239 protein-coding genes, 1 tRNA gene, 1 other RNA gene, 1 pseudogene and 1 riboswitch (2 of these 243 running past the window's edge) are annotated in these 226,588 nt (G+C 54.7%); of the genes and pseudogenes, 164 read left to right on the top strand and 78 right to left on the bottom strand.

The window, feature by feature from the left end; translation table 11 throughout:
• The 20 genes from miaB to EL386_RS02995 all read left to right on the top strand — a co-directional run.
• On the top strand, positions 1–631 hold the end of the coding sequence (gene miaB, locus EL386_RS02900) for a tRNA (N6-isopentenyl adenosine(37)-C2)-methylthiotransferase MiaB (protein WP_126453166.1). It extends 704 nt beyond the left edge of the window; 631 of the gene's 1,335 nt are visible here — the last part of the coding sequence; its start codon lies beyond the left edge, outside the window; the stop codon is at positions 629–631.
• Positions 632–704: 73 nt separating this feature from the next.
• A complete protein-coding gene (locus EL386_RS02905; RefSeq protein WP_126453169.1) occupies positions 705–1,700 on the top strand; it encodes a PhoH family protein in 996 nt (331 codons plus the stop codon).
• Positions 1,642–2,178, top strand: coding sequence for an rRNA maturation RNase YbeY (ybeY, locus tag EL386_RS02910; RefSeq protein ID WP_126453172.1), 537 nt, complete (start codon positions 1,642–1,644; stop codon positions 2,176–2,178). Before EL386_RS02905 ends, ybeY begins: the two co-directional genes overlap by 59 nt.
• Positions 2,179–2,261: 83 nt before the next feature.
• Entirely contained in the window at positions 2,262–3,125 is an 864-nt protein-coding gene (locus EL386_RS02915) for an HlyC/CorC family transporter (RefSeq protein ID WP_126453175.1), read from the top strand.
• A 17-nt stretch (positions 3,126–3,142) separates the two neighbouring features.
• On the top strand, positions 3,143–4,663 hold the full coding sequence (lnt, locus tag EL386_RS02920) for an apolipoprotein N-acyltransferase (protein ID WP_172597593.1): 1,521 nt from the start codon (positions 3,143–3,145) through the stop codon (positions 4,661–4,663).
• Between the two features lie 88 nt (positions 4,664–4,751).
• The gene (locus EL386_RS15675; protein WP_197722138.1) at positions 4,752–5,483 is read left to right on the top strand and encodes an LSm family protein; all 732 of its coding nucleotides are present in this window, start codon (positions 4,752–4,754) and stop codon (positions 5,481–5,483) included.
• A 78-nt stretch (positions 5,484–5,561) separates the two neighbouring features.
• Entirely contained in the window at positions 5,562–5,861 is a 300-nt protein-coding gene (locus tag EL386_RS02930; protein ID WP_126453180.1) for a hypothetical protein, read from the top strand.
• Between the two features lie 47 nt (positions 5,862–5,908).
• A complete protein-coding gene (locus EL386_RS02935; RefSeq protein WP_126453183.1) occupies positions 5,909–6,196 on the top strand; it encodes a YciI family protein in 288 nt (95 codons plus the stop codon).
• Positions 6,197–6,224: 28 nt separating this feature from the next.
• Positions 6,225–6,839 carry a DNA-3-methyladenine glycosylase I gene (locus EL386_RS02940; protein ID WP_126453185.1) on the top strand — a complete coding sequence of 205 codons (615 nt, stop codon included), beginning with the start codon at positions 6,225–6,227 and terminating at the stop codon, positions 6,837–6,839.
• 32 nt (positions 6,840–6,871) lie between these two features.
• Positions 6,872–7,426: a YcxB family protein gene (locus EL386_RS02945; RefSeq protein ID WP_126453188.1), complete on the top strand. Its 555-nt coding sequence runs from the start codon at positions 6,872–6,874 to the stop codon at positions 7,424–7,426.
• A 175-nt stretch (positions 7,427–7,601) separates the two neighbouring features.
• The gene (locus EL386_RS02950; RefSeq protein ID WP_126453191.1) at positions 7,602–8,069 is read left to right on the top strand and encodes a YehS family protein; all 468 of its coding nucleotides are present in this window, start codon (positions 7,602–7,604) and stop codon (positions 8,067–8,069) included.
• Positions 8,070–8,444: 375 nt separating this feature from the next.
• The gene (locus EL386_RS02955) at positions 8,445–8,912 is read left to right on the top strand and encodes a (2Fe-2S)-binding protein (protein ID WP_126453194.1); all 468 of its coding nucleotides are present in this window, start codon (positions 8,445–8,447) and stop codon (positions 8,910–8,912) included.
• 22 nt (positions 8,913–8,934) lie between these two features.
• Entirely contained in the window at positions 8,935–11,121 is a 2,187-nt protein-coding gene (locus tag EL386_RS02960) for a xanthine dehydrogenase family protein molybdopterin-binding subunit (RefSeq protein WP_126453197.1), read from the top strand.
• Between the two features lie 418 nt (positions 11,122–11,539).
• Positions 11,540–12,682 carry a lactonase family protein gene (locus tag EL386_RS02965; protein ID WP_172597594.1) on the top strand — a complete coding sequence of 381 codons (1,143 nt, stop codon included), beginning with the start codon at positions 11,540–11,542 and terminating at the stop codon, positions 12,680–12,682.
• 225 nt (positions 12,683–12,907) lie between these two features.
• On the top strand, positions 12,908–13,588 hold the full coding sequence (locus EL386_RS02970) for a glutathione S-transferase family protein (protein ID WP_126453203.1): 681 nt from the start codon (positions 12,908–12,910) through the stop codon (positions 13,586–13,588).
• A 23-nt stretch (positions 13,589–13,611) separates the two neighbouring features.
• A complete protein-coding gene (locus tag EL386_RS02975; protein WP_126453206.1) occupies positions 13,612–14,265 on the top strand; it encodes a peroxiredoxin-like family protein in 654 nt (217 codons plus the stop codon).
• A 202-nt stretch (positions 14,266–14,467) separates the two neighbouring features.
• The gene (locus EL386_RS02980; RefSeq protein ID WP_126453209.1) at positions 14,468–15,568 is read left to right on the top strand and encodes an NAD(P)-dependent alcohol dehydrogenase; all 1,101 of its coding nucleotides are present in this window, start codon (positions 14,468–14,470) and stop codon (positions 15,566–15,568) included.
• A gap of 33 nt (positions 15,569–15,601) precedes the next feature.
• Positions 15,602–16,057 (top strand): SRPBCC family protein, encoded by a 456-nt coding sequence (locus EL386_RS02985; protein ID WP_172597595.1) that lies wholly within the window; start codon positions 15,602–15,604, stop codon positions 16,055–16,057.
• Between the two features lie 66 nt (positions 16,058–16,123).
• On the top strand, positions 16,124–17,272 hold the full coding sequence (locus tag EL386_RS02990) for an amidohydrolase family protein (RefSeq protein WP_126453216.1): 1,149 nt from the start codon (positions 16,124–16,126) through the stop codon (positions 17,270–17,272).
• A 386-nt stretch (positions 17,273–17,658) separates the two neighbouring features.
• Positions 17,659–18,585, top strand: a complete 927-nt coding sequence (locus tag EL386_RS02995; protein WP_197722139.1) for an NAD(P)-dependent oxidoreductase — start codon at positions 17,659–17,661, stop codon at positions 18,583–18,585.
• A 37-nt stretch (positions 18,586–18,622) separates the two neighbouring features.
• Here the strand turns inward: EL386_RS02995 and EL386_RS03000 are convergent, their stop codons facing one another.
• On the bottom strand, positions 18,623–19,534 hold the full coding sequence (locus tag EL386_RS03000; RefSeq protein ID WP_126453219.1) for a LysR family transcriptional regulator: 912 nt from the start codon (positions 19,532–19,534) through the stop codon (positions 18,623–18,625).
• Positions 19,535–19,639: 105 nt separating this feature from the next.
• Here EL386_RS03000 and EL386_RS03005 point away from each other — a divergent pair, with 105 nt between their 5' ends.
• From EL386_RS03005 to EL386_RS03020, 4 genes are all read left to right on the top strand, one after another.
• Complete coding sequence (locus tag EL386_RS03005; protein WP_172597596.1) at positions 19,640–20,293, top strand: FMN-dependent NADH-azoreductase; 654 nt, start codon at positions 19,640–19,642, stop codon at positions 20,291–20,293.
• Positions 20,294–20,573: 280 nt separating this feature from the next.
• Entirely contained in the window at positions 20,574–22,130 is a 1,557-nt protein-coding gene (locus EL386_RS03010; protein WP_126453224.1) for a hypothetical protein, read from the top strand.
• 683 nt (positions 22,131–22,813) lie between these two features.
• Complete coding sequence (locus tag EL386_RS03015; RefSeq protein ID WP_126453227.1) at positions 22,814–23,596, top strand: hypothetical protein; 783 nt, start codon at positions 22,814–22,816, stop codon at positions 23,594–23,596.
• A gap of 58 nt (positions 23,597–23,654) precedes the next feature.
• The gene (locus EL386_RS03020; protein WP_126453229.1) at positions 23,655–24,098 is read left to right on the top strand and encodes a DMT family transporter; all 444 of its coding nucleotides are present in this window, start codon (positions 23,655–23,657) and stop codon (positions 24,096–24,098) included.
• Between the two features lie 7 nt (positions 24,099–24,105).
• Here EL386_RS03020 and EL386_RS15860 read toward each other — a convergent pair whose 3' ends face one another.
• A complete protein-coding gene (locus EL386_RS15860) occupies positions 24,106–24,849 on the bottom strand; it encodes a helix-turn-helix domain-containing protein (protein WP_172597597.1) in 744 nt (247 codons plus the stop codon).
• A 916-nt stretch (positions 24,850–25,765) separates the two neighbouring features.
• Between EL386_RS15860 and EL386_RS15920 the strand changes: the two are divergent.
• The 8 genes and pseudogenes from EL386_RS15920 to EL386_RS03060 all read left to right on the top strand — a co-directional run.
• A pseudogene (locus EL386_RS15920) lies at positions 25,766–25,954 on the top strand (XdhC family protein); the annotation flags it as partial.
• Positions 25,955–26,263: 309 nt separating this feature from the next.
• Positions 26,264–26,749, top strand: a complete 486-nt coding sequence (locus EL386_RS15750) for an XdhC family protein (RefSeq protein ID WP_232020235.1) — start codon at positions 26,264–26,266, stop codon at positions 26,747–26,749.
• Positions 26,750–27,092: 343 nt separating this feature from the next.
• Positions 27,093–27,470: a DUF2237 family protein gene (locus tag EL386_RS03035; protein WP_126457203.1), complete on the top strand. Its 378-nt coding sequence runs from the start codon at positions 27,093–27,095 to the stop codon at positions 27,468–27,470.
• 44 nt (positions 27,471–27,514) lie between these two features.
• On the top strand, positions 27,515–27,787 hold the full coding sequence (locus EL386_RS03040; RefSeq protein WP_126453237.1) for a hypothetical protein: 273 nt from the start codon (positions 27,515–27,517) through the stop codon (positions 27,785–27,787).
• Positions 27,788–27,853: 66 nt separating this feature from the next.
• Positions 27,854–28,084 carry a DUF3622 domain-containing protein gene (locus EL386_RS03045; RefSeq protein WP_126453240.1) on the top strand — a complete coding sequence of 77 codons (231 nt, stop codon included), beginning with the start codon at positions 27,854–27,856 and terminating at the stop codon, positions 28,082–28,084.
• Positions 28,085–28,181: 97 nt separating this feature from the next.
• The gene (locus tag EL386_RS03050; protein ID WP_126453243.1) at positions 28,182–29,135 is read left to right on the top strand and encodes an AEC family transporter; all 954 of its coding nucleotides are present in this window, start codon (positions 28,182–28,184) and stop codon (positions 29,133–29,135) included.
• Positions 29,136–29,202: 67 nt separating this feature from the next.
• Positions 29,203–29,541, top strand: coding sequence for an MGMT family protein (locus tag EL386_RS03055; RefSeq protein ID WP_197722140.1), 339 nt, complete (start codon positions 29,203–29,205; stop codon positions 29,539–29,541).
• A 100-nt stretch (positions 29,542–29,641) separates the two neighbouring features.
• On the top strand, positions 29,642–31,507 hold the full coding sequence (locus EL386_RS03060) for a cation:proton antiporter (RefSeq protein WP_126453249.1): 1,866 nt from the start codon (positions 29,642–29,644) through the stop codon (positions 31,505–31,507).
• Positions 31,508–31,583: 76 nt separating this feature from the next.
• Here the strand turns inward: EL386_RS03060 and EL386_RS03065 are convergent, their stop codons facing one another.
• Positions 31,584–32,108 (bottom strand): zinc ribbon-containing protein, encoded by a 525-nt coding sequence (locus EL386_RS03065; RefSeq protein WP_126453252.1) that lies wholly within the window; start codon positions 32,106–32,108, stop codon positions 31,584–31,586.
• 185 nt (positions 32,109–32,293) lie between these two features.
• On the opposite strand from EL386_RS03065, the gene leuS reads away from it, so the two are divergent.
• The 15 genes from leuS to EL386_RS03140 all read left to right on the top strand — a co-directional run bounded on the left by leuS (position 32,294) and on the right by EL386_RS03140 (position 48,859).
• Complete coding sequence (gene leuS / locus EL386_RS03070) at positions 32,294–34,819, top strand: leucine--tRNA ligase (protein ID WP_126453255.1); 2,526 nt, start codon at positions 32,294–32,296, stop codon at positions 34,817–34,819.
• 25 nt (positions 34,820–34,844) lie between these two features.
• Complete coding sequence (locus EL386_RS03075) at positions 34,845–35,348, top strand: LPS-assembly lipoprotein LptE (RefSeq protein WP_126453258.1); 504 nt, start codon at positions 34,845–34,847, stop codon at positions 35,346–35,348.
• 10 nt (positions 35,349–35,358) lie between these two features.
• A complete protein-coding gene (gene holA, locus EL386_RS03080; RefSeq protein WP_126453261.1) occupies positions 35,359–36,426 on the top strand; it encodes a DNA polymerase III subunit delta in 1,068 nt (355 codons plus the stop codon).
• A 59-nt stretch (positions 36,427–36,485) separates the two neighbouring features.
• Positions 36,486–37,742 carry a glutamate-5-semialdehyde dehydrogenase gene (locus EL386_RS03085; RefSeq protein ID WP_126457204.1) on the top strand — a complete coding sequence of 419 codons (1,257 nt, stop codon included), beginning with the start codon at positions 36,486–36,488 and terminating at the stop codon, positions 37,740–37,742.
• Between the two features lie 39 nt (positions 37,743–37,781).
• Positions 37,782–38,417: a nicotinate-nucleotide adenylyltransferase gene (gene nadD / locus EL386_RS03090; RefSeq protein WP_126453264.1), complete on the top strand. Its 636-nt coding sequence runs from the start codon at positions 37,782–37,784 to the stop codon at positions 38,415–38,417.
• Positions 38,414–38,782, top strand: a complete 369-nt coding sequence (gene rsfS / locus EL386_RS03095) for a ribosome silencing factor (RefSeq protein WP_172597598.1) — start codon at positions 38,414–38,416, stop codon at positions 38,780–38,782. Before nadD ends, rsfS begins: the two co-directional genes overlap by 4 nt.
• Complete coding sequence (gene rlmH / locus EL386_RS03100) at positions 38,782–39,252, top strand: 23S rRNA (pseudouridine(1915)-N(3))-methyltransferase RlmH (protein WP_126453266.1); 471 nt, start codon at positions 38,782–38,784, stop codon at positions 39,250–39,252. The genes rsfS and rlmH overlap by 1 nt, the downstream gene beginning before the upstream one ends.
• A gap of 74 nt (positions 39,253–39,326) precedes the next feature.
• Entirely contained in the window at positions 39,327–39,908 is a 582-nt protein-coding gene (locus tag EL386_RS03105; RefSeq protein WP_126453269.1) for a Maf family protein, read from the top strand.
• 74 nt (positions 39,909–39,982) lie between these two features.
• The gene (rng, locus tag EL386_RS03110) at positions 39,983–41,449 is read left to right on the top strand and encodes a ribonuclease G (protein ID WP_126457206.1); all 1,467 of its coding nucleotides are present in this window, start codon (positions 39,983–39,985) and stop codon (positions 41,447–41,449) included.
• Positions 41,450–41,467: 18 nt separating this feature from the next.
• Positions 41,468–45,307, top strand: coding sequence for a YhdP family protein (locus EL386_RS03115; RefSeq protein ID WP_172597599.1), 3,840 nt, complete (start codon positions 41,468–41,470; stop codon positions 45,305–45,307).
• A 52-nt stretch (positions 45,308–45,359) separates the two neighbouring features.
• On the top strand, positions 45,360–45,740 hold the full coding sequence (locus EL386_RS03120) for a hypothetical protein (protein ID WP_126453275.1): 381 nt from the start codon (positions 45,360–45,362) through the stop codon (positions 45,738–45,740).
• Entirely contained in the window at positions 45,737–46,573 is an 837-nt protein-coding gene (locus EL386_RS03125) for a carbon-nitrogen hydrolase family protein (RefSeq protein WP_126453278.1), read from the top strand. The genes EL386_RS03120 and EL386_RS03125 overlap by 4 nt, the downstream gene beginning before the upstream one ends.
• Positions 46,570–48,012, top strand: coding sequence for a metalloprotease TldD (tldD, locus tag EL386_RS03130; protein WP_126453281.1), 1,443 nt, complete (start codon positions 46,570–46,572; stop codon positions 48,010–48,012). The genes EL386_RS03125 and tldD overlap by 4 nt, the downstream gene beginning before the upstream one ends.
• Positions 48,013–48,020: 8 nt before the next feature.
• Positions 48,021–48,266: a hypothetical protein gene (locus tag EL386_RS03135; RefSeq protein WP_126453284.1), complete on the top strand. Its 246-nt coding sequence runs from the start codon at positions 48,021–48,023 to the stop codon at positions 48,264–48,266.
• A 5-nt stretch (positions 48,267–48,271) separates the two neighbouring features.
• On the top strand, positions 48,272–48,859 hold the full coding sequence (locus EL386_RS03140) for a hypothetical protein (RefSeq protein WP_126453286.1): 588 nt from the start codon (positions 48,272–48,274) through the stop codon (positions 48,857–48,859).
• On the opposite strand, the gene yjgA is transcribed toward EL386_RS03140, so the two are convergent.
• The gene (gene yjgA / locus EL386_RS03145) at positions 48,856–49,371 is read right to left on the bottom strand and encodes a ribosome biogenesis factor YjgA (protein WP_126453289.1); all 516 of its coding nucleotides are present in this window, start codon (positions 49,369–49,371) and stop codon (positions 48,856–48,858) included. The two genes, EL386_RS03140 and yjgA, sit on opposite strands and share 4 nt — an antisense overlap.
• A gap of 83 nt (positions 49,372–49,454) precedes the next feature.
• Here yjgA and pmbA point away from each other — a divergent pair, with 83 nt between their 5' ends.
• Together pmbA and EL386_RS03155 are read left to right on the top strand one after the other, a co-directional pair.
• Positions 49,455–50,816, top strand: a complete 1,362-nt coding sequence (gene pmbA, locus EL386_RS03150; RefSeq protein WP_126453292.1) for a metalloprotease PmbA — start codon at positions 49,455–49,457, stop codon at positions 50,814–50,816.
• A gap of 13 nt (positions 50,817–50,829) precedes the next feature.
• Complete coding sequence (locus EL386_RS03155) at positions 50,830–51,249, top strand: GFA family protein (RefSeq protein ID WP_126453295.1); 420 nt, start codon at positions 50,830–50,832, stop codon at positions 51,247–51,249.
• Positions 51,250–51,268: 19 nt separating this feature from the next.
• On the opposite strand, the gene EL386_RS03160 is transcribed toward EL386_RS03155, so the two are convergent.
• Entirely contained in the window at positions 51,269–52,036 is a 768-nt protein-coding gene (locus EL386_RS03160; RefSeq protein WP_126453298.1) for a TSUP family transporter, read from the bottom strand.
• A gap of 82 nt (positions 52,037–52,118) precedes the next feature.
• Here EL386_RS03160 and EL386_RS03165 point away from each other — a divergent pair, with 82 nt between their 5' ends.
• Positions 52,119–53,324 carry an MFS transporter gene (locus EL386_RS03165; RefSeq protein ID WP_126453301.1) on the top strand — a complete coding sequence of 402 codons (1,206 nt, stop codon included), beginning with the start codon at positions 52,119–52,121 and terminating at the stop codon, positions 53,322–53,324.
• 141 nt (positions 53,325–53,465) lie between these two features.
• On the opposite strand, the gene EL386_RS03170 is transcribed toward EL386_RS03165, so the two are convergent.
• From EL386_RS03170 to EL386_RS03210, 9 genes are all read right to left on the bottom strand, one after another.
• Positions 53,466–53,648: a PA3496 family putative envelope integrity protein gene (locus EL386_RS03170; RefSeq protein ID WP_126453304.1), complete on the bottom strand. Its 183-nt coding sequence runs from the start codon at positions 53,646–53,648 to the stop codon at positions 53,466–53,468.
• A gap of 117 nt (positions 53,649–53,765) precedes the next feature.
• On the bottom strand, positions 53,766–53,990 hold the full coding sequence (locus tag EL386_RS03175) for a hypothetical protein (RefSeq protein ID WP_126453307.1): 225 nt from the start codon (positions 53,988–53,990) through the stop codon (positions 53,766–53,768).
• 196 nt (positions 53,991–54,186) lie between these two features.
• Positions 54,187–54,822 (bottom strand): hypothetical protein, encoded by a 636-nt coding sequence (locus tag EL386_RS03180; protein ID WP_126453310.1) that lies wholly within the window; start codon positions 54,820–54,822, stop codon positions 54,187–54,189.
• 117 nt (positions 54,823–54,939) lie between these two features.
• On the bottom strand, positions 54,940–56,262 hold the full coding sequence (locus EL386_RS03185; RefSeq protein ID WP_172597600.1) for an alkaline phosphatase PhoX: 1,323 nt from the start codon (positions 56,260–56,262) through the stop codon (positions 54,940–54,942).
• A gap of 222 nt (positions 56,263–56,484) precedes the next feature.
• Positions 56,485–57,120, bottom strand: a complete 636-nt coding sequence (locus EL386_RS03190; protein ID WP_126453316.1) for a class I SAM-dependent methyltransferase — start codon at positions 57,118–57,120, stop codon at positions 56,485–56,487.
• Between the two features lie 51 nt (positions 57,121–57,171).
• Positions 57,172–57,642 (bottom strand): MerR family transcriptional regulator, encoded by a 471-nt coding sequence (locus tag EL386_RS03195; RefSeq protein ID WP_126453318.1) that lies wholly within the window; start codon positions 57,640–57,642, stop codon positions 57,172–57,174.
• A gap of 3 nt (positions 57,643–57,645) precedes the next feature.
• A complete protein-coding gene (locus EL386_RS03200; RefSeq protein ID WP_126453321.1) occupies positions 57,646–57,879 on the bottom strand; it encodes a sulfurtransferase TusA family protein in 234 nt (77 codons plus the stop codon).
• An 8-nt stretch (positions 57,880–57,887) separates the two neighbouring features.
• Positions 57,888–58,115: a hypothetical protein gene (locus tag EL386_RS03205; RefSeq protein WP_126453324.1), complete on the bottom strand. Its 228-nt coding sequence runs from the start codon at positions 58,113–58,115 to the stop codon at positions 57,888–57,890.
• 111 nt (positions 58,116–58,226) lie between these two features.
• Complete coding sequence (locus EL386_RS03210; protein ID WP_126453327.1) at positions 58,227–58,670, bottom strand: bifunctional diaminohydroxyphosphoribosylaminopyrimidine deaminase/5-amino-6-(5-phosphoribosylamino)uracil reductase RibD; 444 nt, start codon at positions 58,668–58,670, stop codon at positions 58,227–58,229.
• Positions 58,671–58,875: 205 nt separating this feature from the next.
• Between EL386_RS03210 and EL386_RS03215 the strand changes: the two genes are divergently transcribed.
• Positions 58,876–59,268 (top strand): DUF4405 domain-containing protein, encoded by a 393-nt coding sequence (locus EL386_RS03215; RefSeq protein WP_172597601.1) that lies wholly within the window; start codon positions 58,876–58,878, stop codon positions 59,266–59,268.
• A 63-nt stretch (positions 59,269–59,331) separates the two neighbouring features.
• On the opposite strand, the gene EL386_RS03220 is transcribed toward EL386_RS03215, so the two are convergent.
• From EL386_RS03220 to nhaR, 3 genes are read right to left on the bottom strand one after another with little or no spacing between them, the layout of a single operon-like run.
• Positions 59,332–60,552, bottom strand: coding sequence for a cation:proton antiporter (locus EL386_RS03220; RefSeq protein ID WP_126453333.1), 1,221 nt, complete (start codon positions 60,550–60,552; stop codon positions 59,332–59,334).
• A gap of 18 nt (positions 60,553–60,570) precedes the next feature.
• The gene (gene nhaA / locus EL386_RS03225; RefSeq protein WP_126453336.1) at positions 60,571–61,944 is read right to left on the bottom strand and encodes a Na+/H+ antiporter NhaA; all 1,374 of its coding nucleotides are present in this window, start codon (positions 61,942–61,944) and stop codon (positions 60,571–60,573) included.
• A complete protein-coding gene (gene nhaR / locus EL386_RS03230; protein ID WP_126453338.1) occupies positions 61,941–62,879 on the bottom strand; it encodes a transcriptional activator NhaR in 939 nt (312 codons plus the stop codon). The genes nhaA and nhaR overlap by 4 nt, the downstream gene beginning before the upstream one ends.
• Before the next feature lie 198 nt (positions 62,880–63,077).
• On the opposite strand from nhaR, the gene EL386_RS03235 reads away from it, so the two are divergent.
• Together EL386_RS03235 and EL386_RS03240 are read left to right on the top strand one after the other, a co-directional pair.
• Entirely contained in the window at positions 63,078–63,749 is a 672-nt protein-coding gene (locus EL386_RS03235; protein WP_126453341.1) for a Bax inhibitor-1/YccA family protein, read from the top strand.
• Positions 63,750–63,910: 161 nt separating this feature from the next.
• Positions 63,911–64,543, top strand: a complete 633-nt coding sequence (locus EL386_RS03240) for a carbonic anhydrase (protein ID WP_126453344.1) — start codon at positions 63,911–63,913, stop codon at positions 64,541–64,543.
• 9 nt (positions 64,544–64,552) lie between these two features.
• On the opposite strand, the gene EL386_RS03245 is transcribed toward EL386_RS03240, so the two are convergent.
• Both EL386_RS03245 and EL386_RS03250 read right to left on the bottom strand, forming a co-directional pair.
• Complete coding sequence (locus EL386_RS03245) at positions 64,553–65,038, bottom strand: P-loop NTPase family protein (RefSeq protein ID WP_197722141.1); 486 nt, start codon at positions 65,036–65,038, stop codon at positions 64,553–64,555.
• A 119-nt stretch (positions 65,039–65,157) separates the two neighbouring features.
• The gene (locus EL386_RS03250) at positions 65,158–65,580 is read right to left on the bottom strand and encodes an MAPEG family protein (protein WP_126453350.1); all 423 of its coding nucleotides are present in this window, start codon (positions 65,578–65,580) and stop codon (positions 65,158–65,160) included.
• 92 nt (positions 65,581–65,672) lie between these two features.
• Between EL386_RS03250 and EL386_RS03255 the strand changes: the two genes are divergently transcribed.
• Together EL386_RS03255 and EL386_RS03260 are read left to right on the top strand one after the other, a co-directional pair.
• Positions 65,673–66,251 (top strand): TetR/AcrR family transcriptional regulator, encoded by a 579-nt coding sequence (locus EL386_RS03255; RefSeq protein WP_172597602.1) that lies wholly within the window; start codon positions 65,673–65,675, stop codon positions 66,249–66,251.
• Between the two features lie 376 nt (positions 66,252–66,627).
• On the top strand, positions 66,628–68,910 hold the full coding sequence (locus EL386_RS03260; RefSeq protein ID WP_126453355.1) for a YgiQ family radical SAM protein: 2,283 nt from the start codon (positions 66,628–66,630) through the stop codon (positions 68,908–68,910).
• 123 nt (positions 68,911–69,033) lie between these two features.
• Here the strand turns inward: EL386_RS03260 and EL386_RS03265 are convergent, their stop codons facing one another.
• The 19 genes from EL386_RS03265 to EL386_RS03355 all read right to left on the bottom strand — a co-directional run bounded on the left by EL386_RS03265 (position 69,034) and on the right by EL386_RS03355 (position 83,921).
• Positions 69,034–69,684, bottom strand: coding sequence for a glutathione S-transferase (locus EL386_RS03265; protein ID WP_126453358.1), 651 nt, complete (start codon positions 69,682–69,684; stop codon positions 69,034–69,036).
• 44 nt (positions 69,685–69,728) lie between these two features.
• Positions 69,729–69,908 carry a DUF3012 domain-containing protein gene (locus tag EL386_RS03270; RefSeq protein ID WP_126453361.1) on the bottom strand — a complete coding sequence of 60 codons (180 nt, stop codon included), beginning with the start codon at positions 69,906–69,908 and terminating at the stop codon, positions 69,729–69,731.
• Positions 69,909–69,930: 22 nt separating this feature from the next.
• Positions 69,931–71,328 carry a magnesium transporter gene (mgtE, locus tag EL386_RS03275; protein WP_126453363.1) on the bottom strand — a complete coding sequence of 466 codons (1,398 nt, stop codon included), beginning with the start codon at positions 71,326–71,328 and terminating at the stop codon, positions 69,931–69,933.
• A 114-nt stretch (positions 71,329–71,442) separates the two neighbouring features.
• Complete coding sequence (gene ptsP, locus EL386_RS03280; protein WP_126453366.1) at positions 71,443–73,188, bottom strand: phosphoenolpyruvate--protein phosphotransferase; 1,746 nt, start codon at positions 73,186–73,188, stop codon at positions 71,443–71,445.
• A gap of 11 nt (positions 73,189–73,199) precedes the next feature.
• Positions 73,200–73,469, bottom strand: a complete 270-nt coding sequence (locus tag EL386_RS03285) for an HPr family phosphocarrier protein (protein WP_126453369.1) — start codon at positions 73,467–73,469, stop codon at positions 73,200–73,202.
• Positions 73,469–73,858 carry a PTS sugar transporter subunit IIA gene (locus EL386_RS03290; RefSeq protein ID WP_126453372.1) on the bottom strand — a complete coding sequence of 130 codons (390 nt, stop codon included), beginning with the start codon at positions 73,856–73,858 and terminating at the stop codon, positions 73,469–73,471. The genes EL386_RS03285 and EL386_RS03290 overlap by 1 nt, the downstream gene beginning before the upstream one ends.
• Positions 73,855–74,709 (bottom strand): RNase adapter RapZ, encoded by an 855-nt coding sequence (gene rapZ, locus EL386_RS03295; protein ID WP_126453375.1) that lies wholly within the window; start codon positions 74,707–74,709, stop codon positions 73,855–73,857. The genes EL386_RS03290 and rapZ overlap by 4 nt, the downstream gene beginning before the upstream one ends.
• A complete protein-coding gene (hprK, locus tag EL386_RS03300) occupies positions 74,706–75,668 on the bottom strand; it encodes an HPr(Ser) kinase/phosphatase (RefSeq protein ID WP_126453378.1) in 963 nt (320 codons plus the stop codon). The genes rapZ and hprK overlap by 4 nt, the downstream gene beginning before the upstream one ends.
• 1 nt (position 75,669) lies before the next feature.
• Positions 75,670–76,134: a PTS IIA-like nitrogen regulatory protein PtsN gene (gene ptsN / locus EL386_RS03305; RefSeq protein ID WP_126453381.1), complete on the bottom strand. Its 465-nt coding sequence runs from the start codon at positions 76,132–76,134 to the stop codon at positions 75,670–75,672.
• Positions 76,135–76,169: 35 nt separating this feature from the next.
• Complete coding sequence (gene hpf, locus EL386_RS03310) at positions 76,170–76,508, bottom strand: ribosome hibernation-promoting factor, HPF/YfiA family (protein WP_126453384.1); 339 nt, start codon at positions 76,506–76,508, stop codon at positions 76,170–76,172.
• Positions 76,509–76,542: 34 nt separating this feature from the next.
• The gene (locus EL386_RS03315) at positions 76,543–78,021 is read right to left on the bottom strand and encodes an RNA polymerase factor sigma-54 (RefSeq protein WP_126453387.1); all 1,479 of its coding nucleotides are present in this window, start codon (positions 78,019–78,021) and stop codon (positions 76,543–76,545) included.
• An 89-nt stretch (positions 78,022–78,110) separates the two neighbouring features.
• The gene (lptB, locus tag EL386_RS03320) at positions 78,111–78,836 is read right to left on the bottom strand and encodes an LPS export ABC transporter ATP-binding protein (protein ID WP_126453391.1); all 726 of its coding nucleotides are present in this window, start codon (positions 78,834–78,836) and stop codon (positions 78,111–78,113) included.
• Positions 78,833–79,351, bottom strand: a complete 519-nt coding sequence (lptA, locus tag EL386_RS03325) for a lipopolysaccharide transport periplasmic protein LptA (RefSeq protein WP_172597603.1) — start codon at positions 79,349–79,351, stop codon at positions 78,833–78,835. Before lptA ends, lptB begins: the two co-directional genes overlap by 4 nt.
• Positions 79,341–79,910, bottom strand: coding sequence for an LPS export ABC transporter periplasmic protein LptC (lptC, locus tag EL386_RS03330; protein ID WP_126453397.1), 570 nt, complete (start codon positions 79,908–79,910; stop codon positions 79,341–79,343). Before lptC ends, lptA begins: the two co-directional genes overlap by 11 nt.
• The gene (gene kdsC, locus EL386_RS03335) at positions 79,907–80,431 is read right to left on the bottom strand and encodes a 3-deoxy-manno-octulosonate-8-phosphatase KdsC (RefSeq protein ID WP_126453400.1); all 525 of its coding nucleotides are present in this window, start codon (positions 80,429–80,431) and stop codon (positions 79,907–79,909) included. Before kdsC ends, lptC begins: the two co-directional genes overlap by 4 nt.
• A gap of 14 nt (positions 80,432–80,445) precedes the next feature.
• Positions 80,446–81,417 carry a KpsF/GutQ family sugar-phosphate isomerase gene (locus EL386_RS03340; protein WP_126453403.1) on the bottom strand — a complete coding sequence of 324 codons (972 nt, stop codon included), beginning with the start codon at positions 81,415–81,417 and terminating at the stop codon, positions 80,446–80,448.
• A 93-nt stretch (positions 81,418–81,510) separates the two neighbouring features.
• Positions 81,511–82,479: a calcium/sodium antiporter gene (locus EL386_RS03345; protein WP_126453406.1), complete on the bottom strand. Its 969-nt coding sequence runs from the start codon at positions 82,477–82,479 to the stop codon at positions 81,511–81,513.
• Between the two features lie 290 nt (positions 82,480–82,769).
• Positions 82,770–83,489 (bottom strand): MlaA family lipoprotein, encoded by a 720-nt coding sequence (locus tag EL386_RS03350; protein WP_126453409.1) that lies wholly within the window; start codon positions 83,487–83,489, stop codon positions 82,770–82,772.
• A gap of 246 nt (positions 83,490–83,735) precedes the next feature.
• The gene (locus EL386_RS03355) at positions 83,736–83,921 is read right to left on the bottom strand and encodes a hypothetical protein (protein WP_126453412.1); all 186 of its coding nucleotides are present in this window, start codon (positions 83,919–83,921) and stop codon (positions 83,736–83,738) included.
• 84 nt (positions 83,922–84,005) lie between these two features.
• Here EL386_RS03355 and EL386_RS03360 point away from each other — a divergent pair, with 84 nt between their 5' ends.
• The 20 genes from EL386_RS03360 to EL386_RS03455 all read left to right on the top strand — a co-directional run bounded on the left by EL386_RS03360 (position 84,006) and on the right by EL386_RS03455 (position 99,709).
• Entirely contained in the window at positions 84,006–84,611 is a 606-nt protein-coding gene (locus EL386_RS03360; RefSeq protein ID WP_172597604.1) for a DUF72 domain-containing protein, read from the top strand.
• A gap of 133 nt (positions 84,612–84,744) precedes the next feature.
• Positions 84,745–85,575 (top strand): ABC transporter ATP-binding protein, encoded by an 831-nt coding sequence (locus tag EL386_RS03365; protein WP_126453418.1) that lies wholly within the window; start codon positions 84,745–84,747, stop codon positions 85,573–85,575.
• Entirely contained in the window at positions 85,575–86,357 is a 783-nt protein-coding gene (gene mlaE, locus EL386_RS03370) for a lipid asymmetry maintenance ABC transporter permease subunit MlaE (RefSeq protein WP_126453421.1), read from the top strand. Before EL386_RS03365 ends, mlaE begins: the two co-directional genes overlap by 1 nt.
• A gap of 32 nt (positions 86,358–86,389) precedes the next feature.
• Positions 86,390–86,866, top strand: a complete 477-nt coding sequence (mlaD, locus tag EL386_RS03375; RefSeq protein WP_126453425.1) for an outer membrane lipid asymmetry maintenance protein MlaD — start codon at positions 86,390–86,392, stop codon at positions 86,864–86,866.
• A gap of 1 nt (position 86,867) precedes the next feature.
• The gene (locus tag EL386_RS03380; protein ID WP_197722142.1) at positions 86,868–87,185 is read left to right on the top strand and encodes an STAS domain-containing protein; all 318 of its coding nucleotides are present in this window, start codon (positions 86,868–86,870) and stop codon (positions 87,183–87,185) included.
• 84 nt (positions 87,186–87,269) lie between these two features.
• Positions 87,270–87,524, top strand: a complete 255-nt coding sequence (locus tag EL386_RS03385) for a BolA family protein (protein ID WP_126453428.1) — start codon at positions 87,270–87,272, stop codon at positions 87,522–87,524.
• A 96-nt stretch (positions 87,525–87,620) separates the two neighbouring features.
• Positions 87,621–88,880 carry a UDP-N-acetylglucosamine 1-carboxyvinyltransferase gene (gene murA / locus EL386_RS03390; protein ID WP_126453431.1) on the top strand — a complete coding sequence of 420 codons (1,260 nt, stop codon included), beginning with the start codon at positions 87,621–87,623 and terminating at the stop codon, positions 88,878–88,880.
• A gap of 14 nt (positions 88,881–88,894) precedes the next feature.
• Positions 88,895–89,542, top strand: a complete 648-nt coding sequence (gene hisG, locus EL386_RS03395; protein WP_126453434.1) for an ATP phosphoribosyltransferase — start codon at positions 88,895–88,897, stop codon at positions 89,540–89,542.
• A gap of 3 nt (positions 89,543–89,545) precedes the next feature.
• Positions 89,546–90,847, top strand: a complete 1,302-nt coding sequence (hisD, locus tag EL386_RS03400) for a histidinol dehydrogenase (protein WP_126453437.1) — start codon at positions 89,546–89,548, stop codon at positions 90,845–90,847.
• A gap of 172 nt (positions 90,848–91,019) precedes the next feature.
• Positions 91,020–92,105: a histidinol-phosphate transaminase gene (hisC, locus tag EL386_RS03405; RefSeq protein ID WP_126453440.1), complete on the top strand. Its 1,086-nt coding sequence runs from the start codon at positions 91,020–91,022 to the stop codon at positions 92,103–92,105.
• 522 nt (positions 92,106–92,627) lie between these two features.
• Positions 92,628–93,056 (top strand): hypothetical protein, encoded by a 429-nt coding sequence (locus tag EL386_RS03410; protein ID WP_126453443.1) that lies wholly within the window; start codon positions 92,628–92,630, stop codon positions 93,054–93,056.
• A gap of 92 nt (positions 93,057–93,148) precedes the next feature.
• Positions 93,149–94,042, top strand: coding sequence for a hypothetical protein (locus EL386_RS03415; RefSeq protein WP_197722143.1), 894 nt, complete (start codon positions 93,149–93,151; stop codon positions 94,040–94,042).
• 102 nt (positions 94,043–94,144) lie between these two features.
• Positions 94,145–94,531 carry a hypothetical protein gene (locus EL386_RS03420; protein ID WP_126453446.1) on the top strand — a complete coding sequence of 129 codons (387 nt, stop codon included), beginning with the start codon at positions 94,145–94,147 and terminating at the stop codon, positions 94,529–94,531.
• 294 nt (positions 94,532–94,825) lie between these two features.
• The gene (locus EL386_RS03425) at positions 94,826–95,245 is read left to right on the top strand and encodes a VOC family protein (protein WP_126453449.1); all 420 of its coding nucleotides are present in this window, start codon (positions 94,826–94,828) and stop codon (positions 95,243–95,245) included.
• A gap of 91 nt (positions 95,246–95,336) precedes the next feature.
• A complete protein-coding gene (locus EL386_RS03430) occupies positions 95,337–95,981 on the top strand; it encodes a hypothetical protein (RefSeq protein WP_126453452.1) in 645 nt (214 codons plus the stop codon).
• A gap of 102 nt (positions 95,982–96,083) precedes the next feature.
• Entirely contained in the window at positions 96,084–96,806 is a 723-nt protein-coding gene (locus EL386_RS03435; RefSeq protein WP_172597605.1) for a hypothetical protein, read from the top strand.
• A gap of 100 nt (positions 96,807–96,906) precedes the next feature.
• Positions 96,907–97,338 carry a GNAT family N-acetyltransferase gene (locus tag EL386_RS03440; RefSeq protein ID WP_232020236.1) on the top strand — a complete coding sequence of 144 codons (432 nt, stop codon included), beginning with the start codon at positions 96,907–96,909 and terminating at the stop codon, positions 97,336–97,338.
• A gap of 61 nt (positions 97,339–97,399) precedes the next feature.
• Entirely contained in the window at positions 97,400–98,026 is a 627-nt protein-coding gene (locus tag EL386_RS03445; RefSeq protein WP_126453457.1) for a class I SAM-dependent methyltransferase, read from the top strand.
• Positions 98,027–98,096: 70 nt separating this feature from the next.
• Complete coding sequence (locus EL386_RS03450; protein WP_126453459.1) at positions 98,097–98,993, top strand: M23 family metallopeptidase; 897 nt, start codon at positions 98,097–98,099, stop codon at positions 98,991–98,993.
• Positions 98,994–99,253: 260 nt separating this feature from the next.
• Entirely contained in the window at positions 99,254–99,709 is a 456-nt protein-coding gene (locus EL386_RS03455) for a retropepsin-like aspartic protease family protein (RefSeq protein ID WP_126453462.1), read from the top strand.
• 50 nt (positions 99,710–99,759) lie between these two features.
• Here the strand turns inward: EL386_RS03455 and EL386_RS03460 are convergent, their stop codons facing one another.
• Positions 99,760–100,059 (bottom strand): hypothetical protein, encoded by a 300-nt coding sequence (locus tag EL386_RS03460; RefSeq protein ID WP_126453465.1) that lies wholly within the window; start codon positions 100,057–100,059, stop codon positions 99,760–99,762.
• Between the two features lie 295 nt (positions 100,060–100,354).
• Positions 100,355–101,512, bottom strand: a complete 1,158-nt coding sequence (locus tag EL386_RS03465; RefSeq protein ID WP_126457210.1) for a Do family serine endopeptidase — start codon at positions 101,510–101,512, stop codon at positions 100,355–100,357.
• 105 nt (positions 101,513–101,617) lie between these two features.
• On the opposite strand from EL386_RS03465, the gene EL386_RS03470 reads away from it, so the two are divergent.
• The 6 genes from EL386_RS03470 (at position 101,618) to EL386_RS03495 (ending at position 106,313) form a co-directional block, all read left to right on the top strand.
• Entirely contained in the window at positions 101,618–102,367 is a 750-nt protein-coding gene (locus EL386_RS03470; protein WP_126453468.1) for a Nif3-like dinuclear metal center hexameric protein, read from the top strand.
• 215 nt (positions 102,368–102,582) lie between these two features.
• Positions 102,583–103,176, top strand: a complete 594-nt coding sequence (gene petA / locus EL386_RS03475; protein ID WP_126453470.1) for a ubiquinol-cytochrome c reductase iron-sulfur subunit — start codon at positions 102,583–102,585, stop codon at positions 103,174–103,176.
• Positions 103,176–104,408 (top strand): cytochrome b, encoded by a 1,233-nt coding sequence (locus tag EL386_RS03480; protein ID WP_126453472.1) that lies wholly within the window; start codon positions 103,176–103,178, stop codon positions 104,406–104,408. The genes petA and EL386_RS03480 overlap by 1 nt, the downstream gene beginning before the upstream one ends.
• Positions 104,405–105,151, top strand: a complete 747-nt coding sequence (locus EL386_RS03485; RefSeq protein WP_126453474.1) for a cytochrome c1 — start codon at positions 104,405–104,407, stop codon at positions 105,149–105,151. The genes EL386_RS03480 and EL386_RS03485 overlap by 4 nt, the downstream gene beginning before the upstream one ends.
• Before the next feature lie 93 nt (positions 105,152–105,244).
• Complete coding sequence (locus tag EL386_RS03490; RefSeq protein WP_126453476.1) at positions 105,245–105,874, top strand: glutathione S-transferase N-terminal domain-containing protein; 630 nt, start codon at positions 105,245–105,247, stop codon at positions 105,872–105,874.
• Positions 105,875–105,926: 52 nt separating this feature from the next.
• Positions 105,927–106,313 carry a ClpXP protease specificity-enhancing factor gene (locus EL386_RS03495; protein ID WP_126453478.1) on the top strand — a complete coding sequence of 129 codons (387 nt, stop codon included), beginning with the start codon at positions 105,927–105,929 and terminating at the stop codon, positions 106,311–106,313.
• A 15-nt stretch (positions 106,314–106,328) separates the two neighbouring features.
• Here EL386_RS03495 and EL386_RS03500 read toward each other — a convergent pair whose 3' ends face one another.
• Entirely contained in the window at positions 106,329–106,640 is a 312-nt protein-coding gene (locus tag EL386_RS03500; protein WP_172597606.1) for a DUF3301 domain-containing protein, read from the bottom strand.
• A gap of 67 nt (positions 106,641–106,707) precedes the next feature.
• On the opposite strand from EL386_RS03500, the gene EL386_RS03505 reads away from it, so the two are divergent.
• Entirely contained in the window at positions 106,708–107,205 is a 498-nt protein-coding gene (locus EL386_RS03505) for an O-acetyl-ADP-ribose deacetylase (protein ID WP_126453482.1), read from the top strand.
• A 3-nt stretch (positions 107,206–107,208) separates the two neighbouring features.
• On the opposite strand, the gene bioA is transcribed toward EL386_RS03505, so the two are convergent.
• The 6 genes from bioA to EL386_RS03535 are packed head-to-tail and all read right to left on the bottom strand — an operon-like array spanning position 107,209 to position 113,464.
• Positions 107,209–108,483: an adenosylmethionine--8-amino-7-oxononanoate transaminase gene (gene bioA, locus EL386_RS03510; protein WP_126453484.1), complete on the bottom strand. Its 1,275-nt coding sequence runs from the start codon at positions 108,481–108,483 to the stop codon at positions 107,209–107,211.
• Positions 108,480–109,871 (bottom strand): FAD-binding oxidoreductase, encoded by a 1,392-nt coding sequence (locus tag EL386_RS03515; RefSeq protein WP_126453487.1) that lies wholly within the window; start codon positions 109,869–109,871, stop codon positions 108,480–108,482. The genes bioA and EL386_RS03515 overlap by 4 nt, the downstream gene beginning before the upstream one ends.
• A 12-nt stretch (positions 109,872–109,883) precedes the next feature.
• The gene (locus EL386_RS03520; protein WP_232020237.1) at positions 109,884–110,468 is read right to left on the bottom strand and encodes a BON domain-containing protein; all 585 of its coding nucleotides are present in this window, start codon (positions 110,466–110,468) and stop codon (positions 109,884–109,886) included.
• Between the two features lie 4 nt (positions 110,469–110,472).
• On the bottom strand, positions 110,473–111,066 hold the full coding sequence (locus tag EL386_RS03525) for a phosphoheptose isomerase (protein ID WP_126453489.1): 594 nt from the start codon (positions 111,064–111,066) through the stop codon (positions 110,473–110,475).
• Positions 111,067–111,116: 50 nt separating this feature from the next.
• Positions 111,117–111,482: a YraN family protein gene (locus tag EL386_RS03530; RefSeq protein ID WP_126453491.1), complete on the bottom strand. Its 366-nt coding sequence runs from the start codon at positions 111,480–111,482 to the stop codon at positions 111,117–111,119.
• Between the two features lie 26 nt (positions 111,483–111,508).
• Positions 111,509–113,464: a penicillin-binding protein activator gene (locus EL386_RS03535; RefSeq protein WP_126453492.1), complete on the bottom strand. Its 1,956-nt coding sequence runs from the start codon at positions 113,462–113,464 to the stop codon at positions 111,509–111,511.
• Between the two features lie 36 nt (positions 113,465–113,500).
• On the opposite strand from EL386_RS03535, the gene rsmI reads away from it, so the two are divergent.
• The 19 genes from rsmI to lpxC all read left to right on the top strand — a co-directional run bounded on the left by rsmI (position 113,501) and on the right by lpxC (position 134,027).
• Positions 113,501–114,367 carry a 16S rRNA (cytidine(1402)-2'-O)-methyltransferase gene (gene rsmI, locus EL386_RS03540; RefSeq protein WP_126453494.1) on the top strand — a complete coding sequence of 289 codons (867 nt, stop codon included), beginning with the start codon at positions 113,501–113,503 and terminating at the stop codon, positions 114,365–114,367.
• A gap of 81 nt (positions 114,368–114,448) precedes the next feature.
• Positions 114,449–114,796: RNase P RNA component class A (gene rnpB / locus EL386_RS03545), an RNA gene on the top strand.
• 256 nt (positions 114,797–115,052) lie between these two features.
• Positions 115,053–115,505, top strand: coding sequence for a division/cell wall cluster transcriptional repressor MraZ (mraZ, locus tag EL386_RS03550; RefSeq protein WP_126453496.1), 453 nt, complete (start codon positions 115,053–115,055; stop codon positions 115,503–115,505).
• A 51-nt stretch (positions 115,506–115,556) separates the two neighbouring features.
• Positions 115,557–116,501, top strand: a complete 945-nt coding sequence (gene rsmH, locus EL386_RS03555) for a 16S rRNA (cytosine(1402)-N(4))-methyltransferase RsmH (RefSeq protein WP_126453498.1) — start codon at positions 115,557–115,559, stop codon at positions 116,499–116,501.
• Positions 116,501–116,767 (top strand): cell division protein FtsL, encoded by a 267-nt coding sequence (gene ftsL, locus EL386_RS03560; RefSeq protein WP_126453500.1) that lies wholly within the window; start codon positions 116,501–116,503, stop codon positions 116,765–116,767. The genes rsmH and ftsL overlap by 1 nt, the downstream gene beginning before the upstream one ends.
• Positions 116,767–118,509 carry a peptidoglycan D,D-transpeptidase FtsI family protein gene (locus tag EL386_RS03565; RefSeq protein WP_126453502.1) on the top strand — a complete coding sequence of 581 codons (1,743 nt, stop codon included), beginning with the start codon at positions 116,767–116,769 and terminating at the stop codon, positions 118,507–118,509. The genes ftsL and EL386_RS03565 overlap by 1 nt, the downstream gene beginning before the upstream one ends.
• Entirely contained in the window at positions 118,506–120,080 is a 1,575-nt protein-coding gene (locus tag EL386_RS03570) for a UDP-N-acetylmuramoyl-L-alanyl-D-glutamate--2,6-diaminopimelate ligase (protein ID WP_126453504.1), read from the top strand. The genes EL386_RS03565 and EL386_RS03570 overlap by 4 nt, the downstream gene beginning before the upstream one ends.
• A complete protein-coding gene (locus EL386_RS03575; RefSeq protein ID WP_232020238.1) occupies positions 120,077–121,435 on the top strand; it encodes a UDP-N-acetylmuramoyl-tripeptide--D-alanyl-D-alanine ligase in 1,359 nt (452 codons plus the stop codon). Before EL386_RS03570 ends, EL386_RS03575 begins: the two co-directional genes overlap by 4 nt.
• Positions 121,436–121,437: 2 nt before the next feature.
• Positions 121,438–122,520, top strand: a complete 1,083-nt coding sequence (mraY, locus tag EL386_RS03580) for a phospho-N-acetylmuramoyl-pentapeptide-transferase (RefSeq protein ID WP_126453506.1) — start codon at positions 121,438–121,440, stop codon at positions 122,518–122,520.
• Positions 122,521–122,538: 18 nt separating this feature from the next.
• A complete protein-coding gene (gene murD, locus EL386_RS03585) occupies positions 122,539–123,873 on the top strand; it encodes a UDP-N-acetylmuramoyl-L-alanine--D-glutamate ligase (protein ID WP_126453508.1) in 1,335 nt (444 codons plus the stop codon).
• The gene (ftsW, locus tag EL386_RS03590; protein ID WP_126453510.1) at positions 123,870–125,081 is read left to right on the top strand and encodes a putative lipid II flippase FtsW; all 1,212 of its coding nucleotides are present in this window, start codon (positions 123,870–123,872) and stop codon (positions 125,079–125,081) included. The genes murD and ftsW overlap by 4 nt, the downstream gene beginning before the upstream one ends.
• On the top strand, positions 125,078–126,181 hold the full coding sequence (murG, locus tag EL386_RS03595) for an undecaprenyldiphospho-muramoylpentapeptide beta-N-acetylglucosaminyltransferase (RefSeq protein WP_126453512.1): 1,104 nt from the start codon (positions 125,078–125,080) through the stop codon (positions 126,179–126,181). The genes ftsW and murG overlap by 4 nt, the downstream gene beginning before the upstream one ends.
• On the top strand, positions 126,181–127,626 hold the full coding sequence (murC, locus tag EL386_RS03600) for a UDP-N-acetylmuramate--L-alanine ligase (protein WP_126453514.1): 1,446 nt from the start codon (positions 126,181–126,183) through the stop codon (positions 127,624–127,626). Before murG ends, murC begins: the two co-directional genes overlap by 1 nt.
• 163 nt (positions 127,627–127,789) lie before the next feature.
• Complete coding sequence (gene murB, locus EL386_RS03605) at positions 127,790–128,686, top strand: UDP-N-acetylmuramate dehydrogenase (RefSeq protein ID WP_420856729.1); 897 nt, start codon at positions 127,790–127,792, stop codon at positions 128,684–128,686.
• 5 nt (positions 128,687–128,691) lie between these two features.
• Positions 128,692–129,636, top strand: a complete 945-nt coding sequence (locus EL386_RS03610; RefSeq protein ID WP_126453518.1) for a D-alanine--D-alanine ligase — start codon at positions 128,692–128,694, stop codon at positions 129,634–129,636.
• Positions 129,633–130,439 (top strand): cell division protein FtsQ/DivIB, encoded by an 807-nt coding sequence (locus tag EL386_RS03615; RefSeq protein ID WP_126453520.1) that lies wholly within the window; start codon positions 129,633–129,635, stop codon positions 130,437–130,439. Before EL386_RS03610 ends, EL386_RS03615 begins: the two co-directional genes overlap by 4 nt.
• Positions 130,423–131,658: a cell division protein FtsA gene (gene ftsA, locus EL386_RS03620; protein ID WP_126453522.1), complete on the top strand. Its 1,236-nt coding sequence runs from the start codon at positions 130,423–130,425 to the stop codon at positions 131,656–131,658. The genes EL386_RS03615 and ftsA overlap by 17 nt, the downstream gene beginning before the upstream one ends.
• A gap of 73 nt (positions 131,659–131,731) precedes the next feature.
• Entirely contained in the window at positions 131,732–132,895 is a 1,164-nt protein-coding gene (gene ftsZ, locus EL386_RS03625) for a cell division protein FtsZ (protein ID WP_126453524.1), read from the top strand.
• Positions 132,896–133,115: 220 nt separating this feature from the next.
• Positions 133,116–134,027: a UDP-3-O-acyl-N-acetylglucosamine deacetylase gene (gene lpxC / locus EL386_RS03630; protein ID WP_126453526.1), complete on the top strand. Its 912-nt coding sequence runs from the start codon at positions 133,116–133,118 to the stop codon at positions 134,025–134,027.
• Positions 134,028–134,095: 68 nt separating this feature from the next.
• Here lpxC and EL386_RS03635 read toward each other — a convergent pair whose 3' ends face one another.
• Positions 134,096–134,551: a DciA family protein gene (locus tag EL386_RS03635; RefSeq protein ID WP_126453528.1), complete on the bottom strand. Its 456-nt coding sequence runs from the start codon at positions 134,549–134,551 to the stop codon at positions 134,096–134,098.
• Between the two features lie 53 nt (positions 134,552–134,604).
• On the opposite strand from EL386_RS03635, the gene EL386_RS03640 reads away from it, so the two are divergent.
• The 4 genes from EL386_RS03640 (at position 134,605) to EL386_RS03655 (ending at position 140,595) form a co-directional block, all read left to right on the top strand.
• Positions 134,605–135,522: a M23 family metallopeptidase gene (locus EL386_RS03640; protein WP_126453530.1), complete on the top strand. Its 918-nt coding sequence runs from the start codon at positions 134,605–134,607 to the stop codon at positions 135,520–135,522.
• Between the two features lie 142 nt (positions 135,523–135,664).
• Entirely contained in the window at positions 135,665–138,373 is a 2,709-nt protein-coding gene (gene secA / locus EL386_RS03645; RefSeq protein WP_126453532.1) for a preprotein translocase subunit SecA, read from the top strand.
• Between the two features lie 63 nt (positions 138,374–138,436).
• Positions 138,437–139,657: a bifunctional glutamate N-acetyltransferase/amino-acid acetyltransferase ArgJ gene (argJ, locus tag EL386_RS03650; protein WP_126453534.1), complete on the top strand. Its 1,221-nt coding sequence runs from the start codon at positions 138,437–138,439 to the stop codon at positions 139,655–139,657.
• Positions 139,657–140,595, top strand: a complete 939-nt coding sequence (locus EL386_RS03655) for a Nudix family hydrolase (protein WP_126453536.1) — start codon at positions 139,657–139,659, stop codon at positions 140,593–140,595. The genes argJ and EL386_RS03655 overlap by 1 nt, the downstream gene beginning before the upstream one ends.
• Here the strand turns inward: EL386_RS03655 and yacG are convergent.
• The 8 genes from yacG to EL386_RS15970 form a co-directional block, all read right to left on the bottom strand.
• Positions 140,592–140,777, bottom strand: coding sequence for a DNA gyrase inhibitor YacG (yacG, locus tag EL386_RS03660; protein ID WP_126453538.1), 186 nt, complete (start codon positions 140,775–140,777; stop codon positions 140,592–140,594). The genes EL386_RS03655 and yacG overlap by 4 nt on opposite strands.
• A gap of 6 nt (positions 140,778–140,783) precedes the next feature.
• Positions 140,784–141,554 (bottom strand): cell division protein ZapD, encoded by a 771-nt coding sequence (gene zapD, locus EL386_RS03665; protein WP_126453540.1) that lies wholly within the window; start codon positions 141,552–141,554, stop codon positions 140,784–140,786.
• Positions 141,555–141,661: 107 nt separating this feature from the next.
• Positions 141,662–142,255: a dephospho-CoA kinase gene (coaE, locus tag EL386_RS03670; RefSeq protein ID WP_126453542.1), complete on the bottom strand. Its 594-nt coding sequence runs from the start codon at positions 142,253–142,255 to the stop codon at positions 141,662–141,664.
• A 288-nt stretch (positions 142,256–142,543) separates the two neighbouring features.
• Positions 142,544–143,419: a prepilin peptidase gene (locus EL386_RS03675; protein WP_126453544.1), complete on the bottom strand. Its 876-nt coding sequence runs from the start codon at positions 143,417–143,419 to the stop codon at positions 142,544–142,546.
• A gap of 6 nt (positions 143,420–143,425) precedes the next feature.
• Positions 143,426–144,655 (bottom strand): type II secretion system F family protein, encoded by a 1,230-nt coding sequence (locus tag EL386_RS03680; RefSeq protein ID WP_126453546.1) that lies wholly within the window; start codon positions 144,653–144,655, stop codon positions 143,426–143,428.
• Positions 144,656–144,658: 3 nt separating this feature from the next.
• The gene (gene pilB / locus EL386_RS03685) at positions 144,659–146,374 is read right to left on the bottom strand and encodes a type IV-A pilus assembly ATPase PilB (RefSeq protein ID WP_172597607.1); all 1,716 of its coding nucleotides are present in this window, start codon (positions 146,372–146,374) and stop codon (positions 144,659–144,661) included.
• Between the two features lie 301 nt (positions 146,375–146,675).
• Positions 146,676–147,161: a pilin gene (locus EL386_RS03690; protein WP_126453548.1), complete on the bottom strand. Its 486-nt coding sequence runs from the start codon at positions 147,159–147,161 to the stop codon at positions 146,676–146,678.
• A gap of 367 nt (positions 147,162–147,528) precedes the next feature.
• Positions 147,529–147,705 (bottom strand): hypothetical protein, encoded by a 177-nt coding sequence (locus EL386_RS15970; RefSeq protein WP_232020239.1) that lies wholly within the window; start codon positions 147,703–147,705, stop codon positions 147,529–147,531.
• A 98-nt stretch (positions 147,706–147,803) separates the two neighbouring features.
• On the opposite strand from EL386_RS15970, the gene EL386_RS03700 reads away from it, so the two are divergent.
• On the top strand, positions 147,804–148,571 hold the full coding sequence (locus EL386_RS03700; protein WP_126453550.1) for a hypothetical protein: 768 nt from the start codon (positions 147,804–147,806) through the stop codon (positions 148,569–148,571).
• Positions 148,572–148,661: 90 nt separating this feature from the next.
• Here the strand turns inward: EL386_RS03700 and EL386_RS03705 are convergent, their stop codons facing one another.
• The 3 genes from EL386_RS03705 to EL386_RS03715 are packed head-to-tail and all read right to left on the bottom strand — an operon-like array spanning position 148,662 to position 151,946.
• A complete protein-coding gene (locus EL386_RS03705) occupies positions 148,662–150,047 on the bottom strand; it encodes a sigma-54-dependent transcriptional regulator (protein WP_126453552.1) in 1,386 nt (461 codons plus the stop codon).
• Positions 150,048–150,055: 8 nt separating this feature from the next.
• Complete coding sequence (locus EL386_RS03710) at positions 150,056–151,681, bottom strand: sensor histidine kinase (protein ID WP_126453554.1); 1,626 nt, start codon at positions 151,679–151,681, stop codon at positions 150,056–150,058.
• A 31-nt stretch (positions 151,682–151,712) separates the two neighbouring features.
• Positions 151,713–151,946 (bottom strand): PP0621 family protein, encoded by a 234-nt coding sequence (locus EL386_RS03715; RefSeq protein ID WP_126453556.1) that lies wholly within the window; start codon positions 151,944–151,946, stop codon positions 151,713–151,715.
• A 103-nt stretch (positions 151,947–152,049) separates the two neighbouring features.
• On the opposite strand from EL386_RS03715, the gene sucC reads away from it, so the two are divergent.
• From sucC to EL386_RS03735, 4 genes are all read left to right on the top strand, one after another.
• Entirely contained in the window at positions 152,050–153,222 is a 1,173-nt protein-coding gene (gene sucC / locus EL386_RS03720) for an ADP-forming succinate--CoA ligase subunit beta (protein ID WP_126453558.1), read from the top strand.
• On the top strand, positions 153,219–154,094 hold the full coding sequence (gene sucD, locus EL386_RS03725) for a succinate--CoA ligase subunit alpha (protein ID WP_126453560.1): 876 nt from the start codon (positions 153,219–153,221) through the stop codon (positions 154,092–154,094). Before sucC ends, sucD begins: the two co-directional genes overlap by 4 nt.
• A 12-nt stretch (positions 154,095–154,106) precedes the next feature.
• A complete protein-coding gene (locus EL386_RS03730) occupies positions 154,107–155,759 on the top strand; it encodes an NAD+ synthase (RefSeq protein ID WP_126453561.1) in 1,653 nt (550 codons plus the stop codon).
• Positions 155,760–155,823: 64 nt separating this feature from the next.
• On the top strand, positions 155,824–156,162 hold the full coding sequence (locus EL386_RS03735; RefSeq protein ID WP_126453563.1) for a P-II family nitrogen regulator: 339 nt from the start codon (positions 155,824–155,826) through the stop codon (positions 156,160–156,162).
• A gap of 274 nt (positions 156,163–156,436) precedes the next feature.
• Here EL386_RS03735 and EL386_RS03740 read toward each other — a convergent pair whose 3' ends face one another.
• Positions 156,437–157,222: an outer membrane protein assembly factor BamD gene (locus tag EL386_RS03740; RefSeq protein ID WP_126453565.1), complete on the bottom strand. Its 786-nt coding sequence runs from the start codon at positions 157,220–157,222 to the stop codon at positions 156,437–156,439.
• Positions 157,223–157,295: 73 nt separating this feature from the next.
• Here EL386_RS03740 and rluD point away from each other — a divergent pair, with 73 nt between their 5' ends.
• The 13 genes from rluD to EL386_RS03805 all read left to right on the top strand — a co-directional run bounded on the left by rluD (position 157,296) and on the right by EL386_RS03805 (position 168,676).
• Positions 157,296–158,264: a 23S rRNA pseudouridine(1911/1915/1917) synthase RluD gene (gene rluD, locus EL386_RS03745; RefSeq protein WP_126453567.1), complete on the top strand. Its 969-nt coding sequence runs from the start codon at positions 157,296–157,298 to the stop codon at positions 158,262–158,264.
• The gene (gene pgeF, locus EL386_RS03750) at positions 158,251–159,006 is read left to right on the top strand and encodes a peptidoglycan editing factor PgeF (protein ID WP_232020240.1); all 756 of its coding nucleotides are present in this window, start codon (positions 158,251–158,253) and stop codon (positions 159,004–159,006) included. Before rluD ends, pgeF begins: the two co-directional genes overlap by 14 nt.
• A gap of 84 nt (positions 159,007–159,090) precedes the next feature.
• Entirely contained in the window at positions 159,091–159,891 is an 801-nt protein-coding gene (locus EL386_RS03755; protein WP_126453569.1) for a ZIP family metal transporter, read from the top strand.
• Between the two features lie 85 nt (positions 159,892–159,976).
• Positions 159,977–160,324 carry a DUF4870 family protein gene (locus EL386_RS03760; protein ID WP_126453571.1) on the top strand — a complete coding sequence of 116 codons (348 nt, stop codon included), beginning with the start codon at positions 159,977–159,979 and terminating at the stop codon, positions 160,322–160,324.
• Between the two features lie 43 nt (positions 160,325–160,367).
• A complete protein-coding gene (locus EL386_RS03765) occupies positions 160,368–161,216 on the top strand; it encodes a class I SAM-dependent methyltransferase (protein ID WP_126453573.1) in 849 nt (282 codons plus the stop codon).
• A 3-nt stretch (positions 161,217–161,219) separates the two neighbouring features.
• A complete protein-coding gene (locus tag EL386_RS03770; RefSeq protein WP_126453575.1) occupies positions 161,220–161,813 on the top strand; it encodes an SAM-dependent methyltransferase in 594 nt (197 codons plus the stop codon).
• 71 nt (positions 161,814–161,884) lie between these two features.
• Positions 161,885–162,406, top strand: coding sequence for a glycine cleavage system transcriptional repressor (locus tag EL386_RS03775; protein ID WP_126453577.1), 522 nt, complete (start codon positions 161,885–161,887; stop codon positions 162,404–162,406).
• A 12-nt stretch (positions 162,407–162,418) separates the two neighbouring features.
• Entirely contained in the window at positions 162,419–162,922 is a 504-nt protein-coding gene (gene def, locus EL386_RS03780) for a peptide deformylase (protein WP_126453579.1), read from the top strand.
• A 20-nt stretch (positions 162,923–162,942) separates the two neighbouring features.
• The gene (locus EL386_RS03785) at positions 162,943–163,647 is read left to right on the top strand and encodes a lysophospholipid acyltransferase family protein (protein ID WP_232020241.1); all 705 of its coding nucleotides are present in this window, start codon (positions 162,943–162,945) and stop codon (positions 163,645–163,647) included.
• Between the two features lie 76 nt (positions 163,648–163,723).
• Positions 163,724–166,327 carry an ATP-dependent chaperone ClpB gene (gene clpB, locus EL386_RS03790; RefSeq protein ID WP_126453581.1) on the top strand — a complete coding sequence of 868 codons (2,604 nt, stop codon included), beginning with the start codon at positions 163,724–163,726 and terminating at the stop codon, positions 166,325–166,327.
• Between the two features lie 157 nt (positions 166,328–166,484).
• Positions 166,485–167,141 carry a thioredoxin family protein gene (locus EL386_RS03795; protein WP_126453583.1) on the top strand — a complete coding sequence of 219 codons (657 nt, stop codon included), beginning with the start codon at positions 166,485–166,487 and terminating at the stop codon, positions 167,139–167,141.
• The gene (locus EL386_RS03800; protein WP_126453585.1) at positions 167,129–167,866 is read left to right on the top strand and encodes a protein kinase domain-containing protein; all 738 of its coding nucleotides are present in this window, start codon (positions 167,129–167,131) and stop codon (positions 167,864–167,866) included. Before EL386_RS03795 ends, EL386_RS03800 begins: the two co-directional genes overlap by 13 nt.
• 15 nt (positions 167,867–167,881) lie before the next feature.
• Positions 167,882–168,676 (top strand): PP2C family protein-serine/threonine phosphatase, encoded by a 795-nt coding sequence (locus EL386_RS03805; RefSeq protein WP_126453588.1) that lies wholly within the window; start codon positions 167,882–167,884, stop codon positions 168,674–168,676.
• A gap of 2 nt (positions 168,677–168,678) precedes the next feature.
• On the opposite strand, the gene EL386_RS03810 is transcribed toward EL386_RS03805, so the two are convergent.
• The 3 genes from EL386_RS03810 to EL386_RS03820 are packed head-to-tail and all read right to left on the bottom strand — an operon-like array spanning position 168,679 to position 171,090.
• A complete protein-coding gene (locus EL386_RS03810; protein WP_126453590.1) occupies positions 168,679–169,209 on the bottom strand; it encodes a DUF302 domain-containing protein in 531 nt (176 codons plus the stop codon).
• Positions 169,210–169,220: 11 nt separating this feature from the next.
• Positions 169,221–169,763 (bottom strand): HEAT repeat domain-containing protein, encoded by a 543-nt coding sequence (locus tag EL386_RS03815; RefSeq protein ID WP_126453592.1) that lies wholly within the window; start codon positions 169,761–169,763, stop codon positions 169,221–169,223.
• A complete protein-coding gene (locus EL386_RS03820) occupies positions 169,741–171,090 on the bottom strand; it encodes a YhjD/YihY/BrkB family envelope integrity protein (RefSeq protein WP_126453594.1) in 1,350 nt (449 codons plus the stop codon). Before EL386_RS03820 ends, EL386_RS03815 begins: the two co-directional genes overlap by 23 nt.
• 139 nt (positions 171,091–171,229) lie before the next feature.
• Here EL386_RS03820 and EL386_RS03825 point away from each other — a divergent pair, with 139 nt between their 5' ends.
• Positions 171,230–171,631: a type IV pilus assembly protein FimV gene (locus tag EL386_RS03825; RefSeq protein ID WP_126453596.1), complete on the top strand. Its 402-nt coding sequence runs from the start codon at positions 171,230–171,232 to the stop codon at positions 171,629–171,631.
• Between the two features lie 8 nt (positions 171,632–171,639).
• On the opposite strand, the gene EL386_RS03830 is transcribed toward EL386_RS03825, so the two are convergent.
• The 4 genes from EL386_RS03830 to EL386_RS03845 form a co-directional block, all read right to left on the bottom strand.
• Positions 171,640–172,503, bottom strand: coding sequence for an HDOD domain-containing protein (locus tag EL386_RS03830; protein WP_172597608.1), 864 nt, complete (start codon positions 172,501–172,503; stop codon positions 171,640–171,642).
• 66 nt (positions 172,504–172,569) lie between these two features.
• The gene (locus tag EL386_RS03835) at positions 172,570–173,421 is read right to left on the bottom strand and encodes an SDR family oxidoreductase (RefSeq protein ID WP_126453600.1); all 852 of its coding nucleotides are present in this window, start codon (positions 173,419–173,421) and stop codon (positions 172,570–172,572) included.
• 28 nt (positions 173,422–173,449) lie between these two features.
• Complete coding sequence (locus tag EL386_RS03840; RefSeq protein WP_172597609.1) at positions 173,450–174,118, bottom strand: DUF1614 domain-containing protein; 669 nt, start codon at positions 174,116–174,118, stop codon at positions 173,450–173,452.
• Positions 174,115–175,935, bottom strand: a complete 1,821-nt coding sequence (locus EL386_RS03845; RefSeq protein WP_126457217.1) for an ABCB family ABC transporter ATP-binding protein/permease — start codon at positions 175,933–175,935, stop codon at positions 174,115–174,117. Before EL386_RS03845 ends, EL386_RS03840 begins: the two co-directional genes overlap by 4 nt.
• A gap of 248 nt (positions 175,936–176,183) precedes the next feature.
• Between EL386_RS03845 and EL386_RS03850 the strand changes: the two genes are divergently transcribed.
• The 3 genes from EL386_RS03850 to aspS are packed head-to-tail and all read left to right on the top strand — an operon-like array spanning position 176,184 to position 178,921.
• Complete coding sequence (locus EL386_RS03850) at positions 176,184–176,435, top strand: FmdB family zinc ribbon protein (protein ID WP_126453602.1); 252 nt, start codon at positions 176,184–176,186, stop codon at positions 176,433–176,435.
• A 9-nt stretch (positions 176,436–176,444) separates the two neighbouring features.
• On the top strand, positions 176,445–177,089 hold the full coding sequence (locus EL386_RS03855; protein WP_126453604.1) for a DUF502 domain-containing protein: 645 nt from the start codon (positions 176,445–176,447) through the stop codon (positions 177,087–177,089).
• A gap of 53 nt (positions 177,090–177,142) precedes the next feature.
• Positions 177,143–178,921 (top strand): aspartate--tRNA ligase, encoded by a 1,779-nt coding sequence (gene aspS / locus EL386_RS03860; protein ID WP_126453606.1) that lies wholly within the window; start codon positions 177,143–177,145, stop codon positions 178,919–178,921.
• A gap of 109 nt (positions 178,922–179,030) precedes the next feature.
• Here the strand turns inward: aspS and EL386_RS03865 are convergent, their stop codons facing one another.
• Positions 179,031–179,441, bottom strand: a complete 411-nt coding sequence (locus EL386_RS03865; protein ID WP_126453608.1) for a hypothetical protein — start codon at positions 179,439–179,441, stop codon at positions 179,031–179,033.
• Between the two features lie 193 nt (positions 179,442–179,634).
• On the opposite strand from EL386_RS03865, the gene EL386_RS03870 reads away from it, so the two are divergent.
• Positions 179,635–179,892, top strand: coding sequence for an RNA recognition motif domain-containing protein (locus tag EL386_RS03870; protein ID WP_126453610.1), 258 nt, complete (start codon positions 179,635–179,637; stop codon positions 179,890–179,892).
• Positions 179,893–180,497: 605 nt separating this feature from the next.
• Positions 180,498–181,400 (top strand): hypothetical protein, encoded by a 903-nt coding sequence (locus EL386_RS03875; protein WP_126453612.1) that lies wholly within the window; start codon positions 180,498–180,500, stop codon positions 181,398–181,400.
• Positions 181,401–181,474: 74 nt separating this feature from the next.
• Here EL386_RS03875 and EL386_RS03880 read toward each other — a convergent pair whose 3' ends face one another.
• The 3 genes from EL386_RS03880 to EL386_RS03890 form a co-directional block, all read right to left on the bottom strand.
• Positions 181,475–182,491 (bottom strand): M48 family metallopeptidase, encoded by a 1,017-nt coding sequence (locus EL386_RS03880; RefSeq protein WP_126453614.1) that lies wholly within the window; start codon positions 182,489–182,491, stop codon positions 181,475–181,477.
• Positions 182,488–183,594, bottom strand: a complete 1,107-nt coding sequence (locus EL386_RS03885; RefSeq protein ID WP_126453616.1) for a YjgN family protein — start codon at positions 183,592–183,594, stop codon at positions 182,488–182,490. The genes EL386_RS03880 and EL386_RS03885 overlap by 4 nt, the downstream gene beginning before the upstream one ends.
• A 178-nt stretch (positions 183,595–183,772) precedes the next feature.
• Positions 183,773–184,591 (bottom strand): M90 family metallopeptidase, encoded by an 819-nt coding sequence (locus EL386_RS03890; protein WP_126453618.1) that lies wholly within the window; start codon positions 184,589–184,591, stop codon positions 183,773–183,775.
• Between the two features lie 253 nt (positions 184,592–184,844).
• Between EL386_RS03890 and EL386_RS03895 the strand changes: the two genes are divergently transcribed.
• The 19 genes from EL386_RS03895 to EL386_RS03985 all read left to right on the top strand — a co-directional run bounded on the left by EL386_RS03895 (position 184,845) and on the right by EL386_RS03985 (position 206,237).
• Positions 184,845–185,321 carry a CDP-archaeol synthase gene (locus EL386_RS03895; RefSeq protein ID WP_126453620.1) on the top strand — a complete coding sequence of 159 codons (477 nt, stop codon included), beginning with the start codon at positions 184,845–184,847 and terminating at the stop codon, positions 185,319–185,321.
• 22 nt (positions 185,322–185,343) lie between these two features.
• Positions 185,344–185,919, top strand: coding sequence for a CDP-alcohol phosphatidyltransferase family protein (locus tag EL386_RS03900; protein WP_126453622.1), 576 nt, complete (start codon positions 185,344–185,346; stop codon positions 185,917–185,919).
• 142 nt (positions 185,920–186,061) lie between these two features.
• A complete protein-coding gene (locus EL386_RS03905) occupies positions 186,062–186,982 on the top strand; it encodes an amidohydrolase family protein (protein ID WP_126453624.1) in 921 nt (306 codons plus the stop codon).
• 113 nt (positions 186,983–187,095) lie between these two features.
• Entirely contained in the window at positions 187,096–188,196 is a 1,101-nt protein-coding gene (locus EL386_RS03910) for an efflux RND transporter periplasmic adaptor subunit (protein WP_126453626.1), read from the top strand.
• Positions 188,193–191,264, top strand: a complete 3,072-nt coding sequence (locus tag EL386_RS03915; protein ID WP_126453628.1) for an efflux RND transporter permease subunit — start codon at positions 188,193–188,195, stop codon at positions 191,262–191,264. Before EL386_RS03910 ends, EL386_RS03915 begins: the two co-directional genes overlap by 4 nt.
• A 297-nt stretch (positions 191,265–191,561) precedes the next feature.
• On the top strand, positions 191,562–191,762 hold the full coding sequence (locus tag EL386_RS03920) for a cold-shock protein (RefSeq protein ID WP_126453630.1): 201 nt from the start codon (positions 191,562–191,564) through the stop codon (positions 191,760–191,762).
• A 108-nt stretch (positions 191,763–191,870) separates the two neighbouring features.
• A complete protein-coding gene (locus EL386_RS03925) occupies positions 191,871–192,131 on the top strand; it encodes an RNA recognition motif domain-containing protein (protein WP_126453632.1) in 261 nt (86 codons plus the stop codon).
• A gap of 182 nt (positions 192,132–192,313) precedes the next feature.
• The gene (locus EL386_RS03930; protein WP_126453634.1) at positions 192,314–192,811 is read left to right on the top strand and encodes a GNAT family N-acetyltransferase; all 498 of its coding nucleotides are present in this window, start codon (positions 192,314–192,316) and stop codon (positions 192,809–192,811) included.
• A 215-nt stretch (positions 192,812–193,026) separates the two neighbouring features.
• Positions 193,027–194,385 (top strand): efflux RND transporter periplasmic adaptor subunit, encoded by a 1,359-nt coding sequence (locus EL386_RS03935; protein WP_126453636.1) that lies wholly within the window; start codon positions 193,027–193,029, stop codon positions 194,383–194,385.
• A 2-nt stretch (positions 194,386–194,387) separates the two neighbouring features.
• On the top strand, positions 194,388–197,483 hold the full coding sequence (locus tag EL386_RS03940; protein WP_126453638.1) for an efflux RND transporter permease subunit: 3,096 nt from the start codon (positions 194,388–194,390) through the stop codon (positions 197,481–197,483).
• A 176-nt stretch (positions 197,484–197,659) separates the two neighbouring features.
• A riboswitch (cobalamin riboswitch) is annotated at positions 197,660–197,884 on the top strand.
• A 124-nt stretch (positions 197,885–198,008) separates the two neighbouring features.
• Positions 198,009–199,829: a TonB-dependent vitamin B12 receptor gene (gene btuB / locus EL386_RS03945; RefSeq protein WP_126453640.1), complete on the top strand. Its 1,821-nt coding sequence runs from the start codon at positions 198,009–198,011 to the stop codon at positions 199,827–199,829.
• Between the two features lie 20 nt (positions 199,830–199,849).
• The gene (locus tag EL386_RS03950) at positions 199,850–200,443 is read left to right on the top strand and encodes a hypothetical protein (protein ID WP_126453642.1); all 594 of its coding nucleotides are present in this window, start codon (positions 199,850–199,852) and stop codon (positions 200,441–200,443) included.
• 4 nt (positions 200,444–200,447) lie between these two features.
• Positions 200,448–201,053 carry a cob(I)yrinic acid a,c-diamide adenosyltransferase gene (cobO, locus tag EL386_RS03955; RefSeq protein WP_126453643.1) on the top strand — a complete coding sequence of 202 codons (606 nt, stop codon included), beginning with the start codon at positions 200,448–200,450 and terminating at the stop codon, positions 201,051–201,053.
• 52 nt (positions 201,054–201,105) lie between these two features.
• Positions 201,106–201,759 carry a 5,6-dimethylbenzimidazole synthase gene (gene bluB, locus EL386_RS03960; RefSeq protein WP_126453646.1) on the top strand — a complete coding sequence of 218 codons (654 nt, stop codon included), beginning with the start codon at positions 201,106–201,108 and terminating at the stop codon, positions 201,757–201,759.
• A gap of 94 nt (positions 201,760–201,853) precedes the next feature.
• Entirely contained in the window at positions 201,854–203,323 is a 1,470-nt protein-coding gene (locus EL386_RS03965; protein ID WP_126453648.1) for a cobyric acid synthase, read from the top strand.
• The gene (cobU, locus tag EL386_RS03970) at positions 203,320–203,841 is read left to right on the top strand and encodes a bifunctional adenosylcobinamide kinase/adenosylcobinamide-phosphate guanylyltransferase (RefSeq protein WP_126453650.1); all 522 of its coding nucleotides are present in this window, start codon (positions 203,320–203,322) and stop codon (positions 203,839–203,841) included. Before EL386_RS03965 ends, cobU begins: the two co-directional genes overlap by 4 nt.
• Positions 203,838–204,896 (top strand): nicotinate-nucleotide--dimethylbenzimidazole phosphoribosyltransferase, encoded by a 1,059-nt coding sequence (gene cobT / locus EL386_RS03975; RefSeq protein WP_126453652.1) that lies wholly within the window; start codon positions 203,838–203,840, stop codon positions 204,894–204,896. The genes cobU and cobT overlap by 4 nt, the downstream gene beginning before the upstream one ends.
• Positions 204,897–204,900: 4 nt before the next feature.
• Positions 204,901–205,503, top strand: a complete 603-nt coding sequence (gene cobC, locus EL386_RS03980) for an alpha-ribazole phosphatase (protein WP_197722144.1) — start codon at positions 204,901–204,903, stop codon at positions 205,501–205,503.
• Positions 205,500–206,237 carry an adenosylcobinamide-GDP ribazoletransferase gene (locus EL386_RS03985; RefSeq protein ID WP_232020242.1) on the top strand — a complete coding sequence of 246 codons (738 nt, stop codon included), beginning with the start codon at positions 205,500–205,502 and terminating at the stop codon, positions 206,235–206,237. The genes cobC and EL386_RS03985 overlap by 4 nt, the downstream gene beginning before the upstream one ends.
• 77 nt (positions 206,238–206,314) lie before the next feature.
• Here EL386_RS03985 and EL386_RS03990 read toward each other — a convergent pair whose 3' ends face one another.
• The 4 genes from EL386_RS03990 to EL386_RS04005 form a co-directional block, all read right to left on the bottom strand.
• Positions 206,315–207,040 (bottom strand): phosphatase PAP2 family protein, encoded by a 726-nt coding sequence (locus EL386_RS03990; RefSeq protein ID WP_126453654.1) that lies wholly within the window; start codon positions 207,038–207,040, stop codon positions 206,315–206,317.
• 268 nt (positions 207,041–207,308) lie between these two features.
• Positions 207,309–208,556: an MFS transporter gene (locus EL386_RS03995; RefSeq protein WP_126453656.1), complete on the bottom strand. Its 1,248-nt coding sequence runs from the start codon at positions 208,554–208,556 to the stop codon at positions 207,309–207,311.
• Between the two features lie 74 nt (positions 208,557–208,630).
• Positions 208,631–209,410, bottom strand: coding sequence for a class I SAM-dependent DNA methyltransferase (locus EL386_RS04000; protein ID WP_126453658.1), 780 nt, complete (start codon positions 209,408–209,410; stop codon positions 208,631–208,633).
• Between the two features lie 350 nt (positions 209,411–209,760).
• On the bottom strand, positions 209,761–210,126 hold the full coding sequence (locus EL386_RS04005; RefSeq protein ID WP_126453660.1) for a hypothetical protein: 366 nt from the start codon (positions 210,124–210,126) through the stop codon (positions 209,761–209,763).
• A gap of 757 nt (positions 210,127–210,883) precedes the next feature.
• Between EL386_RS04005 and nudB the strand changes: the two genes are divergently transcribed.
• The 16 genes from nudB (at position 210,884) to EL386_RS04085 (ending at position 222,534) form a co-directional block, all read left to right on the top strand.
• Positions 210,884–211,315, top strand: coding sequence for a dihydroneopterin triphosphate diphosphatase (gene nudB, locus EL386_RS04010; RefSeq protein ID WP_126453662.1), 432 nt, complete (start codon positions 210,884–210,886; stop codon positions 211,313–211,315).
• Positions 211,316–211,470: 155 nt separating this feature from the next.
• Positions 211,471–212,214: a YebC/PmpR family DNA-binding transcriptional regulator gene (locus EL386_RS04015; protein ID WP_126453664.1), complete on the top strand. Its 744-nt coding sequence runs from the start codon at positions 211,471–211,473 to the stop codon at positions 212,212–212,214.
• A gap of 45 nt (positions 212,215–212,259) precedes the next feature.
• Positions 212,260–212,778 (top strand): crossover junction endodeoxyribonuclease RuvC, encoded by a 519-nt coding sequence (ruvC, locus tag EL386_RS04020; RefSeq protein WP_126453665.1) that lies wholly within the window; start codon positions 212,260–212,262, stop codon positions 212,776–212,778.
• Positions 212,775–213,383 (top strand): Holliday junction branch migration protein RuvA, encoded by a 609-nt coding sequence (gene ruvA, locus EL386_RS04025; RefSeq protein ID WP_126453667.1) that lies wholly within the window; start codon positions 212,775–212,777, stop codon positions 213,381–213,383. Before ruvC ends, ruvA begins: the two co-directional genes overlap by 4 nt.
• An 11-nt stretch (positions 213,384–213,394) precedes the next feature.
• Positions 213,395–214,444, top strand: a complete 1,050-nt coding sequence (gene ruvB / locus EL386_RS04030; RefSeq protein WP_126453669.1) for a Holliday junction branch migration DNA helicase RuvB — start codon at positions 213,395–213,397, stop codon at positions 214,442–214,444.
• Positions 214,445–214,494: 50 nt separating this feature from the next.
• Complete coding sequence (gene ybgC, locus EL386_RS04035) at positions 214,495–214,899, top strand: tol-pal system-associated acyl-CoA thioesterase (protein WP_126453671.1); 405 nt, start codon at positions 214,495–214,497, stop codon at positions 214,897–214,899.
• Positions 214,896–215,570: a protein TolQ gene (gene tolQ, locus EL386_RS04040; protein WP_126453673.1), complete on the top strand. Its 675-nt coding sequence runs from the start codon at positions 214,896–214,898 to the stop codon at positions 215,568–215,570. Before ybgC ends, tolQ begins: the two co-directional genes overlap by 4 nt.
• Entirely contained in the window at positions 215,570–215,989 is a 420-nt protein-coding gene (tolR, locus tag EL386_RS04045) for a protein TolR (protein WP_126453675.1), read from the top strand. The genes tolQ and tolR overlap by 1 nt, the downstream gene beginning before the upstream one ends.
• A gap of 8 nt (positions 215,990–215,997) precedes the next feature.
• Entirely contained in the window at positions 215,998–216,927 is a 930-nt protein-coding gene (gene tolA / locus EL386_RS04050; protein ID WP_126453677.1) for a cell envelope integrity protein TolA, read from the top strand.
• Complete coding sequence (gene tolB / locus EL386_RS04055; protein WP_126453679.1) at positions 216,924–218,249, top strand: Tol-Pal system beta propeller repeat protein TolB; 1,326 nt, start codon at positions 216,924–216,926, stop codon at positions 218,247–218,249. The genes tolA and tolB overlap by 4 nt, the downstream gene beginning before the upstream one ends.
• A gap of 20 nt (positions 218,250–218,269) precedes the next feature.
• Positions 218,270–218,821: a peptidoglycan-associated lipoprotein Pal gene (gene pal / locus EL386_RS04060; RefSeq protein ID WP_126453681.1), complete on the top strand. Its 552-nt coding sequence runs from the start codon at positions 218,270–218,272 to the stop codon at positions 218,819–218,821.
• 6 nt (positions 218,822–218,827) lie between these two features.
• A complete protein-coding gene (gene ybgF, locus EL386_RS04065) occupies positions 218,828–219,589 on the top strand; it encodes a tol-pal system protein YbgF (protein WP_126453683.1) in 762 nt (253 codons plus the stop codon).
• 34 nt (positions 219,590–219,623) lie between these two features.
• Positions 219,624–220,265, top strand: a complete 642-nt coding sequence (gene queE / locus EL386_RS04070; protein ID WP_126453685.1) for a 7-carboxy-7-deazaguanine synthase QueE — start codon at positions 219,624–219,626, stop codon at positions 220,263–220,265.
• 20 nt (positions 220,266–220,285) lie between these two features.
• Positions 220,286–220,975: a 7-cyano-7-deazaguanine synthase QueC gene (gene queC, locus EL386_RS04075; RefSeq protein ID WP_126453687.1), complete on the top strand. Its 690-nt coding sequence runs from the start codon at positions 220,286–220,288 to the stop codon at positions 220,973–220,975.
• Positions 220,976–221,138: 163 nt separating this feature from the next.
• The gene (locus EL386_RS04080; RefSeq protein WP_126453689.1) at positions 221,139–222,401 is read left to right on the top strand and encodes a YeeE/YedE family protein; all 1,263 of its coding nucleotides are present in this window, start codon (positions 221,139–221,141) and stop codon (positions 222,399–222,401) included.
• Between the two features lie 57 nt (positions 222,402–222,458).
• Positions 222,459–222,534, top strand: a tRNA-Lys gene (locus tag EL386_RS04085).
• A gap of 173 nt (positions 222,535–222,707) precedes the next feature.
• Here EL386_RS04085 and EL386_RS04090 read toward each other — a convergent pair.
• From EL386_RS04090 to EL386_RS04100, 3 genes are all read right to left on the bottom strand, one after another.
• Positions 222,708–223,316 (bottom strand): DNA-3-methyladenine glycosylase family protein, encoded by a 609-nt coding sequence (locus tag EL386_RS04090; RefSeq protein ID WP_126453691.1) that lies wholly within the window; start codon positions 223,314–223,316, stop codon positions 222,708–222,710.
• Positions 223,317–223,444: 128 nt separating this feature from the next.
• The gene (locus EL386_RS04095; protein ID WP_126453693.1) at positions 223,445–224,236 is read right to left on the bottom strand and encodes an outer membrane lipoprotein-sorting protein; all 792 of its coding nucleotides are present in this window, start codon (positions 224,234–224,236) and stop codon (positions 223,445–223,447) included.
• 14 nt (positions 224,237–224,250) lie between these two features.
• On the bottom strand, positions 224,251–226,588 hold the 3' portion of the coding sequence (locus tag EL386_RS04100; protein ID WP_126453695.1) for an efflux RND transporter permease subunit. Its footprint extends 17 nt past the window's final position; only the last 2,338 of its 2,355 coding nucleotides appear in the window; its start codon lies beyond the right edge, outside the window; its stop codon occupies positions 224,251–224,253.

A 226,588-nucleotide genomic window follows, 5' to 3' on the forward strand; every position in this document is an offset into this window, starting at 1 on the left:
CTACACGACCTCGCACCCTCAGGAGGTCAACGATGCCCTCATCGAGGCCTACCGTGATGTGCCGGAACTGGTCTCGCACCTGCACCTGCCGGTGCAGTCTGGGTCGGACAAGGTGCTGGCGGAGATGAAGCGCAATCACACCGGTGAAGACTACCGGACATTGATCGCGCGCCTGCGTGAGGCGCGCCCGGACCTGAGCCTGTCGTCGGATTTCATTATCGGTTTTCCCAACGAGAGCGATGCCGACTTTGAGGCCACCATGCAGTTGATCGAGGACATCGGCTTTGACCATTCCTTCAGCTTCATCTACAGCCCGCGCCCGGGCACGCCGGCGGCGGACATGCCGGACAGCGTTGACCTCATCGTTAAGCAGGCCCGCCTCAGCCGCCTGCAGCGTCGCATCAGCGAGATGGCGGCGGCGATCAGCGAGTCGATGGTCGGCACAACGCAGAAGGTGCTGGTCACCGGCCCCGCGCGCAAGGACCCCGATGAACTCAGCGGTCGCACCGAGAATAACCGCGTCGCCAACTTCAAGGGCGATGCCTCGTTAGTCGGCAAGTTCGTTGAGGTACAGGTCACCGAGGCCTTCCCGAATTCCCTGCGCGGCGATTACCTGCGCACGGTAGCCTGATACCAGGCTGAGCAGCTTGCACGAACGCGGGCCATTCACTATCTTTTTATATAGTTAGCCACACGGAACGACATTGAGCCCACACCCACAATCGAACCAGTTTGTCCTCGACCCTCCTGATAACCAGCGGCTGGCCAATCTCTGCGGCCAGTTTGACGAACACCTGCGGCAGATCGAACGCTCGCTGGGGGTGGAGATCAATAACCGCGGCAACCAGTTCCAGGTCATCGGTGAAGGGGCCTCGGTGCGCGCCGCCGGCGAGGTCCTCAACAGCCTCTACGCAGAATCGGCGACCGAGACCCTCAATCCGGCCAGTGTGCACCTGTTGTTGCAGGGCACCGGGCTGGCCAATGTGGTGCAACCGGCACTTACCGACGAGCCGATCGTGATCCGTACCAAGCGCGGCCAGGTCAAGCCGCGCACGCCGAACCAGCAGCTCTATGTGAAGGCCATCCATCAACACGATATCAACTTCGGCGTGGGCCCGGCCGGTACCGGCAAGACCTACCTCGCCGTGGCCACCGCGGTGGAGGCCCTCGAGCGTGATGAGGTGCGCCGCATCCTGCTGGTACGCCCGGCGGTTGAGGCTGGTGAACGTCTAGGCTTTCTGCCCGGCGACCTCGCTCAGAAGGTCGACCCCTACCTGCGCCCGCTCTACGACGCCCTCTATGAAATGATGGGCTTCGAGAAGGTCGCCCGGCTCACTGAGCGCAATGTCATCGAGGTCGCACCGCTGGCCTATATGCGCGGCCGCACCCTGAACGAGTCCTTTGTCATCCTCGACGAGGCACAGAACACCAGCATCGAGCAGATGAAGATGTTCCTGACCCGCATCGGCTTCGGTTCCAAGGCCGTGATCACCGGGGATGTCACCCAGATCGACCTGCCGGCGCACCAGAAGTCTGGCCTGCGGCATGTCATCGAGGTGCTCAAGGATGTCGACGGCATCAGCTTCAACTTCTTCCAGTCCCGCGATGTCGTCCGTCACCCGCTGGTGGCCCGCATCGTTAATGCCTACGAGGATTACGAGCAGGCTAATCCCGACGCGGGCAATAAGCGTCGTGATTGAGGTCAGCCTCGAGGTCGCCAGTACGGCGAAAAACCTGCCCGAGGCGGCGCAAATCCGCGGCTGGGTCGAGGCGGTCCTGAAGGGCCGCCTGGCAGAGGCCGAACTGGGTATCCGTATCGTCGACGAGGACGAGAGCGCCGAGCTGAACCAGACCTACCGCGACAAACCCGGGCCGACCAATGTCTTGTCCTTCCCCTTCGAAATGCCCGACCTGCCGGCGGGTTTTGCCGCGGATGAGGCCGACCAGGCCCCAACTAACCTGTTGGGCGACCTGGTAATTTGTGCCCCGGTGGTGGCCCGCGAGGCGGTCGAGCAGGGCAAGCCGGCGGCGGCGCACTGGGCGCACATGGTCGTGCACGGTGTGCTGCACCTGCTCGGTTATGACCACCTGGATGCCGCCGAGGCCGCGGAGATGGAAGGCCTGGAACGTCAAATTCTTGCCGGGCTGGGGCTTGCCGACCCCTATGAGGCGATCTAAGCCGATGTAAAGTTTGGTCATTTTGTACAAAAAAGCGCTACAATGCGCGTCCTTTTAGAGACAGGGAGCGATTCGACAATCGCATGAACGAAGACCGATCTAGTAACGAGCCCACGCAGCGCTCCTGGTTTGAACGACTGGGGCAGGCGCTGATGGGTGAACCTCAGGACCGTGAACAACTCGTCGAGTTGTTACGCGACGCCGAACAGCGCAATCTCCTCAACCCCGATGCCCTCTCCATGATTGAAGGTGTCCTGCAGGTGTCTGAAATGCAGGTCCGTGACATCATGATCCCGCGTTCGCAAATGGTTATTATCGAACGCGAGGCGAAGTTGCAGGAATTCCTGCCGGTTGTCATTGAGGCCGCGCACTCCCGATACCCAGTGATTGGTGATAACAAGGATGAAGTCGTCGGCATGATGCTGGCCAAGGATCTGTTGCCCTTCACCGCCGGTGGCGAGGCCGACAACTTCAACCTGCGCGACATCCTGCGTCCGGCCGTGTTCGTGCCAGAGAGCAAACGCCTTGATGTATTGCTGAAAGAGTTCCGTTCCAGCCGTAACCACATGGCCATCGTCGTCGATGAATACGGCGGTGTCGCCGGTCTGGTCACCATCGAAGACGTGCTTGAACAGATCGTCGGCGACATCGAAGACGAGCATGACTTTGATGAAAACGCCGCTATCCTCAAGCTCAATAACGACGAGTTTACGGTCAAGGCCTTGACCGAGGTCGATGAGTTTAACGAGTACTTTGGCACTAACTACAGCGATGACGAGTTCGATACCATTGGCGGCCTGGTTATGAACAGTTTTGGCCATGTGCCGAAGCGTAATGAGATCGTCATTCTTGGAGAGTGGCAGTTCAGGGTCATGCGCGCCGACAAGCGTCGTGTGCACCTGCTCAAAGTGATACGTCTGCCGGATCAAGCAGATAGCGACGACTGAGCCAGCCTATGCACGCAGTGAGCAAGAGGGCTCAGGCACTCGGTAACAAGCTGCAGAACCTGTTAGCGATGTTGGCGGGGGCACTGAGCGTCGCGGCCTTTGCGCCCTTGAGCCTCTCCGTACTGGCCGTGCTTGGCCTGCTCGGCCTTTTCCTTCTCATCCCCTATGAACAACCCCGTCGTGCCGCCTGGCGGGGTTTTTACTTTGGCCTTGGCCTGTTCGGCGTCGGGACCTCCTGGGTCGTGATCAGCATTCACGAGTTCGGCCATTCACCCCTGCCGTTGGCCGTGGTCATGACACTGTTAATGGTCGTCTATCTGGCGCTGTTTCCGGCGTTGTTTGCCTGGGCCATGGCACGCACGCATGTCAACACCCACCCCTGGCGTTTTGTCCTGCTGGCGCCGGCATTATGGGTGGTGGGTGAATGGCTGCGTGGCAGCCTGTTCACCGGCTTCCCATGGCTGAACATCGGCTACAGCCAGATGGATACCTGGCTGGCGGGTTATGCCCCGCTGCTGGGTATTTATGGCCTCGGTGCCCTGGTGGTCACCACGGCGGCCCTGCTGTTTGTGGTCCGGCAACGGCCCGTACGGGCAACGGTCTGCCTGCTGGCCCTTTGGGGCGGGGGCCTGGCCCTGCAGTCGCAGGAATGGGTCGGCCCTAGCGGTGCGCCGATCCGCGTCAGTCTCTTGCAGGGCAATGTCTCGCAACACGAGAAGTGGCAGCCCGAGGTGCGCGCGCGCACACTCAGCCTCTACGAGCAACTGACCGAGCAGCACCTGGACAGCGACCTGATCATCTGGCCGGAGACGGCCGTGCCGGCGTTTTATCACGCCGTGGCCGAGAATTACCTCGCCGATATCCTCAATAGAGCAGGCGAGAGCCAGACCGACCTGCTCATAGGCGTGCCCATCAGGCAGGCCAGTGCCGACCCGGAACGGCCGCGTTACTACAATAGCGTGGTCGCACTCGGCGGCCAGTTTGCGGTCTACCACAAACAACATCTGGTACCGTTTGGTGAGTACGTGCCGCTGGGTGATGTGCTGCGCAGTATCGGTGGTGTCTTCAACCTGCCGATGTCGGATTTTTCGTCCGGTGGCCTGCAGGCCCCGCTGAATGTCGCCGGGCAACAGGCGGCGATCACGATCTGTTACGAGATCATCTTTGCTGAAGAAGTGCGCAAAAATATCGCCGCGGCGACGCTGCTAGTGAACGTCAGTAACGACGCCTGGTTTGGCCGCTCGCTGGCACCGCCGCAGCACTTTGAGATGGCACGCATGCGCGCCCTGGAAACCGGTCGGCCGCTGTTACGGGCCACCAATACGGGTATCACTGCCTTTGTCGATCACCGTGGCCGGGTGCAACAACAGGCACCGACCTTTAGCGTGCAGGTTCTCAGCGGCAGTGTGCAGCCTATGCAGGGCGTCACGCCTTATGTGCGTTATGGCAATGCCCCGGTCATGGCGCTGGCGCTGTTGTCCCTGCTCAGCGTCCTTAGCCTGGCGGCCTGGCGCGAACGCCACCGGGCAATGCAATAATCCGCCATACGCGAGCTTGCACTTTTATGCCTGTGGCATAAGCTGTATAAATAACAACAAGATTATAAATTATTAAAGAGGGCGGGATATGACTCCGGAAGCAATGGGTTTGTCACCAGTAATGATGGTACTGATAGGCGTGCTTGGCATTGTCACGCTGGTGAGCTTTATCTGGACCGTGGTGATCGCCTTCAAGGAACACGTCCTCTGGGGCTTTGGTGTGCTGTTCGTGCCACTGGTCATAGTCGTCTTCGGTATCATGTACTGGGACAAGGCCAAAAAACCCTTCCTGACCTATATCATCGCCTCCATCATCATGGGCGTGGTGTACTTCAGGATCTTCTACGCCATGTTTCAGCAGGCCGGGGTCATGGACCTGAATAGCCAGGTGCAGAGTGGCCAGATCACCGAGCAGGAGGCCAAGCAACGCATCCAGCAGCGCATGGCCGAGATGTTCGGTGTCGATGCCGGGCAGCCGCCCGCCACCGGGCAAGCACCTTCGGCCGAAGGTCAAATCAGCACCCTCACCGAGCAGATGAACGAACGCACCCAGCAGGCCGAACGCGAGGCCGCCGCCGCGGCACAGGCCCCGCAACGCATCAAGGTCTTTAATGCCTTCCGCGTCTCACAGGCGCGCCAGTATATCGGCGAAAAGGTCCGCGTCGTCACCAACAGTGGTATTGAAAAGCAGGGCAAGCTCAGGGAAGTGAAAAACGATCGTCTGGTGCTGGAGCGCAACCTGCGTGGCGGGGATTTTTCCTTTGAGGTGCTGTTTAAAGATATCAATACGCTAGAGGTGGAGAAGTGGGAGATGTTTTAAAAACAGGTCATTCGCACACTCGTCACGACGCGGGCTAACATACTGTTATGTGTAGTAGATATTAAGCATATTAATAAAATGCAATCGGAAGTCTTCGAAATAATTAAGTTTTATTCACTGGATATTATTTTGTTAATAGTTCCAGTAAGTTATATTATTGGTTCCACAATTAAAGGCTTTGAAACTAAAACCATCGTAATGTATGGCGCTGTTATTTCAATAGTGACAGGCCTTATTGTTCAAGTTCGTTACCCTGGCCATGCACATGTCCCGGGCTCTGAAGTATTTTTTGTGGTTTTAGTGTCGCTTGTTTGCTTTGCTGTTATGGCCATATGTATATTACTTAGAAAGTTATATTTAAATGGTAAAAACACATAACAAGCGGGTCAAGTTCGCTCTCTGCGATTACTGGGAGAAAATCCTCGATGTTTATCGTACTACTTAAGTTTTCTGACAACAAAGGCCAGGCCGGCCAATTCATGGAAGGCCACAACGATTGGGTCAAACGCGGGGTTGATGACGGCGTATTTTTGTTGGTCGGCAGCCTTCAGCCTAATTTGGGTGGTGGGATCGTGGCGCATAATACCTCGTTGTCAGACCTTCAAAGCCGGGTGAAGGCTGATCCGTTTGTGGCGGAAAATGTGGTCAGTGCGGAAATTCTTGAAATCACGCCGGCACAGGCCGATGAGCGGCTGAAATTCTTGCTCGACTGAATAAATTCAAACTGGGGACGGCAGACGCATGACCGCAGAGATAATAGTGGCTCCCGACGGCAAATCACGTTGCCGCTGGTGCAGTGCCGCACCGGAGTTTCTAGCCTATCACGACACCGAGTGGGGCTTTCCGGTCAGCGATGATCATCGTTTATTCGAGAAATTGAGTCTGGAGGCTTTCCAGTCCGGACTGAGCTGGCGCACCATCCTCGCCAAGCGCGAAAATTTCCGCGCCGCCTTCCGTGACTTCGATTTTGACAGGATAGCGCGCTTTTCCCAGCGTGACATCACTCGTTTACTCAAGGACGAAGGCATCGTCCGCCACCGTGGCAAGATCGAGGCGGTCATCAACAACGCGCGACAGGCGCGGGAACTCGTTAAACAGGAGGGCTCACTGGCCGCCTATATCTGGCGTTACGAACCTGAGGCGAAACAACTTGCCGCGCCGCAGACGGCCTCGACCTCGGCGGAATCGATTGCCTTGTCGAAGGACCTGAAAAAACGTGGCTGGAAATTCATCGGCCCCACCACGGTGTATGCCTTCATGCAAGCGATGGGGCTGATCAACGATCATGTTGAAGGCTGTGTGATCAGGGCCAAGGTTGGGCGCGCCCGCAAAAACTTTAAACGCCCCGGGCGCTGACATACGGCGCATTCTGAGAAGTGGATAAAACCATGAAACTAGAGTACTCGGTGTCTAGAAATGAGATGGGCGCTATCACACGCAGCATTACACATGCCATATGGAAACGGCCCGAGAATAACAAACGAAAGTATTTTCTCCAGGCGATAAGCATCCTGCTATGGATTCCCGTAGGTATTTTCATTGCCTATTCGTTCAGGGCCAAGGGTGATGAGTTTGCAAGCTGGGCCATATATGCTGTGGCTATGACGGTTGCTGTCGTCTGGGGTTATCGACTCTTGGAAAGATACATATTGAATACCCTGCCTGCAGAACCGGGCTCGTCACTTGGGCCAATGAACCTGAAAGCAGATGCTAGTGGCGTGACCGTGGAGACAAGTAACACCGCTAGCTTTACAAAATGGTCGGGCATAAAGGCGATCGAGGCGTCGGGAGAGTATGTGCTGCTCTTTATTGACAACCATGCGGCGCATTATCTTCCGCAAAGGGCGATTGGTAGTGAAACTGAAGTCAGCAGTTTTATAACCGCACTACAATCACTCAAGAATGATTACGCTACGAATTCCATAGGCTCAGAGAGCACGTAGAATCGCCGATGACATTTACCCAGAACAGCACGCGCGCGGGTCGTATTTTGCACGTTCGGTCCCTGGCGCCAGCCAACGCATGGTGTTTGTTCTGGACGTCTTGTCTCTAAACTATGCGATAATAATTTTTTGAGCCAAAATTTGTTTCAATGACCCTTTTAAGCAGGAAAACTTTGTGACCAATAACGACGTGTTACGCCGTATCCGCTATACCTTCGACTATAGCGATCCGAAGATGGTGGAAATCTTTGCCCTCGCCGACCATGTGGTGACGCGCGAACAGCTCAGCGGCTGGTTGAAAAAAGAGGATGACCCGGCCTTCCAGCCCTGCAGTGATACGGATCTGGCATCCTTCCTCAATGGCCTGATCAATGAACGCCGCGGCAAAAAAGAAGGCGCGCAGCCCGAGCCGGAACGGCGTTTAACCAACAACATTATCTTCAGGAAATTAAAAATCGCCCTGGACTTGCAGGCCGAGGATGTTGTGGAGATCCTGGCGCTGGCCGATGTAGAGATAAGCAAACACGAATTAAGCGCGTTTTTTCGCAAGCCCGGGCATAAGAACTACCGTGGTTGCCAGGACCAGATCCTGCGTAATTTTCTGAAAGGCATTCAGCTCATGTATCGCGATAGCGGTGGTTGAGCCGTATGGAGAGCATATAGAGTCCTCTCTCGTTGATGGGTAAACAAGGTAAGCCCCTTCGGAAATAGTAATCTTTTCCCCGCCGGGTGTTAGTTTGACATCAAATCTGGCCTCACCGTCGCGGCCGTTGTTTACAATCTACGCAAACCCTGCCACTACCGTGTTTCGTTCGGCCATACCCTCCTGTTTTTTGCTCGAAAATAGTCAATTGCATAGTTCTGCGCAAATGCCTACCTGTTTTATCGTCCAGTGTGAAGTAAAAGGGAAACCGGATAGGTTAAACCAAACAACAGCACGACTATCGGCGGGCAGTTGACGTTCAGGCAAGAAAGCAAGGCGCTGTCGCTATGCCGGTGAATTCCTGTGAGTTTATAAATGATTGACTTATCTATCAATGGCCGCCAATACAGCCTCCAGGTCGATGCAGATACCCCCCTATTGTGGGTACTTCGCGATCATCTGGGATTGACCGGCACTAAATTTGGTTGCGGCGTTGCACAGTGTGGCGCCTGCACGGTACACGTTGACGGCAAACCCGTGCGTACCTGTGTGACACCCATTGGGGCATTGGCGGGCAGCCATGTCTTGACCATAGAAGGCCTGGCGTCGGACGGCCTGCACCCCGTGCAGCAGGCCTGGCAGGAGATGGATGTGCCACAGTGTGGTTACTGTCAGTCGGGGCAAATTATGTCAGCAGTTGCCTTACTGCAAGAGACGGTGCTGCCGACCGATGCCGCCATCAATACCGCCATGAAGGGTAATCTTTGCCGTTGTGGTACTTACAAGAATATCCGCGCGGCCATTCATCGCGCCGCGCAGCTACAGGCACAGGCTAAGAAGTGACGAACTGTGAGTATCTGATTCGATGAACAGGCGAACATTCATCAAGGTGTCATTGGCGGCCGCGTCCGTTAGCGGAGGGCTGCTGCTCGGTTTCAATCTTGTTCAGCGTACACGTTTGGCATCTTCATCACCGACTGCATCAACGAAGGCCAGCCAGCAGGACGGCGTAGCGCTTGCGCCGAATGCATTTCTTCGAATTGGCACAGACAACACCGTAACCGTCATACTGCATAAGGCCGAGATGGGACAGGGCGTTTATACATCCCTGCCCATGCTTGTGGCGGAAGAACTTGAGGCGGATTGGGAGTCGATACGGGTTGAGATGGCGCCCGCGCACCCTGATTTTTACCATACCGCATGGGGGCCCTTTCAGGGTACCGGGGCAAGTACCAGTGTCACCTCCACCTGGGAGCAGCTGCGCACCACGGGGGCGGTCGCCCGGGAGATGTTGATCGCGGCGGCCGCTCGCCAATGGGGGATACCGATGGAGCGCTGCCAGGCCCGTCAGGGGCTGGTACGCGACAAGGCGACGGGCAGACAGCTGAGCTATGGTGAGCTGGCCATACTGGCCGCACAGATGCCGGTACCGGAAGTGGTCGCCCTGAAGGAACCAAAGGACTTCAAGATTATTGGTTCATCGGTAAAGCGACTGGATAGCGAAGCCAAAATCACCGGCACGGCTGAATACGGTATTGATGTAACCCTGCCGGGCATGCTGACCGCGGTCATCTTACGGCCACCGGTTTTCGGGGCAAAGGCAAAGTCACTTGAAACCGGGGCGGCCATGGCCGTCAAGGGTGTGCGCCATGTTGTGGTTATCAATGAGGGGGTTGCGGTGGTGGCCGATAATTTCTGGGCGGCGAAAAAAGGCCGAGACGCACTGGATGTCAAATGGGACCCGGAATTCAACCACAACCTGTCGACACAGGTCTTACGGGAAAAATATGCGGCCTTAGCCAGAACCCCGGGACGCCTTGCGCACGAACAAGGGCACACACAAACAACGAATGCCGCGACAAACCGACATTTGATGGCTGAGTACGAGTTGCCGTATTTAGCGCATGCGCCAATGGAGCCGTTGAACTGCGTCGCCCACGTGCAAGCCGACGGTTGTGATATCTGGACCGGCACGCAGATGCAAACCACCGATCAAAAGGCTGCAGCAGAGATAACGGGTCACGATATTAACGATGTCCGTATCCACACGACATTTCTTGGTGGCAGTTTTGGGCGTCGGGCGAATCCGCACGCTGACTATGTTCGTGAGGCGGTGCAGGTTTCCAAGACGATAGGAAATCTGCCGGTAAAGGTCATCTGGACCCGGGAGGATGATATACGTGGTGGCTATTACCGCCCCATGCATTTTAGCCGACTGGAAGCGGAATTGGACAAGGACGGCTATCCGGTTGTTTGGCGCCACCGCCTGATCGGTGAGTCCATCGTCAAGGGGACGCCATTCGAAAAGGCACTGACACATGACGGTATTGACCATCTATCTGTGGAAGGCGCCGCCGATCACCCTTATCACATAGCGAATCAACGCATCGAGTATCATCCCGTGGACAATGGCGTGCCGGTCCTCTGGTGGCGTTCCGTGGGTCACAGCTTTACGGCCTTTGCGGTGGAATCGTTTATCGACGAGATCGCGACGGCGGCCGGGCATGATCCCTATACGCTGCGCATGCACCTGCTCAAGGGACATAGCCGTCATCAACGAGTATTGAAAATGGCTGCAGAGAAGGCCGGCTGGGGAGGCAAACACCCGGCGGGCATGGCACAGGGGCTTGCGCTTCACAAGTCTTTCAAGAGTATCGTCGCCCAGGTGGCCGAGGTAAAGATTGAAGCCGATGGTTCGCCAACAGTCACGCGGGTGGTCTGTGTGGTGGATTGCGGTCTGGCTGTCGACCCACAGAATATACGCGCGCAGATGCAATCAGGAATTGTCTATGGGCTATCGGCGTTGTATGAGGAAATCACATTCAAGGAGGGACGTGTTCAACAGAGTAATTTTCATGATTATCCTGCCTTACGAATGGATAAGATGCCGAAGATCGAGGTGTATATTCTGGAAACCGGTACTGAAATGGGCGGTATCGGCGAAGTCGGGACCCCGCCTGTGGCGCCGGCCGTATGTAATGCCATCTATGCGGCGACGGGAAAGCGCCTGCGTCGTCTACCCATTAACCAGTCATTGCATACAGAAGCATAAGAAATATGTAGTACACATCAGCTCTGCCAACTTCCCGTGTCCATCGGCGGCCACCTCTGCGCACAATTAAAATTAATGTGAGCCGTACAAAGATGCTCATGTCTGCGCCAAATTTCCCTGCGTGTCACGCCCTCATGCATGCCACTGTCCAGTCGTCCAGTATACGGTGTGGGGCCGATAAGATTTAATCAAACAACGTAAAGCCGGGCCATTTCGATGCCAGATTATATGGCATTGACGGCGTGGCGCTGCGTGGTAACGAATGGCAGGGAAAAGAAGTGTACGGGTTAGGTTTAAGCACTATCGACCGATGCTAGTGCCTTTATCCAAAATCGAATCAATATTAGTACAACGTTAAGGGAAGGAGACTCAAATGCGTTACAGACAATTTTTAGCTATGGCACTATTGGCGTTAGGCATGATGACAGGCCTCGTGGCCAATGCGAGTGATGATTATCACTGGTTGAGCAAGTCCGGAGGGGTATTTGCGGCAACTAACTCTCCAGAGGATAACGAAATCCTCTTCTATCGTCGGGCATATGACGGCAGCCTGACATTCGTTGATAGATATTCGACAGGTGGACTAGGCACACCCATACAGACGCAGTTCGCCGGCCTGCCGGATCCACTGGCCTCGCAGGGCTCGGTAATTCTAAGTGACGACAAGCGCTGGCTGCTTGTTACTAACGCCGGCAGCAGTGAGCTGAGCCTCTTCCGAGTGTATCGGGATCGCCTGAAGCTTAGTGCCACGGTGGATTCAGGGGGTAAATTCCCGGTGAGTGTCACCGTGCATGATGACCTGGTTTATGTCATGAATGTGGGTGGCACCGGCAACATTGTGGGTTTTGAACTGGATGACGGGACGCTGCGAAAGATCCCCAATTCTGTGCGCACATTGAACCTGAACGGCCCGGATGTCCCTGATACGCTGACGACGCCGAGCCAGATCGGCTTTACGCCAGAGGGGGACAAAATCATTGTTGCCGCAAAGTCCGATGAGATTCACGTATTCGAGCTGAATGAAGATGGTACGCCCAGCGATGTGCCCGTTACGTCACCGTCAGGCGGCGTACTGCCATTCTCATTCGACTTCGACAGAGAAGGTAGATTATTTGTTGGTGAGGTATTCGGTAATGCGCCATTCGGTGTGCTTAATGCCGGCGCCGTGTCTTCATACAATTTGTTAGAAGACGATAGTTTACAGGTCATCAGCAAATCGGTCGATAACTTCCAGTTTGCGACGTGTTGGGTAGTGGTAGTTGGACCCTATCTCTATACGACCAACACGGAAAACAGCAATTTATCCGGCTACAAAATTGCGAAGGACGGTTCGCTTTCATTGTTGACGGCAGACGGCATTATCGCCAGCCCCGGCCCTGATACATTCCCGGCGGATATTGCGACAGCCAAAACCAAGTCGCGTCGCTATCTCTTCACGACCAATACGCTTAGTGGGACTATCAGTACCTTCCTTATAAACAAGGACGGTAGTTTGACCTTACTCGGTTCAGTTCCGGGTCTCCCGGTGGCTGACGGTGCCCAGGGGATTGCTGCCTATTGAGGCAGGAGAGAAACTTAGGCATAAGCGCGGGGCAGGCATTCTCTTGGATGTCTGTCCCGCTTTTTTTTGTGTTCTTAGATAGTTAGCCATATCGATTCTGCAATACCATCCAGGTTGAGTCATGCATTCCCCGCATGAATGTAGTGCCGAAGACAGTATGTCAGCACATCTTCATAGTCATTAGAATTTTAGTCCGATAACATTGCATAGCGAGTGAATTCCAATATGAGTCTTGAGGTGTACTGGATTAGTGGCAGTCCCTATTGCTGGAGTATTTTATTATTGCTCAAGGCAAAAGGTATCGATTTCGTATCAAAACTGCTCAGCGTTGACAAGCAAGAACACAAATCTGCAGATTTTCTGGAGCTAAATCCGCGCGGTAGTGTCCCGGTCATCCGTGATGGTGATTTGGTTGTGTCTGAGAGCCTTGCCATCCTGATGTACCTGGATGCCCGGTTTTCGCATGAGCCAATGTTCGGGCAAGATGCAGTGGCGATTGCAAAGATATGGCAGTCTATATCGGAATTCAATAGCTACGTAGTTGACCCCATGTACACGATGGCCAGTATGATATTCCGCAATACCGCGTCGGATAAACCTGACGAATTTGAGAATCTGACGACAAAGGTGACACCAGAATTCCAGCGTCTTGATGCGCTGCTGGATGACACATTATTTTTGGCCGGAGAGACTATTACCGCTGCGGATATAGTCGCCTATCCTCGGTTCGCGCATTTTTTATTAGCCATAACCGAACCGGAGGCGCAGCCACTCGCCCGACAGTTTCTCCCATTTAAGGATCACTATCCTTCTATTAGTCGATGGATGGGGCGGATTGAACGCTTACCGGGTTTTCAAGCTACCTTTCCCCCGCACTGGCGAGAACTCTCAGCATCTGCGTGCTGAGTAAGTCAAATCAAGGAGTGAACATGATGACTTTACAAGAGCAACTGGAGCAGGTGACCAATGACACATTACCGCAGCTGCCCGCAGCCATTTTACAGAAAGTCGATGGTGGCTATAGGTCAATGCTTGACATGGAGTTGGAGAGTTTTGCGCTTGGCGTCAATGATATGGCGCCGGATTTCTCATTGCCCAATGCGTACGGTGAGCCCCAACAACTTTCAGAACTCTTGCGTACCGGTAGTGTGGTGTTGACGTTCTACCGCGGGATCTGGTGCCCATATTGCCAGGTCCAGCTACGTGCCTATCAGAAAATATTGCCTGAGATGCGGGAAAATGGTGCTCATCTTATAGCCATCTCTCCCCAGGTTCCGGATACATCTCTGCAGACACAGAATGAATGGCAACTGGGCTTCGAAGTGCTGAGTGACGTAAAGAATGTTGTCGCGGGTCGATACGGTATTTGTTATGACATTCCCCGTGACCATGTCGACTTACTGGAGATCATCGGCTTTTCTCTGGAAAAAAATTATGAAGACGAACGAGCTATATTACCGCTGGCGGCCACCTTTGTAATCGACAGGGGCGGGTATATCCGCTGGTGTTTCGTCGATCGTAATTACCGCAAGCGAGCCGAGCCTGAAGCAATTCTGGCAGCGATTAAAGCACTGCGCACATAATATAGCTGTATGCAATTGGCTGTGACGTATCTCGTTGTGCGTGACGAGTACGATTGCCTGGTGCGGCATGCCATAGCTGACACAAAGTGATTTCAGTGCCGAGTCATGAGAAGACCTACTGTACACCTGGCCAGTATACGTTACCCGTCATATCCTGTTTTATAGATATTCATGAAGGCATTTCAGGAATAGGAGAGAATTGATGGCGATGTTGGCAACAGCGGCGGTTGTCCATGAAGCGAATGGACCGTTTTCATTTGAAGACGTTGAAATTGAAGATCTGCGTAGTGACGAAGTCCTGGTAAGGATCGAAGCCAGCGGTATTTGCCACACGGACCTTGTCGCGCAACGACTGACCCCGTTGCCTGCGGTTTTTGGTCATGAAGGGGCGGGGATTGTGGAAGCAGTAGGTTCCGCCGTCAGCAGGGTAAAAAAGGGTGAACGGGTAATCATCTCGTATCCATTCTGTGGCATGTGCGCCTCATGCATGGAGGGCCATCCGTATCATTGTGACGATCATATGTCATTAGGTTTTGCGGGCACCCGTCATGATGGTAGTCACACCATCAAATCTAGTAGTGGCCCCATGTCAGGTGCTTTCTTTCAGCAGTCGTCGTTTGCCAGTTATTCGATTACGCCTGAACGAAATGTCATTCCCGTCGGTGCAGATCATATGCCGGCAATGCTGGCGGCTATCCCGTGCGGCGTGCAAACGGGTGCAGGGTCTATCTTGAATACGTTGAAGGTGGGCCCAAAAGAAGGCCTGGCTGTATTTGGAGCGGGCAGTGTAGGTTTGAGTGCAATAATGGCGGGTAAACTGGTCGGTGCGTCACCCTTGATTGCGGTTGATGTTGTTGAAGAACGGCTCAACCTGGCCTATGAGCTCGGGGCGACCCACGTCATCAATGCCCGTGACGGCGATGTCGTCGCGCGTATTCTGGAAATCGCCCCTAAGGGGGTCAACTTTTCGTTAGAGACGTCGGCGAATGAACAGGCATTGAACGATGCGATTGGCTGCCTGAGTACGGGAGGGCAATGTGGGATGGTGATCGCGCCACACTTTGGGGAAACCTATCCGTTTTCGCCGACCGAAATATTCAGGCGGGCAGCCAGTTTGAAAGGCATTATACAGGGCTCATCGGTGCCCAATACATTTTTGCCAAAACTCATTGAATTTAACAGGCAAGGCAGATTCCCCTATGACCGACTGATAACCACCTATGATTTTTCTGATATTAACCGTGCGATAGACGAAATGAAAAATGGTAAGACTATCAAGCCGGTGCTTCTAATGGATAAATAGAAGTTGTATTCGAAATATGAAGGAGAACAGCATTTGCAAAATGTATCAGTAAAGATTTACGTAAGCGCTATCATCAACGCCCCTGTGGAACAGGTATGGAATCGTGTAAGGAGTTTCTGTCCAACATGGCACCCGGACGTAGTCGATTGCCATATCGAGAATGACGAGGGGGATACTAGCGTTGGCTGTATCCGGAATTTCCACGTTCAGGATGGCGGTAATGTGCGCGAGCAATTACTGGCATTAACGGATGTGGGCCGAAGTTATTCATACACCATTATTGAATCGCCGATGCCAGTACATGGTTACGTGGCTGAGCTTAAGTTGCAGCCTGTAACAGAAGGGGGTACTACCTATGCGCAGTGGACCGCGGACTTCGAATGTCCGGCTGAAGAACGGGAAAACCTCGAAAATCTCATCCAAGGTATATTCAAGCGTGGCTTAGACACCCTGCAAACAAGGGTGCCAAAAAAAACCGCCAATATGTAGATACCCTGATGAGCACAAGACAACAATCCAGTTTAAAAACAATTCTTTATTGCCGGAGTACATGACATGGACAGTCAGCGCCGTAAAATACTACGTTCAACACTAGCCTTGTCTGCAGGCTCTCTGGTGGGTCAAACCACCCTTGCAGGTGGGCTTGGTTCCTCTGCGCCCCCAACCGGTTTGAGGCGCATCGCCATTGAAGAGGCATTCGCAACACCCGAGTTATTTGAACAGTGGCAAACTGTACTGGCAGACCCGGCATCCCATGAACCCGGTTTTAAGGCACTGTATCGCCCATTTCTTAATAGCCCTGCGACCCGACCAATACGCGATAGGCTATTAGACCTAGGCGAGCTGCGTCTGAATGATATGAAAAATGCAGGTGTTGATTTCCAGGTGCTATCCATCACGGCGCCGGGCCTTCAGGTGTTCTCACCTGCTAAAGCCACATCGTTTGCCCAGAAGACCAACGATCGATTGGCAGAGGTGGTACAGGAGCATCCACAGCGTTTTGCCGGGCTGGCCGCAGTGGCGCCACAAGCGCCGGGCCAGGCCGCACGGGAGTTAGAGCGGGCGATCACCTCGCTTGGCCTTAAAGGGGCGATCATCAATTCACATACGCAGGGCCGCTACCTGGATGATAAATACTATCGTGTGATCTTCGAAACTGCACAGGCACTCGATGTCCCGATTTATTTGCATCCACGCACGCCATCGCCCGACATGATGGCCCCCTATTCGAACTATGGCCTTGAGGGAGCAGGGTGGGGATTTGCAGCCGAGACCAGTTTGCACGCCATGCGCCTAATCCTTAGCGGGCTATTCGATGAATTGCCCAGGTTGAAGATCATCCTGGGACACCTCGGTGAGGGACTGCCATTTTGGTTATCGCGAATCGATAGTCGTTTTGCTAACAAGACCTGGACAGATTTAGATAGCTCGGGAAGTTTGCGACGCCTGAAGAAGGCGCCAAGCGAATATATCAGGGATAACTTTTATATCGCTACCAGCGGTATGCATTGGCACCCTGTGCTGATGTTTGCCCATTCGGTCATTGGTGCCGATCGCCTCTTATTTGCGGCCGATTATCCCTACGAATCGTCCGCAGAAGCGGTAAGACAACTCGATAGTGCACCAATGAGCGATAAGGATAAAAAGAAGATATATCAAACAAACGCTGAATCTCTATTAAAACTCTCAACCAGTATATCCTGACCGGCAGTATCAATAACACAGGGCATTTCAGTTGATGGTTGATGCCGAAATCCCATTCTTCAGCCCCGTAGGATGAGAGAGAGATTAATGCGAGTCACGCACTACTGCCTTGCCCCTGAAGGGGTTTTTGAGTGGTGGTGATGGGCCTAGGCTGTACTTTGACAAGGGATTGTCTAGGACTAGTCCACCTTATTGTGGGGCATGCGGTGTTGTATAGACGATACCGGGTGCCTTTATGGTCGCGATTGTGTGAACGGCCCCTAGTGAGCAGAGGGATTGCATACGATCTTGCGTAAAATGGATGCCGGCGTATTGAAAACTCATGGATTAACCTTGGGTAGATGCCCGGCAATGATTGAGTAGCGTCGTATAGGTAGGAGACCAGGATGATGACAGAAATTGCAGTATTAGGTCTGGGGGCCATGGGTTCACGAATGGCGCGTAAACTCATTGAGGCCGGCTATCGAGTGGTTGGATACAATCGTACCCCGGATAATGCCGGGATTTTAGAGGCAGAGGGCGTGCATTTCGCAAATAGCCCTAGAGAAGCTGCCGCACAGGCTGACATTGTAATCAGTATGGTTAGCGATGATGCCGCCTCACGTGCTATTTGGTTATCACCAGACTCAGGTGCGGTGCACGGATTGCGCCCTGGTAGTATTGTGATTGAATCGAGCACGCTCTCACTTCAGTGGATACACGATCTTGGGACAGTCATTAGACAACATGGCGCGGAATTTCTGGACGCCCCGGTGGCCGGTTCCAGACCTCAGGCTGAGGCAGGTCAATTAATTTATTTCGTGGGTGGGTCGGAACAGGCCCTTGAAAGAACCCGCGAGGTGCTTTCCACAATGGGCGCTACGGTGCATCATGTTGGGCCGAATGGTTCCGGTATAATGATGAAACTCGCGGTCAATGCGATTTTTGGGATCCAGGTGGCGGCTTTCGCTGAAATGCTGGGAATGCTTGAAAAATGCGGTATTGCGATTAAGGATACGGTACAGATATTGAATGAATTGCCTACTACTAGCCCGGCGCTAAAGAATGTTGCGAATCAGATGGCGCAACAAGCCTTCTCGCCCCTTTTTCCAATTGATTTAGTGGAGAAAGATTTTCGTTATGTGCTGGAAGCCGCAATAGGTGCTGGCGCATTGGTGCCGACATCGAATACCGTCCAGGAAGTCTTTATGAATGCCAAGCTACAGGGTTACGGCGAGGACAACATTTCTGGCGTCGTCCAACTCTATACTTCTGAGTCGAACGAACAACGGGGAAGAAATCAAGAGGGCGTCTCGCAGAGTCAGGTTAACTGACAGGAACTAACCGTGAATACGCCATATCCATAATAGCCTACTCCCACGGGAGGCCGGCGCGAAACTTGTCCTTCATGAAATTGACAAATACGCGCACCTTAAGGGGCAAATAACTGCGTGATGGATATAACAACCACGCAGAGGAGTCAAATTCTGTGGCGGTAACATCATAATCAGGAAACAGGTCTACAAGCGATCCATTTTCCAGTTCTTGCCAGACGACCCAGCGTGGTAATAGTACCAGGCCCATGTCAGCCATGGCAGACTGTTTGAGAGAAAATGCATTGGAAATATAGCAACGCCCATGGACAGGTACCTCGTAGACCCGCCCCGTCTTATCACGAAACCGCCAACGGGAACTATATCCTGGAAGCGGGAATAGCAGGCAATTGTGCTGCTCAATATTGGCGAGTGTTTCTGGCCTGCCGTATTTTTTAATATAGGCCGGACTTGCGCAAACGACAAACATGAGCTCGCACAATTGTGTCGCAACAAAGGAAGAATCTGTAAGTGGTCCCAGGCGTAGGGCAACATCTATGCGCTCGGATAGTAAATCCACCATGTGGTCGTCCATTGAAATTTCGAATGTTAAGTCCGGGTACAAGGTTGATAATTCTGGCAACAGAGGGATAAGGGTGATCTGACCGAAGGTAACAGGTGTGGTAATTCGTAGCGTACCGCGCGGGTGTTCGCTAAGATCAGCGGCCATCGAGTGCGCGCGTTCGAGCTCATCCACCAATGGCTCGACATGTTCGTAATAAATAATACCAGCCTCAGTCGGTTCAAGGCGACGGGTGCTACGCTGGAACAACCTGACACCCAACTCTTCCTCGAGGGAGGAAATGGCGCGCGAAATAGAAGATGGCGCGACATCCTTCTCCCTAGCGACTGCGGCAAAACTACAACGACGCATGACTTCAACGAAAGTGCGTAATATCTCGATATCCATTCGTGCATTATATGCACAATTGCAATGTTGTGAAACGCCTTTCTGTTACAGCACTCATTCACTACAGTCATGCTACATGAGATAACTCAATGGAGGAGAAAACTAATGTCACGAATATTACGTATTGATGCCAGTTCACGAAGCCACGGCTCTTTTTCAATGGAGTTTGCGGACTATTTTCAGAAAAAATGGCTGGAGCAGCACCCGGATGATGAAATCGTCGTACGTAATCTCGCTAAAGACGCGATTCCGCACATTGACGAGAATTGCATTACGGGATTCTATACACCCAAGGAACAGCACACCGATGCATTGAAAAGTGCGACTCGCTTATCGGATACGCTTATCGACGAATTGCTGTCCGCTGATGTACTGCTAATCAGTACCCCAATGTATAATTTCTCTGTGCCCTCCGCGCTAAAGGCCTGGATCGACCAGATAGTCAGAATTGGCCACACCTTTAATTTTGATGCGGACAAAGGGCTTTACGGTCTGGTTGAGGGTAAACGTGCCTATGTTGTTACAGCAAGTGGCGCTGTGTTTTCTAATCCTGAAATGGCTGCGTATAATTTCCTGGATCCGTATCTTAAAACCCTGCTAGGATTTCTTGGTATCGGTGATGTGAACTTTATATCAATAGAAGGAACAACCACGGATGAAAAGGCGCTAGAGAAAAGCAAACAACAGGCGATAAAAGAGATAGATGACCTGGTCTGTCAAGTGCCTGATGAGGCTCGCCTGGCACAGGCAAGCAACTAGCAGAAAACATACCGATAATCAGCCTGGCCGCCTCAGCGTGGCCAGGCTTTTTTTTGGCTCCTCACCCATTAATGTCAGAACCATTGCCAATGCCGGCACTCATTCAATGTGTGATTACACTATCTTTATGCTTGCACCACAGGCAGGCACATCGCAAATACGACACTGTCCACATGAACAGCTATCTTACTGACGGTTTTCAGAATAAATTGAGTCTGTAGAAATATGTAATCGATGTGAAAAGGAATTCAATTTTATCTGATGCTAGAGGAGATATGAGATGAACGCTGATACTTTCGTTTTAGATGCTGAGCTAAATAAACTTGCGTTAGAGGCGCTTGATAATGAGGTAACACAATCGTCTCCTGGTGAGCATGCAATTGCGCCATCGATTAGCAACAAGCCCTACGACAATCTTGAATCAGATGTGCTGCGTCACGCACATGAGAACGATGGAATCATCTCGGATTACCTAAATCATGGTGAGACGGTAGTTGGTTATGGATATGGGGGAAGTGAATCCATGACGCTCTTCGTCAAGAAAGAGTCAGGTGCAATCATTGTGCGAAAAGTGCTTAGTGAGTTTCTGTTGACGACAAAATGGCATCGTGATGGCACGGATGTAATGCTGCACCCATGTGTCAAGGCAAAACGCCAAACACGATATCTGATGAATCTGCCGAACGCCGTAAAGTCTCTTTTGCCGGAGGTGTTGGATGTGTTAGAAAGGCAGAAGGTAGTGGCCGAACATGGTAACAAATCCTACTATGAATTGTCATATGACATGTCATATATACCGGGTATTGAGTTAAGCAAATTTATACGGGAATATAAGCCTTCTCCAAAAGTTGTGGCGATTTTATATGCCGAAATCTTCAGGTATTTGAGAGTCACGTTACATGGTCAGCGGCGTCGAATACCAAAAGGACCGACCCTGGAGCAATCCTATTTTTCCAAGATTGAAAGACGGCTGGGGCTATGTAAAGAAACATCGCCCATCACATTCTCAGATGCCTTATTAGAGGCTGATGAAATTATTCTGAACGGAAAAAGGCTGAGAAATGTAAAGACCTTGCTTCGGTGTTTCCGAGGCAATCCGGCATACAATAGAGTATTAGAACCACGATTCCACTCCCTGGTGGTCGGTGACACTAATACAGAGAATATAAAGATAGGCAATATCGAACCCCTGCTGAAAAACCATGAAGATGCAAGTTTTCACAACCCTCCGTTCACAGCAGAAGAACTCGAAGTTAAATTTCTTGATCCGCGGGCGATTGGGTTTCATGAAGAGGGGATTGACACGGGCCTGGATGACCCGATGTATGACAATAAGCCATGGCACAATAGTCTTGGGAACTATGACAAAATTCACGGAGAGCACTTTGATCTAACATTCGAGTTGCACGAGGGCGTACCGAAAATAGATATCAATTTCCATGATGAACACCCCTACGTTCAATCGTATGATGGTATCGACGAATACTTTGCTGATGCTATAACGGCTGCTTGGGATTTGCATAATCCAGAGTCTGATGTGCTCAAGAATGATCCATATTGGTTGTTCCGTTTCGTCTTTGTAATGGGGACGCATTTTATGGCGATGCCGCCATATCATTTTGGTAAAACCAAGGAAGGTGAATTATTGGACAGTGTTGACCATCAGAAAAGGCCATTGGCGGTATATGCAGAAGGCATCAAGTGGCTAAACCTGGCGTTGGATATGCTAGAAGGAAAAATAGACAATGTATGGGGTATTCCTGTGCCAAGGCTTAACGTAGGCGATGCGATGTCTTCGAATGCCTTCCGTGCTGGTAAGGCGACATTTGTCGCATGAGTCACCACCACCCACGAAGACCTCGTGAATCATGTATCGGATAAGCAGTTATGCGTCTATTGCGACCAAACCCGTTTCGTGAGGCAGAATATGCCAACTATGAACTACTTCCTTCGTGGGCGCCTACAACGGCTACGAATGGCTTTGCAAGTCCATGGCATAAATATGTGCACGGCCTTGGTCTTGGGCACGGGATAACTGGCTACGATGCTAATAATGCTGACAAATTGTGCGCTCTGGATAAGATATTACTGTCCACACACCGAACGCAGTATCAGACATTCATTCACAGACTTCTGAATTGGGTCCTGCTGTGTGTCGAGACACACAATGCCGGGAGTCGTCGAAGGGAGGGGGAGTTTGTATTCGACAGGATCCTGGACGCACTGTCGGGACTGGATGATGGACTGGAACATGCACGAGCATGTAGTTTGTTATTGGAATGTGTTTCGACGTTGAGGCAGGTGGAAACATACAAACATAGACTATTGCCCGCTTTGTTCGCCTCTCTGGCCGGTATCGAGGATACGGAATTCGATACTGACAAAATTAGGTATGAAAAACAGCACTTGAGAATGAGTCTACTTCGAGTTGCTGCCAGGTATGAGTGGTCTGTTCTGCTTTCAAGAGTAAGTAGTGACAGTACTGACTATGTAAAAGAAGCTGTGGAATCACTCTCCAGGATGAGCGACTATTTCTATCAAGTACGATCTGCAGCACTTCTTTTTACAACCATGGCCGACATGGGTCTAGGGGAACGAATTATTGGCGGCGGCCGGGATCATTTGTCGTGGATACTGGATGTTGTAGATCAACAGTTGTTAAAACCATCCATATATGAGCCCGATGGCGTGCATGAGAACAGAGACTATCTATTCTTTCCACTATCTTTGCTGATAAATGCAATAGTGCAAACGGGATTGCTGAATTATCTGTCTTACAAACGTGATTGGCTTGAAGAACTAGATATGTTGTATAGATCATTGTCACCACGTTCGAGAGCATCGCAGTCGATGTTTTATGTTTTGGCATTAGAAAATATAGAGGTGTCAAAGCGCTACATACGGCATTCAAGGAAATTCTTACAAGGTTGCGTTCAAGATTATTTAGAGGTATCAGATAGTAGAAGCATGGATGATTATTTGAGGATCAGCTATCTTATACATTTGGCCGGGCATGTGGGGCATTTAGACATTTTGCCGGAGTGCCTATGGGTGCGACTAGAGGACAGGCTGAATAGAAATGAAATGAATTGTCAAGGCACGTCCCCATACGGTTCTTACTATATGGTTCTGGCATACACATTATCGTCCTATCATCTTACAGGACATCTTAATGAACTGGATCTTGATGGCGCATACAAGAACTTGAAGGCGATAGATGCTAACCGTAATTGTGCCGACCTAAACGTTCCAAAACTAGATTATGTAATTATTGATATCGCTTTACAGATGCGAGGCAAGTAGCGGCCACCTGGTTTCAATATACGATTGAGAATCGATCGACGGAAAAGAGGACTCCAAGATGGGAATGGGAATGATAATTAGCTTTGCCATAGTTGCAGGGGGGCTGGTTGCCATACAGGGTGCTGTCAATTCACAGCTTGGCACATTACTATCACATCCACTTCAGGCCGCGTTCATTTCGTTCCTTGTAGGCACACTGGGGCTATGGATTATGGTATTAATCCTGAATGAGAGTCTGCCTCAATTGTCGCAATTAAAAGCGATTCCGATAAAATTATATGTTGGTGGATTGTTGGGGGCAGCATTCATAACGGCTACTATCGTGCTCATTCCGAAGATTGGGGTGGCAAATATGCTAATTGCCGCCCTGATAGGGCAAATACTCGGTTCTCTGGTGCTAGATCACTTTGGCCTGTTCGGTGTCCCACAAAAGCCCATAGAAATCAGCCGTATGGCTGGTGCCGGATGCGTTGTACTGGGATTGTATTTTATCAATAAATAGTGGCAAATCATCCAGAATTGCAGATCTGATATGCGACGGCTCTTGCCACAGCCTGTTGTCTATTCACTACATCCAGCTTCTGGTAAATATTAGAAAGATGAAACTTTACCGTGCGCTCAGAAATAGACAGTATTGTTGCGATTTCCCAGGCAGTTTTTCCCTTGGTGGCCCACTCCAGCACCTGGGTTTCTCGATCTGTTAGGGGGCGCTTCAGGAATCGTTGAGTCTGAACGTCCAGGGTATCAGTGTGTAGCCGATGTAAATCTTTGCAGACATGGTTTAAGAGGATTTCTGTATGCCAAAGTAAGTTAGTTGTTTTTTCGCTGTTAGAAGCATTAACAAGCCTTACATCGAACGCAAAGACAAAAAGCATATATTTATCTTGTGTGCCTCTCAGTGGCATCGGGTAAATAACACCCTGTGAATGTCCAAAGTAACGCATCGCACCAATGCTAGAAAGGGAATTTTGTGCTGGGAGACGGTCCCAGCTATCGTCCCACATTACTGGCCTTTTATTCAACAACACTGAGCCAATAAGTGGATCGGAATTGGTGTCGATATTTTGCACATAAGCATGTAACCAATCTGCATCGAAACTGTGATTAATAATCTTTAAGATATCGACATCTTGGTCACTAGTACTAATATATAGAGCTGCGGCAGAGTGAAATTGGATGATGTTTTTGATAGTCTCAAATAACGAAGAGATGCATCCATCTATGACAGGCTGATAGCCGTTGAAATCGTCCATAATCCTACGCTCCTTGTTGTAAACAACATAATCATTCTTCAGCATTCCGCCAGAAAGCCAGTGGCGCCATCTGGGGGTGACAACACTGGAACTTTTAAAACACCTCAATGTGTTCGATCAGTTCCGCCCTGGCTTCAGTAGTAACGACTGCCTTGGTTCGCCTGCGAAAGTAAAAAAGCTAACATAAAGGCCGGTAAAGGAGAGTGAGTAATCTCACATCGGCAGATAGAATAAGCCGGCGAAAATATCTTCCCTGACATAACGGGTCCTCCTATTTTTGGCACCCCACTATGAGGTATCGCCAGTACTACAGTGGGCCTGAATGAATAACCTACTTTTACTCGATTCTGGAATGGCTAGTTTCAGAACCAGCCATATGCCAGACTGCTATCGCATCATGGCTTGATATAGAAATTAATTCTAGTGACCACTTTTAAAGACTATAAGAAATCTTGGTGACAATAATGTGTCAGAGTTCAACTATTGAAACATATCCCAGCCATAGGCTACATAAGCCAAAATAGGTAGATTCTCTACGGTGGCGGTCGGGTATGAAAATCAGGTCCGGCTAGCCTGTACTACCTGTACTACCTGTACTATAGGACAGCAGTCCAGCAGCAATGTATCCGTGATACTGGTAAAAAAGCAAAATACCCAAGAAAGCCCATACTGACTCTGCACTAAAATAGAGCCGCACTAAAATAATGAGCTGCACTGAATTCGTATAACAAAATATATACTGTCATATAAAAAACTTGATACTACTCCGACCAGCAACTGAAATGGACAGGCCGAAAAAGACCGTTCCGATTACAGGACCAAGCCAGAGACTTCGACCACTTGATAGGTTAGGGTTATTCTCCATGAGGGCGCAAACATGCTGCAACTAAACATCAATAACAATTATATATAACGAATGGATCGCAACACCGATAACGAAGTCCTGCATACCGCCATCGGCTGGCTGGACGACGGCGCCGCCGTGACACTGATAACCGTAGTCCGTACCTGGGGCTCCTCCCCCCGGCGCCCCGGGGCACTGATGGCGATCCAGGCCGAGGGGCGCGTAGTCGGGTCCGTCTCCGGGGGCTGTGTCGAAGACGACCTCGTGCAACGGGTCTTGCGCGGCGACTTTGAAGACCCGCGCCCGCAACAGATCGAATACGGCATCAGCACCGGCACCACCCGTCGTGTCGGCCTGCCGTGTGGGGGCCGCCTGGCGCTGGTAGTCGAGACCCTCCATAACGCCACCCAACTGCGCACCGTCCTGGCGCACATGACCGCCCGCGAGCGCATCGTTCGCCGGGTCTGTCTACAGACCGGCGCCACCCAACTGCAGCCCCCCAGCGACGACGACGACGCCCTACGCCTTGATGGCGACCACCTCTACAAGGCCTTTGGCCCCGCCTGGCGCATGCTGATCATAGGTGCCGGCGAACTGGCCCGACGCGTGGCACAACTCGCGCTCATGCTCGATTACGCCGTCACCCTCTGCGATCCACGGCCGGAGTACGTCAACGGCTGGGAGGTCGAAGGCACCGTCCAGGTCAGCACCGCCCCGGAGACCTTCCTGCCAGCGTTTGCGCCCGACCCCCAGACCGTTGTCCTGGCCCTGGCGCACGCGCCACAGTTAGAAGACGCCGCACTGGCCGCGGCACTGCAGACCAAGGCCTTCTATATTGGCGCCCTCGGCTCACAAAAAAACCAGCAGGCCCGGCTGCAGCGCTTGCAACGCATGGGACTCAGCCCCCAGCAACGCGCACGTCTGCATGGACCGGTGGGCCTCGATATCGGCAGTCGTACACCGGCCGAAATTGCCATTGCCATTACCGCGGCACTGATCGCGGCGCGCAATACGGCCGCGCAAACACTACCACAGACCGCGCGTCAGCATGGCTGACATAACCGGCCTCCTGCTGGCCGCCGGTTTGGTGCCAACAAGCTCCTTGTAGAGATAAACGGTCAGCCGCTCAGTAACTTACCCTGTATCAAGGACTACGCCCCCACCATGAAAGCCTCCTAGCGTGTCTTATGCGTCGATTGACAGCTTTTACCTAAATAGGTATTAATGATGCGGTAGGTAGTATCGGTTGACTCTTTTGAAGCGTAGACACTTTCTATAACGATCATATGCATCGGTGCATGTCTACCCTTTAACACCATACAAGCTGCATTTTGATTGCTGTGTTGTAGGGAGCCTTTAAGGTTAGACCTTATTGATTCTTGTACAAGGTAAATAAATGATGGACATGTTTGAATCAGTCAATGTGCTTGGTGAGCCACTGGTATTATGTGGGGACGACCCGGTGACGGGGTTTTACCGAGACGGTAAATGTAATACGTGTAAAGAAGATGTGGGTTCACATACGGTCTGTATTGAGGCCTCAAAGGAATTTCTCGAATACTCCCGATCTAAAGGCAATGATCTGTCAACGCCCATGCCTGAACATGGGTTCGAGGGCCTGATACCGGGTGATGGCTGGTGCCTGTGTGCGGCGCGCTGGCTGGAGGCCTATGAAAACAATATGGCACCCAGAGTTCACCTGACAAAAACTCATATAAAGGCCTTAGAGGTTGTCCCTATAGCGCTGCTGAAAAAATATGCAGTGGATCTAAATTAGCGCCATTGAAAAGTGGCTATCAGGGCAGAATTACGCGAATGAAAATGCTATTACGAACTCTATTCTCTCCCATCCTGAATCGCTTTGAGACCGGCACAAGTCCCTTCGTCTATAAACCGTCACATCGGAAAATTCTTGTGTTCATGGGTTGCCTGTTTTCGACCCTGGCCGGGCTGGTGTTGTTTTTTGCACAAGGAAAAGACCTCGGGTATTTATTGCCGGTACTGATATTTGGTGGTGGGGGCCTACTCAGTCTGCTGATCGGGTTTATTGGTAGCGATCGGGCCGTTGCAAAAGTATGGGGTTCGCGTAAATGAATGGAAAAATGGCAGTAAGCTTTCTAAAATAGTTCAATTAAGTAAACCTGTAGGAAATTTAGCAAAATGTCGAAAGCCAAAAAATACGATTATCGAGTAGTCCGGGATGATACTTCCTGGACTGTAGAAATCATAAGGCGTATCACCTCGAAGGAAACCGTGGTTTCAAAGAGTCAAGGTGGGTTTGCTACTGAGGCGGAGGCACAAGAGTGGGGGCAAACAGAGCTAAAGTCTTTTTTGCAGAACCTTACTGAACGCAACAGGCGTCGTTCCAGACAGCGCGAGCAAGGGCAGTAAGAACTTACTTCCTGTTCATTTTAATGTTGAAAAGATGCCCTGGCCGACCGCCAAGGCGTCGACTGGGATAAGTTGTTAGAAACAGGAAGTCCTATTAATGTACGCATTGCATAATCTTGTGAATGCCGTTCTCGTCATTGTGTTTATTTATGCGCTGGCCATTTTTCTGCGGCGCAAGGGGACATTAAAAGAAGAACATTCCCTGACGCTTGCCCGCATTGTTACCGACTTGTGTTTGCCAGCCATTATTTTCGTTACCCTGGCAAAGCAGTCAATCCAGTTGGATCAAATGGCCCCGGCACTGGTCATGCTGGGCCTGGAACTGTTTTGCATTGCCCTGGCATGGGGGATTAGCGTCTTACTGAAGTTTAACAAGGCACAGCAAGGTGCCATTGTTTTCTGCTCTGCATTCGGATCCTCAACGTTTCTGGGGTACTCGATTATTATACAAATGTTTCCGCACACGCCTGAAGCGCTCAGCGAGGCCGTGCTTATTTCAGAAATAGGCGTTGGCTACCCAATCTTTATTTTAGGCCCCATCCTTGCTGCCTATTTTGGTTCAGAAACGATAGACGTAAAATCACAATGGAAATCATCTCTGGGGTTTTTCAAGTCCCCCGTGTTTTTCGCATTACTCATTGGGCTTTTTTGGGGAGGTTTTCAACTACCTGGTGAAGAGAATGTCTATCTGGCCCCGCTATTTCAGCTAAGCAATATATTGGCCTCGGCGCTGACGCCGCTTGCCATTTTATCGGTTGGGCTTATGTTCAAATTGCCCGACCCACGCAAGATAATAGCAGCGCTGACAATTGTCATTCTCCTGAAATTAATTATTAAACCCCTGCTTGCCAGTTCTCTCGCTATCCAATTTGGTTTTCCTGAACTCTGGCAAGAGGTCTTGGTTCTTCTTGCCGCAATGCCACCAGCTGTTCTTGGCGTGGTTTTTCTGAGGCGTCATGGTGGAGATGCTTCACTGGCATCAGCTCTGCTGCTGATCGCAAGTCTGGTAAGCATCGTGACCCTTGTGGGGGTCTTCTGGACGATCGGATAGTGGTTTTATTTTGATACGAATCTTATAACAAGAAAATGCAACGAAGATGCTGAGATAAGGGATGGCGATGAGCTACGAGGATATTTACGCAATGGTGCGCAGGGTCCCGCGTGGCCGCGTTGCAACCTATGGCCAGATCGCACGCCTGGTCAACCGACCTCGTGGCGCGCGACAGATCGGTTACGCACTGGCGGCCCTGGCCAGGGCCACCAGCGAGGCTCAGGTCCCATGGCACCGGGTCGTCAACGCACGTGGTGAAGTCAGTCCACGGACAAAGGCAGGTTACGAAGAATTTCAAAGGATTTTACTGGAAGATGAAGGTGTCACATTTGACCTAAATGGTCGAATAAATTTAGCGCGATTCTTATGGCGGCCACGTGACAGAAATACCACGGTACCGGATTAATCGCCGCAATCTATGAAAATCATCTTAAAGCTTAGACATACCATCCCGTTCATATCTATACTGGGGCTGTTTTCAACAACATCTAAAAGTACTCTTAGAGATGAATGAAACGATCGTTCTGAGTCTCGCCGGGATTGGTATTCTGGCCCTGGCCTGTCAATGGCTTGCCTGGTGGGTAAAGCTGCCCGCTATTCTGTTTTTATTACTGGCAGGCATTCTGGTGGGACCGGTAGCCGGCTGGATTCATCCGGATGCGCTGTTTGGCGATTTACTCTTCCCCATGGTGTCGCTATCGGTGGCCGTGGTCCTCTTTGAAGGCAGTCTGACGCTGAAGTTCAGCGAGATAAAAGGCCTCGAACGTATCGTGCAACGCATGGTTAGCACGGGCGTGCTGACAACCTGGGCCGTTACCACACTGGCTGCTTACGCCTTGCTCGATATTTCATTGCAACTTGCCTTGCTGTTTGGCGCGCTAACAGTGGTGACCGGACCAACTGTGATTGTGCCGATGTTACGCAGTGTGCGTCCTACTGCGCATTTATCAAGTATTTTGCGTTGGGAAGGTATTGTGATTGACCCCATCGGTGCCTTGCTCGCCGTGTTGGTGTATGAGTTCATTGTCTCGGGTAGTGGTGGTGTTGCCCTGGGACATATCCTACTGCTGTTTGCCGAACAGATACTGACCGGTTTGGTGTTTGGCGCGATAGCGGGTTATGCATTGGGCGTGGTGTTACGCCGGCACCTGTTACCGGAGTATTTACGCAGTGTTGCCACGCTGATGCTGGTTTTTGGTGTCTTCGCGCTGTCGAATTATATCCGCGAAGAATCCGGTTTGCTCACCGTCACCATCATGGGGATATGGCTGGCAAACATGAAAAATGTGGATATGAGGGATATCCTCAATTTCAAGGAGACATTGAGCATTGTCCTGATCTCAGGCTTGTTCATTATTCTCGCCGCACGGGTTGACTTTAATCTGGTTGCACAACTGGGCTGGGGTGCGCTGGGTGTATTGTTGATCATGCAGTTTGTGGCGCGGCCATTAAAAATACTGCTGTCAACCTGGGGTTCTTCACTGAGCTGGCGTGAGCGTGCCTTGCTTGCCTGGATTGCGCCGCGCGGTATCGTTGCCGCTGCGGTAGCGGCCTTGTTTGCCCTGCAATTACAACAGCGGGGCTTTGCACAAGCCGAGTTACTGGTGCCTATGACCTTTATTGTCATTATCGGCACGGTGGCCCTGCAAAGCTCAACGGCACGTCTGTTGGCAGTATGGTTAGGTGTGGCTGAACCGGATCCGAAAGGATTTTTGATTGCCGGTGCCAGCCCACTGGCGCGCGCAATTGCGTTGGTCCTGCAAGAGCATGACTTTCGGGTGTTACTGGCCGATTCCAGTTGGGACAACATCCGCGCCGCGAAGATGGATAACCTGCCGACCTTCTATGGCAATGTCGTCTCTGAGCACGCGGATCGCCGCCTGGACCTGGTGGGCATCGGTCGGCTGCTCGCCCTGTCTGGTGTACGGGAAGAGAATGCGCTGGCGGCCATGCGCTACCGGGCGGAGTTTGGTGCCGCCAATGTCTTTACTCTGCAAGTAGCCGCGGACAAAGAAGGTGACACCAAGACCGACAGGCCACCAGAGGGGCATATGGCATTTGCCGAAGATGTCAGTTTTACTCAGTTATCGACGATGCTGGCCGAAGGCGCGACGATTCGAAGCACGGGCCTGACGGATGAGTTTGGCTTCGATGAGTACCACAAGAAATATTATCGCCGTGCCATACCGTTATTCGCGATTAATCCGCGCGGCCAGTTGTCAGTCTATAGCGCTGACAGAGATATCAAACCGGGACCCGGCTGGACAATCATCAGTCTGATCGCACAACCCGTGGAAAAGCCGGTAGCTAAAGCAGAAGACCAAACCCGGCAGGGGACAGAAGATGGGGACAAGCCGGAGACGAGCGCCTAACACGTCTTCTCTGGTCGACTGCAAAGCTCCCGGTATTGTGCCGTTTCTGCCGCCTGATTTTTCTCCGGTGAATATTTTAATCCGCCGAGTGACTCACACGCTTGAAACGGGTGCCGTGGCACTTTGGGCAGGGCGGGATGTGACCACTGGTGTGAAAATGCAGCAATTCACCACAGCCTTCGCAGGTCAGCGTGCCGATGCCGGTGATCTCGCCGGTCTTCCATTCACCGACCAGGCCGGCCTGTTCTTCAAGCGCCTGTAGCTCGATGCGCGTCTTGTCGGCCACGGAGTTCATGGCCTCGAACAGGCGATCTTCAACCTGCTCGATATCAAAGCGTAACCAGTCTTTCAGTTCATCGCCGTTGTCGGCCAGCCACTGCGCGGCATCCTGGATATCGCGTTTCAGATAGGTGGCAATCTCCTCGGCCTCTTCGCGACCGAGTTCGCCAAGCTCGGAGGCCTTTTCGGCGGCCTGCTTGAGTTGTTCCTGGAGGGCGGGGCGGGCATGGCGGCCGACCTCTTCCATCGCCACATTCAGGCGTTCAAGCATGCGGTTGTAGGCATCGACGAGTTTCTGGTTGAGGGAATCATGTTCGGGCATTGCGGCACTCTCCATACAGATGTTAGTTCATATTCCCAGAATGCCTTATCCGGCGGGGCCTGGCTAGCCCCGCATCAGCCCTGAATTGCGGCGAGTAATAGTGGGGAATAAGCCCAGATAAGGTTGTGAGGCCTGCGCGCGCTGCGGTATCCTTACGCCCTTTCACCAGCGGTATATAAAGAATAATGGATAAGGCTCAGTATCACCCTGAAAGTATTGAAGAAGCGGCCCGCCAGTACTGGCAGGAGCACGATTGTTTTCGCGCCGTTGAAGACGAGAGTCGCGAGAAGTTCTACTGCCTGTCCATGTTCCCCTATCCAAGTGGCCGTCTGCACATGGGCCACGTACGCAACTACACCATCGGTGATGTGATCAGCCGCTACCAGCGCATGCTGGGCAAGAACGTCATGCAGCCGATGGGCTGGGATGCCTTTGGCCTGCCGGCCGAGAATGCCGCGATCAAGAACAAGGTACCGCCGGCGAAGTGGACCTACGAGAACATCGACTACATGCGTGGCCAGTTTCAGAGCCTCGGCTTCGGTTTCGACTGGAGCCGCGAACTCGCCACTTGCCACCCGAAGTACTACCGCTGGGAGCAGTGGCTGTTCACCAGGCTGTTCAATAAGGGACTGATCTACAAGAAGACCGCGCCGGTGAACTGGTGCCCGAACGACCTGACCGTGCTCGCCAACGAGCAGGTCATCGACGGTTGCTGCTGGCGTTGTGATACGCCGGTCGAGCGTAAGGAGATCCCGCAGTATTTCATGAAGATCACGGCATATGCCGACGAGTTACTCGAAGAACTCGACAAACTCGAGGGTTGGCCGGAACGGGTACGCACCATGCAGCGCAACTGGATCGGCCGCTCCGAGGGTGTAGAGGTGGTCTTCGAGGTCGACGGCGAGCCGCTGAAAGTCTTCACCACCCGTCCGGACACGCTCATGGGCGTGACCTATGTCGCCGTGGCGCCGGAGCACTCGCTGGCCGCCCGTGCCGCCGCGAACAACGCCGCGCTGGCCACCTTTATCGAAGAGTGCAAGGTCATGGAGACCTCCGAGGCCGCCATGGAGACCATGGAGAAGAAGGGCATCGATACCGGCCTCAAGGCCATCCACCCGATCACGGGTGAAGAAGTCCCTGTGTTCGCGGCCAACTTCGTGCTCATGGGCTATGGTGAGGGTGCGGTCATGGCTGTGCCGGCGCACGACCAGCGTGACTTTGAATTTGCCCGCAAATACGGCCTGCCGCTGAAGCGGGTCATCCGTCCTGCCGAGGATAGTGACGCCGAGCTTGCCCATGCGGAAACTTATACTGCCCTGGCCGACAAGGCCTACACCGACAAGGGTGTGTGTGTGAATTCCGGCCAGTTCGATGGCATGGACTTCGCGACCGCGCTGAGCGCGATCGCCGAACACCTCGAAGGGCAGGGCAAGGGCAGCAAGCAGGTTAATTTCCGTCTGCGTGACTGGGGGGTCTCCCGTCAGCGTTACTGGGGCACACCGATCCCGATGATCAACTGCCCGAGCTGTGGCGAGGTCACGGTGCCGGAAGAGCAGCTGCCGGTGGTGTTGCCGACCGATATCGAATTCGACGGCGTCGGTTCCCCGATCAAGAAGATGCCGGAATTTTACCAGACCACCTGCCCGCAATGTGGCGGCAAGGCCGAGCGCGAGACGGACACCTTCGATACCTTTATGGAATCGTCCTGGTACTACGCCCGCTACGCCTGTGCCGATAATGACAAGGCCATGCTCGACGAGCGCGCCAATTACTGGCTGCCGGTTGACCAGTACGTTGGCGGTATCGAGCATGCCATCCTGCACCTTTTATATGCGCGCTTTTATCAGAAGCTGATGCGCGACGTAGAGGGTGTACTCGTGCCGCGTGAGGCAGGGATGCCGGGAGCGGCAGATGTCGGCCGCTTAAAAGTCGACGAGCCGTTCAAGAACCTGCTCACCCAGGGTATGGTGCTGAAGGACGGCACCAAGATGTCGAAGTCGAAGGGCAACACCGTCGACCCGCAGGACCTGATTAAGAAGTACGGGGCCGACACGGTGCGTCTGTTCACCATGTTCGCCGCACCCCCCGAGCAGTCGCTGGAGTGGAATGACGATGCCGTGGAGGGGGCGTTTCGTTTCCTCAAGCGCCTGTGGAAACTGGCGCAGTCTGCGCCGACCCGGTTTGAAGGCTTTGACTGGTCGGTCCTGGAGGGGGATTTGCGGGCCCAGCGTGGCGAGTTACATAGCCAGCTCGAACAGATCAACCGCGATGTCGAACGTTACCAGTTCAACACCGTGGTCGCCGCCTGCATGAAGATCGTCAATGTGCTCAGCGAGGTCGAGAAACAACCGGTCGCGGCCGCTCGCGATGCCGTCTATGCCGAGGGCATCGACATGGTGTTGCGCGTGCTGGCACCGATCGTGCCACACATCAGCCACGCGCTGTGGCAGTCGCGCGGTAATACCGCACCGATCCTCGATGCCCACTGGCCGAGTGTCGATGCGCAGGCCATGGTCAAGGACTCGCTGGAGATCGTCGTTCAGGTCAATGGCAAACTGCGCGGACGGATTACCGTTGCCGCCGATGCCAGCCGTGAGGCCATCGAGGCCGCCGCGCTGGCCGATGAAAATGTGCAACGCAATATGGACGGCAAGACCGTTCGCAAGGTGATTGTCGTGCCCGGCAAGCTGGTGAATATCGTTGTGGCATGATAAATTTTACCGCTATGGGGGACCTATGACTGCATTACGCCTGACAATTTTATTTCTGTTCGCCAGCCTCTTGAGTGGCTGCGGTTTTCACCTGCGTGGCGGTGTCGACCTGCCGGCGGCCTACCAGCGCATGGCCATTGAGGGCGTGTCGCCATATTCCCCGCTGGGCCTGGACCTGAAGCGCACCCTGCAGGGCAACGGTATCGACGTGGTGGAACTCGCCGACGCCCAGGTCATCCTCAAACTGGGGCAGGTCAATTACCAGCGTCGCCTGTTGTCGGTATCGGCTGTGTCCGGCAAGACCGCCGAGTATGAACTGCACTACAGCGTGAATCTGTCGCTACGTGACCGTCAGGGCAAGGTGCTGTTGCCAGAACAGCCCCTGCAACAGCTGCGTGACTACGTATTCGACCAGAACAATGTGCTCGGCACGGATAACGAGGAAGTGCAGCTTCGTAAGGACATGGAGCGTGATCTGGTTGGCCAGATCCTGCGACGCCTGCAGGCAAGCACCCGCACCCGTGGCTGATGGATGAGGCGTGAAGCTTAACGCCTCACAACTCGAGTCCCACCTACAGGGCGGGCTCGCGCCCCTTTATTTCCTCAGTGGTGATGAAATCCTGCTTGTGCAGGAGGCCGCCGATACCATCCGCGCGGCGGCACGTGCGCAGGGCTATAGTGAACGCGAGGTTATGCACGTCGACCGCAGTTTCGACTGGGCGGCCCTTAACGATGCCAGTGATACGCTATCGCTGTTCGCTGAACGGCGCATTGTTGAGTTGCGTATGCCAACCGGCAAACCCGGCGATGCGGGTCGCAAGGCGCTGTTGCACTGGGTCGAGCGTCCCCCCGAAGACACCCTGTTACTCATTATTACCGGCAAGCTTGAGGCCTCGGTACCGAAGACCAAGTGGTTCAAGACGCTGGAGGCTGCCGGTGCCAGCCTGACCATCTGGCCGCTTGAACCGGCGCGTCTGCCGGGTTGGGTCGGGGCGCGGATGCGTGAGCGTGGCCTGCAACCCGATGTCGCCGCCGTGGAGTTATTGTCTCAGCGTGTCGAGGGCAACCTGCTGGCCGCCGCCCAGGAGATCGACAAGCTGCAACTGTTGCACGGCAGCGGCCAGATCACGGTTGAAGACATCGACGAGGCCGTGGTCGATAATGCTCGCTTTGATATCTACCGTCTCGTCGATACCGCCCTCGACGGGGATGCCGCCCAGACCCAGCGTATGTTCAATCGCCTGCAGGATGAGGGCATCGAGCCGGTGCTGCTGCTGTGGGTGCTGGGCCGTGAACTGCGCAGCCTGGCCAGTATGGCCGCCGAATGTGCCGGCAGTGGCGGGCCACCGGGGGACGCCGCGGTGGAACAGGTAATGACCCGTTACCGTGTCTGGCAGAAGCGCAAGCCATTGATTAAAAAGGCCTTGCAGCGCAGCGGGCCACGTCGTTGGCAGGGTCTGGTGTTGGTCGCGGCACGTATCGATCGTGTCATCAAGGGACAACTGGCGGGCAATGTGCGAGATGAATTGTTACAATTGTGCCTTGCCTTGGCGGGTATGGCGGTCGCCACCGGCTTGCAGCGTCGTGTCGCGCAAGCCCGCGGTTAAGCTACCCGCTACTCAAACAAAGTGTGATGACGATGCAAACCACTATGAAACAGCAACAGATGGATGTTGTGGCCTACATGCAGGAGGTCGGCGTGCGTGCCCGTGCCGCCTCGCGGGCGACGGCGCGTGCTACCACGGCGCAGAAGAATGCGGCCCTGAACGCGATTGCCGATGCGATCCTGTCCGGTCGTGCGGCGCTGCTTGACGCCAACAAACGCGATATGGATGCTGGTCGCAAAGGCGGCCTTGATGATGCCTTACTGGATCGCCTCGAACTCAACGATGCGCGTATCGACGGCATGGCCGAGGGGTTGCGCCAGATCGCCAGCCTGCCTGATCCGGTTGGTGAGATCGAGGATATGCACTACCGCCCAAGTGGTATTCAGGTCGGCAAGATGCGCGTGCCGCTCGGCGTCATTGGTATCATTTATGAATCCCGTCCGAATGTGACCGCCGATGCCGCCGGCCTGTGCCTGAAGTCGGGCAATGCCGCGATCCTGCGTGGTGGTTCCGAGGCCCTGCATTCCAACCAGGCGATTGCCACCTGTGTGCGTGAAGGGCTGGACGTGGCTGGCCTGCCACAAACCGCCGTACAGGTAATCGAGATCACCGACCGCGCCGCGGTGGGGGAACTGATCCGTATGCGTGACTATGTCGATGTCATTGTGCCACGCGGTGGCAAGGGTCTGATTGAACGCATCTCTGAAGAGGCGCGCGTGCCGGTCATCAAACACCTGCACGGGGTTTGTCATGTCTATGTGGATGACAAGGCCGACTTCGACAAGGCCGTGGCCGTGGCCTTTAACGCCAAGACCCAGCGTTACGGTACCTGTAATACGATGGAGACCCTGCTGGTCGCCGAGGGCATTGCCGCGACGTTCCTGCCGCCACTGGCAAAGCTATATGCCGAGGCCGGGGTTGAGTTGCGCGGTTGTGACAAGACCTGCGCGATCCTGTCCGATGCCAGGGCCGCAACCGAGGCCGACTGGGATGAGGAATACCTCGCGCCGATCCTGTCGATTCGCGTGGTCGCCGATATGGATGCCGCGATCGAACATATTCACGCACACAGCTCGCAGCATACGGAGTCGATCATGACCGAAGACCTCAGCCGCGCGCGCCGCTTCATCAGCGAGGTAGATTCGAGCTCGGTGATGATCAACGCCTCAACACGTTTTGCCGATGGCTTTGAGTATGGCCTCGGTGCCGAGATTGGTATTAGTACCGACAAGATCCACGCTCGTGGCCCGGTCGGGCTGGAAGGCCTCACCTCACAGAAGTACATCGTTATCGGTGACGGACATATTCGTACGTAGGCAACGGGGCCTCGGGCTGCTTGCCCTTTCTGGCACGCGATGAAACCGATTGGCATTCTTGGCGGTACCTTCGACCCTGTGCATTGCGGGCACCTGCGTATCGCGCTGGATGCCCTGCAGCAGCTGGGCTTGCAGGAGGTCCGCCTGTTGCCTTGCCGACAATCACCCTTACGCGATGCACCCCGGGTTACGGCCGGGCAAAGGTTGGCCATGCTCGAGGCGGCGATTGCCGGTGAACCGGGGCTGGTCGCCGATGGCCGTGAACTGCAGCGTGAAGGGCCGTCCTTTAGCGTCGATACATTACGGACGCTGCGCGCTGACTACCCGGACACCCCCCTGTGCCTGATTGTGGGTATGGATGCCTTTATCGGTTTTGCGCAGTGGAAAGACTGGCGACAGATTTTCGCGTTGGCGCATATTGTGGTCGTGCAGCGGCCGGGCAGTGCATTACAATTCCATGATGCAGGGCTGCAACAAGAGTTTGAACAACGGCGTTGTCAGCAGGCGACGGAACTGGCCGGCGATTATGCCGGCAAGATATTCCTGCTCGAAGCTACATACCTTGATATTTCGGCGACCCAGATTCGTGCCCTGGTCGCTGCCGGCAACAGTGCACGTTATCTCCTGCCAGACGCGGTCTGGCAATACATTCAGCAACACGGGCTTTATCAATGAGTGAAACAGTAAACATAGACGCTGAGGCGTTATGCAAGATCGTCATCGCGGCGTTGGAAGATGTGAAGGCACAGGATATCCGTGTCATTGATGTCCGCGACAAGACCAGCATCACCGACATCATGGTTATCGCCAGTGGTACCTCGAGCCGCCAGGTCCGGTCGCTGGCCAATAATGTCGTCGTCAAGGCCAAGGAAAATGGTGTGACGCCAATTGGCACCGAAGGTGAGACCGATGGCGAGTGGGTGTTGATTGACCTCGGTGACGTGGTCGTCCATGTCATGGTGCCGCAGGTGCGTGATTTTTATAATCTTGAAAAACTCTGGAGTACGGAGATGGGCGCGGAAGCAGACGCCGGCAGCTGATGCGCATTCACCTCATCGCGGTGGGTCAGCGCATGCCGGGCTGGGTCACTACGGCCTACCAGGATTTTGCCAAGCGTCTGCCCAGCGAGTATCGCCTCAACCTTGTTGAACTTGCTGCCGGTAAGCGTGGCAAGAACGCCGACATCACCCGCGCCATCGCCGATGAAGGCAAACGCATGCTCGATGCCCTGCCCAGGGATTGCCGGGTTATAGCCCTTGATGAACAGGGTCATGCCTGGGGTACCCAGGACCTCGCCGCGCAGTTATCGGACTGGAGCCAGGGTGGTCGTGATGTGGCCCTGCTCATCGGTGGTGCCGACGGTCTGGCCCCGGAGGTCAAGCAACGTGCCGATATGAGCTGGTCACTCTCCAACCTGACCCTGCCACATGCGCTGGTGCGGGTGGTGTTGGCCGAGCAGCTCTACCGTGCCTGGTCGTTACTGAATAACCATCCCTATCACCGCGCCTAGTGATGGGACTGTAAATCCTGTCCAATTATGGGTGTGTAGGCTTTTTAACGCATAACACAGGATTAACGACGAATATGGCTATTTACCTCGCCTCCCAATCGCCGCGCCGCCGCGAACTGCTGGGGCAAATCGGTGTCCCTTTCGATGTGATCTCGGTCGATGTGCCGGAACAGCGTCGGCCCGCTGAGGTGGCGGCGCAATTTGTCGAGCGCCTGGCGCTCGCCAAGGCCCGCGCCGGCTGGCAACACAGTGCTCAGGACCGGCCCGTGCTAGGCGCCGATACCATTGTCGTGCTCGATGACGAGGTATTGGGTAAACCTGCCGATCGCGCCGATGCCGAGGCCATGTTGGCGCGGCTTTCCGGTCGTGAGCACCGGGTAATGACTGCCGTGGCGCTGGTCGGGGACCTGGCCGGCGAGGGGCATGAGGCCATGCGCCTGAGTATCAGCCGGGTGCGGTTCCGTGTGATCACGGCTGCCGAGCGCCAGGCCTACTGTGCGACGGGTGAGCCCGACGACAAGGCCGGCGCTTATGCCATCCAGGGGCGGGCGGCGGTATTTGTCGAGCACCTCGAGGGCAGTTATAGCGGGGTGATGGGCCTGCCGGTGTTTGAAACCGCCGATTTGCTTATGGAATTTGCGGTCCCTGTCATCTGAAAGTCCTTTTGACGGTGGTATGATGCACATTGTAATAATAATAAGGAATGCCTGCAGGGACGGGCAATGGCATGATGAGTAGTGAGATATTAATCAATATAACGCCTAACGAGACCCGGGTCGCCTTGGTGGAAAACGGTGTGTTGCAAGAGGTTTATATCGAGCGCGAGCGCAAGCGTGGGCTGGTCGGTAATGTCTACAAGGGCAAGGTCTCACGGGTCCTGCCGGGTATGCAGGCGGCGTTTATCGATATGGGCCTGGAACGCGCGGCCTTCCTGCATGCCTCGGATATTGTTACCGAAAATGGCAACGGCAACGGCAATGAAGAGCGGAATGATACCATTTCCGAACTCGTGCATGAGGGCCAGGATGTGTGCGTACAGGTGATCAAGGACCCACTGGGTACCAAGGGCGCGCGCCTGACCACGCAAATATCGATCCCCTCGCGTTTCCTCGTCTTCATGCCGGGCACCTCGCATATCGGCGTGTCGCAAAAGATCGAGGGTGAGGAGGAACGCGCACGTCTGCGTGAGCACATGGAAAATATCATCACCGAGGAATATGCCGGTGGTTACATCCTGCGTACCGCGGCCGAGGGTATCAGCGAGGCCGAGTTGAATGCCGATGTTAAGTTCCTCAACCGTATGTGGGATTCGATACGTGAGCGCATGCGTTCCGAGCCGACCAAGTCGGTGATCCATGAAGACCTGCCACTGGCCATGCGCATGATGCGCGACCTGGTCAGCCCGGAGATTGAAAAGATCCGCATTGACTCACGTGAGACCTTTGAGCGTGCCGCCAAGTTTGCGCGCAAGTTTATCCCCGAGGTCGCCGAGCGTATTGAATACTACCCCGGGGAACGGCCGATCTTTGACCTCTACTCGGTAGAGGATGAGATTCACAAGGCCCTGGAGAAAAAGGCCCAGTTGAAGTCGGGTGGTTACCTGATCATCGATCAGACTGAGGCCCTGACCACCATTGATGTCAACACCGGTGCCTTTGTCGGCCACCGCAATCTCGAAGAAACCATTTTCAAGACCAACCTCGAGGCGACCCAGGCGATTGCCCGACAACTGCGCCTGCGTAACCTGGGTGGCATCATTATTCTCGATTTTATCGACATGCAGGATGAAGAGCATAAGCGCCAGGTGCTGCGCGCGCTGGAAAAGGGTCTCGAGCGTGATCATGCCAAGTGCCACATCAGCCAGGTCTCGGCCCTTGGCCTGGTAGAGATGACACGCAAGCGTACGCGTGAATCGCTCGAACATGTGCTGTGTGAGGCCTGTCCGACCTGTGGCGGGCGCGGTTCACTGCGCACGGCCGAGACCGTGTGTTATGAGATATTTCGCGAAATCTTGCGTGAGGCCCGCCAGTATGATGCACAAACCTTTCTCGTGCTGGCCGCGCAGGAGGTGGTGGACCGCCTGCTCGATGAAGAGTCAGACAGTATCGCCGAGCTTGAGGAATTCATTGGCAAACCGATCAAATTACAGGTTGAATCGCTCTACACCCAGGAGCAGTACGACGTGGTTCTTATGTAACAGGGCGCAGAACTGAACGTGAAATTTAAACACCCCCTTATCCGTGCAGCCTTTGCGACCCTCTGGTACAGCGTTGCCTCGTTTGTTGTGCTTGCCGCCATCCTCGTCACCCTGGCACGCCTGGTCCTGCCACTGGCAACTGATTACAGGGATGAGGCCGAGCAACTGCTGAGTCGTTATTCCGGGCAGACCATACGTATTTCATCCCTGCATGCCGACTGGAGCGGACTCGGCCCGCATATCTTCCTGGAGGATGTGCGTCTCTATGACACCGAAGGCAAGAAGGTGCGTCTGCAGTTTGCCGAGGCCCGCATCGGTATCGATATCCTGGCCTCCATATTGAGACAGGATTTAGTGCCGTCCAGCCTGACTATCAGTGGCGTCCAACTGTCGTTCACCCGCCACCTTGATGGCAGCGTCAGTGTGCATGGCCTGACAGATGGAGAAGATAAATCTGAAAGCCGTGAAGATTACTCGGGGTTAATCGCGGCCTGGTTATTCCGCCAGCCGGAGATCGGGGTCACTACCAGTTCATTGTACTGGAGTGATGAAAAGAGTGGCGTTAAGGACCTGTTCTTTAAAGATGTCTACCTGCGCCTGCGTAACGATCAAAGCAGACACCAGATCGAGGGCAGCCTGATCCTGCCGGAAGACCTCGGTGATGCCTTCTCCTTTGCCATCGACCTGCAAGGCGACCTGCTCGACCCACTAGGCTGGATTGGTAACCTTTATGTCAAGGGCAAGAACTTTGTTATCCCACAGTGGTGGCCACGTTCCATCCTCAAGGATATTAGCCTTGCCAACGGGGTAGCCAACTTTGAACTCTGGGCAGATTGGAAAGAGGGCCGCCTGCAGCTGGCGGAAGGTAATGTACAGACAGAGAGACTCGACTTTGCCGGGACACGCGGTGAAGGCATCCCGCTGACGGCCTTGCAGAGTGAGTTTTCCTGGCAGCGGCTTGAGCACGGCTGGACGGTACAGCTTGATGGTTTCTCGCCGCGCATGGGTGAGCAGGCATGGCCAGAATCGAGACTGTCGCTGATCACCTATACGGATGAAGACCGTTACGAACTGAGTGCGGGTTATATGCGCGTCGGCGATGTCATCAACCTGTCACGTGTGTTGGGCTTTGTCGACGACAAACAGTATGCCCCGCTACTCGGTTTACAGCCGCAGGCCGAACTGAGAAATTTGGTTGCCAATTATTCACCGCGGAGTGTCGCCGGGCACCGCCTGCATATTGAATCAGACTTTACCGATCTGCAGACCAAACCGTGGCGAGACTTGCCAGCCGCCGTTGACTTCTCCGGGCACCTGGTCACCGACCTGGAGAAGGGCCACCTGCATCTCGATAGCCGCGCGGCGCGTCTCGATTACCCGACCATGTTCCGTGACAGCCTTGCCCTGGATGTCCTGCAGGGTGATGTCTACTGGCGGGATACCGAGGCCGGTTGGCAGATCGATGCGCCGGGCCTGCTCGCAAAGAACCAGGACATCAGCCTGGACGTACGCCTGAGCATGTTATTACCCCTTGAGGGGGCAGCGTATGTCGACCTGGTTGGATACTTCAGGGACGGCAACGGCAAGCAGGCCGGCAAGTATCTGCCCGTGGCCGTGATCCCGGATAATGCCGTGGCCTGGCTGGATAAGGCCATCGTTGGCGGTTACATCCCCGCGGGTGGCCTGGTCCTGCATGGGCCGATGGATAAATTTCCCTTCGAGGGAGGCGAAGGCAAGTTCGAGGTCCGTTTCGATGTCGAAGGCGGTGTACTCGATTACCAGCCAGGCTGGCCGGTCTTTAATGAGGTCAATGCCGAGGTCGTGTTCAGTGGCCGAGGCATGCAGATTAATGGCCACAGCGGCCGTATCCTCGGTTCGACGGTGAAGAGTGTGCGGGTAGAGTTCGCAGACCTGAGTGCCGATATCCCTGATCTCTATATCCATGGCCTCATGGATGTACAAACCCCCGATGTACTGGACTATGTTGTGCGTAGCGGGCTGGGCAAGGAATATGAAAAGACCCTGCAACGTCTGCAGACCAGTGGTACCGGGGAGCTGGAGTTGGCGTTGCGTCTGTCCCTGGGCCATGGCAAGGATCATCTCAGTGGCCGCATGCGCTTTGATGACAATACCGTTGCCCTGCGTGACCAGGACATTTCTTTACAGAAATTGCATGGGCAGGTCAGTGTGGTGGACGGGCAATTTCGGGGCGAGGGTCTGCATGCCCAGTTAATGGGGGCACCACTGGACATCCGTGTACAGCCTGGTAAGAAAAATGACATCGCCCTGAATATCCAGGCGCGTGCCCGCCTGGACCTGAATGCGCGTCTGCGTCAGCATCTTGGCAAGTCGATCCCAGACATCATGCCGGGTACATCAGACTGGTTACTCGAACTGCATATTCCCAATGCCGGGGCGAAGAAGCGGGAAGAGGCCAAGCTTGTACTCAGCTCGGATCTGCAGGGGGTCTCCATCGCCGCGCCTACGCCACTCGGTAAAACTGCAAAACAAAAACGCCCGCTCACCCTCAGTATGGGTGTCGGTGATACCCGGCTCTACCCACTGGCACTGACCTATGACGATGTACTCAATGCCGAGGTCGAACTCGGTCAGGATTTTTCCCTGCAACGTGGGGAACTGGCCATCGGCAGGGCGAGTACGGGTTTGCCCGACAAGCCAGGGTTGTTGGTCAGTGCCCGGCTCGAAAAACTGGCGATTAATGAATGGCGTGATTACGCCAGGGGTCTGGGTTTGCTCGGTGACCGGGCTAAGCAATCGCCGACGACACACTGGCTATCGGCACTGCAACTGGAAGTGGAACAACTGGAGGCCTTCAATATGTTATTCAGGCAGGTCAGGCTTGATGGCATGCACGAGGACGACCGTTGGCAATTCGACATCCATTCTGATCGCCTGGCAGGGCGGGTATCACTCGAGGATGGGGCACCGCTTCAACAATCCCTGAAGCTGGAGCTTGCCTATCTGAAACTGCAACGTACGCAATCTGATAGCGTGACTACACAGTATGACCCGCGAGATATTCCCGGTTTTGAACTGACAGTGGAGAAATTCCTTTTTGATGAAATGGAACTTGGTCGCCTGACGGCCAATGTAAAGCATATACCTGAAGGCTTATACATGGAGCACCTGCAGCTAGAGGGAAAACATGTATCCCTGGGCGCCAGTGGTGAGTGGGCGGTGAGCAATGATGAGCAAAACACCCGTCTGCAGGTAAAACTGAACAGTGATGCCTTCAGTGAATTCCTTGAGGGGCTGGGTTACGAGAGTGGTTTTCAGGCGGGTAAGAGTAAAGGTGACGCACAGCTCCAGTGGCCGGGTGATCCTATGCAGTTTTCAGTCGGCAGGCTCAATGGCAATCTCTCGCTGGATATCCGCGACGGCCAGTTACGGGATTTGAGCCCCGGGGCCGGTCGTGTCTTTGGCCTGCTTAGCCTGCAAACCCTGCCACGTCGCCTGAGCCTGGACTTCAGTGACGTCTTTAAAAAGGGCTTTAGTTTTGATCGGATCAAAGGCAACTTCCAGTTGGAGAAAGGTGATGCCTATACCACAAATCTGTATATGGATGGCCCGGCCGCGCGCATCGATGTCTCGGGGCGCACTGGACTGGTCGTTCAGGACTATGATCAGTTAGTCACGGTCACACCAAAACTGACGTCCAGCCTGCCTCTGGCAGGGGCCCTGGTGGGCGGCCCGGTGGCTGGCGGCGTGTTGTATGCCATCGATAAATTGTTCAAGCCGGCCATCGACAAGATCACACGCTATCAGTACACGATTACGGGCAGCTGGGAGGAACCGGAGATTGTCAAACTGGACAAGGCAGACGTAAAAGCGCAGTAATCCACGTGTCTTGGCGTCGGGCCAGGCAGGCTTTGTGTTATGATTAAAAACGATGAAAATACTATTATCGCTGTTACTTTCGCTGTTTGTTGGTCCCTCACTCGCCGTAGAATCGGCCACGTCGCTATTTGAAAATACAGCGGCCACAGGGCATTACGTATTGAGCGCTGAGCAGTGGGCCCGCCCCCGCAGTGGTCAGGCGGTATTGGCCATGCCGCCGGTACGGGCTGCGGTACAGCAATTGCTCAACACACCGGGTGGCCAACTGCTGATACGCTATCCGGGTGGCGATGAAGGCAGTATCTGGGCAGAAGAATTACAGAATTGGTTGATTTCATTGGGGATAGAACCCACATTAATTGAGATGCGTCCCGGCAGTATACCTGCACAAATTGAATTACAGATAATGACGACAGCGAGTGTGAAGGAATGAGTCAGATTGCCGCTATCCAGATGGCCTCAGGGCCGAACGTGAACTCCAACCTGATCGAGGCGGGACGCCTGATTGCCGATGCGGTCAAGGCCGGGGCGAAATTGATCGTGTTGCCGGAAAACTTTGCCTTTCTGGGGCAGAGTGAAGCCGACAAGTTTGCCCACGCCGAGAATGATGGCGAGGGGCCCATGCAGGATTTCCTTGCCAAGCAGGCGAAAAAGCATGCTGTCTGGATCGTCGGTGGCACAGTGCCCATGCGCGGTACGGACGAAAAGCGTGTGCGTCAGGTGTGCCTGCTGTTCAATGACCAGGGTCAACGGGTTGCCCGTTACGACAAGATCCACTTGTTCGATGTGCGTATCGATGCCACCGGTGAGAACTATAATGAATCCGAGACCATCGAGCCGGGTGATGAGGTGGTGGTGGTCGATACACCGTTTGGCAAACTCGGTATCGCGATTTGTTACGACCTGCGCTTCCCGGAACTGTTTCGCCGCATGCTCGATGAAGGGGTGGAGATCATCGCCCTGCCTTCGGCCTTTACCGCGATCACCGGCAGGGCGCACTGGGAACCCTTGGTGCGTGCCCGCGCCATCGAAAACCTGTGCTATTTAATTGCCGCCGATCAGGGGGGCTACCACGTCAGCGGCCGTGAGACCCATGGTGACAGCATGATCGTCGACCCTTGGGGGCAGGTGCTGGATCGTTTGCCGAGCGGCTCCGGTTACATCATCGCCGAGGTTGAGCGTGGTCACGTCAGCAAGGTACGCAAGAATTTTCCAGCCACCACGCATCGCCGTATTTCATGCAGCCTCTCAGGGGATGCCTCATGAGCCAGCAACTTGAACAGGCCCGTGAGCAGTTACTGGCACCGGCCGGTCTTGGCGAGGCCGAACTGCAAAAGGTTCTCGACCATTTGATGTCACATGATGTCGATAATGCCGACCTGTATTTCCAATTAAGTCGCCACGAGTCCTGGTCACTCGAAGACGGTATCGTCAAGGACGGTCATTTTAATATTGATCAGGGTGTGGGGGTTCGCGCCATCAGTGGCGAGAAGACCGGCTTTGCCTACTCCGATGCGATCATGTTACCGGCCCTGACCCAGGCCGCCGATGCGGCGCGCACAATCGCCCGCCGTGGAGGCAATAATGGGGTCAAGGCCTGGTCGGGTACCCAGGGTCGCGATCTCTATACCCCACGGGACCCCTTGGCGAGTATCCCTGCCGAGGCCAAGATCGCCCTCTTGCAAAGTGTGGATGCCGCGGCACGTGCCGCTGACCCACGCGTGGTGCAGGTCATGGCAAGCATTGCCGCCGTGCACGATACGATCCTGGTGGCGGCCAGTGATGGCACGCTGGCCGGTGATGTGCGTCCGCTGGTGCGCCTGAATGTGAATGTTATTGTCGAGCAAAACGGCAAACGTGAGCAGGGCAGCCACGGTGGTGGCGGTCGCTTTGGTTACGATTATTTCCTTGATAACGCGCTGGCCAAAGACTATGCCGAAGAGGCCGTGCGCCAGGCCTTGGTCAACCTCGAGGCGATTGAGGCACCGGCCGGCACCATGGACGTCGTGCTTGGCCCGGGTTGGCCGGGTGTGTTGTTACACGAGGCCGTGGGTCACGGGCTGGAAGGGGATTTCAACCGCAAGGGCAGCTCGGCCTTCTCCGGACGCGTCGGTGAGCAGGTTGCCGCCAAGGGTGTGACCGTGGTCGATGACGGCAGCATGACGGACCGTCGTGGCTCCCTGAACGTCGATGACGAGGGCACGCTGACGCAGGAGAATATCCTCATCGAAGACGGCATCCTGTGCGGTTACATGCAGGACAAGATGAATGCCCGCCTGATGGGCGTGGCCGCGACCGGCAACGGTCGTCGCGAATCCTACGCGCACCTGCCGATGCCGCGCATGACCAACACCTTTATGCGTGCCGGTGAACACGACCCGGAAGAGATCCTCGCCTCGGTGAATAATGGCCTGTACGCCGTGAATTTTGGTGGTGGTCAGGTCGATATTACCTCGGGCAAGTTTGTCTTCTCGGCCAGTGAGGCCTACCTGATTGAAAACGGCAAGGTCACCGCACCGGTGAAGGGCGCGACCCTGATCGGTAATGGCCCGGACGTCATGAACCGTATCAGGATGATCGGCAACGACCTGGCGCTGGATTCCGGGGTTGGCACCTGTGGCAAGGAAGGCCAGAGTATCCCCGTTGGTGTGGGCCAGCCAACCCTGCGCGTCGATGCCCTGACTGTCGGTGGCACGAATGCCTGAGGCCTGAGATGAGCACGTATCCCGGTCTTAAAGGGGGTCACTTCCTGCAAGGTGTCGAAGAGGGCGGGGCGATCGTGTCCCTCGATGATGGCGCGCGCTTTAAGGTGTATGAAGGTTTTGTCTGTTTTACCCGTGACTGGCAACAGGGCCACATGCTGCGTGTCAAGGAGAACCCGAAGAACGGGGCGTTTCCTTACAAGCTTATTAACATCCACGCGAATAACTCGGCCGAGGCCGAGTGGTTGGTGGACTGAGCGGCATGAAAAAGTGGTTTTTCATCGCCGCGCTGGCCATCGCCGGCTACTGGCAGTATGACCAGAACCGCGAGGTGCAACAGGCCGATGGTGTCGTCGCCAAGGCCGCGCCGCTACAGCGGGCGTTAGTAAACGCCGCAGTCTTCACGCATGAGGGTTATAGTGTTACACCACTGGCAAATTTTGCCCTCGAGGCACGGGTGTTATCACGCAAGCAATACAGTCTTGGCCGCGAGGCCGACCTCTCGCCCGTGGACCTGGCGCTGGGCTGGGGACCAATGTCGGATAACCACGTGCTGGAGAAGATTGATATTAGTCAGGGTAACCGTTTTTATTACTGGCGTGTTGAGCAGTTTCCGATCCCGCAAGACGAGATCATCCGCCACAGCTCGAATATGCACATGATCCCGGCCAATACACACGTGGCCAAACAGCTTGCCGGGGTCCGCAAGGGCAATGTGGTGGCCATCACCGGGCAGCTGGTAAAGGTCAATGCAGCGGATGGCTGGCACTGGCAGAGTTCGCTGTCACGAACCGATACCGGCAGTGGTGCCTGTGAGTTGGTGTGGGTAAAAGAGGTCTCGGTGCTTTAGTGACCGATGATCAACTTGCGCAGAACCTGAAAGATCTCGCGTGAGTGACGTTTAAGACGTTCTTCGCTTTGTTTTTTATTACGGGCATTGCGTACCAGTTGACGTAGTTGCTGACGGTCGGCGTCCGGGTACTCGGCCAATAGCTCGGTGAGTGCGGCGTCACCTTCCTCGATGAGGCGCTCACGCCAGCGTTCCACAGAGTGGAACTCGGCAATCGCCTCGCGCTTGGGTGCAAGGAGTGATTCGAAGGCATCGCGAATGGCCTCACCGTCGGCATGGCGCAGTAGTTTGCCGATAAATTTTAACTGGCGCTTGCGGGCGCCATGTTTGGGTGTTGCCTGACACTCGTGAATGGCATCGAGTAGTTGCTCGTCTAGTGGTATTTTTTTTAGCTGCGAGTCGGGCAGCTCAACAAGCTGCGCCCCCATATCGGAGAGCGCGTGCATATCGCGTTTGATTTGCGACTTGCTGATAATTTGCAGTTCGTCGTCTTCGTTGTCGTGATCAGTCATGATGAATAATTACAGGTCTGGAACAAGAGGCCTAATGATAGAGATTTAATGCCGTCTTTGACAGCATAACGGGAAAACAGTCTATGTCACAGCCAGCAGTACAGAATGGGCAGGGTGGTTTGCCTGCCAAAGTCGAACTGGAACGCGCCATTAGCGCCGCCCTCGATGAGGCCCGGACACGCGGCGCGAGTGCCGCAGAGGCCGCCATTACCGCCGAAAACGGCTATTCCGTGACAGTGCGACTCGGTGAGGTCGAGACCGTCGAGCACAATCGTGATAACAGCATGGGCATTACGGTTTATTTTGGCCAGCGCAAAGGCACGGCCAGCACCACCGATACCTCGAGCGAGGCCATCCGCCGTACGGTCGAGGCCGCCTGCGATATCGCCAGGCACACGGCCGAGGATGAATATGCCGGGCTGGCTGATGCCGGCCTCATGGCCACCGCATTTCCCGACCTCGACATGACCCATCCCTGGGCCGTCGACGCCAAGGCGGCGATCGAACTGGCGCGTGAGGCCGAGGCCGCCGCACTCGACTATGACAAGCGCATCAACAACTCCGAAGGCGGTTCGGTGTCGAGTCACACCGGCATGCGCGTCTACGGCAATACGCACGGCTTTCTGAATGGCTACGGCAGTAGCTATCACAGTGCCAGTGTCGCCGTGATCGCCGAGGATGATGGTGCCATGGAACGCGACTACTGGTACAGCTCGGCACGTAATGCCACTGACCTTGAGGCCATGGCCAGCATCGGTCGCCATGCCGCCGAGCGCACCGTGTCACGCCTCGGTGCCCGGCAGTTAAGCACGCGCAAGGTGCCGGTGTTGTACGCGGCCGAGACCGCCGCCAGTCTGCTCGGTCACTTTACCAGTGCCGCGCGTGGTTCGAGCCTGTATCGCAAGGCCTCCTTCCTGCTGGATCGTCTCGGTGAGCCAGTATTTGCCGATGACATAAATATCTACGAGCAACCGCATCTTTCTGGTGGTCTGGGCAGCGCGCCCTTTGACCACGAGGGGGTGGCAACGGCCCCGCGCCGCGAGCTGATCACAAACGGTGTGTTACAGAGTTATGTGCTCGACAGTTATTCAGCGCGCCGTCTCGGTTTGCAGACCACAGCCAATGCCGGCGGTACACACAACCTGACCATCGAACCGGGCACGCTCGATGCCCAGGGCCTGTTACGGAAGATGGATACTGGTTTGCTGGTGACTGAACTGATGGGTTCATCGGTGAATAATATTACCGGTGACTATTCACGTGGCGCGGCCGGTTTCTGGGTGCAGGGTGGCGAGATTCAATACCCGGTTGCCGAGATCACCATCGCCGGTAACCTGAATACGATGTATAGGCAAATGCTCGAGGTCGGTAACGATGTTGACCTGCGTCGCAGCACACGCACCGGCTCTATCCTGATTGAAGAAATGATGATCGCCGGAGAATAATAAGGAGGCTTCCATGTATAAAGGGGCATGTTTGTGTGGTGCGGTGCGTTTTGAACTGCACGGTGGTATCAGCGATATCGTTTATTGTCATTGCTCCCTGTGCCGCAAGGCCCAGGGCAGTGCCTATGCGACGAATGGCTTTGCCGAGCGGGACGAGTTCAGGTTTATCAGTGGAGAGGATAACCTCACGGCCTATGAATCCCCACCGCACAACATCAAGTATTTCTGCAAGACCTGTGGTTCACCGATCATGGCCAGGAACGCCAAGCTGTACCCGGAGCGGGTGCGTGTGCGATTGGGCACGTTCGAGTCCGAGGTCAGTGAGCGCCCCGTGGCGCATATCTTTGCAACATCGAAGGCGGAGTGGGATGTGATCTGTGATGGTTTACCCGAGTACGAAGGCACTATGCCAAAGCCGGACCAGGCTAGGTAAAATATGCGACTTAAATATCTCAGGGAAACAGCAACTTGCGGCCGAGGAAGCCGATCGCGACAAGGATGATCAGGCCAAGGACCTTCTCCATCTTCTCTGACGAGAAGCGGGTCGAGCCCATATAAGAACCCAACCCGCCGCCAAGCAGCACGGCGATGATCAGGGGCACATATTCACTCAGGTCGATGGCGTTATATTGCAGGCGTGAGGTCAGTCCGGCGGCCGAATTCAGCCAGACAAAAATCGCCCCGCAGGCCGCCGCCTGTTGATGGCTACCGAGGCCAAGGATAATGATCAGTGGCACGAGGTAGATCCCGCCACCGATGCCGACGATGCCTGCCAGCAGCCCGAGCAGTGACCCAGCCAGCAGCGAGACGAGAAACTTCCCGCGTGCGGAAAGATTCAAATGCATACTGGTGTCCCGCCACAGATAAATCCGCGCGGCGACAAACAACAGTGAGACCAGCAGCAACCAGTAAAACACTATCTTTGGCAGATTCAGTGCCCCACCGAGGTAGGCCATCGGCATCGAGGTGAGCAGGAAGGGCAGGATCATGGGCCAACTGGCATGTTTCTTACGAATAAAATTAAAACTGCCAATAGTGGTAACCAGAAGATTCAGGCTCAGTGATACGAGGGGGATCGCCAGGGTACTAAAGCCGAGTATGGCCATCAGGGCGGTATAAGACGAGCCACCGCCGAGGCCAACCGAGGAATAGATAAAGGCGATAATAAAAAACAGCCCGGCGATCAACCAGGGTGAGATCAGTAGTTCAGTAAACGCCATCGGCAAAGTATAACAGCAACACAGGCGCGCATTTCAGCAGCAGAGACAGGCATTGTATTGTATGCTTGCCGCCATGAGTGTAATGACTAGAAATGTTCCCCTGCTGGCAACCTGCCAGGCCCTGATGATGAGTGGCAACTCGTTGCTGATTGCGACCTCGGCACTGGTCGGATTTGCCCTGGCCGAAGACAAGGCCCTGGCAACCCTGCCACTGGCGGCGCAGTTTATCGCCACCATGCTGACGAGTATCCCCGCGGCCCTGCTCATGGAACGTATTGGCCGCAAGCCGGGTTTTATGCTGGCGACCCTGCTTGGCCTGGCAGGCGGGGTGATCGCCACCCTTGCGATCCTCAATGGCGAATTCTGGTGGTTCCTACTCGGTGCGGTATTGTTCGGTAGCTTCAACGGTTTCGGCATCTACTACCGGTTTGCTGCGGCTGACGCGGTCGATGTTGAGCACAAGAGCCGTGCCATCTCCTACGTCATGGCCGGTGGTGTGGTTGCAGCGGTGGTCGGGCCGAACCTCGCCCGCTTCACCCGGGAATCCGTCGAAGGTGCCCTGTTTGCCGGCAGCTATGCCTCGATGATTGTGATCTATATGCTCGCCTTGTTCACGCTCAGCTTTATCAAACTACCGCCGAAACCCGCTGCACATGCCGGGCAGAAGGCCGCGCGGCCATTGAAACAGATCGCCGCGCAACCGAAGTTCATCGTTGCTATTACGGGTGCCACGCTAGGCTATGCGGTGATGTCGCTGGTCATGACAGCAACGCCGCTGGCCATGCATAATCACGCCTATGCCTTCGCTGATACCTCTTTCGTCATTCAGTGGCACGTGCTTGGCATGTTTGCGCCGTCATTTTTCACCGGGCAGATCATCAGGCGCTTCGGAGTGCTTAATGTCATGTTTACAGGTGGTCTGTTAGGCGTGGCCTGTATTGTCATCAATCTGCTGGGCACCAGTCTCTGGCACTTCTGGGGGGCATTGTTACTGCTCGGCATTAGCTGGAACTTCCTGTTCGTCGGCGCCACCACATTGCTGACGGAGACCTACCGCCCCAATGAACGTGCCAAGACCCAGGCGATGAATGACTTTACCGTCTTTACCACGGTTTCCATTGCCATTCTCTCCGCCGGTGCCCTGCAACATAATCTGGGCTGGGAGGTGGTGAATATCGGCGCCTTGCCAATGTTGGCGATAGTCCTGGCGAGTATCGTTTGGCTGAGAAACAAGACGGCTAATGAAGTGAAAATACCGACTGACGCCGTTCAGGACGCAGAGGTCTGAGGGCACCCGGCAAGATCAGTCGTTCGAGGTGATGAAGAGAGCGGCCGGCTGTTGCGTGAGTAAGGCTTTGCCGCCGCAGGTTCCTTATGAATACCGCCCTGTGCATGGACAGGGCGGTGCTTGCAAAACACAGGATGCCGTTTAGTAGTCTGTAAAGTCATCCAGCAGTTTACGCAGACGCTGGGCATCCAGCCGATCTTCCAGCTTGCGGCGTGTGCGGTAATTATTCTTCTGCTTGGCCTTGCTCTTCACAGGGCTTTCAGAGAAGTAATTGTCATCAAAATACTCGTCTTCAGCCTCGTACATATCAACACGATGGTGCATGTGCCTTTCCTCGTAAATACCTTTGTGGTAATTGCGATTGTCATTTATAGGGCGGAAAACACCAACGAATTTTTTCGATGGTCAGTATCGAAGTTTTCACTCTAGGCGCGCAGGCTGTCAGGATTCCATTTCCCGTACATATTCCTGCAAGTCGATATTAAGCCGCCTGGCGTCCTCGCGGATTTTATGGATTTTTTCAGATATCTGCTCGGCGTGGTCAAAATTATCGTCACTGACATCCTGGTGAATACGGTGTACGGCCTCATGGGCCAGACGCAGCAGGTCTTCTACATCGGCCGCCGCCTCGAGGATCCTTGCGCCTTGTTCAGCCAGGTTGGACATTACTCTATTCCTTATTATCTATTCTGAACTATCGCTGCCAGCGAGGAAATTCATGGGGCATTTCGGCAAGATTTACGAATAATTGATTACCAGAGAAATTATAGGCTAATTCACATACAGGTCAAGAAAACCCGGGCGGACACTGTGTGCTGGGTCAAAAAGGTGTAAGCAGAAGCCTGCCGGTGTGTGCAGGGGGCTACGGACGGATGCGCCTTTCGTTACCCTCGGTATCACGGATATAGACCTCGCCCTTGACGCGGAAGGAATTGGCCTCTTTGATCAGCTTCGCGAAGACGATCGTATTCGAGGGTAGCTTGTCCAATAAATATTCACTGTTATTGGCATCCTTGTGCAGCAAGCTGTCACCACGGTCATGCTGGAATTCATACAGCCCGCCACGTTTGTTCACTACATCGTCCCGTGGCAGGTCCTGATGGAAATAGAGCAGGGTCTTACCGTCTGCGGAGAGGGCATAACCATTCTGGCGCGGGGCGTACTTGGAAAACTTGACCAGACCAATCTGCACCTTCTTGCCGTTTTCGTGGTGAAAGGTTTCCAGTAGCCTGGGCCGGAAGATACCGCCCGACAGCATGATTGAAAAATAGGGGGAGAGCCGGGTTTCGCCTTCCTCAACCTTTTCGTGTAGCGGGGCGTAGGCTGATGTTTTCAGTTCCAGCGCCGCGGCCAGCGGGCTCAGAGCCAGGGCCAGAATCATCAGGAGTAGTCGGGTTTTAATCATGGCTTCCTCGGTGTGTGAGCGATAACGATAGCCTGTTGTTATCTTATCGGCCCCGCCAAGTATCTCATAAATAGCCATATTGGGGGGGTCCATAAGACATAGTCGCCGTCACCACAGGGGATAAGCATGGAATGGGGTCATCGTAAATAAAAAAGGGCGGTCAAAAGACCGCCCTGATAATAAAGCTTACTTCCCCCTCACTCTCCCCGGTTATTTTGGCATTTTACTAATGGCCCAGGTGCCGTCACCGTCTTTACTGGTAGAATGCTGGATATTCACGTACAGGGTACGTGAGTCAGTCGGACTGAAGTAAATGCCGGTACCTTCTGCATCTGGGTCTGTCAGTGATGCAAACAGGCGTACTTTTTTTGAGGCACCAAAATCATTGGTGCGGGTACTGGCTACCCAGATATCCGAGGGTTTGTTGTCTTCAATGAGCATGAGGTTACCGTCGGGCATTTCAGCAAGATTATCGATACTGTCAAAACCGGATTGATGCCCCTCATCGCCAGGCTTGCCGATCTCAACCGGGACATTGACACCTGGCTTGATGAAGTTGGCTACCTTGAGAGAATCCAGCGCAATGGAAATAATCCGGCCCTCATACAGTTCCTTATCGGTTTCATCGCGCGGACCTTCGGTGATCGCAACATACAGGGTGTTGCCAATAACCTCGAGATCTTCGGGGCGTTGGTAACTCTGCCCACCAGCGGCTGTCCCGGCAGCACGGGCGTTAAGCGGGTCAATCGGACCTAGCCATTCACCCTGACCAGTGCCATCCGGCCCGGTTACTTTCAGGACATAGAGTGAGCCTGAGGAAAGGTCGCCATACGTATCCGGTACAAACTTATAAATACCGCCGCCACAGGGCACGGCACCGGCGCAGGTATTGCCACGCTCAGGGCGTGTCTCAGAACGGCCACGGTATTCATCGACAATATACACATTACCATCCTTATCCAGTTCGATGCCTTCATGGGCAAGGCGACCCACGGCGGGGCGATCCACTACTGCCGTGGCCTGGGTGAGGTCATTCGTGTTGAGCATCATTTCAAAAAGACGACCACCGGTCTTTTCCTCTGCAAACAATACCGTGCCCCAGGGCGTCCAGCGAATACCGTCCAGCGCATCCCAGGATGGGTCCTGGGCGATAATGCTTGCTTCGCCGGTCTTCAGGTCAACAACTGAGACTGTGCCACCTTCCGGTTGGTTGCCGGGAAAACGAAGTTCATGTGTGCGATACATAAAACGGCCGGCATGGTTACCCGTTTCGTTTACGGTATTCATATCATGCCAGTCATCACGACCAGCATCATAAATATTCAGGGCTGTTTCATCAGCAACGACAGACTGACGAAAACCCTTCGGCAGTTTCCACGGCAGGGCCGGATCCCAGTCGGTATTGTTGGCGGATTGCTCAAGTTGCTTGAAGTTGGAAAATGAATGATTCTTACTATCGGCATGGGTCATGCCGACGGCGATAATACCTGATACGGCGATAGTGACAGAAACTGCAAGAAGTGTCTTGTTCATGAGATATTTCTCCCTTTCCATTCAGGACAGATGCAAAACATATGGTGAGGGAAAAGGTAGTTATTTTTTATGACAATAGCGTGGCATCGGTATGAATATGCCGTGAAAGGCTGCCGGTTTTGTAGAACAAGCCGATGACATGAGGGCCTCGGGGTGCGCAGGCGATTACCATAATACCGTGAGGCACGACGGCTAAGATTATGATCTGTACGCGGCTGATTATTATTCTGCTGGCGGTTTTTGTGCGCGCAATACCACAAAGGAACCTTCGCCATAGCCCGTCTTGACGACAGCCGCAGTATTTTTATGGCTATCACCGGGTAATAAGGCCTGCGCAAAATCAAAATGATGAAATCCGGATTGTTCAAGCCCATGGATGATTTCATCGACAGTATGAAAGGTGGCGTCCTTATAAAAAACACTGCTGGCCTTGTTTTTCTCATAGTGCCTGCCCAAGACACTATCCCGGTCAATTAAGCCGATAATAATAAAGCCGCCCTCCCGGAGGATACGATAGACCTCAGTGAAGGCCGACTGCAGGGAGGCTAAAAAACATACAGTGGTTACCAGCAGGGCGTAATCGTACGTCTTGTCGGTTACAGGCAGAGATTCTGCGGTTCCGGCAATAATGTTAATACCCCGCCCCTGTGCGAGTCTGCGCATGGCCTCAGAGGGTTCAATCCCCGTGCTGATAGTCAGCGGCCCGGCAAAGCGCCCGGTGCCGACCCCTATCTCAATCCCTTCCCCCTTATCAGGTAACAGTGTCCTTATGGCCTCTAATTCAGCGTTATACTCGAGGGCATGCGTATCAAACCATTCATCATATTCGCGCGCATGTGAATCAAAGGGATTGGTCATGGCCTTCTTCTGATGGATAGCATTCCCTGGAACAGTACTCAGGCCGAGGCCTCAGCTATGTTGATCCCAGATAAGGTTAAGTAGCTCAATGTTACCTGTATGCAACTTGACGGGGCAGTCTGGACAGCCATTGGAAGTGGGTTTGTTTTTACAGCCACGACATTTATTTATTACCCATTTTGCCTGCGCAAGTTCGTCTTTAAGGCGTTCAAGTTCGCGCGCCTTCGCGGTGATTTCATTTATTTCAGTTTCAAGTTGCGCGGAAACCTTGTTACTGCTTTCGTCACCGGTCTTGCAGGTTTCCCTGAGTGAGGCGATCAGATGGATGGATTCAAGAGAAAAGCCATTTTTTGCCAGGTGCAGGATCGACCTGAGACGAGAAAGGTGACGCTCAGTATAAAGCCGCGTTCCGCCCGCCGTGCGCGAGGGTCGGAGCAGGCCCTCTTCCTCGTAGTACCTGATGGTGCGTACGGTTATAGCAAGTAAGTCTGCTATTTCACCAATTTTATATTCATTCATCATCAACTACTGTTTTTGTATCCAGAACCGGAACAGGCCTTCTTTTTCCTCTTGCCTTAAGAGTGTGTGCTGAGTCATGGCACAATAGGCAGGAATGTCCCTGAGCATTGAACTCTTATCAGAGATGACCAGGGCCACCTCGCCGACGACGAATGTCTTAAATACCTTGGTCAACTCGATCACGGGGGCCGAACAACACAGCCCCTTGATGTCAACGACATGGTCGTGCGGCATGGTCATCGCCGCCTTCACATCCCCAGCAATTGTGCCGTGTAGCCACCGGCCTTAACCTGATGGAGCAGCTTGTGCGAATCAATCTGCTCGGGGTTGTAGGCGACCAGCAATAAATGCGGGGTTTCCTTATTGAAGCGGGGTGCAACGACACCATTGGATTGTCGCAGCACGTCCTCGAGGGCGGTCCGCTCGCTGGCGGCAAGTGTTTCATTTACATGAATAATCAGATCGGCCAGATGCATGCTTCAATCCTCCATCACGACAAATGTAAGAGGTTTTAAGTATCTGACGTTAACGGTAGATTGTCAAGTCTGCAAAAGAGGCCGTGGCCTATGCGTTGTCGCAGCGATGGGTTATTTAGGCTGTTTGAACAGGTAGGGCCCAAGCTCAGTTCGTACGTCATTCTCAAGAAGGCCGCATTGAACCTTGATACCCGCCCGAGTGAGGATATCTATGCCTGCCCCGCGATTCCTCGGGTGAGGGTCTATGATGCCTACATAGACTTCTTTCAGGCCACGCCTCACAAGCTCTTCTGCACAAGAGGGTGTGCGGCCATGAAATGAACAAGGTTCGAGGGTGACAAACGCAACAACATCATCAAGCGGGCCTTGTATCTGGCTGAGTGCCATGGCCTCTGCGTGAGCCAGGCCGGGTTCGTTGGTGTGACCGGCTGAAATGACTGTTCCGTCCCTGACCAATACACAGCCAACGGGCGGGTTGGGCTTGCACTTACCAAGTGCCTTTCTCCCTTCATGCAGGGCCTCACGCATAAAATGTTCTGCTTGTGGTTTGTCCATGATTATTTCTTAAGGTTAAGGTCAGTGTTGATCAGGGTTCTTCGGCACAGTCAGCGGAATGTCGGGCGTGCCCCTCACTTGCATTGTATGTCAAATGTTCCTTTCTGTATCTGACACGGATATGCTAATGCCTGACTCAACTTCAGGCAACGCAGGACTCGCACGCCTGGACCGCATGGTTAACCCTGGTTGGGAGGAGAAAGGCATGAAAAAATCTACTCTTATTACGCTGGTTGATATTGGGGCATTTATAAGTTTTGTCTTTGTGGTCTCTACCGGTGTGTTAATGCGATATTCGCTGCCCCCTCGAAGTGGCCGTTTCATAGAAATACTTGGCCTATCCCGACATGAATGGGGTGAGGTACATTTTTATATTTCTTTTTTGTTTTTGCTCATATTGTCGATGCATTTAATTTTACATTGGAGATTTATTCTTGGTGTGCTGCATGGACGAGTCAGGGAAATCAGTAGTTATCGATTACTCCTGGGCGTGCTTGCCTTAACGGCCGTGTTGGCGCTGGCAATTGCACCATTTGTAACGCCGAAAGAAGATACCGGGGTAACAACTGGCTACCAATATGGTAAAGAGAATAAATGAGCGGTATCGCGGGGCTTTATTTTATATCACGAATACCCAGAGACTGGAATCAGTTAGCGAGAATCAGTCGGGTATCGTGACCTTCAGGCGATCACCATAACACCCGTAGAACCACTTCATGACAAAGGGGGGTAACAAGGTGGTGAGCGCAATCACGATCACCATGCCGGCATAGATTTCATTACTGAATATACCACTCACCCGGCCCAACTCGGCGAAGATGAGGCCAACCTCACCGCGCGGTATCATGGCCATACCGATCGCCCAGCGTGCCGGCCATGACTCTTTGATAAGAAATGCACCAATGAGTTTGCCGGCGACAGCCGCGAGCAACAGCGACAGCGAGAAACCCCAGATAAAGCTCGAGTCCCAGTCGATCTCATGCAAGTTGAGGGAAAGACCTACAAATACAAAAAATATGGGTGTAAACAAATGTACGATGGGCCGCATCTGGTCCTCGATGCGGTGGGCAAAAAGCTCATCGGTATGCAGGGCGATGCCCATCGGCAGGAAAAAACGTCTCGACAGGGCCAGCCCCGCGGCAAAGCCGCCAAGTAATTCCGGTGCGCCCAGGGCATGGGCTAGCCACGCACAGAATAACACCAGCGAGACGATGGTGGTAGGCAGCAGGCCGGGGATGCCGCTGACAGCATCGAAACGCTTGATGAGCAATGAAACCATTTTCGCCGCTACGGGGGCGAGGACAAAAAATGCACCTACAAACATCAGTACCTTGCCCGCATTGATCAGGTTTATGCCGCCACCAATGGAGAATTCATAGAGTAGCGCCAGCAACACTACGCCGAGTACGTCGTCGAGTACCGCGGCACCAAGGACGATCTGCCCCTCGGAAGAATGTTGGCGTTTGAGATCAGAGAGTACGCGTATGGTGATACCGATGCTGGTGGCCGTGAGCGTGCCACCGATGAACAGTGATACCAGCAGTGACAGGCCGAACACCCAGTAACCCAGTGCAAAACCCAATAGCAGTGGGAATATAAATCCCGCTATCGCCACCACGAAGGGTTTCAGGCCGGTGCGCACCAGACGTTTGACGTCGGTCTCCAAACCCACCTCGAAGAGCAGCAGGATAATACCGATCTCCGCCATCAGTTTGATGGCCTCGACCGGCTGGATCCAGCCAAACAGGCTTGGCCCCAGTACCACCCCTGCAAAGAGCTCGCCGATCACGGAGGGTGCTCGCAGGCGAGTCGCGAGTTCAGCGAACACGCGCGCCGTCAGCAGAATGACAAGCAGGTAAAGAAAGAAGTCATGGGTTGCCACGGTATTTATTCCCGGTTGTTAGTCTTTACTGACCAGCCACAGCCAGATGAAACCGGTTATGCCCGCGAGCAGGGAAGCGGCAAGGACGCCTGTTTTGGCCATTAACAGTAATTCTTCGTTGCCTTCGAAACCTAGCTGGGCGACAAAGATGGACATGGTGAATCCTATCCCCGCGAGCAGAGATACGCCGGCGATTTGAGTGAAGCGGGTGTCTTTGGGTAACGCCGCCAGCCCCAATTTTAGCATTATCCAGCAAACTCCGGTGATACCAATAAACTTACCCAGGACGAGTCCCAATGATACACCGAGCATAACGGGATGACCCAGGGTCTCGCCCAGAGAAGCAAATTCCAGGGGGATACCGGCATTCGCCAGTGCAAAGATCGGGATCACCAGGTAGGCCACCGGCATATGCCAGACATGCTCCAGCCGCTGCAACGGGGCTTCAACGCTATTCACACCATTCTCGAGGGTCTGTACCACAGCGCGTAATTTGTCATTGGTCATGATGCTCTTGCCGGGTTCATGACTGGCATCAAATCGATGCATCAATTCCCGGATATGTTTACTGAAACGTTCCGGGTTGTATTTCGGGATCGCGGGCACGGCTAATGCCCCCAGTATGCCCGCCAGGGTGGCGTGCACGCCGGACAGCAGCAAGGCATACCATAAAAACACCGCGACAATAAAATAAGGCATGGTTTTGCGGATACCGCCCAGGTTGAACATCAGCAACAAGGCAAATAAACCACCGGCTGCCAGCAGCGGCGTCAGGGCAATGGTTTCGGTATAGAACAGGGCAATCACCATCACCGCACCCAGGTCATCGACAATTGCCAGCGCCACCAGAAAGGTGATCAAGGCCTTGGGTACCCGGTTTGCCAGCAACGCCAGGGCGCCAATGGCAAAGGCAATGTCGGTGGCCATAGGGATCCCCCAGCCACGTGCGACGTCGCCTTCGGGGTTGATGGCAAAATAGATCAGTGCCGGTACCACCATGCCACCAATGGCCGCACCGATAGGCAGTGCGGCATTGCGTAGTTTCGCCAGTTCACCTACCAGTATTTCCCGTTTCAACTCCAGACCGACGACGAAGAAAAACAATGCCATCAGGCCATCATTAATCCAGTGATGCAGACTCATTTCCAGCTTCCAGCTTCCGCTATAGAGACCGATAAGGGTATGTACCAGATGTGTGTAAGCCGAAGATAACGGCCCGTTAGCTATCAGTAAGGCGATAACCGCCGTTCCCATCAACAATATGCCGCTGGTGGTCTGACGATGAATAAATTCTTCAAAAGGTGTGAGGATCTTGTCGAAACTCTTTTCCCAGGGGGCATGAAAAACACCCTTCTCCGTCGAGTGCCCTGATATCTTGTCCTGTTTGCTCATACGTTATTCCTGTTTTTTTTTCGTTCACGCAACTCTGGGGTATCCCGAAACAGCCACTCACGCGCGGTCTCGGTGAGCGCGACCACAGCGGGATGAGATATCTTGCGTTCTACGGAAATGGCATAAAACTGTTCGCGCACCGCATCCGTCTGCCCTATGATAACGACACCGTACTGCTTTTCCACCTCCGTAGCGATAGCAGTGGGTGCAATAAACACGCCGACGCCGGTCTGACCGAAGGCCTTCATGAGGGCGCTGTCGTCGAATTCCCCAACGATCCGGGGATGGATGTGCAGCCCGTCCAACCATTGTACAAGGCGGCTGCGCATCACGCTCATTTCACCAGGCAGTAGCAGGGGCGCGCCATTGAGGCTTTGCGGAAACCCTGTTTCGAGCGTGCCTGCCAGATCGGCGGTTGCAAAAAAACTGATCCCGGAGTCGCCAAGCGGGTGGTTGAAGCCACGCACATTAACGCCTGGCGGAATGGGACCGTCGGCGATCACCAGGTCGACCCGATGAACGGCCAGGTCGGCGAGCAGCGCGTCGATGGCGCCCTCCCGACAAACAATACGTACGGGTTCTGGCAACTGCAACGCCGGGGCCAGCAGGCGATAGGCAATGGATTTCGGTACCACGTCCGCTATGCCGACCTTAAAAACCAGTGGCCGTCCACCCGGGAGGTTGCGGACCATTTCTTCCAGTTCTCCACCGAGTGAAAAAATCTCCTCGGCATAGCTCAACACCAGGCGACCGGTCTCGGTTATTTCCAGGTTACGCCCGACACGGCTAAACAGCGCCTCACCCAGGTTTTCTTCCAACAGGCTGAGTTGTCCGCTGATGGTCTGGGGTGTTAGGTGCAGGCGCTCGCTGGCGCGGGCGATACCGCCTTCCTTTGCCACCACCCAGAAATAGTGCAGGTGTTTGTAGTTAATCATGGCCCGGTGAAATCTTCGGTTAATACGAACAATTAGACAATAATAATCGACTTTTTCTTTATTTGAAACAGGCCTAGGCTTGCCATCGGCCCCGTCGCTGTATGCTGGGGGCTCGATACCATGACATGGAAACCAGCCATTATTTCACTGAAAAATGCTCTGGAATCCGCCACTTAACCTGACAGGAAATACGCCGCCATGAACACATCACTGACAAATGCCACCGCCCGTACACAGACGGCCGTCCTGGCCAGCAACAAGGTGATCCGTAACACCTACACGCTGTTGTCCATGACGCTGCTGTTCAGTGCGCTGACAGCCGCTGTCTCGATGACGCTGAATCTGCCCCATCCGGGGATATTGCTCACTCTCGGTGGCTATTTCGGCCTGTTGTTTGCCACCGCAAAATTCCGTAACAGCAGCCTGGGGCTTGCCTTCGTCTTCGCCCTGACCGGTTTCATGGGTTACACGCTTGGACCTATCCTCAATGCCTATCTGGCCCTGCCCAATGGTGGCCAGGTGGTGATGACGGCTATGGGGGCGACCGGCGCCATCTTCCTCGGCCTGTCAGGCTACGCGCTGGTCAGTCGCAAGGACTTCAGTTTCATGGGCGGATTCCTGATGGTGGGTATCCTGGTGGCCTTCCTTGGCGGGCTCGGGGCGATATTTTTCGAAATCCCGGCATTATCCCTAGCGGTGTCAGCCATGTTCGTCTTGCTCATGGGCGGCCTGATCCTCTATGAAACCAGCAACATCATCCATGGCGGTGAAACCAACTACATCATGGCGACTGTGACCCTGTATGTCTCCATCTTCAACCTGTTCACCAGTCTGCTGCACCTGCTCGGTTTTATGAATGGCGAAGACTAAAATTTTCTCAAGGCCGGGGCGACAGCCTCTACCACACATGACACAATAGCCATCCCCTACCAGGGCATTGAAAAGACATATAGACAAAGCGGCCATACCCTTCTGCAGCAGGGTGTGGCCGGGTTCGTTAAGTAAGGTATTTTTTCGGAAGGAATCTAATAGTGAGTGCTATTGATGATCTAATCGCGGGATACCGCCGTTTTCGCGGCGGTTACTACGAAACCAATCGTGATGAGTTTGCCCGCCTGAGGCAATCCCCAAAGATAGCCGTGGTGGCCTGTTGTGATTCACGTGTCGACCCGGCCGTCATCACCGATAGCACAACCGGTGAGTTGTTCGTCATACGCAATGTTGCCAACCTGGTGCCGCCCTGTGAGGGGCAGGGTGAGCGCAGCTGGCACGGCACCAGTGCCGCCCTGCAATTCGCGGTATGCGACCTGGCGGTCGAGCACCTCATTGTCCTCGGTCATGCCCGCTGTGGCGGGATCCGCGCATTGCTGGAAGGGCAGGCACATAAGCATGAGGACGGCTTTATCGCCTCCTGGATGAGTATCGCCGATGAGGCCTGCGAACGGGCCATGGCCCGGGACGACCTGCAGACTTTCGACGAGCGCGCCCATGCCTGTGAACTGGATGCGATAGGCATATCACTGGCCAACCTGAAGACCTTCCCCTGGATACGGGAACGAGTAGAACAAAACAGCCTGCAATTGCATGGCTGGTATTACGACATGATGACAGGGGACCTGTTGCGTCTGGATGAGGGAGAAGGGGGCTTTGTCTCGCTCTACTAAGCTTGCAGACTAGGCTTGTGTATTGCTTACAGGCGCACCAAGTTCAGTCTTTTTGCCATGAAAGGATGTAAATATCTTCTTGTGCGCCGTCAGCGAAAACTCATCATCCCTGGTGTCATACTGTTTTACCCAGGTGATGAGCATGTCTAAATTTGCATCCTGTTCGGCCTTTGATTTGTATTTATGCGGCTCCCACGGCCTGTTTTTGCAATGATTGATACAGGCCTCAATACCGGGATTCAGGAAGATGATCTCCGTGGCATGAGGAGTGGCCAGTTCGATCAAATCGGCATAACAGCCTTCAATAACCCAAGCCGTATGTGCTGACAGAAATTTTTCAAACTCTATAGCACTTTCGGCAATAGCCCGTCTTTCCGGCGGTGCCGTACTGCGCCAGGCAAGAGTATCCAAATCCAGGTGCGCCAGGTTGAACTCTTCGCCTAAGGCCTTTGCCAGGGTTGTCTTGCCCGCCCCGGAGTTACCAAAAATAATCACTCTCTGCATGCAATAGTCTTCCTTTTCAGAGCCGGCCGAACCGCCTCAATGGGATACGTAGTCATGCATCGCATACCACCTATGCAAGCGGTAAACCACTACCGGCCTCGCTGGCAGGCTTAGGCGTGTAATAATTGTATGAACAAGATGCCCCACATCACATACAGCGCCAGCACACTGAGCAGAAAGGCATTTCTACGATGAAAAATATTATTATAGGTCGTATGAATGACGGTATGTAAGATACGCATTATAAAGTATGACCACGCCAGGGCCAGGTAGACATAGTCGCCCCGCTCCATGACCAGGACCAGAATCACCACGACATAAAATAGTACCGGCTGCTCAAACTGGTTGTCGTAATTCTGGCTTACCTTGGTAAGGTATTCCGGTGGTTTTCCGCCCCGGTTGAGGAGGAAATAGGCCGGGCTCAGGTTATCCTCGCGTACCGCCCTTATCCTCAGGGCGAGCATCCTTAGCCCGACATACAAGCTAAGAAACACCATTCCGATCACCGGAAATAACATCCAATGCTGTTGCATGACAACTCCTGTTCGTGTTTAAAAATAGAAGCATCATGGTACGGGCTATTATAATATGTTCCATATCATATTTAATCCATAAGGAACTGGCTATGCCGCGTTCAGTCGCACACAAACAACGCAGCAGGCAAAAAATCCTCGAAAGTGCCGTCAAATTATTTACCCATCAGGGTTTTGATAATACCTCGATCGACCAGGTCATGAACGAGGCCGAGATGACGCGGGGCGCCTTTTATGCGCACTTTTCCAGCAAGAGTGAGCTATATCAGGTGGCCATACTCAGTGCCGCCTTAAATACACGACTGATACAGCAAAAACCGGATGACATGGATGAACAATCATGGCTGACGTCACTCCTGAACGGATATTTGAGCACAGCCCACCTGGACTTCGATATTGCACCTTGCCCTTTGGCCTTTCTGACCACTGATGTGGCAGTACGTGAACCGGCAGTCAGAACGACTTATACAAAAGTGTTTAAAGGTATGAACAAACGAATATTGAATTATGTGAAGAGTTATTCAGCTTGTGACGAGAATAGAATGCTGGCTATCACAGCTATGATGATCGGTGGAGTGGCTGTAGCCAGGGCCCTGAACGATAAAGCAATGACTGAACAATTGCTGGAGAGTTGTAAAGTGGTTGCGCAGGGGTTACTTGATAAAGACTAGTGGGATGAGATAGGGGACCATTATGTCCAGAAACCTGCAACAATAATAGCGACAATCTGTACGATTATATTAAGTGCCTCTAATTGTCTTAAAAAAAGAGTCTTAAAAAAAAGACGAGTTCCTTTTGTCATAATCAGTTTCCTCCCTGATATCTAATTATAGTTACGGTGCATAGCTGTCCTCTCAATAAGGTACTGGATAGCGGCTGAGAGATTAAATACAGCAGTGGATTTCGGTTAACTACCCGCCCCTTATCAGTCTCACTCCGCATAAATCCCTGTCAAGTCGAAGGTTATTGCGGCTGCCTGTTTTGCTGCAAAATACGCTATAATCCGTCCTTGTTCATACGGCTCCACCGCCATTTCAGTCGTTTCCTATGCAAACAGCCACTAACATCTTTTCCCATCGCCAGTACTGGGCCAAGCGCTTCGGTAGTGCGCCGGTATTGCCGATGACACGCACAGAGATGGATGCGCTCGGCTGGGATAGTTGCGATATTATCCTCGTTACCGGCGATGCCTACGTCGACCACCCGAGCTTCGGCATGGCGATGATTGGTCGCCTGCTGGAGGCGCAAGGCTTTCGGGTCGGCATCATTGCCCAGCCGGACTGGCAGGATAAAAATGCCTTCATGGAACTGGGCCAACCGAACCTGTTCTTTGGCATCACGGCCGGTAATATGGATTCGATGGTAAATCGGTACACAGCGGATCGTCGCCTGCGGCATAATGATGCCTATACCCCCGATGGTGCGGCGGGCAAGCGCCCGGACCGCTCGGTGGTGGTCTACAGCCAACGTGTGCGTGAGGCCTATAAGGGCGTGCCGGTGATCATCGGCGGCATTGAGGCCAGCCTGCGCCGTATCGCGCATTACGATCATTGGTCAGGAAAAGTACGCAAGTCGATTCTGCCGGACTCGAAGGCCGACCTGCTCGTCTATGGCAATGCCGAGCGCGCCATTACCGAGATCGCCCACCGCCTCGCCAACGGCGAGGCCATTGCCGAGATCACTGATGTGCGTGGCACGGCCTATATGCGCCAGGCCGCGCCAGCCGACTGGGCGGTGGTCGATTCCACGGATGTCGACCAGCCGGGCCGGATCGAACAACACCCTGATCCCTATGCCTCGGAACCAGACTGCGCACAGGCCTCGCGGGCCGAAGCCACACCGCCGGCCAGTGATACCAGTACGATCGTCCAGCTCGATGTGCGGCGTGTGAAACTCAACCGTGACAAGACCGCGCTACGCCTGCCGTCGTTTGAACAGGTCGCCGGCGACAAGGTCCTTTACGCCCATGCCTCGCGGGTTTTCCACCTGGAGACCAATCCCGGTAATGCCCGTGCCCTTATGCAGCAGCATGGCAAGCGTATGGTGTGGCTGAATCCGCCGCCGATCCCGCTGAGTTCGGCTGAGTTTGATCGCCTGTTTGAATTGCCTTACACGCGCCTGCCACATCCGGCCTATGGCGAGGCGAAGTTGCCGGCCTGGGAGATGATCCGCTTCTCGGTCAATATCATGCGCGGCTGTTTTGGCGGCTGTACCTTCTGTTCGATCACCGAGCACGAGGGCCGGATCATCCAGAGCCGTTCGGAGGACTCGATCATTCACGAGATCGAGACCATCCGCGACACGGTGCCGGGCTTTACCGGCAACATCTCAGACCTCGGCGGACCAACGGCAAACATGTATCGCCTGGCCTGCAAGAGTGAGAAGATTGAATCAGCCTGCCGTCTGCCATCTTGTGTTTATCCGGATATCTGTAGCAACCTGAATACGGACCACAAGCCGTTGATTCATCTTTATCGTCGTGCGCGCAAGCTCAAGGGCATCAAGAAGATCTTTATCGCCTCTGGTCTGCGTTACGACCTGGCCATACGTTCGCCCGAGTATGTGAAAGAACTCGTACAACATCACGTTGGTGGTTACCTGAAGATCGCACCCGAGCATACCGAGCAGGGCCCGCTGAGCAAGATGATGAAGCCGGGTATCGGCAGCTATGACAAGTTCAAGGAAATGTTCGAGAAGTATTCTAAAGAAGTAGGCAAGGAGCAGTACCTGATCCCGTATTTCATCTCTGCCCACCCGGGCACCACCGATGAAGACATGCTAAACCTTGCGCTGTGGCTAAAGCGAAACAAGTTTCGCCCCGACCAGGTACAGGCCTTCCTGCCGACGCCATTGGCGATCGCCTCGGCCATGTACCACACGGGCAAGAACCCGTTAAAGAAAGTCGATAGAAGCTCGGAACGCGTCAGCGTGGTGCGCGGTGACAAACGCCGCCGCCTGCACAAGGCCTTCCTGCGCTACCACGATGCCGAGAACTGGCCGATGCTGCGTGCGGCCTTAAAGCGCATGGGGCGTTCAGACCTGATTGGCAACGGCAAGCAGCATCTCGTGCCAAGCTGGCAGCCGGCTGGCACCGGTGGCCGCCCGGAGGGTGCGCGCAGTTATGCCGAGGAGAAAAAACAGGCCGCGCAGGCGAAACGCGGCAAGAAGACAGCAGGTAAGAAGGCTATCGCTAACAAAACTGGCGGTAAGAAAGTCGCGGGCAGGAAGAAGGTCGCTAAAAAGGCTGCAGCCAAGGGCCGTGCCCGACCCATGGTAAAGGCCAAGGCGAATACACGGCGTAAACCAGCTAGCAAGAAGACTTCGCGTTGACGTTAGTTAAAAGGCCCAACGCAGAGTCGCTGAGGACGCAAAGGGTTTTAATTAAATTATCTCTGCGAACTTTGCGACTCTGCGTTGGGCTTGTGATCTTTTATACTGTCTATCTTATATATTTCAAGGAAACCAGGTCGGGGCATCATCCGGCTGCCAGGCCGGATATTTCTGCATCACACTTAAAAACAATTCCGAATTGAGAAACGCGACCAGCCATTGTTGCAGGTATGGGTAGGGGGCCTGGTCGAACCAGTCTTTATCTGTATAGGCAAACTGGCGGATAAACGGCAGGATGGCGATGTCGGCGATGCCGGGGTGCTCACCGAGCAGGTAGCGATGCCGTCCCAGAACTTGTTCGAGTTGCTGTAAAAATTTCTCCCCTTCGGCACGGTAGTCTAGGCCCTGTTCATCGGGGTATCGTTCGGGGTATTTGTAGCGATCGAGGTTGTATTTGAAACGGCCGTCGTTTTCCTCAATGAGGGCCGTGGCTTGTTGTTGTGAGGCCGCATCGCATGGCAACCAGTGTTGCGGGTCGTTGTACACCAGGGCCCAATTGAGGATATCGAGACTCTCTTCGAGCACCTTGCCATCGGGCAACACCAGCACCGGTACCTCGCCCTTGGGCGAGGCGTCGAGCAGGCTGGTGGGTTTGTCTCGCAGTACGACCTCGCGCAATGCCACCCGCACACCGCTATAACAAATCCCCAGCCGTGCGCGTATGGCATAGGGACAACGGCGGAAACTATAGAGGATGGGCAGGGCGGTGTGCATGAAAAAAGGGCGACAGCCTGTGGCACTGTCGCCCGGGGTAAAAGTTATTTGAATACGCAGTGCTTGGCGTAGTCGGCCACTTCGTTGGCCGTCCAGTCACCGTTCGGTTTTTCTTTCAACTGGGCACACCACTTCTCGCTGCCGACCTCGGGGGCGCAGCCACTGATGGCAATAATAAGGCCCAGGCCTGCTACCACAGCGAATGTTCTGAAAATTGTCTTCATGGATTTCGTTCTCCTGTAATGGTTAAACGAGGAACAGTGCGGCCAGGCCGAGGAAGGCCATGAAGCCAATCACATCGGTAACAGTGGTCAGCACGACGCCGCCGCCGAGTGCCGGGTCGGCGCCAAGTTTTTTCAGTAACAACGGGATCGTCGCTCCGGCCAGTGCAGCAGAGATGAGGTTGATGACAATCGCGGCGCCGATGACGATGCCGAGCTGGACACTACCAAACCAGAGTCCGCAAACGATGGCGATCACTACGGCCCAGAGGATACCATTGAGGGCACCGACGGCGAGTTCCTTATAGATGAGTGGCCCAGCATTGCTGACGCCGATCTGGCCGAGGGCCATACCGCGGATGACAAGTGTCAGGGTCTGGCTACCGGCGATGCCGCCCATGCTGGCAACGATGGGCATGAGCACGGCGAGAGCGACGAGTTTCTCAATGGTGGCATCGAACTGGGAGATAACCAGGGAGGCAATAAAGGCAGTAATGAGGTTAATGCCCAGCCAGATAGCACGGCGGCGGGTACTCGTGAGCACCGGTGCGAACATGTCGTTCTCTTCACTCAGACCGGCCATACTCATGAGCGAGTGTTCGGCCTCCTGGCGGATAACGTCGACGACGTCATCGATGGTGATACGGCCGAGCAGTTCGCCGTCATCATCGACCACGGGTGCCGAGATCAGGTCGCGTTGCTGGAACAGGCTGGCAACCTCGGTGGCGGCCATGTTTGCCGAGACGCCTTTCAGTTCATCCTTGATGAGGTCACTGACCTGCAGACTGGGTTCGCGGGTGAGCAGATCGGTCAGGCGCACCTGGCCGATGTAGCGGTTTTTGCGATCAACCACAAACAGGTTATCTGTCATGGCCGGGATTTCACCGCGACGGCGCAGGTAGCGCAGCACCACGTCGAGATTGACGTCGGGGCGCACCGTGATGGTGTCGGTGTTCATAAGACCCCCGGCGCTGTCCTCCGGGTAAAACAATACGGCCTCAAGTCGGCGGCGGTCCTGGCTATCCATGGATTGCAGGACCAGGTGGGTGACGGTATCCGGCAGGTCCTGGATAAAGTCAGCCAGATCGTCGGCCTCAAGGGTTTCGGTCATGGCCAGCAGTTCAGTGGTCTCCATCTGCTTGATGAGGTGTTCACGAATGTCATCGTTGACCTCAAGCAGGACATCGCCCTGTAATTCCGGTTCGACCAGTTCCCAGATGAACTGGCGCTTATCCTGTGGCAGGGATTCGAGCAGGTGGGCGACCTCGGCCGGGTACAGGCCGTTGAGCATGCGGCGCATCTGTTTGAGGGTGCCGCTTTCGAGAATTTTTGAGAAGGCCTGCAGACGCTGATACGGCTGATGTTCCTCATCGGCAACAGGGTTATGCGTAGGCTCGACGTGTTTTTCTGTATTTTCGGACATGCTACGATTTCTCACCAGTGCATTCTGTGGAATGCAAACCCTAAGTAAAACCATTCTACCGTTCTGCACGCTGGCTTGCACGCGATGATGGTCACATTAGTGGAAAGTCAGCATCTAGTCCTGATCGGCGAGGTTCATACGGGCGATGATCTTCTCAACATCACTTTGCCGCGCACTGGTGAGGGATTTACGTGCGGGTTTTTCCAGCAGCCGGGTATCGCTGTTGTTAATAATGCGTTTAACCTCGAGCAGCACGGAGGGGTGCATGCTGAATTCGCGCAGGCCGAGGCCGAGCAATAGCCGGGTCAGGCGTGGGTCGCTGGCCATTTCACCGCACATGGAGACGGGGATGCCGGCCTTGTCGGCGGCACGGATAGTCATGTGGATTAATTGCAGTACCGCCGGATGAACCGGGTCATAGAGGTAGTTGACCTCATCATCGATGCGGTCGATAGCCAGGGTGTACTGGATCAGATCGTTGGTGCCGATAGACATGAAGTCGAGGTGCTTGGCGAACTGGTTGGCGGAGATGGCCGCGGCCGGAACCTCGATCATGCCACCGACGGGTAGGTCATCGGCGTAGGCCAGTCCTTCGCGGTCCAATTGCAGCTTGGCCTCGTCGATCAACTGTTTGACCTGTTGCAGTTCGGCAAGATTGGAGAGCATCGGGATCATCATGCGTACCGGGCCATGTGCCGAGGCTCGCAGGATGGCGCGTAGCTGGGGTATGAATAGCGCGGTGTCACGCAGGCACAGACGCACGGCGCGCAGGCCGAGGGCCGGATTAGAACCGAGAGGCTTGTTATTGGTGATGCCGTCGACCTGCTTGTCGGCACCCAGGTCAAAGGTACGGATGGTGACCGGTGCACCCTTGAGGGATTTCACCACGTGGCGGTAGGCGCGGTACTGCTCTTCCTCATCAGGGGTATCGACGCGGTTCATGTATAGAAACTCGGTACGGTAGAGGCCAACACCGTCGGCGGCGGCCTTTTTCACGACCGGGATGTCTTCCGGCAGTTCGATATTCGCATGTAGCCTGATGGTCTTGCCATCGAGGGTGATCGCCGGTTTACCCTTGAGGGCCTTGAGTTCAGTGAGGCGACGCTTTTCTTCGCGTTGGCGGCCTTTGTAATGACGCCGGATGCGTTCATCGGCCCCGGCGATCAGGTGACCGGCGCGGCCATCAATGATGATCTCTTCATTGTCATTCAGGTAGCGGCGGGCATTACGCAGGCCGACGATCGCGGGGACACCAAGACCGCGGGCGAGGATCGAGGTGTGTGAGGTCGGTCCACCAAACTCGGTGACAAATCCGGCCACGCCGTAGTGTTGCATCAGAACGGTATCGGCCGGGGTCAGGTCATCGGCAACGAGGATACAGCCCTTCAGACGACTGTCGAGTTCGGTGCTGTGGCTGGACTCGTCGAGCAATAGGGATTGCACACGATTGATGACATGATCAATATCGTCGCGGCGGGTACGCAGGTAGGGGTCGTCCATGGCATCAAACACGGCAACCACGCTATCGCGTTGTTGCTTGAGGGCCCACTCGGCATTGCACTGCTGCTCACGAATGAGCTTGAACGGTTCTTCAGAGACCATTCCATCTTCAAGCATGAGCAGGTGGGCATCGATAAAGGAACTGATATCGGCCGGGGTGCCGGCGGGGATGTGTTTACGAATTGCCTTGAGCTGTGCACGGGCAGCGTTCACTGCGGTCTTCAGACGGGTGATTTCCTCGTCGACGAACTTCGGCGGTACCACATATTCCGGGATCTCGAGCTGACCGCGCTGCAGCAAGTGAACCTTGCCGATTGCGACACCGCGTGAGACACCAACTCCGGAAAGTGCAATGCTCATTAACCTACCTCTTACTCGTCTTCACCAAAACGATCAGTGATGAGTTCACTGATCTTTGCAATAGCCTCGTCCTCATCACTGCCAATAGCACGCACGGTCAGGTCGGTACCTTTTGATGCGGCGAGCATCATGACGCCCATAATGCTCTTGCCGTTCACGGTTTTGCCGTTACGGGTCAGTTCAATCTTGCTATCAAAGCCTGAGGCGAGGGTAACAAACTTTGCCGCCGCGCGCGCATGCAGGCCAAGTTTATTGATAATAGTGACGTTGGCTTCGGTCATTAATCTTGTTCCGTTTTGCAGGTCAGAACGCCATCACGGCCGCCGCTGACGGCCTTGTCGGCCAGTTCATCGAGGCTCAGGCGCGGGTAGTTGAGTACACGCACCAGCATGGGCAGATTGATACCACCAACAACACGTACATTATGATTGGTCCGTAGGCGGCAGGCGATATTGCTGGGCGTTGAACCGTACATGTCGGTTAATACCAGGGTGGCCTCGCTCTTGGCGATCAGGTCTTCGGCCTGGCTGACGATCTCATCGGGGTTGTGCTCACGGCGCACGGCGATGACATTAATTGTCATCGGGCTGACACCGAGCATGTGCACGGCGGTATCGACCATGGCTGAACCGATCTGGTCGTGGGTGATGATTAATAAACTGACGCTCATGTAAGTTCTCGGTGGCGGATCAGGACATTCTCGCGTTGTTGCTGAAACAGCTCTGCCAGTTGTCTGACCATGTATACTGAACGGTGTTGGCCGCCGGTACAACCAATGGCAATAGTCATGTAATTGCGGTTGGCCTGTTCGAATTTTGGCAGCCAGTTGCCGAGAAAGTGCCCGATTTCATCGAGAAGTTTACGGGTTTCACTCTGTTGTTCAAGAAAATCCTCGACGGCCTTGTCCGCACCAGTCAGGGGGCGCAGCGCAGGTTCCCAGTGCGGGTTGGGCAGGCAGCGCACATCAAAAATAAAGTCCGCCTCGGTCGGCACGCCGTATTTGAAACCGAAAGATTCGAACAACACCGACATGCCGTGCGCCGAGTCAGTGATGTGCTCAGTGACGAAGTCACGCAGGTCTTGCGGCGTCATGTGACTGGTATCGACATGTTGCGAGGCCATTGCAAAAATGCTCTCGAGCATTTTACGCTCTTGCCTGATCGCCTCAGCAAGAGAGCAGCTATCGCTGCTCAGTGGGTGGCGACGGCGCGTTTCGCTGTAACGCTTCAGCAAGTGATTATCGTCAGCCTTGAAATAAATGATCCGGCAATCAATGCCATGCAGGCGGATGTTTTCCAGTATGTCATGGATGTCATCACTGGCATTGAGCATGGTGCGGGCATCAATGCCTACTGCAGTGTTCTCAAGGACAGTATCCGTGCTGGTCCGCATTTGTGTGGCGAGATTTGGCAGCATCGACAATGGCAGGTTATCAATGCAGTAAAAATCGAGGTCTTCGAGGGTGCGCAAGGCAGTACTCTTCCCGGAGCCCGACAGGCCACTGATGATGAGGAGTTTCATTCCCTGTCTTGTTCCAGAAATTGTTGTTGTCGTTGTATGAAATCTTCGGCAGCGTGATAACCCTTCAGCGTCAGGATATGGTTGCGTACGGCAATTTCCACAAGTACCGCGAGGTTGCGACCTGGTGCCACCGGCAGGGTGACCTGTTCCACTTCCACGCCAAGGATACTTTTTTTCTGGTGACTGCCGCAGAGACGGTCGATATGCAGCAGCTGGTCTTCGTCCATCTTTTCCAGATGGACGATCACACGTAGGTATTTACTGTCTTTGATGGCACTATCACCAAACATGGCACGGATATTCAGTACGCCCAGGCCGCGCACCTCAAGGAAGTTCTTGATGGGTGGTGGACAACTGCCACTCAGGGTATCGGGGCCAATACGGGAAAACTCGGGGGCGTCATCGGCAATCAGGCGGTGGCCACGACTAATCAGCTCCAGCGCCAGTTCGCTCTTACCAACACTGCTCTCGCCACTCAGCAGGACACCGATGCCGATGACCTCCATGAACACACCATGAATGGTGGCGCGCTCGGCGAGACTGTGTGACAAGTAGTATTGCAGATTATTAACGAGAAACTGACTGTTCTGGGTAGAGCTATAGAGTGGCAGGCCGGTATTCTCGGAACGGGCAATAAAGTCATCGGGGACGTCAATGCCATTGGCAATGATGATGCAAAGCGGGTTGCCCTCGTAGAGGCGGTTGAGTGACTCATGCCTGCCCTGTTGCGACAGGCGCATAAAGTATTCTATTTCACGGTAACCGATGATTTGAATACGGTGTGGGTGAATAAAGTTCAGGTGCCCGACGTAGGAGACATCCCGGTCATCTTCGTCCGTGATTTGCGGCCCATCGAAATGAATATGACGATCTTCGCCATTACTCCCGGCAACATGCACAAGTGCCAGTTTATTGCGATGGGTATCGAACAGGGATTTGACAGAGATGTTTTCAGTCATGTCAGTCTGTGGCGGCCTGCCAGTGTGTTAGAAGTGTGTAGATTTCTTCATTGCTGGTGGCGTGCCGCAATTTTTCACAGTAAGCCGTATCGCTGAACATTTGTGCCAGTTGCGAGAGGATCTTCAGGTGTTCATCGGTAGAGGCCTCTGGCACCAGCAAGCCGAAGACCAGGTCTACCGGCTGGCCATCTATGGCATCAAAGTCGATGCCCTCGCGGAGCTGCATGAATGCACCGATGGTCTTGTCGCCGCTCTGGATACGCCCGTGCGGAATGGCAACGCCATGGCCAAGGCCAGTACTACCCAGGCGTTCACGTGATAGCAGGCTATCAAAGATCTCGCCCTGGGTAAGACTGGCATCGGCATTCAGCATCAGTGCGCCGACTTCCTCCAGTGCACGTTTTTTACTTGCCGGAGTGGCTGCACAGCTAATGCGCTCCGGTGAAAGTATATCGCTGATATTCATATTATAGATTTACTATTAAGGTTTTTAATAAGGGGTTATTCAGGGATTTCCTGAAACTCCTGGTTTTTCAGGCCACCTTCAGAACGATGATGGTCGGTGGTTTTTTCCTTATGCTTGATAATCTGGCGATCAAGCTTATCGACCAGTGAATCGATCGCAGCGTACATGTCTTCATCGACTGATTCAGCAAACAACTTGTGACCGGTAACGTGCACGGTGGCTTCGGCCTTCTGACGGAGTTTTTCCACAGTCAGAATAACGTGCGTGTTCGTGACGTTATCGAAGTGTCGTTCAAGTCGTTCGAACTTGCTGTTCACATAATCACGCATAGAATCGGTGATGTCGATGTGATGTCCAGTGAGGTCGATTTGCATAGTAGTGCTCCTCTGGGTTGAGGCTGGTGCATGATTACATCAGCCGTTTACGTTCGTTGGAAGGCGGGATCGACATGGCCTCGCGGTATTTTGCGACGGTGCGTCGGGCCACGTTTATGCCCTGTTGTTCCAGGAGTGAAGCGATCTTGTTATCACTCAGGGGTTTCTTCGGTTCTTCAGCCGCGATCAGTTTTTTGATCAGGGCGCGGATAGCGGTGGATGAACACTCGCCGCCGCTGGCGGTACTGACATGGCTGGAGAAAAAGTATTTCAGCTCAAAGATGCCACGCGGGGTATGCATATATTTGCGTGTGGTAACACGGGAGATGGTTGATTCATGCATCTCCACGGCCTCAGCGACATCGTGCAGCACCAGTGGCTTCATGGCCTCTTCACCGTGCTCAAGAAAACCGCGCTGGTGTTCAACAATACAGGTGGCGACCTTGAGCAGGGTCTCGTTGCGGCTTTGCAGGCTTTTTAGTAACCAGCGGGCCTCTTGCAGGTTATCCTTGAGAAAGTTGTTATCCTGGCTGTTGTCGGCACGGCGGATCATGCCAGCGTAGAGGTCATTAATACGTAGCTTGGGTGCAACATCCGGATTCAGTTCCACACGCCACACGCCCTTGTGCTTACGGACATAGACATCGGGTACGATATATTCGGTACGTTGGCTGGAAAGGTGGCTGCCGGGACGCGGGTTCAGTGAACGTATCAGGGTGATGACCTGTTGCATGTCCTCTTCGTTAAGCTTCATACGACGCATCAATTGCGGGTAATCATGCGCGGCCAGCAGCTCGAGGTGTTCACTGACCATCTGCATGGCTTGTTCACGCCATGCTGTCTCCGGGGAAAACTGACGTAGCTGCATGAGCATGCACTCGCCAAGGTCACGTGTGGCGACACCTGGCGGGTCAAAGTTCTGTACTTGTCTTAATACGGCCTCGACCTCGTCAAGTTCGAGTTCGGGCAGTTCGTCCTGCAGGCTTTCGAGAAGTTCCTCAGTACTGCTCTCAAGGTAACCGTCTTCGCCGATCGCGTCGATGATCGAGGTGGCAACCGTCATGTCGGTATCGGAAAACGGGCTCATGCGCATCTGCCACATCAGGTGGTCATGCAGGCCCTCCTCGTCATCACTGTTGATGTCGAAATCACGCTGGCTGAACTCGGAGCTGGCCGGGCCGCTGGATTGGTAACTCGGTTCATAAATGTCATCCCAAGCGGTATCGACCGGCAGGTCATCGGGGATATCGGCCTGTTGCATGGCCTTGTCGGTGTCGGCTGCGGCAATGTCATCCTTGGCAGAGGGTTTTTCCTTGTCCTTGCCGTGTTCTTCCTGGCTGCTGTCAGCGCCTTCCTCACCCTCGGCGATCTCAAGCATGGGGTTGCTGTCGAGGGCCTCCTGGATCTCTGAACTCAGCTCCAGCGAAGACAATTGCAACAGCCGGATGGCTTGTTGCAACTGCGGAGTCATGGTCAGGTTCTGGCCCAGACGAAGCTGGATGGACTGCTTCATGTGCGGTTCGGATCTTTCATTAAAGGCAGACGTGTTACCTAACTAATATTCTAGCGCAACATTCGTGCCAGTACAGGATAAAATTGACATCAGAGGGTGAAATGTTGGCCAAGATAGACCTCACGCACCTGCTTGTCGGCGAGCAGGCTTTCCGGGTCACCCTCGGCGATGATCGCCCCGGCATTCATAATGTAGGCACGCTCACAGATACCGAGGGTTTCCCGAACATTATGGTCGGTTATTAATACGCCGATGCCGAGCTCACGTAAGTGATTGATAATTGAATTGATGTCCACGACTGAGAGCGGGTCGACGCCGGCAAACGGCTCGTCGAGGAGGATAAAATCCGGACGCGTGGCCAGGGCGCGGGCGATCTCAACCCGGCGGCGTTCACCACCGGACAGGCTCATGCCGAGGCTGTCGCGGATGTGCGAGATATGCAGTTCACGCAACAATTCCTCGGTCTCGGTTTCGATTTGCTCCGCCGACAGGCCCGGCATCGATTCGAGGATGGCGCGGATGTTGTCCTCGACACTGAGCTTACGGAATACCGAGGCTTCTTGAGGCAGGTAGCCGATGCCGAGTCGGGCACGGCGGTGCATCGGGAAGTGGCTGATGTCGGTATCGTCGAGATAGATATGCCCGGCATCGGCCGAGATCAGCCCTACCATCATATAAAAGCTGGTGGTCTTGCCGGCGCCATTCGGGCCTAGCAGGCCGACGACCTCACCACTGTTGATGTGCATCGAGACATCATTGACGACGTTGCGAGAACGATAGGTCTTGAAGAGTTTTTCTGCACGCAGGGCACTCATTTTTTCGGGTCTTTTTTACTCGGTTGCAGGATCATTTGTACACGGCCTTTTTTGCCGTCCTCACCGCCGCCGCGCGCCTCAACCAAGTCGCGTCGGGTATCATAAACAATGTGCTCACCCTGGAAGACATCACCACCCTGAATGACCTCACCCTCACGGCGTACGATCAGGATCTCCTTGACAGCGTCGTAAAACAGCTCGCGACCCTCGGCGATGACGTCATCAGGTTTGTTGTCCGGACGTTGCTGAAAGTGGGCGCGTTTGCCCGTGGCGTGGACCCTGTCGAGGTCCTTGTTCTTGTCGCGGTAGACGATGACCACGTTACCCTTGATGAGAATACTGCCACGGGTGATGACAACATTGCCACGAAAGGTACTGATGCCCTTTTCATCATCAATATCGACACGGTCTGCCTCAATGTTCATGGGCTGGTCCTTGTCGCTCTTCAGGGCCAGGGCCGGCAGGGGCAGTAACAGGCAGAGCAGGAGTATGGAAGAATAGAACTTATTGTTCATAGTGCACCCGTACATCATCAAGCAGTTGTAATTGTCCTTCACGCACATAGGCACGCATACCAATGGCAGTGGTTTTGCGTTTCTCACTCAGCATAGTGACAGGTTGGTCGGTTTCGGCAAAGTCGGTTTTCGGATGAATGCGCAAACGTTCCGTTAACAGTTTCACCGGGCGGTTGTCCGGACCACTGTGGCGGTCGATGACGACATTACCACTGAGCAGTACCAGCTTGTTATCTGCCGCTACCCAGCCACGGTCGGACCTGACGATCCAGGGTTTACCGGTTTCACGGTACAGGGTCATGGTCGGCATGTTCAGTTCGGTGCTGTCATCATCCGGGTAATGCAGCATCTTGTCGGAGATCAGCAGGGAACTGGGGCGGCCTAGATCATCCATGGTCGTCATTTCAAAGTTGTCCATATAATAGTCCGGGACATGGCGCTGTTTAGCCTGTTTTTGTGCAGGGTCTTCATCTCCTTGCTTGCCTTCTTCCTGGAGCCAGATGCTGGCGCTGGCCAGTGACAACAATACAACGATGAGGGCGAGCAGGCGCAGGTTCATTGCAAATAACTGTTCAGTGTTTGCTGTAAAACGCCATGCGCCTCCATGAGCATTTCACAAACATCACGACCCGCGCCGCGACCACCGGGGCTCGGGGTTTGCCAGTGCGCGTGTTTGAGGACCATCGGGTGGGCATCCTGCACGGCGATCGCCAGGCCGACCTTGCTCATTACCGGCAGGTCGACGACATCATCCCCGACATAGGCGACCTGTTGCGGACTGAGTTGCAGCTTCTCCAGTATTTCGGAAAAGGCGATGCGTTTGTCGTGCTGGCCCTGGTAAACGTGCTCGATGCCGAGGCTTTGCATACGGTAGTCGACGACCTTCGAAGTACGACCCGTGATGATACCGACCGTAACACCGGCTTCCTGCAGCATCTTCATGCCGTGGCCATCACGCGAGTTAAAGGCCTTGTATTCGAGGCCGTCATCACCGAGAAACAGGCTGCCGTCGGTGAGTACCCCATCGACATCAAAGATAACCAGTTTAATGGCCTTGGCGCGTTCGAGTATGTCTTTCATGTGGGTTTCCGTTATCAGACCACGCCGGCGCGTAACATGTCATGCATATTGAGGGCACCGACCAGGGTATTGTCCTTGTTGACGACCAGCAGGCCGTTGATCTTTTTCTCCTGCATGGTCAGCAGGGCCTCCTCGGCGAGGATGTCTTCCTGCACGCTGGTAAAGTTAGCGGTCATACAATCAATGATTTGGGTGTTATGCACATCGACACCGCTATCGAGTACACGGCGCAGGTCACCATCGGTAAAGATGCCGCACAGGCGGTGATCGGCATCGACGATCGCGGTCATGCCCAGGCCCTTTTGTGTCATCTCTACAAGGGCGTCGCGCAGGCTCACCGTGTTTTCCACAACCGGAATTGCCGCGCCGCTGTGCATGACATCACTGATGTGCAATAACAGGCGTCGACCGAGACGACCGGCCGGGTGCGAGCGGGCAAAGTCCTGTTCGGTAAAACCGCGCGCCTCGAGCAGGGCGATGGCCAGGGCATCACCCATGACCAGGGTAACGGTGGTGCTCGAGGTCGGGGCGAGATTCAACGGACAGGCCTCAACCTCGACACTGATGTCGAGATAACTGCTGGCGGCCTGGCCCAGCGAGGAATGGCGTTTACCACAGAGGGCGATTAAGGGCACACCAAGACGTTTCAGCAACGGTAGCAGGGTGACGATCTCATCGGTCTCACCGGAGTTGGAGGCGGCGATGATGACGTCACTCGCGGTGATCATGCCAAAGTCACCGTGTGCGGCCTCGCCCGGGTGGACAAAAAAGGCCGGGGTACCGGTGCTGGCCAGAGTCGAGGCGATCTTGTTACCGATATGGCCCGATTTACCCATACCAATGACGATAATGCGGCCCTTGCAGTCAAGCATGTAACGGCAGGCGCGAACGAAATCTTCGTCGAGACGGTCACGGAGGGTTTCTATGGCGCGGGTCTCGGCTTCAATAACGGCCAGACCCATTTTACGCAGGGCATCATCATTCATAGGCGGAAAGTATCATCCGGGTGGGCCAGTTCGACGTCGTCATTATGCCGGGGAGTATAACGCAAGCCGGCAGCCACTGTCAGCGCTCCGCACTCAGACACTACTAAGGCCCAGGTAGAGCATATAGGCGAAGAAACTCGCCAGCAGGACGCTTCCCTTGAGACGGGTAATGCGACCATGATGACCACTTAAACCAAAAGACATGGCAAACAGGGCAATCGTCAGGGCGAACATGACCACGAAGTCACGGCTCAGGGCCGCCTCGGGGATCTCGAAGGCCGTGATAAGCCCCGGTATGCCCATGACACCGAGCAGGTTGAACATGTTCGAGCCAACCACGTTGCCAACCGCAATATCATCTTCTTTTTTCAGTATGCACATGATCGAAGCGGCCAGTTCCGGCAGGCTGGTGCCGATAGCGATCACCGTCAGGCCAATGATCAGGTCACTAATGCCCAGCCATTGGGCGATCTCAACCGCACCATAGACCACCAGGCGTGAACCGAGCAGTAGCAGGACCAGACCGACCGCTAACCACAGGCCAGCCTTCCACATGGGCATGTGCAAAGGGATCTCATCGGCATACTCCTCCTGCATCGGGTCGCTGGCGCGGCTGCGCAGGGCAATACGGGTGACCCAGTAGAGCATGACGAACATACCGGTGATGAGGATCACACCATCCCATCTGGACATGTACCCATCGATCAGCAACAGCAGGGCAAGCAGCATAAAGACGAACAACAGGGGGAACTCACGGCGCAAGGTATTCGAATGCACGCTGATCGGTGCGACCAGGGCGGTGGCGCCGATGACCAGGCCGATGTTGGTAATATTCGAACCGAGCGCATTACCGATCGAAATAACCGGGTTGCCATACCAGGCCGCGAGGCCGGAAACGAGCATCTCCGGTGCCGAGGTACCAAAGCCGACCACGGTCAGACCAATGATCAGGGGCGGTACGCCAAGGTTGCGAGCCGTGGCCGAGGCACCGATCACGAAACGGTCCGCCCCCCAGATGAGGATGGCAAATCCGGCGATAACAGCGAGAATATTTAATAGCATACTTGTCGGGCTACCCAAGGCACTCAGAAGGGCGCTATTGTCGGGGATTCTGTGGCGAAGGCCAAGCTGGAATTAATGGCGATTAAAATGCTGAAAATTGCGGCTAACTTCTATAAAAAACGCGAAAATCGCTGAAAAGGCTTTTATGTTACAGTGTTCCTGTGGGCGGCCATGAGGATTTTATTAGAATGTAAGCACTCACTTACAAATAAAAGCTGTGATGAAGCCGGTAAAGAAAAGGCCCCATCTCAGGAGAAGACGGGGCCTGACTTTATATCTCGGCGTGCGACCTAGTAATCGAAGGACGGTTTGGGTGGATTACCGTCGTAAACGAGGCTTTCACGTCGCTGCAGGTAGGCATCACGGGTGAACAGGTATTCGTCCAGGGCGGCCTCTTTCAGCACCTTGCTGGCGCTGAGCAGTCCGGCACGGGTATCAACACCCTCGAGCAGGGTCAGGCCGGTACGGGTACCGTCCGGGTTGATGTCATTCAGGGGGTCAATATAGGCGTCGCCGATTAGGCCCACCGTATCGCGGATGTCGCTGGGGCCGAGTATAGGCAGCACCAGATACGGCCCGGTGCCAATCCCCCAGTAGCCAAAGGACTGGCCAAGGTCCTCGTTATGCTTGGGGAATTCCATTGCGCTGGCGACGTCGACAAAGCCGAACAGGCCAATGGTGCTGTTAAAGAATACGCGGGCCGTATCGGAAAGGGCCCGTTCAATCTTTAATTGCAGCAGGTCATTGAAGATGACGACTACATCATCGAGGTTGCTGAAGAAATTACTGACACCCTTGTTGACCGGGTCCGGCAGAACAGCATTATAGCCCTTGGCGACGGGCTTGAGTACGGCCTTATCAAGGGTGTCGTTGAAGGTGTACATGGCCCGGTTGAAGGATTCAAACGGGTCTTCCGGGTCAGTTGGGCCTTCAACTGTCGCACAGGCTTGCAGGAACAGGCTGAGCAGGGTCACAGACAGCAGCTGACGTAAACGCGTGAAAGTATTCATTGTTATTAATTGGCTTCCATATGCAGTTGTTGCATTGAGACAACATGAGCGAGTGCAAGTCATATCACGCTGTCTCAGAGACGAAATGATCATGTCACTTCTTTATCTGTAAATCAAGCGCTTAGCTCTTTTGGATAAGGGCTCTTTAACAATGCGCATTGACAGCAGATAGTGTAGTATTTTGCTGACACGAGGCGCTACCCCTTACTTACAGGTTATCGGTCGCAGGCGTGATAGGTTGAGGTATTAAAGCGTCTTTGTGCGTGTGACCCCACAGCGGCGGCAGCGAAACTCGGTGACCAATTGCCCCTGTTTGACGTCGAAACGCCGCGCAGTGACGATTTGCCACTGGTGAAAACCGTTTTTGCACAGGGTCTTGCCCTTGTTTTTTTCTTGTGCGGTCGGTTTTTTGAAACGAACGACGTCACCCATAGCGGTTTCCTGTGTGAGGCAATTGCGACAGACTGGTAAATAATGGATAGTCGCGGCCGGACTGTCAAAGTATCGGGGCAAGATATGGCTGGGACTGAAAACGAATTCGCGGAAATGGTCGTGGGTAGCCGGGGCTGGGAGCACCCCCAGTGGCTGGATAGCTATTACCCGGATGACCTGCCAGAGGATTGGCGGCTGGGTTATTACGCCAACGAATTTGGCTGCGTGCTCTTGCCCCCGGAAGTCTGGGGGGCGGCCAATGAGGCGACTGTCGAGCAATGGCTGGATGATGTCGAGGAGGGGTTTCTGTTTTTCCTCGAGTTGCCCGCCAGGCCCATGGCCACCGCAGGGGGCCTGGCGGCCTTTGCAGGGCGCTGTGCCGGGGCCATCCTCAGCGAGGGTGAGCCCGCCGACTGGCAGGCCGTGTTAGACGACATCCCGCTATTGCAGAGCGAGGACACTGGCGGCCTGAGGTGTTATCACCGGGCAGGGCAGACCGAGACGGTACTGGCCTGGTTGAACGCCGATGCCGGCGAAAAGATTGCGTTGCCGGTATTGCGTGAACAGATAGAGGCCTCCCTACAGGGCGTGGCGAAGACCTCGCGGCTGGCCTTTATCATCGGCAATGGGCCCCCGGCGGTAGAAAACCTGCAAAACGCGATGGTAGTCGCTGAATTACTTGGCGCATAAGGGTAGGGTTAGTTGACAGCATGGCGCCAGTTGTTGAAACTGCGCGACACGAAACGTCCGCTCCGTTGCAGGATTGGCCGTATTGGCAGCATAAAAATTCAAACTAATAATTAAGCGAAGTTAAACAGGGATTATGAGCAACGCAGCAGACGACGTCCTCGTCCAGATACGCAACCTGCATTTCTCGCGCGGCAAGAAAAAGATATTCGATGGTATCGATATCGATATTCGCCGTGGCAAGGTGACCGCGATCATGGGCCCGAGTGGTACAGGCAAGACCACCCTGTTACGCCTTATCGGCGGCCAGCTGCGCCCCCAGCGTGGCAGCATCATCGTTGATGGCCAGAGTGTCCCGCAACTGCGCCGCCGCCAGCTGTTTGAACTGCGCAAACGCATGGGCATGCTGTTCCAAAGCGGTGCCTTGTTAACGGACCTCAGTGTATTCGATAACGTTGCCTTCCCCTTGCGTGAGCATACCCAGCTGCCGGAGGCCATGATCCGCGACCTGATCCTCATGAAACTCGAGGCGGTTGGCCTGCGCAATGCCCGTCAACTCATGCCGAGTGAACTCTCCGGCGGCATGGCACGACGCGTGGCCCTGGCGCGCGCCATTGCACTCGACCCGATGATGATCATGTATGACGAACCCTTTACGGGCCAGGACCCAATTTCGATGGGGGCGATCGTGCAACTGATCCGCCTGCTCAATGATGCGCTGGGCCTGACCAGTATTATCGTCTCGCACGACGTCAAGGAAACCACCACCATCGCCGACGATATCTATGTCCTTTCTGAAGGCCGCGTAGTGGGGCATGGCACCCCCGAAGAACTCAATACCACGGATTCCGACTGGGTGCGCCAGTTCATGCATGGCCTGCCTGACGGCCCTGTGCCATTCCATTATCCCGGCCCGCGCTATGTCGATGACCTGCTCGCCGGCAGCGAACAGGGGGGGGAGGGCTGATGCTCGAATCCATACAGCGCCTTGGCCGTTGGGGCATCAACTTCTTTGAACGCACCGGTCGGTCGAGTATTTTCCTGGTTAATACACTGTTCAGTATCCCGAACGTGTTGATACGCTTCGGCCTGGTCGTGCAGCAGGTCTATTCGGTGGGTGTGTTGTCGCTGCTCATTATTTTCGTCTCGGGCCTGTTTGTCGGCATGGTGCTTGGCCTGCAGGGCTATAACACCCTGGTCGACTTCGGCGCGGAAGAATCCCTCGGTGTCGTGGTCTCGCTGTCGCTGGTGCGAGAACTTGGCCCGGTGATCTCGGCATTGTTGTTTGCTGGCCGCGCCGGCTCGGCGCTGACGGCCGAAATTGGCCTGATGAAGAGTACCGAGCAACTCTCGGGTATGGAGATGATGGCGGTAGACCCGATGGAGCGTGTGATTGCACCGCGTTTTCTCGCCGGTTTTATTTCCTTGCCCTTGCTGGCGACCATCTTCAGTGCTGTCGGTGTGATGGGAGGATACTTTGTCGGCGTGGGCCTGTTGGGCGTCGATGATGGTGCCTTCTGGTCTCAAATGCAGGACAAGGTCGACTTGCAGGAAGATATTATGAATGGCGTCATCAAGAGCATTGTGTTTGGTTTTGTCGTGACCTGGATCGCGTTGTTTGAAGGCTACGACGCCGTGCCGACCTCGGAGGGCGTCAGCCGTGCCACGACGCGTACCGTGGTACACAGCTCCCTGGCGATCCTGGGCCTGGACTTTGTCCTCACGGCACTCATGTTTGGAAATATATAAGGGAAAAACGAGCCTGTTAGGCGAGGTGTGGTATGCACAATTCAAGAACATTGGAAATTATAGTGGGCCTGTTCGTGGCCCTGGGACTGGCGGCCTTGTTCATGTTGGCAATGAAGGTCAGCAACCTGACGACCTTTGCCGGTAATGACGGTTATAGCGTCACCGCAAGATTCGAAAATATCGGTGGCCTGAAGGTACGTTCGCCGGTGACCGTGGCCGGTGTCCGTGTCGGCCGGGTCTCGGAAATCGGCTTTGACAATAATACCTTTGAGGCCGTTGTCACCATGAACATCGGCCAGGAATACAATGCCCTGCCGACCGATACCTCGGCGAGCATCTTTACCGCCGGCCTGCTCGGTGAGCAATATGTCAGCCTCGAGCCGGGCGGTGATGACAAGTCACTGCAATCGGGCAGCGAGATCCGCCTGACCCAGTCGGCCATTGTGCTGGAGCAGATCATCGGTCAGTTCCTCTACAGCCAGGCCGAGAGCGGCGGTGAGAAGAAGTAGCGTGAAGAAGCAGGACGACATCATTAACTTGTCGCGCCGCGAAGATGGCTGTTTTATTCTCAAGGGCGCGCTCAATTTTCAGACCGTTCCGATGGTCTGGCAGCAGGGTCTAAACCTGTTCAACGAGGCCCCCAGCCTGGTGCTGGACCTGCAACAGGTCAGCCGCAGCGACAGTGCCGGGCTGGCCCTGCTCATCGAGTGGATGCGCTTTGCCCGCCAACAGAACAAGCCCATCAGCTATATCAATATGCCGAACCAGATGCTGGCCATTGCCCGTGCCAGCAGCCTCGATAGCATCCTGCCCCTGGCCCGGGGTTGATTTAATCGACCTGTATTTTTAGCCTTTGCAGGCGTTTTTATATAGAATAGGCCGCCTTTAGGACCCCTTTTTGGCAGGTGAGTGATGCAACCCGAAGCAATTAAGACATTGATCGAGCAAGGATTAACTGGCGTCGAGGCGCGGGTAACCGGCGATGGTAGCCATTTTGACGCCGTCGTCATCGGTGATGTGTTCGCGGGCATGAGCCCGCTGAACAAGCAACGTACCGTATATGGCACCCTGGGGGATCGCATCACCTCGGGCGAAATTCATGCCCTGAGCATCAAGGCCTACACCCCCGCCGAGTGGAAAAAGGCCAGCCAGTTCCAGGTCTCCTGAGCGGCCGCTCCCGGTTAAGCCCGGGGTATTGAACAGGCCACCGCTCGAGGTGGCTTTATTTTTGAGACGTTATGTAGGCATGAGAAGCACAAGAAAATGGATAAGTTGATTATTACCGGTGGTACCCGACTCGATGGCAGTGTGCGCATTGCCGGGGCGAAGAACGCCGCCTTGCCGATTATTGCAGCGGCCCTGCTCGCCGACCAGCCGGTGCTGATTCGCAACGTGCCGCACCTGCACGATGTCACCACCACGCTTGAACTGCTCGGCCGTATGGGTGTGGACTTTGTTGTCGATGAAAAACTCAACATCGAGATCAACGCCCCGGCGATCAAGAATTTCTATGTACCGTATGAACTGGTGAAGACCATGCGTTCATCGATCCTGGTACTGGGGCCATTGCTGGCGCGCTTCGGCGAGGCCGAGGTCTCGTTGCCGGGTGGTTGTGCCATCGGCTCACGCCCGGTAGATCTGCACATCAAGGGCCTTGAGGCCATGGGTGCGGAGATCAAGGTGGAGAATGGCTATATCAAGGCACGGGCAAGTCGCCTCAAGGGCGCACGCCTGGTGATGGATATCGTCACCGTTACCGGCACCGAGAACCTGATGATGGCCGCGACCCTGGCCGATGGCACCACCGTGATCGAAAACGCCGCGCGCGAACCGGAGGTCGTCGACCTGGCGCAGTGTCTGATCAGCATGGGCGCAAAGATCAGTGGTGCCGGCAGTGACACCATCACGATTGAAGGTGTCGAGAAATTACACGGCACCACCTACGACGTCTTGCCGGACCGTATTGAAACCGGTACCTACCTGGTCGCCGCGGCGATCACCGGTGGCCGTATCATGGTCAAGGATACCCGGCCGAATACCCTCGATGCGGTGCTTGCCAAGTTACGCGAGGCCGGTGCCAAGATCGAGACCGGTGAAGACTGGATCAGCCTCGACATGGAAGGTAAACGGCCCAAGGCGGTATCGATCCATACCGCACCGTACCCGGCCTTTCCGACCGATATGCAGGCGCAGTTCACGGCCCTGAATATTGTCGCCGAAGGTAGCGGTACGATCACCGAGACCGTATTTGAAAACCGTTTTATGCACGTCTCCGAGATGCAACGCATGGGTGCCGATATCCGCCTGGAAGGGAATACCGCCTTCAGTACCGGCAAGGAAAAGATCACCGGTGCGCCGGTTATGGCTACTGACCTGCGCGCCTCAGCGAGCCTGGTGCTGGCGGGGCTCATTGCCGAAGGTGACACGATCGTCGATCGCATTTACCACATCGATCGTGGTTATGATTGTATTGAAGAGAAACTGGCCGGACTCGGCGCGACCATTCGTCGCATACCGGCCTAAGCAGGATTGTAACGATGAGTAACGACACGATTAGTATTGCCGTATCCAAGGGCCGCATCTACAAGGAGGCGCTGCCATTGCTGGCGCATGCCGGTATTGTGCCCATCGATGACCCGGATACCTCGCGCAAGCTGATCCTCGATACCAATCAGCCGGATGTAAAGCTGGTGATCATCCGCGCCTCGGACGTGCCGACCTTTGTCGAGTATGGCGCCGCCGATATGGGTATTACCGGCAAGGATGTCTTGCTCGAGTATGGTGGTAGTGAACTCTACGAGCCGCTGGACCTGCAGATCGCCGGTTGCAAGATGATGGTCGCCGGCCCGACCGAGCCGGCCGCGAAGCGCCCGGGGCGCAAACGTATCGCCAGCAAGTACGTTAACATCGCGAAAAAGTTTTATGCCGCTAAGGGTGAGCAAGTCGAGATCATCAAACTGTATGGCTCGATGGAACTTGCACCGCTGGTCGGCCTGGCCGACCTGATTGTTGACCTCGTCGATACCGGCAACACGCTCAAGGCCAATGGCCTCGAACCGCAGGAACACATCATGGATATCAGTTCACGACTGATCGTCAACAAGGCCTCGATGAAAATGAAACACGCCCGCATCAAGGCCTTTATCGAGACCATGGCCGAGGCCGTGGCAACACGGGGGGCCTGAACCATGCCTGCGATCACCCGTCTGGATAGCGCGCAAACCGATTTCCGCGCACGCCTCGATGCCTTGCTGGCCTGGGAATCGGTCTCCGATACCGCCGTCTTCAACACCGTCAACGAGGTGCTGAACGCCGTGCGCACGCGCGGTGATGCCGCCGTGCTCGAATACACAAAGAAATTTGACCGCCTCGACGTGGCCTCGATGGCTGAGCTGGAGATGTCGGCCGCACGCCTGCAACAGGCCCTCGACGGCATCCCGGCCGAGCAACGTGCCGCACTCGAAACCGCCGCACAACGTGTGCGTGAGTATCACGATAAACAACGCATGGAGTCCTGGTCGTATACCGAGGCAGACGGCACCCTGCTCGGTCAGCAGGTCACCGCCTTGGACCGCGCCGGTCTCTATGTGCCGGGAGGAAAGGCCGCCTATCCTTCGTCGGTGTTGATGAATGCCATCCCGGCCAAGGTCGCCGGTGTTAAAGAGTTGATCATGGTCGTGCCGACACCGGATGGCGTCGTTAACGAACTGGTGCTGGCCGCTGCCGCCATCGCCGGCGTCGACCGCGTCTTTACCATCGGTGGTGCACAGGCCGTGGCCGCGCTCGCCTATGGCACCGAGACTATCCCGCAGGTCGACAAGATCGTTGGCCCCGGCAACATCTACGTCGCCACCGCCAAGCGCATGGTCTTCGGCACCGTTGGTATCGACATGATCGCCGGGCCTTCCGAGATACTTGTCATCTGTGATGGCGAGACCGACCCGGACTGGATTGCCATGGACCTGTTCTCGCAGGCCGAGCACGACGAAGACGCACAATCCATTCTGTTATGCCCGGATGCCGATTACCTCGACAAGGTTGCCGCGAGCATGGACAGGCTCATGGCCGAGATGCCGCGCGCCGTGATGATCAGCACGGCGCTGAAAGACCGTGGTGCCCTGATCCGGGTCAAGGACCTCGACGAGGCCGTTGAGATCGCCAACCTCATAGCCCCCGAGCACCTCGAGTTATCGATCGCTGAACCCGAGGCGATGAGTAAAAGAATCCGCAATGCCGGTGCCATCTTCATGGGCCGTTACACCGCCGAGGCCCTGGGTGATTACTGTGCCGGGCCGAACCACGTGTTGCCGACCTCGCGTACCGCGCGTTTCAGTTCGCCACTGGGGGTGTATGATTTCCAGAAGCGATCGAGCCTGATCATGTGTTCGCCGGAAGGCAGCGCCGTGCTGGGTAAGGTCGCCTCGACCCTGGCGCGTGGCGAAGGTCTGGTCGCACACGCCCGCTCGGCCGAGTATCGTATCAAGGATTAGGTTAGGAGTTGGAATCGCAAAGGCCGCAAAGACGCAGAGGACGCAAAGGAAGGCTTAAAAAAATAACTGCGTGTGAATTGTCTGTGAAATGAATTTATATTTTTTAATCTTTGCGAACTCTGCGTCTTTGCGGCCTTTGCGTTAATTACTAGAGACCAGATAAGAACACTAAATGGCTGATAACCCCTACATTAAAAAACTCATTCGTGACGAAGTACGCGCCCTCTCGGCGTATCACGTGCCGGACGCAAGCGGTTACATTAAACTCGATGCCATGGAAAATCCCTACCAGCTTCCCGCCGAACTCGTCGATGAATGGCTTGACGTGCTGCGTGAGGTCGAGCTGAATCGCTACCCGGACCCGGGGGCACGGCCTCTCAAGGCCCAACTGCGCAAGGCCATGCAGATCCCGGCCGATATGGAGCTGCTGCTCGGTAACGGTTCGGACGAGATCATCCAGATGATCTGCATGGCGCTGGCCAAACCCGGTGCCACGGTGCTGGCCCCCGAGCCAGGTTTTGTCATGTACCGCATGATCGCGTTGTTCTGCAACATGGACTACATCGGTGTGCCATTACATACGGATTTCAGTCTTGATATGGACGCCATGCGTGCCGCGATAGAAGAGCATCGTCCGGCCGTGACCTTCCTCGCCTGGCCGAACAACCCGACCGGTAATTTATTCTCCGAGACCGATGTGATGGAGATCATCGAACACGCCCCCGGTCTGGTCGTGCTCGACGAAGCCTACACAAGTTTTGCCGGGCAGAGTTTTATGGCGCGGCTGGGCGACTACGACAACCTCGTTGTTATGCGCACGGTCTCCAAGTCGGGCCTCGCCGGCCTGCGCCTGGGTTACCTCGCCGGTCCGGCGGCGTGGCTGAATGAATTCGACAAGGTACGCCTGCCCTACAATATCAATATTCTTACCCAGGCCAGTGCCGAGTTTGTTCTAAGTCATACCGATGTGCTCGATGCCCAGGCCGCCAAGCTGCGCGCCGCACGTGGTGAGTTGTTTACGGCTATGCAGGCCATCGACGGTATCGAGCCTTACCCGAGCGCCGCCAACTTCATCCTCTTCCGCACCCCGGCGGGGCAGGCCACGGCCATCTTCGAATCACTGAAGGCACAAAACGTGCTGGTCAAGAACATGCAGCCGGTCGGCGGCATGCTGGCAGACTGCTTGCGCGTCACCGTCAGCACTCCGCAGGAAAACACCGCCTTCCTCACCGCCCTCAGGGACAGCCTGGCCGGTTAGTTTGACCGCTATGGCCCGGCCAGGGATGGAAGGCCAATAGCCAGCCCCCTGCCCGTTGTGCTATACATAACCACATAATAATACCCGGCTAGTCAGAAATACGGGCAGTCACGACCCTGACCACCTTGCTTTTTGGCTCAAGATTTTTAGTACTAAAAGGCCCGATAAAAAACATTAAGTCATTGATTATAGTAAAGTCTGTTTTTATCAGGGCCTAAAAGGCCTATTTGAAAGGGGCGTTTTAGGCCCTCTAATTATAGTTGGATAGACGTAAGAAAAATCGTATAGAAATATAAGTGAAACACCGATACAAGGGACGTTGAAAAAATGATAAAAAGTGAAGTGTACGACGCTGCAACACAAACTTGTTTGGTGTTGACACTGGCGAACACTTCACAAGAAGGATTCAACTAAGCCTATGTCGTGCTTCATTCCATTCCTATCGCTTAATAGCTACGCAATCCAACTACTCGCTAGACGCGACGCACTATCGTGCGCACGTCAGCTTAATTGTTATAAGCCATGACATACACAGTAAGTAAAATTGAAGCAGCAGCAGATCAACTTGATTGGGCTATAAAGCTTTTTCTTGATCATAAAGCATATGTGCCGGCAATAACTCTTGCAGGTGCAGCTGAAGAAATTGTAGGTGAAGCGGTTTCAAATGATGCAGCATTTCATAAGCTAAAAGAAATTCTTTCTGAAAAAACGGGCATAGAAGGAAAAGTCATTTCTCAAGAATATCTTAATAAGACAAAAAACTGGCTAAAACATTGGAAATGTTTAAAAGATGATGAAACCATAGAAATAGAACTTGAAAAAGAAGCCATTCAGTACCTAGTAAGAGCAATGACAAATTTTGTTACTCATGATAATGCAGTTACTAGTGAAACACCGAGGTTTTATGAATGGCTAGTTGAGAACAAAAAGGAATTAATAAATGGCTTATAACAAGGCACTCCAGTTGACCACCAAAAGCGGCGCTTTGCTTGCTTTTGGGTCAACTGAGCTTAATCGTTAGCCATAATAATTAAGGAGAGAACGTGGCAATTGAATCACCACTATTTCAAAGCGCAATGGAGTTGCTTGGGCACTCTTTTTCGCACTTCAATGGTTCGAAAGAGCTAGATAGGAAGCTGGTAATACTACATCTCGCTAATTCGATAGAACTCATTCTTAAGGACTTGGTATTAGATGCGGGGGAGTCTATTTACAAAGGGCCAAAAGAAACGATAACCATTCATGGCTGCATTAAGTCATTGGAAGATAAAGATATAAAAATACCTTTCTTGAATAAAATAGAATTATTAATTGATGAAAGAAATGCCCTGCAACATAGGTTTGGCTCACCGAATGAATTAACTGCAATATTCTATATGAATATATCGCAAGAATTTTTTAGGGAAATCCTCAAAGAGCACTATGACCTAGAATATGAAGAAGTTATTACTCAATTTGCTGAAGAAAAAGAATTATTAGCATTTCGCATGAGAGAACCCAGCGATGATGCAGAGTTAGAGAATCTTAAAAAGCTATCAAAAGTACACCCTTTAGGAGCATTGCTTTCAGCAATGACCTACTTAGAAAAGAACATACTCGACTTTTCAGAGAAAGCCGGGCTAGGTGAGGATTTCAGAAGAAGGCCATACTGGCATATGATTTCTCATCGTTTTCTAGAGAGATTCGATGTTATAACCCCAGATGAACTTAGGGAAAAAATGGATGATACTAGGCGCTTGCGCAATATGGCAGCCCACGGAAGAAAAGAGCCAACTAGAGATGAAGTTGCAAGGGCAATAAGCTCCATTGAAGAATTTGAGAAATTTCTTAGCACTATAGATATGAGTGCAGTAGAGAAAAAAGTAAAAGCTTACTTAGAAGAACGTGAAGAAGAACGCAACCAGAGAACACTCGAACTAGAGAAAGAAATTGGCTAACAATAGGGTCAAGTTGACTGCCAAAAGCGGCGCTCCTTTCGTCGCTATGCTTTTGTCAGCAACTTACCCAAAACGTTAGGTGTCAGAATAAAAGGAGCACCAATGGACGAAGAAATAATTATTGGTTTTTCTGTGTCGCTAATAGGTGGCGGTATAGGTGCATGGTTGTTTCTGAAATTACTGCGCAAATGGATGCGCTTAACAAAAGAAGCTGAAGAAAATAGTGGTTCACGCGCAGTTCCATCATGGATTACTGGTGTAATTGAACGTTTTTTCTTTACCTTATTAGTGCACTTTCAGTTGCCTGGTGTGCCAGCTGCTATGCTGATTTGGCTCACTCTAAAAATGGTAACAAATTGGAATAGCCCTTTAAGAAAAGAAGCTGATAAAAATCACACACGGCTAGCTTTCTCGGCACTATTAGCTGGACTTATTTCATTAGGGTTTGCGGTTTATGGTGGTCTAATCTCACGTGGAGATATTCTCTAATGACACCTAATTATAGTTGGATAGGCGTAAGAAAAATCGTATAGAAATATAAGTGAAACACCGATACAAGGGACGTTGAAAAAATGATAAAAAGTGAAGTGTACGACGCTGCAACACAAACTTGTTTGGTGTTGACACTGGCGAACACTTCACAAGAAGGATTCAACTAAGCCTATGTCGTGCTTCATTCCATTCCTATCGCTTAATAGCTACGCAATCCAACTACTCGCTAGACGCGACGCACTATCGTGCGCACGTCAGCTTAATTGTTAGCCGGAAAAAGAGGATTTATAGATGATCGAACCAATAAGCTCATTTCCAGTATTCACCGTTAAGGATCTCAATGCTGCGAAATCATTCTATACAGAGAACCTTGGCTTTGATGTTGTTTTTTCGGGTGATTGGTACACTCACCTGGTTTCGAAGTCGGGTGTTCAGATTGGTTTTCTATTGCCAGATCAACCCACTCAACCACCAATATTTCAAAAACCATATATTGGTGAAGGCGTCATTTTCAGCTTGGAAGTAGAAGACGCAGATTCCGCTTTCGAAGTAGCCAAATCGAAATCCCTTGATATCGTTCTTGAGTTACGGTCCGAAGACTGGGGTCAGCGGCACTTCTGCATCCAGGATCCAAACGGGATTTATTTGGACATTGTTCAGTCTTTTGAGCCAACCGAAGAATATCAAAATGATTATAGCTCGGAACAATAACCTAAGCTCAAAGCACAGGTCGGCTAACAAGGCGGTTAAGAACGACGCGCATAAAGCGCCGCGCGTCTTACCTTAACGTTAGAAGGCAAAAATGCCAAAGCAGAAATCATCAAAAATATTCCTCAAGAACGGCGATAGCCAAAAGGTTTTCATGTGGACTATCGTAGGATCTGATGGGTCTGTGATGATGGGATTTCCTTGGGAGACGAATGAAGATCTAGCTTTAGTGATGGATGAAGAGCTAGGGGATTTAAAACGTGAAGATGTAGTATCACAAGGCTATACAGGAAGGTCTAAGATAAGTTTTCATAAATCAGGTCATTTCAAACTTAATAGCAGAATGGGAAAAACCGAAGAGGCGATAGACAGAATCACCATTAAAGGCCCGAGTTTTGATGAGATTACAACACCAGCCAGATTAGCAGAGCTTTTGTTACCCGAGTCGATACCAGACAGCAACTATGAACCGACCGAACGAGATATAGTTATTGATGTAACTAATGCAGAGAGTTTACCCACACGATGTACTATTTCCTGTATCAGGAATGAAGAGTTTATGGAAATTAACTTTGACAAAAGTAGAGTTGTCGATACTTCTATTTGGGAAGCTTCTCATGCATTAGAAAATGACACCCACACTTGGATGTGGACATTTAGGAAGTCAAAAGATGACACAAGATATGCAGATAAAATATATGTGACACTTCTAGGTAGCCCCAAATGGGGGATTGAATAGTATGCCTTCTAACAAATGGGTCAAGTTCGCTCCCGTTGGTCGCTGGGACCGCCAAAAAGCGGCGGCCCCTTACCCAAAACGTTAGGCATGAAAATAATCATTATGAAGAAGGATAGGCCGAAAAAATTTAATAGAGATGTAAGCAAACACCCAGCACTAAGGCGTAAGTGGAGGTTGTGGTTAAAGCATTTGAAATCGAACCTCACAGAGTTATTGGGAGATAGGGAGATATTCTGGGGATTACAAGATATCGCTAAAGAAAACCCAGACATATTAACACCAGGGGCGTTATTTGATTGGATGTGTAGTAACTATACAACTTCTGTAGCAGTGGGTGCGCGTAGGTTTACAGATCAAAGCAAGAACTCACACTCACTATGGGTGATGTTGTACCAAATACTGGAAAACCCAGGTGTTATAAATAGAAGAGCACATATATCTCTTTATACTAAAGTGACGCGCGAGATGGATATGGGGAATCTAACATTTAACTCTGTAGTTGGTAAAGGAAAAGACTATTTAAGTCAACAACAGGTACGCTCAGACTTAAGAAAATTAGAAGTTGCTAATGAAAGAATAAAAAGATTTGTTAATAAGAGAATTGCACATTTCACTAATAAAGGTTCGATAAGAAAATTACCAACATTTCATGAATTAGATAACGCCTTAACCACAATTGATGAATTACTATGCAAATATAACTTGCTGCTAAATGCTGAAGGAACAACTTCTATGGAAGCAACAAGACAATATGACTGGACTGAAGTGCTTAATAAGGCTTGGATTAAGACGCAAGATGGGTTGCGCCATAACAAACATGCCTAACAAGCGCAGTCAAATCGGTCACACTTCCGCGTCGCGCCTTTTTTGCTTAAATAGCACAAAAGGCACTACACTCCAGTGTGCCACATATTGCGGACGTTAGTTGCAAAAGGAAGAGATGGGCATCGAGTATAAAATCAACGCTCCTATATCAACGGATCAATTCATAGAATTGCTTCGTGACTCTACACTTGGTGAGCGCAGGCCGATTGAGGACCGAAATTGCATGGAAGGAATGGTAAAGAATAGCAATCTGATGGTTACAGCCTGGAATGATGGCTCATTAGTTGGTATTGCACGTTCTATGACAGACTTTCATTATGCCTGTTACCTTTCCGACCTTGCGGTTCATAAGAAATATCAAAAGAACGGTATTGGAAAGAAACTGCAAGCCTTAACACAAGAGCAATTGGGGCCTAAATGCAAATTAATTCTGGTTGCTGCGCCCGCTGTAAACTCGTACTACGAGCATATAGGGTTTACAAACAATCAAAGGTGTTGGGTGCTTGATCGTGAGCAAAGTATCAGCAGTTAACAAGGCGCCCCAGCCGACGTCAGAAAACGGCGCGACTGAGCTTGGCCGCTAGATTTCAATTATGCCCAGTCAGGAAATTAACGAATACTATGATGCGACGGAATCTCGAGAGATTCGTTCTGATTTGACTTTTGCGGTTAATATTGTGGGCGATCCTAAGATCGCTATAGATTGTGGTTGCGGAGCTGGCGCTGACATAGAGTACTTATTGGCATCGGGTTTTAAAGTGTACGGCTTTGATATAGAGGAAGAATCTATATCAAGATGTAAGAAACGCTTTAAGAATAACAGTGATGTCATTCTCTCAAAAGCCGGGTTTAGTTCGTATAACTATCCGCGGGCATCACTGGTAGTCGCCGACGCAAGTCTCTTCTTTTGCCCAAAGACGGAGTTTGACACTGTTTGGCGCAATATATCTGAGTGCCTTTACCCCAATGGGATTTTCTGTGGTTCCTTTTTAGGAGCTGAAGATACTATGGCTGGGCCAATATATGATAAGAGTGCTTATTGGCCTGAAATATCAGTTTTTGATGAGAAAGAAGTGAGAGCTATTTTTAAAGGCTATGAAATTTGTCATTTTACTGAGCATAAAACATCTGGAAAGACCCCACAGGGAATTCCGCATGACTGGCATATCTATTCGGTCGTTGCAAAGAAATCTGACAATTCAAGCAAGAAGGGTGCGTAAAAGTGTCCACAAAAATGGTTCTAGTTCACCCTCTTTTTCAAATCGTTAGGCCAGGCAACGCAAAGCATATATGACGATCTATACTCTCGGCACACTGATAATCTTGCTCCCCTTATTGATTATCGCGTGGTTTTCATTCGGCAAGCTAAAAAGCAAAACTGAATGGTTGCTGAGACTCTTATTTGTGGGGAGCATGGTTCTGGTTTTTTACAAAATCGGCACTTGGTCAATGACCAGCTATTACATGAGGTTCGTGATCGTCGTGCTTTTCCTGGGTTCGGCATTCTACTCATTTTACAATATCCGTACCGGGTTCTGGCATATACCGAAGAAGCAATGGTTTCGTATGGGGGGAACAGCTTTATTCACTCTGCTCGGTATCTTGCTAAGCGCGTTAACGTACTCCGGGACCTCTTATTCAGGCAGTGACATGATTAACCTGAAATTCCCATTCGGTCAGGGCAGATATTATGTACTACAAGGTGGAAGTAATGTCATGACAAATCCATTTCACAGCATGGCCTTGAATGGAAAGTATGCTATAGACCTTGTTGAAATAAACAATCTAGGCAACCGGGCCGCGACAATTTTACCGCAAGAACTCGCGCAGTATCATATCTTTGGCGAGGTGGTTTACAGCCCATGTAACGGCAGGGTTGTAACAACGGTTAATGGTTTTCCGGATAACATACCCACAAACGTGGATCGAGAGCATCCTGCAGGTAACCACGTGGTTATAGAATGCGACAGTATTAAAGTCATGCTCGCACATTTGAAGGCAGGCAGCCTAAAAGTCAGTCAGGGGGATAATGTTAAAGCGGGTTGGCCCGTTGCCGAGGTGGGTAATTCTGGTTACACGGATGAACCGCACCTTCACATACAAGCTAACAGCCATGATGGCAATCCTGTTGCAATCTTGTTCGGTGAAAGATTTCTTTCAATTAATGATGTATATGTCGTTAACTAACTCCTGGCCTTACAAGGAAAATTAGTGGCATTAGCAAGGACTCGCATCCTTGCTTTCGTCGCCTTCGTAGAGAATACACGAGCATTCCCCAAGGATTGTTTAATTTGAAGGTAATACCCGTATGATATTTATGCTTATCGCGCGTTCAGAAATGCGGAGAATAGGCTAGACTGTGAAGGATGGTTTACTGGGGTTGCTGAGTAGCGGCTTTAATTCTTTTGTGGGCGAGTAGTGCAGTTGAGAATATCGGAGTCTGTTGTATGCGTTTTTTAAGCCTGTTTTTATTTGCGGTTCTGCCGCCGCTATTACATGCGGAATCTACCCAGAGTATTCCCATCTATAAATACGAGGCATCAACCTATTATATCGATGTGAGTATTGCCGACTCGGAGAGCGAGGCCTACCTTATCGATACCGGGGCAAGTTACGTCACTATCAGCGAAACGACGCTGGCAGACCTGCTTGACAAGGACCAGGCCGAATTTGTCAGGGTCATGAGTGCGGTACTTGCGGACGGTCGTGGCATGGATGTTCCGGTTTATCGGGTCAGCAGTTTGCAAATTGGTAAACATTGTCACTTCAGTGATGTTGAGGTCGCCGTGATCCCGGGCGAGGCGCGCTGTGTGCTCGGTTTGAGCGCCCTGCGCCAGGCGGCACCCTTCATTTTTTCGATAGACCCACCAGAACTCACCGTGAGTAACTGCACCGCAGCCTGAGAATAAAACAGGTCGCACCCGGCAGGGTGCGGCCTGCTGCTGTGCCCCGCTTAACGTGCGCCTGTCATAACGATATGGGCATCATCATCTGCATAGAGGAGATCGTCCACACCGGGGATCACCTCAAAGATAGCCAGTTCAGCCTGCTTCGCACCACGCGCGTCTTCACGGATGACATATTTCTGTCCGCCGACATTAAACGTATCAATGACCTTGCCCTGTTCGGCGGGGGCATCCCAGACGGTAAATTTTTGTCCGGCGACTTCAAATGTCTCCGCGGCGTTGACGTGCCCCGCGAGACCAAGAGCCAGTGTCCCTGCCAATGCAATTGAAATAATGTGTTTGTCCATGGTCGTAACCTCACTTTGTGTGCATTTAATATTACTTTGCTATGAATTTTGCAATCCATAGGTAAAAGATAAGACTCGATAGGAGTGAAAAAATTTCATAAAAAATAAATTTTTTATTGAGACTTTTTTAGCGACAGGTAGCCATGTAGTAGCACTAAAAAAGTGGTGTTAGGCGAGTCTGAAAAGAGTTTATTTTTTGTGGCATAACAAAGCCGTGCCAGTAGTGTTACAAAAAACAGGTGCAGGCGAACTTATGTGGCATGAGACATTTGCTTAATGCGGTATTCGTCTGGATTCAGGTATTCGACTGTGGTCTCTCTGCTACCGTGGCGGTCAACTCGAGCGGCTTTCCCGCACGTAATACGTGTAACTGCAAGGACTGACCCGGTTTGTAACCGGCGATGGTATTGAGCAGGGTAAAGGAACTGTCTACATGCACATCATTGATGTGGGTGAGGATGTCGCCGGGGCGCAGGCCGGCGACCTCGGCCGGGCCCAGGCGCAACACACCGGCAATGAGGACACCGGCTCCGGCCTCGAGTTTGAAGGACTCGGCCAGTTCCGGGGTCAGGTCCTGGGCTTCAACCCCGAGCCAGCCACGGACGACGCGGCCATTCTCAATGATCTGCTGCATCACATCCTTGGCCAGTGCAGCCGGGATGGCAAAGCCGATGCCCTGTGAGCCACCACTCTTGCTGAAGATGGCGGTATTGATGCCAACCAGTTGGCCGAGGGCATTGATCAAGGCGCCGCCGGAGTTGCCGGGGTTGATCGCCGCATCGGTCTGGATAAAGTTTTCAAAGGTATTGATGCCGAGCTGACTGCGGCCGGTGGCGCTGACAATACCCAGCGTCACCGTCTGGCCGACCCCGAAGGGGTTACCGATGGCGAGTACGACATCACCCACACGCAGGGCATTGGACTGACCGAGGGTGACTGTCGGCAGCTTGACGTAGTTGATCTTGAGCACGGCCAGGTCGGTTTCCGGGTCGGTGCCGATGACCTTGGCCTGTGGGGTCTCGCCGTTGGCGAGCGCCACGCGGATCTCATCAGCGCCCTGGATGACGTGGTTATTGGTGAGGATATAACCGCCGGCACTCATGATCACGCCCGAACCGAGGCTGGTTTCGAGGCGCTGGCGCGGGGCAGGCAGTTGATCACCAAAGAAGCGCTGGAAGAACGGGTCATTGAGCAGGGGATTGCGCTGCTCAGTGACGAGCTTGGCGGTATAGATGTTCACCACCGCCGCGGCACTGCGTTCCACGGCATCGGCATAGGAGACCGGGCCGCTATTGCGGGTGTCGGCGGCGATGATGGGGGCGGCGGCCTGCTCGGTGATCTCGACCACGGGCGCGGGGCGTTGTAACAATTCCGGTTTGAAGAACAGGACAAAGATGAGCGCCGCCAGTATGGCGGTCAGCAACTGAAAAAAGAACAACAGACTTTTGCCCATATTCATACGACCCTTTCTCGACAATTGCGCTACTCTATCACTGCTGACCTGGCCGCGTCAGCAGGCCGGTTGCACAAAATGACCCGACAACACAAAGAAAAGCCCATGACCGACAGAAACGACATCACCTCATATATTGACGAACTGCTCAGGGTCGACCAGTTCAGTGACTACTGCCCGAACGGTCTGCAGGTCGAGGGCCGGAATGCCATCGCCCATATTGTTTCCGGGGTTACGGCCTGCCAGGCCTTGATCGAGGCGGCCATTGAGCAGCAGGCCGACGCCCTGCTGGTGCACCACGGCTATTTCTGGAAGGGCGAGGCCCCCGGCATCACCGGCCTGAAACGCGAGCGCATCGTGCGCCTGCTGGAAAACGACATCAACCTGCTGGCCTACCACCTGCCACTGGATGCACACCCGCAGCTGGGCAATAACGCCCAGCTGGGGAAAAGGCTCGGTTTGCAGGTCGAGGGCACGGCCGGGGATACCGACCTGATCTGGTACGGCTCACTGTCCGCGCCCTGTACGGCCGCCGAACTGGCCAGCCGCATTGACGCCGCACTCGGTCGTACCCCTCTCTATATAGAAGGGGGTGAAGGGCCGATTCACCATGTGGCCTGGTGCACCGGTGCGGCGCAGGGTTATATTGAAGAGGCCGCCGCACTGGGCGTGCAGGCCTTTATCTCCGGCGAGATCTCCGAGCAAACCGTACACGTGGCACGGGAGCTGGGGCTGGTCTATTTCTCGGCCGGGCACCATGCCACCGAACGCTACGGCGTGCAGGCCCTCGGTGAGCACCTTGCTGAACGCTTTTCTATTCGCCATAGCTTCATTGATATCGATAACCCCGTCTAATTCGCGCTTTTCGGACTCCCGAGTTCTTTCATAAGGTATTGTAATAGCAGGTAAAATCAAGCTTCTGCTTGACCATTGGCGGCGCATCGGCGAGAATACGGGCTTATTTTTGGGCGGCAATTCACAATATTCTTATTTTATGATGAGTTTTGTCTGTTGCCGGACGAGTTAGTGACGTGGCGACGCTGGGAAGTGTGGTCACACAGGAGACGAACATGAGTACAGATGGCGTCGATAAGAGCAAACGCCGCTTCCTGACCGCTGCAACCACGGTTGTCGGCGGTGTCGGGGCAGCCTTTGTTGCCGTTCCATTTTTGAAATCCTGGAGCCCGAGTGCCAAGGCCAGGGCCGCGGGTGCCCCGGTAGAGGTGGATTTCAGCAAACTGCAACCGGGTCAGCAGATGGCCGTGTTGTGGCAAAAGAAACCGGTCTGGATTGTGCGACGCACGCAGGAAACCCTGGCTAGCCTTGCAAGCAACAGAGATCACCTGGCTGACCCGGATTCTGCTCAATCGAAGCAACCTGAATACATCAAGGGTGATGCCCGTGCGCTCAATCCCGAGTATCTGGTCACCGTGGGTATCTGTACGCACCTGGGTTGTTCACCAACCTACCGCCCTGAGCTGGTTGCAGCCGACCTTGGTGATGACTGGATGGGTGGTTTCTTCTGCCCATGTCACGGTTCAAAGTTTGACATGTCCGGTCGCGTCTACGCCGGCGTGCCCGCCCCGACCAACCTGGAAGTACCGAAATACAAGTACTTGTCCGACACAAGCCTGATTATTGGTGTTGATGAGGGAGCCGCCTGATGAGCATATTAGAAAAGACTCTCGGCTGGGTTGATGATCGCTTCCCGCTGACAAAAATGTGGAAAGAGCACCTTTCCGAATACTACGCACCGAAGAACTTCAACTTCTGGTACTTCTTTGGTTCATTGGCACTGATGGTGCTGGTGATGCAGATCCTGACCGGCATCTGGCTGACCATGAACTACAAGCCGGATGCAGAGATGGCCTTTGCCTCGGTGGAATTCATTATGCGCGACGTCGAGTGGGGCTGGCTGATTCGCTATCTGCACTCCACTGGTGCCTCGGCCTTCTTTATTGTTGTCTATCTGCACATGTTCCGTGGTCTGATGTACGGTTCTTACCGGAAGCCACGTGAACTTATCTGGATCTTCGGCATGATCATCTACGTCGCACTGATGGCAGAGGCCTTTATGGGCTACCTGCTGCCTTGGGGCCAGATGTCCTACTGGGGTGCACAGGTGATCGTCTCCCTGTTCGGTGCCGTACCGTTTGTTGGTGAGGAACTGGCCATCTGGATTCGTGGTGACTTCGTGATTGGCGATGCCACCCTGAACCGCTTCTTCGCCTTCCACGTCATTGCCCTGCCAATCGTGCTGTTGGGTCTGGTCGTGGCGCACATCATTGCCCTGCATGAAGTGGGTTCCAACAACCCGGACGGCGTTGAGATCAAAAAGAACAAGGGCCCGGATGGCATTCCGCTTGACGGTATCCCGTTCCACCCTTACTACACCGTGAAAGACATCGTCGGTGTGGTGGTGTTCCTGTTCTTCTTCGCGCTGGTGGTATTCTTCGTGCCGGAGTTGGGCGGTTGGTTCCTTGAGAAGGACAACTTCGTGCCGGCCAACCCGCTGAAGACTCCTGAACACATTGTGCCGCTGTGGTACTTCACCCCGTTCTACGCCATCCTGCGTGCTGTGCCGCCGATTGGTGTGTCCCAGTTCCCGGGCGTGGTAGCGATGGGTGCCGCGATTGTGGTGCTGTTCTTCCTGCCGTGGCTGGATCGCAGCCCGGTCAAGTCTATCCGTTACCGTGGTGCCATTTACAAGTTCGCACTGGCCGTATTCGTGGTGAGCTTTGTCTTTCTCGGTTGGTTGGGTACACAGCCTGCTGGTGGCATCTACCTGATACTTTCGCAGATCTTTAGTGTGCTGTACTTCGCATTCTTTGTGCTGATGCCCTGGTACACGAAGATCGACAAGACCAAGCCTGTACCGGAGAGGGTTACCCAATGAAAAAGCTGATGATTGCATTCATGATGCTGGCCCTGCCGGGTCTGGCCGCCGCCGCGGGTGCCGGTCCTCACCTCGACAAGGCAAATATTGATCTGACCGACAAGGCCTCGTTGCAGCGTGGTGCACGCCTGTTCGTTAACTACTGTCTGAATTGTCACTCCGCCAACTTCATGCGTCACAACCGCATGGGCAAGGACCTGGGTATTTCTGACGAGCTGGTAGCAGAGAACCTGTTGTTCACGGCCGATAAGGTTGGTGCGCCAATGGGTATCGCTATGCCGCTTGAAGATGCCCAGAACTGGTTTGGTACGCCGCCACCAGATTTGTCGGTGATGGCGCGTGCCAAGGGTGCCGGTGATGAAGGGGCGAACTGGTTGTATACCTATTTCCGCTCTTTCTATATCGATACGTCACGTCCGTTCGGTGTGAACAACACCGTCTTCAAGGATGTTGGTATGCCACACGTGCTGTGGGAGTTGCAGGGTATGCAGACACTGGTGAACGCGGAAGAACTGGCCGCGCACAAAGGTGCCAAGCCCGAGTTTGCCCTCAACCAGCCGGGCAGTATGAGCGCTGAGGAATATGATCAGGCCGCACGCGACCTGACCAACTTCATGGTTTATATGGGTGAACCGGCCCAGCTGGAGCGCAAGAGCCTGGGTATCTGGGTAGCATTGTTCCTGTTGTTCTTCTTCTTTATCGCTTACGCACTGAAGAAGGAATACTGGAAGGATATTCATTAATTCATCGGCCACGGTGCAGCGGCAATATACTGCACCGTGGCATGATTGAACTGTCCCAGGAAGGGATAAAACACAATTGGGAGTACACCCGTTATGGCGTCAATATCTAACCGACGCTCCGTGATGACGTTATATTCGAGCGCGACATCACCTTACAGTCATCGCACGCGTATCGTCCTCGCTGAGAAGAACATCACTTACGAGATTCAGGATGTTGAGGCGGGCGCATGCCCTGAAGACCTCGCCGAGCTGAATCCCTATAACACGGTACCGACACTGGTTGACCGTGATCTGGTACTTTACGATTCACGCATCATCATGGAGTACCTGGATGAGCGTTTCCCGCATCCGCCGTTGATGCCGGTTGACCCGGTCTCTCGCGCGAACGCGAAGCTTTACATGTATCGCATTGATCGTGACATGTATAGCATCATCGATCAGTTTGAAGATAACTGTGACAGTCGCACGGCAACCAAGCTGCGCAAGGAATTGCGTGACAGCCTGACCTTGATTGCGCCCATCTTCGATGCAAAGCCGTTTTTTATGAGTGACGAATTTACCCTGATCGATGCGTATATGGCACCGCTGTTATGGCGTTTGCCGAAGTATGGCGTAGAACTGCCGGCACAGGCCCGCGCGGTGAACACCTATGCCGAGCGTCTGTTTTCACGCGAGTCATTCCAGACCGGCCTCACCGAGGCTGAACGCGAGATGCGCGACTGATTGCAGTCGCGCCCTGGCGTTAAGCGTATTCGGCACTCGAGGAATATTCATTATGAACTCAAGTCGCCCCTACCTTATCCGTGCACTCTATGAGTGGATTGTCGATAATGGCATGACCCCCTACGTCCTCGTTGACGCCATGGCCGAGGGTGTCAGGGTGCCGGAGCAGTTTATCGAGGATGGCAAGATCGTCCTCAATATCAATCCGAGTGCCACACAAGCACTTACCCTGGGTAACGAGTTTATTGAGTTCAGTGCCCGTTTCTCTGGTGCGGAGATGCTGGTCAGTGTGCCGACGATGGCAGTGCTGGCGATCTATGCGCGGGAGAATGGCCAGGGCATGATGTTCGCTGAGGAAGAGGGTGGCGAGCCGAGCCCAACCAGCCCGGGGGAGGGTCCTGAAGAAGGCAAGAAGCCGACCCTGACCCTGGTAAAGTAGGTTTCTGACCTGCGCCTATAATAGCGTTCGCTGCCCACCAATAGAGATTTCCACCGGTTGTAGTCCGAGTATCACCAGTGCGCCGTGCTGACGGTGCGCGATGTCATCGCTGTATTCAAAACGGTAAGTGCGTTCAAACACCAGGCGTCCGTTGACATTACGGCGCAGCTTCAGCCTGTCCAGGACCACGGTCTCATCCAGCAGGATCACTGCATGTTTATCACAAAGATGGCGGCACAGGCCCACCCCGAATTCGTGGGCACGACGACTATCAAGCCAGAACCAGATCAAAGCCGAGAAAAGCAGGAGTAAGAGTAAACCATTCATGTGCAGGACATAGACCGGGACAAGGCTGACAGATGGGATTAGTATAAAGCAAAAGGGAGAGAAAACGATGTTGACCGCCCGCCGTGCCGATATTACCACGCTCAAGGTCGATGCCATCGTCAATGCGGCGAATAACAGCCTGCTCGGTGGCGGCGGGGTGGATGGTGCGATTCATCAGGCCGCCGGACCGGAACTGCTGCGCTTTTGCCACCAACTGAATGGCTGTGAGACCGGCGAGGCGAAGATCACCCCGGGCTTTTATTTACCGGCGAAGTGGGTGATCCACACTGTCGGTCCGGTATGGCAGGGTGGTGGAGAGGGTGAAGCCGCCTTGCTGGAAAGTTGTTACCGGCGTTCACTGCAACTGGCGCTGCAGTATGAGGTGAAAACAATTGCCTTGCCCTCCATCAGCACCGGCGTGTATGGCTATCCAAAACAACAGGCGGCAGAGATAGCAGTCAGGGTGATGCGCGAGTATGCAGGCCACTTCGAGGAAATTATTGCCTGTTGTTATAGTGAAGAGGACCTGAAACGCTATCAAGCCCTTATAGAAAGCGAAAGCTAGCGATTACTGTTGAGCAAGCACTTCTGTGACGGTATGCGTGAGCGTGGCTAGGTCCGCATCATTGATAATAAACGGCGGCATCAGGTAAACAAGTTTGCCGAACGGGCGCACCCAGACCCCGGCATGCACAAAGGCCTCGGTAATGGCCTGCATCGCCACCGCCTGCCTCATCTCCACCACGCCGATGGCACCGAGGATACGCACCTCTGCGACCTGTTCCAGTTCGCGGCAAGGGGCAAGACCTCGTTCAAGGCCTTGCTCGAGGCGTTGAATATTTTTTTGCCAGTCTGTCTCAAGCAATAAGCGGATGCTGGTCAGTGCCGCTGTGCAGGCCAGTGGGTTGGCCATGAAGGTGGGGCCGTGCATGAATACCCCGGGTTCACCCGCATCAATGGTCTGACTGACCTGTTCGGTGGTGAGCGTGGCGGCGAGCGTCAGGTAGCCCCCCGTCAGGGCCTTGCCGATGCAGAGGATATCCGGTGTGACATCGGCATGTTCACAGGCAAACAGTTTGCCGGTGCGGCCAAAACCGGTGGCGACCTCGTCAAGGATGAGCAGCACACCATATTGCTCACAGAGCCTGCGTGCACGTTGCAGGTATTCGGCCGAGTAAAACCACATGCCCCCCGCACCCTGCACGATGGGTTCCATGATCAGCGCGGCACAATCATCGGCATGCGCCTTCAGGGCCTGTTCCAGTGGCGCGATGTCTGCATCGCTGCAGGGTTCACCGAAACGACAAGTCGGTTGGTCAACGAAAACCTGCTTTTGCAGGGCGTCCCTGAACAGACTGTGCATACCGGTAACCGGGTCACAGACCGACATGGCGCCGAAGGTGTCACCATGATAGGCCGAGCGCAGGGCGATGAATCGTTGTTTAGTGGTTTTGCCCTTCGCCTGCCAGTACTGGATAGCCATCTTCATGGCCACTTCGACAGATACTGAGCCCGAGTCCGAATAGAACACACTTTGCAGTGCCGGGGGGGTGATGGCGAGTAACTGTTCGGTGAGTCTTATTGCGGGTTCATGGGTCAGGCCGCCGAACATGACATGTGACATATTTTGCAGCTGTGCCTGCAGGGCGGCATTCATCTGTGGCTGGTTGTAACCGTGAATGGCACACCACCACGAGGCCATGCCATCAATGAGTTCGCGACCATCCGCGAGTCTCAGGCGCACCCCGTGGGCGGATTCAACTTTGTAAACCGGCAGATCAGAGTGCATGGCACTGTAGGGGTGCCAGATGTGTTGCTGGTCTGTATTATTTCGCCCGCTCATGATGTCGCCGGCAGGGTTTTGTCGGCATTGAGGATACCGTTCGGGTCAAACTGTCGGCGAATGGCCTGCATCAGTTGCAGTGCTATTGGGTCGAGTTCGCGGGCAATAAAGTCACGTTTCTCGATACCGACACCGTGTTCACCGGAGAGGCTGCCCTCCAGTTTCAGTACCAGGCTGAAGACATCATCAAGACACGCCTGGGCGGCCTGCATCTCCGCCGGGTCATCAGGGTTGACCAGCAGGTTAACGTGGATGTTGCCATTACCGGCATGGCCGAAGTTGACGATCTTGATAGCGTGTTGTGCAGCGAGTTTTTCCAAACCGCTAATCAGTTCGGGTATACGGGATACCGGTACGACGACATCTTCGTTGATCTTCTTCGGGGCGATCTTGCGCAGGGCCGGCGAGAGGGCCTTACGCGTCGCCCACAGTGCAGCGATCTCTTCTTTGCCTTGTGCAACCATGAAGTCCAGCAGGCCATCGTTACTGGCTGCATTGCGCACACTCTCGACCGCGTCGTCGATGCTGGCGGTCGAACCATCGACCTCGATCATCAACAGGGCCCCGGCCTGTTGCGGTAAGTCGGCATCGGAGTAATCACGAATCATGTCGAGCGCGGCATGATCGATAAACTCGAGTGCACAGGGGGTAATGGGCTGTGCCATGATCGCGGCCACGGCCCGGCTGGCGGTCTGGATATCGACGTAAATTGCGCGCAGTGTGCGTTTGGTTTCTGGTAAGGGCGTCAGTTTCAAGGCGGCCTCGGTGATGATGGCAAGTGTGCCTTCCGAGCCGATTAACAGGCGGGTCAGGTCATAGCCGACCACACCCTTGGTGGTGAGGGTGCCGGTACGCAGTTCTTCCCCGGCACCGGTGACGGCACGCAGGCCAAGGGTATTCTCACGCGGGGTACCATACTTTACCGCACGTGGCCCGGCCGAGTTATAGGCCAGGTTGCCACCAATACTGCAAAAGGCGGCACTGGTCGGGTCGGGTGGCCAGAAGAAACCGTGTGCCGCAGCGGCGTCTTGTACGGCCTGGTTGGTGACACCCGGCTCAACGATGATCAAACGGTTATCCGGGTCAATGCGCAGGATGCGGTTCATGCGTTCCAGTGAAAGCACCAGGCCGGCGTGCAGGGGCACGCTCGCACCGGTGGTGCCGGTGCCACGACCACGTGCCGTTAACGCTACCTGGTACTGATTACAAAGACGGACAATCTCCAGGACTTGCTCATGTCGGGTGGCAAATGCCACGGCCTGTGGCAGACTATGGCGGCGGCTGTTGTCATAGCCATAGTTCCAGCATTCGCTCTCGCCAGTGAGTAAATTCTCTGCACCGAGACATTGGCGAAGGGCATGCAGAAAGTCATTGCTTAAGCTCGGCAAGACCCAGGAAACCTAGTTCAAGTACTCGAAGAGTTTGACCACGCGTTGCACACCTTTGACTCTGCGTGATGCCTCAACCACGGTCTCGGCCTCGCTACGCGTAACAATACCCATAAGGAAGACAGTACCGTTCTCACTCACGACCTTGATGCGGGTGGGGTCAAAACCTTCGATATTTTTAATATTGAACAGGTTGGTCTTGACCTTGGTGGTGATCCAGGTATCGCTGCTGCGTGTCAGCATAGAGCTTGGTGCTGCCAGCACCAGTTCGTTATGCACCTTGCGCACTTTGGGAATATCCGAGACCAGCGAAAAGGCCTTGCTGCGCAAGACATCGGTGGGTGCCTCGCCACTGAGCAAAAGGATATTATTGTAAGAAGTGATATTGATATGGCTCTGGTCAAACAGCTCCTTATCGGCGATTAGTCTTTTCGTAGCCTTGAGTTCGATGATCTCATCATCAACAAAGGTACCAGCACTGCGACGGTCATGTGCGATGCTGGCACCAGCAGCGGCACCACCGACAACGACCCCGGCACAGCCCTGCAACAGGGCCACCAGTACTAGAACAGAAACACCGGACAGCATTCTTAACATGGTATTAATTCTCCTGTTTCAGCAATTGCTGATCAATAAGGTCACACAGGCAATGGATGATGAGGATGTGCACTTCCTGTATGCGTGCCGTTGAGCTTGAAGGCACACGGATCTCGATATCATTTTCACCGAGCGCCTCGGCAATGGCACCACCGTCTCGACCACTGAGGATAATACTGCGCATGCCACGTTCCTGTGCTACATGCACGGCCTGCAGGACATTGGCCGAGTGCCCACTGGTGGAAATACCGAGCAGGATATCACCGTTACGGCCGAGTGCACGGACCTGCTTGGCAAAGATTTCATTAAAGTCATAATCGTTGGCAATCGAGGTGATCGTTGAGGCATCGGTGGTCAGGGCGATGGCAGGCAGACCAGGGCGCTCCATTTCAAAACGGTTCAGCATCTCGGAAGAGAAGTGTTGTGCATCGGCAGCAGAACCGCCATTGCCACAACTGAGGACCTTGCCATCGGCGAGCAGGGCGGCAGTAATGCTTGTCGCTGCATGGGCTATTGGCCCGGCGAGCACCTCAACGGCCGCCGTCTTGGTGCGGATGCTGTCTGCAAAGTGTTGTCTTATGCGTTGTTCCGGGTCCACGTTTATCATCCTTCGCCAGTTATTGCCCGTATTATAACGGTTGTCTGCGGCTACGTCCCGAACGCGTTGCGTATCCAGTCGAGTTGCATGTCGGCCCCGGTACCGCTGATGGCAACGACGTCAAAACGTGCCTGGGGCTGGGATTTGAGCGCATGCAAGAGGTAGTGTTCGGCCGTCGCGATCAGGCGTTGTTGCTTGTGCCAGTTTACTGATTCACCGGCACTGCCGAAACGGGCCTGGCGGCGGTAACGGACCTCGACGAAGACCAGGCTTTCCCGGTCACGCATGACCAGGTCGATCTCACCGCGGCGGCAGTGATAATTACGTGTGATCAGGCTCAGCCCCTGGCGGCGCAGATAATCACAGGCCATGTCTTCATAGTGTTTGCCGCTTTCCTGCTGGGGGCTTCGGGGCATCTGACTGTCCTTGTCATTGCCGCTGTTCAGCTCGGCGGCGTTAATGGCACCGGTCTGGTCGGTTCGGGAAGTGTTGCCGGTGTTAATTGTGCGGGCGCGGCCGGCGCGGGTGCCTGCTCAAGCAGGCGGGGTTTCCCATAACGGAATGTCGCCCAGCTCAATTGCCGGCGCAGGCGTTGTTGCTCGTCCATACGCAGACTGCCGGTCTGGCCGCTATAGCGTTCAAAGGGATATTGTTGCAAACGCCGCAGGTGTGGCAGCAGCCGGTAGGCATCCAGACCAAAGGCATACAGGCGGGCATACTTTTCGCTCTCGGCAGGCCAGAGCGCATTAATGGTTGTATGCAGGGGTTCGGTGCGGGCGCCGCTCAGTGTCCACGGCATGTCACCAAAGGTAATCCCGTTCATGTCGCGGTCTTTTTCGGTATCGATATATCCACTATAAACATGCGAGGTAGAATAAACAGGCAGATCACCGGCATGGTAAAACTTGAGCTGTGGTCGAATCTGTCGTGCCTGTTCGGAAAATCCAGCGAGGAAGACAAAATCGACATCCTGACGACGACGGGTTTCAAACTCGATCTTTTGCTTGAGCACCCGTTTCAGGTTTTGGTAACGATCACGGCTGTTATCGACGTTGAACAGGTCACGAATCGATTTTGCATAGTCGACCTTGGCCAGGGGATAGGCCTGCACCTCCACCAGCTTGCCACCGAGTTGTTGCCAGTGTGTGTTAAAGGCGGTGAGTAGGCGTTCACCCCAGTCCGTGTTCGGGTAGAGCATCACCCCCTGACTATGACCATCGAGCCAGATCCGCTCGGCGACCTGGCGTGCCTCGTCTTCCGGTAGCAGGGCAAACTGGTAGAGGCCCTCTTTGTATTGTTCACTTTGTGTATTGTTCAGGGTCAGGGTCGGCACCGTCAGGCTGGGCTGTGCAGCAAGTTTGCTCACGGCGGCCTTGCTCAGTGGGCCAACAATAAATTCGGCACCTTCCGCCACGGCCTGCTGATAGACTGCCTCGATATTGTCTTCATTGGTGTTATAGATACGCAAGCGGATGTTGTCCGCGCCGGGTTTGTCGGCGTAATAGGCGGCAAGAAAACCGTCACGCACGGCGCGGGCGACGTCGGCATACTGACCGCTCAAGGGCAGTAACAGGGCCAGTTGTTTCGGTTGCGGGGTGGTGGCGGCACTGATATTGCGCAGGGTATTGATAAAACGTTGTGCCGCCGGGTGTTGTGGGTGGCGGCTGCGCCATTCCTCGAGTTGGCTGGCATCTCCCTGCCCGCGTTTGTTGATCACGGCCAGTTCCAGCCAGGCACGCAGGGTCCCCGGGGCGCTGGCGGCGTAGAGGCTGCGCAGGCTGGCCTCGGTCAATCTATTCAATTCGGACCAGAGGGCGGCCCGGTTGGCATCCTGTTGCATAGGGTCATCGAGCAGGCTGTCGAGCAGGTCGTAATGGTGTGCGGATTCAAAATGATTCCCGATACGGGCATAGGCCTCAGCCAACATACCCAGAAACTGGCGTTGCTGCGCCCTATCCAGTGGTTGCTGACGCAGTGGCTCGAGTTGTTCCAGCACGGCCGCCGGGCGATGCATGGCCAATTGCAGACGGGCACCGAGCAGCCGGGCGGGCAGGCTGTCGCGTTGCTGGACCTGCACGAGGACATTGGCGGCGGCCTCGGTTTGTCCGTCATCAAGTAAGGACTCACTAGCACGTAACAACAGACCATCCCGTTGTTCTGCCGGGGCCGTCGCGGCCAGTGCCAGCCAGGCCTGGGCGGCGTCGGCGTGCCGCCCCTGCCGGCTGAGGGCCTCGGCCGATTGGGGGGCGGGCTCTTGCCCGGGGAATGAGATATCCGGGACGCCGTCCGGCAGGGTGCAGGCGCTGAGCCCGACGCACAGCAGGGCAGCAAGGACGGTGGCGGGCAAATGCCGCCGGGCAGCAGCGAGGAAACCGGGATGTGATACAGTTGCGATCATGGCTGCACAGTATCTTGGCCCGCTCGAGGCCTGTCAATGAATCCCGGCACACTCTTTGTTGTTGCCACTCCGATTGGGCACCTTGGCGACCTGAGTCCGCGCGCCGCCGAGACCTTGTCACAGGTGGCCGTGATCGCGGCCGAGGATACCCGTGTCAGCCGTCGCCTGTTACAACATATTGGTTGTGATACACCGATGTTGTCCCTGCATGATCACAATGAAAGCCAGCGTGTGGCCGGTCTGCTGGAACGCCTGCAGGCGGGGGATGACGTGGCCCTGATCTCGGATGCCGGTACGCCGCTCATCAGTGACCCGGGTTACACACTGGTGCGCGCCGTGCGCGCGGCCGGGGTCAAGGTGGTGCCGATCCCCGGGCCATCGGCCCTGATCACGGCCTTGTCGGTGGCCGGCCTGCCCACCGACCGCTTCGTTTTCGAGGGTTTTCTTTCCGCCAAGCCCGCCGCCCGCCGTGCGCGCCTGAAAGCGCTGGCGCAGGAAAGCCGTACCCTGATCTTTTATGAATCCCCGCACCGCATCCTCGCCACGCTGGCCGACCTGCGCGATGTGCTGGGTGCCGGTCGCGAGGCCGTGGTCGCGCGTGAACTCACCAAGACCTTTGAGACCCTGCACGGCGATCGGCTAGATGCTTTGTACGAATGGGCGCAGGCCGATAGCAATCAGCAACGTGGTGAGTTTGTGCTCGTGGTGGCCGGCGCCGAGGTCGTGACAGAGGCCCCGGCGGTCGATGAGGCGCATTTGCTCAGTGTCTTGCTGGAGGAGTTGCCGGTCAAGCAGGCGGCCAGCCTGGCCGCGCGGATCACCGGCGGCAAGCGCAACGCCCTCTATAATAAGGCACTGGCCCTGCAAAAGTCGAAATCCCCTGATCCCCCTCGGGTGAGCTAAGCCTGGCGATCGTCGCATCGCCGAATATATTTGCTTTACCGTGAGACCCGTCCGATGTCTGTTTCGGTTATAATAGGTGCGGGAGTCGGCCAGGCGATCGCTGTTCCGCAAGGGATGGAGGAAAGTCCGGGCTCCATAGGGCAGAGTGCCAGGTAACCCCTGGGGGGCGCGAGCCTACGGAAAGTGCCGCAGAAAATATACCGCCTAAGCGACCTCGGTCGCCGGTAAGGGTGAAATGGTGCGGTAAGAGCGCACCGCGCCGCTGGTAACAGTGGTGGCAGGGTAAACCCCACTCGGAGCAAGACCAAATAGGGGAACATCGATGCGGCCCGCATTGTTCCCGGGTAGGTTGCTTGAGGCACGCGGTGACGCGTGACCCAGATGAATGATCGTCCTCGACAGAACCCGGCTTATCGGCCGACTCCCACCTTTCATGTTTTTCTTAATAATCCTCTCTAAGTAATCGATGTAACTTATTGTTTCTATTGAATTGCAAAATTTTTATTGTTGCCTTTTTGCGACGTATTTCACACTCCCCTGAAGCTCGCTAAGTCCTTGTGTGCAAAGCAAGAAATCTACTTGAGAGTGGGGTGGGTCGGCTTGACAGTGCTAGGGTTGAGGCCTATAGTGTAAAGAAGTGGTATAAAGTGGAAATAAATGGATCACAGAGGCGGAGTGGATCGCGGTGTTTCGAGGCGTAAATAACATCACGCTGGATGCAAAGGGTCGCATGGCTATGCCAACGCGATACCGTGAGCGCCTGCAAGAACGTTGTGAGGGCCAACTGGTCATCACCGTCGATCGCGATCACTGTCTGTTGCTGTATCCATTGCCTGAATGGGAAGAGATAGAACGCAAGCTGGTGCGCCTGCCGAGCCTCAACAAACAGGCCCGTCGTCTGCAACGTTTGCTGATCGGGCATGCCACCGAGTGTCAGCTGGATGGCAATGGTCGTGTGTTATTGCCACCGCCACTACGTGAATTCGCCAGCCTTAATCGGCAGGCCGTCCTGATTGGGCAAGGCAACAAGTTCGAGCTTTGGGATGAGCAGGTCTGGACTGAACGCCGCGATGTCTGGTTGGTGGAGGAAGATGACGAGCTTGAAATGCCGGATGAACTGGGATCGCTGTCACTCTAGGCGACGTCGGTGGATGCCGGCCAGGATTGTAAGGGTATAGATGCGGCGTGTATGAGCGGACCAGCAGAAAAAGATTATCACCATAAGCCGGTCATGCTCGAGGCGGTGCTTGACGCCCTGAATATAAAAACCGATGGCGTCTATGTCGATGGCACCTTTGGTCGCGGTGGTCATGCACGGGCGGTGTTGCAGCGACTCGGGCCAAACGGTCGGCTGCTGGCCCTGGACAGGGACCCGCAGGCGGTTGAGGCGGCACAGGCATTGGCAGGGCAGGACGAACGATTCAGCATACAGCGAGGCTCGTTCACGATGTTAAGAACGCTGGTCGAAGACAATGACTTATTGGGCAAGGTCGATGGTTTGTTACTCGACCTGGGTGTCTCGTCTCCGCAGTTGGATGACCCCGAACGTGGCTTCAGTTTCCAGCATGATGGTCCGCTGGATATGCGCATGGATAACGAGAGCGGCCAGTCAGTTGCCGAATGGCTGGCTGAGGCCAGTGAACGTGATATCAGTCAGGTGTTGTTTGATTACGGCGAAGAGCGTCATGGTAAACGTATTGCCCGCGCACTATGCAAGGCACGAAATGAAAATCCGATCACCACAACGGCACAACTGGTCGAGATTATCTCTGCAGCAAATCCTTCACATGAGAAGCACAAACATCCGGCTACGCGCAGTTTTCAGGCCTTCCGTATTTTTATTAATCGCGAGCTGGATGAATTGCATGAAGTGCTTACACAGACACTTGATGTGCTGGCTGTGGGCGGGCGCCTGGCAGTGATCAGTTTTCATTCACTCGAAGACAGGATTGTGAAGCGTTTTATTCGTCAGCAGGTACGTGGCGATGATATGCCGCGTGACCTGCCGGTAACGGCCGATATGCTGAATCCGCGCATGCGCGCCGTTGGCAAGGCAATCTATGCCGATGCGGCCGAGCTTGCCGTGAATCCGCGTGCACGCAGTGCCGTGTTACGCGTGGCGGAGAAGCTCTGATGCAAATACCGGTTGGTATTACCTTACTGGGTGTGGCGGTCATGGTTTCGGCACTGGGTGTGGTCTATAGCCGCCATGAAAGCCGCAAGTTATTTGTCGAGTTGCAGTCCTTGCAGGAGCAACGCGACGAGATGAACGTCGACTGGGGGCGTTTGCAACTGGAGCAAAGTACCTGGACCACACATGGGCGTGTAGCGGCGACCGCACGTGAACGCCTGGATATGGTCGTACCCGAAACCAAGAGTATCAGGATACTCAAATACTGATGACGACATCGGACACACAGCCACTGCGCTATCGTTTTCGCAGCCGCTTCACGCTGGGCCTGTTGCTGCTGGCCGCTGCGTTGCTGGGCTGGCGCATTGTCGATCTGCACGTGCTGCGCCATGACTTTTTACAGGGCCAGGGTGATGCACGCTCGCTGCGTGTGGTCGGCATGGCCGCCCATCGTGGCATGATCACCGATCGGCATGGTGAACCACTGGCGATCAGCACACCGGTAGATTCCATCTGGGCCAACCCCCAGGAATTACTCCTCGAGCGTGAGCGCCTGCCTCAGCTGGCACGCGCCTTAAAGATGGATACTGACAAGCTGCAACAAATACTCGCTTCACGCCGTGGCCGCGAATTTGTTTACCTGCAACGCCATAGTCACCCTGACCTGGCGCAGGATGTGGTGGCTCTCGGTATCGCCGGCGTATCCCTGCAGCGTGAATACCGCCGTTATTACCCGGCAGGTGAGGTCGCCGGTCATCTGATTGGTTTTACCAATATTGATGATGAAGGCCAGGAGGGGATCGAACTGGCCTATGACGACTGGCTGCGTGGCCAGCCGGGTAGCAAGCGCGTACTGAAAGACCGCCTCGGTCGTATTGTTGAGAACGTGGAAAGCATCCGTGTACCGCAGCCGGGTGGTTCCATGGCCCTGAGTATTGACCGACGTATCCAGTATCTCGCCTATAGCGAACTCAAGGCTGCGGTACAAAAGCACAAGGCCCGTTCCGGCTCAGCCGTGGTGCTGGATATCAAGACCGGTGAAGTCCTGGCCATGGTCAATCAGCCGGCCTTTAACCCGAATAATCGTCGTAACCTGCGTGGTGATCGTTACCGTAACCGTGCGGTGACCGATGTCTTTGAGCCGGGTTCAACCATGAAGCCTTTTACTATTGCGGCAGCGCTCGAATCCGGAAAGTTCAAGGCAAGTACACAGATCCAGACCGCACCGGGCCATTACATGCTTGGCGCGAATACGGTCAAAGACAGTAAAAACTACGGTTTGATCGATGTGGCAACGGTGCTGCAAAAATCCAGCAATGTCGGCGCCAGCAAGATGGCGCTGGCCTTAACCGCTGAGCAACAGTGGGATATGTTGAACCGGGTCGGCTTTGGTGAGATCACAAGCAGTGGTTTCCCCGGGGAGTCGAGTGGCCTGTTAACCGAGTTCCGTAAGTGGCGCGATATCGACCGTGCGACGTTGTCGTTTGGCTATGGGCTCTCTGCGACCTTATTACAGTTGGCGCAGGCCTATAGCGTGTTTGCCACGGATGGTTATCAGCGTCCGCTTTCATTGCAACGTGTCGATGATATTGAGGCCGTGACGGCAAATCAGCAACGTGTGATGGATGAAGACGTGGCTATCCAGGTCCGTCACATGCTGGAGCGCGTGGTAGAACCAGGCGGTACAGCGACGCGTGCCGCCGTGCCGGGTTACCGGGTGGCGGGCAAGACCGGCACGGTGCGCAAGTCCGGTATTGGTGGTTATGTTGAAGAACGTTACCTGTCGCTGTTTGCGGGTCTGGCACCGGTGAGTCACCCGCGCCTGGTGATGGTGGTGATGGTGAACGAGCCGAGTAATGGTGATTATTATGGTGGCGTGGTCGCGGCGCCGGTCTTTGCCAATGTTATGGCCGGTGCCTTGCGCCTGCTGAATATCGCCCCGGATGCCCTGCCGGAATCTACTGAACAGATGATGGCGGCTGCAGGTTACGTTGCCGGAGGTCGGCCATGATGACCGTCGTACAGCCCCCCGTGCGGGCCTACCCCTTGGCCAGTCTGCTGGCGGACCTGGCCGAGCGTGACATCACGGTAAGTTGTGATGTCACGGGCATGAGCCTGAACAGCGACCAGATTCAAAGCGGAGACCTGTTCCTTGCCTGTGCGGGGTTGCGCAGTCATGGTCTGCAATACGCCGAGTCTGCTGTGAAAAAAGGTGCCGTGGCGATTGCCTATGAAACGCCGAGTGAACAACAACTACAGGGTCAGCTGGGCGAGATACTCGTGCCTTTGCAGGGCCTGGGCATTCCGCTGGTGGCGGTGAAGGAGTTGAGCATCAAGGTGGGCGTGATCGCTGAGCGTTTTTATGGCCAGCCCTCACAGGCCATGCACGTGATTGGTATCACGGGCACTAATGGCAAGACTTCATGCAGTCACTTCCTCGCCAGCCTGTTGTCTACTGCGCGCGCTCCCTGTGGCCTGATCGGCACCCTGGGTAATGGCAAATTCGGTCAATTGACAAGCACTACCCACACGACACCCGATGCCGTGACCCTGCACAAGCTGTTTGCCGAGATGCGCGATGATGGCCTGGAGTATGTGTGCATGGAGGTCTCGTCACATGGTCTCGAGCAGGGGCGTGTCAGTGGTGTGAGCTTTGACACGGCCGTATTTACCAACCTGACTCGTGATCACCTCGATTACCACGGCGATATGGAAAATTATGCCCGCAGTAAACAATTGCTGTTTGAGCAGGCCGGGCTGCGCTATGCGGTGATCAATGCCGATGATGCCTTTGGTCGTGAGTTATTGATCAGCCTGCCGGATAGTGTGCAGTCGGTGGCCTATAGCCTCAGCGAAGAAGGCAATGCCGAGTCGACGGAGTTGCGTCACAGCGTTATGCACCTGGGTTGTGTGCAGGGTAGTGACCTGCACTTCAGCGGCGATGGCATGTCCGTGCAGGTCAGCAGCCCCTGGGGTGATGGTGAATTGCAAAGCCCACTGTTTGGTCGCTTCAATGCCAGCAATGTACTGGCGGTAATGGCCGTGGCCCTGTTAACCGGTATGCGGTTACCCAGTGTGCTGGCGGGGATACAGCAGTTACAGAGTGTGCCGGGTCGCATGCAGAAGATCGAGTCGGCAAAGGGACAACCCATGGTTGTCGTCGACTATGCACATAGCCCGGATGCCCTGGAGCAGGCACTGAGCGCCCTGCGGGTGCACTGCCGGAGTGAATTGTATTGTGTATTTGGTTGCGGGGGGGATCGGGACCGTGGCAAGCGCCCCCTGATGGGCAGTGTTGCCGAGCAATGGGCCGACCACATTATCCTCACCGATGATAATCCGCGTAGCGAAGACAGTCGGGCGATCATTGAAGACATCCGTGGAGGCATCCAGAACACCGACAAGCTGCATATCGAGACTGATCGACGTGCTGCCATCGCCTACGCCATTGCCCGTGCAGGGAGCAGCGACATTATCCTGGTTGCCGGCAAGGGGCATGAGAATTATCAATTGATCGGTGATCAGCGTTTGCCGTTTAACGATGCAGAAGTGATCGCCGAATGCCTCGGGGGTGACCAGTGAACGCCTGCAGCATGCAGCTTTCAGAGGCCGCCAGCGTGCTGGGTGTGCCGTATCAGGGCACCGATGTGCACTTCAAGGGCGTCAGTACCGATACACGCAGCGTGCAACGGGGTGAATTATTTATTGCCTTGCAGGGTGAGCATTTTGATGCCCATGCGTTTATCGCCGAGGCCACCGCCAGTGGCGCCGTGGCCATAGTGGTCAGTCGCCCGGTCGAGACCGGGGTGCCGGTCTTGCTCGTCGAGGATACCCGCCAGGCACTCGGCAGCCTGGCAAGTGCCTGGCGAGATCGTTTTCACATCCCGCTGGTGGCGATCACCGGCAGCAATGGCAAGACCACGGTCAAGGAAATGATCGCCGCTATCCTGCGTGTGAAGGGCCAACCACTGGTGACAGTGGGCAACCTGAACAATGATATTGGTGTGCCCATGACCCTGTTGCGGCTGGATGTCACTCATAGCCATGCGGTGATTGAAATGGGTGCCAACCATGCCGGTGAGATCGCCTACCTTGCCTCGCTGGCGAAGCCGGCTGTTGGCGTGGTCACCAATGCCATGTCGGCCCACCTCGAAGGTTTTGGCGGCCTTGATGGCGTGGCCCGGGCCAAGGGTGAAATGTTCGAGGCCCTGAGCGAGTCGGCGACGGCCGTCATCAATGCCGATGATCACTACGCGGATTACTGGTGCGAGCGGGCCAAACCGGCGCAGGTGCTGCGTTTTGGTATTCAACAGTCCGCCGAGGTGTCTGCCAGTGAGATCGAATTCAACTTGGCGGACTGGCAGACCTGCTTTGTCCTGCAAACCCCGCAGGGTCGTATCGATATCCGTCTGCCCCTGGTGGGCCAGCACAACGTTATGAATGCCCTCGCTGCCAGTGCGGCGAGTCTGGCAGTGGGTGTGTCTTTAGAAGAGGTGCGCGATGGTTTGCTGAACATGCAAAACGTCAAGGGCCGTTTACGCGCGCAGACAGCCAGCAATGGTGCAATGCTTATTGATGACACCTATAACGCCAATCCCTCTTCATTGCAGGCCGGTCTGGATGTGCTGGAGATGATGCCGGGTAAACGTGTGCTGGTACTGGGCGACATGGGTGAACTGGGTGAAGAGGCCATCAGCCTGCATGAGGGTGTCGCCGCGCAGGCGCGCGAGGCCAATGTCCAGTTTCTCTATGCACTGGGAGAGAACAGCCGCTATGCCGTTGAGGCCTTTGGTGTCGGGGGGCAGCACTTTACGGAACATGATGACTTGCTACAGGCATTGCGGGAACAGCTGGATGAAAACTGCGTAGTGTTGATCAAGGGCTCACGTCTCATGCAGATGGAACGTATCGTCACCGGTTTGCTGGAGGAAGTGTAGACATGTTGTACTACCTGACACAACAACTGGCGGAAACCTACAGCGGCTTTAATGTCTTCCAGTACCTGACACTGCGCGCCATCCTCGGTGTGCTGACTGCACTGCTTATCTCCTTTATGATTGGCCCGACCATGATTCGCCGCCTGACCATGAAACAGATTGGTCAGCCGATCCGTGATGACGGTCCACAGTCACACTTGAGTAAGGCCGGGACCCCGACCATGGGTGGGGCGTTGATTATCGTCGCGATTGCCGTCAGCACCTTGCTCTGGGCAGATTTGAACAACCGTTATATCTGGGTGGTTCTTGTGACCATGCTGGCCTTCGGTGTGATCGGTTTTTACGATGATTACATCAAACTGGTGAAGCAGGACCCGAAGGGCCTGAAGTCGCGTTATAAGTACCTGTGGCAGTCTGTGTGCGGTATCCTCATCGCCATCTTCCTCTATAAGACCGCGACCCTGAGTGCCGAAACGACACTGATCGTGCCATTCTTTAAGAGTGTTTCGATTCAATTGGGCTGGTTGTTTATCCCGCTGGTGTACTTTGTCATTGTCGGTTCGAGTAACGCCGTGAATCTGACCGATGGTCTCGATGGCCTGGCGATCCTGCCAACGGTCATGGTCGGTGGTGCGTTGGGGATCTTTGCCTATACCACCGGTAACGTAAAACTCGCTTCATACCTGTTGATCCCCTATGTACCGGGTGTCGGCGAGGTTGTGATCTTCTGTGGTGCCCTGGTCGGTGCCGGTCTGGGTTTTCTCTGGTTCAACGCCTATCCGGCCCAGGTCTTCATGGGCGATGTCGGTGCGCTGGCCCTCGGCGCAGCCCTCGGTGTGGTGGCCGTGGTGGTTCGTCAGGAACTGGTGCTGGTGATCATGGGTGGCGTATTTGTCATGGAGACCGTCTCAGTGATCTTGCAGGTCATTTCGTTCAAGCTGACCGGTAAACGTATTTTCCGCATGGCACCGTTACATCACCATTTTGAATTAAAGGGCTGGCCGGAACCGCGCGTGATCGTGCGCTTCTGGATCGTGACCGTGATCCTCGTCTTGATCGGTCTGGCCACACTGAAACTGCGTTAAGGGAAACGAGCAAAAAAAGTGAACAAACAGGCACAACAAACACTCGTGGTCGGGCTGGGTAAAACCGGTCTGTCCTGCGCGCGCCACCTGGCTGCGCGGGGTGTGCCGTTTGTGATCACCGACAGCCGTATGCAACCACCGGGGCTGCAACAACTGCGTGATGAAATGCCGGAACTTACCGTGCATGTTGGCGGTTTTCTTGATAGTGATTTTGCCGAGGCCGAGCAGATCATACTGAGCCCGGGCATCTCGCGACATGGCCGGCATGTTCAGGCCGCCGAGCAACACGGTGCCGAGGTCCTTGGTGATATTGAATTATTTGCCCGCGAGGCGAAGGCCCCGGTAGTGGCGATTACCGGTACCAATGGCAAGAGCACGGTTACCACGCTGCTCGCCGAGATGGCGCGTGCCAGCGGCGTGCAGGTGCAGGTTGGCGGCAACCTCGGCATGCCGGCACTGGAACTGTTGCATGATGACAAGACGGGACTCTATGTGCTGGAACTGTCCAGTTTCCAGCTCGAGACCACGTATTCGCTGAACGCCGTGGCCGCCGTGGTGTTGAACGTGACGGCGGATCACATGGACCGTTACGACAGCGTCGAGGCCTATGCACGGGCCAAGCAGGGCGTGTATCGCGGTGACGGGGTGATGGTGATCAATGCCGATGACCCGATGGTCGAGGCCATGGCCGATACACAACGGCGGGTGATCCGTTTTTCCCTGTCTGTGCCGAAGGACAATGACTTTGGTCTGCTTGAAAAGGCCGGTGAGGTCTACCTTTCCAGAGGCACACAGGCCCTGCTGGCGGTTAAAGATATGAAACTCGTTGGGCGCCACAACCAGGCCAACGCCCTGGCGGCACTGGCGCTGGGTTCGGCCATTGACCTGGACCTGGAGGCCATGCTGAAGGTGTTACGCACATTCAAGGGGCTGGCCCATCGCAGTGAGTGGGTCGCCGATATAAAGGGTGTGCGCTGGTATAACGACTCCAAGGCCACCAATGTGGGCGCGGCCACGGCGGCACTCGAAGGCATGCCCGGCACGTTGGTGTTGATCGCCGGTGGTGATGGCAAGGGCGCGGATTTTTCCGCCTTGCGTGAAGCCGTGAAAGGGCATGTACGTTGTGTGGTGTTATTGGGCCGTGATGCGCCACTGATTGAACTGGCCATACAGGGCGTGGTGCCTGTTCAGTATGCCAACGACATGCATGATGCCGTACAGCAGGCTGCCAATTGTGCGCAGCCCGGCGACAGTGTGTTGTTATCACCGGCCTGCGCCAGTTTTGATATGTATAATAATTTTGAAGAACGTGGTGCTGACTTTATCGCCGCGGTGGGAGGACTGTCATCATGATAGCCGCCACGCATCACGCCACCGCCTTTGCTGCAAACACCACGCGGCAACGCAAGCGTAGCGACGTCCAGGCCCGTTTCGATTATGCCTTGTTGACGGCGGTCCTGATCCTGCTCGGGCTGGGCCTGATCATGGTCGCCTCGGCATCGATTTCAATTGCCGATCGTCAACTTGGCCAGCCTTTCTATTATTTATTGCGCCAGGCTTTGTACGTCCTGCTCGGACTGGGGTTGGCCGCTGTGGTGACACGTATACCGCTCGATCTCTGGGAGCGTGTCAGCGCCTTATTGCTCATCTGTGGTTTGTTGTTACTGGGTTTTATCCTCTTGCCCGGGGTAGCTCGCGAGATCAATGGCAGTATCCGCTGGTTGTCACTGGGCGTGTTTAACCTGCAACCCTCCGAATTTATGAAACTGTTTGTAATCGTCTACCTGGCCGGTTACCTGGTACGACGCGGTGACGAGGTGCGTACGACTGTATGGGGTTTCCTCAAGCCGATGCTGGTGCTGGTGCTGGCGGCGCTGTTGTTACTGATGGAACCCGACATGGGGGCCGCGGCAGTGATCTTTGCTACCGCGCTGGGCATGATGTTTCTCGGTGGTGTCCGTATCTGGCACTTCGGGGTGTTGCTGTTACTCATGGCCGGGGCCGTGGCGACCCTGACGGTGACCTCACCCTACCGTATGGAACGCGTGACGGCCTTCTTAAATCCCTGGGCAGACCCGTTCAACAGCGGCTTCCAGCTGACCCAGTCCCTGATCGCCTTTGGTCGCGGTGAGTGGTTCGGTGTTGGCCTTGGGGGCAGTGTGCAAAAATTGTTTTACTTGCCCGAGGCGCATACCGATTTTGTGTTTGCCGTCCTCGCCGAGGAACTGGGTATGTTCGGTGCCCTGGCCGTGGTGTTGCTGTTTGCCTTCATCGCCGTACGCGCCTTCCGCATTGCCAATCAGGCACGCCAGCTGGGTCTGCACTTCGCTGCCTACAGCGCCTATGGCATCAGCCTGTGGTTAAGCATGCAGGCCTTTATCAATATCGGCGTGAATACCGGCGTCTTGCCGACCAAGGGTCTGACCCTGCCACTAATGAGTTATGGCGGCAGCAGCATGCTGGCGGCCTGCGTGGCGGTGGGCCTGTTATTGCGTGTCGATATCGAAACGCGCGAGGCCTGGTTGCGCTCGGTCGATGTGAAGCGGGGAGGTGGCCGATGAGCAATGCTCAGCGTAAAAACCCGCCACGCATTCTGATCATGGCCGGGGGTACCGGTGGGCATGTCTTCCCGGCCCTGGCCGTGGCCGAAAAATTGCGTCAGCAAGGGGTCGCGGTTGACTGGCTGGGCACACAACGCGGTCTCGAGTCTCGTCTGGTACCGGCGGCGAATATTCCCTTGCACACCATCCCGATCAGTGGCCTGCGTGGCAAGGGGGCGCTGGGCTGGTTACTGGCCCCGTTCCGTATCAGTTATGCACTGCTGGTCGCGCTCGGTGTGGTGATGAAGTTAAAGCCTGCCGCGGTCCTGGGCATGGGCGGCTTTGTCACCGGCCCGGGCGGCATCGCCAGCTGGTTGTTACGCCGGCCGCTGCTCGTCCATGAGCAAAATGCCGTTGCCGGTCTGACCAATACATTACTGGCACGTTTTGCCGATACCGTCATGGAGGCCTTCCCGTCTTCCTTTAAAGATAATGTATCTGCCATACAGACCGGTAATCCGGTGCGTGCCGAGATCGCGGCCATCGCGGCGCCGGCGCAACGCCTGGCCGGACGCAGTGGGCCGCTGCACCTGCTCATCATTGGCGGCAGTCTGGGTGCGCAGGCACTCAACCAGGTGGTGCCGGCGGCGGTAGAACGGCTGAAAACCGATCCACCGCCGACGATCTGGCACCAAACCGGTAAAGCGATGCAGGAAGAGACACGTGTCGATTATGACATCAAGTCGATTCCGGCCCGCGTGGAGGCCTTTATCGAGGACATGGCCGAGGCCTATGCCTGGGCAGACCTGGTGATTTGTCGTGCCGGCGCGCTGACCATTGCCGAACTCGCCGCCGCCGGTGTGGCCTCCATTCTCGTGCCCTATCCGTACGCGGTGGATGATCACCAGACCGCCAATGCCGGTTTCCTCGTAGAGGCCGGTGCGGCGTTGTTGTTACCCCAAGACAAGTTGAACCCCGATAGCCTGGCCGAGTTGCTGCAGGGGATTATCGGCCAGCGTCAGCGCCTGCCCGCGATGGCCGGTGCGGCGCGCCAGCAGGCACGGATTCATGCGACCGAAGATGTGGCAAATTTGTGTATGCAAGCGATGGAGGCGGCCTGATGACAACTAAGGTCAATGTGCAAAATCTGCCGCACGTCAACAGCCGCATGCAGCGTATGCGACGGATCCACTTTGTCGGTATCGGTGGTGCCGGTATGGGCGGTATCGCCGAGGTGATGCACAATCTTGGTTACGAGGTCTCCGGTTCGGACCTGCACATGAATGCCATGGCCCAGCGGTTGCAAGGTCTCGGCACAAAGATTTATATCGGTCATGCGGCAGAGAATGTTCGCGACTGTGATGTGCTGGTGGTGTCCACCGCGGTCAGTGAGGACAACCCGGAATTACAGGCCGCACACGCCGCGCGCATCCCCGTGGTGCCGCGTGCCGAGATGCTCGCCGAGCTGATGCGCTTCCGCTTCGGCATCGCCGTGGCCGGTACGCATGGCAAGACCACCACCACCAGCCTGATCGCGAGTATCCTCGCCGAGGCCGAACTCGACCCGACCTTTGTCATTGGTGGCAAGCTCAACAGTGCCGGCGTGCATGCGCGCCTCGGCGAGAGCGAGTACCTGGTGGCCGAGGCCGATGAGAGTGATGCCTCCTTCCTCTACCTGCAACCGGTGCTGGCAGTGGTGACAAATATCGATGCCGATCACATGCAGACCTATGGGGGTGACTTTAACCGCCTGCGCCAGACCTTTATCGACTTCCTGCATCACCTGCCATTCTATGGTCTGGCGGTGATGTGCCTGGATGACGATGCCGTAAGAGATGTGCTGCCGGAAGTGACGCGCCCCGTTCGCACTTATGGCACGCATGCCGAGGCCGATATCCGTGCCGAAGACATCGTCCAGGAAGTCGCCAGCACTCGCTTTAACCTGGTTCGTAAAGCGGCCAAGCCATTGCCCGTACGCCTGAACATGCCGGGTACACACAACGTCATGAATGCCCTGGCGGCGATAGCGATTGCACTTGAGTTGGGTGTCGAAGACGCCGCCATCCAGCGAGCCCTGGAAAGTTTTCAGGGTATTGGTCGGCGTTTCCAGATCAATGGCGACATCCAGACCACAGCAGGCACGGTCCTGCATGTCGATGACTACGGTCATCACCCGCGCGAACTGCAGGCGACTCTGCAGGCGGCGCGCACGGCCTGGCCTGACCGACGCCAGGTCGTGGTCTTCCAGCCACATCGCTACTCGCGAACCCGTGACTTGTTTGAGGACTTTGCCCACGTGCTGTCTGAGCCCGATGTGTTGTTAATGCTCGAGGTTTATGCCGCCAGTGAAGAACCGATTGCCGGTGCCGACGGGCGTACGCTGTGTCGTGCGATCCGCGCCCGTGGCCAGGTCGACCCGGTCTTTGTGGAACAGCCTGAAGAATTGCCCAAGGCCCTGAAGGCCGTGCTGCGTGACGGTGATGTCTTGCTAACACTCGGTGCCGGTAATATCGGCGCGGTCGCTGCACAACTGGCCGAACAATTGGGCAAGGAGGAACCGGTATGACGCATTACAAGTTACACAATTTACACCTGGGTTGTGGTGAACCATTGGCCGCGCAATATCCGCAGACAGCGTTGCCTATGCCTGTAGCAGGCAAAAAAACACCGGTAAAAAAACCACTGAGCAAAAAGACAGCACGAGTCGCGGGGCGTAAGCGGAAATAATGATGGCAGCCGAGCAACAGACAGCATTACGCGGCGAGCTCCTGCATAAGGAGCCGATGGCCCGGCATACCTCATGGCGAGTCGGTGGTCCGGCTGATTGTTATTACCGCCCGGCCGACATCGACGACCTGGCCGCATTCCTGCAACAGTTACCCCTGGACGAGCCACTTACATGGATGGGTCTGGGCAGCAACCTGCTGGTGCGTGATGGCGGTATCCGTGGCACGGTGATCGCGACCTCGGGCCTGTTGAATGACTTGTCACGTGAACAAGGGCAGCGTCTACGTGCCGAGGCTGGTGTCAGTTGTGCCAAGTTGGCGCGTTTTGCCGCACGCGAGGGCCTGACCGGTGCCGAGTTTTTTGCCGGCATCCCCGGCACTGTCGGCGGTGCCCTGGCCATGAATGCCGGGGCCTTCGGTGGCGAGACCTGGCCACTGGTGGTGGGGGTGGAGACACTCGACCGGTATGGACAGCGTCATGTACGCAGCGCAGCGGAATACACGGTTGCCTATCGCAGTGTCAAAGGCCCGGCCGAGGAATGGTTTGTAGCCGCAACCCTGCAACTCGCCAACGGTGATATCGAAGCCGCGCAGAGACGTATTAAGGCATTACTGGCCAAACGTGGTGCCACGCAGCCGACCACGCAGCCGAGTTGTGGCTCGGTGTTCCGTAATCCGCAGGGTGGCCATGCCGCGCAGCTAATTGAACAGTGTGGTTTGAAGGGCAAGTGCATCGGTGGCGCCTGTGTCTCGGAAAAACATGCCAATTTTATTATCAACACGGGCGCGGCAACGGCCCGTAATATTGAAGGTTTGATTGAAGAGGTCGCGGCAACGGTTTTGCGCGAATGCGGTGTGAGCCTGGTGCGCGAAGTACACATCATCGGTGAGGCCGGGTAACGGATATGACGAAGATAAATGACATCGCCAGCAAGGACTTCGGTAAGGTCGCCGTGCTTATGGGGGGTGACTCGGCCGAGCGCGAGGTCTCGCTGAAAAGCGGCCAGGCGGTATTGACGGCCCTGCTTGCCAGTGGTGTCGATGCCCATGCCATCGACCCGGCCACCGACAATGTGCATGACCTGCCGGCTGCCGGTTTTAATCGTGCCTTTATCATCCTGCATGGTCGTGGTGGTGAGGACGGCAGTATGCAGGCGGTGCTGGAGAGTATCGGCCTGCCCTATACCGGCAGTGGCGTGTTGGGCTCTGCCCTGTCAATGGACAAGCTGCGTTGCAAGTGGTTATGGCAGGGCGCGGGTCTGCCGACACCGGCCTGGCGTGTATTGAAGACGGCAGATGATGCAGAACAGGCAATAACACTGGGCCTGCCGCTGATGATGAAACCGGCACGAGAAGGTTCGAGTATCGGTATCAGCAAGGTCGAGTCGGCAGAACAATTAAAAGATGCCTGGCGATTTGCACGTGAGTATGACGATAGCGTGATAGCGGAACAGTTTGTTGAAGGTGGTGAGTACACCGTGAGCATCCTCAATGGTGAGGCGTTGCCGGCCATTCTACTGGAAACACCGCGTGAGTTTTACGACTACGCGGCCAAGTACCAGGCAAACGATACGCAGTATATCTGCCCCTGTGGTCTGGACACCGAGGCCGAGGCCGCGATGCGGGCGCTGGCGGTGCAGGCCGCGGAGGTGGCTGGTGTAGAGGGCTGGGGGCGTGTCGACCTCATGCGTGATGCACAGGGTAATAACTGGTTGATCGAAGTCAACACGGTGCCGGGCATGACCGACCACAGCCTGGTGCCGATGGCGGCACGTGCCGCCGATATCGGTTTTGATGAACTGGTATTACGTATTCTGGCGACAAGTTGCGAGCGGGAGACGCGGGCATGATGCGTAAACGCAAGATTAATCGCCTGAACACCGACCGGGTCGAGACCCGGCGCATTATCCTGCGTCTGCTGGCCGGGACCTTCGGCGTGCTGGCCGTGGCCGCCGTCGCGATTTGGGGCGGCGCGACGCTACGTGACCCGGCTACCCTGCCGCTACGCAGTGTGCATTTGAAGGGTGAGTTTATCCAGGTCAGTGAACAGGCCTTGCGTGAAGTAGTTGTCTCGAGTGGTCTGGCAGGATTTTTCAGTAGTGACCTGGAGACACTGACCAGGCGTCTGCGTGAGATGCCCTGGGTGGAATCGGTTGCGGTCCGTCGGGTCTGGCCGGATGTTCTGCACATCACGGTGATCGAACAACAGGCGGTGGCCTACTGGAATGACAAGGCCTTGCTGAATGAGACCGGGCAGGTATTTCGCCCGGACAAGGCGAGTTTCCCGCAGGGTCTGCCGCAGTTTAATGGCCCGGTGGGTACCGAGATGCAGATATTGGAGGCCTACGGTGACATGCGTGCCATCTTGCGAACAGCGGGACGCGATATTGACGTGCTCGGCCTGGATGCGCGGCGTGCCTGGCAGCTGCAACTGGATAATGGCATTCAGCTGGCCCTCGGACGACAAGACAGTCGGCAACGCTTGCAGCGTTTTACTCGTGCCTACGCCTATTTATTTAATGAACAACAGGAAATCATTAGTACCGTGGACTTACGTTATACCAATGGCTTTGCTGTACGTTGGCAACAGCTGGAAGATAAAAATGCCGCAGAGGCGGGTGTGGGGATGAAAAATCATGTCCAGAAAAGCTGAACAAAATCTCATCGTCGGGCTGGATATCGGCACATCGAAGATCGTCGCCATTGTTGGCGAGATCAATGATGAAAACGGTATTGAGATCATCGGCATTGGCTCGCACCCTTCACGCGGCCTGAAGAAGGGTGTGGTGGTGAATATTGAATCGACGGTGCAGTCGATACAGCGTGCGGTGGAAGAGGCCGAGCTGATGGCGGGTTGCCAGATACACTCCGTGTACGCGGGCATTGCCGGTAGCCATATCAGCAGCCTGAACTCGCACGGTATCGTCGCGATTCGTGATAAAGAGGTGACTCCCGGTGATGTCGACCGTGTTATCGATGCCGCACGTGCTGTGGCGATCCCGGCCGATCAACGCGTGCTGCACGTCTTGCCACAGGAATTCATTATCGATAACCAGGAAGGCATCAAGGAGCCAGTGGGGATGGCCGGTGTGCGTCTTGAGGCCAAGGTTCACCTGATCAGCGGGGCGATGAGTGCCGCGCAGAATATTCTCAAGTGTGTACGCCGTTGCGGTCTTGAGGTCGATGACATCATTCTCGAACAGTTGGCCTCAAGTCACTCGGTGTTGACCGAGGATGAAAAGGAACTCGGTGTTTGTCTGGTGGATATTGGTGGCGGCACCACGGATATTGCCGTGTTTACCGATGGCGCAATTCGTCATACCGCCGTGATCCCGATTGCCGGTGACCAGGTCACCAATGATATTGCCGTGGCCCTGCGTACCCCGACCCAGTATGCCGAAGAGATCAAGGTGAAATATGCCTGCGCGCTGACGCAACTGGCGGGTGCCGAAGAAACCATCGAGGTGCCGAGTGTCGGCGACCGTCCGCCGCGCCGCCTGACTCGCCAGACCCTGGCCGAGGTAGTGGAGCCGCGTTACGAGGAACTTATTAGTCTGATCCAGGCCGAACTGCGCCGCAGCGGCTTTGAAGACATTATCGCCGCCGGCATCGTTTTAACCGGAGGCAGTTCGAAAATGGAAGGCGTGGTGGAACTCGCCGAGGAAATATTCCATATGCCGGTGCGCCTCGGTGTGCCGCATTCTGTCTCCGGCCTGGTCGACGTGGTGCGTAATCCGATTCATGCCACAGGTGTGGGTCTGCTGCTGTTTGGACATCAGCAACGTAATACCGGCAGTCTCGAGGCATTGTCATCGAGCAGTGTCAAAGGTGTATGGAAACGTATGAAGAGTTGGTTTCAAGGTAATTTCTGACAGGCATCAGCCTGAAAGGGAAGTGTTGTGTTTAATGTTGTATTAACAAGTAGTAATAACTGGAGGGGCGATTATGTTTGAACTTATGGATGCATACAGCCAGAGTGCTGTGATCAAGGTGATTGGGGTCGGTGGTGGTGGCGGTAACGCTGTCGAACACATGATGTCTGCCGACATTGAAGGCGTGGAGTTTATCTGTGCCAACACGGATGCCCAGGCATTGAAGAATGCCTCGGCAAAAACCCTGTTACAACTGGGCGGTGCCATTACCAAGGGACTGGGTGCTGGCGCCAATCCCGAGATTGGCCGTGGTGCGGCATTGGAAGATCGTGAGCGTATCCGCGAAGTGATCGAGGGTGCCGACATGTTGTTTATCACTGCGGGTATGGGAGGAGGTACCGGTACCGGTGCCGCGCCGGTGATTGCCGAGATCGCCAAGGAGATGGGTATTCTTACCGTCGCCGTGATCACACGGCCGTTCTCTTTTGAGGGCAAGAAGCGCTCAACGATAGCGGCTGAAGGCATTGAAGAACTCAGCAAGAACGTGGATTCCCTGATCACGATTCCAAACGAGAAGCTGCTTTCGGTACTCGGGAAAGACCTGTCTCTGCTTGATGCCTTCAAGGCCGCCAACGATGTCCTCTTCGGTGCCGTACAGGGGATTGCCGAATTGATCACCCGCCCGGGTCTGATCAATGTCGACTTCGCTGATGTGCGTACCGTGATGTCAGAGATGGGTATGGCGATGATGGGTTCAGCCGTGGCAAGTGGTGAAGGGCGTGCGCGTATCGCTGCCGAGCAGGCAGTCGGCAGTCCATTACTCGAAGACGTCAACCTTTCCGGTGCCCGCGGCATCCTCGTTAATATTACCGCCGGTCTGGATATGTCGATTGGTGAGTTTGAAGAGGTCGGAGAAACGATTAAACAGTTTGCCTCTGATAATGCCACAGTGGTGGTCGGCACGGTCATCGATCCGGAATTGACCGATGAACTGCGGGTCACCGTGGTCGCGACGGGTCTGGGTCAGCCACAACAGCAATTGCGTGGTCACGATACACCGGTACAAAAGGTCGTGGACAATACACGGATGCCGGAGAATATCGAACCGGACTACAGCAAACTGGATCGTCCGACGGTGATCCGCAAGCAGGCCTCGGGTGATCACTTCGCCGGTGTCGGCGAACAGGACCTGGAGTACCTCGATATCCCGGCCTTCCTGCGGCGCCAGGCCGACTAGACCTATACCTTATATATAGGTGACCCGTGGACCACGGCGCGGCGGATTCGCCCCCCGCCGCCGCCGTGGCTTCATTTCCTCGCAATTTCAGACTGTTATATCGGTTTTGTGCGCTGCATCACTATGCACTGAGATCATTCCTGTGCTAGTATTATGCGAGAATTAACTGGGTATTTTACCCCAACTCGCCCCGAAGGCGGGTAAGGCGCATAAACAACACATGATAAAACAGCGTACGCTCAAAAATGTCATCCGCGCGACCGGCGTGGGACTTCATACCGGTGAGAAGATTTACCTGACCCTGCGCCCAGCGGCCGTGGATACGGGCATTGTTTTTCGTCGTGTCGACCTGGCAGAGCCGGTGGACATCCCGGCCCGCCCTGAGTTTGTCAGTGACACCCAATTGTGCACGACTGTGTGCAAAGATGATGTACGTGTTTCTACGGTAGAACACCTGCTGTCCGCTATGGCGGGCCTGGGCATCGACAATGCCTATATTGATCTGAGCGCGGCCGAAGTACCGATCATGGACGGCAGTGCCGGTCCGTTTGTGTTCCTGATCCAGTCTGCGGGTATTGAGGAACAGAACGCACCGAAGCGTTTTGTCCGTATCAAACGCCCGGTGATCGTCGAGGATGGCGATAAATGGGTGAAATTTGAGCCCTTTGACGGCTTCAAGGTCAGTTTCAGCATCGAGTTTGACCATCCGGTTTTCGAAACCCACACGCGTACCGCCGAACTGGACTTCTCTACCACCTCGTTTGTGAAAGAGGTCAGCCGGGCGCGGACCTTCGGTCTGCTCAAGGATGTGGAGCGCCTGCGTGAAAACAACCTGGCCCTGGGCGGCAGCCTGGACAATGCCATTGTCGTCGATGACTACCGGATCCTGAATGAAGACGGCCTGCGCTACGAGGACGAGTTTGTGAAGCACAAGATCCTCGACGCCGTGGGCGACCTTTACCTGCTCGGCCACAGTCTGATCGGTGCCTTTAGTGGTTACAAGTCGGGGCATGCCCTGAATAATCGGCTGTTGAGGGCCCTGATGGCCGATGCCGAGGCATGGGAGATCGTGACCTTCGAGGACACGGATAATATGCCGATCGCCTTTTCAAAGCCTGTTCAGGCAACTTAATAACTGGAAATCCAAGAAATTACTGCTAAAGTCTATTCTAGTTGCTTGATTTTGTGCTAGATTCGTTGTTAGGAGTGCGGTTTTTTCCGATCGGCGATGCGCAGCCAGCTGGCACGCAAGTCATCGTCGGAGATGGCCTCGGCCAGTTTGCGGATGATGTCCTCGGCCTCGTTGGAGAGTGTGCTCACCGGATCCCCTGCTGTCGCAGAGGTTTCGCTAGTGGGCAGGACGCGGACCTGGATCTGACGGACGGCCTGAAAGGCCGGTATTTGCTGCAGGGCCGGGAGATTGCCGAGCTGAAAGCGTAACTTATTCGCCCAAACAGGTGAATCGGCATGGACAATGAGTGTTTCGCCTTGCTGTTGGGCATTCAGGCAGTGCGAGGCGAGTGCTACGGGTAATTGCTGGCGGACGAGTACCAATAATTGCTGGTGCCGGTCGTGCTGGACCAGAAGTTTCGCGTGCGGCCCCGCAGCCAGGATATCTCGTACGGAACGTATTGATTTTGTTTTAGGTTTTTGCATGGTTGCCGATAACAAAAGTAACGAGTGTAATCATAACCGGTGTTGGTGAACGAATGAACATAGTATTTCTATCTCAACGCAAGGGCCGCCTCGCGAGCCTGAAAATGGACTCCAAGCGCTGGCTGGCCGTGGCCGCTGGCCTGCTGTTTCTGCCGGCCGCCGGGCTCTACGCCGGTTACGAGCTGGCCTTTCAAAGCAAACAGGCCGATGACCCGGTAACCGCCCAGCTCCGCAATGAACTGGGCGCGCAGCGTCAACAGCTGAATGTCGCCCTGGAAGATGCCGAGCACAATCTGAATGCGCTTTCCCAGCAGCTGGGTAAGATGCAGGCCCGTGTTATCCGTCTGGATGCCCTCGGCCAGCGCCTGACCAAGATGGCCAAGCTGGACAAGGGGGAGTTCGATTTTGCCAAGGAACCCGCCCTTGGTGGCCCGGAGAGTAGCGAAAACCTGCAATCGGCCTCCGTACCCGACTTCATGCAACAGTTTGATGAGCTGTCACGTCAGCTTGAAAACCGCAGTGAGCAATTGAGCGTACTCGAGACCATGCTCATGAGCCGTAACCTGCAGGAGCAGGTGCTGCCGACCGGTCGGCCGATTCGTAAAGGCTGGATTTCGTCTTATTATGGCATGCGTAACGACCCCTTCTCGGGTAAGCGTGAGCACCACGATGGCGTCGACCTGGCCGGTAAGGATGGCAGTGCAGTGATTGCCGTGGCTTCCGGCGTGGTCACCTGGTCGGCTGACCGTTATGGCTACGGCAACCTGGTCGAGGTCAACCACGGTAATGGCTATGTGACCCGCTATGGCCACAACAAGGAAATAGTGGTCAAGGTGGGAGACAAGGTTGAAAAGGGTGATGAGCTGGCCCTGATGGGCTCCACCGGCCGTTCCACTGGCCCACACGTCCATTTTGAGGTGCTCTATAACGGCCGCAGCCAGGACCCGGTCAAGTATATCAACGCGCAGTAAAATCACCGTTTTTCCCGCTTCACGACAGGTATTTGCACTGGGCCTGAAACTCCCATACAGTACCGAGGCTTAATGGTCCGGCAGGCTGAAAAGGCCGCTTAGGGCGCTATAATAACCATTTCACTTCAGGCATTTAGTTCGCATGGTAGGCAATCTTCTGCGCAAGGTGTTTGGCAGCCGCAATGACCGGCTGGTTAAGCACTATTCCAAAACTGTTATCCTAATCAACGCCCTCGAAGACGAGATGGCCGCCCTTACCGACGAGGCACTGAGCGCCAGGACCGATACACTTCGTGAGCGATTCCAGAAGGGAGAGACGCTTGACGCGCTCCTGCCTGAGGCCTTCGCGGTCTGCCGTGAGGCGGGTAAACGCATCATGGGCATGCGCCACTTTGATGTGCAATTGATTGGGGCCATGGCCCTGCATGACGGCAAGATCGCCGAGATGCGCACCGGCGAGGGCAAGACCCTTGTCGCCACCCTGGCCGTGTATCTGAATGCCCTCTCCGGCAAGGGTGTGCACGTTGTGACCGTGAATGATTACCTCGCCAAGCGTGATGCCGAGTGGATGGAACCCTTGTATAACTTCCTTGGCATGCGGGTCGGTGTGATCATCGCGGGTATGGGTGCCGATGCGAAGCGCGAGAGCTATGCCGCCGACATTACCTATGGCACCAACAACCAGTACGGTTTCGATTATCTGCAGGATAACCTGGCCTTTTCCATCGAAGACAAGATGCAGCGTGAGCTGAACTTCGCCGTGGTCGACGAGGTGGACTCGATCCTGATCGACGAGGCGCGTACGCCACTGATTATTTCAGGCGAGGCGGAAGACAGTTCAGATCTCTACCGCGTAATTAACAAACTTATTCCGCAGCTGAGCAAGCAGCAAGAAGAGGACGGTGAAGGCGATTACTCGGTTGATGAAAAGAGCCGCCAGGCCCTGTTAACCGAAGAGGGCCATGAACACGTCGAGGAATTATTGACCCGGGAAGGCCTGCTCAAGGAGGGCGATAGCCTGTATGACGCGGCCAACATTATGCTCATGCATCATGTCGACTCGGCCCTGCGTGCACATGCCCTGTATCAGCGTGATGTGCACTATGTGGTTCAAAACGGTGAGATTGTTATTGTCGATGAATTTACCGGTCGCACCTCACCGGGGCGTCGCTGGTCGGAGGGCCTGCACCAGGCGATAGAGGCCAAGGAGGCGGTGAACATTCAGAACGAGTCGCGTACCGTCGCCTCGATCACCTTCCAGAATTATTTTCGCCTCTATAACAATCTCTCCGGCATGACCGGTACCGCCGATACCGAGGCCTTTGAATTCCAATCCATTTATGGTCTGGAGGTTGTGATCATACCGACCCACCGGCCGATGGTGCGTAATGACATGAGTGACCTGGTATTCCTCAGTCAGCAAGAGAAGTTTAACGCGGTGATTGAAGACATTCAGGACTGCCAGCAACGCGGCCAGCCGGTGCTGGTGGGTACCGCCTCGATCGAGGCCTCGGAACACCTGTCAGAGATGCTGAAAAAAATGGCGATCAAGCACGCGGTGCTGAATGCCAAGTTCCATGAACGCGAGGCCGAGATTATTGCCCAGGCCGGTTTGCCCGGAGCGGTGACGATTGCAACGAATATGGCCGGTCGTGGTACCGACATCATGTTGGGCGGTAATATTGATGTCGAACTGGCGGGGCAGGGCAGCCTCAGCGAGAGTGAGCGTGAAAAACTCGTCAATGCCTGGCAGCAACGTCATGACGACGTACTCAGCAAAGGCGGCCTGCATATCATCGGTACCGAGCGTCACGAGTCACGCCGTATCGACAACCAGCTTCGTGGTCGTTCCGGTCGTCAGGGGGATGTTGGCTCCAGCCGTTTCTACGTTTCTCTGGATGATAACCTCATGCGTATCTTTGCCTCCGAGCGTGTTGCCAGCATTATGCAACGCCTCGGCATGGAAGAGGGTGAGGCCATTGAGCACCCGTGGATCACGCGGGCGATCGAGAATGCCCAGCGCAAGGTTGAAGGCCATAACTTTGATATTCGCAAACAGTTGCTTGAATACGATGATGTTGCCAATGACCAGCGTCGAGAAATTTACGCTATGCGTAATGAGATCATGGCCGAGGCCGATGTCTCTGACCGCATTGAGTCCATCCGTGCAGATGTGCTGAACACGGTCATTGATGAATTCATCCCCCCGCAAAGCCCGGATGACCTGTGGGATATCCCGGGGCTGGAGGAGGCGCTTGAGGCCGAATTCCTGCTCAAGCTGGATATCCAGTATTGGTTGAAAAACGAACCGACATTGCACGAGGAAAGTCTGCGTGAACGTATCCTTGATGAACTGGTACGCGCCTATCAGGAGAAGGAGACCCACGCTGGCGGCGAAGTATTACGCCACTTTGAAAAGGCCGTGATGCTGCAGGTGCTGGATTCGTTCTGGAAGGATCACCTCTCGGCGATGGACTACCTGCGCCAGAGTATCGGCCTGCGCAGCATGGCGCAGAAGAACCCCAAGCAGGAGTTCAAACGCGAGGCCTTCGAAATGTTTGCGGACATGATTGAGCGTATCAAGCATGACATCATCAGCATCCTCTCCAAGGTGCAGATCCGTGACGAAGAGGACGTTGAGGCGGTAGAAGAGCAACGTCGCCGCCAGGGCCAGATGCACTTCGAACATGCTGAGGCCGGGGCTATGGCCGCCGAAGAGGCGGGACCGGCCGAAGGTGACGAGGCCTTGCAGGCACCCTTTGTCCGCAATCAGGCCAAGGTGGGACGGAATGAACCCTGTCCCTGTGGTTCGGGCAAGAAGTACAAGTCCTGTCACGGCAAACTTAACTAAGACCGGCTGGCCGCATCCGGCCAGCTCTCTTATAATCACCCTTTCACATGATGGGGTGACGACATGGCAGTAGGACTTACAGCACCAAAACACTTATCCGCGATTGCCGGCATTCGTCTTGGCACGGCCTCGGCCGGTTTCAAGCAGACCGTGCGGCCCGACCTGGTGTTGATTGAAATGGCGGCGGGTTCAACCTGTGCCGCGGTTTTCACGCAAAATGCCTTTTCTGCCGCACCGGTGATGGTGGCACGTGAACACCTCGCCAACCATGCGCCCCGTTACCTGTTGATCAATAGTGGCAATGCCAATGCCGGTACCGGCAAGCAAGGTTATGCTATCGCGCAAGCGAGTTGTGAGGCCGTTGCCGGGCAGGCCGGTTGTCATGCCGGTGAGGTGTTGCCGTTTTCGACCGGTGTCATCGGTGAGATATTGTCGATTGAAAAGTTGCAGGCCGCCGTGCCGCAGGCCTATGCAAACCTGCGCGAAGATGGCTGGTTAGCCGCCGCCAATGGCATTATGACCACGGATACGCTGGCCAAGGGGATCAGTGAGCAGTGCACGATCGATGGCAAGACCATTACCGTTACCGGCATGACCAAGGGCTCGGGCATGATCCGGCCCAACATGGCGACCATGCTCGCCTACATGGCGACCGATGCCGCTGTGAGTCAACCGGTGTTGGATGCCTGCTTGCGCCAGGCCGTGAACGCGTCCTTTAACCGCATTACCGTCGATGGTGATACCTCGACCAATGACGCCTGTATTCTCATGGCCAGTGGTGCAGCGGGTAATAGGATGATTGATGCTGACAGCGGTGACGCAGCCGCGACGCTATTCGCTACCGTGGAGAAGGTCTGTGCCTTCCTCGCCCAGGCGATTATCCGTGACGGTGAAGGCGCGACCAAGTTCATGACCATCGATGTTGCGGGTGGTGCTGATGATGCCGAGTGTCAGGCAGTGGCCTACACCATTGCCCATTCGCCATTGGTAAAAACCGCCTTTTTTGCCAGTGACCCAAACTGGGGACGCATTCTGGCGGCGGTCGGTCGGGCGGGCTTGTCCAACCTTGTGCTGAATGCGATCACGATCCATCTTGATGAAGTCTGCATCGTGCGCGATGGTGGTCGGGCCAGCGACTACACTGAAGCAGCCGGGCAGAAAGTCATGCAGCAGGCAGAGATCACGGTACGCGTGGAACTGGGTCGCGGTAAGGCCTCAACGCGCGTCTGGACCTGTGACCTGTCTTACGATTACGTGCGCATTAACGCAGAATATCGCAGTTGATGAGGGTACATGTAGCGGCCGCCGTGGTCGTTAACCCGGAGGGTCAAATCCTGATCGCCAGGCGCTCGCCCGATGTCCACCAGGGTGGGTTGTGGGAATTCCCCGGCGGCAAGGTCGAAGCGGGCGAGACGGTTGAAGAAGCCCTGGCGCGTGAACTGCATGAAGAGCTTGGGATCGTGCCAAGCCAGGCCCGCCCCCTGATCCGGGTACACCATGACTATGCCGATAAATCCGTGCTGCTCGATGTCTGGCGTGTCGAGGCCTTTCGCGGTGCGGTACAGGGTCGCGAGGGCCAGCCGGTAAAGTGGGTCGAGCCGCAACAGCTCAGGGAGTATGCCTTTCCCGAGGCCAACCAGCCGATCATCCGCGCCGCCAGCCTGCCGGATCGTTACCTGATCACCTCGGAACCGGGGGCACCTGAGGCCTTCCTGCAACAGCTGGAGGGCGCCCTGGCCCGTGGTATCAGGCTGGTGCAGTTTCGAGCCAAGACGCTCGACGATACGGCCTGGCAGGCTTTGGCCGAAGAGGTGCTTGCACGTTGTCACCAGGCCGGGGCACGTTGCCTGTTGAATACGTCGCTGCAAGGTTTTGCCCTGTGTCCGGCCGATGGCCTGCACCTGGACAGCCAGCAGCTTTATACGCACGACATGCGCCCGGTGGACAAGTCGGTGTTGCTCTCGGCCTCGTGCCATACCGAGGCAGACATTCGTCATGCCGAACACCTCGATGCGGATTTTATTGTCTTGTCACCGGTGCAGGCAACGGCCTCGCACCCGGATGCCGAGCCACTGGGTTGGCAGCGCTTTCATGAGCTAACGGACAGGGCGACCATGCCGGTCTACGCACTGGGCGGCATGCGCCTGGAAGATTTGAGCACGTCCTTCTCGTATGGTGCGCAGGGGATTGCCGCGATACGGACCCTGTGGAGTGTGAGCTAGAACTCCTCAGGTGTGTCGTTGTTCTCTTTGGGGATTTCTTCACCGGGGATGCTATGACTTTCATCGGCCCAGGCGCCGAGGTCGATCAACTTGCAACGTTCACTGCAAAAGGGTTTCCATCTGGATTGCTCCACCCATTCAACGGGTCTACCACATGTTGGACACTTTACCGTGGTGGTCATGCGGATTTAAAGCACGCAGCAGGCAAGATGAAAGTGAATATCGTCTTCACACTGTCTGGCACGTGATTCGAGGGCATCGTTTTGCATAAAGCGCAGGGTGAAACGGTGTTTACCGGCACTGATCTCGGCAAAGCAGACCTGCTCTGCTGGGACCATGACACGGATCAGTTGGTAGGCAACATTGGTATCGAGTGATTGTTGGTAAAAACCGGCCTCTGCAACGTGCGGACTGGCCGTGGCGCTGTCGCGGATCAGCGACAGGATCATAAACACGGCATCGCGGATGCTGTCGAATTCACTCATCCACTGATTAAGGTTGGCCGTGCGGTGGGCAACAGGGTACTGCAACCATTGGTGGTAGGCAGGCAGGTCGAAGGCGCAGTCACCTCCGGCAATGCTGCTACGCTGACGAATACTGCTGAGAAAGTCGTTGTTTCGCAACTTCTGTCCGGGTTGACCATTGATGGAATGCAAACGGTCGATAAGTACATCGAGTTCATCCAGCACGGTGTTGAGGGCGGCATTATCGACGTTCGGGTTATTGATCAGTTTGCCGAGATTGGCGGCATGTCGCTCGAGTTCCTTGATGAGCTCACTGCGCAAGTCGGCACGGCCAAAGACGTTCTGGATATCAAACAGGGTGTCGAGTACCGCGCGACTGTGCCAGATGCTGTCACCGTCCAGCCAGTAACGGGCCTGCAGGAACAGATGTTCGAGCCTGAGGAAGGTACGAATGCGCTCATTGAGCGGTTGTTCATAACAAATGTGTTTGCTCACGATATGCTTCTTTTTTATTTGTTATCGGCCCGGTAGCCTGCATTATAGAGGCAAACGCGGTCTTCTGGAATATCCACAGAAAATCAATAATATATGGACATAATGGACTACTGGCAGGCCTGGCGATATTGCCCGTCCAGTTGCCGGACAGCGGACTGAAGCTGTTCCCGGCTACCACTATTGTCGATGACATCGTCAGCACGGGCGCGTCGTTCTTCGCGGCTGGCCTGGGCCGCGAGTATGCGTTCGGCGAGGGCCTCGTCGACCTGGTCACGCTGTTGCAGGCGCTGCCGTTGCAGCGCCTCCGGGCAGTCGACCACGAGTACCCGGTCGAGTATGGGCCAGGCCCCCGATTCTGCAAGCAGGGGAATGACCACGATGCAGTAGCAGGCGTCGAGTGTGGTGAGTCGTTGTTCAATGGTCTGGCGGATCAGCGGGTGCAGGATGGCCTCCAGGTCATGGCGGGCCTGTGCATCATCGAAAATGATCTCGCGCAGGGCGGCACGATCGAGTTCACCGTTTTCCAGCAGGATGCTGTGACCAAAACGTTGACAGACCTTGGCGAGGGCGGGCATGCCGGGCTCGACGAGTTCACGCGCGATCAGGTCGGCATCGATCACGGGTGCACCCAGCGAGGCAAACTCTGCGGCGACGGCAGACTTGCCGCTGGCGATCCCCCCTGTCAGGCCGATGACGTGCATGGTTTGATTGTACCGTAAAAGCGCAACGCAAAGGCGCGAAGTCGCAAAGGTCGCGGAGATAAATTAACTAAAAAACCTTTGCATCCTCAGCGCCTCAGCGTTGGACCTGGAATCTTTCATAAAATTTTATTGGCCAGGAATGACAGGATTAACGCGATGGGGTTCCTGCCATAGCCTGAATGGCGTTTTATCTTGTCAGGCCCGTAAATCCTGTCTATTGATATGTCGTAGGCTGCGCGTTGCGCACCTTTAAGTGTTTCTGAAAAAGGTTTCTAAAAAAGAAAAAGATCAGAGGCCCGAGTAACGCAGGTAGGCATCGGTGAGGTCATGTCCCCAGAGCAGGGCGATCCAGCCGGCGGCGGCCAGGTAGGGGCCAAAGGGGATGGGGATATTGCGGTCGCGGCCACGAAACAGGATCAGGCTGATGCCAACTGCGGCACCGACCGCCGAGGAGAGCAGGATTATGACGGGTAACATCTGCCAGCCCATCCAGGCACCGAACAGGGCCAGCAGTTTGAAGTCACCATAGCCCATACCCTCCTTGCCGGTGAGGAGGCGGAACAGGTGATAGATAAACCACAGTGATAAATAACCGGCGGCGGCGCCGATCAGGCTGGCATGGCTGTCTACAAATAAGGGCACCAGGCTCAACAACAGGCCCAGCCAGAGAAAGGGCAAGGTGATCGAGTCGGGCAAGAGCTGGTGATCGATGTCGATAAAGCTCAGAGCGATCAAGGCCCAGGTCAAAAGCATCGCAGCACCGGCCTGCCAGCTGAAACCAAAATGCCAGGCCACCGTGGCGGTAAGGATGGCGGTGAATACTTCAATAATCGGGTAGCGGGGAGATATCCTTATGCCACAGCCGGAACACTTGCCCCGCAGGAACAGGTAACTAATGACCGGGATGTTCTCGAGTGCCGTGATCCTGTGACCACACTTCGGGCAGCCGGAGCGAGGCTTAACAAGGTCGAAGGGTTTATCTTCGGATGCCTGTTTGTTCTCAACTTCAAGCAGTTCACTACATTGCTGCTGCCAGTCCCTCTGCATCATGATTGGCAGGCGCAGGATGACGACGTTGAGGAAACTGCCCAGCAACAGGCCCAATATGAAACAGGCCGTTATAAAAACGGCCTGTTGTTCCGAGAGGAGGGTAATGATTTGCATAGATTCTTATACAACTTGTCCAAGTTTGAAAATAGGCAGGTACATGGCGATCACCATGCCGCCGATAAGGCCACCGAGGACGACCATAATGAAGGGTTCCATAAGGCTGCTGATGGCGTCGACCATGTCATCGACCTCGGCCTCGTAGAAATCGGCAACCTTGCCGAGCATGGCATCGATAGAACCGGCCTCTTCACCAATTGCGGTCATCTGAACGACCATATTTGGGAACAGGTTCTGTTGGCGCATGGTGATATTGAGTTGTTGGCCGGTTGAGACGTCATCGCGCATACGCAGGATCGCAGTTGAATAAACGATATTGCCGGCTGCCCCGGCGACGGACTGCAGGGCCTCGACCAGCGGTACCCCGGCGGCAAACATGGTGGAGAGTGTACGGGCAAACCGGGCAATGGCCGCCTTGTGGAATAGCGAACCGAATACCGGCATTTTAAGCGACATGCGCTGCAGGATGTGTTGAAATTTCACCGAACGTTTTTTTGCTTCCAGGAAAGTATATATTCCAGCAAACACGCCGCCAAAAACCAGATACCAGTATTCGACAAAGATATCAGAAACGCCCATGACAAAGAGTGTTGGTGCGGGAAGATCGGCACCAAAACTTGTAAACATGTCCTTGAAGGTAGGAATAACAAAGATCATCAGGATTGCGGTAATAATGAAGGCGACCACGATGACGGCTATCGGGTAAAACAGGGCCTTTTTGATTTTGTTTTTGATGGATTCGGTTTTTTCTTTGTAGGATGCAATCTTGCCGAGCATATCTTCGAGGATACCGGCATGTTCACCGGCCTGAACGAGGTTACAATACAGTTCATCAAAGTAGTAAGGGTGTTTGGCCAGAGATTCGGCCAGGGTATTACCACTCTCAATGTCATTTTTAACGCTTAGTAACAGGTCTTGTACCTTGGGGTTCTCGTGGCCCCGGCCGGCAATCTCAAAGGCCTGTACCAGTGGCACACCCGCTGACATCATCGTCGCCAGTTGGCGGCTGAAGATCGCAATATCACCCGGGGTGACTTTCTTGCCTTTTACGCCACTACTGCCAAAAAGAGATTTAGGTTTCTTGCGGACCTTGATCGGGTTGATACCCTGGCGCCGAAGGTCGGCCTTGACCAGGGCAACGCTCCTGCCATTGGTTTCACCTTTAACTTTTGCACCTTTGTTGTTGGCACCTTCCCAAATGAAGATATCTTCTGCGGTCGCTTTTCCGGCCATGTTTTAGTCCTTGGTCACACGGTTAATTTCTTCGAGGCTGGTGAGTCCATCCTTCACCTTTTTCAGGCCTGACTGGCGCAGGTCACTGATGCCTTCCTTGGCCGCCTGATCGGCGAGCTGGATGGCGTTACCGCCTTCCATAATAATGCGTCCCATCGCGTCGGAAATCGGCATGACCTGGTAGATACCGACGCGGCCCTTATAACCCGCGGCACATTGGTCACAGCCTACCGCGCCATATACCTTTAAGCCGCCAGTGATATCCTGTTCGGTAAAGCCCTCTTCGAGCAGGGCCTCTTTGGGGATATCGACGGGTTTTTTACACTGTGTGCAGAGGCGTCGCGCCAGGCGCTGGGCAATAATTAAAGCTACAGTGGAGGCGATGTTATAGGGCGGCACCCCCATGTTGACCAGGCGTGTCAGGGTCTGGGGGGCGTCATTGGTATGCAGAGTGGATAACACCAGGTGCCCGGTCTGGGCGGCCTTGATGCCGATCTCGGCCGTCTCTAGGTCACGGATTTCCCCGACCATGATGATGTCCGGGTCCTGACGCAGGAAGGCGCGCAGGGCGCTGGCAAAGGTCAGGCCGACCTTATTATTCACATTGACCTGATTAATACCGGCCAGGTTGATTTCTACCGGGTCTTCGGCGGTGGAGATGTTGCGGTCTTCGGTATTGAGGATGTTCAGACCGGTATACAATGACACGGTCTTACCACTGCCGGTTGGGCCGGTGACGAGGATCATGCCATCCGGTTTGGCGAGGGCCTTCAGGTAGAGTTCCTTTTGCTCTTCTTCATAGCCGAGTGCATCAATGCCGAGTTTGGCACTACTCGAATCCAGAATACGCATAACGATCTTTTCGCCGAACAGGGTCGGGCAGGTATTGACACGAAAATCGATGGCACGGTTCTTCGACAGGGTCATCTTCATGCGCCCGTCTTGCGGGATGCGGCGCTCCGAGGTATCGAGGCGGGACATGACCTTCAGGCGTGCACACAGGCGGCTGCCGAGGTTGACCGGCGGCGTGGCGATCTCTCTTAGGATGCCGTCCTGGCGAAAACGTACCCGGTAGGTCTTTTCATAGGGTTCGAAGTGGATATCCGAGGCGCCCTTGTTAATGGCATCGAGCAAGACCTTGTTCACAAAGCGCACCACCGGGGTGTCATCGATATCGGCGTCAGTGGCGTCATCCTGCGGGGCCTCATCACCACTGCTGATATCCAGGTCATCGAGGTCGGTATCGCCGAGGTCGGCGAGACTGGTGTCCTGGGCCTCCATGGCGTGTTCAATCGCCTTGCTGAGTTTGTCTTCTTCAACCAGTACCGGCTCGGTATTGGCGCCAACGTGGAATTTGATCTCATCCAGCGCCTGCAGGTTGGTGGGGTCGGAGACGGCGACATAGAGGCGGTTACCGCGTTTGAACAGCGGCAGGGCATGGTGCTGACGCACCAGCTTTTCATCGACCAGGGCGGTGGCGGCCGTCTCCATGTCCATGGTACTGATATCAAACAGCGGTACGCCGAATTCCTGTGAGGCGGCATTGGCGATACTCAGGCTATCGAGAAGATTCTTTGTCACCAGGTGGGTGACAAACGGGATCTTGCTCTTCAGCGCCTGTTCGTGCGCGACAGCGGCATCGGCCTCGGCAAGCAGACCGTCATGGACGAGCCGACGGGCGAGGCCGCTGATCGTGGTTTGGGGGTTGATTGATGCCATATTTAATATATTAGCGCGTATCGCCTGAATTGCTGTGACCGGGTCGGCTTTTTTATGCTCCAAGAGCCTGTTTAAGCACAAAGTCTAGTTTATAAATACTTATTTACCAATAGCTTATAAGACATATTTTCATCGTGATCAAGTATGGCTCCGGTAACCAGCTGTTATTTAAATAAAATAGCCAACGTTGCTTTTTTGGCTTGTTTTTGTCTCCAGCAAAAAAAGAGACCGCCGAAGCGGTCTCTCTGTTTCAAGTTTGTGGAGGGGGCGCTAATGGCGCTTCCCTCACACTAGCCGGCTATTAACCCTTACAAGAACCCGGTAAATACTGATTAGGCATTGGATTGGCTCCAGTTGCGGGGCCACATGTCCAGGAGTGAATGACCATACCGCCATCAGTAGCTGCGTTCAGAGCCCGTGCAGTACTTGTTACAAGTGGCGACATTCTAATTGTGTTCGCAGTAGCGCTGGTGCTGCCACCTAGGTTGGTTGCATTACCTGTGACTTCAATCAATCCAGCACTAGTTACAAGACCGGAGGCAACATATTTCGTTGGGGTGAAGCTACACACGTTTTGTAAGGTAGTGCCCATATTTACGTTGGCGGCTGACTGTACCGCTTCGGTGATGGCGGTTCGGCATGAGGAGGCTGCCAGGATCACTTCAGAGACCTTGGCGCGTACGGTGTAGTCCTGATAAGCCGGCAGTGCCACAGCGGCAAGGATACCGATGATCGCAACGACGATCATGAGTTCGATCAGGGTAAAGCCTTTTTGTATCGTTTTCATAATGCTCTCCTTAGAAGAGTGTTTAGTTGTTTGTCTTGCCATGTTCTGAAAGGTCTGTGTCCCCCAGCATAGCAGTGTTCAGAGGAAACGCATCCCGAAGGGCGAGTTTGTCCGTTCCTTGCTGAGTACCGGAGCAAGGCCTGTGCCAAGTTGCCCACTGGGGTAGTCGGCAGGGATCTGGAAAAGCTAATAGATTGAATATAAAGCTGAAATACATTTCCCGGACACTGTCAGACATGGACAGCTTGCCAAATTATAACCCTGATTTATCTATGAGAATGAAAATAGCGGGACAGAATGTGACCCTGAGCGTCACCTGCTGGCCGGGATAGGTGACGAAATGGGCTGGTTAACCTTCGCTTAATTTCTAACCTACTCTTCCAATCCAAGTTTCTTCAACCGGTAATGCAGGGTGCGAAAGGTGATGCCGAGTTTTTTCGCCGCCGCGGTCTTGTTTGTAGAGGGTCTGTTTCAACGACTGCTGGATGACGTCTTTCTTGATCGAGTCGAGGTAATCTTGCGGCGGCATATCGTCGATACTCATATAAAAGATTATGAGTAGAAAGGCCTTTCTCGTGAAAAGCTTTTACAGCTGGTAAACTTGACGAAGGAAAATTTCATGATAATTTGGGTTGTAAGACTATGAATATTACAAGTATTGCAATAAACAGATACACCGCGGCATTCAGTCATTTTCTTATCAGTGCACTGGTTCTGGCGGCCTTCCTGGCAGTCATGCGCCTTGTCTGGTATCCGGATTTTTATTTTACGGCAAATGGCGGCTGGGAGATTATTGCGATATTGATAGGTGTTGACCTGGTAATTGGCCCATCACTCACCTTGATCGTATTCAAACCCGGTAAGCCCGGCTTGAAACTGGATATGACCGCTATTGTATTACTGCAAATAGCCGCGCTCTTATATGGTGGGTCAGTGATTTACAAGGAACGGCCGCTGTATATGGTGTATTACAGCGATACGTTTGAGATCGTCACAGCGAATGAGCTGGCACAACTCAATCCGGGGAAAGAGATTGTAAAGGATGTGGATGGCAGCGGCCGGTGGCCACAGCTTGTCTATGCAGAACTGCCGGCGGATAAAACCCTGCGAGCACAATTGACGCAAGAGGTGTTAGAGGGCAAATTCCGCCCTCCCCAGCGTCCTGAATATTACCAGGCATTGACCCCTCACCTGCAGAAAGTTGCCGGTAATGCCATAGACAAACAGACATATATAGACTGGAAAGGCCTATCTACACAGGAGGTGGAACAACTTGTCGGCGATGCGAGTATGGACATGATTGTTTTTTATACAGTGTATGGGAAAAGGAAAGATCCTATTATTGCTCTGGACATGAGTACGGGTGAGGTTGTTGGATGGGTAGTGCCGCCGGATCGAGAGAAAAAATAGCCACGAAGTTTCGAAACGAGAGCGGACTTAAACTAATCGTTCCAGTAAGGTCCTTACCTGCACCATTTCTGTTTTGCCTCTTCGGCTTGTCTATTCTTCCAGACCGAGCTTCTTCAGCCGGTAACGCAGGGCACGGAAGGTGATGCCGAGTTTTTTAGCCGCCGCGGTCTTGTTGAAACGGGTTTGTTCCAGGGCCTGCAGGATGGCGTCTTTCTCGATCGAATCAAGGTAGTCTTCCAGTGGCTGGTCGCCGTGCATCTCGGTCGTGGGCAGGCCGAGCCCGGCCACGGTCGCCTCGGGCATGGCCGTGGGCAGGTGCAGGTCGCCGGCGTTAATGCGATCGCCCTCGCAGAGGGTCATGGCGCGTTCGAGGATATTCTCCAGTTCACGCACGTTGCCGGGGAAGGCATAACCGGCCAGGGCATCGAGGGCGTCCGCGCTGAGTCGCGGGGGGGCTGTGCCCATCTCGCCAGCCAGCTTGCCAAGGATGTGTGCGGCGAGCAGCGGGATATCATCTTTGCGTTCGCGCAGGCTGGGTACGGGCAGCTGGATGACATTGATGCGGTAGTATAAATCCTGGCGGAAGCTGCCTTCGCTGACCAGCGCGGCGAGGTCCTTGTGGGTGGCGCTGAGGATGCGCACATCGATCGGGGCCTCGTGTTGTTCGCCGACCGGGCGCACGGATTTTTCCTGGATGGCGCGCAGCAGCTTGACCTGCATGTGCAGCGGCAACTCGGCGACCTCGTCTAAAAATAGCGTACCGCCCTCGGCGGCCTGGAACAGGCCGGTCTTGTCGCTGACCGCGCCGGTGAAACTGCCCTTTTTGTGGCCGAAGAACTCGCTCTCCATGAGGTCCTGCGGGATGGCGCCACAGTTGACCGGTACAAAGGGTTTGGCGGCGCGCGGGCCGAGTTCGTGCACGAGGCGGGCGACGAGTTCCTTGCCGCTGCCGGATTCACCGCTGATGTACACCGGTGCCTGGCTGCGGGCGAGCTTTTTAATGGTCTCACGGGTGCGTTGAATCGAGGCCGACTCACCGAGTAATTCCTGGCTCGTGTCGGCGGGCGGGGCGCTGGCCGTCTTCGTGCCCGGCTGGTCGCCGGCTTTGTGCGAGAGCCGCAGGGCGGTGTTGACCAGGTTGCGCAACACGCCGAGGTCGACGGGTTTGGAGACAAAGTCAAAGGCCCCGGCCTTGAGCGCGGTGATCGCCAGTTCCATATTGCCGTGGGCGGTGATCATGGCCACCGGGATATTGGCGTGGCCCTGTTGCATGTAGCGGACCAGGTCGATGCCGTCGCCATCGGGCAGGCGCATGTCGGTCAGGCAGAGGTCAAAGTCGTATTGGCTGAGGAGTTGTTTGGCGGTCGCGATATCCGCGGCACTCTGGCAATCGATGTCCATGCGCGACAGGGTCATCTCTAGCAGTTCGAGGATATCCGGTTCGTCGTCGACGATCAGGGCGAGGTATCTGTCCATGTCAGTGCCTAGTTACCTTCTTGTTGTTTTCGGCGCGGGTCGGCGAAGCTGATCCTGAAGCAACTGCCGCCCTTGACCACGGGGATGTAATCCAGTCGTGCCTGGTTACCCTCACAAAGTTCACGGGCGATGTAAAGCCCCAGACCGGTGCCACTGCTTTCCGTAGTGTAGAAAGGTTCGAAGATATGTAAAGACTGCTCGGGGTTGATGCCGGGGCCGTGGTCAATAATGTCGAGGTAGGGTCGGTTCGATTCGGTGGAAAAACCGCCTTGCAGGATGACCTTGGGGGAACCCGGGTAGTTCTGGCTGTGGCGCAGGCCGTTGCGCACCAGGTTCCAGACCACCTGGTGTAACTGGCCGGGGTCCATGCGTACCTCGAGGGGTTCCTGCATGGTGTTAAGGGCGATCTCACCGGGCTTGACGTGCTCGCTACGCACAAACTCGTCGACAAATCCTTCGAGCCAGGTCTGTAGCGCAAACAGCACCGGTTGGGCGCGGTCCCGGCGGCTCAGGCTCATGGTGTTCTCGATAATACGGTTCACGCGTTGCGTATGTTCACCGATGATCTGGGTCAGGCGCTTATCACCCGGGTTGAGCCCCGGTGACTCACCGAGTAACTGGCTGGCGTGGCTGATGGCACCGAGCGGGTTACGGATCTCGTGGGCGATACTGGCGGTGAGCCGACCGAGCGAGGCGAGTTTCATTTGCTGGGCCCGCTGGGCCACGGCCGAGGTGTCTTCGAGAAAGATCAGCGCGCCATCGTTGCGGCTGCCACCGAGGCGGGCAAACTTGGGCAGGACCTCCGGCGAGGTCTTCGAGGTGCGGAAGGTGATCGGCTCACTCTCCGGGTTCTCCCGCCAGAGCTGGAGCTGGTCGGCCAGTACCAGTGAGATGTCAAAGAGTGGGCGACCCTGGAAGCTGCCCGGGGTGCTCAGGAGCTTCCAGGCCGACTCGTTCATGAGGCGAATGCGGGCCTCTGCATCGACGACAACGATGCCGGTCTGCATGTGCTGGATGATGTATTCGTTGAGCTGCTCAAGATTGGCCAGGTCGAGGCTGCGCTGGTGGGCCAGGGCCTCGCTCTCGGTGGCGCGGCGCGCGAGCATATTGGCGATCAGTGCGGTGGTGAGCAGGGTCGCGCCGAGGATCCCGGCATTGGTGTAATGGGAGCTGGCAAAGTGTTCATAGAGGATACTGAGGCCTTCCTCCGCGAGCACGGTAATTGTCGCCAGGCTGCCAAAGAGGATGGCCAGGCGGCGCGAGGTGAGCATACTGAAGCCGGCGACACTGACCACGAGTAACATACCGAGGCCGCTGCTGATCCCCCCGCTGGCGTGCATGAGCAGGGTGATGGCGACCAGGTCGATGCAAAAGTGCAGCGGGACCTGAATGCGGTAGGCCAGCCACTGTCGCTGAATGGCAAAACTGAAGAGGATGCCAAAGACGAGATAGACCAGCGCCGTGTAGTGAAACAGGGCGCGGTTGTGCTCACCGAGGGGGGCGATATTCGTTGCATTGAGGATCAGCACCAGGAACAGCCCGGCCAGCACCATACGGTAGAGGTTGAGCAGGTGTAAGGGCCGCCAGTTTGCGTCCGGCCCGGAATGCCTGTGGCTAAAGCGTTGTGAACTCATGCCCGGATGTTAACGTAGAACGGCGCGCAGGTCAGTGTCGGGTCTCCCTGGCCTGGTCGCGGTGTTCTGCACAGCAGTAATAGTGCTCGCCTTCGTGCAGGGCCTCGGACTCGGGGATATGCGTATCACATACGGCACAGGGCACGATGGTGTCGATGCTTGGCCGCTGCGGGGGTTTTTTCAGGCCGGCGCGGCGGTGATTGCGGATCAGGACCAGGATAATCCAGACAGCGAGGGCAATGAGTAACAGGCGGAGCAGGTTCATGATGGTCTACATCGAATATCAACTGCCCGCATAGTAGCGTACTTTTGCGTCGACGCGCCATTTGCTGGAGAATAGCACGGATAATTTCCGGATTTTTAAACGTATGAACATACATGAATTTCAGGCCAAGCAGCTGTTCCGTGACTACGGTATCCCGGTGCCCAACGGCGGCCCGGCGACCTCGGTCGCCGAGGCGGTGGCCGTGGCACGCGGTATCGACAGTGACGGCTGGATGGTCAAGGCCCAGGTGCATGCCGGTGGCCGTGGCAAGGCCGGTGGTGTCAAGCGTGCGGCGAATGTCGAAGCCGTCGAGCAGATCAGCAACACCTTGCTCGGTACCCACCTGGTGACGCACCAGACCACGGCCAGGGGCCAGCCGGTGAATACGCTATTAATTGAACAGACCAGCACGATCCAGCGTGAGCTGTATTTCGGCATGCTTGTCGACCGCGCCAGCAAGCGCATTGTCATGATGGCCTCGACCGAGGGCGGCATGGACATCGAAGAGGTGGCGGCTAAGACGCCGGAGAAGATCCTCACGGTGGCCATCGACCCGGTGGCCGGGCTGCAGGGATACCAGGTTCGCGAGCTCGGTTTCGGCCTGGGCCTGACGGGCGATCAGATCAAGGCGCTCGGCCGCATCATGCACGGCCTGTATGAGCTGTTTGTTGACAAGGACTGCAGCCTGCTTGAGATCAATCCGTTGATCGTCTCCGGCAAGGATGAACTCATGGCGCTCGATGCGAAGATCAATTTCGATGATAACGCCCTGTATCGGCATGCCGATATCACCGCCTTGCTCGATGCGAGCCAGGATGATGACAAGGAACACCATGCCCAGCAGTTCGGCCTTAACTACATCAGCCTCGACGGCAATATCGGTTGTATGGTCAACGGCGCCGGGCTGGCGATGGCAACCATGGACCTGATCAAGCTGCACGGCGGTGCGCCGGCCAACTTCCTCGATGTCGGCGGCGGCACCAGTGCCGAGAAGGTCGCCGAGGCCTTCAAGTTGATCCTCTCGGATGACAAGGTCGAGGCGATCCTCGTCAACATCTTCGGCGGCATTGTGCGCTGCGACCTCATCGCCGAGGGCGTGATCCGCGCCGTGCGCGAGGTCGGTATCGACATCCCCGTGGTCGTGCGTCTCGAGGGCACGAACGTCGAGCAGGGTCGCGCCATGCTGCGCGACAGTGACCTCTCCATCATCACCGGTGAGGGCCTCACCGATGCGGCGAGCAAGGTCGTCGCCGCCGTGCAGGGAGGAGCCGCATGAGTATCCTCATTAATAAGGAGACGAAGGTGATCTGCCAGGGCTTTACCGGCAAGCAGGGCAGCTTCCACTCCGAGCAGGCCATCGAATACGGCACCCGGATGGTCGGTGGTGTGACGCCGGGCAAGGGTGGTCAGAGCCACCTCGGCCTGCCCGTATTCAATACCGTGCGCGATGCGGTCAACGAGGCCGGTGCCGAGGCGACCATGATCTATGTGCCGGCCGCCTTTGCCGCCGACGCCATCCTCGAGGCCGCCGATGCGGGCATCAGGGTTATCGCCTGTATCACCGAGGGGATCCCGGTTCTGGATATGCTCAAGGTCAAGGCCGCACTGGCGCACTATGATGCGCAACTGATCGGCCCGAACTGCCCGGGCATCATTACGCCGGGCGAGTGCAAGATCGGCATCATGCCGGGCTTTATCCATAAGCCGGGCAAGATCGGCATCGTCTCGCGTTCCGGCACCCTGACCTACGAGGCCGTGCACCAGACCACGCAGAACGGCCTTGGTCAGACCACCTGTATCGGCATCGGTGGCGACCCGATCCACGGCATGGACTTCATCGACTGCCTGTCGCGTTTTGAGGATGACCCGCAGACGCAGGGCATTGTCATGGTTGGTGAGATCGGCGGCAGCGCCGAGGAGGCCGCCGCCGAGTATATTAAGGCACACGTCAGCAAGCCCGTCGTCGCCTACATCGCCGGGGTCACGGCGCCGGCCGGCAAGCGCATGGGCCATGCCGGGGCGATCATCGCCGGCGGCAAGGGCACGGCGGAAGAAAAGTTTGCCGCACTCGAGGCGGCGGGGGTTGGCATTGCCCGCTCACCGGCCGATATGGGGGTGCGCATGCTCGAAGTGGTCAGGCCGGATTAAGGTGCAAGAGACATGACGCAATCACTGCGCATTGTTATGGCCCAGATCAATACGCTGGTCGGCGACATTGAGTGCAATACCGATCAGGTCATTGCGACCTCCCTGCGTGCACGTGACGCGATGCAGGCCGATGCCATTGTCTTTCCCGAACTGACCCTGAGCGGTTACCCGCCCGAGGATTTACTCCTGCGCCCGGGTCTGAGCATGGCCACTGTGCACGGGCTGGAGCGGGTGAAAAAGGCCGTTACCGGTATCGATGTCATTATCGGTTATCCGCAAAAGGAACGGGGTGGCCTGTATAACGTCGCCGCCGTGATCCGCGATGGCCAGATCAAGGCGACCTATCACAAGCAACACCTGCCGAACTATAGTGTCTTCGACGAGAAGCGTTACTTCGTGCCGGGCGAGGCCAAACCTTGCCTGGTCGATATCAAGGGCGTGCCGGTCGGTATCACCATCTGTGAAGATATCTGGATGCCCGACCCGGTGCAGCAGGCGGCCAGTGCAGGGGCAAAGTTGATCCTGAACCTGAATGCCTCGCCCTACCACATCAACAAACACGAAGAGCGTGAGGCGGTCCTGTATGAGCGTGCCACCGAGTCGGGTCTGCCGATCGTCTACGTCAACCTGATCGGCGGTCAGGACGAACTCGTCTTTGATGGCGGCTCGACCGCGGTCAATGCGCAGGGCGAGATCACGCAGCGCGCGCCGGTGTACGAAACCGGCCTGTTTGCGGTGGATTTCAACATCGATGCGCAGGGGCGGGTGACGCCGCTGGAGGCCGAGATCGCCCCGGTGGCCAGCGATGAAGCCAGTGTCTACGGTGCGCTCGTGCTCGGCGTGCGTGATTACGTCGAGAAGAACGGTTTTCGCGGCGTGGTCATTGGCCTGTCAGGCGGCATTGATTCGGCCCTGACCCTGGCGGTAGCCGTTGATGCGCTGGGCGCAGACCGGGTCGAGGCCGTGTCCATGCCGTCACGCTATACGGCGGACATGAGTATTGACGATGCCCGTGCCGAGGCCGAGGCCCTAGGCGTGGATTTCAAGCTGATCCCGATCGAAAAACCTTTTAGCGCCTTTCTCGACTGTCTCGCCGAGGAGTTTGCCGGTCTCAAGACAGACACCACCGAGGAAAATATCCAGGCCCGCTGTCGCGGCGTGTTGCTCATGGCGATCGCCAACAAGAAGCGCCGCATCGTCCTGACCACCGGGAACAAGAGTGAGATGGCGGTCGGTTATGCCACGCTGTATGGCGACATGGCCGGGGGCTTTGACGTGCTTAAGGATGTGCCGAAGTTGCTGGTCTACCGCCTGAGTGAGTACCGCAACACGCTCTCGCCGGTGATCCCGCAGCGGGTTATCGACCGCCCGCCGAGTGCCGAACTGGCCCCGGACCAGAAGGATGAGGACAGCCTGCCGCCGTATGAAGACCTGGATCCGATCCTGGCCATGTACGTCGAAGAGGACATGACCCTCGAGGAGATCGCCGCCAGGGGTTACGATATGGAGACCGTGGCGCGTGTCATTGGCATGGTGGACCGCAATGAATACAAGCGCCGCCAGGCCGCACCGGGTGTGCGCGTGACACAGCGCGCCTTTGGCCGCGACCGCCGTTACCCGATCACATCGGGTTATCGCAGCGGCAAGTGTGGCTGGAAGGTTTGAGAGCTTGTCGCCCCCCGCGGCCGGCCGTATACTCGTATAAAATCAAACATAACGGAGTTCTGCGATGAAAAAGGTCGAAGCCATCATCAAACCCTTCAAGCTCGATGATGTCCGGGAGGCGCTCTCGGAGATCGGTATTACCGGTATGACCGCGATCGAGGTCAAGGGCTTTGGTCGTCAGAAGGGTCATACGGAACTCTATCGTGGCGCCGAATATGTCGTCGATTTCCTGCCCAAGGTGAAACTCGATGTCGTGGTCGCCGAGGATCAGGTCGAGCGTTGTATCGAGACGATTACCGCGGCGGCACGCACCGGCAAGATCGGTGATGGCAAGATCTTCGTCACCAATGTCGAACAGGTCGTACGTATCCGTACCGGTGAGACGGGCCCGGAAGCGATCTAGAAACCGAGTTGGGAGTAATAAACACAAAGCTCGCAAAGACGCAGAGTTCGCGAAGAAAGGCTAGAAGTAGTTCGTAGGTCTCGTAGGTCGGATTAGCGCGAATGCGCGTAATCCGACGCCCATATCAGTCATGAGCACTAAGCCACTCTATCAAGAGTAATATGATTTCTTACCCGTTATCTTTGCGCACTTTGCGTCTTTGCGGCCTCTGCGTTACCAAGTGAACTACACAAATACTCGGCCGGTAAACGCTTTAGATCTCAAAACCATCAGTTTACTTTCCCGGTACCGGCATGGCCTCAATCACGGCCAACTCAGGGTGCTCCGGGTAATTCAGTTTCAACACACGTAGCGCGCCATCAGACAGGTCCTGCAGGCCCATGAGCTTGTAGGCACGGGCCATGATCGAAAGGGCCTTGGGGATGGCCGTAGTCTTCTGATAGTTTTCCACCACGTACTTGGCACGGTTGGCCGCGGCGATATAGGCATCGCGGAGCATGTAGTAGTTGGCGACGTGGATCTCATACTCGGCCAGGTTGTTGCGCAGGAACAGCATGCGCTGGCGGGCATCGGCACTGTACTTGCTGTTCGGGTATTTGCGCACGAGGATCGAAAAGTCATCAAACGAGGCGCGCGCCGCACCCGGGTCACGCTGGGTCGGGTCCTGCGGGATGTATTTCGAGATCAGGTCCTTGCCGGCATTGAAGTTTACCAGCCCCTTCAGGTAGTAAAGGTAGTCGACGTGCGGGTGGCGCGGGTGCAGTTTGATGAAACGATCCGCGGCGGCGAGTGCCGAGGCCGGTTCGTCATACTTATAATAGGCATAGGCGATCTCGACCTGTGCCTGCTGGGCATATTTGCCGAACGGGAAACGTGCCTCGAGCAATTCGTAGTATCTAATAGCTTCCTCGAAGTCGCCTTCCGACAGCGATTTTTTCGCCTCGGAATAGAATTTACTCGCCGACCAGTTTTCAGTTTGGTCGATCTGATCCGGGATAAGCGAGCAGCCCGAAGTGGCCCCAAGCAGGGCGAGAAGTAAAAGTAGGCCGGTAATGCGCATAGTGTTGGTTAATCCTGTGTAAAATACAGCGAACAGGCGTATTGTGCGCCATTTGGCTGAACAAGACAAAACGATGAGTGATTCCCAGACCCTGCAACTCGAGATCCCGCCACATCTGGCCGGGCAACGCCTGGACCAGGCGCTGGCCGAATTGTTACCGGATTACTCGCGCGCGCGACTGCAGGGCTGGATCAAGGCCGGCAAGGTGCAAATAGACGGTCAGGACTGTCGGCCCCGCGACAAACTCCGCGGCGGCGAGCAGGTGGTCGTGGATGCCGAGCACGAGGTACAGGTGACCTGGCAGGCCGAGGCCATTCCGCTGGATATTGTCTATGAGGATGAATCGGTCATTGTCATTAACAAGCCGGCAGGTATGGTCGTGCACCCGGGGGTGGGCAATTACTCCGGCACGCTCGTCAACGCCTTGCTGCACCACGATGCGAGCCTTGAGGAGGTGCCGCGTGGCGGGATCATCCACCGCCTGGATAAAGACACCAGCGGCCTGCTGGTGGTGGCGCGGACCCTGGCGGCCCATCATTCATTGATTAAACAGTTGCAGGCGAGGACGGTAAAACGCGAGTACGAGGCCGTGGTCACCGGCGTCATGACCGCCGGTGGCACGGTCGACGCACCGATGGGGCGTCACGCCGTGCACCGTACCCGCATGGCTGTCGTCGCCCATGGGGGCAAGGAGGCGGTCACGCACTACCGTGTGCTGCAACGCTTCCGCGCCCACACACATATCCGCGTCCGCCTGGAAACCGGACGCACCCACCAGATCCGCGTGCACATGGCGCATATCCGCTATCCGCTCATCGGTGACGCGGTCTATGGTGGTCGCCTGCGCCTGCCCCCGCAGAGCAGCGAGGCCTTCATCGAGGCCCTGCGGGGTTTTCACCGCCAGGCCCTGCACGCCGCGCAACTGGGTTTTGAGCATCCGCAAACAGGCGAGCCGGTCGAGTGGGCCATACCGCTGCCGACCGACATGCAAGGCCTTCTCGAGGTGCTGGCTGAGGACCTCGCCGAACATGCCGATGACTGAGGCGAAGTTTATCTTTCCGGACTGGCCGGCCCCGGCCTGTGTCCATGCCGCCTCGACCACGCGCCGGGGCGGCGCCAGCACCGCCCCCTATGACAGTTTCAACCTCGCGACCCACGTGGGGGATACGCTGCAGCACGTGCAACAAAATCGCCAGCAGTTGCGTGAGGCCCTGCAACTGCCTGACGAACCGGCCTGGCTGGAGCAGGTGCACGGCGTCGAGGTGGTCGAGGCCGGTGGATCGATCCCAGGCGTGGCTGATGCCAGTATCAGCACGGAACGTGGCAATGTCTGCGCCGTCATGACCGCCGACTGCCTGCCGGTATTGATGTGTGATCGACAGGGCCGTGGCGTGGCCGCGGCCCATGCCGGTTGGCGCGGCCTGGCCGGGGGAGTGATCGAGGCCACGGCTGAGCGGCTTTGCCGTAGGTTGGCCTGTGATGCCGATGCCTTGCTGGTCTGGCTGGGGCCGGCAATCGGCCCACAGGCCTTTGAGGTCGGTGACGAGGTGCGTGATGCCTTCATGCGGATTGATACCAGCGCCGGGCAGGCCTTTATCGCCCACCGCCCGGGCCACTGGCTGGCCGATATCTATTTGCTGGCCCGCCAGGCCCTGCAACGTCAGGGTATCGAGGCCGTGTATGGCGGTGGGCGCTGTACCTACAGTGAGGCGGAGGACTTTTTCTCGTTTCGCCGCAATCCGCGCACCGGTCGTATGGCCAGTCTGATTTGGTTGTCTGAATGAGCCGGTTGGCCGATTACGCCCATAGGCCCGCTTCGGTGATTCGGGTATGATGCGCGCAAGTTTCCCGAGGCATACGAAAACCCCATGAGTTTACTGACCTGGATCATCCTCTTCTGTCTTGTCGGCGGCCTGCTTAGTGTGCTGGCCGCAGCGCTGTTTTTGCTCATCCCCGGCAAGCAGCGGCAACGCCTGCTACCGCACATGGTCAGCTACGCCATCGGCGCCCTGCTCGGTGCGGCCTTCCTCGCCTTGCTGCCGCATGCCGTCGAATACCCCGGGGTGGGTGATGTGCACAAGGTGACCTTTACCGTGCTCATCGGGCTACTCGGCTTCTTCCTGCTGGAAAAGATGGTGCTGTGGCGTCATTGCCATGCCCAGGATTGTGAGGTACATGGCGAGGAGCACGGGCATAGCCACAGCCTTAATCAGGGTGAGGATACCGCGCGTGGCATGATGATCCTGATCGGCGATGGCATGCACAACCTTGTCGACGGGGTGTTGATCGCCGCGGCCTTTCTCACGGATTTTCACCTCGGTGTCGTCACCAGTATCGCCGTGGCCACACACGAGATCCCGCAGGAGCTGGGTGATTTCTCCATTCTGCTGCACAGTGGTTACAGCCGTATGAAGGCCCTTATCTTTAACGTCCTCGCCAGTCTGACGACGGTGATCGGTGGTGTTGCGGCCTACTATAGCCTGCAGTATACGCAAGGTGCGGTGCCCTATGTGCTGGCCGTGGCGGCGGCCAGCTTTATCTATATCGCCGTTGCCGACCTTATCCCCGGGTTGCACCGTCGTACCGAGGCCCGTGTGACCCTGCAACAGATCGTCCTGATCTCCCTCGGTGTGATAACTATTTATATGGCGCACTCAACCCTGCATTGAGGCAAGTTTGCTGAAATAGCGTTGTCAGGCGGCATTGTGCATAATAAGTAACGACCGCTAATAATTATAATTCAGGGAGTTCACAATGAACGATACTGTCTCTAGCCCTTCAGCAGGCACTGCAAAAATTATTTACATCCTGTATCTGGTGAATGTCGTCGTGCCTTTTACTGGGCTTGTCGGCGTCATCATGGCATACCTGCATCAACAAGATGCCGATGCGGTGCTGAAAACCCATTATCGTTTTCAGATACGGACTTTCTGGATTGGGCTGCTATATACCTTTATTGGTGCGTTACTGCTATTTATCCTGATTGGTTATCTCGTCTTGTTGTTTTATGTGGTTTGGTTGATCGTTCGCTGTATCAAGGGTATGCAGGCACTGGATAAAGGTGAGGCGCATCCGAAACCGGCCAGCTGGATGTTTGGTTAAGTTCACCCGCCTCGACTCGTCTTCATTGCCCTGAAGCCAGCACATGTCAGCCGGCCCCAGTTATCTCTCTCGTCTGTTTATCACGCTGGCTTCTCTGCCACTATTCAAGTCACGCCTCTGGCGCTGGTGGTATAACTTGCTGGCACGCCATGACAAGGCAGCTGAATTATTGTTCATGAATTACGGTTATGCCGAGGAACAGGATGGGGGTTTTGTCCTGCAACCGGCTGACATGCCATATCGTTACTCGATCCAGTTATACCGTCATGTGCTTGAGGGTGTTGAGGTTGAGGGAAAGGATGTGGCCGAGGTGGGCAGTGGTCGTGGCGGCGGCGCCTCCTGGCTGGCGCGTTACCTGAAACCGCATCATGTCACGGCTATTGATTTATCCCCCGAGGCGATCGCGTTTTGCAATGCACATTATCATTTACAGCAGTTGTCTTTCCGGCAAGGCAGTGCCGATGCGCTGCCGCTACCAGCAGGTAGCCAGGATGTCATACTCAATGTCGAGTCTTCGCACTGTTATCCTGACATGGCCGCGTTTATTGCCGAGGTGCGGCGTGTCTTGAGGCCGGGGGGTGTCTTGGCCTTTTGTGACCTGCGTGCGGTAACGGAAAGTGATGCCCTGATAAGGCTATTTCGGGGCAGTGGCCTGGTACTGGAGGTCAACCGTGATATCAGTGCCTATGTTTTGCGCGCACTGGAGAGGATGAGTGATGAACGCAAGCAGGCGATATCGCAGCGTGTGCCGTCCTGGCTGCATGCGGCGCTGGAGGATTTTGTGGCCCTGAAGGGGACGGTGTTATATGAAGGCCTGCGTAGCGGTGACATCGTTTATATGAGTTGCCTGTTGCGCAAGCCGGGCCAAAAACCCGAACGACAAGAGGAATAAACCATGATCGACTGGAATGAACGTTTTGCGGAACCCGGTCATGCCTATGGCACTGCGCCGAATGATTTTTTACGCGAGTGGTCGGCACGCGTGCCGACTGGCAGGGTCTTGTGTCTTGCCGAGGGGCAGGGTCGCAACGCGGTGTATATGGCGCAGCAAGGTTATGAGGTTACCGCTGTGGATGCCTCGTCGGTCGGTCTGGCCAAGGCGCGCGAACTGGCAAGGCAACAGGGGGTGAGTATTGAAACCTGCCATGTGGACCTGGATGACTTTGTTATTGAGGCCGATCACTGGCAGGGTATTGTCTCGGTGTTTTGTCATGTGCCGGCGGCGCTTCGCCGTCGCCTGCATGCCGCTGTGGTGGCCGGCCTGGCACCGGGCGGCATGCTGATCCTCGAGGCCTATACGCCTGCGCAGATCGCCCTGAATACCGGTGGGCCGCGTGACCCCGCCTTGTGCATGCAAGCGGATGAGTTGCGTGAAGAACTGGATGGCCTGCGAATACTTCATGCGCTTGAAACAGAACGTGAACTTGTTGAAGGCAAATACCATCATGGTATCGGCGCAGTAGTACAGTTCGTGGCAGTAAAGGAGTAGTTTCTAATTTGATTTTGTTGGTGACTGCGGCCACCATGTAAACCACACAGAATAGTGCAGGAGAAACACCCATGAGCCACTGGTATATGCTGACCCTGGTCGGGGAAGACCGCCCCGGCATTGTCGCCAAACTCACGCATGCCCTGTTTGAAGGCGGCTGCAACCTCGGTGAGGCCTCAATGATGCGCCTCGGTGGTAACTTCACCATCATGCTCATGGTTCGCTTTGATGGTCGTGTCAAGCAACTCACCGAACTGGTTAACCCGGTCGCCGAATCGCTGGGTCTGCACCTGCATGTGGATGCGATCAAAGGTGGCCTGCATAAGCACCTTGCGCCGGATGTACGTATTACGGTTTATGGGGCGGACCGTCCCGGCATTGTCTCCGAGGTTACCGGTGCCCTGGCCGAGGCCGGTCTGCATATTCTCGACCTGGAGTCTGATGTCGCCGGCAGTGAAGACGCCCCCATTTACATCATGCATATCGAAGGCCATGCCGCAGAAGGCGTAGACAGTCTGCGTGCCGCGCTCGATGTGGTGAAGACACGCGGTGTCGAGGCCAAGCTTTCTGAAATCGATACCCTGATCGGTTAATGGCAGGTTGGCATGGCGATCCTCGATATCCTTGTCTATCCCGAACAGGCCCTGAAGCAGGTCAGCGAAGCGGTGACAGACTTCGATGACGACTTGCGTCAGTTCGTTGCCGACCTGGATGAGACACGCCTGCAGGCGCCGGGCTGTGTCGGTATCGCCGCCCCCCAGGTGGGGCGTTTCCAGCGCGTGGCGATCGTCGATGTCTCCGCTAACCCGAAACACAAAAGCAATGGCCTGATCCTCCTGATCAATCCGGAGATTGTCGCCTGGGAAGGGTTTGTGAAAGGCCGTGAGGGCTGTCTGTCGGTACCCGACTATACAGGTAATGTCATGCGTGCCGAGAAGATCACGCTGGAGACACAAGACCCGGAGGGCAATACCCGGCAATACCAGTGCGAGGGTTTCGAGGCACGTGCCGTGCAACACGAGATCGATCACCTCGATGGTTTATTATTTCTGGACCGGCTGGTCAGCCGTCGTAAGGACCTCTTCCCGCGCAAGGTCTATAAAAAATAAGTGCCCATGGATGGTGACGAATGAATGGCTATGCACAAGTTCTTCTGATTCTCATTCTGATTGTTCTTATCATTCTCATTGGCTTGTTCATCCTCGGTGAATCGGCCAACGAGGTCGATTGGGGGCACCCGTGGCTGAACCGCATAGATGGGCTGAATCGTATCCTCTGTCGTCGTTTTCATCACCTGCAGCATAATGACATCGCCTTGCCGGAAACGGGTGGGGCCTTGCTGGTGTGTAATCACGTCTCGGGGCTTGACCCGCTATTGATGATCGCGGCCTGCAGGCGGCCACTGCGTTTTTTGATCGCGCGTGAAGAGTATGAACGCCCTGGCCTGCACTGGTTATTAAAAGAGGTGGGTTGTATCCCGGTCGATCGCAAGGGCCGCCCGGAGCAGGCCCTACGCGAGGCGCTGCGTGTGCTGCAACAGGGCGAGGTGGTGGCCCTGTTTCCGCACGGTCATATCCATCTGGATAGCGATCCACCACGACGTCTAAAGGGCGGGGTGATCTGGCTGGCGCAGCAGACCGGCGCACCGATTATCCCCCTGCGCCTTGACGGGGTCAGCGGGGAAGGGCGGACCGTCTCAGCGGTGTTTATGCCCAGCCGTGCCCGTCTGCAAGGTTTTGGACCACTGGATTGTGCCGGCGAAGACGGCCAGGCTTGTCTGCAGGAGATCGCTGCCTATTTAGAAGGAAAAGGTATAGAAGGCGGGGCAAAATAGCCGGTGGGACTTGAAATTATGTATAACTGCCCCACTTTGAGAGTAGATTAACACTTCATGGCGGAGAGATGTTCTGATGCGGATGGATAAATTTACCAGTAAGTTCCAGGTTGCCCTTGCCGATGCGCAAAGCCTTGCCGTCGGCCGTGACCACCAGTTTATCGACCCCTTGCACCTGATGACGGCCCTGCTTGATCAAGAGGGTGGCTCGGTCCGCCATCTGCTCATGCAGGCAGATGTGAATGTGAACCTGTTGCGGTCACATCTCGGCGAGGCACTCGACAAATTACCGCAGGTACAGGGTGCCGAGGGTGACCTGCACATCTCCAATGACCTTGGTCGCCTGCTTAACGTCTGTGACAAGTTGGCCCAGCAACGCAAGGATCAATACATCTCCAGTGAGCTGTTTATTCTCGCCGCACTCGACGACAAGGGTCCGCTGGGTGAACTGTTACGCAAGGCCGGTGCCAGCAAGTCGGCACTCGAGAAGGGCATTGATAACATGCGTGGTGGACAACAGATAGATGACCCGAATGCAGAAGAGCAGCGTCAGGCACTGGAGAAATACACCATAGATGTCACCGAGCGTGCTGAACAGGGCAAGCTGGACCCGGTCATTGGTCGTGATGATGAGATCCGCCGTACTATCCAGGTGCTGCAACGCCGCACCAAGAATAATCCCGTGCTCATCGGTGAACCCGGTGTCGGCAAGACCGCCATCGTTGAAGGTCTCGCCCAGCGTATCGTCAACGGTGAGGTGCCGGAAGGCATCAAGGGCAAGCGCCTGCTATCGCTCGACATGGGCGCGCTGATCGCCGGTGCCAAGTTCCGTGGCGAATTTGAGGAACGTCTCAAGGCCGTGCTCAATGACCTGTCCAAACAGGAAGGTCAGGTCATCCTGTTTATTGATGAGCTGCATACCATGGTCGGTGCCGGTAAGGCCGAGGGTGCCATGGATGCCGGTAACATGCTCAAACCCGCGTTGGCACGTGGTGAACTGCACTGCGTCGGCGCGACGACACTGGATGAATTCCGTCAGTACATTGAAAAGGATGCTGCACTCGAACGACGTTTCCAGAAGGTGCTGGTCGATGAGCCGAGTGTCGAGGACACCATCGCCATCCTGCGTGGGCTGAAAGAAAGATACGAGGTCCATCACGGTGTCGATATCACCGACCCGGCGATTGTCGCCGCAGCGACACTCTCGCACCGTTACATTACCGACCGTAACCTGCCGGACAAGGCCATTGACCTCGTCGATGAAGCCGCTAGCCGTATCCGTATGGAGATCGACTCCAAGCCCGAGACGATGGATAAACTCGAACGCCGTCTGATCCAGCTCAAAATTGAACGCGAGGCCATGAATAAGGAAACCGATGCCGCTTCCAAGCAGCGCCTGTCGGTACTGGAGACCGAGATCACAGAGCTGGAACGCGAATATGCAGACCTCGAGGAGATCTGGAAGTCGGAAAAGGCCGCCCTGCAGGGCACACAGCACATTAAGGAAGAACTCGAACGTGCGCGCATTGAGATGGAAACTGCGCAGCGCGCCAATGACCTGGCACGCATGTCCGAATTGCAGTACGGGCGTATTCCTGAGTTGGAAAAACAACTGGATATGGCCAGTCAGGCCGAGATGCAGGACACCAAGTTGTTGCGTAACAAGGTCAGCGATGAGGAGATCGCCGAGATCGTCGCTGCCTGGACGGGGATCCCGGTCACCAAGATGCTTGAGGGTGAACGTGACAAGCTGCTACGTATGGAAGATGAAATCGGTGCCCGTGTCGTCGGTCAGGCCGAGGCCGTGTCGGCCGTGTCGAATGCCATTCGTCGTTCTCGGGCCGGTCTTTCGGACCCGAACCGGCCAAATGGTTCCTTCCTGTTCCTGGGCCCGACCGGTGTCGGCAAGACCGAACTGACCAAGGCCCTGGCCGAATTCCTGTTTGATACCGAGGATGCGATGGTCCGCATCGATATGTCTGAGTTCATGGAAAAACATTCGGTGGCGCGCCTCATTGGCGCCCCACCAGGCTATGTCGGTTACGAAGAGGGTGGTTACCTGACCGAGGCCGTGCGCCGCAAGCCTTACTCCGTGATCCTGCTCGACGAGGTCGAAAAGGCCCATGCCGATGTCTTCAATGTACTGTTGCAGGTGCTTGACGACGGACGTCTCACCGATGGCCAGGGGCGTACGGTGGACTTCCGTAACACGGTGATCGTTATGACCTCGAACCTGGGTAGCCAGATGATCCAGGAGATGGCCGGTGCCGATGATTATGACGCCATGAAACAGGCCGTGATGGAGGTCGTGGGTCAGCACTTCCGTCCCGAGTTCATCAATCGCGTCGATGAATCGGTTGTCTTCCACCCGCTCGGCAAGGAGCAGATCCATGCGATTGCCGATATCCAGATCGACTACCTGCGTCAGCGTCTGCAGGAGCGCGATATGGCCATTGAACTCAGTGATGCCGCACTGGATCGTATTGCCGAGGCTGGTTTCGACCCGGTCTATGGGGCACGTCCACTGAAGCGGGCCATTCAGCAGCAATTAGAGAACCCGCTTGCCCAGGAGATCCTGGCCGGTAACTTTGGCCCGGGTGACCTGATCAAGGTCGACGTTGAAGACGGCATGATCAGTTTCTCCAGGCATAAAAACGAGCAGGCCATCAGCGCGGCTTAAGGTTGTTATAAAAACCCAACGCAGAGACGCAAGTCCGCAGAGACAATCAAAAAGATAGACGGCTATATTCATCATGTCTTTGCGTCCGCTGCGTCTTCGCGCCTCTGCGTTGGGCCTTTAATTCATTAATCCCTTTTTTTTCCTCTATACTGCTGGCATGAATACACCTCCAACAGTACAGGCCGTATTGCTCGTCGCCAGCGGTTGCGCCTTTTGCCCGCAGGTGCATGCCAGCCTTGAAGCACTCCAGCAACAGGGTCGGCTTTCGGCTCTCGAGGTCATCGATATCGCCGAACAACCAGAGCGTGCACAGGAATATGGTGTGCGCAGCGTGCCGTGGTTCAAGCTCAACGAACTCGAATTTGATGGTGTCTATACCCCCGCCGAACTGGCACAGTGGGTAGACATTGCAGCCAGCCCCGCTGCGGTGACGGAATACCTCGATCACCTGCTCGGTGACGGTCAGTTGAACAAGGCCGAGCATTACCTGCATCGTCACCCGCAGCATGTGCTGACACTGTTGCCATTGATTACGGATGAGGGGCGTCGTATTAATGTGCGCATCGGTGTCGGTGCGGTACTGGAGGGGCTGTCTGAAAACACCGACCTGTCTACATTGGTCGAGCCGCTGGGTCGACTGACAACACATGCCCAGGTCAGTACCCGTGTAGATGCCTGCCATTATTTATCATTAACACGAAGTGTTGACGCGGTCGCGTACCTGCAGGCAGCATTGAAAGACAATAATGCGGAAGTTAGCGCAACGGCAAGAGATAGTCTGGATGAACTCGAGGGGGCTGAATGGCCGCGGTAAAACAGAAAAAAAATGTGATTGACAGCTTTGACTTCAAAGCGGGTCGTAGCCTGGCCGGCAAGTATGAGGTACTGGCCTGTCTGGGCAAGGGCTGGGAGGGTGAGGTCTATCATGTTATTGAGACACGTACCGGCATTGAGAGGGCGGTTAAGTTTTTTTACCCGCAACGCAATGAACGCGACAAGTCGGTAAGCTTTTACGCGACCAAGTTGCATAAACTCCGTCATTGTCCGATTCTGATCCAATATCATACTCAGGATACGATTCGTTACCTGCAGCAGGATGTGACCTTTCTGGTTTCGGAATATGTTGAGGGTGAACTGCTGAGTGCCTTCATCGATCGCCAGCCCGGTAAGCGTCTGCAGGCATTTCAGGCCATCCATTTATTGCATGCGCTGGTCTCGGGTATCGAGATGATTCATGGTTACGGTGAATACCATGGTGACCTGCACACGGATAACGTCATCCTCATGCGCTATGGTCTGGGTTTTGAACTCAAATTGATTGATATGTATCACTGGGGGGCCATGCGTCGCGAAAACATCCATGATGATATCTGCGACCTGGTGCGTATTTTTTATGATGCGGTGGGTGGTAAAAAGCATTACGCCAAGCAGCACCCTGTGGTGAAGGACATCTGTTGTGGCCTGAAGCGAAACCTTATTCTGAAAAAATTCCGTTCTGCAGCAGAATTGCGGGAACACATCGAAACACTGGAATGGTAATACAGGGGTCACACTATGGCTGAGTCACTGACACTACTTGAAGCCGAAATGGATGAACCGGATGTGCATCGCTTTGCCGGCATGCAGGTCGTGGTGTATTCCAACAAGGCCCCCGACAAGCAAGGGGTGAATGAGGATGCCATCGGCATCTTCACCACCGGTGCACGCCAGGCCGTGATGGCCGTCGCCGATGGCGCCGGCGGGCAGCGCGCCGGGTCGCAGGCCTCGGCGATGGCGATTAATTGTCTGCGTGAAGCCTTGCAGGGCAAGGAGGGCGATACCCGCACCGCGATCCTCGATGCCATTGACACCGCGAATACGAAAATCTGTGCACAGGGCGCGGGGGCAGCTACCACACTGGTCGTGCTCGAGCTGTTTAATGGTCACGTGCGCCCTTATCACGCGGGGGATTCGGTGATCCTGATTACCGGTCAGCGTGGCCGCCTGCGCCTGTGCACCGTCGCGCACTCACCGGTCGGCTATGCTGTCGAGTCAGGTATGCTAGATGAACATGAGGCCATGCACCATGATGAACGGCACCTGGTCTCGAATATGCTGGGCATGCCGGAGTTGCGCGTGGAAATGGGCACTGAGATCGCCCTGGCGGCACACGACACCGTGGTGATCGCCAGTGATGGTTTGTTTGATAACGTGCACATAGATGAGTTGATCGAGCTGGTGCGTTGTGGGCCACTGGAAAAGGCCGCGCGCAATCTTCTCACCATGGTCAACGCGCGTATGCAGGAGGCCTCGGCCGAACAGCCGAGTAAACCGGACGATCTGAGTTTTATCCTGATGCGTCGTCGTTGATATTACGGCACTGCAGCAGTGATGATGGCTTCAAGCAAGCCCTCGACTGCCTTGATTGAGGCCTGAGATTCAGGGCTGCCTACCGGCGTTGGCCGACGGTAGGAGACATAGGTGATATTGTCATCATCGGGCAGAGCATAGACGGTAATGATATAGGGGCAGAAGACGATATTGTGCGGGTCGGCCTCCATGGTCGCGCGGGATATGGTGGAACTGCAGAACTCGATCGCCTCGGCATGTGCAAAGACCTGTTTGCTTGCACCAACATCGGAAGCGGTGCGTGCCAGCATGTTACCGATATGCGAGATGTTGTTGATCTTGATACCACGTTCGGCAATGGCATTTTTTATATCATCCAGCACGTACTCATAAGGACTTTCAATCCGGCGCATCGACATGTGTACATACGGATCCATCTCGCTTGCCTGTCCGGCGGTTTCACTGCTGTTATTATTGGCCACGTCACAGGCAGTCAATATGAGGCCAAGACAGGTAAGCATGCCCATGTAGATGAGGTTACGTGCATAAGTCATATGTTAGATCCTTATTCGGAGGTTTTCTCAAGCTGGCGCTTGGTCAATTCATTGTCAGCAGTACCGGCAACTTCAGGAAATTCATCCTGCGTCAGTTTTTTTAAGGTTGCAATCGAGGTGTTCCAGTTTTTTGCGACCTCAAGACGGATATCGGGCAGCGGGTCAGCGGCGAGAATATCCATCACCGCGGCGCTGCAATATTCATAGCGGGCAACAACACTACGCACTACCGGGTCCTGGTCACGGGCCAGTAACTGGTGACTATTATCCGCTGTTGCCGTATTGGTGACAACGGCAATTCTTACCCGTTGATCACGGTCTTGCGCAAGCTGGTGGAGTAATTCCGACGGGCTACGCCGGTTGGCCGCAATGGCGCGGCGCACTTCCCAGGCGGGGTCATTGGCCAGTTGTTGTAATTGTCCTGCTGGGGTCTGCGGGTTACGGGCCAGTCGTGCGCGCTGCTCAGTATCTCCGGCAAACAGAACAGGAGACAGACCAAGGCTGCCGCAAACAATCGTGGTTAACAGAAGTTTATGCAGGTTGTGTAGCATCATCGGACTCCGGAAAACGCAAAATAAGGTCTTTAAGGCTGTTATCTTCCAAAGATGAGACCATCGCATGTTCGGTTCGTTCCGTGACAAACATGCTGGCGACGCGTGCGCCTTCATGTCCGCAAGTGGTGATGGCGGTCTTCTCACCGCGGGCGGCATGCAGGATATCAATGAGCTTGATGGAATCGGTTTCACGGGCGGGTAGCCAGATTTTCCCATTTCCGGTGGTCTTGCCCAACAAGCCCGCCTCGGCAAAACTGTGCAGCAGGCGACTGACCTGTTCCGAGGGCCGGTTGAGTTCGGCGGCCAGCGCATTCAGGGTCCAGGCCGGTTTGCCCTTGTGAAAATGCAGGGCAATGAGGTACATGATCTGGATGGCGAGCTGTTCGCGTTGTTTTTGTTCGAGACAGTTACACTCATTGGCGGAAGACAGGACGCGCGGGTGCTGGTGGTAAAAGGCCACATCGGCGCCGACCAGCAGGATGATCCAACCCAGGTACAACCAGATCATAAACAGTACGAGGATGGCAAAGCTCGAGTAGATCGCCGCATAATTGGCCGAAGACATGGCAAACGAGGCAAACAGCCAGCTGGTGGTTTCCCAGAACAGACCGGCGATAATTGCCCCGGTCAGTGCGGACTTTAATCGCACCTTGGTGTTGGGCATAAAGATATAAACAAAACAAAAGGCAATAATGATCAATAGATAAGGCAGGGTGCGACCTATCAAACCAATACCCTCTCCAAGAATGCTGATCGTCGAGAGTGACTGCACGATGGCCGAGCTTTTCACCGAGGCGCTAATACCAATGGCTGTGAACATCAATACCGGGCCGACCAGGATCACACTCAGGTAATCACTGAAGCGCCGACTCAGGTGACGGGCCTCCTCGACGCGCCAGATATAGTTAAAGGAACGTTCGATCTTTTGCAGCAGCGAGATCACGGTATAGAACAACAGCGCGATCCCCACCGAACCCAACACACCGACCTTGATGTTATCGACAAAGCCCATGATCTTTTCGCCGACCTCCAGCCCCTGCGGGCCCATGCGGCTAAGGAACTCAAACAACAGTGGTTTGACCTGATTGTGTACGCCGAAGGCCTTGAGTACCGAGAAGCTTACTGCCAGGAGGGGCACCAGGGAGAGGAGCGTGGTATAGACCAGACTCATGGCACGCAGGGTGAGTTGGCCCTCAAGCAGGTCGCGCAAGACGCCATAGGTTATACGCATGCTGGCCAGGCGCAGGCGGCCGAGTACGCTGCTTGGTCTCGAGTGACGAACCTGCTGTTCGATATAGTCGTGTATCTGTTTTTTAGTCTGGTTCATATTGTCACCGTGGTATGTGCATAAGAGACTGTCAGAAATGGAGAAAATTGCAAGTCAGTCGGAACTGTGACAGGCTTTTCAGAAAACTATCATCAGACCGGTTATATCTGTCTGCCGGTTATGTCGAAAGGAGTTGGCTATGCGGGTAACGAGAAAAAAATGCTTCCTGATACTGCTATTCGGCATGTTCTCGGGGCCGGTTTATGCGCTGTCTCTCGGTGAGATAAAAGTGGCCTCGGCGCTTAATCAGCCCTTGCAGGCAGAGATCCCCCTTTATGATAACGACCCCGTTAGCCTGCTTGATGCCGAGGTCGGGCTGGCCAGCCATGCGGTGCATGCGCAGGCCGGTATCGACAAGTCGCATATGCTGAACCGCATTCGTTTCAAGGTGGTACGCAATGTGGATGGCCAGTTTGTGATCCGTCTGACCTCGCAGCAGCCGGTACGGGAGCCGGTAATGGAATTTGTGCTTGAGGTGAGTAACCGCAATGGCCACCTGCGCCGCAGTTATGCGCTGCATCTCGACCCACCGCGTTTTTGAAGACCCCGCTAGTTATAGTGACTGGGCAGGATAATACCCAGCAACTCATCAAACTCTGGTCCGGCCTCGCGCAGCACCTCATCCATCACCGAGGCATCCAGCCCGCTGAGCTGCCAGGCAATCGGGTCGACGTGGTGCAGTGCGTTGTCGTCCTCGTGGTCTTCGGCGATGTGGGTAAACGCGGTGGCGATATGGATGATCGCTGCATCCAGTGGGCTTTGCCGGGCCAGGCCGGGTTGGTGGTGACCGTTCACGGCATCCTGCAGGCCTTCCGGTAAACCCCATTTTTTCAGCAATTCGCTACCGATATCCGTGTGGTCAAAACCCAGTTGTATTTGTTCAATGACGTGTAAGGCCTGACCACTTTCGTGCACCGTATCCAGGACCTTGCGGGCCAGGTCGGCACGGCTCACACACAGGGCGAGCAGGCCAATATCATGCAGTAGCCCGGCAATAAACAGGCGCTCGGGGTGGAGTACATGACAGCGTTTGGCAAGCAGGCGGGCAACGACCCCGCAATAGACACTGTGTCGCCAGAACGAGGCCATGTTGAAAAATTCACCGGGGATCTTCGGGAAGGTCATTATTGAAGACGTCGCCAGTACCAGAATGAGCAGTTCACTGGTGCCGATCACGGAGATGGCACGTTCGAGGCTGGTAATGCGGCCGCTAAAGCCATACATGGAGCTGTTGGCGATCTTCAGCAGGCGCGCGGTCAGGTCTGCATCCTGGGCGATGAGGCGTGCAATATCGGAAATATTCTTGCGTGGGTCTTCGAGCAATTCATTCAGACGATGACAGACCTCGGGCAGTGAAACCAGCCGGTTAACGTCTTTAACGATTTCCGCAGCATCCATAGTGGTCAGTAACAAAAGGGATTGTCCATTATATAGCCGCATGCACCGGCTAAACTTGAGGGTTTTATTTTGGCGGACCGGTTAACGACTACCACCGCCAGAGACCTTTAACAGCAGGCGATCCAGCCAGCGATAAGGCAATAGACGGCGCAGGGTGCCGAACAGGTAGGTCGGGAAGGTGACATAGTAACGGACCTGTGGGCGTTTGCTCTCCAGGGCATGGATGACGCGTCTGAGCACGGCCTCGGGCGGCAGGGTGAAGGGTGCGGCATCTCCCTCTTTTTGCAGGCGTTCTTCCATGGCCGCATAGTGCTCGCGGTAAACACTGTTTTCCGCATCGATGTGTTTTTTGAAGGCAGCATGCGCATTATCACGAAATTTGCTGCGAATAGGCCCGGGCTCGATCAGCGAGACATGAATATTCGTGCCCGCCAGTTCCAGTCGCAGGGTATCTGCCAGGCCCTCGAGGGCAAACTTGCTGGCGTTATAGGCACCCCGCAAGGGCAGGACGACAAGACCGAGCACGGAGCTGTTCTGGATAATGCGGCCACCGCCCTGTTGGCGCATCACCGGGATGAGTTTGCGAGTCAGGGCATGCCAGCCAAACAGGTTGGTCTCAAACTGGGCGCGCAGGGCCTCACGGCTCAGGTCTTCCACGGCACCGGGTTGCTGATAGGCACCGTTATTAAACAGGGCGTAGAGTGTGCCGCCGGTGCGGGAGAGGATTTCTTCAACGGCCTCGTCGATCGAGTCATCATCGCTGACGTCTAGCACCAGTGCCTCGAGGCCTCGCTCGGTGAGCCTCTCGACATCGGCGAGGCGGCGGGCCGTGGCAAACACGCGGTAGCCACGTTGTTGCAGACCCTCGGCAACGCACAGGCCAATACCACTCGAGCAACCGGTAATGAGTATGCTTTTGTTATTGCTGTTCATGCCTGGAGTATAACGAGGCCAGACCTGATCAGGCCAGCAGCACCGCGACAATACCGGTGATAAAGATACCGTCAAAGGTCCCGGCACCACCGATTGAGGCAATGGGTGTGCCCAGCGTACGAATGTCCTTGAAACGCAACAGGTCGGCGCCGAGCAAGACCCCCAGGGTGCCACTGACATAGGCCAGTACCGGGCTGTGTTCCGGGGCCAGTAACAGGGCCACCAGGGCGGCGCTGATCGGTGCAATAAAGATTGGCATACCAATACCTATGCCCGGCAGGGGCCGACTGATGAAACGGCAAATCAGGGTGATGATAAGGGTGGCTATGACGATGGTGAAAAAATCCACACCGCGGGTCAGGACCAGGTAAACACTAAACAGGCTGGGCACGATCGCGCCGCCGACGTTGACGGCGATCAGGGTGCGGCCTTTGAACTCGGGCATGGCCTTGTGTAACAGCTGACGGTAAATATCCGGCACCGGCGCGGCCTGTTTGGCATCACTGCGGATGCTGAACAAGGGCAGGTTGATCAGGCTGCCGAATAACGAGGCGAATAACAGCAGGTAGGCCCCTTGTTGGGTCAGCCCGAGCTTATCAAAGGCGATACGCAGGATGCCGATCTGGACGATGGTGATAAAAAATATCAGGAAGGCAAAGGCCAGGCCGAATTGCAGGGGGGCGGGTTGATGGTTCACGGTGTGGTCGCCTTGGCGGCTGTGGTGGCCTCGCCGCGATCCTGTTGTTGCAGTTCCCACATGTGGGCATAACGGCCCTGGGCGGCCAGCAGTTCCTTGTGGGTACCGCGCTCAACAATATGCCCCGCATCCATGACCAGGATCTGGTCGGCATCGACGACGGTTGAAAGTCGGTGTGCGATCACCAGCGTGGTGTGGTCTTCTGCGACCTCGTGTAGGGCCTCGAGGATGGTTTGCTCCGAGGCGGAATCGAGGCTCGAGGTTGCCTCGTCGAAGACGAGTATCTTGGGATTTTTTAAAATGGTGCGTGCGATCGCCACACGTTGTTTCTCGCCACCGGAGAGTTTCAGGCCGCGTTCACCGACGACAGTCTCATAGCCATCGGGCAGCGACTGGATAAAGTGATCGATGTGGGCGAGTTCCGCGGCACGGATGATCTCTTCACGTGTCGCCTCCGGGTTGGCATAGGCGATGTTGTAATACAGGCTGTCATTAAATAGCACCGTATCTTGCGGCACGATACCAATGGCCCGGCGCAGACTTAGTTGGGTGACGTCGCGCACGTCCTGGCCATTAATGAGGACGCGGCCCTCATCGACATCATAAAAACGGAACAGCAGCCGTGACAGGGTCGACTTGCCGGCCCCGCTTTGTCCCACAACGGCGAGCTTTTGCCCGGGGCGAATAGTGAAATCAATATCACTGAGGATCTCGCGCTCAGGCGTATAATGGAAACTGACGTGCTCAAAACGGATCTCACCGTCACCGACATCCAGTTCCGTCGCTGTCTCGCTATCTTCAATCTCGGGTTTCTCGTCGATGATGCGGAACATGAGTTCCATATCGGAGAGGGCGTGTTTGAGCTGGCTGTAAACAATGCCAAGAAAGCCGAGCGGGATGAATAACTGGATCAAAAAGGCATTCACCAGCACCAGGTCACCGAGGCTCATCGAGCCATCGATCACGCCCTGGCTGGCAAGAAACATGATCGCAGTGACGGCACTGGTGATGATGGCGGCCTGGCCGAAGTTTAGTGAAGACAGCGTGGTCTGGCTCTTTACCGCCGCATCTTCCCACTCACCGATGGTCTTGGTGTAACGCCGCATCTCGTGGGCCTCATTACCAAAGTACTTTACCGTCTCGTAATTGATCAGGCTGTCGATGGCTCGCGTGTTGGCCTGCGAGTCAGCACGGTTCATTTCAATGCGGTACTTCATGCGCCACTCGGTAATATAAAAGGTGAACAGCATGTAGGCGCCAACGCTGACGGCGGTAATGATCACAAACCAGATATCGTATTGATACAGCAGGATGCCGGTGATCAGGGTGATTTCCACCAGGGTCGGCAGGATACTGAAGACCAGATAATTCAGCAGCGAACTGACCGCGCGGGTGCCGCGGTCGATGTCGCGTGAGATCGCACCGGTCTTGCGGTCGAGGTGAAAGCGCAGCGAGAGGTTGTGCATGTGGCCAAGGACATTGCAGGCGACCTTGCTCATGGCGCCGTGGCGCACACGGGCGAACACGGCATCGCGCACCTCGTTAAATAGGGAGCTGGACAGGCGCAACAGCCCATAGGTGAGCAGCAGCACAACGGGCAAGACCAGTTGTTGCCCCTCGGGTTGGTCCAGGACGTCAACAATTCCCTTCAGTGCCAGAGGCACGGCGACATTCGCGCCCTTGGCCAGGATCAGGGCCAGCAGGGCCAGTAATACACGGCCGCGGTAGTCCCAGAGGTAGGGGAGCAGGGCGCGAATTGTATTCACGTCATTTCGATCATCTGTGGGGAGGCGCGTGGCCCGACCGCCGTATAACATCATCCCATTCCTTCATTACGTGCCCGGGCATTGTACCGAAATGCCGGGACCGTGGTAGCGACAACCGCCGCGGCAGGGTATTTATCCGGCTGTCAGGCAAGATCAAACAGGTTTGTGGGCAAAACTTCGTTATAATTGGCCGTGACAGGCTCGCCGGGAGCGAAACCCTGCGTTGAAAAGCGGATAGGCCGCCCCCATAAACCCCGAACACGGGAAGAGTGATAATTTTTGTTGGACAGGAATAAACCATGCCGATTTATGAATACGCGTGTACTGAGTGCGGCCACACGATGGAGGCCTTGCAGAAAATGAGTGATGCCCCGCTGACGGATTGCCCGGTGTGTGGCAAGGCTACACTACAAAAGCAGATATCCGCGGCCGGTTTTCGCCTCAAGGGCGGCGGCTGGTATGAGACCGATTTCAAGAGTGGTGGTAAGAAAAACGTCGCTGGCGACGGCAAGGCCTCAGGCGATAGCAAGACCTCGAGCAGTAGTAGTTAGGCCGGCCGTATGATTCGCCGTTACCTCATCGCCGGTCTACTCGTCTGGTTGCCGCTCGGTGTGACCCTGCTGGTCTTTAAGCTGCTGGTCGGGCTGGTCGAGAACCTGCTTGAACTGGTGCCGCCGGCCTACCACCCCGAGGCCCTGCTTGGGCTGGAGATCCCCTATCTCAATGTCATCCTGGCCCTGGTGGCCATGTTCATTGTGGTCGTGGTCACCGGGCTGCTGGCCGCCAACCTGTTTGGCCGTCAGCTGGTCGCCATGTGGGAGTCCCTGCTCGGGCGCATCCCGCTGGTACGGCCGATCTATCAGGGTGCCAAGCAGATCGCCGAGACCGTATTTTCCTCCTCCGGCAAGTCCTTCCGCAAGGTGCTGCTCATCGAGTACCCACGCAAGGGGCTATATACCCTGGCCTTCCAGACCGGCAGCAGTGCCGGTGAGGTACAGGAGCGCACCGGCGAGGAGGTCACCACGGTGTTTATCCCCACCACACCGAACCCGACCTCGGGCTTTATCATCCTCGTACCAACTAAAGATGTGGTCGAATTGGAGATGAGCGTCGACGAGGCGCTGAAAATGATCATCTCGCTGGGCATGGTCGAGCCGAAGTGGCCGATTGAAAAACCGCAGAAACTCCCGGCAGATATTGCATAACGGCCTGCAACCCCTTAAGATTCCGGCCCTTCACAAGGTCTGGGAAAAATCCAATGCGAACTCATTATTGCGGCCACGTTAACGAGAGCCTCATCGACTCCACGGTGGAGCTGTGCGGCTGGGTACACCGTCGTCGTGACCACGGTGGCGTCATCTTTATCGACCTGCGTGACCGCGAGGGCCTGGTCCAGGTCGTCATCGACCCGGACACCGAGGCCGCCTTTGCCAGTGCTGAGACTGCCCGTAGTGAGTATGTACTTCGCATAAAGGGCCTGGTACGTCACCGTCCTGAAGGCACCGTCAACGAAGACCTGGCCAGTGGCAAGATCGAGGTGCTGGGCAAGGAACTCGAGATCCTCAACACCGCCAAGACCCCGCCGTTCCTGCTCGACGAAGAGAGCGAGGTCCGGGAAGAGGTGCGCCTGCGTTACCGTTATATCGACCTGCGCCGTCCGGTCATGCTGCGCAACCTGCGCCTGCGCTCCGAGGTGACCCGTGCCCTGCGTGAACAGCTGGATGCCAACGGCTTTATGGATATTGAGACCCCGATCCTGACCAAGGCCACCCCGGAGGGCGCGCGTGACTACCTCGTGCCGAGCCGTACCCACAGTGGCGAGTTTTTTGCCCTGCCGCAGTCGCCGCAGCTGTTCAAACAGCTGCTTATGGTCTCCGGCATGGACCGTTATTACCAGATCGTGCGCTGCTTCCGTGATGAAGACCTGCGCGCCGACCGCCAGCCGGAATTCACCCAGCTCGATATCGAGACCTCGTTCATGGACGAGGAGGCGATTATGCAGATCAACGAAGACATGATCCGCAACGTCTTCGACCGCGTGCTCGGTGTGCAACTGGCCAAGCCCTTCCCGCGCATGACGCACGCAGAGGCCATCCGCCGCTTCGGTGTCGACAAGCCGGACCTGCGCATCCCACTGGAACTGGTCGATGTCGACGACCTCATGCAGGGTGTCGAATTCAAGGTTTTTGCCGGTCCGGCCGCCGACCCGGAAGGCCGCGTCGCCGCGCTGCGCCTACCCAAGGGCAGCGAGCTGTCGCGCAAGCACATTGATGATTACACCAAGTACGTCAGCATCTACGGTGCCCGGGGTCTGGCCTATATTAAGGTTAACGATATCGCCGCCGGTCGCGAGGGCCTGCAGTCACCGATCCTGAAATTCCTGCCCGATGCCACCATCGAGGGCATTATGCAGCGCACCGGTGCCGAGAACGGTGACCTGGTGTTCTTCGGTGCCGACAAGGCCCATATCGTCAATGAGGCACTCGGCGCCCTGCGTATCAAGCTCGGTCACGATACCGGCCTGGTTGAAGAGGGCTGGCGCCCGCTGTGGGTGGTCGATTTCCCGATGTTCGAGAAAGACCCGGCCAGCGGTCGCCTGAATGCCCTGCATCACCCCTTCACCGCGCCAAGTTGCAGTGTTGAAGAACTGCAGGCCGAGCCGGCCAAGGCCCTGTCGCGTGCCTACGATATGATCCTCAACGGCAGTGAAGTCGGTGGCGGCTCCGTGCGTATCCACGACGCCGAGATGCAGGCGACAGTATTTAAATTACTTGGTATTAGTGATGAAGAGGCCACCGACAAGTTCGGCTTCCTGCTCGAGGCCCTGGCCTACGGTTGCCCGCCACACGGCGGTATCGCCTTCGGCCTCGACCGCCTGGTTATGCTCATGGCCGGTGCCGATTCGATTCGTGAAGTCATGGCCTTTCCGAAGACGCAGAGCGCCAACTGTCTGCTCACCAATGCGCCGTCAGAGGTGAACGAGGCGCAGCTGAAGGAGTTGAGCCTGCGGATCAAGAAGCCGGTGAAGCAGGATTGATGATTTCGGATTGCTGAATGATGATTTGATGAGAGAGCCCGGCGTTGCCGGGCTTTTTTATTTTATTTTTTAATGCTCAAATTTGGTGATAAATCTGAAAATTTTATCCTCAATGAATTTTTATCTCATCAAAATTCAGTGCTGCGATGATGGCGTTGAGACGGCCTTGTTCACCAGTCTCTTGCGCGAGCGAGGAATTGTTATCGCCGGCGCTGCGGGCGGCGAGTTCGATTCGCTCGATGTATTGACGGTTGCACTCGGTGACGGTGTTCTTGAGCAGGTCGAGGATTTCAACAATGGCATCGGGTGACCTGACCCAGGCCTCGATAAAGAGGCCTTCCTCAGCCTTTATCTTCGGCGTCGAGGTGTGTTTGGCGAGCAGGCTGTTAAAGGCGTTGCACCAATCTGCGGGGGCCTTGTGTGTCAGTTTGAAATAAAGGTCGATGTAGGGTTCTTTGCGAATGATGGGCGGCCGTCTTTCGTCGATACCGATAATTCTTAGATCACTGATGCCTTCCACTGTCCTGATTCCTTTATGCGCCTGACTAGAGACATCGTAGCTGAAAAGCCCGTGCAACGCCCTTTATTCCGCTTATTTTGTTGCCCTTACGCTGATTAGCGGGAGAGGGGATGTCTGTGCCGGCAAGAAAATCCCGTCTGTTTGCCGTCGTAGGCGGTATAATCGCCACAATTGATATTAATACGGTGACCCCATGAAACTACTGATACGCAATCTGGCCACGAGCACCACTGAGAAGGCGCTTCGGGACCTGTTTGAGGGTTATGGTACCGTGCAGTCCTGCACGCTGGTCATGGATAAAGATACCGGCCATTCCAAGGGTTTCGGCTTTATCGAGATGCCCAGACCGGGTGAAGCCAAGGCGGCGATGAAAAACCTCAATGGCATGCTTGTGGACGACAGCATGATTCGGGTTAAAAAGGCCGAGTCGAAACAGAGTGGCGGCACGTAAAAGGTACTAGCTAACGTTAACGCGTCTTATAAGTCGCCAAAATTCTTGGTGGTCTTTTTGGCTTTCTTTGCCGCTTTCTTTTCTTTTGGGCTCAGGGCAGGTTGTTTCTTGTTCTCTTTATTGCTTTTTTGTTCTTTACTCATGATTTTCGCTCCAGGTAATTAGTGGGTAATCTTCAAGGTTAATGATGGTCTGACAATGCTTTACAAACTACTGAACATCAAAGGGTGTAGTCCGCATTGAATATTCCGCTATCGGGCAAGAGAAATGCCAAAGCTGGCGGGTAGGGTAGATACTCCACAGCCTACCATAAATGCTGAATAAAAGGGGCGTAGCCTTTATTCCCGTTCAGTATCGCCACGGCGTGATTCATGAGTACTTGTTTAGCCTATGGAAATAATTGCCCTCTGAAGCCGTTTATTTTGGCGAAACCGTGTAGGAGGCTACTGATACCACCAATATAGACTCCAGCCAGAAATAGCCACTTTTTTTGACCGGATTGAATTCTCCCGCACTTGCCCATACCCTATATTTTCATGCGTTACGTATTACACTCTCTGGTTAGTCACCTTGTGGTTGGGGCCCTCGCGGGATCTCTGTTGCTGTTGAGCACGTTCGCCCAGGCCGGGGCAGACAAGCTGCTAAAAAAATATGAGCAGATAGAAACCACTCTGCAAGATAACGTCTTCGGCCTTCCAGTGCATGTGGAGTCAAACGGCGATAACGGCACCATGCGTGGTGATGTCTTTGGTATTATCCCCCATGCCTTCAGCACCGTCCGCGATGCCCTCGGCACGCCGGCGAACTGGTGTGAAATGGTACCGAGACACCTGAATGTCAAGGCCTGCACCTATCGCCATCTTGACGGTGAGTGTCGTCTTACCCTCTACAGTGGCCGCAAGTTTTATGAGAAGGCGGATGATGTCTACTTGCTGGACTATCGTTACCAGCTGGGGGCCAAACAAAAGGATTATTTTTATATAACGCTTAATGCTGAAGAGGGACCACTCGATACCGGTAACTACTTAATTACAGCCGAGGCGATACCGCTTGGCGAGTCTTCTACATTTATCCACTTCAGTTACTCCTATGATCATGGTTTTATAACCGGCCTTGCCATGACAGGCTATTTCGCCACACTTGCCAGCGATAAAATCGGTTTTACCGTAGTCGACAAACATGATGATGGTGAACCGGTTTATGTGGATGGTGTTCGTGGGGTTATAGAGCGCAATGCCATCCGTTATTACTTTGTTATCCAGAGCTTTCTGGATACTTTGAGCACGCCAGAACGGGGGCGTTTCGAAGCGCGTCTCAATAACTGGTTTGACCTTACCGAGCGATACCACGCACAGCTATATGAAATGGATAAAAAGGATTACCTGAAATACAAACGCAATGAACGACAGGATCAGATACGCATGCAACTGGCCATCAACCAGACATCACACGCTCAGGGAGATAGTCTAGCCGCTAATGGCGAATGCCTGATGAATGGTTATCATTAGCTGCCTGCCTGTATCGACAAGGTGTGATTCATGAATGCCTCTCAGTGAGATCAAGTGGACAGATAACTTGTTATTCAACCGCCCGTTAATCGTAGCACGCGCTCGGCCGTAGCCGGGTGGCTATCGAGGTAACCGCTGGTGTCGCTGTCGCCGTATTCCTCACCAAGGCGTTGCAGGATGCTGGTCAGGTAGCGGGTATCCAGCCCCTGTTGTTGCATGAAGCTCACGGCAAAGGTATCCGCCTCGGTCTCAAACTGGCGTGAATACTTTGCCTGTGCCAACAGGGTCGGCAGGGTGGCAGCCAGGGAACTGGCGGAGCCGACGTCACCGGTGATCATGATCAATAGCAGTGCCAGGGCCGAATTCTGCAAGACGTGACGCATGGCATGGCGGTGTTCGACATGACCGAGTTCGTGGCCGAGGATGCCGAGCAGTTCACGGTCGTCCTCTGCGATCTTTACCATGTCATCGGTAAACACGAGGATACCGGAAGGCAGTGCCAGGGCGTTGGCACCGATGGCCTTGCTGTGACGAAACTCGATACGCGGCAGGGGGGCGCGGCCTGCCTTGTGCAGGGCGGCATTGAACTGCTGCAATAAATGCTGTCGACGCCCTTCGCTTAACCGCGTGGGGGTGAGCAGCCCCAGTCTTTCCAGTGCCGCCAGGGTCTGTTCGCCCGTGGTGGTTTCCCATTCCAGGGGGATACGCTCTGCGACGTGTTTCGCCGCCGCGGGCAACAGGTATTCAACGCCGCCCCAGATGATTGCCATCGCCAGCAGCATGCCCAACAAGGCATACTTGAGACTGTTCTCCCAGTGATGTACCCAATCGAGAAAGCCGCCCTTGTGCGCGGCCGGCAGGGCCGCGCGCAAGGCCCGATAGTCGGTGACCTCACACAGGGAGTTATCCGGAAATTGCAGGCGTGCAGGCACGGCACCGACCTGCGCGGGGATGTCGATATCATCGAGTGAATAACTCAGCGAAATGCCCTCACCATTCACCTTGATGGTGCCATCCGCGTAGATAGCGAGCGTTACGGGCTGGCTCGCCGAACTGTGGCCATCGTAGCGGCTGGCAGACAGTGTGTTCACAGGCCGATATCTACCCCGAAGACCTCACCGAGTTCCTCTCCGGTGGCACTGGTCTGGCTCTGTTCGCCGGCGATGAAGTGACCGATTTCACCTTCAGACAGCACGCTCATGCAACTGACCCGGTAGCGTGTCATGCGGATGCGCGCCCAGGGGATGAGCAGGCCGAAGGATAGGATGATGCCAAGTGCGTTACTGTAGTACAGCCAGATCATGCGGGCGGTTTTCAGCTTTGAACGAAAACGCTTTTTTGCGACGCTGATGTTGTTCCACAACAGGTTGGTAATGGCCGTCTGCATGTAGGCAAAGATCGCGATGTAAAAAATCGAGATGATCCCTATGATGATAAAAGTCAGCATGATGACGGTTGTCTGTTGTTCAGGGTCAACGTCCGGGCTGTCTGCCACGGCCTGTTCGACACCGGCCAGTTCCGGGAACAGGAAGGTCAGCATCGGGCCGAGTGCCACCATCAGAACACCGAGCAGCATGAATAACAGCCAGATGGCGATATATATAAGGTAAAAATCCCCGACGGGCGCATTCAGGCCAAAACGGCTCTGGCCAAAACTGCTTTTGTCGATGACAAATTTACTTTGCCGGTAATGATAGTAGGGAAAAATCAAACCCAGGGTTAATGGGATCAACAGGCCGATGCCGACAAAGACCTTGTAGGCATCGGCATAGTCGCGTTCGAAATTGAAACGGATGTTGCGATAGGTGGTATTTGCCAACCGGAACGCCATGCTGCGCACTACCACCCACGGCAAGACCAGAAAAAATACTAATACGAAGAGTATACTGACTTGCGGGTAAAACTCGCTGGTAACGGAAAACGCGATATAGAACCCGAGGGCGATAAGGTAACCCTTGAGGATGGCTACAGGGTTGGCAACAAAATCAAACGTGGAATCGGCCAGCAAGGTATTGCCGTAAAAATAACGCTTGGTGCGCACCTTGGCCCAGGGGGCATAAATCCCCAGGGTGAGGATAGTGAGCAAGACGTTGACGATCCAAATCCCGAAGTACTCACGGGCCTTGCCATTGAACTGTAGCGGTATTTCACGTAGTTGCGCAGTAGACTCTGCCGTTGTTATGTTTTCCTGCATGGTTGGCACCCCTTGTGCATTTGTTGTTGTTTTATCAAAAAATACGCGGGCCAATCATGCGGTATTTTCTGTTGCTTTTTAGCATAGCATGATATTCATAGAGTGTCTGATAAGGGACTGGTGTTGCGTATTAATTTAGCAGCAGCCGTTTATTCCGGCAGTATCGAGGTGCGGTGGTTCATGAATACCAGTCAGCCGGGTCTATTTTATAGAACACCCGAAGTTCCTCGTATAACGCGGGTTTTTCTTTCTTCAGGATCAGTGGTTGTTCAAAGAATGTTTCGGTAACGACGGCAAAGAATTCTGCCGGGTTGGTTGCGCCGTATGAATTAATGAGCGATTTTTGATGGTGCTCAACCAATCGCTGTAGTTCGGCATACTCACGGCTCAATACACGTGCCCAGGCCGTGTATTGAGAACGTCTGGCCAGTAACGGTGCGCCATCTGATTGCGGGTTCTCCTGATCCAGCTGGTGGGCGAATTCATGTAATACCACATTATCCCCATCGCCCTGGTCACTGGCCCCCTGCCTGACATCACCCCAGGACAAGACCACCGGGCCGCGTCGCCAGGACTCACCCAAACGCGCCTTTTTCTGCCGGGTTACGACCAGGCCGTCACTGATGATTTCCTCCGCAACATAGGTGTCCGGATAAACAAGGATAGTACTGAGCAGGGGGTAGTAGTCCGTCTCACGGTTCAACAACAACATACAGGCCTGGGCCGCGATGGTGAGCCGGATCTCATCCGTCACTTCCAGGCCCGCACACCCTACAAACTGCTTGTCATGCAGAAACACCTGGATGTGCCCGTGCAGTTGTTTCTGTAATGCAGCGGGCAGTAATGCATAGAGGGGGAAATTCCGTTTCAGTATGCTGAGCCAGTCGCCGGGCAGGGGCGTGGCCAGCAAGGCACGGCGCTTGCGCGCGCGTAACCACCTGCTCGCAAACCAGACGAGAATGATGAGGGTGACGATCGCAAGCGGCCAGGCGGGCATGTATTCAGTATTCTCCTATAGTTGACTAATGGGGCAGTTTTATAGATGTTCCAGGACAATTCACGGCTTTATATACAAGTACAGCATACAATGTCAGCACAATCATCGTGTCTTGAGACATATATCGTTATTAAGAATCGCATTAGCGGGCCCCTTTAGCGTAAATCATGGCCCCTCACACAGGGTCTGATAGTATGGACCATGAAAAGTGGTTCAGCCGCCTTTATTTTGAGCAACAGGGTGTGAACAATACATGATGCTTGAATTATTATTACTCATATTAGTCGCGAGTGGGGCACCTGTAGTTATCAGTTACCTGTTCCAACATCGGGCCTCATTGCCGGTTGATTTTGGGCTGATGTTGGCCGACAAACAACGCTGTTTCGGTGAGCATAAAACATGGCGCGGCCTGTTCGCCTCGGCGATTGCCACCATATTCCTGGCCAGACTGCTGGGGTTTGATTATTTAACCGGTCTTCAGGTGTCTTCCCTGGCGATGACCGGTGATCTGTTTTCCAGTTTCATTAAACGTCGCCTGGGCAAAAAGGCTGGGGCAAGATTTTTATTCCTGGATCAGGTGCCGGAGTCATTACTGCCCGCCTGGTTATTCATGGAGGAATTTAGTCTGGGGTGGGGGCAGGTGATAGGGATGGTTGCTGCATTTATTGTTATTGAACAGGTTCTGTCAGTACTGTTTTATAAACTGGGTGTGCGAAAAAGCCCTTACTGAATAATATCGAGTGAGCAGCATAATGAATAAAAAAGATTTTCTAAGCCCACCCAATATTGTCAGTCTTGTGCGTATTGTTATGTCACCGGTTCTTTTGTGGCTGGCATGGCATCAAGAACCCTTTTTATACATGCTGGCATTATTGTTTACCCTGTTTACGGATGTGCTGGATGGGTTCCTGGCGAGGACATTAAACCAGGTGACCAAGTTGGGTGCTCGCCTGGATAGTTGGGGTGACTTTATTATTTACACAACCCTGGTCGTTGCTGCATGGTGGCTCTGGCCCGAGATCATTATTGAGGAAATAATAGCGGTGCTGGCGATTATTATCAGCTTCGCCATACCTGTAGCTATAGGCCTGATTAAATTCAGAACCTTAACCAGCTACCATACCTGGGCGGTAAAAATTGCCGTGTTTATAACAATCGTGTCGTATGTCGTGACTTTTATGGACTGGGCGCGCTGGCCTATTTACGTGGCGGCAACGGTCGCGGTGCTGGCGGCGATTGAGGAAATTGCGATCACCCTGGTTATGCGCCATGAACATGCAGATGTGCGATCAATCTGGCATGCCTTGAAATATTATCGCGATAATTAATGGACGCGACGGTAGACAAAGAGAACCGATGGCAAATTACGCTCCAGCGCATTTTGACAAAACGACTTGATCTGGATTACGGCACCACATACGGGTGCCGATAGAGTAGGTCTGGTGCCGGCCGATAACGAGGGAAAAAACCATGAAACACACTCTTCAGGTATGTTTGTTGCTTTTTATCGGCGGTTTCCCGTTGTGGTTAACGGCGACGGAACTCTATTTTGTGGATGCCCACAGTCAGGTGGACCACGAGGTTGGGGACCTGGCGTTAATCCTGCGGCGTATGGATGCGGCCGGTGTTGACAAGACGATCCTGGCAAGCCGCGGCAGACGTCCGCATGCAGACATTGCCAACATGGCGGCAATGTACCCCGAGCGTATTGTTGCCGCCATCCGCACCAAGGGTGGTGTCTATCGGCAGAATAACCCGAAGTTTTATAAAAAACTGCGTAGACGGGTAAATAGCGGCAACTACTCCGCGATGGCGGAGGTGCTTATTTATCATGCGCAAAAGGGCAACAAGGCCGAAGAGGTAGATGTGCCATTGACCGACCCGAGGGTGGATGCCGTATTGCAGGCCTGTCTTGAGAAGGGCTGGCCAATGTACCTGCATATTGAGTTTGCCTCACTGCATGGGGACAAGCGCAGGCAAACCATGCAGGCACTGGAGCGGTTTGTGGATGCGCAGCCGGCGCATCCCTTTGTGCTGACCCACATGGGGCAGTTGAATAGTGATGAGGCAGGGCCACTGCTGGAGCGGCATAATAATCTGTATTTTATGGTGGCCCACACCAATCCGGTGATCACCCGCCAGTCAAACCAGCCGTGGACGGAGATGTTCTCCGGCGATTTTCTTAAAGATGACTGGAAGCAGTTGATGCGCCAATATCCGGAGCGCTTTATCTTTGCCCTGGATAATGTTTGGCAGCGGCACTGGCAGGAATTTTATATCCCGCAAATGGCTGTGTGGCGCAAGGCCTTGGCAGAATTGCCTGATGAGGTGGCTCACAAGTTTGCCCACGGCAATGCCGAACGGTTATGGCGGTTGTCGCCACAGCGTTAATTCATGACCTCTGGCGGATTCATATCACCTACTTATGAGTCGGTTGATTATATTGGTGACGTGCGGTATATATCAGCTGCCCTTTAGCAGCCATTCAACAGGAACTCCATAGCATGTCAAAACGATTGATTATCGCCATGATATTACTGGTTATTATCACCGTGGCTGTGGCTGGATATATATATTGGCAGGCTGTACAGCGACAAGCCGCGAAACCACAGGGTTTTCCGCCTGCCATGATTTCGGCGACCGAGGTTAGACCGGAAAACTGGCAACCCTCGCTGCAATCCGTCGGCTCACTGGTGGCAACCAATGGCATTAATGTGAGTACTGAAGTTAATGGGATTGTCAGTGAAGTTGTCTTTAAATCCGGACAACCGATTGAGCAGGGTCAGGTGCTTATCCGCCTCGATGATGCCGTCGACGAGGCAGCATTGGAGGCCCTGCGTGCAGAGCGTAAACTAACACAAGTGCAGTTCCATCGTGCCAAGGACCTGCTAAAAAAACGCGTCACCTCAAAATCGGAATACGACGAGGCAGAGGCACGCTACGACGCCGCAACGGCCCGCTTAAAACAGCAGGAAGCGATCATAAAGCGGAAAGTGATTCGCGCACCGTTTACCGGTTTGGCCGGGATACGGCAGGTTGACCTTGGGCAGTTTATCGAAGCGGGTGACCCAATCGTGAGCCTGCAGGCATTGAATCCCATCTATGTTGATTATACCTTGCCGGAGCGCCACCTGACCCGGATTAAAACCGCCCAGGTGGTGAAGGTTCACCTGGATGCCGTGCCGAACCAGATTTTTAGCGGCGAAGTCAGTGCCGTAAATTCTGGTATTGATATCGGTACGCGCACGTTGAAAGTCCGCGCCACATTGGACAATACCGACAGTATCATGCGTCCCGGTATGTTCGCGCAGGTGGAGACCATCACCGATGCGCCTCAGCCGGTGTTGACGCTGCCGTATACGGCGATCAGTTTTAATACTTACGGTAATTTTGTGTTTGTCATCAACAAGGATGATAAAGGCATGCTCACGGTCAAGCGTACACCGGTTGAAACAGGTGAGACGCGTAATGGGCGTGTCGTTATCAAGGGCCTGCAGGTGGGTACACAGGTTGTACGCACCGGCCTGGTGAAGCTGCGCGATGGTATCCCGGTGAAAATTGATAACCAGGTGGAACTCAACGATGCAGAGATAACGGGCGAATGAAATTTACTGACATTTTCATTCGCCGCCCGGTGCTGGCGACGGTTGTCAGCCTGTTGATCCTGTTACTGGGGTTGCGCTCGCTTGGGTTGCTGGAGGTGCGCCAGTTTCCATTAATCAAGAATACCGTTATCACGGTGACCACTGCCTACCCCGGGGCCAGTTCTGAACTGGTGAAAGGTTTTGTGACAACACCGCTGCAACAGGCGATGTCCGAGGCCAATGGTATAGATTACATTTCTTCCACCAGTTCACAGGGGCAGTCGACGATCGAGGCGCAGATGCGCCTCAATTATGATCCGAATGCCGCGGTAGCAGAGATTCTCGCCAAGATTGCCAGCAAGCGCGGCGAACTACCTGCCGAGGTTGAAGACCCGGTCATAGAGTCGACCACCGGTGACCGTACGGCGCTTATATATCTGGCGTTCTTCAGTGACAAGGTACCGCGGCCGCAAATCAGTGATTATGTACTGCGTGTGATACAGACACAATTGCAGGCCTTGCCCGGCGTTGCCAAGGCACGCCTGTTTGCCTCGCAGTTTGCCATGCGCATCTGGCTGAACCCGCAACGCATGGCGGCATTGGGCGTGACCGGTGAGGATGTTGTCAATGTGTTGCGCAACAATAACTATCAGGCGGGTATCGGCTCGACCAAGGACAAATACGTCACAATTGACCTGACTACCACCACCGATATCAATGCCCCGGAAAACTTCCGTAAACTGGTGGTGCGCAGTGAAAACGGCACACTGGTGCGCCTGCAGGATATTGCCGAGGCCGAGCTCGGTGCCGATGACTATAACACCACCACCTGGTACAAAGGCATACCCTCGGTCTTTATTGGTATTGAACAGGCACCGGGCGCTAATCCCATTACCGTCGCCGATGCCGTTAACGATTTGATCCCAAAAATGGCGTCACAGTTACCGGCAGGCATGCAGGTCAAGGTGCCGTATGATGCCAGCCAGTTTATTAAATCCTCCATTGATGAAGTCTACAAGACCATCATTGAGGCCATGCTGATCGTGCTGGTGGTGATTTATCTCACCCTCGGTTCACTGCGTGCGGCGATTATCCCTGCTGTGGCGGTGCCCCTGTCGATCATCGGTGCCGCCTTTATTATGTATCTACTGGGTTATTCACTCAACCTGCTTACGTTGTTATCTATGGTGCTTGCCATTGGTCTGGTGGTGGATGATGCGATCATTGTGGTTGAAAACGTGCACCGGCACATAGAGCGTGGTGAACCGCGGATGCAGGCGGCATTAATGGCGGCACGTGAACTGGCCGTACCCATTATCGCCATGACCACAACCTTGCTTGCCGTGTATGCCCCCATCGGTTTCCTCGGTGGCCTGACTGGTGCATTGTTTATTGAATTTGCTTTCACCCTAACCGGCGCGGTGTTGATCTCCGGTGTGATTGCCTTAACCCTGTCACCGATGCTGGCGTCGCGCGTATTAAAAGAGCACGGTGAGGAAGGTCGCTTTGAACAATTGGTGGAAAGGGCCTTTACCTGGTTATCCGACAGTTATGGGCGGGTGTTACATAAAACACTTAATGCTGTGACGGTCGTAGCCATGCTTGGTGGCCTCATCCTGGTTTCTAATTACCTTATGTACATGAACAGCAAAAATGAACTGGCACCTGATGAAGACCAGGGTATCCTGTTTTTCAGTTCCACCGGCCCGCGCACGGCGACACTGGAATATCTTGAAGCCTATGGCGGGCAGATCCAGTCCAGTTTTGAGACCTTTCCAGAATACAATGACAGTTTTTACATCCTCGGGCGCACACCGGGGCAGATCTTTGGCGGCTTCAAGATGAAGCCGGCGGAAGAACGCGAGCGTACGCAAAAAGAAGTGCAAGGTCCCCTGTTTGGTGTGCTTGGCCAGGTGTCGGGCCTGCGTAGTTTTGTGTTTCCACGCCCGAGTATCCCGACCCCTTCGCGTGGCGCACCCTTGCAGTTTGTGGTGACCACCGACCGCAGTTACGAGGAACTGGTTGAGGTTGCAGATCAACTCTTGGGCCAGGCTATGGCCAGTGGCCGTTTTTTGTTTCTGGAAAAATCGATTGATATCGATCGGCCCACCATCAGTATCGAGATCGACCGTGATCGTGCCGGTGACCTGGGCATCAGTATGGCAAGTATCGGGCGGAATCTGGGAACCTTGCTGGGCGGTGGTTATGTGAATCGCTTTAGCATGGAAGGCCGCAGTTACAAGGTGATTCCCCTGGTGTCACGCGATTACCGCCGCGATGCAGAGATGCTCAACGATTATTATGTCCGCAGCGCCGCCGGCAACCTGGTGCCGTTATCGACCCTTGTCACCATGAAGCAATCGGTGGAACCCACCGACCGCACCCAGCTCCAGCAATTGAATTCGCTTACCATTCAGGGGGTGCCCCGCCCCGATGTGGCCCTGGGGGATGCACTCGAGCACCTGACTGAATTGGCGACACAGATTCTGCCCAAAGGCTATGGCTATGATTATCTGGGTGATTCACGCCAGTATGCGCAGGAGAGTTCGGCCCTGACGCTGACCATGTTGATGTCGTTACTGGTTATTTATCTGGTGCTGGCGGCCCAGTTTGAGAGCTGGCGCGATCCGGCGATTATTCTTGTATCGGTGCCGCTGGCTACAGCGGGTGCGCTGATCTTTATCATGCTGGATGTGAACGCACTGTCACTGAATATCTATACCAAGGTCGGTTTGATCACCCTGATTGGTGTGGTGGCGAAAAATGGCATTCTGATTGTTGAGTTTGCCAACAAACTGCAAATAAACGAGCGCCTCTCCAAACGCGCTGCGGTAGAAAAAGCCGCCGCCATTCGCCTGCGCCCCATCTTCATGACCTCGGTCTCTCTGATTGTTGCCATGTTTCCCCTGTTGACGGCCGCTGGGGCCGGTGCGGTGAGTCGCTTCCACATCGGCCTGACCATCGCCGCCGGCCTGGGGATCGGTACCTTCTTTACCCTGTTTATCCTGCCGGCGTTTTACATTTTGCTGGCAAAGGATCATAACCGCGATCGCCCTGAACAGGACTTGTTAACGGATAAACAGGAGTAACAAGGAGGCCTGATGTCGGCCGGGGGCATTAATAGGTTGCGTATCTCATTGATTACATAGAACAATCACACTCTATGGTCCTTGTCTCCCCGGGGGCATGATTTCCCCCAAATAAGCCCCCAGTCTGGCCGTTAATAGTGCTTGCTAAACGGGCGGGATTCTCCTATAGTTCATGTAGCTACAGATTTTGTTATCGGCAATTTTGGTTGTTGCCTTAGTGTTACCCCCCTGATTCCTCGTTTCATTACCTGTATGCAGCACTCTAATATTGTTTAATTTATTCAAGGTACAAAGATTATGGCTACAGGTACAGTAAAGTGGTTTAACGAATCGAAAGGTTTTGGTTTTATTTCTCAGGATGACGGCGGCGATGATGTATTCGTACATTTCAACGCAATCCAGGGCTCGGGCTTCAAAACCCTTGCTGAAGGCCAAGCGGTCACCTATGAAATTGAAAAGGGTCCTAAGGGCCTGCAGGCAGCTAATGTTACTGCCTAAGCAAGACCTCATCGGATAAACCGATACCAAGAACCCCGCTCCGGCGGGGTTCTTTTTTTGTGGCACAGTAAGTCACAGCAGCCGGCATAGCCGAAAAGGTGAACTGCATTGAAAAAAATATTTATTGGCAGTTTGCCTGCCAGCGCAAATGAGGAAGACCTGCAGAGCCTGTTTTCTGAATTTGGTACCGTGCGTTCATGCAAACTGGTGATGGATGTTTTTTCCGGCCAGTGTAAGGGCTTTGGTTTTATCGAAATGGAAGGCCATGAGGCGCGTGCCGCTATAGCCGGCCTGAATGGCAAAGACTTCAACGGCAAGCCCATGAAGGTTAACTTTGAGTCTCCCAAGCCGGGACGCGGACGCCGTTAACAACTAAACCGGGCCCCGGGATCTGGCGCCTATTACGCAGCCTGGCCCACCCAGTCAGTACATTCTGTTCTACTCCGATGGGTGTTGTCTGCCACGCACTTGTCGATCAAGACAATCTCACTCCGCCTATCAAACTGACTTCATCTTTTGCTATTCTCATGGTGAATAGATGAAGGATAGAAATGTCGCCGCTAAGCATAATCGTTCGTCCGGCCACCACAACCGATCTCGATGCCATTAATCGCGTCATTGAGGCGGCAGTGATGACATGGAAACTGCCTGAACGGGTCAAGCGCCTGTTCCTGTCCAGCTACCGCTATACCGTACTGGACTTTAAACATTTAGAGGCAGTGGTGGCAGAGGATGAGCAGAAAAAAATTATTGGTATTGCCGCCTGGGAACGGGCCGATGCCAAAGATAGCCCAACAGGGCACACGGCCCTGTTGTTACATGGCATCTATGTTGAACCGTCGCATCACCATCAGGGCATTGGTCGCCAACTTTTTAGCGCGGCCGAAGTGGCTGTTCGTAACCAGCAGTGTGATGGCCTGCTGGTTAAGGCCCAGGAGGACGCCAAGGGTTTTTTCATTTCACAGGGAATGTGCAGCCTGCAGGTCGAAGACCCCTCGCGTCAATATGCAAACCGTTTCTGGAAGGGCATCGATCAACTCACAAGGTAGTCGTTTTCCGTTCTGCTTACGCCAGGCATTTTAGCGAATGCATCGCTCACGGTATTTTTCGGGCTTGCTGCGATATTTCCTTCCCCCCAGCCCTGCCTGACAGCTAAAACTCAGTCCAGAGTCACCAGGGTCTTGAGTCGGCTTTATGTCGATTAATAGAGGTCTTGTGTTACATTCTACTAACGGACTCAACCATAACCTGATGTGATTCGGCTATGAAAAAATATCTGCAAAAACCCTATATTCTATTTGCTGCTATGGGTCTCGGCGCACTCATTGCAATCGCATTGGTGATGGGGCGTGCGCCCCTGAATCATGCCGGCACGGAGATGCCCAGAAAAAGTGTTGAGGTCATAACAGCAAGGCGTATCCCTTTTAGCGCAAAGGTGACGGCTTACGGCAATGTAGAACCCACGGTGACATTGCAAACCCTGGCCGAGGTCAGCGGAAAAATCAGTTTTGTACATCCAGATCTTAAACAAGGCAACAGTATCGCTGCCGGCACCGTGGTGGCGCGAATTGACCCGCAAGATTATGAGGTAACACTGAAGCAAACCCAGGCCGACCTGGCTGGCAACAAATCTTCCCTCAGGCAGCTGCAGGTGGAACAGCAAACGACACAGCGTTCCCTGGACCTGGCAGAGAAAAACCTGCAAGTGGGAGAAAAAGAGTTGCAGCGTATCCGTAGTGTCTGGGAGCGTAAACTGATCGCCCGCTCAGTCCTTGACGCAGAGGAACAGAAGGTCATTCAACTCCGTCAGCAAGTATCTGAACTACAGGGTCAGCTCAACACCTACGCCACTCGCAAGGCCACGGTGCAGTCCCAAATCACGCGTGCCGAGGAGCAGGTCAAGGGCCAAACGACCACGCTGGGGCGTACTGAAATTACCTTGCCCTTCAGCGCACGTATTGGTGCGGTATCCATCGAAAAAGGTCAGTTTGTAAACATTGGCACGATGTTGTTCGAAGCCCTGGATATCAATGGTGTGGAGGTCAATGCACAGTTACCGATTTTGCATATGCGCTCCCTGGTGGCTCACATGGAAGGCAATACGTTTGATAGCACGATGATGGGTAAGTCCCAGGACATGCTCGCCAGACTGAATCTTTCGGCACGGGTGACCCTGGTAGGGGACATGCCAGATGCCTGGTGGGATGCCGAGGTGTTGCGCTTTAGTGAATCCATTGACCCTACCCGACGTACCCTGGGCATCGTAGTGGGGGTAGATCGTCCCTATGAAAAAATGATCCCTGGTCGAAGGCCGCCACTCTTAAAAGGTATGTTTATGTCCGTGGAGCTTTATGCTCCGATGCATGAAGCCTTAGTGATCCCACGTAAGGCGGTACATCACGGGCGTGTCTATGTGGCCAATAGCGATGATCGCCTTGAGATCAAAGCCGTTGATATTCAGCAGCGTCAGGATGATCTTGTGGTGATCAGTGGCGGACTGCAGGAAGGTGACCGGCTTATTATTAACGACCTGGTCCCGGTCATCGAGGGCATGCCACTAACGCCGATAGTTGCCAGCGACTACGAAAAGGCATTAGCTAAGCGCGCCAGCGGAACGGAATAATTATGATCCGTTATTTTGCCAGTCACCAGACCGCAGCCAATATCCTGATGTTTGTCATCCTGCTGGCCGGGCTGCTCGTTTTGCCCACCCTGAACAAGGAGACCTTCCCTGAAATCGACACCAACAAGGTACAAGTCACCGTGCCGTATCCGGGTGCCAGTCCTGGCGAAGTGGAAGAGGGCATTTGCAACCGCCTGGAGGATGCAACCGATGGCATCAGTTTTCTGGAAGAGCAACGTTGCGAGGCCCGTGACAACATCGGCATATTGACCCTGGACATGCAGGAACAAGGCAACATCCGGCGGTTTCTGGATGATGTCAAAGCCGCCATCGATGGTATTAGCGATTTCCCGGAGAATGCCGAGGAACCGGTGGTTGAAGAACTCGGCCGCACAAAGCCGGTGGTCAGTGTCGCCATTAGTGCGGACCTGGCCCAGCCAGAACTGAAGGCCCTGGCCGAATATTACCGAGGCCGCCTGCTGGCCCTGCCGGGAATCCCGATTGTGACCGTCTCCGGTTTTTCTACCCACCAACTCAGTGTATTGGTCAAACCGGAAAATCTGCGTCAGTATCAATTAAGTATTGAAGATATCGCCAACCGTATTAAAAGCCAGTCCATAGATATGCCGGCAGGTACTCTGGATAGCGATGAACGCTCCTATCAGATACGTTTCCTGAATGAACGTCGTAGCGTAGACGAACTGGCGGACCTGATCATCCTCGACAACGTCAATGGCGCCCAATTGCGCCTGGGCGAAATAGCCCGCATCGTCGACGATTTCACCGACGAGGAAATGCGTACTGATCTAAATGGCAGACCCGCTGCAACCCTGCAGATCAGTAAAAATCTCAGTGATGATACCCTTACCGTATTCAATGCGGTGAAAAAATTTGTCGATGAGGAAAATGCCCGTCTGCCGCAGAGCACCCGCCTGGTTATTACCCAGGACACCGCTTCTATCGTTCAGGATCGCCTGAGCCTGTTGCTGAAAAATGGCTGGCAAGGCTTGATCCTGGCGACCCTGGCCCTGCTGATGTTTTTTACCTGGCGCTACACGTTCTGGGTCGCCCTGGGACTACCCATCTCCTTTATCGGTGGCCTGGTGATGATGAGTGCCTTTGGTATCAGTATTAACATGATTTCCATGGTCGCCCTGCTCATGGCCATCGGCATCCTGATGGACGATGCCATTGTCATTTCCGAAAGTATTGAATCTGAATATCGAAACGGTAAAGGCCCACTACAGGCTTCAGTGGATGGTATTAGTAAAGTCGCCCGTGGCGTGTTCTCGTCATTCACCACCTCAGCGATACTGTTCGGCAGCCTGTTGTTCCTCAAGGGTGATATGGGGCAGATCATGGGGGTATTGCCGGTGGTATTACTGAGCGTACTTACTATCAGCCTCATCGAAGCCTTCCTGATCCTGCCGCATCACCTAAAACATTCACTGGAACGTCATCACGAGCAGCAACGGGCCAACTGGCGTACTCGTTTTGAGGCAGGCTTCGATCGCCTGCGTGATCGTGTCGGAGCCATGGGCGACATGGCGATTCGTTTTCGTTATGCCGTACTCGGCGGGGTCATTGCCCTGTTTATTATCTCCATTAGCCTGATTCCGGCGGGAATGATTAAATTCAAATCCTTTCCGGATCTGGAAGGAAACATTCTCGATGTCCGCCTGATCATGCCGCAGGGCACACCTTTCTCGCGCACAGAGGAGGTCGTCGCAATTCTCCTCGACAGCCTGCAGAAATCCCTGGCACAACTACCGGAGGAAGATGACGCTAAACTGGTTAAAAATATTCAGGTCTCTTACAGCAGTAATGCCGATGCCGGCGAAGAGGGTGTGCATCTGGCCACCATTAGCCTGGACCTGCTGGATGCTGAAATACGTAAAAACTCGCTGAATGACCTGCGACGTTTATGGTTGGAGACCACACCGACTATTGCCGATACCATTTCCATTCAATACAAAGAGCCTGCCTTCGGCCCGGCGGGACAGGCGATTTCCATACGCCTGCAAGGCCAGGACCTTGAAGAATTATCCAGGGCCTCATGGGAACTGCAGAACTGGTTAAAGGGTTATCCGGGGGTCTCCAATGTCATGGATGATCTGCGACCGGGCAAACCGCAGTTCAGTGTCAAGCTCTATCCGGGCGCCCTGAACTCGGGTCTCGATGCACAGCAAGTCTCGTTACAGTTGCGTGCCGCCTACCAGGGCACCAAGGTCAGTGATGTCTATCAGGGGCGCGAGGCCTATGAGATAAATGTCAAACTGGACAGCGAACCGAAAAATGCACTGAACGATTTTGAAAGCCTCACTGTCTTTTCCAAACAGGGAGAGGCTATACCGCTGGCGGCCATTGCGCAAATTAACGAAGTGCGGGAATTTTCTCGTATCGTACGCATCAATCATCAACGCACCATCACCATTTCTGGCGATATCGATAGCGAAATCACCAATACCAATGTTGTGATCAACGACAGCAAAAAACGTTTCCTGCCCCAATTACAAAAAGCTTATCCCGGCCTGCTATTCAGTCTGGAGGGCGAAGTAAAAAATGCCAGCGAAACCAACACCTCGGTATTGAGTGGCTTTATTGCCGGTATCGCCGGCGTGTTTCTGCTGTTGAGCCTGACGTTCCGTAATTATCGGGAACCGCTGGTGGTATTGATCAATATCCCACTGGCCCTCATTGGCGTTATCTGGGGTCACCTGCTCATGGGGCTGGACCTCAGTCTGCCGAGCATGGTCGGTTTCGTGTCTCTGGCCGGTATTGTGGTAAACGATTCAATCCTGCTGGTGGAGTACGTAAAAATCCACAGTCGTGAAGGCATGGCGTTACATGATGCCGCGGGTCAGGCCGTGCGGGATCGTTTCCGCGCCATCTTCCTGACCTCAATCACGACCGTCGCCGGTATGTTCCCGTTACTCTTGGAAACCAGTCTGCAGGCCCAGGTATTGGTTCCACTGGTCGCCAGTGTCGTATTCGGTATGATTGCGTCTACCTTTCTTACTTTACTGGTACTCCCGGCCAGCTATACCATCATGGAAGACCTTGGGTTTGTGGAAGTCGCAGAAAACGAAAACGGATAACACGTAAACGTTACAGGCCTGCAATCATATTTTGCCTGTCTGCTAAGTAAAACAAATAGTTGAGCACACGGCAGTGCAAATTATTTATTTACCCAGGGTCATTGTGCATAGTGCGATGACGCTGTGTGTGCGTTTTTTTATCTCCTTTCTTGACTTGCCGGCAGAATCACAATACTGTCAGCAAAGTTGCTTCAGGTGTTCGATGGGTATCCACCCAGAGAATGAAACGGGAAGCCGGTGCGTACTGGTAATAATCAGCACAATCCCGGCACTGCCCCCGCAACGGTAAGCGAGTTTTGGCGGATCATACAGTCACTGCGTTTCGACGTGGGAAGGCGATCCGACCAGGTAGACATCTACCACTTGCGAGTCCGGAGACCGGCCTGAAGCCATTGGTTCGCATTGCGGAGGGCGATGTTGCGGCTGACAGGTCGTTTTGCCTGTTTCCGTCTGATTTTTTCCTCTGTAGATGCCTATATGTCACTGATTTGCGCGCGGGTGAGCGTGCCAGAGGAAATTTAAATAATGAAACGCTATTTGTCTGCAGCGGCATTACTGCTGCTGAGCCCCCACACTGTTTTTGCCACCGAACTCGATCCCCTTATTGTCACCGCGACGCGCACCGCGCAGACGGCGGACAAAACACTCGCCTCGGTAACCGTCATCAGCCGCGATGATATCGAGCGTCAGCAGGCGCAATCCGTACAGGACCTGCTACGCGGTATAGCCGGCATCAGTATCAGCAACAACGGTGGCGCCGGAAAGGCCACCTCGGTGTTCCTCCGCGGCACGGAATCCGATCATGTGCTGGTACTCATCGACGGTGTCAAGGTGGGTTCCGCGACCCTTGGCACAACGGCCTTTCAACATATCCCTGTTGAGTTAATCGAACGTATTGAGGTCGTGCGCGGTCCGCGTTCGAGCCTGTATGGTTCCGAGGCCATCGGCGGCGTGATCCAGATATTCACCCGCAAGGGTGGCGGTGCGCCCAAGCCCTTTTTCAGCATCGGCGCTGGCAGCGATAATACCTATAGCGCCTCGGCCGGGGTTTCCGGCAGTGGCCATCGTGGCTGGTTCAGCCTGAGTACGAGCGGTATCGACACCAGGGGGTTTAACGCCTGTAACGGTAAACCCTCACCGGGCGGTGCCGGTTGTTTTACCCGTGAACCTGACAAGGATGGTTACCGCAATCTGTCCGCTTCCCTGCGTGCCGGCTACCGCTTGGAGAACGGGCTCGAAGTTGATGGACATGTACTGCGCACCCGCGGCGACACCGATTTCGATGGCAGCTTCGTCAACGAATCGGAATCGGTTCAACAGGTCCTTGGCGGCACGCTCCGTTTCTCACCCGTGGACACCTGGCAGGTAAGTCTGGCCGCAGGCCGTAGCCGGGATAAATCCGATAACTTCAACGACGGCACCCTGCGAAGTCAGTTCAATACCCGGCGTGATAGCCTTTCCTGGCAGAACGATGTCTCGATCGCAGATGATCATTTACTCACCCTGGGACTCGACTACCAGAATGACCGGGTCGATGGTAGCACCGCTTATGCCGTTAGCTCCCGTAATGACAAGGGGCTGTTCGCTCAATACCAGGGCGCGTTCGCCGCACATGACCTGCAACTGTCCCTGCGCCAGGACGATAACGAACAGTTTGGTGAGCACACGACGGGTGGGGTCGGCCTGGGTTATGCGTTGGCTAAAAACCTGCGGCTGACCGCGGCCTACGGCACAGCCTTCAAGGCACCGAGCTTCAACGAGCTTTATTTTCCAGGTTTCGGCAATGCCACGCTTCGGCCCGAAGCGTCGCGCAGCGTCGAGCTTGGTCTCGGTGGTAAGGTCGGTTGGGGCCAGTGGTCGCTCAACGTCTATGAGACCCGCATCGACGACCTGATTGCCTACGATTCAAGTATTTTCGCGCCGGCAAACATCAACCAGGCCCGCATCCGCGGCCTTGAGGCAATACTCACCACGCAGCTCAAGGGGTGGGACGTCAATACGAATCTCAGTCTGCTCGATCCTGAGAACCGCTCAAGCGGTGCCAACGGCGGCAATGTCTTACCGCGACGCGCTGAAGAATCGTTACGCATCGATGCCGATCGCCAATTTGGCCAGTACTCATTGGGTGCGACGCTGCGCGCGGAAGGTAAACGTTATGAGGACCTTGCCAACAGCCGCAAGCTCGGCGGCTATGCCACGCTGGATCTGCGCACCGACTACATGCTTGACAGAGACTGGCAGTTACAGGCACGTCTCGAAAACCTGCTCGACAAGGACTATGAAACTGCTGCATTTTTCAATCAGCCGGATCGCGGTCTGTTCGTGACCCTGCGTTACCAACCTTAATTACCCTGGAGGAAGAAACTATGCTGACATTATCCCCTCGAAACCAGATCATCATCGGGCTTGTCCTGACCCTGCTCATGATCGGCACACGCGGTCATCACTTCGCAACCCTTGAGCACCTGCCCGGCGCCTCCTGGGCGGTGTTTTTCCTCGCCGGTGTTTATCTGCGCCCAGCCTGGGTCTTGCCGGGTCTGCTGGCGCTGACCTGGTTGCTGGATTTTGCGGCCTTCACCTGGGGTGGTGCCAGTGGCTTTTGTCTGACACCGGCATATATCTTCCTGTTGCCAGCCTATAGCGCGCTGTGGTTCAGTGGCCGCTGGTACACCAATCGACATCGTTTTGAGTGGCGCACCCTGATGCCGCTTGCACTAGCGATGCTGGCCGGTGCGGCAGTCTGTGAATTGTTCTCCAGCGGCGGCTTTTATTTCTTCTCAGGTCGTTTCACTGCGCCGAACTTCGCCGAGTTTGCTATGCGCTTAGTGACGTATTTCCCGGCTTATTTGCAATCACTGGCATTCTACGTTGGCGTCGCCTCTGTGCTGCACACAATGGTTGCCCTGACGCATAATGCCTTCGGTCAGCGCGCATCTACGGCTGGACATCAAGGGCGATAAGGGCATGGACACAGGCGATCAAGCACAACGCCACCGCAGCCGCATGCAGCGCAAGAAGGCGGTCGTCGATGCGACTATCGCCGCTGCGGATCGGGATCAGGGCCTGCTGCTGGTGCTCACGGGCAATGGCAAGGGCAAGTCCAGCTCGGCCTTCGGTATGGTGGCGCGTGCCCTGGGTCACGGCATGCGCGTCGGTGTCGCCCAATTCATCAAGGGCCGTAACGATACCGGCGAAGAGGGATTTTTCCGCAAGCAACCCGGAGTGGACTGGCATGTGCTCGGTGAGGGTTTTACCTGGGAAACCCAGAACCTCGCGCGTGATATTGAAACCGCACAACGCGGTTGGGCCGTGGTGCGGGAGATGCTGGGCGATCCGTCCCTGGGACTCGTCGTCCTCGATGAACTGACCTATCCGCTTAAGTATGGCTGGCTGGAACTGGATACCGTGCTCGCCGACCTCAAGGCCCGCCCGTCGATGCAGCATGTGGTGATCACCGGTCGTGGTGCACCGGAGGGACTATGCGAGGCGGCCGACACCCTGACTGCGTTGCGCGACAGCAAGCATGCTTATCGAGCCGGGGTTCGGGCGCAGAAGGGTATTGACCTGTGAGAACCTGTTCCGCGCTGTTCATCACCGAAGCCAGCGCGCGGTTGTTTATGCCATGAGTCGTTTTAGTGAAGAAGAGATCAGTGCGGTGTACCGCGCGATACGCGAGCGGCGCGACATGCGCCACTTCCTACCCGATCCCATAGACCCGGCGATACTCACACGGTTGCTGGAGGCGGCCCATCTCGCACCGAGTGTCGGTCTTATGCAGCCGTGGCGTTTCCTGCGCATTAACAATTTGGTGTTGCGGCACAAAATCCATGCCCTGGTTGAGGCGGAACGAGCTGCCACCGCCGAGGCCCTGGGTGAGCGCGAGGATGAATTTTTGCGGCTCAAGGTTGAGGGCATACTGCAGTGCGGCGAATTGTTTGTCGCCGCGCTAATGGACGGGCGCGAGCGCCATATCTTCGGCCGCCGTACCTTGCCGGAGATGGACCTCGCCTCCGTGGCCTGCGCCATCCAGAACCTGTGGCTGGCCGCGCGCGCCGAGGGCCTGGGCATGGGCTGGGTTTCGCTGTTCGAGCCGGTGGCGCTCGCGCAATTGCTTGAGATGCCCGCGGGCGCCAGGCCGGTGGCCATCCTCTGCCTCGGGCATGTCGAGGCGTTCTACCCAGCGCCGATGCTGGCACTGGAGGGTTGGACCCAGGGAGGTTCGATACACGAACAGGTTTTTCACGATACCTGGGGCAATACGGAGACACCGGAATGATCCTGGATACCAATAAAGGCCCGCAACGCATCGTCTGCCTGACTGACAGAGTGCGGCCGTTGCAGAGCATCGTGCAGCGCTGGGGAGCGCGCGCATGACCGCCCGTACCTTGATGATACAGGGTACCACCTCGGATGCCGGTAAGAGTCTGCTGGTGACGGCATTGTGTCGCTGGCTGCTCCGGCAGGGTGTGTGCGTCGCACCGTTCAAACCGCAAAACATGGCGCTGAATAGTGCCGTGACCGCGGATGGCGGAGAGATCGGTCGCGCCCAGGCGGTGCAGGCACTTGCCTGCGGGCTGGAAGCGCATACCGATATGAATCCGGTTTTGCTCAAGCCTAACACCGATACGGGAGCGCAGGTCATCATTCAGGGGCACGCCGTCGGTAATATGAACGCCCGCAATTATCATCGTTACAAACACACCGCCCACGACGCGGTGCTGGAATCTCATCAACGCCTCGCCAGCTGTTTTGATGCCATTATCGTCGAAGGTGCCGGGTCGCCGGCGGAGATCAACCTGCGAGAGAACGACATCGCCAACATGGGTTTTGCCGAGGCCGTCGACTGTCCAGTGATCCTGGTTGCCGACATCGACCGTGGCGGCGTGTTTGCACATATCACGGGAACGCTGGCGTTGCTGAGTGAAAGTGAACGTGCGCGTATCAATGGTTTTGTTATCAACCGTTTTCGTGGCGACATAGCGCTGCTGGAGTCCGGGCTGGAGTGGCTGGAGGAGTACACCGGCAAACCGGTACTCGGCGTACTGCCCTATCTTCAGGACCTGCACCTGGAGGCCGAGGATGCGATCGACACACGTCAAGCCGGACACGCAGAGGCCGCGTTGCGCGTGGTGGTACCGGTCACCCCACGCATAAGCAACCACACCGATTTCGATCCCTTGCGCCTGCACCCGCAAGTGGACTTGTGTTTTGTCGGCCCCGGAGAAACGATTCCGCCCGCCGATCTGATCATCCTGCCGGGTTCCAAGAGCGTACGTGCTGATCTGGACTGGTTGCGCAGCCAGGGCTGGGAGGCGGTGATTCAGCGTCACCTGCGCTACGGCGGCAAGCTCATCGGCATCTGTGGCGGTTTTCAGATGCTGGGCAGACAGGTTCACGACCCACAGGGTATTGAGGGCGAACCGGGCAGTACCGAGGGCTTCGGCCTGCTCGACATGGCGACGACCTTGGCGCAGAAAAAACAATTACGCAACGTTCATGGCAGACTGGTTATCGGCGACGCAGCCATCAGCGGTTACGAGATTCATGCGGGTGTCACGCAGGGTGCGGCACTCACGCGGCCTGCGGTTCACTTCGACACCGCTACCGACGGTGCAATAAGCGAGGATGAAAAAATATTGGGTACCTATGTGCACGGCTTGTTCGAGCGCGCCGATGCCTGTGCGACCTTGCTTGCCTGGGCAGGGCTGGATAACCATGAAGCCGTGGATTATCACGGCATGCGTGATGCGGCTATCGAGCGGCTGGCGACAGCCGTGGAGCAGCACCTCGATACCGAGGCGTTGTTAAAACTGCTTACGTTGCAGGTGGTGTCGCCATGAAGACCCTGATCCTCGGTGGTGTACGTTCCGGCAAGAGCCGACTGGCCGAAGGCATGGCGAGCGAAACCGGTCTGCCCGTGATCTACATTGCCACCGCCACGGTCGAGGATGAAGAGATGCGCGAGCGGATTGAAACACATCGTGCACACCGGCCAGCGCATTGGACGGTGATCGAGGAACCACAACAGTTGGCAGGGGTGCTGCGAGAGCACGCCGCCCCCGGATGCTGTGTGCTGGTGGACTGTCTGACGCTCTGGCTCACCAACCTGCTGACAGCGCAGGACACAACGGTATTCGAGCGCGAGCGCGAGGCCCTGCTTGCGTTACTGCCAGGCCTTACGGGCCAGATCATTTTGGTCAGTAACGAAACCAACATGGGCGTAACGCCGCTGGGTGAACTCAGTCGCCGTTACTGTGATGAGGCCGGTCGACTGCATCAAGAGTTAGCACAGGTCTGCGAGCGGGTCGTGTTGACCGTCGCCGGTCTGCCACACCCCTTAAAAGGCGGGCCGCTGTGAACAACGACACGGACTGGTTACAGCAGTCGGTCGCCGCGCCAAACGACGGCATCTTGCGGGCGGCCGAGACACGCCAGGCCCATCTGACCAAGCCGCCGGGTGCCCTGGGAAGACTGGAATCCACCGCGACCCGGCTGGCCGCGCTGCAGGGCGCGGAGTGTCCCTGTGTCGATCGGGTGCACATCAGCATATTTGCCGCCGATCATGGTGTTGCGGCCGAGGGCGTCTCCGCCTTCCCGCAGGCGGTCACTGTCGAGATGATAAAAAACTTTGCGCGCGGCGGTGCCGCCATCAATGTCCTGGCTGGTGAACTCGGTGCACAACTGGAGGTGATCAATCTGGGCACGGTCAGTGACCCCGGCCCCCTGGAAGGCGTGTTAAGCCTTCGACTCGGTCCGGGCACGACCAACTTTTGCGAGGCACCGGCCATGCACGAAGACCAGCTAGTCCAGGCCCTGGATGCGGGACGGCAGGCCGCTGAACGCGCCAGCCTTTCAGGCGCACAGCTGTATATCGGTGGTGAGATGGGGATTGGTAACACCACTACGGCGGCGGCACTGGCCTGTGCCCTGCTTGATGCGACACCGGAGGCCCTCGCCGGCCCGGGCACCGGCCTGGATCAACAAGGGGTCGCGCGCAAGGTCGAGGTGATCCGGCGGGCATTACACCGACACAGGCAACACCATACCGTGCCACAGCAGGCATTACGATGCCTCGGCGGTTTTGAGATCGCGGCGTTGGCGGGCAGTTATATACGTTGTGCACACAGGGGCTTGCCGGTACTGGTAGATGGTTTTATTAGTTCAGTGGCGGCCCTGGCGGCCATGCGCCTTTGTCCCGGTGCCGAAAACTGGTTTCTTTTTTCACACACCTCGGCTGAACCGGGACACCGTATTGTGCTTGAGGCACTGGCCGCCAGGCCGTTGCTGGAACTGGGCATGCGTCTGGGCGAGGGCAGCGGTGCCGCCACTGCGGTGCCGTTGCTGCGCATGGCCTGCGCATTGCACAACGGCATGGCTACCTTCGCCGAAGCCGAAGTCTCCGGTCAAGAGTAAGCGGATGATGCCGGCGACTACCTTCATCGACCTCATGCGCCACGGCGAAACCGTGGGGGGCGCCGGCTTTCGTGGCAGTACCGATGCCGCCTTGAGTGAACGCGGCTGGGCACAGATGCGGGCGGCCGTGGACATTGAACCCGCCTGGGATCGCATTATTAGTTCACCGCTGTCACGTTGCGCGGATTTTGCCCGCACGCTGCAGCAGCAACACGACATCGGCCTGCAGTTCGATGCGCGTATCCAGGAGATCCACTTCGGGGCGTGGGAAGGTCAGAGCGCAGAGACACTCATGCAAACGCATGCCGAGGCACTGACGCGCTACTGGCAGGACCCAACGCGGTATACGCCACCCGAGGGAGAAGCCTTGAGAGGCTTTAACACCCGCGTGTTGTCGTTCTGGCAAGAATTGATAGAGAAGCCTGTGGGGGAAAAGATATTGCTGGTCACGCATGGCGGCGTGATCCGCGTACTGCTTTGCCATATCCTGCAGCACCCCCTGCAACGCCTGCTCGAATTTGAAATTGGCCACGCGACGATTCAACGCATTTGTATTGAACACACCGCGCAGGGCCTTCGCGCCACCCACATCGGGGCAAGCGCGTGATCCGCCCGTTGCTTATTGCGCTACAGTTTCTGACCTCGGTGCCGGTACGCATGGCAAGCGAACCGGATGAAACCGGTATCGCACGCTCGCTCGGTTATTATCCGCTGGTAGGGCTGCTTATCGGTATATTACTCGCTGCGCTTGCCTGGGTGCTTAGTGATATACCGGTCTTGTTGTCTGCCGGGCTGTTGCTTGTCGCCTGGGTATTCGTGACGGGTGGACTCCATCTCGATGGTCTTGCCGATAGCGCAGATGCCTGGGTCGGCGGCCTGGGTGACCGTGAAAAGACACTGGCGATCATGAAAGACCCGTACGCTGGTCCGGCCGGTGTGGTGGGTATTGTGCTGCTGTTGCTGATCAAATTCGCAGCGCTACACGCGGTGTTGGTGGCGGGGGATTTAACCGTCTTGTTGCTGGCCCCCGTGTTGGGAAGAGCGGTGCTGCTCGTATTATTCTTGACGACCCCCTATGTTCGCGCCAACGGCCTCGGCGCCGCCATGGCCGCCGGCCTTCCGCGCCGCGCCGTTATAGTCGTTGTAGTTTTGAGCCTTGCCGTGGTGTTGTTCCTCGCCGGTATTGACGGCCTGTGGCTGGTGCTGGCAGTGATGCTGGTTTTTATAGTGCTACGAACCGGAGTGATGCGCCGCATCGGGGGCATCACCGGCGATGTGGCGGGGGCGCTTGTCGAGATAACAGAGGCAACGATTTTGGTAACGGCCATCCTGATTGACTAAGGTCTATTTCGCTGTTAACGATGGCTACAAGCCCTCAGCAAGAGTGCCTTCGTTAAACGCCTATCCTGCCCGAAGACTTATTCGGTGTTGCGTAGCCGAATGAGCATATTCATCATCAGGGGTATAAATATGCCGATACACACAGCCGCCAATACGTCAGTGGGCCAGTGTACACCCAGCACAAGGCGTGAAAAGGCGACACTGCCGAGCCACAGCATAGCAACGGATAATGCTAAACGCTGTTTCGTAGGCCAGATACTCCCCACACAAAGTGCCGCGGCGGTAGCGAACGCGGAAACGACCAGGGTATGTCCACTCGGAAAGCTCGAACCCCAGTACCAGGCTGTTTGCCAGAGCAGGGGACGATCTCGACCAACAAGGGTTTTGACAAGGTAGACAATCATTGCGGCACTGACGACGGAACTGGCAAGCAGTAATGCCTCGAAGCGTCGTTTGGCATAAAACAACGAGAGCGTCAGGATTAGCGTCAGCGGCAGCAAAAGCTTTAATGAGCCGGAAACGGTTATTATCTCAAAGAATCTATTTAGTGAGGCCGGAAGGTGGTTATGGATATAGAGCAGGACCGCCTTATCGAACGCCCCGGATTCTGCATAGAGCACATCTTCACTTATCTTGATCGCGACCACCGCGAGAATCAACACTAGCAGAATAGTAAAGCGGCGTTTCTCCAAAGGCCCGGACCATGTAGGGTGTTTATTGCGCACATAGATAATAATACTGAAATAGAGACAGGCGATAATAATCGACAGCTTTACTATGTTTTCTATGAACTCAAAAAACATATTTTCTCCAATGTAAGCTTAGCCACTTATGTTTGAAAAGGCTTGGCAGCAGTAATTCAATCGGCACTCGTCAAAAATCACGAAAAACATCCCGGTTCAGTCATAAAGAGTTATTTATTTTACCCTCGTGGAAGATCACTGTTCAACGAAAAGAGGTGGGGTGAACAGTGTGCCTAGATGCTTGACTTTGAATCACAGTCGCTTGTTATGTGTTTTAAATAAATAAGTCACCTAATCAGGCACCAAAAAATTATTGTTTCGCGTGTATTTAACGACTACTAGTATCCACAATAGATTCAGCTCGGGGATCCAGTTCGAGCATCGCGGGTGAAGTGCGTGTCATGATAACGAAATCGCCCTGTTCGGATATACTTATGGGTGAGCCAATGGAACGTCGCATCAGGGCAAGGCTGGCCAGCAACAACATGAGTGATGAAAAATAGATCATCAGTGTTTGCGCACCAAACCACCCCATTAACAAACCGGCGGTGAGCGGACCGATGGTGGCGCCAACTCCACTAAGTAATAAAAGTCCACGGCTTATTTCAAGTACATTTGCCGCCTCAATATGATCATTGGCATGAGCTATACTGAGTGAGTAGATCGAGAAGGCGCAGCCGCCAAAGATAAATGCAGCCAATAGTCCAAGAGCCTGGTGTGAATCCATCATATAGAACACCGTTATCGCAGCGATACCGGCCATGAGACTGACCCCAAAGATGACTAAACGCCGATCATGCCGATCAGATAAATGGCCGAGTGGCCACTGCAACAATGAACCACCAAAGACTACCCCACTCATAAATAGCGCAATACCGGCCACATCAAAACCTACACTCAGTGCATAGACCGAGCCCATTCCCCAGAAAGCACCACTGACAACACCTGATAATAACGTTCCAAAAAATGCAAGCGGTGAAGTGGAGTAAAGATGTTTGATTCCGAGGTGGCCGGTTTCAACCTGTTCCGGCTGCGAGATACGGGTGAGAGCAATAGGCACCAGCGCCAGTGAAAAGAACAAGGCGATGAGGGCAAAGGGTGCAAGACTTTGTATCTCATATATAAGCAACAGGTATTGACCGGCACCCAGTGCAAGCAGGTTAATGGCCATATAAATGGCAAAAAGGCCGCCACGTGTTTTGTTCGTCGCAAGACTGCTAATCCATGATTCGATCACAAGATACATTCCCAGCATACAGATACCAGTGATAATACGCAGGATCAGCCAAACGATGGGATCGATAATGAGACCGTGCAGGATCACGCTGACACACCCCATGGCGGCAAAGACGGAAAAGCTGCGAATATGACCGAAAGTGCGAATGACATGCGGGCAAAGATAGGAACCGAGAACATAGCCCATAAAAAAACCTGACATGATCAGGCCGATCACTGGTTGCGGGAAAGATTCAATTCCTGCCCGCAGGGCGACCAGAGTTCCCAGCAGTCCTGAACCCAGTAACAAAACAGCTGTCGCCGCGAATAATGAAAAGTGGGCACGAATTATTTTAATCATATTTTTTTACGGATGAAAAAAACATGACAGCCAATAGCCGCCGCCTTTTTGTCATCATGCCCCATTCATTAGCCTCAGGCTTCGATACCCTTTGATTCTAAAAACGAATCCGGGACATCCGCTTTTTTTCTGCCTGCAATGGCAAAATAATAAAGAGGCTCACCGTCAATAGATAATCTGTGTCGATAGCGTTCAATATAATAAACATCAAGATATTTTGAGAAGGTTAGCTCTCTTATCATTTTAGAGAAACCAGAATCATCTGTTGTATCAAAGAAACTGTCTTTAATATTAAACGCGACCCAGCCTTCACTTCTGATAATATTAAAAGCTTCAATGAAGGCTTTCACAGGGATGTCGCCAAAACCAAGTGCCGCAACCGTGACCATACAGTCACATTGCCATGAAACAATATCTTCTTTTTTATCAGCATCCAGAGAAGTGAAATCTTCGACGTAGTAGGCATCATAGACACCGGGTCTGTCTCGAACGGTTGCGTCGTATGCTTCATCAATAATATCGACGCCAATCAAGCGCGAGACACCGTGTTTTTTAAGTTCCTCACCCATCATGCCATTACCGGCACCTAAATCCAGTACCCGAAGTTCAGAGAAATTATCCTGAGACTGTTTTACTGCCGCTTCGAGTATAGCAGTCACTTTAACAGGAGATGAACATTTAAGACGGTCATAAAATAACTGCTCATACAACCCGGGGATTTTATAAATTTCATTGTAGTCGTGAAATCTGATTTTTTGTTGTTGATTCGTTCCCTGAAGATAAAAATAGGACTGGTCCTGGTTTAAATCGGATGATTCTGCTTTCGGGAACTGTATACGATGTCGTTTCTGCATTATTTCCTCAGTGTGGCTTAAATATAATTTACTATGAAGTGATGTCTCAGGGTAACAGTTTCAGAGAGGGACTTGGGGAAATATCAGACAATCAGAGGATAAAATGCCTGTTTTTTTTATTAAAAAGGGGTCTGGGCCTGTGTGATCCCTCTTTTATTCGCTTCATTTTGTCCTCGTGGAAGATCGCTGTTCAGCGAAAGCAGTCGTTGGCAAAATAGTTTTATTAGGCTGAGTTCGGCTGCGGCTTCAACGTTGCAAATAACCGGATGTCAAAAGCAGAGTGGAGCGATAGCGAAACCGCGTTTTTTGGGTGTCCGTGTTTATTTGCATTGTTAGGTTTATTTGGCAGTCTATTTAAGTGGTAATACAAAGACAAGACTGACGAACAACATGCCTATTGCAGGTAAGGCAACTTCAAACAGGAATAAAAATATAAACATATTGGGGCTCTTCTTTCGATAGTATCTTTTACGTCTGCCAGTTATATAGCCACGTTCCAAATTTATCAAACCCCAAAATATTAATGATAGTGCAATTGATAGCCCGAAGTATGCGCCAGTATATTTTTTAATAATATTGTTATCGGAATTTCCGAAATACGCGATACACGCAAATCCAGATATAAATAGTATCAATGCGATCCAGTGTTTTACTGTCCATTTATTATTCGCATAATATTTATTAATTTTCTCTTGAACTTCTTGATTATTATCCATTGTCAAATCTACCGATCAAAGTGACCGAGCCCGAAAAAGCAAGTGAAAAGCCGCTTTTGAGAGTTCGGCAGGTTTGAAAAATCTGCGTAGTTAAACGACTTATTATGTTTTTTTATTAAGTATTTTATTCGCCCAGTCATTATGAACTATGATTGAGTTACCGAAGCCGGCAGAAACAAGAAGGTCTCTATAGTCAGTTTTGCCCCGTTCAATAGCTTTATTTAACTTTTTAATTAAAGTTTTTGCTATTGTTAAGATTGCTAAGCAAAAACGTTCATATGTTTCTAGGTGCGATTCTTTTGAAAAAACTCCGATAGATATTCACAGTAATCTTGGAGTTGGGCAACGACTGATGCACTTTCATTTGGAAAATATTTCACTGCTATTGCTTTCAATTTATCGCTGACTAATTCATTTCTTTTTAAACATAACAGATGATAATACGGCTCCGAATAACATTAACAGCATTCACTTATATAGCCCCGTTAATTAATATTAATCAAAAGTTTATGGACTAATTACATGAATAGCAAATCAGGTCCCCGAAATGCAGAATGCAAAGAAATATAGAGTCATAAATGTCTGCTTCGGGTCGACTCCAGCCTATCATTATATGTAGTCCAGCGTCCCTTTTCAGTGGTGCCCGGCTTTGTAATGGGTGATTATGGCTAGTCGAAACTGGGCTTGCACGCTGAGACTATCTATCCATTCATATCTACACTACGATTATCCATCATTTCATAACCATCAATCAGCCATGTCTTATAAACGTCCTGAATCTGTCCTCGTCGTGATCTATACCCGGGATGCCCAGGTGCTCATGCTCGAGCGTGCCGCGCCGCGCGGCTTTTGGCAGTCGGTGACCGGCAGCCTGCGCGAGGGGGAGTCGGCCCTGGCAGCGGCCCGGCGTGAACTCGAGGAGGAGACGGGTCTGGTCGGCGAGCCCGTCGAGACCGGTCTGACAAATACTTTCTTGATCGCCCCGGCCTGGCGTGCCCGTTATGCCCCGGCGGTGACACATAACCATGAGACCGTGTTTGCCCTGCAACTGGATAGTGCCCGCGAGGTGCGACTGAACCCGGACGAGCACGTGGCACAGCGCTGGTTGTCGCGCGAGCAGGCCGCGGCGCAGGCCAGTTCGTCGAGCAACCGTGAGGCGATCCTGGCCCTCGTGCCGGACCGGCTGTAGGCTGACCAATACGGCCATCCCTGGCTTTCCTGACAAAGACTGCAAAAACAAACAGATAGTCCCGATTCCGGGTGTATTGTGCGGTGACGACGAGGATCGTTAAATGGTACACTCACGTGAATTTTATGGTTGTTGTTTCAGAAAGGTAGCAAGGCATGGCTGGACATAGTAAGTGGGCGAATATCAAGCACCGCAAGGCGGCGCAGGACGCCAAGCGTGGCAAGATTTTTACCAAGCATATCCGTGAGTTAACCGTGGCCGCGAAGATGGGTGGGGCCGACCCGGATGCCAACCCACGCCTGCGTACGGCGATTGATAAGGCCCTCGGTGTCAACATGACCCGGGATACCGTCGAGCGCGCCATCAAGCGCGGTGCCGGTGCCGGTGAGGGTGAGAATTACGATGAGGTGCGCTACGAGGGCTACGGTACCAACGGTGTCGCCATCATGGTCGACTGCCTGACCGACAACATCAACCGTACCGTTTCCGAGGTGCGTCACGCCTTTACCAAGGCCGGTGGCAATCTGGGCACCGACGGTTCGGTGTCTTACCTGTTCAGCAAGCAGGGTATCCTCAGTTATCCGGCCGGTGCTGATGAAGACGCGATTATGGAGGCCGCCCTGGAGGCGGGCGCCGAAGATGTCACCACCCATGACGACGGCAGTATCGATGTGCTGACCACGCCGGAGACATTCATGGCAGTGAAAGAGGCCATGCTCGCGGCCGGGCATGAGCCGGAGAATGCCGAGGTCACCATGCAGCCGTCGATGACAGTGGACCTTAATCTGGAAGATGCCGAGAAGGTCTTGCGTCTGGTCGATGCCCTGGAAGACCTCGACGATGTGCAAAATGTGTATTCAAACGCCGATGTCTCCGATGAGATCATGGCGCAACTTTAAGTTTCACGACGAAGGGCCAACACGGAGGAAGTGATCGTCAAGAGCATGGTACGCATACTGGGTATCGACCCGGGTTCACGTCTGACCGGTTACGGTGTCATTGACGTGGAGGGTAACCACAGCCGCTATGTGACCAGCGGTTGTATCCGCATCACTGGTGATGACTGGGGTCAGCGCCTGGGCATCATCTTCGAAAGCCTGAATACCCTGATCAGCGAGCATGCCCCCGACGAGTTTGCCGTTGAGCAGGTCTTTATGCACCGCAATGCCGATTCGGCGTTGAAACTCGGTCAGGCCCGCGGCGCGGCGATCTGTGCCGGTGTCAGCCGCGCGTTGACGCTTTCTGAATACTCCCCGCGTGCCATTAAACAGGCCATTGCCGGCAAGGGCGGGGCGAGCAAGGAGCAAGTGCAACATATGGTCCGCGTGTTATTAAACCTGAATGCCACGCCGCAGGAAGATGCGGCCGATGCCCTGGCTGTGGCCCTGTGTCATGCACACACCTGCCAGACCCTGCAGAAGATCCCCGGTGCCAAGGGTGCCGGCGGCGGGAGATTTCGATGATTGGACGCCTGAGCGGGCAGTTACTCGTGCGCCATCCCCCACAACTTCTGATCGACGTTAACGGTATCGGCTACGAGGTCGAGGCGCCGATGTCGACGTTTTACTCCCTTCCCGAGGTCGGTGCTAAAGTGACCCTGCATACCCACCTGGTGGTGCGCGAGGATGCGCAGACCCTGTTTGGTTTTGCCACCGAGAATGAGCGTGCCATGTTCAGGGCCTTGATCAAGGTGAATGGTGTCGGTGCCCGGCTGGCACTGACCATCCTCTCCGGTATCAGTGCCGATGACTTTATCCGCTGTATCATGGACAGCGATGCTGCGGCCCTGACGCGCCTGCCGGGGGTGGGTAAGAAGACCGCCGAACGCCTGATCGTCGAGATGAAAGATGTGTTGAAGAAATGGCAGGCCGAAGGAGGCGAGGGCGTAAGCACCTCACCGGTTTCTGCCCTGGTGAAACCCAACGATGCCGTCGCCGATGCCGTCAGCGCCCTGATCGCCCTGGGTTACAAGCCACCCGAGGCAAGCCGCATGGTGCGCGGCATTCAGACCAAAGACCTGAGCAGTGAAGAGATAATTCGCCTCGCCCTGCAGACTGCGGCGAAATAAGGGTATGAAAGATGATTGAAACGGATCGATTGGTACAGGCCCAGGGCAGCGCCGAGGACGTGGCGATTGATAATGCCATCCGCCCCGCGAAGCTGGCCGATTACGTCGGTCAGTTGGCCGTGTGTGAGCAGATGGAGATCTTTATTCATGCGGCGAAAAAACGCGGCGAGGCCCTCGACCACGTGTTGCTGTTTGGTCCGCCCGGCCTCGGCAAGACCACGCTGGCGCACATTATCGCCAACGAGATGGGTGTGAACATGCGCCAGACCTCGGGACCGGTGCTGGAGCGCCCCGGTGACCTGGTGGCCCTGCTCACCAACCTCGAACCGCACGATGTCCTGTTCGTCGACGAGATCCACCGCCTCGGTGCCGTGGTCGAAGAAATACTTTACCCGGCGATGGAAGATCGCCAGATCGATATTATGATCGGTGAGGGCCCGGCCGCACGCTCCATCAAACTCGACCTGCCGCCGTTCACGCTGGTTGGCGCGACCACGCGTGCGGGCCTGTTGACGTCGCCACTGCGGGATCGCTTCGGCATTGTGCAACGCCTGGAGTTTTATAACACCGCAGAACTTTGCCGTATCGTTACACGCAGTGCGGATATCCTCAATGTCGATATGGACGAGGGCGGGGCGCGGGAGATCGCCTGCCGTTCCCGTGGCACACCGCGGATTGCGAATCGCCTGTTGCGCCGCGTGCGTGACTATGCCGAGGTCAAGGCCGATGGCCATATTTCAGCCGAGGTGGCGGATAAGGCCATGGACATGCTCAGTGTCGACAGCAACGGTTTTGACATGATGGACCGTAAACTATTACTGGCAATCATTAATAACTTCGACGGTGGCCCGGTCGGCGTCGATAACCTCGCCGCGGCGATTGGCGAAGAACGCGGCACCATCGAGGACGTACTCGAGCCTTTTCTTATCCAGCAGGGCTTTATTATGCGTACGCCGCGCGGGCGCATGGCGACGCGCAATGCCTATGAGCACTTTGGCCTGCAAGCCCTTGCCAAGGCCGATGCGACACAACTGGACATGGGCATCGATGATCAGGAATAAAGCGGAATTATTTGACCTGCCTCAGGTCGATATGGGGAAGTGAAAGAACTGTGACTGAATTCCTGTGGCCGATACGCGTTTACTACGAAGATACCGATAGTGGTGGCGTGGTCTATTACGCCAATTACCTCAAGTTCATGGAGCGTGCACGTACCGAGATGTTGCGGCATAAAGGTTTTGAACAGGATCGCCTGCGCGACGAGGCGAATATTCTCTTCGTCGTGCGCTCGGTGGAAATGGACCTGTTACAGCCGGCCCGTTTTAATGAACAACTGCAGGTAAAGACCCGTATTGCAGAATCGACACGAACCAGTATTACATTTGAACAACATATTTATCGGCATGGTGAAGAAAAACCCGTGTGCAGTGGTCGTATCCGCGTGGTCTGCATTGATGCGCAACGCTGGTGGCCGGTGGTCATTCCGGAAGAAATTTTACAGGAGATCGAGGCGTGAATGCTGATCTGAGTCTTTATCACATGCTGGCAGGTGCCAGCCCGGTCGTGCAACTGGTGATGCTGTTATTGCTGCTGACCTCGATAGTGTCGTGGAGCATGATTCTGCGCAAGGCACGGGACATGAAAAAGGCGAGCCGTGCCGCTGATGAATTCGAGGCGCGTTTCTGGTCGGGCAAAAAACTCAGCGAGTTGTATGAACAGCTGGGCACCGGACGACGCAGTCCGACCGGGATGTCGGCCATTTTCGAGGCGGGTTTTCGTGAATATGTGCGCCTGCGCAAGAAAAATAACAGCGACCCGCAGTTTGTCCTCGCCGGGGCGCAGCGTTCCATGCGTGTCGCCCTGATGCGCGAGATCGATGTCGTTGAGGCGAATCTGTCATTTCTTGCCACGGTCGGTTCCACCAGCCCCTACGTGGGCCTGTTCGGTACCGTCTGGGGCATCATGAATTCCTTCCGCGCCCTCGGCAACGTCCAGCAGGCTACCCTCGCGAGTGTTGCGCCGGGGATCGCCGAGGCCCTGATCGCCACGGCCATGGGCCTGTTTGCGGCGATCCCGGCGGTAATTGCCTATAACCGTTACTCGCACGAGGTGGAACGGCTCGAGTCTCGCTACGAGACCTTTATGGAAGAATTTTCCACCATCCTGCAACGCCAGGCGCACGACTAATGGCCAGACGGCAACGCAAAAAACCCATGAGCGAGATCAACGTCGTTCCTTATATTGACGTGATGCTGGTGTTGCTGGTGATCTTTATGGTTACCACGCCATTGTTGACGCAGGGTGTCGCCGTTGACTTACCACAAGCCAGTTCGAACCCTGTAGAAAGCAAGAATCTTGAACCATTGATCGTTACCGTTGATGTCGAGGGCAATTATTACGTGAGTATCGGCGATGATCAGGACAAGCCGATTGACCATGCAGACCTCGTAACGCGTGTTGCTGCGGTGATGCAGTACAAGCCGGGCACGCCGGTGCTGGTACGTGGTGATGAAAATGTCAATTACGGCAAGGTCGTGGTGGCGATGTCGCTGATTCAAAAGGCCGGTGCGCCGAATGTCGGTCTGCTGACCGAGTCACCGCGTTAAGGCCGACGATGTTAAAGGTATTACGAAATAACCTGGTGCCGGTGCTGATTGCGATCGGTGTGCATGTGGTGTTGATCGTTATGTTATTTATCAGTTTTGACTGGTCGTCAAAGCCGGCCTTGGTGCAGGACCAGCCTAACGTAGTCAAGGCCACAGTGGTGGATGCCGGCAAGGTCAAGGCCGAGCTGGACAAACTCAGGCGTGCCGAGGAGAAAAAGCAAACACAGGAACAGGCACGTATCGACAAGCTCAGGCGGGAAGAGCGCGAGACCAAACAGCGCCGTGCGGCCGAGGAAAGGCGCATCGCCGAGCTGAAGGAGAAACGCGCCACCGAGGAAAAATACCGCCAGCAGGAGCAACAGCGCCTGACGAAGATAAAACAGGAACAGGCCGCGTTGGAGAAAAAGCGTGAGGCCGAACAACAGCGTCTGACTGAACTTGAGCAGCAACGTAAAGTCGAACAGGAAAGACAGCGGCAGGCCGAGGCGAAGAGGAAAGCGGCCGAGGCCAAGCGCAAGGCGGCAGAGGACGAGCGCAAGGCCATCGAGGCCAAGCGCCAGGCCGCTGAGATTAAACGGCGTGCGGATGAACGCAAGCAACAGCTGGCCGAACAGCTGGCGGCAGAAGAACAGGCCAATGCCGAGGCAGTCAGTCAGAATGAGATTAATAAGTACCAGGCCCTGATCAGGCAGAAGGTGACGCGCAACTGGTTAAAACCGGCGGGCGCAGACAAGGGCCTGGCCTGTACCGTGAGGGTGCATGTTATCCCGGGTGGTGAGGTTGTCGGCGTGACGATCATCAAGGGCAGCGGTAACGCGGTCTTTGATCGCAGTGTCGAGAGTGCGGTGCGCAAGGCCTCGCCATTGCCCTTACCAAGTGACCCGGCCGTGGCCGCACGTATGCGCGAAATTGATTTTGAATTTATACCGGAGGCATGATGAAGTTAAGGCGTTTGTTTAGTGTTGTGTGTGGCAGTTTCTGGCTATTACTGGCCATGCCAGGCCAGGCGGCATTAACGATTCAGATCACCGAAGGGGTCGAAGGCGCCTTGCCGATCGCGGTCGTGCCGTTCGATAACCGGTCATTAAAATCGCCCTTGCCGTATAACCTGAGCGCAATCATTGCCGCCGACCTCGCAGGCAGCGGCCGCTTTGCACCCATGCCGGAGAAGGACCTGATCGCCCGCCCGCATGACGGCAGCGGGGTACGTTTTGCCGACTGGCGCCTGTTAAATATGGAAAGCCTGGTGGTCGGGCGCCTGCGCGAACTGGGAGGGGCACGCTACGAGGTGCAGTTCCAGTTGTTCGATGTCTTCAAGGGTGCACAGCTGGCGGGATACAGCATTGCCTTTGCCGCCGACGATGTCCGCAGCACCGCGCACCGCATTAGTGACCTGATTTATGAAAAGCTGACCGGGCAGCGTGGCGCCTTTAGCACGCGTATTGCCTATGTCACCGCGCTGAGGGCGGCGGATAAGAGCCGGGAATATCGTCTCAGTATCGCCGATGCCGATGGTTTTGATGAGCAGGTCATTCTCGATTCGAAACAACCCCTGATGTCGCCGGCATGGTCGCCGGACGGGCAAAAGCTGGCATATGTCAGTTTTGAATCGGGACGCCCTGAGATATATATCCAGGAGGTATTCAGTGGTCAGCGTCAGTCAGTCACAAAATTCCCCGGCCTGAATAATGCCCCGGTATGGTCACCCGATGGGCGTTACCTGGCGATGACCTTGTCGAAGACCGGTAACCCCGAGGTGCACGTGTATAACCTGCAAACCGGTGCATTGACGCAAATTACCCATCACCCGGGAATTGATACCGAGCCGAACTGGTCACCGGATGGCCGTAAGCTCGTATTCACCTCGGACCGTGGCGGACGACCGCAGCTGTATACAGTGAACATGAACGGTGCCAGCAAGGGTGGCCGTCCACAGCGTGTTACCTTTGAAGGGGATTACAATGCCCGTGGTGTGTTCTCCCCGGATGGCCGTCGCCTGGCAATGGTACATGGTGAAGGCAGCCAGTTCCGCATCGCGATACTGGAGCTGGACAATGGCAGCTTGCAGGTACTGACAGATTCACGCCTGGATGAATCGCCGAGTTTTGCGCCTAACGGCAGCATGATCATCTATGCCACCGAGAATCAGAACCGTGGTGTGTTGGCGGCCGTGTCTGTTGATGGCCGTGTACACCAGCGATTGGAACTGCAACAAGGCGACGTGCGGGAACCCGCCTGGTCGCCATTCAATAACAAATAGTCTTAAACAAGGAGTCAAACATGAAACGTCTAAGCAAAATATCGGTATTACTCTTGCCGGTGATGCTGTTCACCGGTTGTGAAAGCCTCGGTCTTCAGGAGGGCGATGATGTCGCCGTCGAAGATCGTGGCACCATTGCCGAGGGTGCCGAGGGCGCGCAAGCGGGTGCCCAGGCGCGTGGTGCCCAGGCAGACCGCGACTTTCAGGGACACCCGCTGGATGACCCGAACAGCCTCATTTCGCAGCGTGTGATCTATTTTGATTTTGACAGCACCTCGATCCGGCAGGCTGACCGCGCCGTGATCCAGGCGCATGCCGAATACCTGGCCGGCCATGGCAACGCCTCGGTCAGCCTCGAGGGGCATGCCGATGAGCGTGGCAGCCGTGAGTACAATATTGCCCTGGGTGAGCGACGTGCCAAGTCCGTACGTCAGCTGCTATTATTCCAGGGGGCGGCAACCGGGCAGCTGGAAACGGTGAGTTTTGGTGAGGAACGCCCGCTGGCCGATGGCCACGATGAGTCGGCCTGGCAGCAGAATCGCCGCGTCGAAATTCAATACAAGACACGATAAAAGACTATGACACAGCATCGATATTCACGTGCGGGCCTATTGGCAGCCCTGCTTTGTAGTGCGGGCCTGCTGCTTGCGACCCCGGTTCACGCTGATGAAAGCCTGGAAAAACGCGTTGAGCGAATGGAAAAATTGCTGGAGAGCCAGGGGCTGGTAGACCTGTATCTGCGCCTTGAGGCCCTGCAGCAGGAGGTACAGCAATTGCGCGGTGACGTCGAGCAGCAGGGTTTTGCCGTAAATGGCATCAAGCAGCGTCAGCGCGACCTGTATCTGGACATTGATCGCCGGCTCGGCCAGCTGGAGACGGGGCGTGCACCGTCTGCTACGGCCCCGGCACCTGCCACGAGCCCGGCACCGCGCGCGGCGGCGGCCGGTAATCCGGCGGCTGAAGAGAGCGCCTACCGCGAGGCCTTCGGTCTGCTGAAAGAAGGGCGCTACAAACCGGCGCAGAGTCGTTTTGCCGACTTTGTGGTCAAGTACCCGGCCAGCGTCTATGCCGATAATGCCCAGTACTGGATTGGTGAGGTGAATTACGTCACCCGTGCCTTTGAGCAGGCGATCGTTGAGTTCAACAAGGTGCTGAATAACTACCCCAACAGCCAGAAGCAGGCCGATGCGCTGCTGAAGATTGGTTATTGTTACTATGAGCTGAAAGACTTTGCCAAGGCGCGCGAGAGCCTGCAGGCCGTGGAGAGTCGTTTCCCCGACTCGACGGCTGCCCGCCTGGCCTCGACACGTCTGCAACAGTTGAAGACGGAAGGACAGTAAACCGGCGGTGCCGTGATGGCACCGTTTCCCCGCCATGAGTCGTCTGCGCATCACTGAAATCTTTTATTCCCTGCAAGGGGAGGCGCGTAGTGTTGGCTGGCCCACCGTGTTTGTACGCCTGACCGGTTGTCCCTTGCGTTGTAGTTACTGTGACACCACCTACGCCTTCCAGGGGGGGGAGTGGATGGAACTCGACGAGATCCTTGCGCAGGTGGCCGGCCACGATTGTCGGCATGTCTGTGTCACCGGTGGTGAACCGCTGGCACAAAAGGCCTGCCCGGAACTGTTGACGGCATTGTGTAATGCCGGTTACGAGGTCTCGCTGGAGACCAGTGGTGCCCTCGACATCAGTCCGGTGGATGCGCGGGTGAGTCGGGTCATGGATCTGAAGACACCATCGTCCGGTGAGTGCGAGAAAAACGACTATGCCAATATCGGACATTTGCAGCAGCAGGATCAGGTCAAATTCGTGATCGCAGACCGTAACGACTACGAGTGGTCTTGTGCGCAGTTACGGGAGCACGCGTTGCCATCTCGCTGCGAGGTATTGTTTTCACCCGTGCAGGGCGAGCTCGAGCCACGCCAACTGGCCGACTGGATTCTTGCCGACCATCTACCCGTGAGGATGCAGGTGCAGATGCACAAGCTACTCTGGGGCGATGTGCCTGGACATTGATGAATGTGGATTGATGATTGATGGATAAACAGGCTAAAAAAAGAGCCGTTGTGCTGGTCTCCGGTGGGCTGGATTCGGCGACGACGCTCGCTATCGCCCGGGCGGAGGGTTATGCCTGTTTTGCGCTGAGTTTTGATTATGGTCAGCGCCACATTGCCGAGCTGGCCGCCGCGGAGCGGGTGACGGAGGCGATCGGGGTCGCCGAGCACAAGCGTATTCACCTGGACCTGGGGGCGATAGGGGGCTCGGCGCTGACCGAGGCCTGCATCGCGGTACCGAAGGCCGGCGTGCAGCCGGATACCATCCCGGTGACCTATGTGCCGGCGCGCAACACCGTGTTTCTGTCCCTGGCCCTGGGCTGGGCCGAGGTGCTTGGTGCACGGGATATCTTCATTGGTGTCAATGCCGTGGATTATTCCGGCTATCCGGATTGCCGGCCGGCGTTCATCCATGCCTTTGAGCAGGTCGCCAACCTCGCGACCAAGGCCGGGGTGGAGGGCGGCCATTTTCATATCCATACGCCGCTGATTGACCTCTCCAAGGCCGCCATCATTCGCCGGGGCACCGCGCTGGGCGTGAACTATGCCCAGACCATCTCTTGCTACGATGCCGATATCAAGGGCCGGGCCTGTGGCGAATGCGACTCCTGCCGTCTGCGTCGGGAGGGCTTTGCCGACGCCGGTATCCCGGACCCCACGATATACCGTTAACTTTATGTAATTGCTGGTAAAAACGCGCAGAATGTGACATGCGGCAAGGTTCAAGGTACAATGCCTGCCACTTCGCGGCTGTCGGTCGTCGGCTCTATTGCGATGGTGCTGTTTTTACACGATTTACTAGATAATTACCCAAGTCTTAAGAGGGGAACGGAATATGTTGTTTGAAGATTTCGCATCGGCCCAGTCGGCGCTATTATGGAGCACCTTTGTCATCGCCTTGATCATGGGCGCGGTCGTTAACAAGACCAATTTCTGCACCATGGGTGCGGTGTCCGATATCGTCAATATCGGTGACAATGGCCGTATGCGCGCCTGGTTGTTCGCCGTCGCCGTCGCCATGATCGGTGTGGCCATTTTTGAAGCCACGGGTATGGCCAGCGTTGATGCCAGCTTTCCCCCCTACCGCAGCAGCACGCTGATTTGGGCCGAGAACCTGCTCGGCGGGATCATGTTCGGCGTCGGTATGACCTTTGGTAGTGGCTGCGGTAACAAGACCCTGGTGCGTATCGGTGGCGGCAACATCAAGTCCGTCTTTGTCCTGCTCGTGATCGGCGTGATCGCTTATTTCATGGTTAACCCGTTCCCGGGGACCGATATCACCCTGATGTCAGCCCTGTTTTATGACTGGATTCGTCCCCTGGCCATCAATTTGACTGGCCCGCAGGATCTGGGCTCCCTTATCGGTGGTGAGAATGCCGCGCAGATGCGCACCTGGCTGGGCCTGGGTCTGGGTCTGCTACTGGCCATCTATGCCTTCCGGTCTACCGAGTTCCGTAAGAGCTTTGACAACATCCTCGCCGGAGTGGTCGTCGGTGGTGCGATTCTGGCCGCCTGGTATCTGACAGCAAACATGGCGGTAACACTGGATGGTGAGACCCATTCCCTGCGTGCCATCGTCGAAAACTGGAGCTTCGTAACAGATGACGCGCCGGGCAAACCTGCCGCCGCCGCGCCCTGGAGCACGCAGTCTTTCACCTTTATTAACCCGATGGGGCAGACCCTTGGTTATACGGCCTCGGGCTTCAATTACGGCCTGCTGACCTTCGGTGTCATGGCGCTGCTGGGTGTGATTTCTGGTTCCTTCCTCTGGGCGGTCGTCAGTAAGGGTTTTCGTATCGAGTGGTTCGCAAACTTCAAGGATTTCCTCATGCATCTGCTCGGCGGCGTACTGATGGGCTTTGGTGGCGTCCTGGCCGTGGGCTGTACCATCGGTCAGGCTGTTACCGGCACCTCGACACTGGCCGTAGGCTCCATGATCGCCTTTGCCGGTATCGTCTTCGGTAGCGCCATGACCATGAAGATCCAGTATTACAAGCTGGTTTATGAAGAAGAGGCCAGCTTCGCCAAGGCCTTGATCTCATCACTGTGTGACCTGCGTATGTTGCCAAACGGCCTGCGTAAGCTGGACGCGGTTTAACACCGCCTCCGGGCTTGTTATTCCGACAGAGTCGGGTATCATGCCGTTTCCTTTTTTGGGCCGTTAGCTCAGTTGGTAGAGCACCGGACTTTTAATCCGATGGTCGCGCGTTCGAATCGCGCACGGCCCACCATCAAATCAAAGGCTTACCTATTACGGGTAAGCCTTTTTTTAATCTGATAGTCGGTACAGTACGCTGCCAGTACACTAGATAGTGCAGGGGTGTGCAGCATTGTTTTGGCATTCATGTATTTATGACGGGCTTTGCCCGCGAAAGTAGGCGATGGCCTACTAATGTCTGATTTTTCATTTACTGGCTTGCCATAAATAAAAACTGGCAATGGTGCGGTAAGGCTGCCAGGCACTCGCAATGGAAACATATTTATCATGTCTTGTATCAGCGGCAAGCTGATAGTGGTGTTGCATGGATTTACGCAATACGAGATCGCCGACAGGGAAAACATCCAGTCGCTGTAGCGAGGCAATTAAGAATACATCGGCACTCCATTGGCCTATACCGGGATATTGCATCAGGGTATCGCGAATAGCCTCATCCTCCTGCTTTACCAATTTTCTGAAATTCAGTTTCCCCTCTGTAACAGCCCGAGAAAGGGTATGGATATAGTTGATTTTATTATATGAAATGCCACATTCACGTAGTGTCGTATCTTTTAGTTTCAATACCCTCTCGGCTTTAAAATAACGTCCACCATGTTTGTCCAGGATTCGCTTTTCTATAGTCTTTCCAGCCTTGACTGAAAGCTGTTGGTTAATAATGGCGCGAACCAGAGAATGATAATAAGGTTTGCGGGTAGTGGTAAGCGTTAGTGGCTCGCCGTATTTTATTATTTTTGCCATAACCGTATCGGTTTTTCGCAAATGGCATATTGCGGTGTTAAGTAATGATTTATCCATATGCCATATGCCTGTCTTCTACATAGTTCACATCCCGGATTAATTACCCGTTATGAAAGCCTCATCTCTATCCGGGTTTGGCGTATGAAAAATATTTATATTAATGGGGCAGTCTTTGCTGGCATGATTTATCGTGCCCGTCTCAAACTGTTGCGATCAAAATTTCTATCATTGAGGCCAATACGAAATTGATAGTTACTTAGTGTGAGAACGGTTGTTTTACCATTCTGTCGGTTGTCCATTACCTGTTCATGGGCTCGCCAGTATTTATCGAGATATTGTTTGTAGTTGTTAAATGTTAACGTCTTCAGTAGATCATCCTTCCGGTCATAGTATTCGACTTTTAACGGGATATAGCGTTGTTTATCGACCCAGACGATTTGCCGGGAATAACCCGAATGCTCGTAATTCGGATAATTTTCAATTACAAAAGTCTCTTGGTCATTTAGTTTTTCGTCGCGAAGATATTTATAATGATATTTGTCTACCTCAAATGAAGCGAGATCTTCATAAGCAAACTGGCTACCCATAAAAGGGCCGGATTTATTGGCAGAGGAAATACGTTTTACCCGTTTCAGGGCGGGTAGGTACAACCACTGATCATCGGCATTGATAACATGGGAAAAGGATAAAAATGCCGTGCCTTTGATGTCCCGAGGATTATCAAAGATGGTCAAGCTCTTATCACCATCGCCATTGACTTCAAGGAATTTGATACGGATTGAACGGCTGCTTTCTTCCCCCTGGCGGTTTCGCAGCACCATTTCCATACTCGCGGCGGCATCGCCCCAGCCCTGGTCGTTGCGGTCCACCTCTTGTGCAATGGCCAGTCCTTTTTCCTCAGCGGTACCAGCATGAACACTCATGAACGGTACTATAGTCACAGTAACCATCAATAATAATTGTCTAAAACGTTGCATAATTATCCTCCTTATTAAGTGGTCTCAGTCACGGGATCAGTATTTATGACTGGAATTTTCTTTTTCGCATCCAGCTTCATGAGTAATGCGGGCAGGAATAGAAAATCGGCAATCAGCGCAAAGGCGATAACAATTGACGTTAACAACCCCATGTCCGAGTTTAATTTGAATGTGGATAAGGTCAGGATCATAAAGCCAGAAATCAATACAGCTGAGGTTACCCATAGTGCCGTACCAACAGTTGAAAACGCATAACGCACGGCTTGTTCAACATCCAGGCCTTTTTCACGACGAGCACGTAAATATTTACTTAAAAAATGTACTGTATCATCAACGACAATACCCAAGGTCATGCCCGTGACGATTGAAAGCCCGACATTAATTTCACTCACCATCAGTCCCCATAGACCAAACCCCATTGTGGCGGGTACAAGGTTTGGTACCAGGCTGATTAAACCTATTTTAATTGATCGTAATGCAAATATAAGAATAAAGGATATGAGCACCAATGCTACAGTTGTACCAATTATCATGCTTTTAATATTACGTTTACCAATATGTGAGAACATGATGGTGGTGCTGGAGCCATCACTTTGTATCTCCGCACCATTTTGTTGTAGCCATGCCTGCGCGCGTTCTTCGAGCGCCAGTATCTTTGTAGTATTAATGTTCTTTATGGTTACGCTCATGCGTGTGGCAGACTTGTCAACATTGATCTGGTTATTCAAGTCAAGGCCATAGGGGAGTGACATTTCATATAATAATAAATATTGCGCCGATAAATTCCGCTCGCCGGGTAATATATAGAAGTCCTCTGAGTCTGCGTGCATATTCTTATTCAGGCGCTTCATGGTATCGGTCAGAGTGCTTACATGAATGACCTCTGGTTGTTGCTGGTACCAATTGGAAAATGCCTCCAGCCTATTAAGAAATTGCGGAGCAGAAATCCCCCCTGGGCCATATGATTTAACGGAATAGTCGATGCGATACATGCCCCCAAGGTTGTCTGACACAAAGTCAGAGGCGGTGCGAAATGGTATGCTTTTATCAAAGTATTCTACAAAATTTTCGCCAAGATTGTTACGAGGTAGAAATGAACCTAATGTCAGTACAATCAGGCTCATTCCAATCAATAACGAAGTGCGGCGACGAATGACAAATTCTGCAAGACGCAACATTGCTGAATTATCATCGAGTTTAGGCTTTGGCACCCGAACCGGGAGTATAGCCATCAGGGCAGGTAGAAATGTGATAGACAGAAAAAATGAAGCGCCCATGCCAACCGCAACAATATTACCGAGGTCGTGGAATGGTGGTGATTCACTAAAATTCATGCATAAAAAGCCAATAACCGTTGAAAGGCTGGTAAGGAACACGGGTTGCATATTAACGCGCAGGCTTTCGACGATAGCATCCTGTTTTTGTTCGCCTATACGCATGGCGTGAAACATGCTCACCAATATGTGTATGGCATTGGCAACGGCAAGTGTCATGATAATGGTGGGTGCGACTGAGCTCGGCGGAGTAAGTTTTATCCCTGCCCAGCCAGAGAATCCCATGCCGACCATAATAGAAAAAACTATTATCCATAGCGTGCTGAAGGTGCTTGTCCAACTACGCAAAAATAAACCAACCGCGATCAATATTACCAGAAAAGTAAGCGGCACCAATGTCGCCATATCTTTCATGGAAGAAGAAAAAAATGCATTGTTAAGCAGTACAATACCTGTCATATGAACGTCAATTTGAGGATACTGTTGTCGAATTTGATCGGCGATCCCATTAACTGCAGTAGTAATCTGAGGCATTTCAGTTTCAGGACTTATGCCGGGCAGCTGTACGGTAATATTAATTCCTGTGACATGTCCTTCAGATGAAATTATCCTATTAACCAACAGAGGCTCATTAAGTGCAACACGTCTTATGGTTTGAATATCCTGCTCGGATAATGATGCTGCGCCCTGATAAAGATCTTCGACAATGAGATCGTCATCATTTGCGTGGGTATATTGAAAATTACTGATTGAATCAACACGAGAGGAAAAGGGTACTTGCCAACCCATTCTGGTAATGTCTTCAACGGCTTGCAGGGTTTGTTTGTTAAATACATTGCCGCTTTTTGGTGCAAGCACGATTAAGACGTTATCATCTTTTGTATAGGTATTTTCAAGTCGCTCAAAAGCAAGCATTTGCGGGTTGTCGTCAGTAAAAAATACATGATAGTCCCCGGTAAAACCTGCGTTACGTATCCCGCTGGTTATTGCCAGCACAAATAATAAGCTTAGAGCAATAACCGTCCAGCGATTCTGGACAATCCAACGCGCATATATCGTAGTGCGATTGTTTATTTCT

The sequence above is a fragment of the Sulfuriflexus mobilis genome (assembly GCF_003967195.1).
Lineage (GTDB): Bacteria > Pseudomonadota > Gammaproteobacteria > AKS1 > AKS1 > Sulfuriflexus > Sulfuriflexus mobilis.

What these genes read in the sequence shown, in the direction of transcription:
- EL386_RS03795 (WP_126453583.1), top strand. Translation starts at nt 166,485, where the DNA reads ATGAATACACCTCCAACAGTACAGGCCGTATTGCTCGTCGCCAGCGGT.
- EL386_RS03910 (WP_126453626.1), top strand. Translation starts at nt 187,096, where the DNA reads ATGTCAAAACGATTGATTATCGCCATGATATTACTGGTTATTATCACC.
- EL386_RS02990 (WP_126453216.1), top strand. Translation starts at nt 16,124, where the DNA reads ATGGACAGTCAGCGCCGTAAAATACTACGTTCAACACTAGCCTTGTCT.
- murA (WP_126453431.1), top strand. Translation starts at nt 87,621, where the DNA reads ATGGATAAGTTGATTATTACCGGTGGTACCCGACTCGATGGCAGTGTG.
- secA (WP_126453532.1), top strand. Translation starts at nt 135,665, where the DNA reads ATGGTAGGCAATCTTCTGCGCAAGGTGTTTGGCAGCCGCAATGACCGG.
- lptC (WP_126453397.1), bottom strand. Translation starts at nt 79,910, where the DNA reads ATGAACCTGCGCCTGCTCGCCCTCATCGTTGTATTGTTGTCACTGGCC.
- EL386_RS03930 (WP_126453634.1), top strand. Translation starts at nt 192,314, where the DNA reads ATGTCGCCGCTAAGCATAATCGTTCGTCCGGCCACCACAACCGATCTC.
- EL386_RS03255 (WP_172597602.1), top strand. Translation starts at nt 65,673, where the DNA reads ATGCCGCGTTCAGTCGCACACAAACAACGCAGCAGGCAAAAAATCCTC.
- leuS (WP_126453255.1), top strand. Translation starts at nt 32,294, where the DNA reads ATGGATAAGGCTCAGTATCACCCTGAAAGTATTGAAGAAGCGGCCCGC.
- EL386_RS15970 (WP_232020239.1), bottom strand. Translation starts at nt 147,705, where the DNA reads ATGAGTATCGACGATATGCCGCCGCAAGATTACCTCGACTCGATCAAG.
- nhaR (WP_126453338.1), bottom strand. Translation starts at nt 62,879, where the DNA reads ATGATTAACTACAAACACCTGCACTATTTCTGGGTGGTGGCAAAGGAA.
- ptsP (WP_126453366.1), bottom strand. Translation starts at nt 73,188, where the DNA reads ATGAGCATTGCACTTTCCGGAGTTGGTGTCTCACGCGGTGTCGCAATC.
- EL386_RS03485 (WP_126453474.1), top strand. Translation starts at nt 104,405, where the DNA reads ATGAAAAAGCTGATGATTGCATTCATGATGCTGGCCCTGCCGGGTCTG.
- EL386_RS02975 (WP_126453206.1), top strand. Translation starts at nt 13,612, where the DNA reads ATGATGACTTTACAAGAGCAACTGGAGCAGGTGACCAATGACACATTA.
- EL386_RS02930 (WP_126453180.1), top strand. Translation starts at nt 5,562, where the DNA reads ATGCAATCGGAAGTCTTCGAAATAATTAAGTTTTATTCACTGGATATT.
- EL386_RS03920 (WP_126453630.1), top strand. Translation starts at nt 191,562, where the DNA reads ATGGCTACAGGTACAGTAAAGTGGTTTAACGAATCGAAAGGTTTTGGT.
- EL386_RS03535 (WP_126453492.1), bottom strand. Translation starts at nt 113,464, where the DNA reads ATGATCGCAACTGTATCACATCCCGGTTTCCTCGCTGCTGCCCGGCGG.
- yacG (WP_126453538.1), bottom strand. Translation starts at nt 140,777, where the DNA reads ATGACCACCACGGTAAAGTGTCCAACATGTGGTAGACCCGTTGAATGG.
- EL386_RS03815 (WP_126453592.1), bottom strand. Translation starts at nt 169,763, where the DNA reads ATGATGCTACACAACCTGCATAAACTTCTGTTAACCACGATTGTTTGC.
- EL386_RS03500 (WP_172597606.1), bottom strand. Translation starts at nt 106,640, where the DNA reads ATGAATGGTTTACTCTTACTCCTGCTTTTCTCGGCTTTGATCTGGTTC.
- EL386_RS03265 (WP_126453358.1), bottom strand. Translation starts at nt 69,684, where the DNA reads ATGCACACCGCCCTGCCCATCCTCTATAGTTTCCGCCGTTGTCCCTAT.
- mlaE (WP_126453421.1), top strand. Translation starts at nt 85,575, where the DNA reads ATGCTCGAATCCATACAGCGCCTTGGCCGTTGGGGCATCAACTTCTTT.
- EL386_RS02995 (WP_197722139.1), top strand. Translation starts at nt 17,659, where the DNA reads ATGATGACAGAAATTGCAGTATTAGGTCTGGGGGCCATGGGTTCACGA.
- EL386_RS03735 (WP_126453563.1), top strand. Translation starts at nt 155,824, where the DNA reads ATGAAAAAGGTCGAAGCCATCATCAAACCCTTCAAGCTCGATGATGTC.
- EL386_RS03210 (WP_126453327.1), bottom strand. Translation starts at nt 58,670, where the DNA reads ATGGACAAACCACAAGCAGAACATTTTATGCGTGAGGCCCTGCATGAA.
- EL386_RS03505 (WP_126453482.1), top strand. Translation starts at nt 106,708, where the DNA reads ATGTTGACCGCCCGCCGTGCCGATATTACCACGCTCAAGGTCGATGCC.
- EL386_RS03355 (WP_126453412.1), bottom strand. Translation starts at nt 83,921, where the DNA reads ATGGGTGACGTCGTTCGTTTCAAAAAACCGACCGCACAAGAAAAAAAC.
- EL386_RS03570 (WP_126453504.1), top strand. Translation starts at nt 118,506, where the DNA reads ATGATGACCGTCGTACAGCCCCCCGTGCGGGCCTACCCCTTGGCCAGT.
- EL386_RS03640 (WP_126453530.1), top strand. Translation starts at nt 134,605, where the DNA reads ATGAACATAGTATTTCTATCTCAACGCAAGGGCCGCCTCGCGAGCCTG.
- sucD (WP_126453560.1), top strand. Translation starts at nt 153,219, where the DNA reads ATGAGTATCCTCATTAATAAGGAGACGAAGGTGATCTGCCAGGGCTTT.
- EL386_RS03290 (WP_126453372.1), bottom strand. Translation starts at nt 73,858, where the DNA reads ATGAGCGTCAGTTTATTAATCATCACCCACGACCAGATCGGTTCAGCC.
- EL386_RS03635 (WP_126453528.1), bottom strand. Translation starts at nt 134,551, where the DNA reads ATGCAAAAACCTAAAACAAAATCAATACGTTCCGTACGAGATATCCTG.
- EL386_RS03430 (WP_126453452.1), top strand. Translation starts at nt 95,337, where the DNA reads ATGCCAAAGCAGAAATCATCAAAAATATTCCTCAAGAACGGCGATAGC.
- EL386_RS03175 (WP_126453307.1), bottom strand. Translation starts at nt 53,990, where the DNA reads ATGTCCAACCTGGCTGAACAAGGCGCAAGGATCCTCGAGGCGGCGGCC.
- EL386_RS03885 (WP_126453616.1), bottom strand. Translation starts at nt 183,594, where the DNA reads ATGCAGGAAAACATAACAACGGCAGAGTCTACTGCGCAACTACGTGAA.
- EL386_RS03825 (WP_126453596.1), top strand. Translation starts at nt 171,230, where the DNA reads ATGCGGGTAACGAGAAAAAAATGCTTCCTGATACTGCTATTCGGCATG.
- EL386_RS03035 (WP_126457203.1), top strand. Translation starts at nt 27,093, where the DNA reads ATGGACATGTTTGAATCAGTCAATGTGCTTGGTGAGCCACTGGTATTA.
- EL386_RS04095 (WP_126453693.1), bottom strand. Translation starts at nt 224,236, where the DNA reads ATGCAACGTTTTAGACAATTATTATTGATGGTTACTGTGACTATAGTA.
- EL386_RS03495 (WP_126453478.1), top strand. Translation starts at nt 105,927, where the DNA reads ATGAACTCAAGTCGCCCCTACCTTATCCGTGCACTCTATGAGTGGATT.
- EL386_RS03565 (WP_126453502.1), top strand. Translation starts at nt 116,767, where the DNA reads ATGACGACATCGGACACACAGCCACTGCGCTATCGTTTTCGCAGCCGC.
- EL386_RS03905 (WP_126453624.1), top strand. Translation starts at nt 186,062, where the DNA reads ATGAAACACACTCTTCAGGTATGTTTGTTGCTTTTTATCGGCGGTTTC.
- EL386_RS03900 (WP_126453622.1), top strand. Translation starts at nt 185,344, where the DNA reads ATGAATAAAAAAGATTTTCTAAGCCCACCCAATATTGTCAGTCTTGTG.
- kdsC (WP_126453400.1), bottom strand. Translation starts at nt 80,431, where the DNA reads ATGAAAGACATACTCGAACGCGCCAAGGCCATTAAACTGGTTATCTTT.
- EL386_RS03870 (WP_126453610.1), top strand. Translation starts at nt 179,635, where the DNA reads ATGAAACTACTGATACGCAATCTGGCCACGAGCACCACTGAGAAGGCG.
- mraY (WP_126453506.1), top strand. Translation starts at nt 121,438, where the DNA reads ATGTTGTACTACCTGACACAACAACTGGCGGAAACCTACAGCGGCTTT.
- murB (WP_420856729.1), top strand. Translation starts at nt 127,790, where the DNA reads ATGGCAGCCGAGCAACAGACAGCATTACGCGGCGAGCTCCTGCATAAG.
- EL386_RS03315 (WP_126453387.1), bottom strand. Translation starts at nt 78,021, where the DNA reads ATGAAGCAGTCCATCCAGCTTCGTCTGGGCCAGAACCTGACCATGACT.
- EL386_RS03775 (WP_126453577.1), top strand. Translation starts at nt 161,885, where the DNA reads ATGAGCCACTGGTATATGCTGACCCTGGTCGGGGAAGACCGCCCCGGC.
- EL386_RS03135 (WP_126453284.1), top strand. Translation starts at nt 48,021, where the DNA reads ATGAGCACGTATCCCGGTCTTAAAGGGGGTCACTTCCTGCAAGGTGTC.
- ybeY (WP_126453172.1), top strand. Translation starts at nt 1,642, where the DNA reads ATGCCTACGAGGATTACGAGCAGGCTAATCCCGACGCGGGCAATAAGC.
- EL386_RS03805 (WP_126453588.1), top strand. Translation starts at nt 167,882, where the DNA reads ATGGCTGAGTCACTGACACTACTTGAAGCCGAAATGGATGAACCGGAT.
- EL386_RS03530 (WP_126453491.1), bottom strand. Translation starts at nt 111,482, where the DNA reads ATGCCCCGAAGCCCCCAGCAGGAAAGCGGCAAACACTATGAAGACATG.
- EL386_RS03730 (WP_126453561.1), top strand. Translation starts at nt 154,107, where the DNA reads ATGACGCAATCACTGCGCATTGTTATGGCCCAGATCAATACGCTGGTC.
- EL386_RS03855 (WP_126453604.1), top strand. Translation starts at nt 176,445, where the DNA reads ATGATTCGCCGTTACCTCATCGCCGGTCTACTCGTCTGGTTGCCGCTC.
- EL386_RS03010 (WP_126453224.1), top strand. Translation starts at nt 20,574, where the DNA reads ATGAACGCTGATACTTTCGTTTTAGATGCTGAGCTAAATAAACTTGCG.
- EL386_RS03195 (WP_126453318.1), bottom strand. Translation starts at nt 57,642, where the DNA reads ATGATGAATGAATATAAAATTGGTGAAATAGCAGACTTACTTGCTATA.
- ftsW (WP_126453510.1), top strand. Translation starts at nt 123,870, where the DNA reads ATGATAGCCGCCACGCATCACGCCACCGCCTTTGCTGCAAACACCACG.
- EL386_RS03270 (WP_126453361.1), bottom strand. Translation starts at nt 69,908, where the DNA reads ATGAAGACAATTTTCAGAACATTCGCTGTGGTAGCAGGCCTGGGCCTT.
- aspS (WP_126453606.1), top strand. Translation starts at nt 177,143, where the DNA reads ATGCGAACTCATTATTGCGGCCACGTTAACGAGAGCCTCATCGACTCC.
- EL386_RS03610 (WP_126453518.1), top strand. Translation starts at nt 128,692, where the DNA reads ATGACGAAGATAAATGACATCGCCAGCAAGGACTTCGGTAAGGTCGCC.
- EL386_RS03895 (WP_126453620.1), top strand. Translation starts at nt 184,845, where the DNA reads ATGATGCTTGAATTATTATTACTCATATTAGTCGCGAGTGGGGCACCT.
- ptsN (WP_126453381.1), bottom strand. Translation starts at nt 76,134, where the DNA reads ATGAATATCAGCGATATACTTTCACCGGAGCGCATTAGCTGTGCAGCC.
- hisC (WP_126453440.1), top strand. Translation starts at nt 91,020, where the DNA reads ATGGCTGATAACCCCTACATTAAAAAACTCATTCGTGACGAAGTACGC.
- EL386_RS02965 (WP_172597594.1), top strand. Translation starts at nt 11,540, where the DNA reads ATGATGACAGGCCTCGTGGCCAATGCGAGTGATGATTATCACTGGTTG.
- ftsL (WP_126453500.1), top strand. Translation starts at nt 116,501, where the DNA reads ATGCAAATACCGGTTGGTATTACCTTACTGGGTGTGGCGGTCATGGTT.
- EL386_RS03915 (WP_126453628.1), top strand. Translation starts at nt 188,193, where the DNA reads ATGAAATTTACTGACATTTTCATTCGCCGCCCGGTGCTGGCGACGGTT.
- rlmH (WP_126453266.1), top strand. Translation starts at nt 38,782, where the DNA reads ATGCGCATTCACCTCATCGCGGTGGGTCAGCGCATGCCGGGCTGGGTC.
- EL386_RS03200 (WP_126453321.1), bottom strand. Translation starts at nt 57,879, where the DNA reads ATGACCATGCCGCACGACCATGTCGTTGACATCAAGGGGCTGTGTTGT.
- EL386_RS03000 (WP_126453219.1), bottom strand. Translation starts at nt 19,534, where the DNA reads ATGGATATCGAGATATTACGCACTTTCGTTGAAGTCATGCGTCGTTGT.
- EL386_RS15675 (WP_197722138.1), top strand. Translation starts at nt 4,752, where the DNA reads ATGACTCCGGAAGCAATGGGTTTGTCACCAGTAATGATGGTACTGATA.
- EL386_RS15750 (WP_232020235.1), top strand. Translation starts at nt 26,264, where the DNA reads ATGCTGATCATAGGTGCCGGCGAACTGGCCCGACGCGTGGCACAACTC.
- EL386_RS03455 (WP_126453462.1), top strand. Translation starts at nt 99,254, where the DNA reads ATGCGTTTTTTAAGCCTGTTTTTATTTGCGGTTCTGCCGCCGCTATTA.
- EL386_RS15860 (WP_172597597.1), bottom strand. Translation starts at nt 24,849, where the DNA reads ATGGACGATTTCAACGGCTATCAGCCTGTCATAGATGGATGCATCTCT.
- EL386_RS04090 (WP_126453691.1), bottom strand. Translation starts at nt 223,316, where the DNA reads ATGGATAAATCATTACTTAACACCGCAATATGCCATTTGCGAAAAACC.
- EL386_RS03055 (WP_197722140.1), top strand. Translation starts at nt 29,203, where the DNA reads ATGAGCTACGAGGATATTTACGCAATGGTGCGCAGGGTCCCGCGTGGC.
- EL386_RS03460 (WP_126453465.1), bottom strand. Translation starts at nt 100,059, where the DNA reads ATGGACAAACACATTATTTCAATTGCATTGGCAGGGACACTGGCTCTT.
- rsmH (WP_126453498.1), top strand. Translation starts at nt 115,557, where the DNA reads ATGAGCGGACCAGCAGAAAAAGATTATCACCATAAGCCGGTCATGCTC.
- EL386_RS03125 (WP_126453278.1), top strand. Translation starts at nt 45,737, where the DNA reads ATGAGTCAGATTGCCGCTATCCAGATGGCCTCAGGGCCGAACGTGAAC.
- pilB (WP_172597607.1), bottom strand. Translation starts at nt 146,374, where the DNA reads ATGGCATCAATCAACCCCCAAACCACGATCAGCGGCCTCGCCCGTCGG.
- EL386_RS03060 (WP_126453249.1), top strand. Translation starts at nt 29,642, where the DNA reads ATGAATGAAACGATCGTTCTGAGTCTCGCCGGGATTGGTATTCTGGCC.
- EL386_RS03765 (WP_126453573.1), top strand. Translation starts at nt 160,368, where the DNA reads ATGTCAGCCGGCCCCAGTTATCTCTCTCGTCTGTTTATCACGCTGGCT.
- EL386_RS03005 (WP_172597596.1), top strand. Translation starts at nt 19,640, where the DNA reads ATGTCACGAATATTACGTATTGATGCCAGTTCACGAAGCCACGGCTCT.
- rsfS (WP_172597598.1), top strand. Translation starts at nt 38,414, where the DNA reads ATGAGTGAAACAGTAAACATAGACGCTGAGGCGTTATGCAAGATCGTC.
- EL386_RS03770 (WP_126453575.1), top strand. Translation starts at nt 161,220, where the DNA reads ATGATCGACTGGAATGAACGTTTTGCGGAACCCGGTCATGCCTATGGC.
- cobO (WP_126453643.1), top strand. Translation starts at nt 200,448, where the DNA reads ATGGACACAGGCGATCAAGCACAACGCCACCGCAGCCGCATGCAGCGC.
- mlaD (WP_126453425.1), top strand. Translation starts at nt 86,390, where the DNA reads ATGCACAATTCAAGAACATTGGAAATTATAGTGGGCCTGTTCGTGGCC.
- EL386_RS03140 (WP_126453286.1), top strand. Translation starts at nt 48,272, where the DNA reads ATGAAAAAGTGGTTTTTCATCGCCGCGCTGGCCATCGCCGGCTACTGG.
- EL386_RS03845 (WP_126457217.1), bottom strand. Translation starts at nt 175,935, where the DNA reads ATGTTATACGGCGGTCGGGCCACGCGCCTCCCCACAGATGATCGAAAT.
- EL386_RS03445 (WP_126453457.1), top strand. Translation starts at nt 97,400, where the DNA reads ATGCCCAGTCAGGAAATTAACGAATACTATGATGCGACGGAATCTCGA.
- nhaA (WP_126453336.1), bottom strand. Translation starts at nt 61,944, where the DNA reads ATGAGCAAACAGGACAAGATATCAGGGCACTCGACGGAGAAGGGTGTT.
- EL386_RS03410 (WP_126453443.1), top strand. Translation starts at nt 92,628, where the DNA reads ATGACATACACAGTAAGTAAAATTGAAGCAGCAGCAGATCAACTTGAT.
- EL386_RS02980 (WP_126453209.1), top strand. Translation starts at nt 14,468, where the DNA reads ATGGCGATGTTGGCAACAGCGGCGGTTGTCCATGAAGCGAATGGACCG.
- cobC (WP_197722144.1), top strand. Translation starts at nt 204,901, where the DNA reads ATGATGCCGGCGACTACCTTCATCGACCTCATGCGCCACGGCGAAACC.
- EL386_RS03075 (WP_126453258.1), top strand. Translation starts at nt 34,845, where the DNA reads ATGACTGCATTACGCCTGACAATTTTATTTCTGTTCGCCAGCCTCTTG.
- EL386_RS03340 (WP_126453403.1), bottom strand. Translation starts at nt 81,417, where the DNA reads ATGAATGATGATGCCCTGCGTAAAATGGGTCTGGCCGTTATTGAAGCC.
- EL386_RS02915 (WP_126453175.1), top strand. Translation starts at nt 2,262, where the DNA reads ATGAACGAAGACCGATCTAGTAACGAGCCCACGCAGCGCTCCTGGTTT.
- murG (WP_126453512.1), top strand. Translation starts at nt 125,078, where the DNA reads ATGAGCAATGCTCAGCGTAAAAACCCGCCACGCATTCTGATCATGGCC.
- clpB (WP_126453581.1), top strand. Translation starts at nt 163,724, where the DNA reads ATGCGGATGGATAAATTTACCAGTAAGTTCCAGGTTGCCCTTGCCGAT.
- EL386_RS04005 (WP_126453660.1), bottom strand. Translation starts at nt 210,126, where the DNA reads ATGGATAATAATCAAGAAGTTCAAGAGAAAATTAATAAATATTATGCG.
- pgeF (WP_232020240.1), top strand. Translation starts at nt 158,251, where the DNA reads ATGCCGATGACTGAGGCGAAGTTTATCTTTCCGGACTGGCCGGCCCCG.
- EL386_RS03065 (WP_126453252.1), bottom strand. Translation starts at nt 32,108, where the DNA reads ATGCCCGAACATGATTCCCTCAACCAGAAACTCGTCGATGCCTACAAC.
- EL386_RS02970 (WP_126453203.1), top strand. Translation starts at nt 12,908, where the DNA reads ATGAGTCTTGAGGTGTACTGGATTAGTGGCAGTCCCTATTGCTGGAGT.
- EL386_RS04015 (WP_126453664.1), top strand. Translation starts at nt 211,471, where the DNA reads ATGGCTGGACATAGTAAGTGGGCGAATATCAAGCACCGCAAGGCGGCG.
- EL386_RS03490 (WP_126453476.1), top strand. Translation starts at nt 105,245, where the DNA reads ATGGCGTCAATATCTAACCGACGCTCCGTGATGACGTTATATTCGAGC.
- EL386_RS03835 (WP_126453600.1), bottom strand. Translation starts at nt 173,421, where the DNA reads ATGAACAGCAATAACAAAAGCATACTCATTACCGGTTGCTCGAGTGGT.
- EL386_RS03185 (WP_172597600.1), bottom strand. Translation starts at nt 56,262, where the DNA reads ATGAACAAGACACTTCTTGCAGTTTCTGTCACTATCGCCGTATCAGGT.
- EL386_RS03385 (WP_126453428.1), top strand. Translation starts at nt 87,270, where the DNA reads ATGCAACCCGAAGCAATTAAGACATTGATCGAGCAAGGATTAACTGGC.
- EL386_RS03755 (WP_126453569.1), top strand. Translation starts at nt 159,091, where the DNA reads ATGAGTTTACTGACCTGGATCATCCTCTTCTGTCTTGTCGGCGGCCTG.
- def (WP_126453579.1), top strand. Translation starts at nt 162,419, where the DNA reads ATGGCGATCCTCGATATCCTTGTCTATCCCGAACAGGCCCTGAAGCAG.
- EL386_RS03710 (WP_126453554.1), bottom strand. Translation starts at nt 151,681, where the DNA reads ATGAGTTCACAACGCTTTAGCCACAGGCATTCCGGGCCGGACGCAAAC.
- coaE (WP_126453542.1), bottom strand. Translation starts at nt 142,255, where the DNA reads ATGCACGTCATCGGCCTGACAGGGGGGATCGCCAGCGGCAAGTCTGCC.
- ybgF (WP_126453683.1), top strand. Translation starts at nt 218,828, where the DNA reads ATGACACAGCATCGATATTCACGTGCGGGCCTATTGGCAGCCCTGCTT.
- cobU (WP_126453650.1), top strand. Translation starts at nt 203,320, where the DNA reads ATGAAGACCCTGATCCTCGGTGGTGTACGTTCCGGCAAGAGCCGACTG.
- EL386_RS03850 (WP_126453602.1), top strand. Translation starts at nt 176,184, where the DNA reads ATGCCGATTTATGAATACGCGTGTACTGAGTGCGGCCACACGATGGAG.
- EL386_RS03360 (WP_172597604.1), top strand. Translation starts at nt 84,006, where the DNA reads ATGGCTGGGACTGAAAACGAATTCGCGGAAATGGTCGTGGGTAGCCGG.
- nadD (WP_126453264.1), top strand. Translation starts at nt 37,782, where the DNA reads ATGAAACCGATTGGCATTCTTGGCGGTACCTTCGACCCTGTGCATTGC.
- lptA (WP_172597603.1), bottom strand. Translation starts at nt 79,351, where the DNA reads ATGAACAATAAGTTCTATTCTTCCATACTCCTGCTCTGCCTGTTACTG.
- pal (WP_126453681.1), top strand. Translation starts at nt 218,270, where the DNA reads ATGAAACGTCTAAGCAAAATATCGGTATTACTCTTGCCGGTGATGCTG.
- EL386_RS03170 (WP_126453304.1), bottom strand. Translation starts at nt 53,648, where the DNA reads ATGCACCATCGTGTTGATATGTACGAGGCTGAAGACGAGTATTTTGAT.
- EL386_RS03235 (WP_126453341.1), top strand. Translation starts at nt 63,078, where the DNA reads ATGAACACATCACTGACAAATGCCACCGCCCGTACACAGACGGCCGTC.
- tldD (WP_126453281.1), top strand. Translation starts at nt 46,570, where the DNA reads ATGAGCCAGCAACTTGAACAGGCCCGTGAGCAGTTACTGGCACCGGCC.
- EL386_RS03020 (WP_126453229.1), top strand. Translation starts at nt 23,655, where the DNA reads ATGGGAATGGGAATGATAATTAGCTTTGCCATAGTTGCAGGGGGGCTG.
- EL386_RS03940 (WP_126453638.1), top strand. Translation starts at nt 194,388, where the DNA reads ATGATCCGTTATTTTGCCAGTCACCAGACCGCAGCCAATATCCTGATG.
- hpf (WP_126453384.1), bottom strand. Translation starts at nt 76,508, where the DNA reads ATGCAAATCGACCTCACTGGACATCACATCGACATCACCGATTCTATG.
- EL386_RS03160 (WP_126453298.1), bottom strand. Translation starts at nt 52,036, where the DNA reads ATGGCGTTTACTGAACTACTGATCTCACCCTGGTTGATCGCCGGGCTG.
- EL386_RS02960 (WP_126453197.1), top strand. Translation starts at nt 8,935, where the DNA reads ATGAACAGGCGAACATTCATCAAGGTGTCATTGGCGGCCGCGTCCGTT.
- EL386_RS03260 (WP_126453355.1), top strand. Translation starts at nt 66,628, where the DNA reads ATGCAAACAGCCACTAACATCTTTTCCCATCGCCAGTACTGGGCCAAG.
- rapZ (WP_126453375.1), bottom strand. Translation starts at nt 74,709, where the DNA reads ATGAAACTCCTCATCATCAGTGGCCTGTCGGGCTCCGGGAAGAGTACT.
- EL386_RS03420 (WP_126453446.1), top strand. Translation starts at nt 94,145, where the DNA reads ATGGACGAAGAAATAATTATTGGTTTTTCTGTGTCGCTAATAGGTGGC.
- EL386_RS03180 (WP_126453310.1), bottom strand. Translation starts at nt 54,822, where the DNA reads ATGGACCCCCCCAATATGGCTATTTATGAGATACTTGGCGGGGCCGAT.
- EL386_RS03520 (WP_232020237.1), bottom strand. Translation starts at nt 110,468, where the DNA reads ATGTTAAGAATGCTGTCCGGTGTTTCTGTTCTAGTACTGGTGGCCCTG.
- EL386_RS03470 (WP_126453468.1), top strand. Translation starts at nt 101,618, where the DNA reads ATGACCGACAGAAACGACATCACCTCATATATTGACGAACTGCTCAGG.
- EL386_RS03155 (WP_126453295.1), top strand. Translation starts at nt 50,830, where the DNA reads ATGTATAAAGGGGCATGTTTGTGTGGTGCGGTGCGTTTTGAACTGCAC.
- EL386_RS03715 (WP_126453556.1), bottom strand. Translation starts at nt 151,946, where the DNA reads ATGAACCTGCTCCGCCTGTTACTCATTGCCCTCGCTGTCTGGATTATC.
- EL386_RS03435 (WP_172597605.1), top strand. Translation starts at nt 96,084, where the DNA reads ATGAAGAAGGATAGGCCGAAAAAATTTAATAGAGATGTAAGCAAACAC.
- EL386_RS03935 (WP_126453636.1), top strand. Translation starts at nt 193,027, where the DNA reads ATGAAAAAATATCTGCAAAAACCCTATATTCTATTTGCTGCTATGGGT.
- EL386_RS03965 (WP_126453648.1), top strand. Translation starts at nt 201,854, where the DNA reads ATGACCGCCCGTACCTTGATGATACAGGGTACCACCTCGGATGCCGGT.
- lpxC (WP_126453526.1), top strand. Translation starts at nt 133,116, where the DNA reads ATGATAAAACAGCGTACGCTCAAAAATGTCATCCGCGCGACCGGCGTG.
- EL386_RS03350 (WP_126453409.1), bottom strand. Translation starts at nt 83,489, where the DNA reads ATGAATACTTTCACGCGTTTACGTCAGCTGCTGTCTGTGACCCTGCTC.
- EL386_RS03045 (WP_126453240.1), top strand. Translation starts at nt 27,854, where the DNA reads ATGTCGAAAGCCAAAAAATACGATTATCGAGTAGTCCGGGATGATACT.
- EL386_RS03705 (WP_126453552.1), bottom strand. Translation starts at nt 150,047, where the DNA reads ATGGACAGATACCTCGCCCTGATCGTCGACGACGAACCGGATATCCTC.
- murC (WP_126453514.1), top strand. Translation starts at nt 126,181, where the DNA reads ATGACAACTAAGGTCAATGTGCAAAATCTGCCGCACGTCAACAGCCGC.
- rsmI (WP_126453494.1), top strand. Translation starts at nt 113,501, where the DNA reads ATGAATCCCGGCACACTCTTTGTTGTTGCCACTCCGATTGGGCACCTT.
- EL386_RS02955 (WP_126453194.1), top strand. Translation starts at nt 8,445, where the DNA reads ATGATTGACTTATCTATCAATGGCCGCCAATACAGCCTCCAGGTCGAT.
- EL386_RS03190 (WP_126453316.1), bottom strand. Translation starts at nt 57,120, where the DNA reads ATGACCAATCCCTTTGATTCACATGCGCGCGAATATGATGAATGGTTT.
- bluB (WP_126453646.1), top strand. Translation starts at nt 201,106, where the DNA reads ATGAGTCGTTTTAGTGAAGAAGAGATCAGTGCGGTGTACCGCGCGATA.
- EL386_RS03365 (WP_126453418.1), top strand. Translation starts at nt 84,745, where the DNA reads ATGAGCAACGCAGCAGACGACGTCCTCGTCCAGATACGCAACCTGCAT.
- EL386_RS03950 (WP_126453642.1), top strand. Translation starts at nt 199,850, where the DNA reads ATGCTGACATTATCCCCTCGAAACCAGATCATCATCGGGCTTGTCCTG.
- tolA (WP_126453677.1), top strand. Translation starts at nt 215,998, where the DNA reads ATGTTAAAGGTATTACGAAATAACCTGGTGCCGGTGCTGATTGCGATC.
- EL386_RS03615 (WP_126453520.1), top strand. Translation starts at nt 129,633, where the DNA reads ATGATGCGTAAACGCAAGATTAATCGCCTGAACACCGACCGGGTCGAG.
- EL386_RS03785 (WP_232020241.1), top strand. Translation starts at nt 162,943, where the DNA reads ATGAATGGCTATGCACAAGTTCTTCTGATTCTCATTCTGATTGTTCTT.
- petA (WP_126453470.1), top strand. Translation starts at nt 102,583, where the DNA reads ATGAGTACAGATGGCGTCGATAAGAGCAAACGCCGCTTCCTGACCGCT.
- EL386_RS02940 (WP_126453185.1), top strand. Translation starts at nt 6,225, where the DNA reads ATGACCGCAGAGATAATAGTGGCTCCCGACGGCAAATCACGTTGCCGC.
- EL386_RS03105 (WP_126453269.1), top strand. Translation starts at nt 39,327, where the DNA reads ATGGCTATTTACCTCGCCTCCCAATCGCCGCGCCGCCGCGAACTGCTG.
- EL386_RS03800 (WP_126453585.1), top strand. Translation starts at nt 167,129, where the DNA reads ATGGCCGCGGTAAAACAGAAAAAAAATGTGATTGACAGCTTTGACTTC.
- queE (WP_126453685.1), top strand. Translation starts at nt 219,624, where the DNA reads ATGAGTCGTCTGCGCATCACTGAAATCTTTTATTCCCTGCAAGGGGAG.
- ruvB (WP_126453669.1), top strand. Translation starts at nt 213,395, where the DNA reads ATGATTGAAACGGATCGATTGGTACAGGCCCAGGGCAGCGCCGAGGAC.
- nudB (WP_126453662.1), top strand. Translation starts at nt 210,884, where the DNA reads ATGTCTTATAAACGTCCTGAATCTGTCCTCGTCGTGATCTATACCCGG.
- EL386_RS03015 (WP_126453227.1), top strand. Translation starts at nt 22,814, where the DNA reads ATGAGCGACTATTTCTATCAAGTACGATCTGCAGCACTTCTTTTTACA.
- EL386_RS04000 (WP_126453658.1), bottom strand. Translation starts at nt 209,410, where the DNA reads ATGCAGAAACGACATCGTATACAGTTCCCGAAAGCAGAATCATCCGAT.
- EL386_RS03810 (WP_126453590.1), bottom strand. Translation starts at nt 169,209, where the DNA reads ATGACTTATGCACGTAACCTCATCTACATGGGCATGCTTACCTGTCTT.
- EL386_RS03740 (WP_126453565.1), bottom strand. Translation starts at nt 157,222, where the DNA reads ATGCGCATTACCGGCCTACTTTTACTTCTCGCCCTGCTTGGGGCCACT.
- EL386_RS03215 (WP_172597601.1), top strand. Translation starts at nt 58,876, where the DNA reads ATGAAAAAATCTACTCTTATTACGCTGGTTGATATTGGGGCATTTATA.
- queC (WP_126453687.1), top strand. Translation starts at nt 220,286, where the DNA reads ATGGATAAACAGGCTAAAAAAAGAGCCGTTGTGCTGGTCTCCGGTGGG.
- EL386_RS02945 (WP_126453188.1), top strand. Translation starts at nt 6,872, where the DNA reads ATGAAACTAGAGTACTCGGTGTCTAGAAATGAGATGGGCGCTATCACA.
- EL386_RS03480 (WP_126453472.1), top strand. Translation starts at nt 103,176, where the DNA reads ATGAGCATATTAGAAAAGACTCTCGGCTGGGTTGATGATCGCTTCCCG.
- ruvA (WP_126453667.1), top strand. Translation starts at nt 212,775, where the DNA reads ATGATTGGACGCCTGAGCGGGCAGTTACTCGTGCGCCATCCCCCACAA.
- hisG (WP_126453434.1), top strand. Translation starts at nt 88,895, where the DNA reads ATGAGTAACGACACGATTAGTATTGCCGTATCCAAGGGCCGCATCTAC.
- EL386_RS03250 (WP_126453350.1), bottom strand. Translation starts at nt 65,580, where the DNA reads ATGCAACAGCATTGGATGTTATTTCCGGTGATCGGAATGGTGTTTCTT.
- EL386_RS02935 (WP_126453183.1), top strand. Translation starts at nt 5,909, where the DNA reads ATGTTTATCGTACTACTTAAGTTTTCTGACAACAAAGGCCAGGCCGGC.
- EL386_RS03345 (WP_126453406.1), bottom strand. Translation starts at nt 82,479, where the DNA reads ATGCTATTAAATATTCTCGCTGTTATCGCCGGATTTGCCATCCTCATC.
- argJ (WP_126453534.1), top strand. Translation starts at nt 138,437, where the DNA reads ATGGCAGTAGGACTTACAGCACCAAAACACTTATCCGCGATTGCCGGC.
- EL386_RS03995 (WP_126453656.1), bottom strand. Translation starts at nt 208,556, where the DNA reads ATGATTAAAATAATTCGTGCCCACTTTTCATTATTCGCGGCGACAGCT.
- EL386_RS03465 (WP_126457210.1), bottom strand. Translation starts at nt 101,512, where the DNA reads ATGGGCAAAAGTCTGTTGTTCTTTTTTCAGTTGCTGACCGCCATACTG.
- EL386_RS03675 (WP_126453544.1), bottom strand. Translation starts at nt 143,419, where the DNA reads ATGCAAATCATTACCCTCCTCTCGGAACAACAGGCCGTTTTTATAACG.
- EL386_RS03655 (WP_126453536.1), top strand. Translation starts at nt 139,657, where the DNA reads ATGAGGGTACATGTAGCGGCCGCCGTGGTCGTTAACCCGGAGGGTCAA.
- lptB (WP_126453391.1), bottom strand. Translation starts at nt 78,836, where the DNA reads ATGAGTGCCCTGCGTGCAGAAAAACTCTTCAAGACCTATCGTTCTCGC.
- mgtE (WP_126453363.1), bottom strand. Translation starts at nt 71,328, where the DNA reads ATGTCCGAAAATACAGAAAAACACGTCGAGCCTACGCATAACCCTGTT.
- EL386_RS03040 (WP_126453237.1), top strand. Translation starts at nt 27,515, where the DNA reads ATGCTATTACGAACTCTATTCTCTCCCATCCTGAATCGCTTTGAGACC.
- EL386_RS03285 (WP_126453369.1), bottom strand. Translation starts at nt 73,469, where the DNA reads ATGACCGAAGCCAACGTCACTATTATCAATAAACTTGGCCTGCATGCG.
- ftsZ (WP_126453524.1), top strand. Translation starts at nt 131,732, where the DNA reads ATGTTTGAACTTATGGATGCATACAGCCAGAGTGCTGTGATCAAGGTG.
- EL386_RS04080 (WP_126453689.1), top strand. Translation starts at nt 221,139, where the DNA reads ATGTTGTTTGAAGATTTCGCATCGGCCCAGTCGGCGCTATTATGGAGC.
- EL386_RS03205 (WP_126453324.1), bottom strand. Translation starts at nt 58,115, where the DNA reads ATGCATCTGGCCGATCTGATTATTCATGTAAATGAAACACTTGCCGCC.
- bioA (WP_126453484.1), bottom strand. Translation starts at nt 108,483, where the DNA reads ATGAGCGGGCGAAATAATACAGACCAGCAACACATCTGGCACCCCTAC.
- EL386_RS03890 (WP_126453618.1), bottom strand. Translation starts at nt 184,591, where the DNA reads ATGCCCGCCTGGCCGCTTGCGATCGTCACCCTCATCATTCTCGTCTGG.
- yjgA (WP_126453289.1), bottom strand. Translation starts at nt 49,371, where the DNA reads ATGACTGATCACGACAACGAAGACGACGAACTGCAAATTATCAGCAAG.
- pmbA (WP_126453292.1), top strand. Translation starts at nt 49,455, where the DNA reads ATGTCACAGCCAGCAGTACAGAATGGGCAGGGTGGTTTGCCTGCCAAA.
- EL386_RS03990 (WP_126453654.1), bottom strand. Translation starts at nt 207,040, where the DNA reads ATGTTTTTTGAGTTCATAGAAAACATAGTAAAGCTGTCGATTATTATC.
- hisD (WP_126453437.1), top strand. Translation starts at nt 89,546, where the DNA reads ATGCCTGCGATCACCCGTCTGGATAGCGCGCAAACCGATTTCCGCGCA.
- EL386_RS03690 (WP_126453548.1), bottom strand. Translation starts at nt 147,161, where the DNA reads ATGAAAACGATACAAAAAGGCTTTACCCTGATCGAACTCATGATCGTC.
- tolR (WP_126453675.1), top strand. Translation starts at nt 215,570, where the DNA reads ATGGCCAGACGGCAACGCAAAAAACCCATGAGCGAGATCAACGTCGTT.
- rng (WP_126457206.1), top strand. Translation starts at nt 39,983, where the DNA reads ATGAGTAGTGAGATATTAATCAATATAACGCCTAACGAGACCCGGGTC.
- EL386_RS03425 (WP_126453449.1), top strand. Translation starts at nt 94,826, where the DNA reads ATGATCGAACCAATAAGCTCATTTCCAGTATTCACCGTTAAGGATCTC.
- EL386_RS03450 (WP_126453459.1), top strand. Translation starts at nt 98,097, where the DNA reads ATGACGATCTATACTCTCGGCACACTGATAATCTTGCTCCCCTTATTG.
- EL386_RS03050 (WP_126453243.1), top strand. Translation starts at nt 28,182, where the DNA reads ATGTACGCATTGCATAATCTTGTGAATGCCGTTCTCGTCATTGTGTTT.
- EL386_RS03700 (WP_126453550.1), top strand. Translation starts at nt 147,804, where the DNA reads ATGAATATTACAAGTATTGCAATAAACAGATACACCGCGGCATTCAGT.
- ruvC (WP_126453665.1), top strand. Translation starts at nt 212,260, where the DNA reads ATGGTACGCATACTGGGTATCGACCCGGGTTCACGTCTGACCGGTTAC.
- sucC (WP_126453558.1), top strand. Translation starts at nt 152,050, where the DNA reads ATGAACATACATGAATTTCAGGCCAAGCAGCTGTTCCGTGACTACGGT.
- EL386_RS03680 (WP_126453546.1), bottom strand. Translation starts at nt 144,655, where the DNA reads ATGGCCGGAAAAGCGACCGCAGAAGATATCTTCATTTGGGAAGGTGCC.
- hprK (WP_126453378.1), bottom strand. Translation starts at nt 75,668, where the DNA reads ATGACTGAAAACATCTCTGTCAAATCCCTGTTCGATACCCATCGCAAT.
- EL386_RS03085 (WP_126457204.1), top strand. Translation starts at nt 36,486, where the DNA reads ATGGATGTTGTGGCCTACATGCAGGAGGTCGGCGTGCGTGCCCGTGCC.
- EL386_RS03760 (WP_126453571.1), top strand. Translation starts at nt 159,977, where the DNA reads ATGAACGATACTGTCTCTAGCCCTTCAGCAGGCACTGCAAAAATTATT.
- ftsA (WP_126453522.1), top strand. Translation starts at nt 130,423, where the DNA reads ATGTCCAGAAAAGCTGAACAAAATCTCATCGTCGGGCTGGATATCGGC.
- EL386_RS03820 (WP_126453594.1), bottom strand. Translation starts at nt 171,090, where the DNA reads ATGAACCAGACTAAAAAACAGATACACGACTATATCGAACAGCAGGTT.
- EL386_RS03165 (WP_126453301.1), top strand. Translation starts at nt 52,119, where the DNA reads ATGACTAGAAATGTTCCCCTGCTGGCAACCTGCCAGGCCCTGATGATG.
- tolB (WP_126453679.1), top strand. Translation starts at nt 216,924, where the DNA reads ATGATGAAGTTAAGGCGTTTGTTTAGTGTTGTGTGTGGCAGTTTCTGG.
- btuB (WP_126453640.1), top strand. Translation starts at nt 198,009, where the DNA reads ATGAAACGCTATTTGTCTGCAGCGGCATTACTGCTGCTGAGCCCCCAC.
- EL386_RS03120 (WP_126453275.1), top strand. Translation starts at nt 45,360, where the DNA reads ATGAAAATACTATTATCGCTGTTACTTTCGCTGTTTGTTGGTCCCTCA.
- rluD (WP_126453567.1), top strand. Translation starts at nt 157,296, where the DNA reads ATGAGTGATTCCCAGACCCTGCAACTCGAGATCCCGCCACATCTGGCC.